Origin of the sequence: Pseudoxanthomonas spadix (assembly GCF_003703395.1) — a bacterium.
GTDB classification, from domain to species: domain Bacteria; phylum Pseudomonadota; class Gammaproteobacteria; order Xanthomonadales; family Xanthomonadaceae; genus Pseudoxanthomonas_A; species Pseudoxanthomonas_A spadix.
In genome coordinates this window covers 338,016-566,624 of sequence record NZ_RDQN01000001.1, presented here as the reverse complement: position 1 = coordinate 566,624, position 228,609 = coordinate 338,016, and the positions used below count along the sequence as shown (strand labels likewise).

Genomic DNA, 228,609 nt, shown 5'->3' with positions numbered 1-228,609 from the left:
TCTCGGTGTTCAGGCCGGCCAGGCGCTCGCCGGCGCCGCGCAGGCCGTCCAGCTCCTGCTCGATCCGGGCGGCGACCTCGTCCAGCTGTTCGGGCGTGACCCGGTGCTTGCGGGCCAGGTCGTGCAGGCGGGTCAGGCGACGCTCGGCGTGCTCGAACTGGTCCGGGTCCACGTCCAGCGTGTCGCGGACCTGGCTGAGCACGGCCAGCGCTTCGTCCAGCTGGATCTGGGCATTTTCCAGCAAGGCCTCGACCTCGCCCAGGCGCGGCTCGTGGGCGACCACGCGGGCCAGTTCGCTGCGGGTCTGCAGCAGCAGGCGGCCCGCCGATGGCCCGTCCTCGCCCGACAGCCGCGCCAGGCCATCGTCGCAGGCCTGGATCAGGGTCGTGGCATGGGCCTGGCGGCGATGGGTGGCGACCAGGGCCTGGATCGCGGCCGGGGCCAGCTCCTCGCGGCGCAGTTCGTCCAGCTGGTGCTGCAGATAGTTGAGCCGGTCCGAGACATCGCCCTGGGCGGTCAGCCGGTCGCGCTCGGCCAGCAGCAGGCTCCAGGCCGCAGCGGCCTTGCGCACCTGTGCCAGCTGCGCCTGTGCGCCGGCGAAGGCGTCCAGCAGCGCCAGCTGGCTGGCCTTGGACAGCAGTGCCTGGTGCTCGTGCTGGCCATGGATCTCGACCAGCAGTCCGGCCAGTTCGGCCAGCTGCGACAGGGTCACGCTGCGCCCGTTGATCCAGCTGCGCGAGCCGCCGTCGGCGCGCAGCACCCGGCGCAGCTGGCAGGCGCCGGCCTCGTCCAGCGCGTGTTCGGTCAACCAGGCCAGGGCAGGGGCCTTGGGCGCCAGCTCGAACTCGGCCGATAGCTCGGCGCGCTGGGCGCCATGGCGGACCATGCCGGCATCGGCGCGCAGGCCGGACAGCAAGCCCAGCGCATCGACCAGCAGCGATTTGCCGGCGCCGGTCTCGCCGGAGATCACGGTCATGCCGGGGCCGAATTCCATGTCCGTGGCGCGGACCACGGCGAAGTCCTTGATGGTGAGGTGTCTGAGCATGGCGGGCGCATTGTAGGGCTTGGCGGCGCGCGGGCTGAAGACGCACCGTGCCGGTTGCAAAGGTGGCCGCCGGTCGCTATCTATCGACCATGAATCGTCGAAGTCCGGATCTGGATGCACGCGCGCGGCAGCTGCTGCGCACGCTGATCGCCCGCTATATCCAGGATGGCGAACCGGTCGGATCGCGCACCCTGGCCCGGCACTCGGGCCTGGACGTCAGCGCCGCGACCATCCGCAACATCCTGGCCGATCTGGAAGATGCCGGCCTGCTCAGTTCGCCGCACACCTCGGCCGGGCGCATTCCGACCGCGCAGGGGTACCGGGTGTTCGTGGACAGCCTGGTCCAGATGCAGCCGCTGGCCGAACGCGATCTGGCCCGCCTGCGCGCCGAGCTGCCGGCCGGCACCGGCACCCAGGCACTGCTGGGCAATGCCTCGGAACTGCTGTCGGCGATGACGCACTTTGTCGGGGTGGTCGGGGCGCCCAGGCGCGAGCAGTTCGCCTTCCGCCACATCGATTTCGTGCCGCTGGACGGGCGCCGGTTGCTGGCGATCCTGGTGTTTGCCGACAACGAGGTGCAAAACCGGGTGATCGAGCCGCGCCGCACCTACGACCCGTCCGAGCTGGAGCGGGTGGCCAACTACCTCAATGCCCATTTTGCCGGTCGGCCGATCGCCGAGATCCGCGCCACCCTGCTGCGCGAACTGCGCGCGGCCCGCTCGGAGATGGAAGGGCTGCTGGCCCACACCGTCGAGCTGGCCGAGCATGCGCTGACCCCCTCGGACGACGACATGGTCCTGGCCGGCCAGACCCGGCTGATGGCCGTGCAGGACCTGTCCGACCTGGACCGGCTGCGCGAGCTGTTCGAGACCTTCGCCCGCAAGCGCGAGATCCTGCAGCTGCTTGAACGCACGATCAGCGCGCCGGGCGTGCGCATCTTCATCGGCGAGGAAACCGGGCTGGCGCCGCTGGACGGGGTCTCGCTGGTGGCCGCGCCATACCGCGCCAGTGGCCAGGTGCTGGGCGTGCTGGGCGTGATTGGACCGACCCGCATGGCCTATCAGACCGTGATCCCGGTGGTCCAGGCCGCCGCCGACGCGCTTGGTGCGGCGATGCTGCGTCCCGGCGATGACTTGAATCCCTCTGCGCCGGCCCCATAGGTGGGGCTTGCGGCGGACACCGACCCGCCAGACGGACATTGACCGATGACTGCAAGTGAACACCCGGCCAGCCACGATGCGGCCGCCGACGCGCCACAGGATGCCCAGGCCGCGCTCCAGGCCGAGATCGAAACCCTGCGCAACGAACTGGACCAGCTGCGCGCCCAGGTCCTGCTGGAACGCGCCGACCTGGAGAACCAGCGCAAGCGCATGGCCCGTGACGTGGACAACGCGCGCAAGTTCGCCAACGAGAAGTTGCTGGGCCAGCTGATGCCGGTGTTCGACAGCCTGGATGCGGGCCTGGCCGCTGCCGGGGCCGAACCCAGCCCGCTGCGCGAAGGCCTGGAACTGACCCTCAAGCAGCTGCTCAAGGTCGCCAGCGACAACGGCCTGACCGTGCTGGATCCCACCGGCCAGCCGTTCAACCCGGACCACCATCAGGCCATCAGCCAGGCGCCGGCCCAGGGCGCGGCCCCGGGCAGCGTGCTGCAGGTGTTCCAGAAGGGCTATCTGCTCAACGATCGCCTGCTGCGACCTGCGCTGGTGGTGGTGGCCCAGCACGACTGAGTCGGCGCGCGCCGCCGACCGGCGCACGACGGCCCGGAATTTTGTGTTCCAGCGGCGCTTGAAGCCGGTCATCACATCCCTATATCAGGTTCATCATCCGGCCCGAACGCCGGTTCCAACCCGACCCACATTCGCACTCACGGAGTCACCATCATGGGCAAGATCATCGGCATCGACCTCGGCACGACCAACTCGTGCGTGGCGGTCATGGAAGGCGGCAAGGCCCGCGTCATCGAAAATTCCGAAGGCGACCGCACCACGCCTTCCATCGTCGCCTATACCAAGGACGGCGAAGTGCTGGTGGGCGCCTCGGCCAAGCGCCAGGCGGTCACCAACCCCAAGAACACCTTCTATGCGGTCAAGCGCCTGATCGGGCGCAAGTTCACCGACGCCGAAGTCAAGAAGGACCTGGACCTGGTGCCCTACAGCATCGTGGCCCATGACAACGGCGACGCCTGGGTGGCCACCGCCGACGGCAAGAAGATGGCTCCGCAGGAAATTTCCGCGCGGGTGCTGGAGAAGATGAAGAAGACCGCCGAGGCCTACCTGGGCGAGACCGTCACCGAGGCGGTGATTACCGTGCCGGCCTACTTCAACGACAGCCAGCGCCAGGCGACCAAGGACGCCGGCAGGATTGCAGGCCTGGACGTCAAGCGCATCATCAACGAGCCCACCGCCGCGGCCCTGGCCTATGGCCTGGACAAGGGCAATGCGCAGGACCGCAAGATCGCCGTGTACGACCTGGGCGGCGGCACCTTCGACGTGTCGATCATCGAGATCGCCAACGTCGACGGCGAGAAGCAGTTCGAGGTGCTGGCCACCAACGGCGACACCTTCCTGGGTGGCGAAGACTTCGACGCCCGGGTCATCGACTACCTGGTCGACGAGTTCAACAAGGACCAGGGCATCGACCTGCGCAAGGATCCGTTGGCCCTGCAGCGCCTGAAGGATGCCGCCGAGCGCGCCAAGATCGAGCTGTCCTCCTCGCAACAGACCGAAGTCAATCTGCCGTACGTCACCGCTGACGCCTCCGGCCCCAAGCACCTGAACATCAAGCTGACCCGGGCCAAGCTGGAAGCGCTGGTCGATGACCTGATCAAGAAGTCGATCGAGCCCTGCCGCACCGCGCTCAACGACGCCGGCCTGCGCGCCAGCGACATCGGCGAGGTGATCCTGGTCGGCGGCCAGACCCGCATGCCCAAGGTACAGGCAGCGGTGACCGAGTTCTTCGGCAAGGAGCCGCGCAAGGACGTCAACCCCGACGAGGCCGTGGCGCTGGGCGCCGCGATCCAGGGCGGCGTGCTGGGCGGTGACGTCAAGGACGTGCTGCTGCTGGATGTGACCCCGCTGTCGCTGGGCATCGAGACCCTGGGCGGGGTGTTCACCAAGATCATCGAGAAGAACACCACCATCCCGACCAAGGCCTCGCAGACCTTCTCCACCGCCGAGGACAACCAGTCGGCCGTGACCGTGCACGTGCTGCAGGGCGAGCGCGAGCAGGCCCGCTTCAACAAGTCCCTGGCCCGTTTCGACCTGTCCGGCATCGAGCCGGCGCCGCGCGGCCTGCCGCAGGTCGAGGTGTCCTTCGACATCGACGCCAACGGCATCCTGCACGTGTCGGCCAAGGACAAGAAGACCAACAAGGAGCAGAAGGTCGAGATCAAGGCCGGTTCGGGCCTGTCGGACGAAGAGATCCAGCGCATGGTCGCCGACGCCGAAGCACACCGCGACGAGGACAGGAAGTTCCACGAACTGGTGGCCGTGCGCAACCAGGCCGACGCCCTGATCCACTCCACCCGCACCGCCATCACCGAGCATGGCTCGAAGGTGGGCGGCGAGGTGATCGGCAGGGTCGAGGCGGCGCTGGCCGACCTGGAAACGGCGATGAAGGGCGACGACAAGGCCCAGATCGAAGCCCGCTCCAAGGCCCTGGAAGAAGCCGGCCAGTCGCTCTACGCTGCCGCTTCGGCCGGCGCGCAGGGGGCAGGTCCGGAAGCCGGCGCCCAGCAGGCCCACCGCGCTGCCGACGACGTGGTGGACGCCGAGTTCACCGAGGTCAAGGACGACAAGAAGTAATGACGGCCCGGAACCGGAACCGGGTGACGCGGAAACCCGGCAGGGGAGACCTGCCGGGTGCGATTGTCGCCACGCACTGGGCATCGGCCTTGCCAGGAATCATCCCATGACCACGCTTTCCACCATCCCGGGCCCCGGGCCCCGGGCCCCGGGTTCTGCCGTATGAGCAAACGCGACTATTACGAGGTGCTGGGCGTGGCCCGCACGGTCAGTGAAGAGGAGCTGAGGAAAGCCTATCGCCGCTGCGCGATGAAGTTCCATCCTGACCGCAATCCCGGTGATACCACCGCCGAGGCTGCGTTCAAGGAATGCAAGGAGGCTTACGAGGTCCTGTCCGACGGCGGCAAGCGCCGCCTCTACGACCAGCACGGGCACGCCGCGTTCGAGCATGGCATGGGCGGCGGTGGCGCGGGGCCGGGCTTCGGTGGCGCCGACATGGGCGACATCTTTGGCGACATCTTCGGCAACATCTTCGGGGGCGGCGCCAGTGGCGGCCGCGCCGCCCGCCGCGGCGCCGACATCGGTTACGTGATGGAGCTGGACCTGGAAGAAGCCGTGGCCGGCGTCGAAAAGCGCATCGAGATCCCGACGATGGCCGCGTGCGAGCCCTGCCAGGGCAGCGGTTCGGAAGACGGCAAGACCGAGACCTGCGCCGCCTGCGGCGGCCGCGGCCAGGTCCGCATGCAGCGCGGCATCTTCACCATGCAGCAGGCCTGTCCGCATTGCGGCGGCCGCGGCCAGGTGATCCGCAACCCGTGCACGACCTGCCATGGCGCCGGTCGCGTCGAGGAAGAGCGGGTGCTGTCGGTGAAGATCCCGGCTGGCGTGGACAACGGCGATCGCATCCGCCTCTCAGGCGAGGGCGAGGCTGGTCCGGCCGGGACCCCCGCCGGCGACCTGTACGTGGAGGTGCGCGTGCGCGAGCACCCCATCTTCCAGCGCGACGGCGACGATTTGCATTGCGACGTGCCGATCCGCATCTCCCAGGCCGCGCTGGGTGACACCGTGCGCGTGCCCACCCTGGGCGGCGAGGCCGAGATCCGCGTCCCGGCCGAAACCCAGACCGGCAAGCTGTTCCGGCTGCGCGGCAAGGGCGTCAGGTCGGTCCGCAGCCGCTCCACCGGCGACCTGTTCTGCAAGGTCGTGGTCGAGACGCCGGTCAACCTGACCGCCGAGCAGCGCGAGATCCTGCAGAAGTTCGAGGCGACCTTCGTCGGCGACGACCAGGCGCGCAAGCACTCGCCCAAGTCGGCCACGTTCCTGGACGGGGTCAAGGGCTTCTGGGACCGGATGACCTCGTAGGGCGGGTCTTGACCCGCCGTTACCGGTTCATCCGGCATGGCAATGGCGGGTCAAGACCCGCCCTACGTTTCCTCGCGCCCAGGTGCGCGCCTGCGCATAGAATGACGCCCGGTTTCCCCGGGCGTTTTTTCTTGCACACATCGTCTGTTCCGGTCATCGGCATCGTCGGCAGCGCAGGCGGCTACGGGCGCTGGCTGACCAGGTTCCTGCAGCACCAGATGGGCCTGGCGGTGATCGGCCATGACCCGGCCGATCCGCGATCGCATTCGCCCGATGCGCTGATCGACCAGGCGCAGGTCCTGGTGTTCAGCACGCCGATCCGGCTCACCGCCGCGCTGATCGGCCAGTATGCGCAGCTGGCGGCCGGGCGTGAACGCGGCCAGCTGTGGCTGGACCTGACCTCGATCAAGACCGAGCCGGTGGCGGCGATGCTGCAGTCGCAGGCCGAAGTGGTCGGCCTGCACCCGATGTGTGCGCCGCCCAAGTCGCCCACGCTCAAGGGCCGGCCAATGGTGGTGTGCGAAGCGCGCCTGGACGCCTGGCGCCCGTGGCTGCAGACCCTGCTCGATGCGCTGGAAGCCCAGTGCGTGCGCACCACGCCCGAGCACCACGACCAGGTCATGGCCCTGGTCCAGGCGATGGTCCACGCCGGGCACCTGGCCCAGGCGTCGGCGCTGCGCCGCCATGCCGATCGGGTCGGTTCGCTGGCCGAGCTGTTCCCGTATCGCTCGGCCTCGTTCGAAATGGACGGGGCGATGATCGCGCGCATCCTTTCGCTCAACCCGGCCATCTACGAGGACATCCAGTTCGGCAATCCCCATGTGCCGGCGGTGCTGGACACGCTGGTGCAGGAGCTGTCGGCGCTGCGCGACCTGGTGAGCGCCGGCGACGAGGCCGCGCGCGCCACCTTCCGCCAAAGCGTGCTGGCCGCCAACAAGGCCGCGATCGGCGCCGAGGCGCTGGCCGATGGCAATTACCGGTTCGAACGCATCGGCTACCTGCTGGCCGACCTGGCCGAACCGCGCAGCCTGTCGGTGCACCTGCCGCTGGACCAGCCCGGCTCGCTGCGCGCGCTGCTGCATGTGTTCGAGCGCCACGGGGTGAGCATTTCCTCGCTGCATTCGCTGCGCAATCCGGCCGGCGAAGTGCATTTCCGGTTGGGTTTCGACAGCGGCACCGACCTGCAGGCGCTGGCCCGTGCCGCGGCGCAAGTCGATGCCAGCGGCATCGGCCGGGTGCTCGATGGCGACCTGCCGACCACACCCAGCACCGTGGCCAACCTGTAGCGCCGCCCGACCGCCGAACGCACAGGTCCTGAAAATTCCACATGCGCCTGGCGCTGCACTCAAAGCGCAGGCGCGTTTTCCACACCGGGTGTGGATCAAGTTCCGTACAAGCCTGTGGACAAGTTCGGCGGGCCGCGTCGGGCGGCCGTTGGATCGGCCTGGCCAGATTTTCGCCAGGCGCGGCGCTGGTGACACGGTATCCTTGGCCCCGATGAACACCCGGATCACCCTGTCCCGGCGCACCCTGGCCCTGCCATCGGCTGGCGCTGCCTGAAGAGACCGATCGATGGATGATGTCCTGCGCATATTGATCCACGGCGCGTCCGGCCGCATGGGCCAGGCGCTGCTGCGGCTGGCTGCCGAAAACCCCGCGTTGGGCGTGGTGGCCGCGGTCACGCACCGGCGTCCGGTCGCGCGCGTGGTCCAGGGCGTGGCGCATTTCGCCGCCAGCGAATTGCACGGCGTGCCCGCGTTCGACGTGGCCATCGATTTCAGCCTGCCCGAAGGGTTCGATCCAATCCTGGCGCTGTGCCTGGAGCGCAAGGTGGCGCTGGTGTCCGGCACCACCGGCCTGTCCGAAGCCCAGCGCGGCGCGCTGCAGGCCGCGGCGAACTCGATCCCGGTAGTGTGGGCCTCCAACTTCAGCCTGGGCGTGGCGGTGCTGGCCGAACTGGTCGAACGCGCCGCGGCAGCCCTGCAGGGCTGGGACTGCGACATCGTCGAGGCGCACCACGTGCACAAGCAGGACGCCCCTTCGGGCACTGCGCTGACCCTGGGGCAGGGCGCGCAAGCGGCCGGCGCGGCGCCGCGCTACGCCAGCCTGCGCGCCGGCGATATCGTCGGCGAGCACCTGGTCCAGTTCACCGGCCCTGGCGAGCGGCTGGAGTTGATCCACCGCGCCAGCAACCGCGACATCTTCGCGCGCGGCGCCTTGCACGCCGCGCAGCGGCTGGCGGGCAAAAGCCCCGGCCTGTATCGGGTCCGCGACCTGCTTGACTAGAATCGCCTCGGCGTGAGGCACCGGTCACTGAAAATACGGCTGGCGCCGCAAGGGGCCGGTCCGTACAATGCGCACTCGCCTGTTGACCACATCGCCTCGGACCGGAGAAACGCCGTGTTCGCGGTTTCTTGCAGCCGCAAGTTGAGGTGGACGCAGGGTTTCCTCCATCCCAAGGCGAGTGCAGTGACCCAATCCGCAATCCTGATCCTCGAAGACGGTACCGTGTTCGAGGGTCAATCCGTCGGCGCCCACGGCCTGTCCATCGGCGAAGTGGTGTTCAACACCGCCATGACCGGCTACCAGGAGATCGTCACCGACCCGTCCTACGCGCGGCAGCTGGTGACCCTGACCTATCCCCATATCGGCAACACCGGCTGCACCGACCAGGACGACGAAGCCGGCAAGGTCTGGTCGGCCGGCCTGATCGTGCGCGACGTGCCGCGCCGTCCCAGCAGCTGGCGCAGTCAGGTGCCGCTGCAGGACTGGCTCAAGGCGCGCGGCGTGATCGCCATCTCCGGCATCGACACTCGCAAGCTCACCCGCATCCTGCGCGAGCGCGGCGCCCAGAACGGCGCGCTCATGGCCGGCCAGATCGACCTCGAGCAGGCGCTGGAAGCTGCGCGCAAGTTCCCGGGCCTGAAGGGCATGGACCTGGCCAAGGTCGTATCGACCGGGCAGGCCTACACCTGGACCGAGGGCCAGCTGGACCTGGATACGAACAAGTTCGTCGGTCTGGGCGCGCAGCGCATTGAAAAGTCCGCAGATGGATGTGCGGGTTCTCGTGCGGGACGCACATACAAGGTCGTGGCCTACGACTACGGGGTGAAGCGCAACATCCTGCGGATGCTGGCCGAGCGCGGCTGCGAGGTGACCGTGGTCCCGGCGCAGACCCCGGCCGCCGAGGTGCTGGCGCTGAAGCCCGACGGCGTGTTCCTGTCCAACGGCCCGGGCGATCCGCAGCCGTGCGATTACGCGATCGCCGCAATCAAGGAATTGGTCGAGAAGAAGATCCCGATCTTCGGCATCTGCCTGGGCCACCAGCTGCTGGCCCTGGCCGCCGGGGCCAGGACGGTCAAGATGGGCCATGGCCACCACGGCGCCAACCATCCGGTGATCGACCTGGACACCGGCCGGGTGATGATCACCTCGCAGAACCACGGCTTTGCGGTGGACCAGGCCAGCGTGCCGGCCAACGTGCGCGTGACCCACCGCTCGCTGTTCGACGGCACCAACCAGGGCATCGAATTGACCGACGCGCCGGCGTTCTCCTTCCAGGGCCACCCGGAAGCCTCGCCCGGCCCGAAGGATGTCTCGCCGCTGTTTGATCGGTTCGTCTCGATGCTGGGAGCAAAGTCTCGGGACCCGGGACCCGGGACCCGGGACCGGGGAGAAGCGACATGACGGCATCCCACTTCCGCGAACTGGAGGTTTGGAATTTGGCGATGGATCTGGCCCAGGAGTCGTATCGGGTGGCCTCGGCCTTTCCTCGCGATGAGCGTTATGGGCTGACTTCCCAGTTGCAACGTGCGGCGGTTTCGGTGCCATCGAACATCGCTGAAGGCAATGCACGAGGCTCGACACGTGATTACGCGCGTTTCGTCTCCATGGCGACAGGTTCATGCGCCGAGTTGCAGACGCAGTTGCTGCTGGCCGAGCGCCTCGGCCTGGGCGTTCGGTCGGAAGTGGCCGCAACGCTGCTGCTCTGTGAGCGTGTCAGTCAGATGCTTTCCAGGCTGCAGCAGTCGTTGCAGCGGCGGCTTGAATCCGGGACCCGGGTCCCGGGTCCCGGGTCCCGAATCTCCGAAACCGCCGAGGACTACTGAAATGCCCCGCCGCACCGACATCAACACCATCCTGATCATCGGCGCCGGCCCGATCGTCATCGGCCAGGCCTGCGAGTTCGACTACTCCGGCGCCCAGGCGTGCAAGGCGCTGCGCGAGGAGGGTTACCGGGTGGTCCTGGTCAACTCCAATCCGGCCACGATCATGACCGACCCGGAGATGGCCGATGCGGTCTACATCGAGCCGATCAACTGGCAGACGGTCGAGAAGATCATCGCCAAGGAACGGCCTGATGCGCTGCTGCCGACGATGGGCGGCCAGACCGCGCTGAACTGTGCGCTGGACCTGGCCGATCATGGCGTGCTGGACAAGTACAACGTCGAGCTGATCGGCGCCAGGCGCGAGGCGATCATGATGGCCGAGGATCGCGAACTGTTCCGCGTGGCGATGGGCGAGATCGGCCTGGAATGCCCCAAGGCCGCGGTCGCGCGCAGCTTCGAGCAGGCCGTGGAGATCCAGGCCACGGTCGGCTATCCGACCATCATCCGCCCCAGTTTCACCCTGGGTGGCAGCGGCGGCGGCATCGCCTACAACCGCGAGGAATTCGAGGACATCATCAAGCGCGGCCTGGAGCTTTCGCCGGTCCACGAAGTGCTGGTGGAAGAATCGGTGCTGGGCTGGAAGGAGTTCGAGATGGAAGTGGTCCGCGACACCGCGGACAACTGCATCATCGTCTGTTCGATCGAGAACCTGGATCCGATGGGCGTGCACACCGGCGACTCGATCACCGTGGCCCCGGCCCAGACCCTGACCGACAAGGAATACCAGCGCCTGCGCGATGCCTCCATCGCGGTGCTGCGCAAGATCGGCGTGGATACCGGTGGGTCCAACGTGCAGTTCGGGATCAATGCGCAGACCGGCCGGGTGGTGGTGATCGAGATGAACCCGCGCGTCTCGCGCTCCTCGGCGCTGGCCTCCAAGGCCACCGGCTTCCCGATCGCCAAGGTCGCCGCCAAGCTGGCGGTGGGCTACACCCTGGACGAATTGAAGAACGAGATCACCGGCGGCAAGACCCCGGCCTCGTTCGAGCCTTCGATCGACTACGTGGTGACCAAGATCCCGCGCTTTGCCTTCGAGAAGTTCCCGCAGGCCGATGCGCGCCTGACCACCCAGATGAAGTCGGTGGGCGAGGTGATGGCCATGGGTCGCACCTTCTCCGAGTCGCTGCAGAAGGCGCTGCGGGGCCTGGAAACCGGCAAGGTCGGCCTGGACCCGACCGGCCTGGACCTGGGCAGCGAGGACGACATGGCCTCGCTGCGCCGCGAGCTCAAGGCGCCGGGCCCGGAGCGCCTGTTCTACGTCGGCGACGCGTTCCGCGCCGGCATGAGCGTGGAAGAGGTCCATGCGCTGTCGTTCATCGATCCGTGGTTCCTGGACCAGATCGAGGACCTGATCGCCGACGAGGCCCGGGTGGCCGCCGAAGGCCTGGGTTCGCTGGACGCGACGCGCATGCGCGAGCTCAAGCGCGCCGGTTTCTCCGACGCGCGCTTGGCCCAGCTGACCGCCACCGACGAGACCGCCGTGCGCGTGCTGCGCAAGGCGCTGGGGGTCAGGCCGGTCTACAAGCGGGTGGATTCCAGCGCGGCCGAGTTCGCCACCGATACCGCGTACATGTACTCGACCTACGAGGACGAGTGCGAAGCCAACCCGACCAACCGCGACAAGATCATGATCCTGGGCGGCGGTCCCAACCGCATCGGCCAGGGCATCGAGTTCGACTACTGCTGCGTGCACGCCGCGCTGGCACTGCGCGCGGACGGCTATGAAACGATCATGGTCAACTGCAACCCGGAGACCGTCTCGACCGATTACGACACCTCCGATCGCCTGTATTTCGAGCCGCTGACCCTGGAAGACGTGCTGGCCATCGTCGAGCTGGAAAAGCCCAAGGGCGTGATCGTCCAGTACGGCGGGCAGACCCCGCTCAAGCTGGCCCGCGCGCTGGAAGCCAACGGCGTGCCGGTGATCGGGACTTCGCCCGACTCCATCGACCTGGCCGAGGATCGCGAGCGCTTCCAGGGTCTGGTCGACAGGCTCGGCCTGAAGCAGCCGCCGAACCGGATCGCCCGCAACGACCAGCAGGCCCTGCTGCTGGCCCGCGAGATCGGCTATCCGCTGGTGGTGCGCCCCAGCTATGTGCTTGGCGGCCGGGCCATGGAAATCGTCTACGGCGAATCGGACCTGGCCCGCTACGTGCGCGATGCGGTCAAGGTCTCCAATGACTCGCCGGTGCTGCTGGACCGCTTCCTGGACAACGCGGTGGAAGTGGACGTGGACATCATCGCCGACAAGGACGGCCAGGTCCTGATCGGCGGGGTGATGGAGCACATCGAGGAAGCCGGCGTGCATTCGGGTGACTCCTCGTGCTCGCTGCCGCCTTACTCGCTGTCGGCCCAAACCCAGGCCGAGCTGCGCCGCCAGGTGGTCGAGCTGGCCAAGGCCCTGAACGTGGTTGGCCTGATGAACACCCAGTTCGCGATCCAGGCCGGCGACGACGGCCAGGACATCGTCTACCTGCTGGAAGTCAATCCACGGGCCTCGCGGACCGTGCCGTTCGTGTCCAAGGCCACCGGCATGGCGCTGGCCAAGATTGCCGCCCGCTGCATGGCCGGCAAGACCCTGGCCGAGCAGGGCGCAATCAAGGAAATCGTGCCGGACTACTACTCGGTGAAGGAGGCGATCTTCCCGTTCGCCAAGTTCCAGGGGGTCGATCCCATCCTCGGGCCGGAGATGCGTTCGACCGGCGAAGTGATGGGCGTGGGCCACAGCTTCGCCGCGGCGATGGCACGCGCGCAGGAGGCCGCCGGCATCAAGGCCCCGCAGCCGGGCAAGGCGTTCGTCTCGGTCCGCGATCCGGACAAGCAGCGCGTGCTGCCGGTGGCCCGGGCGCTGCTGGAGCGCGGCTTCTCGCTGGTGGCCACGGTCGGCACCGCGGCGTGGCTGCGCAAGCACGGCATCGAATGCGAGCTGGTCAACAAGGTGACCGACGGCCGTCCGCACATCGTCGACCTGATCAAGAACGGCGAGATCGTGTATATCGTCAACACCACCGAAGGCCGCCGCGCGATCTCCGATTCGTTCTCCATCCGTCGTGAGGCGCTGCAGCAGCGCCTGACCTATTCCACCACCATCGCCGGCGCACGTGCGCTGGTCAATTCGCTGGAGTTCCGCGGCACCGGCCCGGTGCTGGCGCTGCAGGAACTGCACAAGGAGTTGCAAGCATGAGAGCCCCCATCACCAAGCAGGGCGCCCAGCGCCTGCGTGAGGAGCTGGATTACCTCAAGTCGGTCAAGCGTCCGGAAGTGATCGCCGCCATCGCCGAGGCGCGTGCGCACGGCGACCTGAAGGAAAACGCCGAATACCATGCCGCCCGCGAACAGCAGGGCTTCATCGAAGGCCGGATCAACCAGCTGGAAGCCGAGCTGTCTACGGCCGAGGTGATCGATGTGGCCGCGCTCGATGCCGGTTCGCGCGTGGTGTTCGGCGCGACCGTGGTGCTGGCCCATGTCGATACCGACGAAGAGAAGACCTACCAGATCGTCGGTGACCTGGAAGCGGACATCAAACAGTCGCTTATCGCCATTTCCTCGCCCATCGCCCGTGCCTTGATCGGCAAGAACGAGGGCGACAGTGTGGTCATCGTGGCGCCGGCCGGCGAGCACGAGTACGAGATCATCAGCGTCTCCTACGGCGCCTGAGTCGAACGCCGCGATGGCATCGGCCACGCTGCTGCTGCCGGCACGCGCCCAGCTTGCCGGTACGCTTACGCTCGAGGCTGGCCGGGCGTTGGCCCGCGCCGACCGCACTGTGGGCCAGCCCGGCGAGCGCGCCCAGCTGCGCCGGCATTTCCAGTGGACGCCAGATCATTGGCCGGTCGCGGCGCTGACCCGCCAGCTCGACGCCGGCGACGCGGCCGATGCGCGCTGGTTGCGCGCCGATCCAGCGTTCCTGGCGCCGGACATGACCGGCGCGCGGTTGCTGGCGCACGGCCCGGCGCTGGGCCTGACCGAAGCGGACAGCGCCGCGCTGCTGCCGGCGCTGCGGCCGCTGTTCGGCGATGCCGGTTTGCTCCTGGACGCGCCCGAGCCATCGCGCTGGTACCTGCGCCTGGCCGGCGATACGCCCCTGCCCGAATTTGCCTCGCCCGACGAGGTGCTCGGCGACGATTTGTTTGGCCACCTGCCGCACGGTGATGCAGGCCGCCGCTGGCGCGCGTTGTTCACGCAGGTGCAGGTGACCCTGCACCAGCATCCCTGGAATGCCCGGCGCCTGTCCGAAGGCAAGCCGGCGGTCAACGCGCTGTGGTTCTGGGGCGAAGGCCGCCTGCCGCAGTCGGTGCGCACGCGGTATCGCCAGGTGCGCAGCCGCGAGGAGCTCGTACGCGCGTTGTCGGCGCTTGCCGGCGTGCCGGACCAGGCCCAGGGTGAAGTGGAGGCACTGGTCGACCTGCGCCACCTGCGCTCGCTGGCCCTGTTCACCGATGAGGCGCTGGCGCCGCTGCTGGCCGAGCTGCGCGCCGGCGAACTGGCGCGGGTGGTCCTGGATTTCCAGGATGGTGCCTGCTTCGTGCTGGACGCCGCGCAGCGCTGGCGCTTCTGGCGTCGGGCGTGGACTCGACTGGATCCATGAACGGATCGCCGCGCATCACCCGGCGCGCCGTGCCCGAAGGCGGGGTGTGGCCTGCCTCGATGCCGCCGCTGCTGCAGCGCGTCTACGCCGCCCGTGGCGCGCTGGATGATCTCCAGGCGCGCCCGCGCCTGGCCCAGCTGCACCCGCCGCAATTGCTGTCGGGCATGGACGCGGCCGTGGCGCTGCTTGCCGAGGCGATCGCCAACGACCGCCATATCGTGGTGGTCGGCGATTTCGACTGCGATGGCGCCACTGCCTGTGCGGTCGCGGTGCGCGGGCTGGTGATGCTGGGCGCGCGCCATGTCAGCCCGGCGGTGCCCAACCGGGTGACCCACGGCTATGGGCTTTCGCCTTCGCTGGTGTCGGAGCTGGCCGAACTCAAACCCGACCTGCTGGTCACCGTCGACCACGGCATTGCCTGCCACGCTGGCATCGCCCAGGCGCGTGCGCTGGGCTGGCAGGTGCTGGTCACCGACCACCATCTACCGGGCCCAGCCCTGCCGCCGGCCCACGCCATCGTCAATCCGAACCTGCCCGGCGACGACTTCCCCAGCAAATCACTGGCCGGCGTCGGGGTGATGTTCTACGTGCTGCTGGCCTTGCGCCGGCATCTGTTTGGCGATCCTGCCCCGGTCAAGTCGGGGGCAGGCGCTGATTGTGGGCATCAGGCAGCGGCCATCGAGGGCTGCGCTTCTCGCCAAAAGCGGCCGGACCTGAATGCATTGCTGGACTTGGTCGCGGTCGGCACGGTGGCCGATCTGGTGCCGCTGGATGCCAACAACCGGGCCCTGGTCGCCGCCGGGCTGCGCCGTCTGCGCACGGGGCAGGGCTGCGCCGGCCTGCGCGCCTTGATCGAGGTCTGCGGGCGCCGCGCGCAGACCCTGAGCGCTACCGACATCGGCTTTGCCATCGCGCCGCGGCTCAATGCCGCCGGCCGCCTGGAAGACATGGCCCTGGGCATCGCCTGCCTGCTGTGCGAGCAGGACGGCCCGGCACGCGAGATGGCCGGGATCCTGCACGCGATCAACACCGAGCGCCGCGGCGTGCAGCAGCAGATGACCGATGAGGCCGAGCGGGCGCTGTCCAGGGTCGCCCTGGACGGCCAGAGGCCGCTGGCGCTGTGCCTGTTCGATCGCGACTGGCATCCCGGCGTGGTCGGGCTGGTCGCTTCGAAAATGAAGGATCGCGTGCATCGCCCGGTGATCGCCTTCGCCCCGGCCGAGCCGGGCAGCAGCGCGCTGCGCGGCTCGGCGCGCTCGATTCCCGGTTTTCATATCCGCGATGCGCTGGCCGCCATCGACGCCCGGCATCCGGGCCTGCTGCAGAAATTCGGCGGCCACGCGATGGCCGCCGGCCTGAGCCTGGACCTGGCCCACCTGCCGGCATTCGAAGCAGCGTTTGCCGCCCATGCCGCGGCCACGCTGGATGCCACGCTGTTGCAGGCCGAGCTGCCCAGTGACGGCGAGCTGTTGCCGCATGAGTTCGACCGCGCCCACGCCGAAGCGCTGCGCGACGGCGGTCCATGGGGGCAGGGCTTTGCCGAGCCGCTGTTCGACGGCGTGTTCGAGGTCATCGACTGGCGCGCCGTCGGCGAGCGGCACCTGAAGCTGGTGCTGCGCTGCCCGCAACGGGCCGCGCCGCTCAATGCGATCCACTTCAACGGCCTCGGGGCCGAGCCGCCGCCGGCACAGGTCCACCTGGCCTATCGCCTGGTGCCTGACGATTACCGTGGCGGCGAGGCGATCCAGTTGATCGTCGAACACTGCGCGCCGGCGTCGCCGTCGGGGTACGGCGGCCGTCGATCAGCGGCCGCCTGATGCGATGGCACCATGCAATTGCGGTGCCCCGGCTGATGTGCAGAGCGAAGCCCGGAGATGTCGCGACCACCCCCGAATGCCGGCCTCATGAGGACCCGCAAAGCGCGGCGGGCCGATGTGGGCGTCTTGTTAGAAGAACATGCTCAGGTTGTTCGACAGCAAGGTGCTGGCGTCGAGCAGGATGGTGCGCCTGGCGATGCTGAAGCCAAGGTTGTTGTCGGCGCGGCGCAGCACGTCCCGGCGTTCGCCGGCGAAGATGTCGACCTGGCGCTCAAGCCGATTACGGTACAGGATGAATGCGGAATTGACCTCGAAGGTATCCGGCGTGGCCGTCTCCTTGACGATGACATTGGAGATCAGGTGGCGGGTGCGGGAAGGCGGGTTTTCCGCCCAGCCCAGATCCGAGGTCACCTTGCGGATGCGCCCGTACATGGTTTCGTAGGTTTCGTCGAAATGGGCAAAATCCTGGTCGCCGGAATATTCCAGCTCGCCCTCCCGGATCATGCGGTTGGTGCGCAGCGGCATGAAGTAGCGGATGTCTTTGTCCAGCAGGGCAAACCAGGCCTCGTAGGCCCGGTGGTCAAGCAACTGCGCTTCGCGGTAGTAGAACTGTTCGATCTCGTTCTGCAGCTCAAGGCCCACGGTCTTGCTGGGCCATTCAAAGACCTTGTAGGAATGCGCGGACAGGTTGGTCATGATGGTTGTTCTCTGAGTCAATACCAAGGGGCGGAGCCTCGGCGCGCTGCCTGCGCGCACGCCTGCCCCTGATGGATTTGCATTGGGTTGGAGAGTTTGGCGATCGCGCCGCGCTCAGGGCTTGAGCGTGGCCCAGCTGGGCTCAGACATCATGCGCGACCAGTGGTGATACATGCCCCGCGCCGCTTCTTCGGAATAGACATAGCCGATCTTGCCGGGAAACTCGGGGTGGCCGGTCTGCGACCGGCCCAGACCCATCTGGGCATTGAGCGGCCGGCTCCTGGCCTTGTACCCGCGCAGCACTTTCTGGACCTCGACCCAGTTTTCGCCATCGTCCTGCTCGAACACGCCGCCTGCGGAGAAGGTGCGGATGTTGTGCCGGCGATATTCTTCCTTGATCTCGGCCGGGGCATCGGCATCGACCAGGGTGAAGGCCCACACCTCGATTTCATTGGGGCCGCGCGGGTGCCAGGTCCGGATGGTGTTGACGGCAGTGAGGAACGAACAGGTCGGAAAGACGCTCATGTGCTGGCCGAACATGCGTCGAACCGGCATGCCGGTATGTTCCAGGCGCTGTTCTGCCAGGTCGGCAGCCGGACCCTCGGTCCAGTACTGGGTGACCTTGGGCCCCATCACCGCCATGAGCATGCCCGGCTCGTCGACGAACCAGCCCGAGCCGTGCCCGCCCCAGCCGGCCCGGAACTGGTTGCCCTTGGTGGGCACCTGTGCATGCGACAGGTCCATTTCCGGCGGCATGCCCGCCAGGATGCCGGACAGGTGGGACATGGTGCCGGCGTGGTACATGTCACTGCAGAACTGCTCGGCGGCAAACTTCCAGTTGCACGGAATGACCCACTTCTGCATGCCGCCTATCGCCACGGTCCCGGCCGGCGTGCGATCCAGCATGATGTCCATGTACGGACGGGCGTCACCGAGGTAGGTCTCCAGGTCAGGCGCCTGCGCATCCCAGTTGGCGAAGACCAGGCCCTTGTAGGTGGCCACGCGTGCCTGCAGCGGGCCCCATTCGGCCTTGTCAAAGCCGCAGTCGCCTTCTTTCTTGTCGCAAAAGGCTTCCTTCTCGAACGGCACGTTCACCAGCTTGCCGGCGATGTCGTAGGCCCAGCCGTGATAGCTGCAGGTGAAGGCCTTGGCGTTGCCGGCGTCGGTGCGACAGATGCGCATGCCGCGGTGCCGGCACTGGTTCAGGAACACCTTGATGCTCTTGTCTGGCTGGCGCACCATGACCACCGGATCTTCACCCATGTAAGTCGTCATGAAGTCCCCAGTCTTGGGAATATGGCTCTCATGTCCGAGCAACAGCCAGGAGCGGGCAAAGACCCGCTCCAGCTCCAGTTCGTATAGACCCTGGTCGGTGTAGATGCGCGGGTCCAGCAGGCCTTTTTCCTGATCGACCAGTGCGCGGATCGTCTCCGGTGTCCACTCCGGGGTTCCCTTCACAGGAGACTCGCGGGCTTCTTTCCTTTGATGGATATTCACAGGGGATTCCTGCAGTTCTTTGATCAAAGTATTCATGTTGGACGTCTCCGTTGAGTGCTTCTGACAGGCGGAAGGACAGGTCTCTTCCTCACCAGGTGACTACAAATCTTTCCCGCCACCCACGCCCACGGCAGGATCCTGGGAACGCGGTTCGTTATAATTTCGACATTGTTATCGACATTCGATAACCGCACCGATGCCTATATGGACGACTCGCGGCTGGAGGACAAGCTGCGGTGCAACACGAAGCTGTCGACCACGGTGCAGGCATGATCGCGGCAGGCCCATGGCCACCACACCGCGCTGCCGGGCATGCAGGCGCCGGGCTTGGTGGGCAGGGAGTCTGTTGCTGGATGCCGACAGACGGCATGCTCAACGCACGGATCAGGCGCTGCACGCGGGCAGCTGTAGCGAGCCTGTCCTCTTGCTTCAACAAGAGGCCAGGGCGAGCGCCAATGCGATCAGCGCTTGAACCGGTAGTGGGCGACCATCCACTCGTTGCCGTTGGCGTAGCCAAACAGTTCAGCGCAGGCCATCCAGAACATGCGCCAGCGCTGGTACCAGCGTGCGGCATCGGCCACGCCGTAGGTCTGGCGCATCAGGCCCATGACCTGGTCATGGCTGGCGTCGTGGTTTTCCAGCCAGGCATTGGCGGTCTTCTCGTAATGGGTGCCGGGCAGCAGCCAGCGTTCCTCGATGGAGAGCCGGTCCTGGAACTTGAGCAGCGTGTCGGCCGAAGGCATCAGCCCACCGGTGAAGAAATGCCGGCCCATCCAGTTGCCACTGCCTTCGGTCTCGAACAGGTACAGCAGCTCGCGGTGGCAGAAGATGTGCACGAACAGCTTGCCGCCCGGCTTGAGCCAGGTCGCCACGCGTGCGAGCAGCGCCTGATAATTGCGCATGTGCTCGAACATCTCGATGGAGATGACCCGGTCGAACATTTCCTCCGGCAGCTGCAGCGCGTTGACATCGGCGGTGATGACCTCGACGTTGAAGATCGCGCGCTCGCGGCAGCGCGCCTCGATGAAGTCCTTCTGCGACCTGGAGTTGGAGACCGCGGTGATCATCGCCTTGGGATAGCGCTCGGCCATCCACATGGTCAGCGAGCCCCAGCCGCAGCCCAGCTCCAGGATGCGGCTGGCGTTGACCAGCTCGGCGCGCTCGCAGTACAGGCGCAGCATTTTTTCCTCGGCCTGGGTCAGGTCGCGGGTGCTGTCGTCCCAGAAGCAGGCGCTGTACTTGAGGTTTTTGCCCAGACACAGGCGGAAGAACTCCGGCGGCAGTTCATAGTGCTGGCGGTTGGCGGCCTGGGTCTCCACTGCGATGGCGTCCTGACGCAGGCCATCCAGCCAGGCCTGCTGGCGCGAGAACACTGCCTCGGTGCCGCCCTTGCGTTCGTCCTTCAGGCGCTGGGCGCATTGGCGGCGGATGCCCATGCGCAGCAGCGCGTCGGGCAGCCGGCCGGACTCGGCCAGGCGCGTGGCCAGGCTTTCGCGGACTTCCTTTGCTTCTGAGACGGGCGAATCTGAAGCGGGCATGCAGCAATTCTCCAAGTGTGGCTCTAGCGTTTGCGCGGCAGCGGGAAAAACGCGCTGGTCGTGCGCTGGTAGCGTGCGTAGTCCTGACCGCGGCTGCGCAGCGATTGTGCTTCGGTGTACGGGATACCGGTGACACGGTGCAGGAAGGCCAGCATGAGCGCAGGTCCGCACAGGCTGGCCAGCACCCAGCCCCAGGGCAAGCCGATCGCCAGGAATACATAGGTAAACCAGTGCAGCCATTCGAAGAAATAATTGGGATGGCGCGAGTAACGCCACAGGCCCTGGTCGCAGGTACGGCCCTTGTGCGACGGATCGCGCTTCCACGCCGCCAGCTGGCGATCGGCCAGGCTTTCCCCGGCCACCGCCAGCAACCACACCAGCACGCCCAGCGTGGTCCAGCGCGACCAGTGCGCGACCGGGTTGTGGGCCACCACCCAGAACGGCAGCGACAGCAGCATGATCATCACCGCCTGGGCCATGAAGAACAGCAGGAACTTGCCCTGGGCATCGTGCCAGTGCTGGCGCAGGTAGGCATAGCGCCCATCCTCGTGCGCATCGCCGAACACACGTGCGCCCAGGTGCCAGGCCAGCCGCAGGCCCCACACACCGCCGAGCACGGCCACCAGCAGTCGCGGCAGGGCTGCGCCGGGCAGGGTGCAGGCATAGACCACCGCGCTGGCCGCCATGCCGGCCGCCCACACCACATCGACCACGCCAGCATTGCGCGTGCGGCGCTGCCACAGCCAGGCGCCAAACATCACCAACAGCGCCCCCAGGGACACCCACGCGATCGGCCAGGCGTTCATGGCTGCGCCTTCGCTGTGGCCGTGCTGCGATCCAGGTGGCTGGCCAGCACCACCAGCACACCGGTGGCGGCCGCCCACAGCGCGCCGATTGCAAGCATGCCGATCCATGCCGGCGCAGCCAAGCGCACCGCGTCGAATGACGCCTGTGCGCCGCAGTACGACAGCGGCCCGCCGATCGCCATCACCGGCAGGCTCCAGCGCGGATGCCGTACCAGCCAGCCGAACGAATGCTGCACGGTCAGCCCCAGCGCCATCCACAGCGAGGCGATCCAGACCGGTGCCAGCGACGCGGCGGGCCATGCGGCTGCGTAATCCACCAGTCCGCTGGCGGCAGCGATCGAGTCGATCAGCAGTCCCAGCAGCAAGGCCGCCAGCATGAGCATCGCGTCACCGCGCAGGTGCCAGTGCAGGCCAAAATGCAAGGCGGAAAACACCGCCAGCGCCGCTGGTCCGGCCCACCACAAGCCGCGCCCGGCGCCTGCCACTGCCGCCAGCCACACCAGCTGCAGCGCCAGGTAATTGCGCAGGTTGGGCCACATCGCCATCACACGCCCTCGAGTGCGTACGGATACTGCGCCGCGCGCGCGCCGGGCCTGGTCAGCCACAGGTGCACATCGCCGATGGAGCGCTCCAGGAAGCCGGCTTCGCAATAGGCCAGGTAGAACTCCCACATGCGGATGAAGCGCAGGTCGTAGCCCAGCGCGTGCACCTGCTCCAGCCTGGCCACGAAGCGCTGGCGCCAGGCGCGCAGGGTCAGTGCGTAGCTGGGGCCGATGTCTTCCAGGTTGAAAAGGCGCAGGTCGCTGGCCCTGGCAATGGCCGCGGTCATCGCCGCCACCGACGGGATGAAGCTGCCGGGAAAGATATGCCGCTTGATGAAGTCCACCGAGCCGCGTGCCTGCACGTAGCGATGATCCTCGATGGTGATGGCCTGGATCAGGGCCTGGCCATCGTGGCTGAGCAGGCTGGCGACCTTGGCGAAGTAGGTTTCCAGGTACTGATGGCCGATGGCTTCGATCATCTCGATCGAGACCAGGCGGTCGTATGTACCTTCCAGATCTCGGTAGTCCTGCATCAGCAGGGTGATGCGGTCCTGCAGGCCGGCCTGGGCGATGCGCTGCGCGGCCAGCTCGTGCTGTTCGCGCGAGATGGTGGTGGTGGTGACGTGGCAACCGTACTGCCCGGCCGCATGCAGGGCGAAGCCGCCCCAGCCGGTGCCGATCTCCACGAGACGGTGCTGCGGGCCAAGCTGCAATTTGCGACAGATCCGGTCCAGCTTGCGGGTGGCCGCGGTTTCCAGCGATTCGGTCTGGTCCTCGTAAATGGCCGAGGAGTACATGAGATTTTCATCCAGAAACAACGAGAACAGCGGGTTTCCCAGGTCGTAATGCGCGGCAATGTTGCGCCGGCTGCCGCTGCGCGTGTTGCGCGAGAAGGCGTGCATCAGCTTCATCAGCGCAGCGCCGATCCTGGCCGTGCCACTGTCGAGCGCGTCGAGCAGGTCGCGGTTGCGCACCAGCATGCGCATCAGCGCAACCACGTCGTCGCACTCCCACAGGCCTTCCATGAAGGCCTCGCCAGCGCCGACGCTGCCGTTGAGCGCGGCCATGCGCCAGAACGCCGGATCATGCACGCGCATCCGCGCCTGCAGCAGTGTCGCCTCGCCATCGGGCGTGCCCAGCACATGCAGCTGGCCGCCTTCCTCCAGCACCAGGCGGCACCCGCGCAGCTGTGAGAGGGTGTCGATCAGGCGGCGGCGCAGGATGCGCTCGGTCAGCGATCCGCTGGCGGCCGACACAGGTGCCGACGGAGAACTGGAGGCATCGATACGGCTCATGGGGCAGCCCTGTAGTCGGGATGGTCGTGGACGGGATTGCCGCGCAGCCAGATGCGCAGCGCGTGCCAGTGGATCGCCGTGACCACCTGCAGGGTCATCAGCGGATAGCGCAGCAGCGCCCAGGCCATCGCGCCGGCGCGCATCGGTCGACGCCGCAGGCTGAGCGTGGCATCGAAACGGCGGGGCGCGATCTGGTCATCGGCGTCGGGCTGGCACAGCACGTCCATGTGGACGCGCAAGGCATCGCCGGGCAGCTGGAAGCGCCAGCCATAGTCGTGTTCCATCGCCATGAAGGGTGAGACGTGGAACTGTTTGTCGAAGCGCCAGTGAAAAAATTCGCCGGCGTGCAGCGCTTGCTTGGCTGGCAGCACGTAGGTATGGCGCTGCTTCCAGGGCGTGTTGGTGATCTGCGCCACCAGCGTGTCCAGCGTGCGGCCGTCTTCGGCGAAGCAGTAGTAAAAGGTCACCGGATTGAAGCTGTGGCCGAAGCTGCGCAGGTGGGTCAGCATGCGCACCGGACCGCGCGGGCGATGGTCGATTTCGGCCTGCACACAGTCGCGCACGGCTTCATCCAGCGGCACGGCCGGGTCGCCCAGGTAATCGGAGCGACGGAACTCCACCAGGTTGCGCCTGCCGACCGACCACAGCCAGCGCCGCGCGAATACGCGGTCCAGTTCGCCCAGGTCCAGGTAGGCCATGAACAGCGGCCAGGTGAACGCGTGCGGGCTGGGCGCATGGCGGCGATGGCGCACGTGGCCCACGTACAGCGCGCTGGCCAGTGCGTATCGGGCCGCATCGCGGTTGCCCGCATGGGTCGACGCGTGGGTGCGCGCAGCCGGATCGGCGCTGCGCGGCGCCTCGGTGCGGGCCTGGCTCAGGGCCATGTGATCCCCAGTGCGCGCGCCACCTCGATGCCGGAGCGCAGGCCGTCCTCGTGGAAGCCGAAGCCCCAGCCCGCCCCGGCATGCCACAGGTGCCCACGGCCCTGGATCTGCGGCAAGGCTTGCTGCGCCGCCACCGAGCCCGGGGTCTGGTGCGGATGCCGGTAGGATATCCGCCGCAGCACCTTGGCTTCATCGATCTGGCCGCCCTGGTTGAGGCTGACGATGAAGGGCACCGGCGCGTCCAGCGACTGGAGTGCGTTCATCCAGTAGCTGACCATGCACTGACCCTCGTCGCTGGCCGCGATCTGTGCGTTCCAGGCGGCCCAGGCGCGGCGATCGCGCGGCAGCACGCGAGCATCGGTGTGCAGCACCGTCTCATTGGCCTGGTAGGTGATGGCGCCGAGGATCTGCTGCTCGTCGGGCGCCGCATCGGTGAGCAGGCGCAGGCTGTCGTCGGCGTGGCAGGCCAGCACCACCTCGTCGAACACCGCGCAGCAGTCGGCCGTCTGCACTTCCACCCCGGTTTCCACGCGGCGCAAGGCATGGACGGCTTCGGCGAGCCTGACCTGCACCTTCCAGGTCGACTGCAGCGCCTGCACGTAGCTACTGGAACCACCGCTGACCACCCGCCACTGCGGGCGGCCGCTGAGCTGCAGCATGTGGTGGTTGCGCATGAAGCGCACCAGGTGCTGCATGGGAAAATCGAGGATGGCCTTCGACGGCGAGGACCACAGCGCCGAGGCCATCGGCACGATATGCGCATCTCGAAAAGTGGCCGAATAGCCATGGGCGTCAAGGTATTGGCCCAGCGTCGGTCCAGGCGCGGGCAGCTCCAGCACCGCCGGCGACTGGCGATAGAAGCGGCGCAGGTCGGCGAGCATCTTCCAGAACCTTGGGCTGACCAGGTTGCGCTTCTGGCAGAACAGGCCGGCCAGGTTGCCGGCGTTGTATTCCAGCCCGGTGCCCGCGTGGCTGACCGAAAAGCTCATCGTGGTTGGCTGCGATGCCACGCCCAGGGTCTCGAGCAGGCGCGCAAGCAACGGATAGTTGTCCGGGTTGAACACGATGAAGCCGGTGTCGACCGGGTAGTGCCGACCGCCGACTTGGATGTCGTGGGTATGCGTGTGCCCACCCAGGCGGTCCCCGGCCTCGAACAAGGTGACCGCGTGGCGCTGCGACAACGCCCAGGCCGCGCCCATGCCGGCGATCCCGCCCCCGACCACCGCGATCCGGCTCATGCGCGGCCCCGGGCGGCCCTGATCAGGCCGGCCGGCACCGGTTTCAGGTCGCGGACCAGGCCGAGCCAGGACATGGCCTTCAGCCCGTACCAGGTCAGGTCCACCTCCCACCAGCGGAAACCCTGGCGCGCCGATCCCGGGAAGAAATGGTGGTTGTTGTGCCAGCCTTCGCCAAAGGTCAGCAGCGCCAGCATCCAGTTGTTGCGGCTGTCATCGCGGGTGTCGAAGCGGCGCGAACCAAACTTGTGCGACAGCGAGTTGATCGTGACCGTGGCATGGAACAGGACCACGGTGGAGATGAAGAACCCCCATACCAGCAGCTGCCAGGCGCTGGTGCCCAGCTGCGGCGCAGCCTCTTCAAGCCAGCCGCCGAGCGCGAACAACCCGGCCGCCAGCAGCACCGGCAGCAGGATGTCGAAGCGGTCGATGAAGCGCAGTTCGGGGAACTTGCGCAGGTCCGGGATCGCCTCCCAGCGCGTGCGAAACCCACGCGGGGTCAGGAACCAGCCCATGTGGCTCCACCAAAACCCGTGCTGACCAGGCGAATGCGGGTCCTCGGCGGTGTCGGTGACGCGGTGGTGGTGGCGATGGTGTGCGGCCCACCACAGCGGCCCGCGCTGCACGCTGGTCGCGCCGATCGCGGCAAACACGCCCTGCACCAGGCGCGAGGCCTTGAAGGTCTTGTGCGAGAAGTAACGATGGTAAAACGCGGTGATGGCGAACATCCGCAGCACGTAAAGTGCCGCCGCCACGCCCACGGCGAACCACGACCAGCCGACCCAGAGCACTGCGATGCACATCAAATGCATCGCCACGAACGGCAGTGCGCGCAGCCAGTCGATGCGGTCGGCACGGGCCGGTTCCAGCGGCGCCTGCACGCCGCTGTCGAACCAGCGCAACAGCGCCTGCCACCAGCGCGTGCGCAACGCCGGTTCGATCGGGGACGAGGCTTGCGCCGCGGTAGCCGGTGACTCGTGCACGCAGGGTCCTTGCGCGGGGGATGTCCAATGGTTACGTTGGCTGCATCCATCCGGATGCAGCCCGGCTCAGGGCGAGAGCAGCGCGGTGATCGCGCCCTTGGCCACGGCCGCGCCGGTTGGCGCGCCGGAAGGCGAACCGCCGGGCGCCTCCATGGTGACGGCCAGCAAGGCATCGGTGCCCAGCAGGCTGCGCAACCTCTTCGGCAAGGTGTGCTCGGCCACGTGCTCGGGATCCAGCACGCCCATCGAGACCGGTCTTCCACCCCTGGGAATGATCCACAGCTCGGGCGCACGGCCAGGCTGCACAATGGGGTGCATCGGCATGATCATCATCTTGCCGGTGCGCCCGTCCATGGTCGCCACGTAGCCGGTGCTGCCATCGTCCTGGGTCAGCGCGGCCACCATCTGCGGCATGGCCGGGGCCGGAGGTGGCTGCACGATCGCCGGCGCCGGCAGCGGCCGCACCGGCGGTGCACGCAGCACCGAAACCAGTGCCAGCACCGCCACCACCGCGCTGGCAAAGCCGCCAATCCCCAGTCCGCGCCACAGACCCAGGTTGTCCCAGAGGCCGCGCCTGGGCGCAGTGTCGATGGCAGGCACCGAACGCGTCAGCGGGGCCAGACCCAGCGCATGGCTGATGCGTGCCCACAGGTAGTCGGGCACGGGCACCGGCAGGAGCTGATCGACCAATGGGCCGAAATGGACTTCCCAGCGCTGCACCTCGGCGGCGAACACCGGATCGCTGGCGATCAGCCCGGCCACCTGTGCACGAGCCTGCGCGTCGAGCACGCCCAGCACATACTCTCCGGCCAGCACATCGCGCTCGGGTGGATCCTGTTCGAAATGGCGCGTCGAGGTGTTCATCGTTCCAGGCACGCCTTGAGCTTGGCCAGGCTGCGGCGGATCCAGCTTTTCACCGTCCCCAGCGGCGCGCCGCTGCGCGTGGCCAGCTCCTCGTAGGTGCTGCCTTCATAGAAGGCCTTGCGGATCAGCGTGCGGCGCTGCAGTTCCAGCTCGTCCAGGCAGGCTTCAAGCCCATGCGCCTGCATCGCGGCGTGGGCGAGCTGATCGGCTGCTTCTGCACCATCCACCAGTTCCGGTCCCAGCTCGATCGGCACCGAGTTGCGCTCGTTGCGCGAGGCGCGCAGGTGGTCGATAGCGCGGTTGCGCGCCATCATCGACAGCCAGGTCAGGCCGCTGGCCTTGGCCGGATCGAACTGCGCGGCCTTGCGCCAGACGTTGCTGTAGACCTCCTGGAGCACGTCTTCGGCCTCGCTGCGCTGGGGCAGCAGGCGCAGGCAGACCGCGAACAGGCGGGGCGAGGTGGCCCGATACAGGCGTTCGAAGGCGGCGGTGTCGCCGCCTGCGGTGGCCAGCAGCAGCTGATCGGCTTCTTCTGCAGACGTGCTGCGCTCGGTGGAGTCCGCCATGCGGTACTGGCCTTGTGGGGTCGTGGATGCGAAAACGTGCAATCCTACAGAAGCACCCGACATCAATGCGACCTGGACGGCTTCAGCGCTCTTGGCCGCGCTGCAACAGCAGGACCAGTCCGAGCAGGAACAGGCCCCATTCCATCCCGGCCAATACCCAGGTGGTAGGCTCCAGCGGCCCATGCAGACTGATCGCCCATGCTCGCCAGAGCACGATGGGGGCGTAGAAGGCCACCCCCAGCACCAGCCCATTGCGCGGCTGGCGGCTGACCGAAAAGTAAGCAAACGCCAGGCCGATGCCGAATTCCATGCCGCCATAGACGGCCAGGAACTCGGTCTGCCCGGAGGGCGTGAGTCCGGTGAAGCCCACCGCCTGCGCGGCGCGGTCCGGGTCGATCGAGCACCAGATCGCCAGGCCCATGTAGAGCAGGGCGTTGAACCAGAGATAGGCATTGGCCATGGAGCAGGTTCCAGGTCGGATGGAAGGGCGGCAGCGGGCCAGGACCCATCGCCCAGCAATGAACCAGGCGCAATGGACGCCATCGTGCGCTACAGCTCATGCGCCACCTCGCACCGCGCGCTTGGGTGCCAATGCCTTTCGGAGCGGACGGTGGTCAAGGCACGGTGCGTTGTCCAGCAACCCAGACCGGGCGCGAGGGGTGATGGTGCACCCATCCATGGCCAGCATGGCAGGGACGAGCAAGGTGGGCATGGGGCCCCTGCGGCGATGGCGATCTCATGGTTACGCAGGCAGCGGCGGCGCGGATGCACGTCGGGAGGTTGTCTGACATCGGGCCGCGCACAAGACCGATGGTGGCCGGTCGTTGCCGTGCCGAGACTGGCCTTCGTTGTCGCAGACCAGGGAAGGCTTGATGAAACGCATCGTGGTGATGGCGCTGTGCCTGCTGGCGGCAGGCGCCAACGCGCAGTCGGTCTACAAGTGTCGCGATGGCGCCAGTGTGGTGGTGTACCAGTCGCAGGCCTGCAGTGGCCGGATCGAGAAACAATGGACGCCCGACCCGGGTCTGGCCGCCGCACCCAGCGCCGAGCGGACCGCAGCCGAACGCAGCATCGCGCGTGACCGCAAGTCTTTGCAGGCCAGCAACCGTCGCATGCTGGCCCAGCAGGTGCAGCGTCGTCCCGTGCCGCCTCGCCGGGCCAAGGCGCGCACCACCACCGTCAGTGCCTGCCAGCGTGCGCGCAGCGCGCGGGCCGCGGCGCACGCGCGCAAGGGCTTGCACTGGTCGTTCGACGATGCGTCACGCTGGGATGCCCGGGTGTTCAAGGTCTGCCGCTGAAGGTGATGCCGCCACACCCGGAAGGCCGGCCAGGGACTGCAGCGTGCTGTCGGCGTTGGCCGGGCCGTCCAGCGCGAAGGCGATACCTGTACGTAGACAGGTTGATTGGGCCAATCAAGATTGATCAATGGATCGGGCAGTGCCAAATTGCCGCCCTGCGATATGGATCCAGCAGATGCGGGCCACAGCCGAAGGCCGCCAATCCGCGCTCCAGACGCATTTCCTCCCTCGTTGATCGAACTCAAGCCATGAACAGCGCTTTCCGCAAGCCCCTGCCGGGGACCGACCTGGATTACTTCGACGCGCGCGCCGCGGTGGAGGCGCTGCAGCCCGGCGCCTGGGACACGCTGCCCTACACCAGCCGCGTGCATGCCGAGAACCTGGTCCGGCGCTGCGATCCGGCGCTGCTGGACGATGCGCTGCAGCAGCTGATCCAGCGCCGGCGCGACCTGGATTTCCCGTGGTTCCCGGCGCGGGTGGTGTGCCACGACATCCTCGGCCAGACCGCGCTGGTGGACCTGGCCGGGCTGCGCGATGCCATCGCAAGCCAAGGCGGCGATCCGGCCCAGGTCAATCCGGTGGTACCCACCCAGCTGATCGTGGATCACTCGCTGGCGGTGGAATACGCCGGCTTTGACCGCAATGCCTTTGCCAAGAACCGCGCGGTCGAGGACCGGCGCAACGAGGACCGCTTCCACTTCATCGACTGGACCAGCCGCGCGTTCAAGAACGTGGACGTGATCCCGCCGGGCAACGGGATCATGCACCAGATCAACCTGGAGCGGATGTCGCCGGTGGTGCACGCGGTCGATGGCGTGGCCTATCCGGACACGCTGGTCGGCACCGACAGCCATACCCCGCACGTGGACGCGCTGGGCGTGATCGCCATCGGCGTGGGCGGGCTGGAAGCGGAAAGCGTGATGCTGGGGCGCGCTTCGTGGATGCGCCTGCCGGACATCATCGGCGTGGAACTCACTGGCCGGCCGCAGCCGGGCATCACCGCCACCGACGTGGTGCTGGCGCTGACCGAATTCCTGCGCAAGGAAAAGGTGGTCGGCGCGTACCTGGAGTTCTTCGGGCAAGGCGCCGATGCGCTGACCATCGGCGACCGCGCCACGATCTCCAACATGACCCCGGAATTCGGCGCCACCGCGGCGATGTTCTACATCGACCAGCAGACCATCGACTACCTGCGCCTGACCGGGCGCGAGGACGCGCAGGTCAAGCTGGTCCAAACCTATGCCAAGGCCGCCGGCCTGTGGGCCGATGCGCTGAAGACCGCCCAGTACGAGCGGGTGCTGCGTTTCGACCTGTCCAGCGTGGTGCGCAACATGGCCGGTCCGTCCAATCCGCACCGGCGGGTGGCCACCACCGAACTGGCCGCGCGCGGCATCGCCGACGAGGCCAAGCTGGAGGCCGGCAAGGCCGAGCAGGCCAAAGGCCTGATGCCCGATGGCGCGGTGATCATCGCCGCCATCACCAGCTGCACCAACACCTCCAACCCGCGCAACGTGATCGCCGCCGGCCTGCTGGCACGCAACGCCAACGCGCGCGGGCTGACCCGCAAGCCGTGGGTGAAGTCTTCGCTGGCACCCGGGTCCAAGGCGGTGCAGCTGTATCTGGAAGACGCCAAGCTGCTGTCGGAACTGGAACAGCTGGGCTTTGGCATCGTCGCCTTTGCCTGCACCACCTGCAACGGCATGAGCGGCGCGCTGGACCCGGCGATCCAGCAGGAAATCATCGACCGCGACCTCTACGCCACCGCGGTGCTTTCGGGCAACCGCAACTTCGACGGGCGCATCCATCCTTACGCCAAGCAGGCGTTCCTGGCTTCGCCGCCGCTGGTGGTCGCCTATGCCATTGCCGGCACGGTGCGCTTTGACATCGAAAAGGACGTGCTCGGCCTGGACCAGGCCGGCAACCCGGTCACCCTGAAGGACATCTGGCCCAGCGATGCGCAGATCGATGCGATCGTCGCCCAGAGCGTCAAGCCCGAGCACTTCCGCAGGGTCTACGACCCGATGTTCGCCCGCACCGCCCACAGCGGCGCGCGGATCGATCCGCTCTACGCCTGGCGTCCGCGCAGCACCTACATCCGCCGCCCGCCGTACTGGGAAGGCGCGCTGGCCGGTGCGCGCACGCTGCGCGGCATGCGCCCGCTGGCGGTGCTGGGCGACAACATCACCACCGACCACCTCTCCCCGTCCAACGCCATCCTGCCCGACAGCGCCGCCGGCGAATACCTGGCGAAAATGGGCGTGCCGGAGGAGGACTTCAATTCCTACGCCACCCACCGCGGCGACCATCTCACCGCCCAGCGCGCGACCTTCGCCAATCCAAAGCTGATCAACGAAATGGCGGTGGTCGATGGCCAGGTGAAGCAGGGCTCGCTCGCCCGCATCGAACCGGAAGGCAAGGTGACGCGCATGTGGGAGGCGATCGAGACCTACATGGCCCGCAAGCAGCCGCTGATCATCATCGCCGGCGCCGATTACGGGCAGGGCAGTTCGCGTGACTGGGCCGCCAAGGGCGTGCGCCTGGCCGGCGTGGAAGCCATCGTCGCCGAGGGTTTCGAGCGCATCCACCGCACCAACCTGGTCGGCATGGGCGTGCTGCCGCTGGAATTCAAACCCGGCACCGACCGCAAGACCCTGGGCATCGACGGCACCGAGACCTTCGACGTGGTCGGTACGCCGACCCCGCGCGCGGACCTGACCCTGGTCATCCACCGCAAGGACGGCAGCCAGCAGCAGGTCGCCGTCACCTGTCGCCTGGATACGGCCGAGGAAGTGGCCATCTACGAGGCAGGCGGCGTGCTGCAGCGCTTTGCGCAGGATTTCCTGGCATCGTCCAAGGCGGCCTGAGCCCATCTTTCTTTTGATGTCTGCGTGCCCGGCGCACGCGCAAAGGATCATCCATGCCCCATCCACCGCAGATCAGGATTCCCGCCACCTACATGCGCGGCGGCACCAGCAAGGGCGTGTTCTTCCGCCTGCAGGACCTGCCGGCCGATGCGCAGGTGCCGGGCGCGGCGCGTGATGCCTTGCTGATGCGGGTGATCGGCTCGCCCGACCCGTACGGCAAGCACACCGATGGCATGGGCGGGGCGACCTCCAGCACCAGCAAGTGCGTGATCATCTCGGCACCTTCGGTGCCCGGACATGACGTTGACTATCTCTACGGCCAGGTCTCGATCGACACCGCGTTCGTGGACTGGAGCGGCAACTGCGGCAACCTCAGCACCGCGGTCGGCCCGTTCGCGATCAGCAATGGCCTGGTCGATCCGGCGCGGGTGCCGCGCGATGGCATCGCCAGCGTGCGGATCTGGCAGGCCAACATCGGCAAGACCATCATTGCGCACGTGCCGATGACCGACGGCGCGGTGCAGGAGACCGGCGATTTCGAGCTCGATGGGGTGACCTTTCCGGCGGCCGAGATCCAGCTGGAATTCCTCGACCCGTCCGAGGACGGCGAGGGCGGGGCGATGTTTCCCACCGGCCATCTGGTCGACACCCTGGAGGTGCCCGGGGTCGGCAGCTTCCAGGTGACCATGATCAACGCCGGGATCCCGACCATCTTCCTCAATGCCGCCGACCTGGGCTACACCGGCACCGAACTGCAGCCGGCGATCAACGAGGACAAGGCCGCGCTGGCGCGGTTCGAGGCGATCCGCGCGCACGGCGCGGTGCGCATGGGCCTGATCGACCGCATCGAGCAGGCCGCGACCCGTCAGCACACGCCGAAGGTGGCCTTCGTCGCGCCGGCGCAGGACTACGTCTCCTCCAGCGGCAGGCAGATTGCGGCCAGTGAGATCGACCTGCACGTGCGCGCGCTGTCGATGGGCAAACTGCACCACGCCATGATGGGCACCGCGGCGGTTGCCATCGGCACCGCCGCAGCGATTCCCGGCACCCTGGTGAACCTGGCCGCCGGCGGCGGCGAGCGCACCTCGGTGCGTTTCGGGCACCCCTCGGGCACCCTGCGCGTCGGCGCCGAAGCACGCCAGGTCGACGGCCAATGGACCGTGCGCAAGGCGATCATGAGCCGCAGCGCGCGGGTCCTGATGGAAGGCTGGGTGCGCATTCCCGGCTAACCGGTAACCGCGCGCCGCCACTGCTCCGCATCATCGCTCGCGGGCGGGCGCACAGGTCAGGCGTGCACCCCGACAGGACCAGGGCCCCGGCCTTCGCCGGCACACGGCGCGGGGCATGCAAGAATCCACCCTTCCGCAACTTCCCCGCACGAGCCACAGCATGCACCAGGCCGCTTGTTACCCGATCGGCACGCCCGGACAGCCCTGGGGCGAGGCGGAGAGGGCGCAGTGGCGTGCCCTGCAGCAGCCCAGGCGCAGCTACCGGGATGAAGTGGTCACCGCGATCGACCAACTGGGCGCGCATTTCGAGGTGGTGCACTACGGCCAGCTGGACGATCCGCCGGAGCGCTACCCGCTGCTGGCGCTGCGCAGCCGGCGCTGGGACCAGGCTCTGCCCGGCGCGCTGGTCTCCGGCGGCGTGCATGGTTACGAAACCAGCGGCGTGCACGGCGCGCTCCAGTTCCTGCGCCTGCATGCCGAACGCTACGCCGGCCGGGTCAACCTGCTGGTCGCGCCGTGCGTCAGCCCGTGGGGCTACGCGCACATCCACCGCTGGAACGCAGATGCGCTGGACCCCAACCGCTCGTTCCGCGCCGACAGCCCGGCGCAGGAATCGGCGGCGCTGATGGCCCTGGTCGCGCCCCTGGCCGACCAGCTGCTGATGCACATCGACCTGCACGAAACCACCGACAGCGACGAAACCGAGTTCCGCCCGGCGCTGGCCGCGCGCGACGGCGCGGCCCATGTCCCCGGCAGCATCCCAGACGGCTTCTACCTGGTGGGCGATGCGGCCAATCCGCAGCCCGGGTTCCAGCAGGCGATCATCGCCGCGGTCGCCCGGGTCACCCACATCGCGCCGGCCGATGCGAACGGCCAGATCATCGGTTCGCCGATGGTCGCGCCGGGGGTGATCCACTACGACGTCAAACGCCTGGGCCTGTGCGCGGGCATGACAAATGCGTCATACACCACCACCACCGAGGTCTACCCGGACAGCCCACGCACCACCCCGGCGCAGTGCAACGCCGCCCAGGCGGCGGCCGTGTGCGCGGGCCTGGATTACGCCCTGGCCCATCGCTGAGGCGCTCTGGCAGCCTGGAGCCGGGATTGCAGGCCTTTGAACCGCGCGCACAATAAGCGCTCGCAAGGGCAGGGCATTGGGCGCGGTGCGGCCACTGCGCACTCACGTCTGCCGGCGTACAACATGGGCGCGGGTCGCCGCTTCGCGGGTCCTGACCGCATGCCAATTTCCCCAGCCAGAGGACTCGCCAGGCATGAATAATCCCCTGAACGACGTCAGGTTCACCCGCCGCAACATGCTCATGGCCGGCGGCGCGTCCGCGGCCGGCGCGGCCACCGGCGGGCTGGTCCCCGCACCGGTCCAGGCCATGGCCAGCCGCGCGCCGAGCCCGGAGCATGTCTCCACCGCCGCGGTCTCCTTCGAGGTCAACGGCAAGCCGGTGGCCCTGGAACTGGACACGCGGACCACGCTGCTCGATGCGTTGCGCGAACATCTCAAGCTCACCGGGACCAAGAAGGGCTGCGACCACGGCCAGTGCGGCGCGTGCACGGCCATCGTCGACGGCCGGCGGATCAACACCTGCCTGACCTTTGCGGTCATGCACCAGGGCGCCAGAATCACCACCATCGAAGGTCTCGGCCAGCCCGGTGCGCTGCATCCGATGCAGGCGGCCTTCGTCAGGCACGACGGCTACCAGTGCGGCTACTGCACGCCGGGCCAGATCTGCTCGGCGGTGGCGGTACTGGACGAAATCGGGCAGGGCATCCCCAGCCACGTCAGCGCGGATCTCAATGCCAGGATGCAGGTCACCGACACCGAGCTGCGCGAGCGCATGAGCGGCAACATCTGTCGCTGCGGCGCGTACTCCAACATCATCCAGGCCATCACCGAGGTGGCCGGAGAAGGCGCATGAAGGCCTTCAGCTACCAGCGCGCCAGCTCGCCCCAGGCCGCCGCCGCGGCGCTGGCCGCCACGCCCAATGCCAGGTTCATCGCCGGCGGCACCAACCTGATCGACCTGATGAAGCTGCAGATCGAAACGCCCACTCACCTGGTCGATGTCAACGGCCTGGGCCTGGACACCATCGATAAAACCGAAGACGGCGGCCTGCGCATCGGCGCGCTGGTGCGCAACACCGACCTGGCGGCCGAGGGCACCGTGCGCCGCGATTACCCGCTGCTGTCGCGGGCGCTGCTGGCCGGCGCGTCGGGTCAGCTTCGCAACAAGGCCACCACCGCCGGCAACCTGCTGCAGCGCACGCGCTGCCCGTACTTCTACGACACCGACCAGCCGTGCAACAAGCGCCTGCCGGGCAGCGGCTGCGCGGCGCTGGAAGGCTTCAACCGGACGCTGGCCATCGTCGGCGCCAGCACCTCGTGCATCGCCACCCATCCCAGCGACATGGCCGTGGCCATGCGCGCCCTGGATGCCAAGGTGGAAACCGTGCAGGCCGATGGCAAGCGCCGCACCATCGCCCTCGAACAGCTGCACAGGGCGCCCGGCGCCACACCGCACCTGGAGACCACCCTGGAGCGCGGCGAGCTCATCACCGCGGTGACCCTGCCCAGGCCGGTGGGCGGCACGCAGGTCTACCACAAGGTCCGCGACCGGGCGTCCTATGCCTTCGCGCTGGTGTCGGTGGCCGCGATCGTGCAGCCTGACGGGCAGGGCGCCGTGGCCCTGGGCGGGGTGGCCTACCAACCCTGGCGCAAGCCCGAGGCCGATGCCCAGTTGCGCAACGGCGCCAAGGCGGTGGTCGACACGCTGCTGGCCGGCGCCAGGCCGAGCGAACACAACGCCTTCAAGGTGCCGCTGATCGAGCGCACCCTGGCTGCCATCCTGGCTGAAGCGAGGGCTCAAGCATGAAATTCGACACGCCCGCCACCACCAATCCCATCGACCAGCTCCGGGTCGTCGGCAAGCCGCACGACCGCATCGACGGCCCGCTCAAGACCACCGGCACCGCGCCCTACGCCTACGAACGGCATGACGTGGTGCCCGGCCAGGTGTACGGCTTCGTGGTCGGCGCCGGCATCGCCAAGGGCCGCATCCGCTCGATGGACCTGGCCGCCGCCAAGGCCGCGCCCGGGGTGCTGGAGATCGTCACCGCCGCCAACGCCGGCAAGCTGGAGAAGGGCAAGTTCAACACCGCGCACCTGCTGGGCGGCCCGGACATCGAGCACTACCACCAGGCCATCGCGCTGGTGGTCGCCGAGACCTTCGAACAGGCGCGCGCCGCCGCGCAGCTGATCAGGGTGGACTACGCGCGCCAGCAGGGCACCTTCGACCTTGCCAGCGCGCGCGAGCGTGCGACCATGCCCACCGACAGCCCACGTTCAAAGGATACTGCCGTGGGTGATTTCGCCGGTGCTTTCGCCGCCGCGCCGGTGCAGCTGGATGCGACCTACACCACGCCCGACCAGGCCCACGCAATGATGGAACCGCACGCGTCCATCGCCGCCTGGCAGGACGGCAAGCTGACCCTCTGGACCGCCAACCAGATGATCGCCTGGAGCGCCGGCGACGTGGCCACCACCCTGGGCCTGGCCAAGGAGGACGTGCGCCTGGTGTCGCCGTATATCGGGGGCGGATTCGGCGGCAAGCTGTTCGTGCGTGCCGATGCGATCCTGGCCGCGCTGGGCGCGCGGGCGGTGGGGCGCCCGGTCAAGGTCAGCCTGACCCGGCCGCAGATGTTCAACAACACCACCCACCGGCCGGCCACCATCCAGCGCATCCGCATCGGCGCCACGCCAGAGGGCAGGATCACCGCCATCGGCCACGAAAGCTGGTCCGGCGACCTGCCTGGCGGCGGTCCGGAAACGGCCGTGGCCCAGACCAGGCTGCTCTATGCCGGCGCCAACCGCATGACCGCCATGCGCCTGGCGGTGCTGGACCTGCCCGAAGGCAACGCCATGCGCGCCCCCGGCGAAGCACCTGGCCTGATGGCACTGGAAGTGGCCATGGACGAGATGGCCGAAAAGCTCAAGCTCGACCCGATCCAGTTCCGCATCCTCAACGACACCCAGGTCGATCCGGCCAGGCCCGCACGCCGGTTCTCCCAGCGCCAGCTGATCCGGTGCCTGACCACCGGCGCGCAACGTTTCGGCTGGGACCAGCGCAGCGCCACGCCCGCCACCCGCCGCGAAGGACGTTGGCTGATCGGCACCGGCGTGGCGGCCGCGTTCCGCAACAACCTCAACATGAAGTCCGCCGCGCGCGTGCGCCTGGAGCGCGACGGCACGGTCACGGTGGAAACGGACATGACCGACATCGGCACCGGCACCTACACCATCATTGCCCAGACCGCAGCCGAGATGCTGGGCGTGGCGCTGGAGCAGGTGAGCGTGCGGCTGGGCGACTCGGCCTTCCCGGTGTCGGCCGGCTCGGGCGGGCAGTGGGGTGCCAACAGTTCCACCGCCGGGGTCTACGCGGCCTGCGTCAAGCTGCGCGAGGCCGTGGCCCAGCGCCTGGGACTGGATCCAGCCAGCGCGCAATTCATCGATGGCCAGGTGCAGGCCGGCGGCAAGCGCATCGCCCTGGCCAGCGCGTCCAGCCAGGGCCCGATCAGTGCCGAAGACACGATGGAATATGGCGAGCTGGCCAAGCAGTTCCAGCAATCGACCTTCGGCGCGCATTTTGTCGAGGTGGCCGTGGACAGTGCCACTGCCGAGATCCGCATTCGCCGCATGCTCGCCGTGTGCGCGGCCGGGCGCATCCTCAATCCCAAGTCCGCGCGCAGCCAGGTGATCGGTGCGATGGCGATGGGCGCAGGCGCGGCGCTGATGGAGGAACTGGTGGTGGACAGGCGGCTGGGTTTTTTCGTCAACCACGACCTGGCCGGTTACGAGGTCCCCGTGCATGCCGACATCCCGCACCAGGACGTGATCTTCCTGGAGGAGACCGATCCGACGGCTTCGCCGATGAAGGCCAAGGGCGTGGGCGAACTGGGCATCTGCGGGGTGGCCGCGGCCATTGCCAACGCGGTCTACAACGCCACCGGCGTGCGCGTGCGCCAGTACCCGGTCACGCTGGACAAGCTGCTGCCCGGGATGCCGGCGATGGGCCTGACCGCCTGAGGTGTTCTTCGCCGTCGCTCGGACCAAGGCGGCCGGCGTGGCTGCCCTGACGCTGTTCAGACCGGCGCGTTCCAGCGCTCGATGACCGGGATCGCGCCATGCGCCGAGTCGATGCCCAGCATGCTCACCGTCGCCGGGTCCAGCAACAGGCTGGCGCCGGCCGTCAGCGGCAGGCCGACCCAGCGCACCGCCAGCGCCCGCCCAAAATGGCCGTGGCCAAACACTGCGACATTGCCCGACAGGGTACGCAGGCGCTGCACCGGGCGGTCGGCACGCGCGGACACCTGCGCAGGTGATTCGCCACCAAGGCAGCCATCGGTCCAGATATTCCAGCCTGGCCGCTCGGCCAGGATCTCCACCGAACGCCGGCCTTCGTCATCGCCATAGTCCCATTCGGCCAGGTCCGGCTCGACCTGGGCCAATGCCCCCAGCCCGGCCAGGGCGCAGGTATCGCGGGCACGTTGGCGCGGGCTGGTCAGCACATGCGAAAACGCGACCTGCGCCAGGGTCGGCGCCAGCGCACGCGCCATCTGTTCGCCCGCGGCGGTCAATGGAATCTCACTGCGCCCGGTATGACGTCCGGACTGTGACCACTCGGTCTGGCCGTGGCGGATCAGGAAGATGCGCAGTGCGTCCTTCCCATGACCTGGCACGTGCGGTTGGTGCGGCATCGCTGGATCGGCAGAAGCATGCCGCGGCACCAGACCGACACGTTCGTAGTAGCGGATGGTTTCCAGGTGGCAGCCGCTGGCGGCGGCGGCTTCACTGATTTTCCTTCGCATTCCGCTTGACTCTGTAGTAGCTACGGACTTTATCCTGAGTAGATGTCCGCTGCCACCCCGGCCGCGACCTGCTGCGTTCATGCCCATGCCCCTGCCGATTGCCCTGATCCGGTCCAGCCTCTTCGCCCTGCTGATCGGGTGGGCCGTGCTGCTGTCGGCCCGCGCCGAATTGCCTGCAGCCAATCCGCGTCAGACCTGGCAGATGCTCGACTACATCGCGGTGGACTACGCCGGTGCCGTCCAAGATGGCCGCATCGTCGCGCCGGGTGAGTACGCCGAGATGCAGGAGTTCGCCGACACGGTCCGCAGGCAACTGGCGGCGTTGCCCGCCAAGCCGAAGCAGCCGGCCCTGTTGATCCAGGCCGACCGGCTGGTGGCCTTGGTGGCCGCCAAGGCCGAGCCCACGGAAGTGGCCGCGCTGGCGCGCGGGCTGGCCGATGCCATCCTGGCCAGTTACTCCATCGGCGTGGTGCCGGGTTCGCCGCCGGAACCGGCCAAGGCCGCGGCGCTCTATGCCCAGCAGTGCGCGGCCTGCCACGGCCCGGCCGGACACGGCGACGGTCCGGCCGCTGCTGGGCTGGATCCGCCGCCGATCGCCTTCACCGATGCCGATCGTGCGGCCCAACGCACTCCGCTGGCGCTGTACGAGGTGATCTCGCAGGGCGTGCCGGGCACCGGCATGGCCAGCTTTGCCGGATTGCCCGAGGCCGACCGCTGGGCGTTGGCGTTCTACGTCGGCAGCTTGGCGTATTCGCCACAAACCCGCGCCGACGGTGAGGCACTGTGGCGCAAGAACGTTGAGGTGCATGGGCGCATCCCCACGCTGGAAGCGCTGACCCGCACCCGTGAAGCCGACCTCGCCGCGACGCTGCCCACCACGCAGGCCCACGCCATCGTCGCTTACCTGCGTTCCCGGCCGCAGGCAGTCAACGAACCGGTAGCGGGTGCCGGCCGGTTCGCATTGGCTCGGCAACGGCTAGCGGACAGCGAGCGCGTGTACGCCGCCGGCGATGCCGCGCAGGCCACGACGTTAGCGTTGTCGGCCTACTTGGACGGCGTGGAACCGATCGAGCCGACGCTGGCTGCGCGCAACGCGGCGCTGCTGCGCGAGATCGAAACCGCCATGGCCGGCTACCGCACCCAAATAGGCCGTCGCGCGGCAGCGGCCGACATCGCCGCGCAGGCGACGCAGATCAACGCACTGTTCGATCGCGCCGAGGCGGTGCTGCAGGACACGCACACGGACACGACCACGGCGTTCCTCGGCAGCTTCACCATCCTGGTACGCGAGGGATTGGAAGCCCTGCTGATCGTCATCGGCATGATCGCCTTCCTGCGCAAGGCCGAGCGCCGCGACGTGCTTCCCTACGTGCACGCCGGCTGGGCGGGTGCGCTGTTGGCCGGCGCCGCGACTTGGGCGGCAGCGACCTATCTGGTCGATATCAGCGGCGCCAACCGCGAAGTCACCGAAGGCGTGTCGGCGTTGTTCGCCGCCGCCGTGCTGCTCAGCGTGGGCATCTGGATGCACCAGAAGAGCCTGGCTGGGCGCTGGCAGCAATACCTGCACGCGAAGCTGTCGGCGGCACTGACCCGGCGCTCGGCGATTTTCCTGTTCGTGCTGGCGTTCGTCGCGGTGTACCGCGAGGTGTTCGAGACGATCCTGTTCTACATCGCGATGTGGAGCGAACAGTCCTCTGGCGCCATTCTCGCCGGCCTCATCGCCGGCAGCATGGTGTTGGTCGCAGTGGCGTACTGGATGCTGCGTATGAGCAAGCGTCTGCCGATCGGCCAGTTCTTCTCGATCAGTTCAGTCCTGATCGCCGTGCTCGCGGTGGTGCTAGTCGGCAAGGGCGTTGCCGCCTTGCAGGAAGCCGGCTGGGTGCCGCAGGCACTGATCGCTGCGCCGCGCATCGAGTGGCTCGGCGTCTACCCGTCCTGGCAGTCGCTGTTGGCACAACTGACCGTCGCAGTCGCTGCGGCAATCGGTTTCTTGGTCAATACCCGTACTTCACGCGCCCTGGCGCCGGGGGACCCATCATGAGGCCGATGCCATGAGCGAATGCGGTTGCCATGACACGGCGGCTGGGCTGAGCGCGAACACCGATCGCGCCCGCCGGCGCGTGTTATGGATCGTGCTGGCGATCAACCTTCTGCTATTCGCCGGCGAGTTCGGCGCTGGCTGGTGGGGCAATTCGAGCGCGTTGCAGGCCGATTCGCTGGACAGCCTGGGTGATGCGCTGGTCTACGGTCTGAGTCTGTGGGTGATCGGCGGCACGCTGCGTCAACGCAGCAAGGCTGTGTTCCTCAAGGGCGGCATCCAGGCCTTGTTCGGCGTTGCGGTGCTAGTGGAGGTCGGTCGTCGCGCCTGGTTCGGTGCCGAGCCGCTGGCCTCGGTCATGGCCATCGCGGCCGCCGTGGCCTTGGTCGGCAACCTGGTCTGTTTTGCGCTGCTCACCCGGTTCCGCAGCGATGACATGAACATGCGTTCGGTCTGGCTGTGCTCGCGCAATGATCTGGTCAACAACCTCGGCGTGATCGCCGCCGCCGGCCTCGTTGCCTGGCTCGATACGGCGTGGCCGGATTTGGTCATCGGCGCGCTGGTGGCGGCGCTGTTCCTGCGCACGGCCACCCATGTGTTGGCCGGGGCCTGGCGCGACTGGCAGCAAGGCGATGACTCCGTCGGTGCCGAGTCTGCTTGCAACTCGCTGCCGCGAAGTGTCCGACCACCTTTCGTCAACAGGAATACGACATGAGCGATTGCGGTTGCCATCACGAAGCTAAGAATGTCGCTGAGCGTCGGGTGTTGTGGATTGCCCTAGCACTGAATGCAGCCATGGCGGTCATCGGCGGTGTGGCTGGCTGGATCGCACAGTCCACCGGCCTGCTGGCCGATGCGCTGGACATGCTCTCCGACGCCACGGCCTATGCGATCGGATTGATCGCCATCGGGCGTACCGCTCGCTTCAAGGCCAATGCGGCCTGGCTGAGCGGCAGCGTGCTGCTGGTGCTCGGTGTGGGGGTATTGATCGAAGTGGGACGTCGCATGCTGCACGGTGCCGAGCCGCTGAGTGGTTGGATGATCGGTACCGCGCTGCTGTCGCTTGCAGTGAACGTCTACGTGCTGCGCCTACTGGCGCCGCTGAAGTCCGGCGAAGTGCATTTGCGAGCGACCTGGCTGTTCACCCGCGCCGATGTCGTGGCCAACCTCGGCATGATTCTCGCCGGCGTGCTGGTGCTGTGGCTCGGCTCGCCCTATCCGGACTTCGTCATCGGCACCCTGATCGGCCTGTACGTCATCAAGGAGGCCGTGGAAATCCTCGGCGACGCGCGGCAGGATGCGCGGGACAGCGGCAATGCAGCCGAATAGGGCTATCCCATGGCTTGGCCACTCGACGAAATCCATCTTCGGAGAAGGCGTTGCCTGATGCAATTTCATAACACCTCGGCTAGCCGGTACCATACGCCGATGCTTGCGACCACGCCCGGTACCATTCTCGGCCGTCTGCGCGCTTCGGTGCGTGTGACGGTCTTGGTGCTGCTGGTGTTCGCGATGAAGATTGGTCTGGCCGCCGCCTGCGCGAAGCACGATTTCGCCGATCTGGGGCTGACTCCCGAAGCGTCCCAGCAGAGCGTGAGCGCTTTCGCCGACACCGACGACGGCAACAACCCGCTCGAAGGCCAACTGCCGCACGCTGGTGCCTGCACCCATTGCGATTGCCACCATGCAGCCGCCGTTCCGGTGTCGGCCTATGCACTGACGAGCGCGCTGGCGCCTGCGCGATTCGGCTACGCCCCGGACGCCGGACATAGCGCGCCTGCGCTTCTGGAACTCCGCCCCCCCATCACCTGATCGACGTTTTATCAGCCCTCCGCGACGCCCTTGGCGCCGGAGGATATTGTCGATTCAGAGGATTGGTTCATGCCTGTGTCCCCTTCGTCACGACGACGCTTCGTCGTGCGCGTGGCTGTTGTCTTGCTGGCAGTCGGCCCTTGGTTGGCGACCGCTTGGGCTGCTGACGCGGCCCTTGCCCCGCCGCCCGTCCGTCAAGCATTGCAAGCCGCCTGGCAGCAACACCCGTCTTACCGGGCCACCGAAGCCCAGTTGGCCGCCGCCCGCGCACGACTGAGCGCCGCGGGGCAGCCGCTCTATAACCCCGAACTTGAACTGGCCGGCGAGGATGAAGGCCCGGACCGGACCGCCACTGCCGGCCTCAACCTCACGCTCGACTTGAGCGGTAAGCGGCGCGTGCGCCGTGATGCGGCGTCCGCACGGGTCGATCAGGCCACCGCCGAGGCCAGGCTGCGGCGCCGCAATTTCGCCAAGCACTGGTTTGCCGCCTGGGCCGAGTTGCAAACGGCGCAACAGCGCGTGAGTACCGGCGAACGGCGCATGACGCTGGTGACGCGTTTTGCCGGCTTGGCCGAGAAACAGTTCAAGGCCGATGACATCTCAGGACTGGAACGCGACCTCGCGCTGTTGGCCCGCGATGAAGCGCAGGCCGAACAATCGCAGTTGATCGCCGAACGCGCCGAAGCCGAAGCCCGGTTTCGTGCGGTGGGCGGATCGCCGGAACTCCTAACAAGCTTGACGCTGCCCACCAATACGTTACCGCCGCCCATCGCTCCAACGACCGGTATCGAGCAGCTGCCAGATTGGCAGGCGGCGCAAGCCGCTGCGCTTGCCGCCGAGCGCGAGGTTACCGTAGCCCGCCGCAACCGGGTGGCCGATCCCACTGTCGGCGTGCGCGGTGGACGCATCGACTACGGCAATGTCCAGGACAACGTCGTGGGCGTGTCGCTGAGTATCCCGTTGTTCGTGCGCAATTCTTACCGTGCCGAAGTCGTGGCGGCGCAAGCCGATGCCGATGTCGCTGCGGCTGAAGCCGAACGCATCCGCATCGAACTCGACGCCGACCGCCGCCGCGCCATCGACAGCTACGCCGCGTCGCAATCTGCCTGGTCGCACTGGCAGGCCAGCCGCGGTACCGACGTGGAGCGCCGCGCGAACTTGCTCGAACGCCTGTGGCGCGAAGGCGAAGTGTCGACCGCCGATTACCTGTTGCAGCTCAAGCAGACCCTCGACACGCAACTGGCCGGCGCCGAACTCGAAGCCCGCCTGTGGCGCAATTACGCCGACTATCTTGCCGCCACCGGTCAGCTCGAACGCTGGGCCGGTCTGGAGGGCACCCCATGAGAACCATTCCGATGACCGTGTTCCGATTGATGACCTTGCCGCTCACCGCGGCGCTGCTGTTGGCGATAGCGGGTTGCTCCAAGTCACCTGATGCCGAATCCGTGAAGGAACCCGGGGCCGAATCGGCCGAGGCCGATCACGCCGAGTCGGGGGAAGCCGACCATGCCGAAGGCGGCGAAGACCATGCCGAAGGTGAGGAAGGCGAAGCCGCCGAGCCTGTAAAAATGGATGAGGCCGCGCTCAAGGCAGCCGGCATCCAGTTGCAGACCTTGCAACCATCCACGCTTAGCGAGGAACTGCGCGCCCCAGGCGAAGTGGTCGACAGCGCTTACGGGACTACGCTGATCACGCCCCGCGTCGAAGCCCTCGTGGTCCGTCGCCACGCCAAGCTCGGTGATGAAGTACGCGCCGGCGCGCCGCTGGTCACGCTGGCGAGCGTCGAGGTGTCCGACGCACAAGCCGAGCTGCGCATCGCCGAACAGGAATGGCGGCGCGTCTCGGCGTTGGGCCGTGAGGCCGTCGCCGGTCGCCGCATCACCGAGGCCAAGGTCGCGGTTGATCGTGCTCGCGCCAGGGCGCAGGCCTATGGTTTGCCGGGGACTGCGAGCGGCGGGGTCAACGGCCAGTTCACCCTGGCCGCGCCCCATGCCGGGCGCATCACCGAAGACGAGTTTGTCGTGGGCGAACGCATCGAGCCGGGCAAGGCCTTGTTCCGTCTGGTCGATGAGTCGACGGTGTGGGTGGACGCCACGTTGCCCTCCGGCACGGTGTCGCGAATCCAGGCCGGCAGTCCCGCGACCGTCGTAGTCAGTGGCGAGCGCATCGCCGGCAAGGTGATGCGCAGCGCGCACCGCACTTCCGACGCCACCCGCACCGCGTCGGTCCGGCTTGAAGTATCCAACCCGGGCGATCGCCTGCATGGCGGTGATTTCGTCGAGGTGTATTTCGAGGCGGCGTCCGCGGCCAACACCGACAACAAAGCGGCAACGCAATTAGCCGTGCCGACCGACGCATTGATGCAACTCGAAGGCGAAACCGTGGTGTTCCGTCGCAACGCGGCCGGCGCGCTGGAACCGGTGCCAGTCCGTGCCGGTGAAGTGATCGGTGATAGCACGGTGATCCGCGAGGGTCTCAAGGCCGGCGACACCGTGGTGGTGGCCGGCGCTTTCGCGGTGAAGTCGCAGATGCTCAAGGCGCAACTGGGAGAAGGTCATGGTCATTGATCTTCTCCTTGTGCGGCGGGGAGATGCGCCATGCTGAATCGCCTGGTCGAACTCTCCCTGCGCTACAAGTTCCTGGTGCTGATCATCTTCGCCGTGGTGGCATTTCTGGGCATCAGTGCGGTGCGCAATGTACCGATCGATGCCTTCCCCGACGTGACGCCGGTACAGGTCAACATCTACACCGAATCGCCGGGTCTGGCCGCCGAGGACGTGGAGCAACTGCTCACCACGCCGGTCGAATCGGCGCTGGCCGGGCTGCCGAAGGTGCAGGAAATTCGCTCGGTCAGTCTGTTCGGGCTGTCCTATGTCGCCGTCTATTTCGAGGACGACATGGACATCTATTTCGCCCGTCAGCTGGTCAACGAGCGGTTGCAGGAGATCGGCGACCGCCTGCCCGAAGGCTACGGCAAGCCCAGCATGGGCCCGAACACCTCGGGTCTGGGTCAGGTGTTCTGGTACACGGTCGAACGCGCGCCTGGCGTGAGCAAGGACCAGGTCACCGACATGGATCTGCGTACCTGGCAGGAGTGGACGGTGCGCTTGATCCTGCGCACTGCACCCGGTGTCGATGATGTCACCTCCTGGGGCGGCGGCGAACGCGAGTTCCAGGTTCAGATCGATCCGCAGCGCCTCTATGCCCGCGGCATGGGGTTTGGCGATGTCATCAATGCGATCCCGGCGAACAACGGTCAAGTCGGCGGCAATGTCATGGACGTGGGCCGCGAGCAGTTCCTGGTCCGCGGCTTGGGTTTGCTGAAATCGACGCAGGACATCGGCGCGATCGTGCTGAAAGCCGAGCACGGCGTACCGGTCTACCTGCGCGATGTGGCCACGGTGGTGGAGGCCCCGGCGCCGCGCTTTGGCGCGGTGACCCGCGATGGTCAGGAAGTGGTGTTGGGCATGGCCCTGGCGCGTATCGGCGAGAACGCCAAGGACGTGGTCGAGGCGGTCAAGGGCAAGCTCGATGTCGTGCGTGACGCACTGCCCAAGACGATGGTGCTCAAGCCGATCTACGAACGCACCGACCTGGTCAACAAGGCGGTGGGGACGGCAACGAGGGCGTTGATCGAAGGCTCCTTGCTCGTCGCGATCATCCTGTTCCTGTTCCTGGGTGAGTTTCGCTCCGCGCTGGTGGTGATCGTGACCTTGCCGCTGGCAATGCTGATCGCCTTCATCGGCATGGGCCAAGCGGGCCTCTCGGCCAATCTGATGTCGCTGGCCGGTCTGGCGATCGGGATCGGCATGATGGTCGATGGCGCGGTGGTGATGGTGGAGAACGCGTTCCGGATCATGGCCGAACGTCTCGAACACGGCGAGAAAGTCGACAGGACCTCGGCGGTGCTGGCGGCGGCCAAGGAAGTGGCGAACCCGATTACGTTTGCGATCGGCATCATCATCGTGGTGTTCCTGCCGCTGTTCGCGCTGGAGGGCCTAGAAGGCAAGATGTTCAAACCGATGGCCTTCAACATCGCCTTCGCGATGGCGGGCTCGTTGATTCTGAGCCTGACCCTGATCCCGGTGCTGGCCTCGATGATCCTCAAGCCCAAGCCGGAACGCGATACCTGGCTGGTGGCCCGAATCAAGCGCGGGTACCGGCCGTTGCTGGACAAGGCGCTGGCCAACAAGCGCGTAGTCGTCATCAGCGCCGTCGTCGCTTTGGTGGCGAGCCTGGCGCTGTTCCCGTTCCTGGGCAAGGAGTTCATGCCGCAGCTGCAGGAAGGTTCGATCATGTGGCGCGTGACGGGCATCCCGTCAACCTCGCTCAACGAATCGATCAAGACCAGCAACACCATCGCCGCGGCCTTCAAGCAGTTTCCCGAAGTCGAGACCACGCTGGCGATGATCGGACGCGCTGAAAAGGGCGAGACCGCCGACGTCAATTACATGGAGATCTACACCGCCCTCAAGCCCGAGGACGAATGGACCTCGGGCCGTAACATCAAGCAGCTCGAAGAGGCGATGCAAGAGATGCTGGAGAAGGTGGTGCCCAACGTGGTGCCCGGCTACACCCAGCCGATCCAGATGCGTGTGGAAGAGCTGATCTCCGGCGTTCGTGCGACCTTGGCACTCAAGCTCTACGGCGAAGACCTGGAGGAACTGGATCGCATCAGTGGCCAGCTCAAGGGCGTGCTCGGCAAGGTGCAAGGGGTGGCCGATCTATCGCTGGAGGCCAACGTCGGCAAGCCGCAGATCCGCATCCAGGTCAACCGCGATGAGTTGGCCCGCCACGGTATGAATGCCGAAGAGGTGTTGACCATCGTGCGCAACGGTCTGGGCGGTGAGCCGGTCAGCGTGCTGTTGGACGGGGTCAAGCGGTTCGACATCGCGGTGCGGTTGAGCGAGGCGACTCGCGATTCGGTCGAGAAGTTGCGCGAAATTCCGCTACGCACCGCCACCGGCGCGTTGGTGCCGTTGTCTGAAGTCGCCGAGGTGAGCGTGGCCGAAGGCTACTCGTTCGTCCGCCGCGAGCAGTTGCAACGCTATGCCGTGATCCAGATGGACGTACGCGGCCGCGATGTTGACAGCTTCGTGAAGGAAGCCAACGCCGCGATCAAGCAGCAGGTGATGCTGCCGGCGGGCTATTGGATCGAGTGGGGCGGCGCGTTTGAGAACCAGCAGCGCGCCTTGGCGAAGCTGGCGTTGATCGTGCCGATCACGATCTTCTTCATCTTCGTGTTGCTCTACACCGCATTCAACTCAATCAAGTACGCGGCACTGATCCTGGCCAACGTGCCGTTCGCCACCATCGGCGGCTTGCTCGCGTTGTTCGTCACCGGCCAATACCTCTCGGTGCCCTCGGCGATCGGCTTCATCGCGGTGTTCGGCGTGGCGATGCTCAACGGCATCGTGCTGGTGAGCTTCCTCAACGAGCTGCGCGACAAGGGACGATCGGTACGCGAAGCCGTGATCCAAGGCACTGCGTTGCGTCTGCGGCCGGTGCTGATGACCGCGAGCGTGGCGATCCTGGGCCTGGTGCCGATGTTGCTGTCGAGCGGCGTCGGCGCCGAGACCCAGCGCCCGTTGGCGACGGTGGTCGTGGGCGGCCTGATCAGTTCGACGTTCCTGACGCTGATCTTGTTGCCCGTCTTGTACGAATGGTTGGAAAACCGCGCCGAGCGCAAAGCACAGGAAACCACTCCATGAAACAGATCAAGGCGTTTGTGCATCGCAACCGGGTCTCTGACCTGATCCACGCGCTGGAAGCCGCAGGCTTCCAGCGACTGAGCCTGTTCGACGTGAAGGATCTGTTGCGGGCACTAAGTTCGCGTGAGCAGCAGTACTCGGTCGAGTTGGGCGACAAAGTCATCAACGAAGTGCAGATGGAACTGTTCTGCGAGGACAGCGAGGTCGCCAAGGCCGTCGAGATATTTCGCCAAGTGGGACGTACCGGTCATACGGATGCGGGCTGGATCTATGTCAGCACCCTTAAACAGTCGATACCCATCAACGACACCCCATGAACCTGCAAGCAATGAAGTGAGGTCACCATGAAACTGATCGTCGCCTTCGTTCACCCTTCCCACGCCGGGCCCGTTGTGCGTGCCCTTGATCAGGCAGGCTTGTATCACCTCTCGCTCAGCCGCGTGCACGGCGTCGTGCAACCCGACACGCCCATCGTTCGAGCGGACATGGGTGGAGAGGGCGAGCCGGAGGTGCGCCTGGATGCCTATTGCGAAGACACGCGTGTTGAGCAGGTTGTCGCGCTGATTCGAGATAAAGGACACGTCGGCGCTCTTCCCTCCGGGGTGATCTTCGTCCATCCGGTGGACCAGGCCTGGCGTGTGAGTCAAACCGTTACAGGAGAACGGTGATGGGCGCAGGTCACGATCACGGCATCAGCGAGATCAAGCACGAAAAACCGCTGTGGTGGGCATTCGGGCTCACGTCGGCCTTCCTGATCGCCGAAGTCGTCGGCGGCCTGCTGACCAACAGCCTGGCGCTGTTGTCTGACGCAGCGCATATGATGACCGACGTGTTCGCGCTGGCCATTTCGCTGTTCGCCGTGCGGCTCAGCCGGCGTCCAGCCGATGCCAAGCGCACTTATGGCTATGCGCGCATGGAGGCCATCGGCGCGATGATCAACGGCGGCCTGCTGTTCGTCGTGGCCGGCTACATCCTGTGGGAAGCGGCGGGCCGCTTCCGGCAACCGCCAGAAGTGTCCTCCAGCGGCATGCTGGTGATCGCCACCATCGGGTTGGTGGTGAACTTGATCTCGATGCGCCTGCTCAAGGCCGGCAGCGGCACCAGCTTGAACGTGCGCGGCGCCTACCTGGAAGTCTGGAGCGACATGTTGGGCTCGGTGGGCGTGATCATCGGCGCACTTATCATACAGTTCACTGGTTGGACGATCGCCGACCCGATCATCGCCGTGCTGATCGGCCTGTGGGTGCTGCCGCGCACCTGGACTCTGTTGCGTCAGGCAGGCAACGTCTTGATGCAAGGTGTGCCGGCGGGGATGGAGTTGGAGGCGATCCGCACCATGCTGCTGTCCCATCCCGGTGTGCGCGAAGTCCATGACTTGCACGTGTGGGCGCTGGGGTCGCAGCAACCGGTCCTCACCGCCCATGTGGTGCTGCAGGACAGCGGCGTGGACGCCGAACAAATGCGACGCGCATTGGCCTCGACATTGGAGGAGCAGTTCAACGTTCACCATGCCACGCTGCAGGTGGAACTGATGCCGTGCGGGGACGAACACGGTCATGCGTGAAGTGTGCGATGCGGCTCACCGATCTGCACGTCTGGCGCGTAGGGCGTGGCAAGTACGCTTGCGTGGTGAGTCTGGTGACGACGGCGCGGGCGGATGCCCAGTTCTTTCGGCAAGCCTTGCGCGTGCACGAGGAATTGGTGCACGTGACCGTCGAAGTCACCCACTGGCCCGATCCGATCGGCGAAATTGTGTAACTTCCGCCAAGCCCGCTACCCAGTTGAAAGCGAGGCAGATTTGCCTCATGTATCTGGCCAGATCCACTGCAATTGTTGCCGGTTGCGATGTCTGACCTTGGGGTCTGGAATTTCGCATAATGTATATTATGTAAAAATTCATAGCCGACTCTTAGCTTCGGCACCAACCGGCAGCCTGGGCACCGCGCGCTTCTTTCGCCTTTCCGGCGCCTTGCTCCGGCTGGCGCCTGGCGGTTCTGCACGCCGCAGCCGGTGCGCCGCTCGGTTGGTGTGTTGCCCGTCAGCACGGCCGGTCGGACCGAGCAGACTGGCGCGGCCAAGGGATCACGTTACCCGCGCCTGTGCTGCCTGGCGCGAGATCGTGCAGTCGGCGGTGGTGCTGGCGCGCATGGCAGGACCCGGGTTTGGCCCGTCTTGCAACGGCCCGAGCGTGCCATGGGCCGCTGGCGCGGTGACGCGATGGCTGGCCTGGCGACTGTCAGCCACGGTCGCCGCATTGGCGATGCACCTGATTGCGCCTGCCTCGGTGGCAGTGTTCAACGCCGCGCGCCGGCGTCGCTAAACCTGGTCAGCGCTTGCCACGCGCGGTTCGAAAAAGGTGAGCATTCATGCTTGCGGAACGCAGGATCGGTCATTAGAATGCCGGGCTCCCAAGACACCGGGGCCATAGCTCAGCTGGGAGAGCGCCTGCATGGCATGCAGGAGGTCGGCGGTTCGATCCCGCCTGGCTCCACCACGTTTCATCAGTCGCAGACACAGGCCTGCTTGCGATTGCTTCAGGTTCAACCGCGTCCCCATCGTCTAGAGGCCTAGGACACCACCCTTTCACGGTGGACACCGGGGTTCGAATCCCCGTGGGGACGCCAGCTACAACTAAGGAAAAAAGAAAGCGCAGCGTTGATCCGCTGCGTTTTTTTTTGGGCGACATTGGGGCCATGGCCCCGCTGGGAGGATGAACACAACCCGGAAAACCCGGGGTTCCTGGCCGGGTCCGTGTGGGTCCGGGCTCAGGCCGGCGCCGAGAGGCTGGCGCGCTGCCAGGCAAGGGCGGTTTCCACGATCGTGTCGATGTCCGAGCGCGAAGGCTTCCATCCCAGCTCCTTGCGTGCCTTGTCGGCCGCGGCCACCAGCGTGGCCGGGTCGCCCGGGCGGCGCGGCCCGTATTCCACGTGCAGGCGCTCGCCGGTGGCGCGCTCCACCGCCGCCACCAGTTCCAGCACCGAGGTGCCGGTGCCGGTGCCCAGGTTGAACACCTGCGCGCCCTGGGTGGACAGCAGACGCTCGGCCGCCAGGACGTGCGCGTCGGCCAGGTCGCTGACATGGATGTAGTCGCGCACCGCGCTGCCGTCACGGGTGTCGAAATCGGTCCCGTTCACCCGGAACACCCCGCCCTGCACCGCCGCGGCAATGGCCAGCGGAATCGCATGCGTTTCCGGCTCATGGCGCTCGCCGATTTCACCTTCCGGATCGCAGCCGGCTGCGTTGAAATAGCGCAGTGAGGTCGAGGTCAGGCCATAGGCCACGGCGTAGTCCTCGAGCATGCGTTCAATGATGAACTTGGACCAGCCGTAGGGATTGATCGGCGCCTGCGGGTGGGTCTCGTCGATGGGCAGCCGCACCGGATGGCCATATGAGGCACAGGTGCTGGAGAAGATCACCCGCCGGCACGGGCTGCCCCGCAGCACGTCCAGCAGGTTCAGCGTGCCGACGCTGTTGTTGCGGTAGTAGATGTCGGGCTGCTGGACCGATTCGCCCACGTAGGCGTAGGCAGCAAAATGCGCGACCACATCAGGCCGGTACTGGTCCAGCGCAGCCTGCACGCAGGCAGCATCGGCGATGTCGCCCACCACCAGTGGCCCCCAGCGCACCGCTTCTGGCCAACCGCGCGAGAGATTGTCCAGCGCCACCACCTGCCAGCCCGCGCGCGCGAAGGCCTTGCATGCGTGCGAACCCACATAGCCGGCGCCCCCGGTCACCAGGACGGTCCTCATCGCGGCAGCCCGTCGTGTGTGGCATCGGCAAGCAACTGCCGGAAGTAGTCGATCGTGCGCTCCAGGCCCGTGGCCAGTGGCACCTGCGGTACCCACCCCAGCTGCGCTCGCGCCACGGCGATGTCCGGCTGGCGCTGACGTGGATCGTCCTGCGGGAGCGGGCGAAACTGGATGGCGGATTTGCTGCCGGTCAACGCGATCACCTGGTCGGCCAGCTCCAGCATGCTGAACTCGGACGGGTTGCCGATGTTGACCGGGCCGGTGACCTCTTCCGGCGAGGCCATCAACCGCACCAGCCCATCGATCAGGTCGTCCACGTAGCAGAACGAACGGGTCTGGCTGCCGTCTCCGAAAATGGTGATGGGCTGGCCGGTAAGCGCCTGGACGATGAAATTGGACACCACGCGGCCATCGTCTGGCTGCATGCGCGGGCCATAGGTGTTGAAGATGCGCGCCACCTTGATCGGCAGTGCGTATTGGCGATTGAAGTCGAAGAACAGCGTCTCGGCGCAGCGCTTGCCTTCGTCATAGCACGAGCGCGGGCCGACCGGGTTGACGCGGCCCCAGTAGCTCTCGGTCTGCGGATGCACTTCCGGATCGCCATACACCTCCGAGGTCGACGCCTGCAGCACCCGCACACCCAGTCGGCGCGCCAGGTCCAGCACGTTGATCGCGCCATGCACGCTGGTCTTGGTGGTCTGCACCGGATCGCGCTGGTAATGCACCGGGCTGGCCGGGCACGCCAGGTTGTAGATCTGGTCGGCCTCGATCTTCATCGGTTCGGTGACATCGTGGCGCACCAGGTCGAACCACGGGTCATCGAGCAGGTGCCGGATGTTGCCGCGCGAGCCGGTAAAGAAGTTGTCCAGGCAAATGACTTCGTTGCCCTCGCCCAGCAGGCGTTCGCACAGGTGCGAGCCAAGGAATCCTGCGCCACCGGTGATCAGAATCCGTCGCCGTCTCTGCATGAAACCCCCTGTTGGTGAAAGGACTGCACATGCCACTTACTGCGCGGCGATTGTTTTCCCACTGTTCCACCTGCCGTTGCTGGCGAGCACCCAGGCCGCTGGCTGACGATGCGGCCGTATGGACCTGCTGCCATCACTCCCCCTCCCCCTGCAGGCGCGTCGCCGGCAACGGGACGGGTGCGGGCTGGTCCGAACCCGCTTCTTCCAGATACCGCCGTGGCGGCAAGCCGCGAATTCGGCGCCCAAGCTTGTGCAAGCGCCGCCTGACGAAGCGTCTGAGTGTAGACGCGGTGGTTGTAAGCAACAGCTGCTTGGGCGCCTTGAACAGCTCGGCGACCAGCGTCCGGGTGATGTCCCAACGCTTGCCCGAGAGCGAGCGGCTGATCAGCCAGTGGAGCATGAACACCCTGTGCGACGCGAACGCGCCGGCCAGGTGCGGCAGACGCGACACGAACTCCTGGGCGACCAGATCGAACGAGCGCAGCATCTGCTGGCCGTCGCTGGACATGTTCCCGCTGAGTTGGCGGTAGCCGGTCAGCGGCCACGGCGCAACAGCCACCGGGTAGTGTTCGGCGATCTGCAGATATAGCTTCAGGTCTTCGCACCCCTGCGCACGCTGGCTGCGCAGGCCGCTGTCATAGCCGCCCATGCGCAGCGCTGCCTCGCGCCGCATCAGCGCCGAACTGCCATTGCCGATCACGTTGCGATGACACAACTGGGCGAACTGCCACGCCTTGGGATAGGTGTTCACTTGCTCCACAAGCACTTGGCCATGCTCGTCGATGATGGAGTACCAGGTGTAGACCAGGCCAGCCTCCGGTTCGGCAAGCATGAGCGCCATCTGCCGCTCGATCTTCTCGGGGTGCCACAGGTCGTCCGCATCCACCGGTGCCACGTAATCACCCGCCGCCTCGACAATGCCCCTGTTGCGTGCAGCCGCGACACCGGCGTTGGCCTGCCGGACCAGGCGCAGGCGTGGATCGGCGCGGATGTGCTGTTCGACGCGTACCACCGTCTCGTCGGCCGACCCATCGTCGACCACGATGATCTCAAGATTGGCGTAGCTCTGCGCACGTACGCTGCGCAGCGTCTGATCGATGGTGGCCGCTGCGTTGAAGGCGGGGATCACCACCGTCACCAGAGGCAGGTCGTGTGCATCAAGCGCCTGGGTCGCGATGGGAGCGTTCGACATCTAGATCGGTTCCATCGCCTGTGGAAGTGGGGGATAACGCGATTCAACCGGTACAGACAGACCCTGTTCTGGCATAGGCCGGTTTCGGCTGCAGTCACGGGCAGCGCCGACCCGCGGCTGTTGCCAAGACCTGCGGTCCGTCGAGCGCGGCGCAACAAGCTCCATCAGACCGGTGCCACCCTTAACGCACGCTTGAGCACGGTCTGCGGGGGAGTGTTGGGCCTTTGCTGGAAGTGGGAATAGCGGGCGAACGCGCCCTTCAGACCGTTCCCGGCCTTGCCTCACGCCGAACAGCCACATCCAAAGCTGTCCCTCAACCAACGCGGGCATCGGCCCGGACCGGCCATTGGCTCGGCCGAAGGCCACGACGGGGCGCACGCTCAGTCTGGGTCAGGACGGCAAGGTGCCGACTCGTTGTTCCGTAATTCAACCTGTTGGGGTTATCTTCGCCCCAATGAGCTGGGTCATCCCGTGCCGCAGAAAGCCCGGTGGTGGCGGCAGCGAGATTCGAGTCAACCACATCGGCCGCCCCGCCCTCCAGGAATACCGCGATCTCATACGCCAGCGAGCCAGATGCGCCCCGGCGCGATGCTCCCCTGCCCACCTCAGGGCCAGATTCCCTGTGGTCTCGGGCAAGGCGCATCCTGCGCCTGGCCGCACCGCCGCGATGGGCCGGGCCGGCGATCGTGGGCATGGGTCTGCTCGTTGCGGTGCTGGAAGGCACCGGCTTGCTGTTGTTCATTCCCATCCTGCGCAGCATGGGCGCCGGCGACGGCCGCGGCACAGGGCTCGAGGCGTTTTTTGACCGCGCCATGGCCGCACTTCCCTCCGGCCATGCCACCGCTGCGCTGGTGGGCTTGCTGTGCCTGACCATCCTGGCCAAGAACGCCGTGCTGCTGGTGAACACGGCGGTGTCGCGCCATGTGGATGGACAGGTGGCGCACCGGCTGCGCACGCGCATCTTCGAACAGACCTTGCGCTCGTGCGTGGACTATCGCGCCGGGCACCGGCGCTCGGACATCGTGACCACCATTGCCGAGAACAGCTGGAAGGTGAGCACCGCACTGGGCCTGTGTTACCGGTTGCTCATCAGCGCCAGTACCTTCGCGGTGTTCATGGCCCTGATGATGGTCATCTCGCTGCGGCTGACGCTGATCGCTGCGGTGTTCCTGACGCTCAGCGCGCTGGTGATCCGCTGGGCCACCCAACAGGCCAGCGAAACGGGACGGGCGGTCGTGGAAGAGAACAAGGCCTTCGGTCTGCGCATGTGGGAAAGCATCAACGCACTGCAGCTGATCCGCGCATTCGGCCGTGAGGATTATGAAACCGGGCGCTTTGCACGCGTGTCCGAACAGGTGCGCAGGCGCCTGCTCAAGCTGGACGTGCTGTGGGCGGTGCCGGGGCCGATTTCCGAAGTCCTGATCACGTTGCTGATCGGCGCGCTGATCGTGGCGGCGCAGCGCTCGGGGATCGGCATCGCCTCCATCGCCGCGTTCCTGTCGCTGCTGTACCGGCTGCAGGGCCCCACCCGCGAATTGATGCAGGCCAAGGTCACGGTGGAAGGCCTGGACGGGGCGATCGAGGACGTGGCCGGATTCCTCGATGCCACCGCTGCGCCTTTCCTGGCCGATGGCAGCGTCCCGGCCACGCCCATCCGCGAAGGCTTGCAGCTGCGCGATGTCTCCTTCCGCTATGGCGACAACGAGGCGTGGGCGCTGCGCAACGTCTCCATCCACATCCCGGCCGGCAAGACCACCGCCATCGTCGGCCAGTCCGGTGCGGGCAAGTCCACGCTCATGGCCCTGCTGTTCCGCTTCCAGGACCCCACCGAGGGGGTGGTCAGCGCCGACGGCGTCGCCCTGACCCGGTTCCAGCTGTCCGGCTGGCGCAGGCAGATTGCGTTGATGTCGCAGGAGGTGCAGCTGTTCAACGACACCGTGCAGGCCAACATCGGCTATGGCGACCTCGATGCCGATTTCGAGGACATCCGCAACGCGGCCCGGGTCGCCGGTGCCGAAACCTTCATCGAGGCCCTGCCGCTGGGCTACCAGACCGTGCTCGGCGACCACGGCATGCGCCTTTCGGGCGGACAGCGCCAGCGCATTGCCCTGGCCCGTACCGTCGTGCGCAACCCGGAGATCCTGATGCTGGACGAAGCCACCAACGCGCTGGATGCCGAATCCGAGCGCGCCTTCCAGCTGGCCCTGGAGCAGTACGCGCACCGCCGCACCGTGGTGGTGATCGCGCACCGGCTGGCCACCGTGCAACGCGCCGACCAGGTGGTCGTGCTGGAGGGTGGGCGGGTGGTGGAAGCCGGGCCGCCGGCGCAGCTGATCGACCGCGGTGGCCGCTTCGCCCGGCTCCACCATCTCCAGCACGGCACCGAACCGGAGCCCGAGGCCCGCTCCCATGACCTATAGGCGCGTCGAACTCGAGCTTTCCCAGCCGCTGCCGGACATCGTGTTGTCGGCGCAGGAAGATGGCTGCGGCCTGATCGCGCGCTGGCGCGGGCGCCTGGTGGGCTTTCGCATGCTGGCGCTGTCGCCGGGGACCACGCTGACGGCCGCGCGCCTGCAGGCCATCGCCGATGAAGCCTTCGCCCCGGCCGTGGTGGCCGCGCAACTGGCCATGGTCCTGCCGGCGCCGGATGCGGCGGGCGAGGCGGCGGCGCGCCCGCGCCTGAGCATCGCCATCTGCACCAAGGACCGCGCCGCGCGGCTGGCGCGGCTGCTGGCGTCGCTGCAGGCCCTGGCGCCCGAACCGACCTTCGCGGCGGTCGAGGTGGTGGTGGTGGACAACGCCTCGGTGGACAACGCCACCCGCGATGCGGTGGCGCGCTTTCCTGCCATGCACTATGTGTTCGAACCCAAGGCCGGGCTGAACTTCGCGCGCAACGCTGCCATCGGCGCGGCCACCGGCGATCTGCTCGCCTACCTGGACGACGACGTGGTGGTGGACCGCGACTGGCTGGTCGGCCTGGCCGAGGCCTGGCGCAGCACGCCGCAGGCCGGGGGCTTCACCGGGCTGGTACTGCCCTACCGGCTGGACACCGAGGCCCAGGTGTTGTTCGAAAGCCGTGGCGGGTTCGGACGCGGCTTGCGCCGCCTGGAATACCGCCAGGCACGCCACGGCAACCCGCTGCATCCGGTGGGTGCGGGCATGCTGGGCGCAGGCTGCAACATGGCCTTCGACCGGCGGCTGCTGGTCGCGCTGGGTGGCTTCGACGAGGCCCTGGACACCGGCGCGCCGCTGCCGGGGGGCGGCGACCTGGACATCTTCTACCGGGTGCTGCGCAGCGGCCGGCCGATGGTCTACGTGCCGCGCTACGCGGTCTACCACGAGCACCGCGAGACCATCGCCCAGCTGCGCCGGCAGTACTGGTCCTGGGGCCTGGGCATGATGGCGTTCCTGGTCAAGTGCTGGCGCAGCGATCCGGCGTTGCGGCCGTTGCACCGGGGCATGGTGGGCTGGTGGTTCATGGACCAGCTGGCCGCGCTGCTGCGCGCCGGGCGGCGCCTGAAGGGACGCGAGGTGCGATTCGTCCTGGCCGAGATGTGGGGCGGGGTGATGGGACTGGCCGGCGAATACGACCGCTCGCGTGCACGCATCCAGACCATTCGCCAGGCCCATCAATGAGCGCGCCCATCCCGGTCCGCCATATCGACCTGCGCCAGTCAGAAGAACCTGCGCCCGGCCCCTGCGCGGCGGCCTACAACGTGTTCTGGTGGGGTGAGTTGCCGCTGGGCGCACGCATGGCCTGCGCCGAGGAACTCCCCTTCGGTCCAGGGCAGCTGCACGCCACGGCGGTGGAGCTGCTGGCCGCACAGCTGACGGCGCGCGATCCGGGCCTGGGCGCGCCGCTGCACGCCACCCACGAAGGCCGGCCGGTGCCGGCGCTGACCCTGGGCCTGGCGAACGCGTTCGACCGGCCGCTGCAACGCTTGCAGGCCATGGCCGAGCCATCGACGCTGACCGCAGGTCATATCAGCGTGGTGATCTGCACCCGCGATCGCGAGCTGGCGCTGGGCCGCTGCCTGCGCAGCCTGCAGCATCAGCGCAGCCCCGCCGGCGAGATCGTGGTGGTGGACAACTCCGCCACGGCCTCGGCGCGGGCGGTGTGCGCGCAGTTTCCTCACGTCATCCATGTGCACGAACCACGCCCCGGCCTGAGCATCGCGCGCAACACCGGCGTGCGCGCGGCCAGCGGCGAAATCGTCGCCTTCACCGATGACGACGTGGAGCCGCATCCGGGCTGGCTGGCGGAAATGGCCCGCGCCTTCGCCAACGCCGGCGCCGACGCCATGACCGGGCTGGTATTGCCGGCCGAGCTGGACACACCGGCGCAGCAGTGTTTCCAGTTCGACATGGGCGGCTTCGGCGAGACCTTCGTTCCGGTGCTGTTCGACCACCGCTTCTATGCCGACACGCGCGTGCACGGGCCGCAGGTGTGGAAGATCGGCGCCGGGGCGAACATGGCCTTCCGCCGCCAGGCGTTCCAGCGGGCCGGATTGTTCGACGAGCGCCTGGGCGCGGGCGCCTCAGGGTGTTCGGAGGATTCGGAATTGTGGTACCGGCTGCTGGCACTGGGCGGCGCCTGCCTCTACGAGCCGCGCGCGGTGGTGTTCCACCATCACCGCGCGCAATGGCCGGCGCTGAAGCGGCAGATGCGCGTGTACATGCGCGGCCACGTGTCGGCGCTGGTGGCGCAGGCCGATCGCTTCGGCGACAGCGCCAACCTGCGCCGCATCGGCGTGCAGCTGCCGCGGTATTTTGCCCGCACCGCGGTGGACTGCATGCGCCACGGCCGCCGTGCCCGTGGCGCGATCCTGCTGCAGGAAATCCTCGGCTGGTGCGCCGGCCTGCGTTACCTGCTGCGCCGCAACTGGCGCCGCGCGCGTGCGGACCTGCCGAAGGCATGACCATGGACGCGAAGCAGGCAAGACCCGAAGGCAGCCTCCGCAAGGCGCCGCTCGGCCGGTTCCTGGCCTGCAATCCCTTCGCCCACGGCTGGACCGATGGGCTGTTCTACCGCGAGAAGATGCGCGCCATCCACCGCATCGCGCCGGCCGCGATCGGCGCGGACGAACCCATCCTGGAGATCGGCGGCGGGCGCAGTGGCCTGGCCGGCTACCTGTATCCGGGCGCGGACCTCACCACGCTGGACATCGACCCCGCGCTGGCCGCACAGCAACCGGTTTCGGCCCGCACCCGCTTCGTCTGCGGCGATGCGCGCGAGCTGCCCTTCCCCGATGGCCATTTCAGCGTGGTCACCCTGTTCGACGTGCTCGAGCACATCGACCAGGACGCGGTGGCCGCGCGCGAGGCGCTGCGCGTCACCCGCCCCGGCGGCCACGTACTGGTGTCCACGCCCGATGCGGCCTGGCGCTATCCGTACTACGGCCCGATGCGACGGGTGTGCCCACCCGAGTCAGAACTGATGGCCACATGGGGCCATGTCCGCCGCGGCTATCGGGCAGACGAGCTGGAGCGCCTGTTCGGCCGCAGGCCGGTGCGCTCGGCGACCTTCATCAACGGTGTCACCGCGTTCTTCCACGATGTCGCGTTCTCCAAGCTGCGCCGTCCCCATCGCGCGCTGCTGTACGCGGCCGCCGCGCTGCCTACAGCGCTGGCCTACGCGCTGCACCGGCCCGGCACCCACGGTACCGAGGCCGCCTTCGCCTGGCAGCGATGAGTGCCGCCCTGCCGCCGCCGACGGTCGCCCTGTTTCCGTGGGGCGAGGTGATCGAGGAGTTCCTGGATCCCATTGGCCTGTCGGTGCAGGATTTCGCCGGGCAGATGAGCGGCGGCTGGTTGTTCGGCTATGCATCCGCGCTGCAGCTGGGCGGCTGGGCGCCGATCATCGTCGCCGCGTCCGAACAGGTGAGCGCGACGACCCCGCTGACCCACGCCGCCACCGGCACGCCGATCTGGATCGTGCCCGGTCGGCGCGTGCCGGCCGGGCGCAGCGCCGCGCTGCACAGCCTGCGGCAGTGGCGTGCGGCCCCGCTGGCTGGGTTCGAAGAAGTCCTGCGTGCCCAGGACTGCCGGGCGCTGCTAATTCAGGAATACGAATACACACGCTTCGACACACTGGTGCGCCTGGCCGCACGCCTGCGCATTCCTGCCTATGCCAGTTTCCAGGGCGGGGAGCGCACGTTCTCGTGGCTGGAACGCATGGTGCGCCGGCGTTCGCTGCGGATGTGCGCGGGCCTGGTGATCGCATCGTCGACCGAACGCGCACGGGTCGAAGCCACCTACCCCGCGCACCCGCCCATCGCTTCCATTCCCAATCCGCTGGACTGCGGGCAATGGCAGGCCCTGGACCGGCAGCAGGCGCGCGCGCAGCTGGGCCTGCCGGCACAGGCCTTCATCGCCATCAACCATGGCCGCATCGACATCTGGCGCAAGGGCCTGGACGTGCTGCTGCAGGCCTGGGCGCAGTCGCATGGCGACCAACTGGTGATCATCGGCTCCGGACAGGACCGCGAGGCGTTCGCACGATTGCTCGCGGGCAGTGCGCCGGGCCGGGTGCGCTGGATCTCCGACTACACCACCGACCGCGCGCTGATGCGCTGCTGGCTGTCGGCCGCCGATGTCTACCTCAGCGCCTCGCGCATCGAAGGCATGCCGGTCGCGCCGCTGGAGGCCATGGCCTGCGGCCTGCCGGTGGTGGCCACCGATGCCCAAGGGCTGCCCGACATCCTGGCAGGCGGCGAGGCGGCCGGCGGGATCCTGGTGCCGCGCGACGACCCGTCGGCGCTGGCGGCCGCCATCGAACGGCTGCGCCTGGACCCGGGCCTGCGCCAGCGCCTGGGCCAGGCCGCGCGGCGGCGGGTCGAGCACGCGTTCTCGGTGCAGGCCGTCGCCAGGCAGCTGACGTCATTGTTACCGCAATTACGCCGGGTTTAAGCCCATAGTCCCACGCACCCCGATGGCGCCAGGCTGGATGACGGAAGCGGCGATCCAGGCCAGTGCGCGTCGCCCGCGTCGACCCAACCGGGCCGGTTCCGGCCCCGGTGAGGCCCTCGAAAATCTCCAGCGCCCGTGCATTGACCACCGGCGCTGCGTTGTCCAAGGGCCGGTTTCTTCATGCAGTGCACACCGGAAATTCATGAAACTAAACCGGGCTGCACAGCCCACTACAATCCATCCAGGTCCGTCACTTCATGTCCAAATCCGCAAAATCCGCAGCACGCCATGAGACCGCTTTCGCAAGCTGGATCCGGCGCAATGGCTATCCCCCTGCCGAGGCGGTAGAGCGCTTCCTGGAGATGTCTGACTATTTCCTGGGCGAACTGGAGACACTGGAACCGTCCGAGCGCGAAAAGATGATCAGCGAAGCGCGGGCCTACCTGCAGCGACGCAGTACCGAAGACAACTTCACCATGCAGTTCCCCACCGTGTATCTGTGCAAGGACAAGCACGGCCGGCAATTGCGCTACACCGTGACCCTGACCATCGGCGAGGACCAGGCCGAGTGGATCGGACGGGTATGGGCCGACGACCAATATCTGGGCGAAGTGACCGGCTCGGGCTCGGGCCCCAAGGCCAATTACCTGGCGCTGGCCCGCATGCATATCGAATCGCAGATCGACTGCCAGGACGCGATCGTCAAGCGTCCGCTTCCCGATCAGTGGTGAACCTTGGGCGGCAGGACGCGTTGCCCTGCCCTGCGACATCAGCCTGCGCGGCTGGCTTCCAGCAACACCTCGGTGGCATCTGCATCCACGCGCCGCAGCGTGGCCACGCCATGGCCGCATTCGGCCAGGTATTGGACCCACTTGCCGAGGAAGGTATTCATCCGCATGCGGTGGCTGATCAGCTCGGCCGGCGGTGGGAACATCCCGATCACGTCCTGCCAGCGGCGCCCCACGTAGCAATGGGTGGCCTCGGCCTGGCGCGCATCGCGGTACACGCGCACGAAGGCTGACGGATCCGGCTCACCGGTTTGCGGATCGATGATGCCGTAGGTGATGCGCAGCTCGACGGTGTAGCGGTGGGTCTGGATGACGTCCAGCTGCAGGTCCAGGCCATCGCCGATGCTGGACACGTAGCGCCCGGGCACCAGGTCGGCCGGGGCGAACAGGCGCGACAGCCGCGTGTAGTTCTCCGCGTAGAGCCCCATCAGCCAGCCGAAACGGCCCAGCTTGGGCAGGTGCGCAGCGCGGGAAAGTGTGGTGGGCATGGCTCGATCCTACACGCTGGCAGGCGCCAGCGGCAGCATTGACGCCGCACGTGTCCTCACTTTAGTTTGAGGGTCCGGCTGTCCTTTTTCCAACGCGGCCGGCAGGCCCTTGCGGATCAGAACATCTCCCGCTGCAGCCCCAGCGTGGACATCACCTTGCTGGCGATTTCCTCGATGGAAGTGTGCGTGGTGCTCAGGGTCGGCAGCCGCTCGCGGATGAACATGGCCTCGGCTGCCGCCACTTCACGCCTGCAGGTTTCAAGCTTGGCGTAGGTCGAATTGGGACGCCGTTCCTGGCGGATCTGGCACAGGCGCTCGGGGTCGATGGTCAGGCCGAACAGCTTCTTGCGATAGGCACGCAGGCGCGGCGGCAGGCGGTCGCTGTGCAGGTCTTCGTCGGTCAATGGGTAATTGGCGGCCTTGACCCCGTAATGCAGCGCCAGGTACACGCAGGTCGGTGTCTTGCCAGCGCGTGAAACCGCAACCAGGATCAGATCGGCCTCGTCGTAGTTGACCGCGATGCCATCGTCATGGCTCAGCGCGAAGTTCATCGCATTGATGCGGCGATGATAGGCCTCGAAATTGACGATGCCATGTGCCTGGCCCACGCGCGACTGGCGTACCGCGCCCAGTTCGACCTCCATCGGATTGATGAAGGGCGCGAATACGTCGAGCATCAGCGCGCCGCTGGATTCGAGCAGGTGGGCGATGGCCGGATCGACGATCGAATGGATCACGATCGGCCGTGCATCGTGACGCAGGCCCGCCTCGCGGATGCGTTCGGCCGCTTCACTGGCCTTGTCGATGTCGTCGACAAACGGAATCCGGTCAGTGATGAAGGAGAACCCGGAGAACTGGGTCAGCAGGCTGTGCCCAATGGTTTCGACTGTGATACCGGTTCCATCCGAAACATAGAACACCGGCCGGACACTCGACATCGCGTTCATCCTGTCTGTGGATACTCAAAATTCGCCGTTCAAGCTTGTGAAGCTTGCGACGGCGCTGCATCATAACCGTCTTTCCCCCTAGGACGCGGCCTCAAGCTGCAGCCCACCCGGGTGTGTGGCAGGGTCGCTATCGGAGCGTAGCGCTTGAACCAGAACATCCTGTGGCTGCATGAGCTTGGCCTGTCCGACCTTGGCCGCGTCGGCGGCAAGAATTCCTCCCTTGGCGAAATGATCGGCAACCTGGCGCAGCTTGGCGTCTCGGTTCCCGGCGGCTATGCCACGACCGCCGAGGCGTTCAAGGACTTCATCGCCTACAACGATCTGTCCAAGCGCATCTTCGACAAGCTCGAGACCCTGGACATCGAGGATGTCAACGCGCTCGCCGTGGCCGGCAAGGAAATCCGCGGCTGGGTGATCGATGCGCCGCTGCAGCCCGGGCTGGATGCTGACATCCGCACCGCCTACGCCAGGTTGTGCGAAGAAAATGGCGGTGGGGACGTGGCGGTCGCGGTGCGCTCTTCGGCCACCGCCGAGGACCTGCCCGATGCCAGCTTTGCAGGCCAGCAGGAAACCTTCCTCAACGTGACCGGCGCCGACGATGTGGTGCTCAAGGTCAAGGAAGTGTTCGCCTCGCTGTACAACGACCGCGCCATCGCCTACCGCGTGCATCACGGGTTCAAGCACGAGGACGTATTCCTGTCCGCCGGGGTGCAGCTGATGGTCCGCTCGGACGTGGGCGCCTCGGGGGTGCTGTTCACCCTGGACACCGAATCGGGCTTCCGCGACGTGGTGTTCCTGACCTCGTCCTTCGGCCTGGGCGAAATGGTCGTGCAGGGGGCGGTCAATCCGGACGAGTTCTACGTCTACAAGCCCACCCTGCGCGCGGGCAAGCCGGCGATCCTGCGCCGATCTCTGGGCAGCAAGCAGCTGCGCATGGTGTATTCGGATGTGCCGGGCGAGCGGGTGCGCACCGAGGACACCCCGGCCGAGTTGCGCAACACCTTCTCAATCAGCGACCAGGACGTGGAAGAACTGTCCAGGCAGGCGCTGGTCATCGAACAACACTACGGCCGCCCGATGGATATCGAGTGGGCCAAGGACGGTGTCAGCGGCAAGCTGTTCGTCGTCCAGGCGCGCCCGGAGACGGTGAAGTCGCGCAGCCACGCCACCCAGATCGAGCGCTTCACCCTGACCTCCAAGAACGCCAGGGTGCTGGCCGAGGGCCGCGCCGTCGGCGCCAAGATCGGCGCCGGCGTGGCGCGCGTGGTCCGCAGCCTGGCGGACATGGACCGGGTGCAGCCAGGCGATGTGCTGTTCGCCGACATGACCGATCCGGACTGGGAGCCGGTGATGAAGCGCGCCTCGGCCATCGTCACCAACCGCGGTGGCCGCACCTGCCACGCGGCGATCATCGCCCGCGAGCTGGGCGTGCCGGCCGTGGTCGGCTCGGGCAATGCGACCGAGCTGGTCAAGGATGGCCAGGAAGTCACCGTCAGCTGCGCCGAGGGCGATACCGGCCTCATCTACGAGGGCATCCTCGCCTTCGAGCGCATCACCACCGACCTGGGCAACATGCCGCCGGCACCGCTGAAGATCATGATGAACGTGGCCAACCCCGAGCGCGCGTTCGACTTCGGCCAGCTGCCCAACGCCGGCATCGGCCTGGCCCGCCTGGAGATGATCATCGCCAGCCATATCGGCATCCATCCCAAGGCCTTGCTCGAGTACGACCAGCAGGACGCGGCGGTGAAGAAGAAGATCGACGCCAAGATCGCCGGCTACGGCAAGCCGGTGGAGTTCTACATCAACCGTCTGGCCGAAGGCATCGCCACCCTGACCGCGTCGGTGGCGCCGCACCCGGTGATCGTGCGCCTGTCGGACTTCAAGTCCAACGAGTACGCCAACCTGATCGGTGGCAGCCGCTACGAGCCTGAAGAAGAGAACCCGATGATCGGCTTCCGTGGCGCCAGCCGCTATGTCGATCCGTCCTTCTCCGATGCCTTCGCCCTGGAGTGCAAGGCGGTGCTGAAGGTGCGCAACGAGATGGGCCTGGACAATCTCTGGGTGATGATCCCGTTCGTGCGCACGCTGGATGAAGGGCGCAAGGTGGTCGAGGTGCTGGAGGCCAACGGCCTCAGGCAGGGTGAAAACGGCCTGAAGATCATCATGATGTGCGAGGTGCCGTCCAACGCGCTGCTGGCCGACGAGTTCCTGGACATCTTCGACGGCTATTCGATCGGCTCCAACGACCTGACCCAGCTGACCCTGGGCCTGGACCGCGATTCCTCGATCGTCGCCCACCTGTTCGACGAGCGCGATCCGGCAGTGAAGAAGTTGCTGTCGATGGCGATCAAGGCCGCGCGCGCCAAGGGCAAGTACGTCGGCATCTGCGGCCAGGGGCCTTCGGACCATCCGGACCTGGCCGAGTGGCTGATGCACGAAGGCATCGAGTCGGTCTCGCTCAACCCCGACACGGTGGTCGACACCTGGCTACGACTGGCCAAGCTCAAGGCCGCGTAACCCGCCCCGGCATTGCCCGGGAAGTCCAAGGAGCCCCGCATCTGCGGGGCTCTCCATTTGAGTCGACAAGAGGAGATGCACCATGGAGAAATGGTGGAATCCTGCAAGACAGCAACATTGGGGCGAAGTCGCGCTGCAGATCGGCATCAAGGTCGCCATCGCACTGCTGGCGCTTTGGGTCGGTCTGCGCGTCGCCAGGTGGATGTCCAGCCTGGCCACGCGGGGGATGAGCCGTGCGGAACTCGAGCCCACCGCGATCCAGTTCATTGCACGCGTGCTGTACGTGGTGCTGGTGGTGCTGCTGCTGCTGGCGATCCTGCAGTCGGTTTTCGGCGTGGCGCCGGCCTCGTTCATCGCGGTGATCGGTGCAGCCGGCCTGGCGATCGGCCTGGCGCTGAAGGATTCACTGTCCAACGTGGCCTCCGGGGTGATGCTGGTGACGCTCAAGCCCTTCCGCGTGGGCGATATTGTCACCCTCAACGGCCAGACCGGAAAATGCGAGTCGGTGAGCATCTTCCAGACCCGCCTGCGCGGTGCCGACAACCAGACCATCGTGCTGCCCAACAGCACCATCACCAACAGCGAAATCATCAACCTCACGCCTGACGTGCGCCGCCGCGTTGAACTGGTCATCGGCATCGGCTACAGCGACGACATCGACAAGGCCAAGGGGCTGATCTCGGCCCTGTTCGACGACAAGCGCATTCTTGAAGATCCGGCACCGGACGTGGTGGTCTATTCCCTGGGCGACAACAGCGTCAACCTGGGGGTGCGCGTTCACGTGGCCAACGACGACTGGTTCGGGGTGAAGTGCGACCTGACCGAAAGGATCAAGAAATCCTTCGACGCCAACGGGGTGAGCATCCCGTTCCCGCAGCGCGACGTGCACGTCTACCACCACGTTGGCGCCGACGGCGAAGCGATTCCCGCCGCCGCACTGACCACCGTCTCACTGGATGCCCTGCAACCGCCAAAGAAGACGCCGGACAAGGACCCAGGCCCCGACGTCAGCTGAGCGCCTCCGGCAGACCAGGGACACGCAGGGGCGCCGATGGCGCCCTTCGCCTTGTCGTCTCGCCAGCTCAGTTCTCGCCTGGCAAGGCCAGCGCCGCCATGTGCCTGCGATAGTGGCGCAACTCGGCGATCGAGTCGTGTACGTCGCTCAGCGCGGTGTGCGAGGACTGCTTCTTTACGCTTTCGAGCACCTGCGGCGCCCAGCGGCGGGCCAGTTCCTTCAGGGTGCTCACGTCCAGGTTGCGATAGTGGAAATAACGCTCCAGCCGCGGCATCAGCCGATGCAGGAAACGCCGGTCCTGGCAGATCGAATTGCCGCTCATCGGCGATGCATTGGCCGGCACCCATTGCGCAAGGAAATCCACGGTCGCCGCTTCGGCCTGGCCCAGGGTGACGGTACTGGAGACCACGCGATCCCACAGGCCCGAATGGCGATGCTGGTTGCGGTTCCACTCGTCCATCGCTTCCAGCGCATCCAGCGGATGGGCGATGGCGAACTCCGGGCCTTCAGCCAGGATGTTCAGTTGCGAATCGGTCACCACCGTGGCGATCTCCAGGATGGAATCGCGACCGGTATCCAACCCCGTCATCTCAAGATCGATCCAGATCAGATTGCTTTCATTTGGGACCGAATTCATGGGTTGGCGCATTCGTGCTGTGGATATTCATCATACCGCAGGCCTTCACTCGGGCTTGCCTGCTAGTGTCGACGTGGTCTTCCTGGTAACCGTCTCACGTTCCCCCAGGGCAGCATGCTCGCCCTGACATCGCTCCACCTGCCACCTGCAGCGGCTGGACGATGACCTTCCCCGTGGAGCCCGGCATGCAGAATCCCCCACCTTCGCAGGCTGCATCAGGCACGTTGAGCTTGTCGGCAGATCCTGTCATTCCCCGTACCGTTGCCACGGCCGTGGCAAGCAAGAAAAAAGAGCACATGCCCGCGCTGGATGGCCTGCGCGGGCTTGCCGCGATCTCGGTGGTGGTCGCGCATCTGCCGACCAAGACCGCGTTCTGGGAAAAGGTGAGCTTCGGCGAATGCGGCGTGTTCCTGTTCTTCGTGCTCAGCGGCTTTTTGATGACGCACCTGCACCTGCAGCAACCGATCAATGTCGTCAATGTGAGGCGCTTCTGCGTCGCGCGCGTGGCGCGCATCGTGCCGCTGTACTACGCGATCGTGCTGATGGCCTTCGCCGTGTCGATGCTGACCCAGGTCGACTTTCACTATCGCATGGACCTGGCGGATCTGGTACGGCTGCTGGCCTTCGCCGGCTCGGTCGATGTGTTCTGGTCGGTCGGGCCGGAGTTCCAGTTTTACGGGTTCTTCTTGCTCCTGTGGTGGATCCCGAGCCTGCGCGGGCGGTCGCGGACCATCGCCCTGGCGTTACTGGGCGTGTTCGTCGTGGCCAGCTATGTGGCCTCGCCCTATCTACCCGGCATCCTGTTCGTGTCCAAGCTGCATATCTTCCTGGGCGGGATTGGCATCGCACTGCTGCGCCATTGGTGGGGGGCGCGCGTGCAAACACGGGCCCACGTCGTCGCTCTGCTCCAGCTGATGGCCTGCGCGGCGCTCTGGGTGATGCTACTGCCCTACCCGCACATGTTGCTGCCGGTCTTTCCGCAAGCCGACGTCGCCCAGCTCAGCGCCTGGTACTACACCGACCTGCCTCGGGTCTTGCTGGCCGCGCTGGTGGTGCTGGCGTTCTCCTACCGTAGCGCGCTGTCCGATCTGCTGCTGGGCAATGGCCTTGCCAGTGAACTGGGCCGATCAAGCTTCTCCATCTATCTGCTGCATCGGCCGGTGATCGATGTCATGACCGCGCTTGGACTGTTTGATCGGCTGGATCCATGGTCTGCCGGCATCGGTTGCATCGTGGCGACGGTGCTGCTGGCCTGGCTGGCCAACCGCGCTCTGGAGACGCCCGCCAGGGTCTGGATCACGCGCCGCTTCATGCCTGCCCGGCCGCGGAGCGTGGGTACCCACTTGGGTTGACCTGCAGGCGAGGCCAAGGCCGGTTTCCGAGGCCTGGGTTTCATGAGTGGGCAGCTCACGGCATGAACGGCGCAAGAAAATCAGGCGGGCCGGCCGGAGCCGCGCGATTTTCGCGTGCTCAGGGTTGAGGAGACATTGTGAAGCCCGCAAGGGATGCACGACGCCTGTCCTCGACATCGCCAACCCCACGAGGAATCCACCATGCAGCCTCCCCCACTGCAGGTTGAGCCGGGCAGGTCGATCCTGCCCGCAGATCCTGCCAGCGCACCGCACGACACCGGGATCAGTACCACAACCGAAAAGGAACACATGCCCGCCCTGGATGGCCTGCGCGGCCTGGCGGCGGCCATCGTGCTGGTCTCGCACCTGCACCTGTTCACCGGCGACACCGACAACCTGGGACGCGGCGGCGTCCTGCTGTTCTTCGCGCTCAGCGGCTTCTTGATGGCGCACCTGCATCTCAGGCAATCGATCAATGCGGTCTCGGTGCGCCGCTTCTGCGCGGCCCGCATCGCGCGCATCGTCCCGCTGTACTACTCGGTGGTGATCCTGGGCTATCTGTCGACACAGGTCCTGGGCCTGGAGGCCTTCAGCAAATACGACATGGACACGCTGCAGCTGGCGCGCCTGCTGCTATTTGTCGGCAAGGTCAGCGTGTTCTGGTCGGTCGGGCCGGAGTTCCAGTTCTACGGATTCTTCGTCTTGATCTGGGCGATCACGGCGCTGTCTGGGGTTTGGCGCACGTATGCGCTGGTGGCACTGGGGGTGTTTGCAGTGGCGTGTTACCTGGCCTCGCCCACGCTGCCGGGTATCCTGTTCGTCTCCAAGCTGCAGATCTTCATGGTTGGCATTGCCGCCGCGATGCTGCGTTGGTGGCTGGCGGCTCGCTACCCGCTGCCGGGGGCCGGCAAGGTGATCCTGCAGCTCGCCGCCTGCGCGGGCATCCTGGCCCTGGTGATGCCCTCGACTCGGATGTTCCTGCCGCTGTTTCCCGCCGCGTCAGTCGCCGAGCACAGTCGCTGGTACTACGCCGACCTGCCGCGAGTACTGCTGGCAGGTCTGGCGGTGCTGGCATTCTCCTACAGCACCTGGGCTTCCAACCAGCTGCTCGGCAACTGGCTCATGCGTGAGCTGGGGCGGGTCAGCTTTTCCATCTACCTGCTGCATGAGCCGGTGATCGGGCTCATGCGTGTCACGGGCTTTTTTGAAGACCTCAACCCCTGGGTCGCGGCCGCGCTGTGCCTGACGCTGTCGGCGCTGGTGTCATCTGCGGTCAACCGCCTGTTCGAAACCCCGGCCAGGATCTGGCTCTCGCGCAAGCTGGCGGCGCCTCGCCAACTGGCTGCGGCGCCGGCCATCGCAGGCTGATCACTCCAGCGGGGGGCGGCCGCGCTTGGACCGGAAGTAGTTGGTCAGGCGCCGGCCGGCTTCATCGGCCAGCACCCCGCCGGTGACCTGCACGCGATGGTTGTGGCGCGCATCGGCGAGCAGGTCGAACACGCTGCCGGCCGCGCCGGTCTTGGGATCGGCCGCTGCGTAGACCACGCGCGCCAGGCGCGCATGGACCATGGCCATCGCACACATCGCGCACGGCTCCAGGGTCACGTACAGGGTGCAGCCGACCAGGCGGTGATTGCGCAGCTGCGCCCCGCCCTGGCGCAGGGCCACGATCTCGGCGTGCGCGGTCGGATCGTGGTCGCAGCGGTTGCGGTTGCCGCCTTCGCCGATGACCTGCCCGGCCGCATCCAGCAGCACCGCACCGACCGGGATCTCGTCGTGCGCGTGCTGGGCCAGATCGGCCAGCTCCAAGGCCCTTTGCATCCAGCGCGCATCGTCCTGGCAGATGGCCGGCAAGGCGACGGCGCCGGTAGGCGATGGCGGGACCTGGTGCATGGGCCTGTGTTGGTTGAGTGTGTGCTCAGCGCCCGGCCAGCGCGCGCACCTGCGCCAGCTCGACGCGCAGGGCCGCGGCCAGCTCCTCGCGCGGGACCTCGAACTGCAGTTCGCGGACCAGATCCTTGACCGTGACCACACCGCGGGCCAGCTCGTCCTCGCCGGCCAGGACCACGAAGCGGATGCCGGCGCGCGAGGCGTACTGGAACTGCCTGCCGATCTTCTTCGGCTCCATCTGCACTTCGGTGTTGATGCCACCGGCGCGCAGGCGCTGGGCGATGTCCAGCGATTCGGGCAGATGCGCATCCTCCATCAGCGCGACCAGCGCCTGCACGCAGCTGACCTCGGCCTCGACGATCAGGCCGGCTTCGCGCAGCTGCCAGAACAGGCGGGTCAGGCCGATCGAGATGCCCACGCCGGGCAGCCTGGACCTGCTGTAGTGGCTGGCCAGGTTTTCGTAGCGGCCGCCCGAGCAGATCGAACCGATCTGCGGATATGCGTCCAGCTGGGTCTCGTAGACCGTGCCGGTGTAGTAGTCCAGGCCGCGGGCGATGGAGAAGTTCAGGCAGTACGCGCTTTCCGGCACGCCCAGCGCCTTGACCAGGGTCAGCACTTCGCGCAGCTCGGCGATGCCTTCGTTGAAGCCTCCGCTGCCCTGCCCCAGCTTGTCCAGCTGCGCCAGCGCGTCGTCATGGCCGCTCGAGCGCACCGCGACAAAGTCCAGGATCCGCTCCACCACCTCGGCCGACAGCCCGAAATCGGCGCCGGTCAGGGTCTGGCGCACCGCGTCGGCGCCGCGCTTGTCCAGCTTGTCGACCTCGCGCAGCACCAGCAGCTGCTGCTCGCCCTCGGCCAGCCCCAGGTGTTCGAAGAACCCGCGCATCAGCTTGCGGTTGTTGAGCTGCACGGTGAACGTCCCGATCTGCAGCTCGGAAAACACCGCGTAGATCACCGCCAGGATTTCGGCATCGAAGCGGATGCTCAATGCATCCTTGCCGATCACGTCGATGTCGCACTGGTAGAACTCGCGGAAACGGCCACGCTGGGCGCGCTCGCCGCGGTACACGCGCTGCATCTGGTAACGGCGGAATGGAAACGCCAGTTCGTGCTCGTGTTCGGCCACGTAGCGGGCCAACGGCACGGTCAGGTCGAAGCGCAGCGCCAGCTCCGGCAGGCCCTCCTTTTCCTGCTGCAAGGCGCCGGTGGACTGGGCGAAGTACACCTGGCGCTCGGTTTCGCCGCCGGATTTGGTCAGCAGTACCTCGGACAGCTCGAACACCGGCGTTTCCACCGGCAGGAAGCCGAACCGCTCGTAGTTGCGGCGGATCGTGTCCAGCATGCGCTGGAAGGCGATCTGGTCACGGGGCAGCAGCTCCATGACGCCAGGCGGCGTGCGCGGCTTGATCAAGCGGGTAACTCCGGGGATGTGGGCCGCATATTCTATCGCCGGCCGGCCGGCCGGGACCGCGCCAGGTCCGCGGAGCCCGGCCAGAGCGGGACCCCAAAGATTCCGCTTGCCGCGCCCGCGCCCGTTCCTTAGAATGCGCGGCTCCTTCGGGGTGTAGCTCAGTCTGGTAGAGCGCTACGTTCGGGACGTAGAGGTCGCAGGTTCGAATCCTGTCTCCCCGACCAGCTTTTGCAAGGGGTCAACAAAAAAACCGCCCGTCTGGCGGTTTTTTTGTGCGTCGAGGAGCCTGGCCAGTCCGCTTGACCCCGCGCCGGCACATCACGCCGTGGAGGTCCTGCGTTCAGCTTACCGAGCCTGTGCGCGCCACAGCGAATGACGTCGAGCGCCCGATCCGCCTGAAACCACACCCCGCCTGTCCTCCTCATGCGCCGCGCAAGCCAAAGCCGGCGCCCGTTGCCAGCGTGTCGAAGCCCGGGAAAGAGGTCGCCACGTTGGCGATATCGCGCACGAGCACTTCGCCGGTGGAAAGCTGGCCGGCGATGCTGAAGGCCATCGCGATCCGGTGATCGCCGTGGCTGTCGATCGTGCCGCCGCCGATGGTCCCGCCGTGGATCGTGGCGCCGTCGGGCGTCTCGTCCACCCGCACGCCCAGCGCGCGCAGGCCGGTGGCCATGGCGGCCAGGCGATCGGATTCCTTGACCCGCAACTCGGCCGCGCCGCTGACGATGGTCTGGCCTTGCGCGGCGGCGGCAGCGACGAACAGCGCCGGGAACTCGTCGATCATGTCCGGCACCACCTCTTCGGGAATGCGTGCGCCCTTCAAGGCGGCATGACGCACGCGCAGATCGGCCACCGGCTCGCCGCCGTGCTCGGCAGGATTGAGCAGTGCGATGTCCGCGCCCATCAGGCGCAGTGCCTCGAGCAGGCCGGTACGGCGCGGGTTGAGGCCCACCGCCTTCAAGGTCACCTCCGACCCCGGAATGATGCTGGCCGCGACGATGAAGAACGCGGCCGAGGAAAAATCGGCCGGGACCGCGATGTCAGTGGCGCGCAGGCGCTGGCCGCCGGGCAAGCTGGCAAATCCCGGTGAAAAGGCGATCTCCACGCCGAAGGCGGCGAGCATGCGCTCGGTGTAGTCGCGGGTGGGATGTGGCTCGCGCACAATGGTCTGGCCTTGCGCGTACAGGCCCGCCAGCAGCACGCTGGACTTGACCTGTGCGCTGGCCACTGGCGAGGTGAAATCGATACCGGTCAGCGTCTGGCCGCCGTGGATGCGCAGCGGCGGGGTACCGTCCGGGCGGGTTTCGATCTTCGCGCCCATCTGCGCCAGTGGCCCTGTGACCCGGCGCATCGGGCGCCTGGACAGCGATTCGTCGCCGACCAGCACGCTATCGAACTTTTGCGCGCACAACAGCCCGGCCAGCAGACGCATGCCGGTGCCGGCGTTGCCGCAGTCCAGCACGCCATCCGGCGCCTGCAGTCCATCGATGCCCACGCCATGCACGATGCGCGTGGACGGCGACGGTGTCTGGATGCGCACGCCCAGCCTGGCCAGGATCGCGGCGGTCGCGCGGGTATCCTCGCCTTCCAGAAAACCTTCGACGCGCGAGATGCCATCGGCCAGAGCGGCCAGCATCACCGCCCGGTGCGAGACCGACTTGTCACCGGGAATGGCCAGCGCGCCGTGCAGCGCCGAGCCCTTGTGAGCGATCCAGGATTGCGAGGTCATCGTTGGTGTCCAGTCCAGCGGCCGGCGCCGCGTTGTGCTTCGAATTCTTGTTGATTTGCTTGCGGTTGCTTTTGCGCTTGCTACCGGCTTCTCCCTTCCCATCCGCAGCGGCATCGCCAGCCGCGCAAACCCGCAGGGGCGACGCACAAGGATGTGCGTCGTTTTCCGGTCGCGGCACGAGGCCGCGTCCGGAAATTTCCGCTGGTGCGCGAACCAGGCGCGCAGCGCCGGGCGCGAGGACGGGGGGTGTTTCTTTGGGTGCTCCAAAGGAGCGCGAAAGCCCGACTCCTGCCTTAACCGAACAACGAGGAGCTGAATTCGCTTCATCCTCCAACCATCCTTGCCTGGCAAGCAAGGGAAGGAACCTCAAATCAGGGCACCGCCACCGGATAGCTGCCCAGCACCTTGATCTGCGCCGAATGTGCCTTCAGCTCGGCCAGCGCCAGCTTCATGGCCTCGTCCTCGACGTGGCCGGCCAGGTCGATGAAGAAGCCGTATTCCCACTTGGCATGGTGGCTGGGCCGCGATTCGATCCGGTTCATGCTGATGCCATGGCGCGCGAACGGGCTGAGCACGTCGAACAGCGCGCCCGGCTTGTCATGGATGAACACCAACACCGAGGTGCGGTCGTGGCCCGAGGACGGGAAGATCTGCCGGCCCACCACCAGAAAGCGCGTGGTGTTGTCCTTGTCGTCCTGGATCGGGCTCATCACGACTTTCTTCAGGCCATAGGCGTGGACCGCGCTCTCGCCGCCGATGGCCGCCGCATCGTCGCTGTTGCGGGCACGGCGCGCGCCCTCGGCATTGCTCGACACCGGCACCTTCTCGGCCTTGGGCAGGTTGGCGCGCAGCCAGCCGGAGGTCTGCATGAACGATTGCGGATGGGCGTAGACCCGCTCGATGTCCTCGAGGCGACCGCTGCGCGACATCAGGTACTGCTGCACGCGCAGTTCGACTTCACCGCAGATCTTCAGGTTGGAGGTCAGGAACATGTCCAGGGTGATCTGGATCGTGCCCTGCCCCGAATTCTCCACCGGCACCACCCCGAAGTCCGCGTTGCCGCTTTCCACTTCCTGGAAGACTTCCTCGATGCTGGCCATCGGCAGGCCCAGCGCCGAGCGGCCGAAATGCTTGAGCACGGCCTGCTGGCTGAAGGTGCCTTCCGGGCCCAGATAGCCGATCTTCAGCGGCTCCTGCTGGGCCAGGCAGGCCGACATGATCTCGCGGAACACGTGCACCAGCAGCTCGTCGGACAGCGGGCCTTCGTTGCGGTCTATCACCATGCGCAGCACCTGGGCCTCGCGTTCGGGCCGGTAATAGTCCACTGCCGCGGCGAGCTTGCCCTTGGCCTTGCCGACCTGGTGCGCGAAGCGCGCACGCTCGGCGATCAGCGCCTGGATCTGGCGATCGATGCTGTCGATCTTGGCGCGCACGTCGGACAGCGCCGGCGCGGCGACAACGGCCGGCGCCTTGGCAGGTTTCGCGACGGGCTTGGCCTTGGCGGCTGCGGGCTTGGTGGATTTGTTGGTCATGCGCGGTGATCCGTGAAGCGAAGTTTTGACAGCGATGAGAGCAGAGCGAGTTGGCGCGGGCATCTTGTTGCGGGAGCGGCCAAGTCGGCGATGGAGCCTTACGCGAAAGCCTCATCGCCGCCATGGCGGCTCCGACCAGAACAGCAGACGATCAGCCGTTGCGCTGCTGGAACTCGCGCATGAAGTCCACCAGCGCCTGCGCGTCGGACACCGGCAGCGCGTTGTACAGCGAGGCACGCAGGCCACCGACGGCCTTGTGACCCTTCAGCCCTATCAGGCCGGCGGCCTTGGATTGGCTGACAAAACGCGCGGTCAGCGTCTCGTCCGGCAGGAAGAACGGGATGTTCATCCGCGAACGCGCGGCCGGCACCACCTGGTTGCGGTAGAAGCCGCCGGAGCTGTCGATCGCGCCATAGACCAGCTGCGACTTGGCCGCGCTGCGCCTGGCGAACTCGCTGACCCCGCCCTGGTCGAGCATCCAGCGGAACATCAGCCCGGCCAGGTACCAGTTCCAGGTCGGCGGGGTGTTGAGCATCGAGTCGCGCGCCACGTGGGCGCGGTAGTCGAAGATCTCCGCCCGCGGCTGCCCGGTGCGCTCCAGCAGGTCGCGGCGGATGATGACCACCGCCACGCCGACCGGCCCCAGGTTCTTCTGCGCCCCGGCGTAGATCAGCCCGTATTTGGAAACATCCAGCGGCTCGGAGGCGATCGAGGAGGAGAAGTCGGCGAACAGCGGCACCTTGCCCACCTGCGGGGTGTCGCGAAACTCGACGCCGTGGATGGTCTCGTTGGCGGTGATGTGCACGTAGGCTGCATCGGCACGCAGCTGCCAGGTATCGCGCGGCGGGATGTCGGTAAAGCCACCGGCTTCGCTGCTCGCGGCCACGTGCACGTTCACGTAGGGCTTGACCTCCTTGATCGCCGTCTTGCTCCAGTGCCCGGTGACCACATAGTCCACGGCCTGGCCGGGATCGGCGAAGTTCAGCGCCAGCAGTGCCTGCTGGGTGGTCGCGCCCCCGGCCAGGAACAGCACCGCATGGTCGTCCGGAATGGACAGCAGCGTGCGCAGGTCGGCCTCGGCCCTGGCCGCCACCTCCATGAACTCGGCGCTGCGATGGCTGATCTCGACGATCGAGGCGCCCACGCCATTCCATTCCAGCATTTCGGCCTGCGCCTGGCGCAGGACGGCTTCGGGCAGCGCCGCAGGGCCGGCGCTGAAGTTGTGGACGCGTGCCATGGCAGCCTCTTTCAGGGGGCGCATAGTATGCCGCAGCGTGAATCGGCAAAGGTCCGCGAACGCATCCACGCTGGCGCGATTTGCGTAATGCGAGGGAAACGCAGTGACGTGGTCCCCGAAAAATCTGGCCCTTGGCGGGAATTTTCCGGCGTGTCGTGCGTTCAATTGGTTGCCATTGTGACTTTCGCAGGAGATGTCCGTGTCCATCCGCCACGCTCTGAAGCTCAAGGACCACCAGGTCACCGATGAAGCCATCTACCACCGGCGGCGCGAGCTGCTGGGCCTGATGGTGGCCATGCCCGCGCTGGCGCTGTCTGGCTGCAGCCAGGCCCAACCCCCGGCGGCACCCGGGGCGGTGATCACGCCCGAACAGGCCCGCTCCGGCTTGCGCACCAGCGAGGAGCTGACCAAGCTCGAGGACGTCACCAGCTACAACAACTTCTACGAGTTCGGCACCGGCAAGACCGATCCGGGCCAGGCACCCAGGACGCTCAGGACCTCTCCGTGGACGGTCGAGGTCAGCGGCGAGTGCGAAAAGCCCGGACGGGTCAACCTGGAAGACATCCTCAAGGCCGCCCCGGCCGAGGAGCGGATCTACCGCCTGCGCTGCGTCGAGGGCTGGTCGATGGTGATTCCCTGGACCGGCATTCCGCTGGCGGCGGTGCTCAGGCCGTTCGCGCCGACCTCCAGGGCCAAGTACGTGGCCTTCACTACCCTGGCCGATCCGCAGCAGATGCCGCAGATTCGCTACCGCTCGATCAACTGGCCGTATCGCGAAGGCCTGCGCATGGACGAGGCGATGCACCCGCTGACCTTCCTGGCCACAGGCCTGTACGGCAAGCCGCTGCCGCAGCAGAACGGCGCGCCGCTGCGACTGGTGGTGCCGTGGAAGTACGGCTTCAAGAGCATCAAGTCGATCGTGGAGATCAGGTTCGTCGAGAAGATGCCCCAGACCGCCTGGCACGACCTGCAGCCCAACGAATACGGGTTCTTCTCCAACGTCAATCCGCAGGTGGACCATCCGCGCTGGAGCCAGAAGACCGAGCGCCGCATCGCCGGCAACGCCAGCAAGCTGTTCGCCGAACGCATCGAAACACGCATGTTCAACGGCTATGCCGACCAGGTGGCGTCCATGTATGCCGGGATGGACCTGCGGCGATGGTTCTGAGCAGGGAAAGCGCCGCGCCGATGGCGCGCAAGCGCCCGGCACGACCCCGGCCCAGGACGCCGGGCTGGCTGATCGCGGCCAAGGTCGTCGTGCACCTGCTGTGCCTGACGCCGCTGGCGCTGCTGGGCTGGCGGTTCTGGGAGGTGTTCAGCACCGGTAGCAACGCCCTGGGTGCCGATCCGGTCGCCACCATCGAGCACTTCACCGGGTTATGGGCGCTGCGGTTGGTGCTGATCTGCCTGGCCATCACCCCGCTGCGCCAGCTCACCGGGCGGGCCGAATTGATCCGCTTCCGCCGGTTGCTGGGGCTGTACGCCTTCGCCTATGCCACCGTGCACCTGTCGGCCTACCTGGGCCTGGACCTGCGCGGTTACTGGACCCAGATCTTCACCGAGATCCTCAAGCGCCCCTACATCACCGTCGGCTTTATCGCCTGGCTGCTGCTGGTGCCGCTGGCGATCACCTCCACCAGCGGCTGGATCGGCCGCCTGGGCCGCAACTGGGGCCGGCTGCACAAGGCCATTTACGCCATCGGCGTGCTGGCGGTGCTGCATTTCTGGTGGCTGGTGAAATCCGACATCCGCGAGCCGATGCTCTATGCCGGGATCCTGGCCGTGCTCCTGGCCTGGCGTGCCTGGGTGGCGATCAACCGACGCCGAACAGCAGCAGCAGCGACAGCAGCCCGGCAAGTCCCGCCGCGGCCAGCAGCAGCCAGGGCCAGCGCTTCATCGACGGCCCCGAAGGCTTGACCGTGGTCGGCGCGGCGGCCGGCGCCGGGTCTTCGCCTGCAGCCGATGCGTCGGGATCGGGCTGGCCCCAGGGAATCTCCACCACGAAGCGCGACTGCGGGTCGAAGGCGACCTGGTCGCCTGCGCCCAGCAGGGCCTCATGCACCGGGAGGCCGTTGACCACGCTGGTCACCGCGCGGTCGTGATGGCGCAGCACCACGCCCCCGCCGTGCAGGCTCAGGCGGGCGTGCTGTGCGCCGCTGTGCGGGCCTTCGACGCGGATGTCGGCCTCGCGCGAAGCGCCGACCACGCAGCCGGCGCCGATTGGGAACGCGCGCCCGTGATGGCGCCCACCGATGCCGCGCAGGACGATGCGCGGATCGGGTTCGCCATTGTGCGGGGCCGAATGCGGGGCCTGGGCCACGGCCTGGCCGCGCACCAGCACCTCCACGCCATCGACGTAGACCGTATCGCCGGGCCGCAGCATCGCCATGCGCCGTACCGGCCGGCCGTTGACGTGGACCCCGCGCATGCCGGGCGGCACCTGCAGCCACAGGCCGCGCCGATCCAGGCACATCTGGACCAGCAAGGCGCCAGGGACGGCATCGCCCACGCCGATGGTGCCGCTGGCTTCGCGCACGATGCGATGGACGCCGGTGCCGAGCGCCCGGTCTGCGGTCCGGCCCTGCGGGAAATGGAGACTGAGGTTGCGCACGCGGCGCGAGCCTAGCATGCAGCCGCCGCGCTTGGCGCTGCGCGCCCGGCTTGCGCACAATGCATCCTCCTCTTTTCCCGCCAGCGCCATGTCCCGCATCGAAATCCAGCATCCACACGGCAAGACCCCCGCCCAGAGCCGCCAGGCCCTTGAAGAAGTGGCCGGCAAGCTGTCCAGCCGATTCGGCGTGCGCCATCGCTGGGATGGCGACACGCTGGCCTTCGACGGCCCCGGCGTGGATGGCCGCATCGCCATGCAACCGGGCGTGCTGCATGTCACCGCCGAGCTGGGGTTCCTGATGTCGGCGATGAAGGGCCCGATCGAATCGGAGATCCGGCGCGTGCTCAGCGAGCGCTTCGCCTGACCGCGGTCTTCCCGGCCGCGCGCTGGCCCGCAGCGGATTTGCGCGGCTGATCCCAGCCGAACGGATCGGGCTTGCCGGCGAACAGCCGCCGCGCACTGGCGCGTTCGTGGCGATCGATCTCCTGCAGGAAGGCCGCCGCATCGCCCAGCAGCGCGAAGGCCGCGAAGCCACGTTCGAGAAAGCCCTGCAGGTCGGCCAGCCCGGTGGCCCGTGCCGGACCACGCGAGAGCCGCAGCAGCATCGCCATACCCGGCAGCCGCACCGCCTGGGCCAGGCCCTGGCCGACCCGCACGATCAGGTCGATCTGGCGCTGGCGCAGTCGCCGATGGCCCACCTGGCGATAGGCCAGCGCGTAGAGTTCGGTGTCCAGGGTCTTTCGCCGCGGCGCCAGCGCTTCCAGCGCCTGCGCCATGCGCAGGTCCAGCGCATGGGTCAGCGCGTCCAGCTCGATCGCATCGGACAGCGTGGCCAGCACCGAGGCCGGCAGCAGCCTCTGCATCATCGGCACGATCCTGGCCACGCTGGCATCGCGCCGGCTGAAATCGTGGTCGCCATAGACCTCGGACAGGAAGAACATCGCCGCATCACGGCGCTGCGGGTCCTTGAGGAAATGCCCGAAGCTGCGTTCCACGCGCCATGCCTGCCATTGCCGCAACGGCGAAAGCCAGCGCGAGCCATTGCGCGGTTCGCGCTGTCCATCATGCAGCGCCTGGTGCCAGGACAGGCGCCGGGTCAAGCGTGCGGGAATGGGATTGCCTCGCGCCATGGCCTGCATGATCCACGCGCCGCCATCGCCACCGCAAGCCGTGTTGGTGACGTGGCGCTCACCTGCGGCCGTGGACACTGCGCTCACGCCCGCACGCGGGCTTCCCAACATCCGCTCCGGAGGCACCGCATGGCCGCCAAGAAGACCAGCCGCACGCGCAGCACCGCATCGTCCGAACCATCCCTGCAGGAACAGGCCGAGCAGCTCCAGCGCAAGCTGGGCGAATCGGCGCAGCAGATCTGGCTGGCCGGCGTGGGCGCCTCCGGCCGCGCGCAGACCGAAGGTTCGCGCCTGTTCGAGACGCTGGTGAAGGAAGGCAGCCGCGTCGAGCAGCGCGCCGGTAGCGGTGCCGGCAAGGTGCGCGAGGCGCTGGACAGCAGCGTGCATGGTGCACGTACGCGCGCCGCAGAAACCCTGGGCCGGGTCGACCAGGCCTTCCGCGGCAAGGTCCAGGGCGCCCTGAAGTCGCTGGAGGTCCCGACCCGCCGCGAACTGGGCGCGCTGCTGGATCGCATCGATTCGCTCAACGCCCTGCTGCGCCGCTACAACGGCCAGGCCGACACGCCGGGCGCCAAGGCGCACAAGTCCACGGCCCGCAAGACCGCCACGCGCAAGACCGCCGCTGCCGGCGGCCCGCCGGCGCGCAAGGCCGCGGTGAAGAAGACCACGCACAAACCCAGACCACGCACCGCCGTCAGGAAGGTCGCCGGACCGGCGGCGGGCGAGGCACCGGCGAAGAAGGCCGCAGCGCGCAAGGCGCTGCGCTGAACATCCTGGCCACCCGCCTGCGGGGTGGCAACGGCCGCGGACCGGCCCGATTCGTGTCGCAGAACATCGCCCGGCCTGGACAGGATCGTGCCAGGCCCGCCAGTGCCGGCTTCCGTAAGGCGCCCTCCCCTTGACGAATTCCAGCCCTGGCCGGTCTGCCCGGCCACGTCCCCCGTGTGCGCGCTGACGTCCGAAGGCGTTCTCCTTAAACTCCTTCTCCTGTTTTACCGGACGAATTCAATATGCCTTCCTGGCTGATCGGGGTCCTCATCGCCCTGGTGCTTGGTCTTGCCGCGACCTTCTATTTCTGGATGATCCGCCGTCGGCAGGATGAAACCGCCGCCGGCCTGCTGGCCCTGGCGGCGCTGCGCTGGCGCGACTTTTCGCGCCTGGTGCTGTCCTCGCTGCAGTTGCGCGGGCTGCAGCGGCTGTCCTTCAAGCCCGAGGATGTGCGCAACCAGCATCCGAGCTATCTGCTGGGCGATGGCCAGGGCAAGCACGTGCTGCTCAGCTGCAAGCATGGCACCGCTTACCGCATCGGTTCGGTCGCCATCGAGGAACTGGCCTCAGAAGCGCGCTTGCGCGGCGCCCATTACGGCATCCTGGCCACCGAAGGGGTGGTCGATGCCGCCGGCCGCGAGAAGGCCGAGCGTTCCAGCGTGGAAGTGCTCGATGGCGCGTCCCTGTGGGCCGAGGTCAAGCCGATGCTGGACAGCGCCACCGTCCAGCGCGTTGTCGGTCAGGCCAACGCGCTGGCGCGCCGACGCATCGGCCTGTGCTGGATCCTGGCCCTGCTGATCGGCGTCCTGCTCAGCACCGTGCTGACGGTCAACGACGCCGACCCGCCGAGCGCATCACAGTCCGCCAGCACACCGGCGCCGGCTCCTGCCGAACAGCGGGCAACCACCAGCGCCCTGCCGCAGGCCAGCCAGCCGGCCGCGCCGCGGGCGCGGCCGGCCGATCAGGAGCTGGCCCAGCAGCGTGCCCAGGTCGCCAGGGCGCTGGCCACGACCGGTGGCCTGCGCCAGCCGACGTGGATCTCCGGGTCGACCCTGGCGGTGGACGTGCTGGCCAGCGAAGCGGTGGTGATGGCCGCGGTCTGCGCCGAACTGGCCAGACATCCAGACCTGGCCCTCTCGCGGATCCAGCTCAATCCGGCACCCGGCAGCAGCGATCGCATCCGCTGGCGCCAGTGCGAAGCGCCGCCGCTGGCGGCGCCACCGGCCAAATCCTGAAAGACATGGAGGCTTTCGGCGCCCGCGATCCACTGCGCGGGCAAAGGCCTGAACCTGCCCACCATCCTGAGCTGACCGCGCCTTGGCAGCAGTACCCGGGCGACAGCCATGCCATCCATTTCCCCTGTTTGAACGCGCCTTGGGCCGCCGCTTTCAAGTGCCTTACGTATACCAAAAAAATAAAATATAAGTTGACAGGAGCGCCTGCGAGCCGGACATTGCCCGCCCGCTGCCCCCAAGCGCCCGGTCCCGGGACATCCGGCCGCGCCTTCGCAAAGACGATCCTGTTCGATGACCACGCTGCTGCTCTCCCATGGCGCCATGCGCCACCCCATCGCCCGCCTGGCGATGGCCCTGTTCGCAGGCCTCGCCATGCAGGCCGCCGACGCCGCCACGCCCGATCAGGCGGTCACGCTGGATGCGGTCAAGGTCGCGGCCAAGCGCGACGATGAGATCGAACCGGCGCGCAGCCAGCTGGAGCGGGTGGCGGGCGCCGGCAACGTGATCGACCTGTCGCAGGCCGCCGACGGCCGGAGCGCTGGCAGCGCCGACGTGCTGGCCTACCAGCCCGGCATCCATGCGCAGTCACCGGGCAACGAGGGGGTCAAGGTGTCGATCCGCGGGTCGGGCATCAACCGTGCGCCCGGTGCCCATGCCTCGGGCATCTCGGTGTCGCTGGACGGCCTGCCGTTGACCTTCTCCGGTGGCACGCCGTACGAGCTGCTCGAGCCGCTGTGGGTCAGCCGGGTCGAGGTGCTGCGTGGGGCCAACGGGCTGGATCGCGGCGCATTGGCCCTGGGCGGGGCGATCGACTACATCAGCCGCCGCGGGCTGGACTCGCCGGGCCCGGAACTGCGCCTGGAGGCGGGAAGTTTCGGCTACCGCAAGCGCGCCCTGGGCGTGGGTGGCGTTGCCGGCGATGTCGATTACTACCTCAGCCTGGTCGACAGCCAGACCGACGGTTACCAGCAGCACGCTGCCGGCGACGGCCGGGGCGCGATGGCCAATATCGGCTGGCGCATCGATCCGGACCTGGAAACCCGCTTCTTCCTGCGCTGGCGCCAAACCGACCACCAGACCCCCGGCCGCCTGACCCGCGCGCAGATCCGCGACAACCCGCGCCAGGCCAACCCCGGCTACCTGGCCATCGATGCGCAGCGCCCGCAGCATGGCAGCACCTGGATCGGCAACACGACCACGCTGCAGCTCGATGCCGACTCCACGCTCCAGGCCGGACTGGTCTACCACAGGTTCCCGATGGACCTGAACGAAAGCCTGTACCGCCAGCAACTGGACTACGCCGACCTCAACGGCACGCTCGATTACACGCATCGGCACACGCTGTTCGGCCGCCACAGCATCACCACGCTGGGCCTGCGCTTCACCCATGACCTGGACGCCAACGTGCGCGAGTCGCTGCGCTTTGCCAGCAACGGCTATCCGGCCGGCACCCTGACCCGCAGGTTCGAGCACCTGGGCACCGACGTGGTGCTGCACACGGGCAACGACCTGGCGCTGACGCCCCGGCTGCACCTGGTGACCGGGCTGGCGCTGATCCACACCGCCCGCCAGGTGCAGGTCACCTGGCCCAGCAGCGGCGGGCGGCTGTCCGAACACGACTGGGACCACGCGCCGCGGATCGGCCTGACCTGGCAGGCCACGCCGCAGGCGCAGCTGTTCGGCAACCTGAGCCGGTCGGTGGAGCCGGCACATCCGTGGTCGATGATCTGGAGTTCCAGTCAATCCTTTGCCGCCGGCAATGGCGCCTCGACCGGCCGCCAGCGCACCCCGGTGCAGCTGGACAACCAGCGCGCGGACACGCTGGAACTCGGTGCGCGCGGCGAAGCGGCGCTCGGTCGCTGGGAACTGACCGGCTACTACGCCCACGTCCGCCACGAGCTGCTCGCCGTCGAGGTCCAGCCCGCGCCAAACCTGATCGTGACCGAATCCAACGCCAGCCCGACCGTGCATCGCGGGATCGAGGCCGGGCTGGACAGCACGCTGTGGCAATCCGGCACCGCCCGCCTGTCGCTGCGCCAGGCCTATACCTTCAGCGATTTCCGCTATCGCCACGATGCGCGCTTCGGCGACAACCTGCTGCCGGGCCTGCCGCGCCACTTCTACCAGGGCGAGCTGCGCTACGACCATCCCTGCGGCCTGTATGCCGCCATCAACACCGAATACGCCTCGAAGATGGCCGTGGACTACGCCAACAGCTTCTGGGCCGATGGCCACGTGATCTTCGGCACGCGCGTGGGCTTCGATGCGCCCGGCGGCCGCTGGCAGGGCTGGCTGGAAGCACGCAACCTAGCCGACCGCCACTATGCCGCCACCGTGACCCCCGGCTACGACGACGCCGGCGCCGACGCGGCCCGCTCCACGCCCGGCGAAGGCTTTGGTGTGTACGCCGGCTTGCGCTGGCGGTTCGAGTAAGTGGGCAGCTGGCATCCCATGCACGGCAACATCGCCGTGACACGACGTGCGCGGCGGCCGGGCTAAGCTCCAGGGTCCCTTCTCATCCCGGAGCTGCGCACATGGCCAAGGTCCTCGTCCTGTATTACTCCGCCTACGGGCACATCGAAACCATGGCCGGCGCGGTGGCCGAAGGCGCGCGCGCCGCCGGTGCCACCGTGGACATCAAGCGCGTGCCGGAACTGGTGCCGCAGGAGGTGGCCAAGGCCTCGCACTACAAGCTGGACCAGGCCGCGCCGATCGCCAAGGTCGAGGAGCTGGCCGACTACGACGCGATCATCGTCGGCGTCGGCACCCGCTTCGGGCGCATGGCCTCGCAGATGGCCAACTTCCTGGACCAGGCCGGCGGGCTGTGGGCCAAGGGCGCACTGAACGGCAAGGTCGGCGGCGCGTTCACCTCTACCGCCACCCAGCACGGCGGCCAGGAAACCACGCTGTTTTCGATCATCACCAACCTGATGCACTTCGGCCTGGTGATCGTCGGGCTGGACTACGGCTTCCAGGCAATGACGACGCTGGACGAAGTGGTCGGCGGCGCGCCGTATGGCGCCACCACGCTGGCTGGCGGCGACGGCTCACGCCAACCCTCGAAGACCGACCTGGACGGCGCGCGCTACCAGGGCAGGCGGGTGGCGGAGGTCGCCATCAAACTGCACGGCTGACCTTGCGCTGGCCACAGGAAGAAGCCGGGCATGGCCCGGCTCTCGATCAGCTTCTGCAAGCGGACCCGGCTGCAGGCGTCCATCGGTACGCGCACGATCAGGGCAGGCGACCTCCAGTGCCGCCGCTGGCAGTCGTGGGCGCGCACCCTGGCACCGGCGCCGGTCGACCCGCGGCGTGCGCCGGCAGGACCCGGTCGTTGAACCAGGCCGGCCGTCATCCCCCGCCCCGCTTCACCAGGGCAGCGCTTTGCCCAGGTGAGTGAAGCTGCCGTTGGGGCCGTCGGCCTCCAGCAAGGCCATCTGCACGCTGCTCCTGGCGCCGGTGGCCAGGTCGAGGTCGCCGTGGCCACCATTCATCTCGGTCCTGACGTAACCGGGATGGATCGCGTTGACCTTGTGCGGGGTGTCGCGCAGTTCGTAGGCCAGGTGCACGGTCCAGGCATTGACCGCGCTCTTGGAAGTGTCGTAGGCCGGGATCTTGACGTTGTAGATCGGCGAGGACGGATCGACATGCAGGCCGAACGAACCCAGCTGGCTGGAGACGTTGACGATGCGCGCGGCCTTGGACGCCATGAGCAGCGGCAGGAACGCCTGAGTCACTTCGACCACGGCGAACACATTGGTGTCGTAAGTCGTGCGCCAGGCGTCCAGGGTCTGGGCGGACGGCGCCTTGCCTGGATCATCGACCAGGATGCCGGCGTTGTTGACCAGGATGTCCAGGCGACCGTGTTCGGCCTGCACCCTGGCCACGGCTGCGGCGATGCTGGCGCTGTCGGTCACCTCCAGCGTGATCGGCTCCACGCTCAGGCCTTGGTCCTGCAGCGTCTTGGCCACCGCCTTGGTGCGCGCCGCATCGCGACCGGCCAGGTAGGTGTGCACGCCGGCCTGGGCCAGCTGGCGCACGGTTTCGGTGCCGATGCCGCGGGTGGCGCCGGTGACCAGTGCGATCTTTTCGGGAACTGCCATGTCGATTGCCTCGTGTGCGGTAGGAAAAAGACCGCGCCGTCATCGCCTCGTGCGACGCAGCGGCGGCCCTTCGATTGTGCCACCGCGCAACCGGCGCCTGCGCTCGCATGCCACAGTGCCGGTCAACGCAGGTCGCCTGCTGGCCCGCAACTGGCAGCATGGAGCCGAGGCCGTTCAGCGCGGGTGCGGCGCGAACGAAAAAGGCCACGCGTCACGGCATGGCCCTGTCGATCCTGACACTCAGAATATGATGGTGGGCGGTGCAGGGATCGAACCTGCGACCCTTGCCGTGTGAAGGCAATGCTCTACCGCTGAGCTAACCGCCCGCGATGCCGGCGCTCAGGCCCGATCGGGGCGCAAATGGTAATGGCCTTGGCCGATCCGGTCAAACCGTTTCTGCATCTGCCACGAGGCCCCGCATTCCCGGCCAGGCAGTGTGGATCGGCGGACGGCGGCGAGGCCTTGCAGTGGTGCCCGGAGCCGGAATCGAACCGGCAAGGGATTGCTCCCGGCGGATTTTAAGTCCGATGCGTCTACCAGTTTCGCCATCCGGGCAGGAAGACAGGCGCGCAGGCTAGCACCGAAGCCTGCGGATCGCCCAGCGGCCAGTACGCGCATCCAAATGATCGCCTGCAGGGACCGCGCGCCCACGCACGGCCGCGGCGTCCTTCCCGGGGTCGTTACAAGGTCGCCGCAATTGGCTGACGTCGATGCGGCAGTGCACACCCGTCCGCGGAACCTTCATAACCATATGATTTATAAGTTTTTCTTAAAAATTTAGGAGACTCAAAAAAATAGCTTGACACCGCTGACGCTCCATCCTGTATCCTAGATACCAACCACTTGGTATGTTTTCGACACAGGACCCCAGGTGCTTTGGCTCTGGACAAAAAGGAGTCCACCGAATGGCACAGCGCCGCAGCATCATCGGCCAGCAAGAATTTACTGTTCCTTGCCATAAGTGGATTCGCTTCGTGTTATCAAATCACAGCGTAACCTGCGGAGACCTGACGCGGAATCGGCCAAATCCAAGGAGGCACTGGTTTGCAACATTTGCAGACCAAAATATAGCGCGGAGCAGTACGATCAGGTCAACGCCGTTTTGCTCGAGATGAAAGGGTAGATCTAAAATCGGCCCCATAAGAACGTCCCCCGCACGGCAAGCACCTGCTTTTTTCCAATTTTCGATCACCTGGAGATAGCGATGGGCATTATGCGCATTGGTCACGTCAGCATCAAAGTGATGGACATGGCAGCCGCACTGAAACACTATGAAAACGTGCTGGGCATGAAGAAAATGATGGCGGACAAACACGGCAACGTGTACCTCAAATGCTGGGACGAGTGGGACAAATATTCCCTGATCCTGACGCCTTCCGATCAGGCCGGCATCAACCACGTCGCTTACAAAGTCGAAAAAGACAGCGACCTTGACGACTTGCAAAGGAAAATCGAAGCCTCCGGTGTCACGACCACCATTCTCGAAGAAGGAAACTTGCCGTCCACCGGTCGCATGCTGCAGTTCAACCTGCCCAGCGGCCACGAAATGCGCCTGTATGCCATGAAGGAGTACGTGGGGACCGAGGTCGGCACCAGCAATCCGGACCCGTGGCCGGACAACATCAAGGGCGCGGGTGCCCACTGGCTCGACCATTGCCTGTTGATGTGCGAGATGAACCCGGAAACGGGTGTCAACAAGGTGGCGGAAAACACCAGGTTTGTCGTTGAGGTGCTGGACTTTTTCCTGACCGAGCAGGTCCTGGTAGGTCCCAATGGCGACATGCAGGCCGCAACCTGGCTGGCGCGCACCACCACGCCACACGACATTGCTTTTGTGGCAGGTCCGCACATGGGGCTGCACCACATTGCCTTCTTTCTGGACTCGTGGCATGACATCCTGAAGTCGGCCGACGTGATGGCCAAGACCAAGACCAAGATCGACGTGCCACCGACACGCCACGGCATCACCCGCGGTGAGACCATTTATTTCTTCGATCCGAGTGGCAACCGCAATGAAACCTTTGCCGGCTTGGGCTACCTGGCGCAGCGCGACCGCCCGGTCACCACCTGGGATGAGTCCCACATGGGCCGCGGTATTTTTTATCACACGGGTGAGATGGTAGCTTCCTTCACTGAGGTATACACCTGATCCATCGAATGGGGCTCATTACGCCGCGCCCCAGCTTGGGCGCGGCTGATCTTTATTCTGCCTAGAATGTCTTGGGCTTCGCAGGCCATGAAGAATTTTTTCTGACTGCAATTACCATATTTACGGCATCGGCCGGCATGGCGCCAAGACCGCGCAGTTCCAGGCGCAGCGTGAACGACGTACTGCATGGTGCGCTGCCTGGTGTGTATCCTCTGGTGCCACAAGCGACCATCAGCGTCGGCGAAATCAGCCAGCGCTGGACCGGCAGGCGTTCCCTCTCCCAATCCGGAACTGGAGACCTTGAGCATGGCAATGACCGATGGTTTGTACCCTGGCCGCGAGCGCCAGCGCGAGGGCGTTTTTCCGGGTGGGGTGCGCTGATGCAGGTCGCTGTTGCGCAATCGGTGATCGGCTGGGAAGCCGCGACCACGGCGGTGCATGCTGCTGCGCAGCATGCCGACAGCCTGGGAATCCGCGTCAACATCGCGGTGGTCGATACCGGCGGCAATCTGGCGGCGTTCCTGCGCATGCCCGGCGCGTTCCTGCATTCGATCGATATTGCCATCGACAAGGCCTACACGGCGGCCAGTTTTGGCCTGCCGACCAGCCACTGGCATGCGGCGTTGCAGCAGGAATCGGTGGCAGTGCGCGAAGGCATCGTGCGCCGGCCCCGGTTTGTGGTCTTTGGCGGTGGCCTGCCGATCAAGCAGGCCGACCAGCGCATTGGCGGCATCGGGGTCTCCGGGGGCTCGGAGGCGCAGGATGAGGCCTGCGCGCAAGCGGGGCTGGCTGCCATCGGGCTGACCCTTTAGCTTTCGAAAGCGACAACCGCCTGATCGGCACGCGATGAAGCCCGGCCAGGCTGAAGTCGACGCCGCGCGCGCGGCCCTGCATCGGAACCTCGCGCTTGGCCGTCACCCTCAAAAGAATGCCTGCAATCCTGTCTGTGCCCGACCAAGGATCAGCGCATGTACGTCGTGCGTCCCCTCGTAGGTGTTGACCACTTCCAGGTTGACCAGGTGGCGGGCCACGCCGAATTCGTCGCTGATGCCATTGCCGCCCAGCATGTCGCGCGCCATGCGGGCGATGTCCAGCGCCTTGCCGCAGCTGTTGCGCTTCATGATCGAGGTGATTTCGACCGCGGCGGTGCCTTCGTCCTTCATCCGCCCCAGGCGCAGGCACCCTTGCAGGCCCAGGGTGATTTCGGTCTGCATGTCGGCCAGCTTCTTCTGGATCAATTGGGTTTGCGCCAGCGGACGGCCGAACTGCTTGCGGTCCAGGGTGTACTGGCGCGCGGTGTGCCAGCACGCCTCGGCCGCCCCCAGTGCGCCCCAGCTGATGCCGTAGCGGGCGGAGTTGAGACAGGTGAACGGGCCACGCAGGCCGCGCACCTCCGGAAACGCGTTCTCCTCCGGGCAGAACACGTTGTCCATCACGATCTCGCCGGTGATCGAGGCGCGCAGCCCGACCTTGCCGTGGATGGCCGGTGCGGACAGGCCTTGCCAGCCCTTTTCCAGGACGAAACCGCGGATCTGGCCGGCATCGTCCTTGGCCCAGACCACGAACACATCGGCGATGGGGCTGTTGGTGATCCACATCTTGGCGCCGCTGAGGCGATAGCCGCCATCGACCTTCTTCGCCCGGCTGATCATCGCGCCCGGGTCGGAGCCGTGGTCTGGCTCGGTCAAACCGAAACAGCCGATGGATTGCCCGCTGGCCAAGCTGGGCAGGTATTTCTGCCGGGTGACTTCGTTGCCGAATTCGTGGATCGGCACCATCACCAGGGAGGACTGCACGCTCATCATCGAGCGGAAGCCGGAATCGATGCGCTCCACTTCACGGGCGATCAACCCGTAGCACACGTAATTCAGGCCGCTGCCGCCGTAGGCCTCGGGAATGGTCGGACCGAGCAAGCCAGCTTCGCCCATTTCACAGAAGATCGCCGGGTCGGTCTGCTCGTGCCGGAACGCCTGCAGCACGCGCGGCGCCAGCCTGTCGGCGGCGAAGCGCCGGGCGCTGTCACGCACCATGCGTTCTTCGTCGGTGAGTTGCTGATCGAGCAGCAGCGGGTCTTGCCAGTTGAAGCTTGCCTTGCTGGCCATGGGGCCTCCGAATGCGTTGTGGCGTGTGGTTAATCGAGCCGCTCGATGATGCAGGCAATCCCCTGGCCCAGGCCGATGCACAGGCTGACCAGCGCGTAGCGCCCGCCCGTGCGTTCCAGCTGGCGCATGGCAGACAGCGCCAGGCGCGCGCCGGAAGCCCCGAGCGGGTGGCCGACGGCAATGGCACCGCCGTTGGGATTCAGCCGCGGATCGTTGAAATCCAGGCCGAGTTGGCGGGCGCAGCCGAGCACCTGGGCGGCGAAGGCTTCGTTGATTTCGATCAGGTCCATGTCGGCCAGGCCCAGGCCACAGCGCTTGAGCACCTTGGCAATCGCCGGCACCGGCCCCAGTCCCATCAAGCGGGGCTCGACTCCGGCGATGGCGCCGGCCAGGATCTGCGCGCGCGGCTTGATCCGGTAGCGCTCGCCGATCGCGCGCGAGCCGACCAGCAGCGCGGCAGCACCATCGTTCACGCCCGAGGCGTTGCCGGCGGTGACCACCCCGCCTTCGAACAAGGGCCTGAGCCGCGTCAACGCCTCGAAGGTACTTTCCGGGCGTGGATGCTCGTCGCAGGCGACGACTTTCGCTGGCTGCTTGCGTCCCTGCGGCACCTCGACGGGCTGGATTTCCCCGGCAAGGAAATCCGCCTGCCGCGCCGCTTCGAACAGCGCCTGGCTGCGCGCCGCGTAAGTGTCGGCCTGCGCGCGGCTGATCCCCAGCGCGCGGGCGACGTTGTCGGCGGTCTCGGGCATGGTATCGGCGCCAAACTGCGCCTCCAGCTGCGGATTGGGGAAACGCGCGCCGATGGTGCTGTCGAACACGCGGAAATCCCGCGACCAGGCGCTTTCGGCCTTGGCCACCACGAAGGGCGCCCGGCTCATGCTCTCGGCACCGCCGGCGACGAACAGCTCGCCCTCGCCACAGCGCACCGCGCGGGCGGCATCCAGCAGCGCAGCCAGTCCCGAGCCGCAGAGACGATTGACCGTCAGCCCACCGACCGCCACCGGCAGGCCACTGAGCAGGGCCACATGACGGGCCAGGTTGCGCCCATCCTCGCCGGCCTGGCTGGCACAGCCGGCGATGACATCTTCGTAGTCATCCGCGGCGAACGGGTTGCGTGCCACCAGGGCAGCAACCACACCGGCCAGCAGGTCATCCGGACGCACCGCGGCCAGGGCACCGGCATGGCGGCCGAAGGGTGAGCGCAAACCATCATAGAGATAGGCGGTCATGTTCATTCTTCGGGCGTGGTCAGGGGCAGGCCGAGCTGTACGCGGCGGCGCAGCCAGGGACTGATCCGATAGCGTGGCTCCTGATACAGGTCATGCAACTGGTGCAGGATCTGCATGATCCTGGATGCCCCGTAATGGTCGCCAAAGCCCAGCGGCCCGTGCGGATAGCCCAGCGCCAGTCGCACCGCGCGATCCAGGCTGGCGGGGTCGGCGATCCGTCGCTGGGCGATCTCGCAGCCCAGGTTGACGATCCCGGCAAGCACCCGCTGGGCGATGAAACCGGGCGAATCATTGATCACTTCCACCGGCACGCCATCGGCCCCCAGCGCCTGGCGCGCCTGCGCCAGCACGGTGGCATCCAGGCCCGGTTGGCGCATCAGCACGCGGCGTGTGTCCAGGCCTGCGAAGGTTTCCAGGGCCAGGCTGCGTGCCGGGGGCAGCTGCTTGCGGGCGATCACGCTGCTGGCGTCCTCGCCCAGCGGGGTCACCAGGCAGATCGCTTCTGCCGAGGGCCGTTCGGCTTGTTCCAGTACGACCGCGGCGGTGGCCAGCACATCGGCCACCCGTTGACGAACCTTCGCATCCTGACAGTCGAGCCAGAATGGCCGATCGATCGTGACTGGCGCAGGCTCCGCGAGCGCCTCCTGCAGCGCCCTGCCCTCGGCATAGCGATAGAACCCCTGCCCGCGCTTGCGTCCGAGCAGCCCACTGGCCACGCGGGGCGGCACCAGCGCCGAAGGGGTAAAGCGTGGCTCCTGATAGAACTGCGCATAGATCGACTCCATCACCGCCTGGGAGACGTCCAGACCCACCAGGTCGAACAGCTCGAAGGGCCCCATGCGAAAGCCCAGGCTGTCCTTGAGGATGCGGTCGATCTGCGCGGGCGTGGCGATGCCCTCGCCAAGGATGCGCAGCGCCTCCGGGCCATAGGCGCGACCGGCATGGTTGACCAGGAAACCGGGCGAGTCCGGAGTGACCGCGGCGCTGTGCCCGGCAGCCTGGGCCAGTGCCGACAACCGTTCGATCACCACCGGGTCGGTGCGCTCGCCGCGCACCACCTCGACGATCTTCATCAACGGCACCGGGTTGAAGAAATGAAAGCCGGCGACCCGTTCGGGCCGCTCGCAAGCACTGGCGATCAGGCTGATCGACAGCGATGAGGTATTGCTGGCCAGCACCGCCTCGGCGCTGACCAGGGTTTCCAACTGGCGGAACAATGCCTGTTTGGCGTCGAGATTCTCGACGATGGCCTCGATCAGAAGGTCGCAGCCGGCCAGTTCGCCCAGGGTATGCGCCGGGCGCATGCACGCCAGGGCGTCGGCCAACGCCTCGGCGCTCAGCGTGCCCTTGGCCGCCGCCCGCTCCAGCATCTGGCGGTTGTGCGCCAGCGCCTGTTCAGTGGCCTCGCTGCGGCTGTCATGCAGCAGCACCTGGACGCCGGCACTGGCGAACAGCTGGGCAATGCCTCGGCCCATGGTCCCGCTGCCGATCACCCCGATCTGTCTGAAGACACTCATCACCCTGCATGCTCCAGCCCAGCGGCGCCTGCGCGCTGGTTGAAAATCATGACGCTGCAGTCGACCACGCGCCTGCTCGCGAACCGTGTCTTCATCTCACCGTCCTCTTGTTGCATCACGCGCTTTCCAGCAGCTGCGCATAGGCCTGCAAATGATGGTCATCGTCACCGAGTTGGTGGCTGAGCATGACCAGGCGCTTGGCATGGTGGGCCAGGCTGTATTCCCAGGTCATGCCAATGCCGCCGTGCAACTGAATGGCCTGCTCGGCGATCAAGCGCGCCGCGCGCACCGCGACGAACTTGGCCGCGGCCAGGCGGCGGCTGCGCACCTCGCTGTCGGCTTGGTCGGCCACGCAGGCGGCGAGAATCGCCATGGAATTGGCCAGCTCCAGTTCACCGCGCAGATCGGCCATGCGGTGCTGCAACACCTGGAACTTGCCGATGGGCACGCCGAACTGCCGGCGGGTCTTCAGATAATCCAGGGTCAGGCGGAAGGCCTCCTGCATGCCGCCCAGGGCCTCGGCGCACTGGGCGGCGATGGCGCGGCCCTGCTGGTAGCACAGGGCAGACAGCGCCTGGCCCGGCTCGCCGAGCAGCGCGTCGGCAGCGATGAACACCTCATCCAGCGCCAGGTCGCAGGCACGTGGCCCATCGATATTCGGGTAGGTGCGGCGGCTGACACCGGCGCTGTCCGGGTCGAGCAGGAACAGGCTGATGCCCTGCGCATCCAATGGCTCTCCCGCCGTGCGTGCCGATACCAGGATCAGCCCGGCACTGTGGCCGCCAATCACCACGACCTTGTTGCCGGACAGTTTCCAGCCTCCGTCCGCGGCAACGGCACGCGTCTGTACATCATCCAACCGGTAGTGGCTCTGGCTCTCCTCCAGGGCCACCGCCAGTTGCAGCTCGCCACTGGCCACCTGCGGCAGCAACGCCTCACACTGTTGCGCGCTGCCCAGCTGCTGGAGCAGGCCGGCGCCGTGAATCTGCGACTGCAGGAAAGGCTCCAGGCACAGATGGCGGCCCAGTTCAATCATGATCAGCATGTTGTCCACGCCGCTGCCGCCGAAGCCGCCATGTGCCTGGGCAATCGGCACCGAGCACAGGCCCAGCTCGCCCAGCTGCTGCCAGAACGCACGGCTGAAACCGGTCTGGCTGCGGTAGAACTGCTCGCGCTGTTCGAAGCTGTAGCTGTCGCGGGCCAGGCGCGCCACGGTGTCCTGCAGCATCTGCTGCTCTTCGCTGAGGGTGAAATCCATAGCTGCGGCCTGCCTTAGAGTTCGAGAATCGTCTTGGCGATGATGTTGTTCTGGATTTCGTTGGAGCCGCCATAGATCGACAGCTTGCGCAGGTTGAAGTACTGGCCAGCGGGCGCAGCGCTGTAGTCGGCATGCCGCAGTTGGCCGGCATGGCCGATCTCCAGCTCCTCCTCGACCAAGGGCAGCGCATGCACGCCGAGTGCCTTGCGCAACAGGTGACTGATGGCTTGGCGGATCTGCGAACCCTTGATCTTCAGGATCGAGCTTTCCGCGCCCGGGGCCCCTCCGGCCTGGGCAGCGGCGAGGATGCGCAGGGTGGTCATCTCGATGGCCAGCAACTGGATTTCTGCCTCGGCCACCTGGGCACGGAACAGCGGATCGTCCAGCAGCGGGCGACCCCCACGCAGCTCACGGGTGGCAACCTGCTTGAGATGCGCCAGCGCGGCTTTGGACTGGGCGATGCCGGCCTGACCGGTACGTTCGTGGGTCAGCAGGTACTTGGCGCAGGTCCATCCCCGGTTCTCCTCGCCCACCAGGTTGGCCACCGGCACCGGCACGTTGTCGAAGAACACCTCGTTGACTTCGTGTTCGCCATCCAGGGTGATGATCGGCCGCACCGTGATGCCGGGGCTGGCCATGTCGATCAGCAGAAAGGAGATGCCGCGTTGTTGCTGGGCCTGCGGGTCGGTGCGTACCAGGCAGAAGATCATGTTGGCGTACTGGCCAAGGGTGGTCCAGGTCTTCTGGCCGTTGACGATGTAGTGCTCGCCCTCGCGCACCGCGCGTGTTTTCAGGCTGGCCAGGTCAGAGCCGGCGCCGGGCTCGGAATAGCCCTGGCACCACCAATCCTCACCGGAGAGGATGCGCGGCAGGTAATGCGCTTTCTGCGCCTCGGTGCCGAACTTGATGATCACCGGGGCGACCATGTTGACGCCGAAGGGAACCAGGCGCGGCGCACCGTGAGCGGCGCACTCCTCCTCGAAGATGTGCCGCTGCACCACGCTCCAGCCGGTTCCACCGTACTCCACTGGCCAGTTGGCGGCATACCAGCCACGTTTGGCCAGGATGCGCTGCCAACGCTGGTGGTCGTCCTTGCTCAGGCGCTTGCCCAGTCGCACCTTGGTGGCGATGTCATCGGGAAGCGCCACGCGGACGAACGCGCGCACCTGGTCGCGGAATTCGAGCTCGGCGGGGGTGTAGTTGATGTCCATGGGAAGTCCTTGGATCAAGGCGGAAAGGCGCAAGCGGCACTTTCAGTGCTCCGTGGAACCGGCCTTGGGCCGGACGGCGCCATCGACCTGGCGACCGGCCTTGGCCGCCTGCCGTTCGGCGAAGAATTTCTCCACCAGCGCCGCCCGCTGCGGTGACGCCATGCATTCGAGGAACAGCGCACGCTCGCGCTCAAGCCCCTGGGCCAAGGGCAACAAGGTTGCCGCCTGGACGGCATCGATACAGCGAGGCGGCGAGAACGCATCGGGCTGGTTGCGTTTGACTTGCTCACGCTTGGCTTGGAGCAATTGGGCATCGCGATGGCCCACGCTTGGCGGGATCCGGGCCTGGCCGGTACGGCGCGGGCCAGCCTCTTGACGCAACAACCGTTCGGCGAAATCCAGGCCGGCGGCCAGCACATCGCCGGCGAACACCTGGTCGACAATGCCGTAGCGCTCGGCCTCCTCGGCGCTGATCGGCTCACCACCCACGATCATGTCCAGCGCTACGGCCACGCCCGCCAGGCGTGGCAGACGCTGGGTGCCACCGGCCCCCGGCAACAGCCCGAGCTTGACTTCGGGCAGGCCCAACCGGGCGTCGCGATGGGCGATGCGGTAGTGGCAGGCCAGGGCGACCTCCAGTCCACCCCCCAGCGCCGAGCCGTGGATCACCGCCAGTGAGGGCTTGTCGAAGCGCTCGATGGCCAGGGTCACCTCGGGCAGGATCGGGGCTTGGGGCGGCTTGCCGAACTCACGAATGTCGGCCCCGGCGATGAAGGTCCTGCCTGCGCAGAGCAGCATCACGATCTTGACCTCGGCGTCCGCCTCTGCGGCGCTGAAGGCCTCCAGCAGACCGGCGCGCACCGCCTGGCCCAGCGCGTTGACCGGTGGATTGTCGACGCGAATGAGCGCAATGGCCCCGGCTCGGGACAACTGCACGGGAGATGACATCCGACTGCTCCTGCAGGCATTCAAGCCTGCGTTCTATGTTCGCCTGACGGCAGGCTCAGCGATGCGTCCAGGATGGCTGGCGCTTCTCCATGAAGGCCTGCATGCCTTCCTTCTGGTCTTCGCTGGCAAAGCTGGCATGCAGCAGGCGGCGCTCGAAACGCACGCCCTCGGCCAGGGTGGTCTCGAAGGCGCGGTTGACCGCTTCCTTGTTCAGCTTCACCGCCATGGCCGAACAAGCGGCGATCTGCCTGGCCAGGTGCAGCGCCTCGTCGAGCAGGCTGGCAGCCGGCACCACGCGACTGACCAGGCTGCTGCGTTCAGCTTCGCTGGCATCCATCAGGCGACCGCTCAGGCACAGGTCCATGGCCTTGGCCTTGCCCACCGCCCGGGTCAGGCGCTGGCTGCCACCGGCGCCCGGCAGGGTTCCGATCTTGACTTCCGGCTGGCCGAAACGGGCGCTCTCGGCGGCGATCACGATGTCGCACATCATCGCCAGCTCGCAGCCTCCTCCCAGTGCCAGTCCCGCCACGGCCGCGATCACCGGCTTGCGGCAGCGCGTGACCTCTTCCCAGTCAGCGGTCACGAAATCCTCCAGGTAGACATCGGAGAAACTCTTAGACTGCAACTCGGCGATGTCGGCACCGGCGGCGAAGGCCTTGTCGTTGCCGGTGATCACCAGCGCACGGATTTCGCTATCGCGCTCGAACTGGCGCAAGGCATCACCGAGCTCGCGCATCAGCGCGCCATTGAGGGCGTTGTGCACGGCGGGTCGGTTGAGCCTGATCAGCGCCACGTGCTCGTGCCGCTCAATGAGGATGTTGTTGTAGGACATGCCATTCACCACTGCTTGTCTGACTGCCACCCGGCGCATCCGGCATCCGGCGTTTTCATCTCGGCGCCAAGTGCTGTGGCCGACCGATTCAACGACGCCGGAGATCCGGGACGAGTCTATCCATGCCCCGCAACAAAGACAACATGTTGACATAAAGCCCCGGGAGCGTATTGTCAGCGCCGTCGAATGGGCCTGCCTTGGCCTGTCCAGCAGAAAAAACTCAACATTGAGCGGTGTTGAACATGAAGATCAAGACGAACATCCCTTCCGCGCGTCGGTCCGCCATGCTTGAAATTGGCGCCTGGAACGACAAGATCATTACAGACTATCTGGACACGGCGGTGGCTTCCACGCCTGATCGCAAGGCCCTGATCGCCTACAACGTCGGCCAAGACACCTGCACCGCCCTGAGCTACCGCGAACTCGACCGCATCGTCACCCGCATGGCCGCCGGCCTTGCCGGCCTTGGCGTGGAAAAGTCCGACGTGGTGTCCTGCCAGTTGCCCAACTGGTGGCAGATGACCGCCCTGCATCTGGCCTGCGTGCGCATCGGCGCGATCCTCAACCCGCTGATGCCGATCTTCCGCGAGCACGAGCTGGGCATCATGCTCGGTCATGCGCAGAGCCGCGTGCTGGTCGTTCCCAAGGTGTTCCGCGGCTTCGACTATGCGGCCATGATTCAAGGGCTGCGTGGCGAGCTTCCCGAGCTGCAGCACACCCTGGTGATCGGCGGCGAAGGCGACGACGATTTCGGGAACGTCTTGCTGGAGCAGCCCTGGGAAGCGCGCGTGGACACACGCGCACTGTTCGCCGAGCGCCGTCCGCACGGTGACGAGGTGGTGCAGCTGCTCTATACCTCCGGCACCAGCGGCGAGCCGAAGGGCGTGCTGCACACCTCCAACACCTTGTTCAGTAACGTTCGCGCCTATGCCGAGCGCCTGCATCTGGATGGTGAGGACATCATCTTGATGGCCTCGCCGATGGCCCACCAGACCGGTTTCCTCTACGGACTGATGATGCCGATCTACCTGCAGACCACCGCGGTCCTGCAGGATGTCTGGGATCCGCTGTCCGCGGTCAGGATCGCCGCGGCGGAGAAGCCGACCTTCACCAAGGCCTCCACCCCGTTTCTCGCCGATCTGCTCGAAGTAGCCCCCAAGCACCGCGAAGAGCTGGCCTCGCTGCGCATCTTCGCCTCGGCCGGTGCACCGATCCCCGGAGCCCTGGTGGAGCGCGCCGGCGCAGCGATGAACGCGCAGATCATTTCCGCCTGGGGCATGACCGAAAACGGCGCGGTGACCACCACCCGCCCCGAGGACGACCCCGAACGCGCCATCCACAGCGACGGCCTGGCCCTGCCTTACATGGAAGTGCAGGTGATCGACGATGAGGGCCAAGTGGTGCCCAGCGGCGCCGAGGGCAACCTGATGGTGCGCGGCGGCAGCCTGTTCGTCGGCTACCTCAAGCGCCCGGAGCTCTATGGCGTCGACGAACACGGCTGGTTCGCCACCGGCGACCTGGCACGGATGGATGCCGAGGGCTATATCCGCATCACCGGGCGCACCAAGGACGTGGTGATCCGGGGCGGCGAGAACGTGCCGGTGGTGGAGATCGAGAATCTGCTCTACAAGCATCCGGCAATCTCCTCGGTGGCCCTGGTTGGCTGCCCGGACGAACGCCTGGGCGAGCGCGTCTGCGCCTACGTCACCCTGCAGGATGGCTACTCGCAGCTGAGCCTGGAGGACGCAGTGGCCTTCCTGCTGGAACAACGCCTGACCAAGGCCTATCTCCCCGAATACCTGGAAGTGCTGCCCGACCTGCCGCGCACGCCGTCGGGAAAGATCCAGAAATTCAAGCTTCGGGAACAGGCCAAGGGCGTGCGCATCGATGGAAACAGGCGCTGAGCGCGTCCTGCACCCGTTACCGCACCAAAGACAAAAGGATTGCTGCATGAAAGGTCTAAGCGGAAAAACCGTGATCATCACCGGCGGCGGCGGCGGCATTGGCCGCGCGGTCTGCCTGCGCTTTGCCGAAGAAGGCAGCCTGGTGGCCGTGCTCGACCGCGACGCAACGGCGGCGCAGAGCACGGCCGAGCTGATCACCCAGGCCGGCGGCACGGCCAGGGCCTATGCCACTGACATCACCGACTACGACGCCATCGTCGCCACCGTGGAGGCCATCGAAAGCCAGCTCGGCGTGCCCACCGTCCTGGTCAACAATGCCGGCTTCGACCAGTTCATGCCGTTCCTCAAGACCGAGCCGCAGACCTGGCAACCGCTGATCGCCATCAACCTCACCGGCGCGCTCAACATGCACCACGTGGTCTTGCCGAAGATGCTCGCCACCGGTGGCGGCAAGGTGGTCAACGTCGCCTCCGACGCGGCCCGCGTCGGCTCGTCCGGCGAAGCCGTGTACGCAGCCTGCAAGGCCGGCCTGGTCGGCCTGTCGAAGACCCTGGCGCGCGAACTGGCGACCAAGGGCGTCAACGTCAACGTGGTCTGCCCCGGCCCGACCCACACCGCCCTGCTGAAGAACGTGGTGGACACCTCCAGTAACCCGGAAAAGCTGTTGGAGGCCTTCAGGAACGCGGTGCCGATGCGCCGCCTCGGCCAGCCGGAGGACTTCCCCGGGATCATCACCCTGCTCGCCAGCGACGACGCCAACTACATCACCGGACAGGTCATCAGCGTGTCCGGCGGGCTGACCATGGCCGGCTGACAGTCCGTGCTTGCCAGAATTTCAGGAGAGACCCACATGCATTACGAAGACATCCTCTACGCGGAAAAAGACGGCGTCGCCACCATCACCATCAATCGCCCCGAGCGCTACAACGCCTTCCGCGGAAAGACCTGCACGGAGCTGCTGGACGCCTTCAACCGCGCCGGCTGGAACAGGGAGATCGGCGTCATCGTGCTCACCGGTGCCGGCGACAAGGCGTTCTGCACCGGCGGTGACCAAAGCACCCACGAGGGCCAGTACGACGGCCGCGGCCTGATCGGCCTGCCGGTGGAAGAGCTGCAGCGCCTGATCCGCGAAGTACCCAAGCCGGTGATCGCCCGGGTCAACGGGTTTGCCATCGGCGGCGGCCACGTGCTGCATGTGGTGTGCGACCTGTCCATCGCTTCGGACAAGGCCATCTTCGGCCAGGTCGGGCCGAAAGTCGGCTCGGTCGATCCGGGCTTCGGCACTGCCTACCTGTCGCGCGTGATCGGCGAGAAACGTGCCCGGGAGATCTGGTACCTGTGCCGCAAATACACGGCCCAGCAGGCACTGGAATGGGGCCTGGTCAATGCCGTGGTGGCGCACGAGGAACTGGATGCCGAAGTGCACAAGTGGTGCGAGGAGATCCTGGAAAAGAGCCCGACCGCATTGTCCATCGCCAAGCGCTCGTTCAACGCCGACAGCGAGAACATCGCCGGTATCGGCGGGCTCGGCATGCAGGCGCTGAGCCTGTACTACGACACGGAGGAATCCAGGGAAGGCGTGGCCGCGTTCAGGGAAAAGCGCAAGCCGCAGTTCCGCAAGTTCTACAAGTGATCGCGTTGCCGGCGACCCGGTAGGGCGTCGGCTCGATCCCCATACGAGGCGTCCAGACACACATGGATTTCGCATTCAACGAACAACAGCGGGCGATCCGCGACAGCGTCGCCCGCTTCAGCGCCGACGTACTCGCCCCCGGCTATCGCCAGCGCGACCGCGACGGCCGCATCGAGCGCTCGGTGATCCGGCAAATGGGCCAGATGGGCCTGCTCGGCGGCGAGCTGCCGGAAGCGTTCGGCGGCAGCGGCCTGGACTGCGTGACCGCCGGCATCATCGTCGAGGAAATTTCCAGGGGTGACTTCAACGTCGGCTATATCCCCCTGCTGGCCTCGCTCAACGGCCAGATCATCGCCCAGCACGCCGCCCCGGAACTGGCCAGGCAGTGGCTGGGCGCGATCACCGCCGGGCAGAAGATCATCTGCATCGCCCTGACCGAACCCGGCGGTGGTTCAGACGCCGCCAGCCTGCGCCTGAAGGCCGAACGCAAGGGCCAGGCCTACCTGCTCAACGGCGAGAAGACTTCGATCTCCATGGCCGACCAGGCCGACGTGGCGGTGGTCTTTGCCCGTACCGGCACCCAGGAGCAGCGCGCCGGCGGCATCAGCGCCTTTCTTGTGCCGATGGACTCGGCGGGCATCAGCACCAGCCGCTTCGAGGATGCCGGCGAACGCGCCATCGGCCGCGGCTCGATCTTTTTCGACAACGTTGAAGTGCCACTCGGCCACCGCCTCGGCGAGGAAGGCAAGGGGTTCAAGCAGGTCATGCAGGGGTTCGACTATAGTCGCGCGCTGATTGGCCTGCAGTGCCTGGCACTGGCCCAGCAGTCCCTGGACGAAACCTGGAAATGGCTGACCGAGCGCCAGGCCTTCGGCCAGAACCTCTCAGCCTTCCAGGGCCTGACCCATCCGTTGGCCGAACTGCAGACCTACGTGCACGCCGCCCGCCTGCAGTGCTACCACGCGCTGTGGCTGAAGGACAACAAGTTGCCCCACAATGCCGAAGCGGCGATGAACAAGTGGTGGGGACCCAAGCTGGCCTTCGACGTCGTCACCCAATGCCTGCTTGCCCATGGACATACCGGCTACGGCGAGGACCTGCCATTCGCACAGCGCCTGCGCGATGTCCTTGGCCTGCAAATCGGTGACGGCACCGCACAGATCATGAAAAATATCATCGCCAGGGAGTTCGTTCCCAGCTGACGCCTCGCCTGCTCCGGAAAAGCAGGGCGTCGCCACCTCAAGCGCCCACCGGATCGACAGGAACCACAATGACCGGCGACGAAAGCAAGGGCGTATCCAACCGCCTGTTCTTCAGGCTGTTCCAGACGGGCAATATCCTGCAACGACAGGTTCAGAACGAGATGGGCATCAGCACCGTGCAGTGGGCGGTGCTCGGCGCGTTGTCGCGCGAGGGTTACGAGGACGGAATCTCGTTCAACCAGTTGACCGAGTATCTGGTGGTCAGCCGGCAGAGCCTGGACGGGGTGCTCAAGCGCATGGAGCGCGACAACCATGTCCTGCGCGTGCCGCACCCGGATGATGGGCGCGCGCGCCTGGTGCAACTGACGGCCAGTGGCAAGGCGTTCTGGGAGTCGCTGCAGGAGCGGATCTACCAGTTCTACCAGCAGGCGTTGCGAGGCTTCAGTTTCGATGACAGCGTTGCCCTGCTGCATTTCCTCAACAAGTTGCACCTGGACCTGGCCAAGGTTTCTCTCGGCCGCCGGTCGCCGGATCAGCCGGAGGACTAGTACATCAACACGAAAGTTTCGAAACGTAATGCCGACCGAGCTTCTGATCTGCATCCTGCCGAGTGAACTTCCATTCGATGGTTCGCTGCTGGGCGTTGCGCACCTGTTGCCAAGCATCGACTTCTCGGCGCAGTACCTGTTGGCTGGCCACGCGTCGATCCAGGCATTGACGGCTGAGGATGCCGATCTCGATCTCGGCCATGTTCAGCCAACTCGCGTGCTTGGGCGTGTGGTGGAACTCCACCCGGCGCAGGAGTTTGGCAGCGGCAGGTTCACCCAGCACATCGTCGAAGCATTTCTTGAAGTGGGTGTTCAGGTTGTCCAGGACCAGATGCACCCGACGCGCCTTGGAATACGCGCCGACAAGCAGCTCTTGGATGAAGGCGACGAAGTCGGCCTTGCCGCGATGGTCGGTGACGCTGACGATTCGCTTTCCCGCCTTGGGCTCGACAGCGACGAACAGGTTGGTCGTACCGTTTCGCGTGTACTCATAGTCGTGCTTGGCCGCGCTGTACGAGGTCATGGGCAGCGGCGCTCGGCTGTGGCCACGGCCCTCAAGAGTAACGCGATCTGCTCGCTGATCGAACAGGGCCAGTTGCAGCTGGGGCTGTTCGACGAGCGCAACCTGTTTGAGTTTGCCCATCCCGACTATCCGGGCGAGCGCCTGATCGCCTGCCGCAATTCACAGCTGGCCAAAATGCGTGCGCACAAGCGCGAAGCGCTGCTGCAAGCCACCGAGAAGAACCTGGCGAAGGTCCAGGCGATGGTGGAAGCCGGACGGCTTGTGGGCGAAGACAAGATCGGCGTGCGCGTTGGCAAAGTCGTCAACCAGTACAAGGTCGCCAAGCACTTCACGCTCGACATCGGCGATGATGCTTGCTGCTTTCGACAGCATCGCCAGCGAAGCGGTGCTGGACGGCATCTACATCGTTCGCACGTCCGTGCCGACGACGGAGATCGACAGCGCCGATTGTGTGCGTCACTACAAGTCCCTGGCGAATGTCGAGCGCGTCTTTCGCACGATGAAAACCATCGATCTGAAAGTGGGCCCCATCCATCATCGTCTGGCCGATCTCGTGCGCGCCCATATCTTCCTGTGCATGCTCGCCTATTACGTCGAGTGGCATCTGCGCGAAACCTGGCGGGAGCTGCTGCTTGCCGATGAAGATCAAGCGGCCAAGCAGATCCGCGATCCGGTGGCACGCGCCACCCGCTCCGACGCCGCCAAGGCCAAAAAGCGGCCGTGCACACGCTCAACGACGGCTCCCCCGCGCACAGCTTTGCCACCTTGCTCGCCGAACTCTCGGCCATCGTGCGCAACACCTGCCGGGCGCCCGTGGTGAATCAGAATCCGGCGGCCTTCCAGGTCACCACCTTGCCAAATTCCAAACAACAGCGCGCTTGAACTGATCCAACACCTGCACCTGTAGCCAGTCAGCCGAACCATGATTTCAAGCCGACCGCTTGAATCACATGAGAACCTTGCTCGGTAGGATTGGAAACTTCAGGTTAATCAGACGATTCTTAGCCACGTCCCTTTTATTAGTTGCTGCCGCCAGTCTGCGCATGCCATTATTAGGCAGCAGCGGGCGCCTGATGGCATTGCTGCCGAGCCGCCGCCTTCAATTGAGGCATGGTCCAGCACACGCCTTTTGCCTGCCGTTTCGGTGCGGAACCGCGAGTACAGGGCGCGACTTTCGGCACCCATGCGGCACCCGGCCCTTGTTTATTGAGGAGACCGCAACATGGAATATCGGCAACTTGGCAACACGGGCCTTGAGGTCTCGGCCGTCGGACTGGGCGGCAACGTGTTCGGCCCACCCCGTCAGGACCTGCCATCGAGCATCACAACTGTGCATCACGCCTTGGCGCTGGGTGTGAACTTCATCGACACCGCCCATATCTACAACGACGGCCGCAGCGAGGAATTCCTGGGCAAGGCCCTTGCCGGCCGGCGCGGTGAAGTGGTTCTGGCGAGCAAGTGCCATCTGTGGAACATGGCCCCGGGCGAGTCGGTCAGCGCGGTCATCCGCAGCCAATGCGAAATCAGTTTGCGACGTCTGGATACCGATTACCTGGACCTGTTGCAGCTGCACTTCCCATTTCCTCACGTCGCAGCGCAGGAGATCCTGGAAGCCTTCGCCCCACTGGTGCGCGAGGGAAAGGTGCGCCACATCGGGCAATGCAACTACGCTGCCTGGCGCCATGCCGAGGCGCTCGGCGAGGCAGCGCGCCTGGGCGTGCCGGCGTTTGCCACCGCTCAGCACCAGTACAGTCTCCTGGTGCGCGGGGCGCAGCTGGAATTACTGCCGTTTTGCATGGAAAAAGGCATTGGCTTCCTGCCGTACTTCCCGCTCGCCGCCGGGCTACTCAGCGGTAAATACCGCCCCGGCGCGGCTGCCCCGGCCGGCACCCGCGGGGCCGCCGGCAGTCCGACCGTCACGCGTCTGCGCACCCCGCAAAACGAACGCCTGTTGGCTGCGCTGGCCGAGTTCGCCGCCATCCGCGGACACAGCCTCCTGGAACTGGCTTTCGCCTGGCTGTTGTCGCAGCCGGCCGTCAGCAGCGTGATCGCCGGCACCATGAACCCGGCGCAGATCGAAGCCAACGTCAATGCCGGCCAATGGCGCCTGAGCGCCGCGGATGGCGAGGCCCTGGCGGAGCTGCTGGGGCCGGTGTTGCCGCAGTGGCAGGCGGAACCGGATCTGACCTCCTTCAGATGAGGGCCGGCTGATCCTTGCGCCGGTCGTCCCGGACGCTCGCCCCCGGGTTCGGCAGCTACAGACGCAAGTGTCTAATATTATTTCCTATTTATTTCAAAAATGCCGCTAAAGCAGGGCGGCGCGTGTCAAGGTAACAATCCCCGGCAAAGCGGGGGGCATTCGTAGTGTGAGCCGCTCAAAGCGGCTGGCAGGGCGCTAACGCGCTTCCCTTGGTGATGCCACCTGAAGGTGGCAGGCTTATCGCAGCAACTGCAGCTGATCCAGTCGATCATCCTCCTTTTCCTGATTGCGAATGTACTCCGGATCACCGCCTCATCCCGACCCACCGTCGATACGAAGTAGCCGAACGCCGTGGAGTTACCGCTTACTCCGCGATGGCACCCACCAGCACCTTGTAGCGATACTTCCGTCACCCACACAAAGTGATACTCGATTTCATACACCGTATGACTACCGTATCTGTACTCCATGGCTACCCCCTCCTCGGTTGCAGCCATTGTCATAGCTAAAGCTGACCGGCTAAAGCCGGTAGTTTAAACCTTGGTGTGGAAAATCAATCGCCCATCAATGTCCAAACCGCGGCAGGGTCGGGAAACAACATCTCGCGCCAATCCTCGCGCAGCGGCACGACCACTTCGGTGGTGATGCCCGGCAGGTAGCGCCGGGTGTCCAGATAGTAGTACTCGAGCAGCCCGCCGATGTTGCCGCTCTGAATGATGTCGATGCCGAGCGGACGCAGCTGCGCGAGCGCGCGGTCAGACTCCTCGCGCGTGCAGATGGTCGGGAAGACGTGCTGCATGCCCTCGCCGCGCTGCTTCAGGAAGTCATCGTAGACGTTGTCGGCGGTGCGTGGCGTGATGAGCTCGAAGGAAATCCCGCCGCGCCGGCCGACGTGGTTGTCGTAGGCGTGGTAGACCTCGCGCCCGTAGTAGGTAGTGTCGCTGATGGTGCGACCGCTCTCGATCTCGAGCTCGATCCAGCTTTCGATGCCGAACAGACGCTGCAGCGTCGCCTTGGTGCGATGCCGGTCGGCGCACACCACGCCAAGGTGATAAAGCTTCTGCACCGGCAACAAGGCCGGGCCGAAGCGGCAAAGGTCCACCTGCAGCACCTCGTCCGGCGCCGAAACGGCCGTGGAGTGCGGCACGCGCAGTTCCAGGCTGATGCCCGCGAGCAGCGCACGGGTGTCCAGCATGTAATAGTCCCAGTCCTGCGCGAGGCTGCCATGCTGGCATGCGCCGCCTCCTTCCCCGGCAAGGCCGTCTAACCAGCGCTGCGCGCCGGCGCGGTCGGCGACCATGAAGGCGAGCCCGTGCATGCCCTCGCCCACCGTATCCAGCATACGCTGGTACGGCGTGGGGCCATCTATCGGCTGCACCAGCTCGATGCCGAAGGCCGCATTGCGGCCCGTCACGCTGATCCAGCGACAGGCCGCCGGCTGCCCCGCCACGCGATGGTCGCGCAGACGGCAGCCATCGACGCGCCGCACCTCCCAGCGAGCGATGCCGAAGAAGCGCGCGAAGTTGAGCACCACCTGGCGGTAATCGCGCACCACGACCTGCAAGGTGTCCCAGCGCTCGGCCGGAAAAGGAGTCGACATCTTGTGGTTCTCCGTTCGCCTCAGTTGAAGGTGACGTCGTTGCCCAGATCGGCGATCTGCGCGTAGGTGGGCGGAGCGACCACTTCCAGCACCAAGCCGCCGAGCTGCGTGCGGGTATCTAGAAAGAACAGCTCGGCCACGCCGCCGATCTTGCCGTAGGTGCCGACCGCAATGCCCTGGCTGGTATAGGCCTGCACCAGCCCGAGCGGGTCGGGATGAGACAGGTCGCCAACGTGCTGGATGCCGTCGCCGTGCCGCTGCACGAAGTCGGCGAACATGGTCTTGCCGGAAACCGGCTGGCACAGCTCGAGCAGCGTGTCGCCGAGCCTGGCGAAGGCCGAGATCCAGCAGTATTCGGCCGGCTCGCCGTAGTAGCGCGCCTCGTCGAGCATCTGCGAGCTGATCGGCAGCTCGCGCCAGGTCTTCAGGCCGAGCAAGGCAGCGAAGCCGCGCGCGGTGCGCTTCCAGTCCGCCACCGCCATGGCGACGTGGTTGATCGGCCCGAGCCGCACGCCAAGCTCCTTGAGCGCGCCGGCATTGGCCAGGGCCACCGTGGCCGGTTGCGCGGCGTCGCCGGCGCCGTCGCCGAATACCTCGCCGGCCACCTTGAGCCCGAGCACGAAGCCCGGGGCGCCGACGTAGAAGATCGACTGGAACAGCGCTTCGACGATCTCCTGCTGGGTCACGCCCGCATGCAGGGCGATGCGGATGTGGTCCTTGAGCGGCCCCTCGCGGCCGAGCGCGAGATCGGTGCCGATCATCAGCATGGCGCGATCGCGCAAGGGCAGTCCCGGGCGGTGGAAGGCCGCCCCCCAGGTGCTGGAAACGAGATAGCCGATCGCATCGCCGAACAGCGGATGCCCGGTCATGCCGGCAATCTTTTCGCACTCGGCAGGTCCGAGCACCTGCCGCATCAGCATCAGCGCGTCCTTGAACTCCCTGCTATCGCGGGAAAAATCGAGCAGGCCATGTTCGGCCGGCTTGTCGGATGTGTTCATCGATCTGCCCTCACAGCAGGAAACTCAGGTCGAAGATCTCGCCGTCCGCATTGAGCAGCACGACCTTCTTCGAGGTGATGCGCCAGCGACCTTGCTCCTCGCGCAACTCGTGCGTGCAGAACGTCGGAAAGCTCTGCAGTGGATAGAGCCGGCGCTGGGCGTTGTTGCGGAATTCGTAGATCACTGCGTTGGAGCGCACGCACACGCGTCCGGGACCGATCGGTTCGACTTCGACGTTGGAAACAGTATGCAGCGTCGAGGAAGGCGGCTGCTGCGCATGGCAGTGCTCGCCGGTCAGCCGCCCGATGCGCTCCTTGAGCAGGGTCATGTTGTCGTAGATGAACGAGACATGCTCGCGCGGATCGTAGTCGCCCTTGTTGACGGGGATCCAGTACAGGGCATCGTCGCTGAACAGGTCGAGCCACGCGTCCAGGCGCTTGTGGTCGAGCAGCGCGGCCTCGCGATAAAGGAAGCTCTCGGCATCGCTGCGGTTCATACGGCCTCCAGGGAGCGCGCCATCAGGCGACGGTATTCGTAGTAGGGCGCACGCTGCTGGGTTTCCTGGGTGAGATCGCCGTAGCGGCAGCCTTCCGCATCGACCTGCTCGGTCGTATAGCCTCGATTGAGCAGCACCCACGGCGCCTCTTCGTCTGCGACGAGGCCCTGCTGGATGCGCTCGAAGGCGACGTAGTCGTCCGGACCGCCGAAAGCGGCGGGGCCGTAGAAGAACTCGTGCTCGCGCACGCGGCGCAGGTTGAGTGCGGAGAATTCCTCCGGCAGGCCCTTGAGCATGGTGTGGTAGATGCGCACCTCGCTCAGATCCACCTGCACCGGTCGTGTGACGCGGAACTGATATTCCAGGATGGCGAGATTGGGGAAGATGACCAGGTTGAAGCGCGTGCGCAGGGCGGCCATCGCGCGCTTCTCGCCGTGGGCGTCCTTGAGCAGGTCGATGTAGGCCTGCGGATAGCGTTGGCTGACCTGCTCGTCGGTGTATTTGTAAACCTCGAGGATGTTGTTTCCGTGTCCCAGGTCGCGGCCCAGGAGGCCGGTCTTGCCCGAACCGGTAAAGCTGCTCTTTGGATTGATGCCCATCGTGCGGCCGATGGTTTCGAACGCGCTTTGATGGGTGAAGACCGGGTGGTAGCCCTCCACCGAGCCTTCCACCTGGATCTTCCAATTGCCATGGTAGGCGTGCTTGTAGACGCCGCTCCTGCCGACCTCGATCTCGCCGGTGGGGGAAAGGTCCATGTAGGCGTCGAGGATCGGCAGCGCAGGCCCGAGCTTTTCCTCCAGGCTGATGTCGGGCACCTCGTCTAATACCGCGCAGATGATACCGCGGTAGCTGCCGACCTTGGCCGCCTCGCGCAGGCCGAGCTTGCCCTTGTCGATCTCGCCCGGGTTGTAACCCTTGGGCAGGCCCACTGCGTTGAGCCGGCCGTCCAGTGCATATTCCCAGCCGTGATAGGGACAGGTAAACGCCTTGGCCGCGCCCTTCTCATACGGACACACGGTGGCGCCGCGATGCATGCAGCGGTTGACCAGCACGTGCACCTTGCCCGCCTCGTCGCGGGTGACGATGACCGGGATCAGGCCGATGTAGGTGGTGAGATAGTCGCCGGGTTTGGGAATCTCGCTCTCATGGGCGACGTACACCCAGGAATGGCGGAAGATCTTTTCTATCTCCTCGGCAAAAATGTCCGGATCGGTATACAGGCGTGCATGGGTGCGATCGGGCTTGGCAAGCTCGGCGTAGTCAAAGCGGATGGGTTGGTCACTCATGGTCGGCTCCTGGCAAACTGGATGCAGAAAACACGAGACGGCGGCACGACAGGCTCAGGCCGGGGTCGTCTTGTAGAGCTCACGCAACTTGGCTTTAGCAGCTTTGCCGGTGGCGGTGCAGGGGTTACGTCCCACGCCCGCCTGGGCCAGCCCGAGCGCGTTGATCATGCCCACCGGCCCTGCTGTGCAATGTGGTGTTGCTCATGCATGTCTCGTTCCTTTCGGTCCGGTATCGGTCGTCACGCGGCCATGCCGGTAGGACGCACCAACGAGGGCGTCTGCATGCGGTGGCCGATCATAAGTTGCTGGCGCAGCAGCTCCGGATCGCTGGCGATGCGGCGCATGCGGACGAGATCGGCCTGGAAGCGTTCCGGATCGTCGGAATGGAAGACGAAGCGCTTGGTCTCCACCGACGAGGGCGAAGCGATTTCCTCGAATGCCCGGCGGCGGTCGCGCGAGTACTGATCGAGCACGCCATCATCGATCTCGCCCTTGACCACGGCGGCGAGCGCCTCGTAGAGCACCTGCGAATCGAGCATACCCGAGACCAAGCCAAAGCCGTTGGTGGGATTGGTCAGGTGCGCCGCGTCGCCGGCCAAGAGCACGCGGCCGACGCGGAACTTCTCCGCCCAGCGCTGGTGCATGTTGTAGACCGAGTAGAGCTTGATCTCATAAGGCTCGGGACCGGGAAAGACCTTGGCGTAGAAGGCCCGGATGCGGTCCTCGATGCCTTCCAGGGTACCGCTCGCGTCCTCGCTGAAGGTGACCCGCCAGATGCCCGAGCGCGTCACCTTGGCGATCACCGCGCCGTACTCCGGATCGACCAGGTAGTTGGCCAGTCCCCAGCCGTATTTCTCGAAGTCGTACACTACGTTGGTGGCGACGAAACGCTGCGGCCAGGTCATGCCCAAGAACTCAACGCCGATCGCCTTGCGCACCCGGCTGCGCCCGCCGTCGGTGCCGATCACCCAATCGGCGCGATAGGTCAACGGCCGACCGTCGCGCTCGGCGGTCACGGTGACGCCGTGCTCGTCCTGGACGAGATCGCTCATGGTGGTGTTCCAGTGGATCTGCACGTTGGGGTAATCGGCCAGATGCTTGAGCACGATGCCTTCGAGCTGGTCCTGGCCCAGCGAGATGACATACGGATAGGGCGTGTAGCCGGCGATCGCGCCGATGTTGAAGCGGATCACCTCGCCGGTGGCGAAGATGCGGTAGCACATCTCCGGCACCTTGAAGCCCTCGGTGAGCATGTCCTGAAGCAGCCCCAGGCTCTGCATGCCTTCGTGCACAGTCCAGTGGTAGGTCATCGCCCGCGGCTCGGGGACGATGCCCGGATGCGCTTCGAGCACGATCACATCCACACCGGCACGAGCCAGCCCCAGGGCATTGATCATGCCCACCGGCCCGGCACCCACGATCACAACACTGCTGTCTTTTTTCACAGTTCGTTTCCTCATCCAGAAAGTCATTCGCGCCAACAACCGATTAAATTCCAAACAGAATGCAGCACTACACTAGATGCTGTAGATGTCCATCAACGAGGGAATGACCTCGTTGTTGACGATGATCTTCTTGCGCTTGATCACCCAGTCACCGCCCTGCGCGGCCAGCACGTATTCGTAGCGGCCATTGAACTGATGCGACTGCTTGTCCTTGAACGAGAACACCACCCAGCTGGCGGTCACCTGGCACTGGCTGCCGTCGAAGCCGCCAATGCGGATGTTGCTGACCAGATGGGTGGTGCGCGGCAACGGAACCGACGCCGACGAACGCCCGGTGCGCAGGCGGAAGATGCGGTCCTCCAGCCCCGAGCGGTTGCGGTAGTACATCAGCGACATCTCGCGCATCGGATCGGCGGTGAGCTCGTGCTCGCCGTCCCAGGCCGGTATCCAGTACTCGGCCTCCGGGTCGAACAGCGCGAGCCATTCGTCCCAGCGCTGTTGATCCAGGTATTCGCCTTCCCGGTACAGGAAGTCATGCACCGAGCGGGTCAACTCGAAATCGTTCATAAGGATGCCTCCGTGCCGGCCTGCATCAGCTGCAGCCAGCGTTCGTGCTGGGCGACGAAGATGCCTTCGTCGGCGGCGTCCGGACCGCTGCTGCCCGGCTGGATACCGAGCTCGCTGGCGGCGGCGTCGGGCCCGGGTATCTCGTGCGCCTCGCCACGCGAGATGTCGCTCCAGCGCTGTAGTCCGTAGGCGCCGAAGCCCTTCTGCGTCTCGTTGAACTCGTTGAGGTCGTCGGGCGTGGCCATGCCCGAGGCGTTGAAGAAGTCCTCGTACTGGCGGATGCGCTTGTTGCGTTCGGCGGCCGGTTCGCCGACCGGCGCGAAGCAGTAGGCCGTCACCTCGGTGCGGTTCACCGCAAGCGGCCGGAACACGCGGATCTGGCTGCTGGCCTGATCCATCAGCAGCAGGTTCGGGTAGATCAGCAAGTTGCGCGAACGGTCCATCGCCCATTCGGCCTTGAGCTTGCCCAGCCGGGCGGCGAGCTCTTCGTGGGCGACGTACAGCGGCCGGTCCTGCGGGTTGGGAATGTTGGTCCACAGTAGGGTGTGGCCGTTGCGCAGATCGTAATAACCGCCGCCGAGCTTGCCGAACTTGCCGGCGTCGATCGTCTTGACCGTCTTCTCGCCCGCGTTGGCCTGCATGCGGTGGGCGACCATCTGCACGTAATTGGCATGCACCATCGGCACGTGGTAGCCGTCCACGCCATTCTCGCCCTGCAGCTTCCAGTTGCCCTCGTAGTTGTAGATGAAGCGGCCCTTGAGCACCTCAATGCCCTGCGGCGACTGCTCGGCGAAGGTGTCGATGAAGGGCTTGGCCTCTGCCAGGTAATCCTCCAGCGGCTCGGCTTCGGGATTGAGCGTGGCGAACAGGAAACCCTTGTAGCTTTCGCAGCGCACCCGGGTCAGCCCGCGCTTGCTTTTGTCAAAGCCAGCCGGATAGCCGCCGCTCTCCTCCTCGTTCATCGCCAGGAGCTCGCCCTGGTCGCTGAACGCCCAGCCGTGGAACGGACAGACGAAGGTGCCGGCATTGCCCTTCTCGGTGCGGCACAGTGTGGCACCGCGATGCGTGCATACGTTGACGAACGCATGCACCGTTCCTTTGCGATCGCGCGAGACGATCACCGGCACGCGGCCGATCCAGGTGGTCAGGAAATCCTTGGGTTTGGGTATCTGGCTTTCGTGGGCCACATACACCCACACCTTGCTCCAGATGCGGTCGAACTCGAGCTCGTAGATGTCCGGGTCAAAGAAGATGCGCCGATCGACCCCACGCATCTCGCTATCGAGTCTCAACAATTCGCCGCTGATGGTGGAACGCGCATTGGGAACGCCCTGCTCCGCATCGGCGTTAGTGACGGGAACTACTGTGGTGTTCATGCTTTGACTGCTCCTGTATGTATAGCGTGGCCTTGGGGGCCACTGCCAGTGGGTCGGCCAGGCGCCGCCTGGCCGACGGATAAATGGCCGCCGCCGTTTGCTTTCAGGCGGTGGCCGCTTGGGTGCAGGTCTGGCCGCAAAGTGGCGCCGCGCCGGATGCGTCGAGGTCGGCCAGCACGGCGCCGTTCTCCACGCAGGTGGGATAGACCCGCAATGCCTTGATGCAGGGAAATGCCGTGGCCTGGCCGGTACGGATGTCGAAGCGTCCGGCGTGAAACGGGCACTCGATTTCCCCGCCGATGATCTCGCCGTCCGAGAGCAACGCCGCGCCATGGGTGCAGGTGTCGTCCAGGACGAAGAACTCATCGCCCAGGCGCGCCACCGCGAGCGGTGGGTGGTCGGGCAGCACGACCGCCAGCGCCCGATCCTCGGGCACCTCGGCGGTGTGGGCGATGAAGCGGTAGGGGGCTTGCTGGTTCACCTCGGGATTCCTCGTTTCGATGATGGCGGCAGATCAATGCAGGTTGGCGAAGGCGTTGCCGGCGGCCAGGGAGCCGGCGGCGAGAATGGCGTTCAGGACCATGCTGTGGTCTGCCACGCCGCGGCCGACGATGTCGTACGCGGTCCCGTGCGCCACCGTGACCTGCGGATAGGGCGGCCCCAGAAAGAGCGCGACGTTGCCGGAGAAGCACGCGGTCTTGATCGCGATGTGGCCCTGGTCGTGGTACATGGCGAGCACCATGTCGTAATGCCCTTCCAGGCAATGGCGGAACACCGAATCAGGACTCACCGGCCCGGTCACGTCGATGCCCTCGCGCCGCGCGGCGGCGACACCGGGCGCGATCTCCTCGCTGTCCTCGGTGCCCTTGGCGTGCGGATTGAAACCGGCCACGACGATGCGCGGCGCGGCGATGCCCCACTGCCTCAGCGCGGCATCCATCTTGCGCAGGGTGAGCGCGATGAGATCCTTGTCGATCATCGCGGACACCTCGCGCAGCGGCATGTGGTCGGTGAGATGGGTGATGCGCAGCGCTCCGGAGAACAACACCAGGTAGGTTTCGCCCGGCTTGGCGGTGACGATGCGGTCGAGCATGCCGGCCATCTCCAGCGCGACTGCGCTCACCGGCGCCATTACCGTCGCCCCGAGCGCGCCCGCGCGGGCCAGTTGGTCGGCCTGCGCAAGCCACGTACCCACGGCGCGGCCGCTGGCAGCGGTGTCGCGGCCAGGCGTGATCGCAGCCGGATCGAGCGCGCCGCTGTCGATGATGTCCATCACCTGCGGATCGGCCTGCGCCATGTCCGGGGCAGCGATGGCGCGCACGCGCAGGTCGAGGCCGAGCGCGGCCACGGCGCGCTCCATCGCCGCGGCGCTGCCGATCAGAATCGGCCGGCACACCTGATGTAGACGCCCGCTGGCCCAGGACTTGGCGACCACCTCAGGACCGATGCCGTTGGCATCGCCGATCACGATGCCGACCGGCGCGCGGCGGGCAGGCTCGATGACCAGCGGTTCGTGGATCTGGGCATTCATGGGGCGTCTCCATCTTGTGGGTTTTGCAAAGAATGTGTCGCCGCCGCCGGCATGGAAGTGCCGTACAACCAGCGCCGCGCGTTGTGGTGGCGGACCGCCTCGCGCACTGGCTCGGGCAGCGCGGTCAGGCGCGCGACCGGATCGGCGTCCATGATCGCGAAGGGATAGTCGCTGCCGAGCAGCAGGCGTTCGGCGCCGAAGGTCGCAAGCAGATAGCCGAGCGTGGCCTCATCGTAGACCAGTGTGTCGTAGTACATGCGCCGGACGGCATCGAGCGGATCGAGCGCGATCGCCTGCGTGAGCATCGGAAAGCTCTTCCATGCATGTCGCAGGCGCGGCACCAGCAGGCCGAGCGTGCCGCCGCCATGGCTGAAGGCGATGCGCAAATCCGGGCAGGCCGCGAGCGTGCCGCCGGTGATCATCGAGGCCGCGGCAAGGCCTACTTCCCCGGGAAAGGCCAGCGCCTGCTCGAGTACCGGCGGCCCGACCAGGCGCTCCATCCCGCACGGCCGCAGCGCATGCACGAACACCGCCGCACCCCAGCGTTCGGCAGCCTGGAAGAAGGGCAGAAAGCGCGCATCGCCGATCGGCACGCCCTGGACATTGCTACCCAGTTCCACGCCGGCCAGGCCGAACTGGTGCAGCAGGATGTCCAGTTCCTCGATTGCACATTCGACGTCCTGCAACGGCACGGTGCCCAAGCCGGCGAAGCGTCTGGGCGCGGCCTGCACCAGCGTGGCGATGGATTCGTTGATGTAACGCGCGAGCGCCTGGCCGTCGTCGCCCTCCAGCCAATAGGAGAGCAGCTCGGGCATCGGCGAGAGCACCTGCATGCCAAGCCCCATGCGTTCCATGTCGGCGCTGCGCACCTCGGTATCCCAGCACTGGTGCGACACCGTGCGATAGACCGCACCGTCCAGCATCACGTGGCGATGACAAGGCTGCCCCTCGACCATCGACGGCCAGCGCACGCCTGCGCGCAGGCCGCGATAGGGCGGGAAATCGCGCGGCACGACGTGGGTATGTACATCGATGGCGTCGTACGTACTCATGGCTTTGTCTCAAGGTCAGACGCACGTGCGGCCATGCCCGCCTTGATATATTGGGCGGTAGGCCTTGGGACCGGAAAAAGGCAATCGCGCTGACCGTGCATGGCATTCACAGCATCGTGCTGCCACCGTTGACGCTGATGACCTGGCCGGTGACGAACGAGGCCTCGGCACCGGCGAGATAGGTCACCATCGAGGCCACCTCGGCCATCTCGCCTGCCCGTCCCATCGGTATGACGCTGACGAAGCGCTCCACCATCGCCGGATACTGCTTGGCGATGCCGGCTAGTTGCGGCGTGTTGACCGCGCACGGGGCCACCGTATTGATGGTGATGCCGACGTCGGCGAATTCGCGGGCGAGCCCTGTGGTCAGGCCATGCACGCCACCCTTGGCGGCGTTGTAGGCGGCGTGGTCCCACAGGCCGTTGCGCACCGAGTCGGCGCCGATGTTGACGATGCGCCCGTAGCGGCGCTCCTTCATCAGCGGGATCACCGCGCGACAGCACCACAGCGCCGTCCACAGGTTGCGGTCGATGGTTTGCCTGAGCGTCTGCGGCGTGTGCGAGAGGAATGGCAGGATGACCCCGCCGCCGGCGTTGTTGACCAGGATGTCGATGCGGCCGAATGCGTCCATCGCCCGCGCCGCCAATGCCGTGGCGGTTTCCTCCAGCGCCAGATCGCCGGCCAAGGCCACGGCCTCGGCGCCTATGCCGCGCAGCGTGCCGGTGGCCTCTTCCAGCCGCGCAGCATCGGCGTCGGCGACCACCAGCGCGGCGCCATCGCGTCCCAGCCGCAGGGCGATCTCAAGGCCGATGCCACCAGCCGCGCCGGTGACGATGGCCACCCGCCCCTCGTGCGGCCGCGCGCGGCTGGCCCAGGCTGGACTCCCCACTGGCGTGCTCATGTGCTCAGGCCTCCTCCTGCGCTCGCTCGTGCTCGATCGGCCCGACCTTGCCGAACTCGGGCTTGGGCAGGCCGCCCCACAGGTCGAGCGAGAGCGGATGTGGCTCGAGCACGCGCGGCTCGCGGTAGTCGTGCTCGGGGAACTCCTCCATACCGAAGCTGTATTCGACGGTCATGCCATCCGGATCTAGGAAATAGAGGAAGATGCTGCCCGAGGGCTTGTGCCGGCCTGGCCCGAACACGATCGGCACCTGTGCCTTGTTGAGCCGGTTCACCGCCACGCCGATGTCGTCGACATCGCTGACCATGAAGTTGACGTGGTTGAGGTGGTTGCCGCCGGCAGAACGGCCGACCGCGAAGGTGTGATGGTAGGGATTGGGCTGGCAGCGCATAAACACCACTGCACCCTGGACGAAGTCGGAGATGGCAAAGCCGAGGTTCTCGTGCAGGAACCTCGCCATCTCCTCGAAACGCTCGACTGCCAGCACCACGTGACCAAGCCGCGCGATCTTGGCCAGGTGCGGAACGAACGGCTGCGCCATCTGCAGCATGCGCGTGTACAGCTCCATGGTCACGCCCGAATGCGGCTCAACGAAGCGTAGGCCGTCCTCCTGGCGCAGCAGCGCGCGCTCCTCCTTGCTGATGTCCTCAACGGTAAGGCCGAGTCCTTCCAGATGCCGGCGCGCACGGTCAATCTCGTGCTGGCTCTCAAGCTCGAAGCCGATGCGCTTGAGGCCGGGCTGGTCATTGGGATAGAGCACGATGTTGTGGTGGTCTGAGCTGCAGCGCAGGAAGGCCGGGCCGTCGCCGGGGATGGAGCCGGAAACTTCGAGCCCGACGATGTCGGTATAGAAGGCGACCGACCGGTTGATGTCGGTGACGTTCAACGCGACGTAGCCAAGCTTGCGGTAACGGAAGGGAATACTCATGACAAATGTCCTTAAAGGATGATGCTGACGCGCCCGTGCGGACGCAGCGAGTCCAGATCCAGCGTGCAACGCTTGCTGCGGATGCGCAGCCCGGAGGCGGTGCGCACTAGCTGGTAGTCGCTGATGCCGATGTAGGTGTCGGTGTGGCCGGATTTGGAGCGATAGGTGACGAACACGGCGCTAGCCTGGCAGTGATCGCCGTCGCTCGCCAGGATGCGCACGTTGCTGACCACGTGCCGGGTCTTGGGCCGCGGGTATTCGGCGTGCGCTGTTTTCTTGAGTAGGCGTTTGACGCGCTCGGAAAGCCGGAAGGCGTCGTCGGCGATATAGAACAGGTTGGTGCTCGCCTGGGCGTCGCGCGGCAGGTCGGTCGAGGGGACTTCGTAGCGCGCGTCCTCGGTGAACAGGGCCAGCCACTCCGTAAGTTTCCAGTTATCCAGCAGCTCGGCTTCTGCGTAGAAGAAGTCTTCGAGTTCAGGGCGGGTGAAGGTTTGCATGGCCACTCCTCAGCGAACGTTGTTGACGTGGTTCATGCAAGCCTCCCAGCCACGCCAGAAGCCGCGCATCTGCTCCTCATCGTCAGCAGACGGCACGGACTTGCCCATGCCCTTGGAGATGTCGTTCCAGGGCACCTGGTCGGCATTGCTGAAACCCGTCTGGCAGTTCTGCAGCGCCTCCACGTCGTCGGGCGTGGCAAAGCCGCCGGGGCCGATGAATTCGAGGAAGTTTTCCAACCGCGCCTTGCGCGCCGCCTCGGTTTCCTCCGCGGGGGCCATTGCCCATGCGTTGACGTGCAGCAGGTCCGGCCTCAGCGGGTAGAACGTGCGCACCGTGATCGCCATGATGTCATTGATGATGAGGTTGGGAAAAATGAGCAGGTTACGGTTCTTGAGCGCGATTCGCTTGGCCCGCTCCTCGCCATACCGTTCGGTCAGCCTGGCGACGATGCGGGCAATCTCGGCCTTGCCGCTCTCGCCCCACGCCGGAATCCACTGCCCGATCGGCCGGCCCCAGGGCGCCGAATACTCGATCACCGCATGTCCGTTGCCGAGGTCACGCCCTTCGCCGGCTACCCCGGTCGCGGCCAAGGCACCGGCGGTGCCCTTGAGGTAGTCCATATAGGTGGCGTGGGTGGTCGCGGCGTGGTAGCCATCGATGCTGTTCTCGACCAGCAGCTTCCAATTGGCATTGATGCTGTACTCCTGCGTTCCGCCGAGTATCACCATGCCCGATTCGCTCTGGTCCACGATGAGGTCGATGTATTCGCGCGCCGCGCCGAGATAGGTCGCAAGATCGACCGCATCCTTGTCGAAGCAGACGAAGTACAGGCCGCGGTACTCCTCCAGCCGCGGGGGGGGCTTGAGGTTGGCCTGGCCGCCTTCGTTGAAGTCCGGCGCATAAGAATCGTGCCCCGGCTGATCGGCGATCTTGCCGTTGTCGTCGAAAACCCAGCCGTGGTAGATGCACTGGAAGTGCTTGGCGCTGCCGGATTTCTCCCGACACACAGTCGCGCCACGGTGCGGGCAGGTATTAAGGAAGGCGCGCACCTGGCCCTTTTGATTACGGTTGAAGATCAGCGTCCGTCCCGCCACCGTGCGAGTGACGTACTGGCCGGGCTTGGCGATCTCCGAACCATGTCCCAGATAGAGCCAGCAGCGGTTGAAGATGTGCTCGCGCTCTGCCTCGAGCACTTTCGGATTGACGAAAGCGGCGCGCGGCACCTTGAACGTGTTGCTGCGGGTATCCACCCGCAGCACGGTGAGATTTGAAAGATCATGCATAGCTATGTCTCCTGTTTGCCCTACCACGGGGAGCGCCGTCAGAAGGTCGCGCCGACGGCCAGATTGATGAAATCCCGATCACGCAAGGTGTTGTAGCGCGCGCCGTCGATCCAGTTTCCGTAGTTGACGGAAACGAAGTATTTCTTCGCGTACTCGCCGGTCAGGCCGAGCACGTATTGCTTGCGTCCCTTGTTGAGCTGATTGTCCACCGAGAAGCCACGCACGTCGTGGCTCCATGTCAGTGAAGGCGAGATCACCCAGCCACGCGGCGCCGGGTAACTGAGTTGCCCGCGCAGACGGTAACCCCAGGAATTGCGGGTATAGAACCCCTCGTTGAAGCAGCCATAGGGGTCGCCGATCGGCGAACATGTTTCTTCTGGAAAGAACGGTGCATAGCCGCTATGGAAGCTGCGACCGAAGCGAAGCTCGTTGACCGAAGGCAGGTTGACATGTTCCCACACCGCCTCGCCGGCCACCATGGCCGAGGAAGCACCGAGCACGCCCTTGAACATGCGCATCGCGTTGACCTGCGCCTGAGTCTTGTCGAAGCGCTTGTAGCCCAGGAAGCTCGTGCCAGGCGTGCTCGTCCATCCTGCCGCCAACGGGCCGGTGTTTCGCAGGAAAGCAAACAGCATGTCGGCTATGTTGTACTGGACCGGCAGGTCCTTCGAATAGGAGACCTCGGCCGCCACCTTCCACTGCCCCAGATTGGTCGCTGCGGACAGACCGGTGATCTTGATCCCGTCCGGGTAGTTCCAGAACATGCGGTAGGAGCGCAAGATGTTGACCGGCAGCAACAGCCCTTTCGGCAGCCCGGCTGCGAGCAGCGCGTTGTCGACTTCGGGGTAGACAGTACCCGGCAGGTCGTGCAGCGTGACCGCGTAGTACGGCGAGCGCGAATTGATGCTCATGTAGTACGCGCCGAAATCGGTCTTGATGCTCTCGGCGGTATAATGGACCGAAAGGCCGTATTGGCCGCCATCGGCGCCGTAGTCATCCTGCGCCCTGGGCGTGACCGCACCCACCGAGACGTTGAAGCCGTCGCTCAGCCACGCCTGAGACCCGGGCAGGTTGGCCGCGGTATCGGCATTGAAGGGATAGGCCAGGTTGGCGGTGGCGCCGCCGCAGCCCATGTCGAACCCGAGGTCGATACCGCTGAAGAAGGTTCCGCACGGGTCGTATTCGTTGGGCCGCCACTTCCACTGCCAGAAGGCCTCCACCCGCCATGCCTTGCCGAAGGTGAGATTGCCAAAGACCATCTCCACCGGTAGCTGGCCCTCGGTCCGAGGATCGGTACCGACCCGGCGCAGGGTGGTGAAATCGATTGGGTTAATCTGGTTGATGTTGTTGACGAAGAGATCCTCGCCCCACTTGATGCTCTGCTTGCCGACGCGCAGATCGAAGGCGGCCTGTGGGCCTAGATCGAAATGCCCGTAGGCATAGGCGTTGAGCCACATGAACCCGGAAAACTTGTTGCTCCGGTCCAGGCCCCGATCACTCAGCGGACTATCCGGACGGAAGTTGTTCGGCCAGTTGCCCTGCGGCACATCATGATTCTCGAGCACATTGTCGTACCACACGCGGGCGCTGACGTTGAGGCCGTAGTTCTTGTGTTTGAGGTCGACTCCGGTCGTGGCCTTGTACAGGTTGGAATACATATCGCCCTGGCCAAAGTTGAGGTTGCCGTCGTCCGACTCGTCCGACCCCACACCTCCCTTTGGCTTTCCATCAGATGTAAAGCCCTTGCCGGTCATGAACCGCGACGGCTTGTTGAGGCGCCAGCCGGCCCCCGCGACCACGCGCGTGGTCACCTTGCCCTCGATCTCCCCATCGGCCAAGGTGAAGTCGACGGCATGGGCACGCAGGGTCGGCACCAAGCCAAGCAGCAGCGCGCTGCCATAGCCAAAGGCCCTTGCGCCCAGGCGAACACCAAGCGCATGCCCGAGCGTCGGACAACCCTTTCGACCGATACCACGATCCATACAATATGTATGCTGTTGCATTGCACTCCCCCCTCCCAATGATCATTTAGTGGTTTAGCGACTCTCTTTCTTTTCCTGTACCCAGCGCCCCTTGACTGCTTGCGTTCCTCACGTAGGCGACGGCCTTTTCAGCCTGCCGACTTGCGCAGGAAGGCCAGATGCGCCGCATTGAAATTTTCCGGTTCCTCCCACTGCGGCCAGTGCGCGCTGTTCTCGAGCACGACCAGTTCGGCGCGCGGAATATGCTTCATCGCCTCGCGGGCCAGCTCGACTGGCTGGCCGGGGTTGTGGCGCGTCCACAGCACCAGCGTCGGGCACTGGATGTCGCGCATGACCTCGGAGTTCATCCAGCGCCGGCAGAAGGCCTCGTCGGTGACGCCGCCGAGCACGGTGGCGGCGATCTTGCCCATGACCTGGGCCATGCCCGGCTGGCTGTAAATCTTGAAGCGGATGTCGATGATCTCGTCGGTGAGGGTCTTTTCCGGCTCGAACATGAGCCACTGCATGCGTGCCTTCACCGTGTCACGGGTGAGCTGCCCGGCGGCCTTCTTCGAACGTTCCAGCACGTCCAGCAGCTCGGCGCGACCCTTGTCGTTGGGCGGCGCGAGAATGCCGGTGTTCATCACCAGGCTGGCGACCCGCTGCGGATGGCGGATCGCCGTCCAGGCCGAGACCATTGCGCCGAGCGATTCGCCGGACAGGCTGGCGCGCTCGGCACCGATCGCGTCCAGGAAGGCGATCACATGGTCGGACCACAGCGCCATCGTGTAATCGGCATCGGCCGGCTTGTCGGTCAAGCCGTGGCCCAACATGTCGATCGAATAGACGTGGAAATGCTTGGCATGCTCGGCGATGTTGCGCATGTAGGCCTCGGCATGCCCGCCGGTGCCGTGCAGGAACACCAGCGGCGCGCCCTCGCCCGCCTCCAGCACGCGTGTGCGGTAGCCGCCCGCGGTATAAAACGTCTGCTGGAACGGAACGCCAAGCAGATCGGTCCAAATCGATGAATTCATGCGCTACTCCGTCATAGTTAAGATGCGAGCCAGGTGGCATCCGCGGTCTTGCAGCAGGCCGTGCGCGCTCGCCGACGCCGCCTCATAAAGCGTGTCCGTCGTCCGTCTGCCTTGATACGCCCGACGCGAGCCAGCGAGAGCGCGCGTTTAGCAACTCTCGACAGATGATCTGCCGGCGCCGATTGTCGACATTTGGAAAAACATCCGCGTTATTGGTCGATAATCAATATTCGCCCCGGGCGCGCCCGTGAGTCACGCTGCACCGCGTCACGTCGCCTCCACACACACCGCTCGCGGCGACGTTCAGCGTGTAAGCTCATGCAAAAAAGGGAAATGACGCCTTCGCGGGGGCGGACCTGCTCGCATTGCCATCCACTCGCAAAGAGCAGGCCTTGCTGCGCGCCTTGCAACGACCTGAATTCAACATCCGCGGCGTGCGCCGGACAGACTTGAAACTCCATGTCCCGCAACTCTCGCTCTCGGCCCTCTCCCGCCAATTGCACCGCTTGCGCCTGCGCGGAATCATCAAACGCGCCACCGGCACCTTCCGCTACTACCTCACCCGCCTCGGCCGCGCCGCCACCGCAGCCTGCTGCCGCATCACCGAGTGCATCCTTGTCCCGGCTCTCGCAGAACACCCAACTCTTCTCCAAAATCGTCAAGACTGAACTCGTAAGGACTAACCACCCATAGACCCGCAAGCGCGCCCTGGCCGGGCGCCTGCTTCACACAGGACTGCACCATGCATGTCGATGACGCCATTGGCTCGCGCAAATCCGTTCGCCGTTTCCTGCCCCTCGAGGTTCCCCGTTCCGTGGTCGAGCACATCCTGCAGGTGGCTGCCCGTGCTCCGAGCGGCAACAACGTGCAACCCTGGCACGTGCATGTGCTGGCCGGCGATGCCAAGCAGGCCCTGTGCGCGGATATCCGGGCGGCCGCCGAATCCGGGCAGACGCACCAAGCCGAGTACCGCTACTACCCGGACAGCTGGTTCGAGCCCTATCAGGGCCGGCGCCGCGCGAACGGCTTCGGTCTTTACGAAACGCTCGGCATCGCCCGCGACGACCTGCAGGCACGCAAGCGCCAGATGCTTCGCAATTACCAGTTCTTCGATGCCCCGGTGGGTCTGCTGGTCAGCCTCGACCGCCGCCTGAACACCGGCAGCTACATGGATCTGGGCATGTTCATCCAGAACATCCTGCTCGCAGCCCGTGGCCAGGGGCTGCATACCTGCGCCCAGGCCGCGTTCGCCTGGTACCACCGGATCGTCCGCCAGCATGTCCCGATGCCCGACGAGCAGCTCCTGGTCTGCGGCATCGCCCTGGGCCACGAAGATCCGAACGCGGCGGAGAACACGTTCAGAACCCCGCGCGAACCGGTCGCCGGCTTCGCCACCTTTCACGGCTTTCAAGTGCAGGAACAGGAGCAGGAACTCGCTCCGCCGGCGCGCCCGTGAGCGCGCCATCGCTGCAACGAAAAAAGGAGCCGAAGCTCCTTTTCTCCATCGTCCACGGGCGTCGGTGAAGCCTGTGGATCATGCATCTGGAGCGGGATAAGAGACTCGAACTCTCGACCTCGACCTTGGCAAGGTCGCGCTCTACCAACTGAGCTAATCCCGCGGATGACACGCAAGTCCGGCGAACCGGGCTTCATTGCAAGTTGTGGAGGCCTGGGTCGGAATCGAACCGGCGTACGCGGATTTGCAGTCCGCTACATGACCACTCTGCCACCAGGCCGGTGACGCGCGGTTGGCCTTTCGACCTTCCGACAAAACAAAACCCCGGTGAGGGGTTCCATTGACGCCCTTGAAGCAAGCCAGCCTTCAGGCGCGTCTTGAAACATGGAGCGGGATAAGAGACTCGAACTCTCGACCTCAACCTTGGCAAGGTTGCGCTCTACCAACTGAGCTAATCCCGCGTTTCGAGAGGCGAAATTGTAGTGTCTTTCCTGCCGCTGTCAACGGCCGCCTGCTCGTCCTGGCGCAAGCTCGGCCAGGCGGCCCGCAGGTATTGGTAGCCGGAGAACAGGGTCAGCAGCGCGGCCACCGCCAGCAGCCAGTCGCCGAGGTGGAACACCGGCACGCTCATCCAGATGTCGCTCAGGCCATGGCTGGCCGGGCGCACCGAATACAGCAGGCAGGCCAGCGCGATCATCTGCACGGTGGTCTTGACCTTGCCGATCCAGGCCACCTTGACCTTGCCGCGCTGGCCGATCTCGGCCATCCATTCGCGCAGTGCGGACACGGCGATCTCGCGACCGACGATCACCGCCGCCCAGAACGCCATCCACGGGGTGGGATGGCCCTGCACGATCAGGAACAGCGCCACGGCCACCATCAGCTTGTCGGCCACCGGGTCCAGGAACGCGCCGAAGGCCGAGGACTGGTGCCAGCGGCGCGCGATCCAGCCGTCGAGCCAGTCGGTCACCGCCGCCACGGTGAACACCGTGACCGAGGCGATGCTGGTCCACCAGAACGGCAGGTAGAAGACCACCACCAGCACCGGGATCAGCACGATCCGGAGCAGGGTCAGCCAGGTGGGGATGGTCAACTTCATGTTCGATCGGGCCCGGGCACGGTGGGATTGGCCGGTGCAGACAGCCCGTGCAGGTTAGCGTAGATGCGCTCGGCCAGCGCGTGATTGATTCCTTCCACGCGCGCGATCTGCTCCACGCCGGCGGCCTTGAGCCCGGACAATCCGCCGAAATGCTTGAGCAAGTTGGCCCGGCGGCGCGGGCCGATGCCGGCGATGTCCTCCAGTTTGGAGGTCATGCGCGCCTTCTGCCGCTTGCCGCGGTGGCCGGTGATGGCAAAGCGGTGCGCCTCGTCGCGCACCTGCTGGACCAGCTGCAGCGCCGGCGAGGCCGCGCCGGGATTGACCTGGCGACCATCGGCCAGGATCAGGGTCTCATGGCCGGCGCGGCGCTCCACGCCCTTGGCCACACCGACCAGGGTCACGCCATCCACACCCAGGTCGGCCAGCGCGGCGCGGGCCTGGTTGAGCTGGCCGGTGCCACCGTCGATCAGCAGCACGTCCGGCAACATCCTGCCCGACTGGCCCTCGCCGGCCGCGCCCGGGCCTTGGTCGGCGCGCGAACCCGTGCTTCGCAAGCGCGCCTGCTCACCCTCCTCCATCGCCCGGCGGAAGCGACGCTCGATCGCCTGGCGCATGGCCGCATAGTCGTCCCCGGGCGCGATCCCGGTGATGTTGAAGCGCCGGTACTGCGAGCGCACCGGGCCGTTTTGGTCGAACACCACACACGAGGCCACGGTCGCCTCGCCCATGGTGTGGCTGATGTCGAAGCACTCGATCCGCTGGGCCGGCTCGGACAGGCCCAGCAGCTCCTGCAACGCGGCACTGCGTGCGCTCTGGGCGTTGCGGCTGGTCATCTCGGTGGCCAGGGTGATCTCGGCATTGCGCCTGGCCAGGTCCAGGTAGCCGGCGCGTTCGCCGCGCACGTTCCACTTCAGCTGCACCTTGCGGTTGGCGGCGGTGCTGAGCGCGGCCTCGATCAGCTCGGCCTCGGGAATCTCGCGGTCCAGCAGGATCTCGCGCGGGGCCAGCTGCTCGGCGTAGTACTGGGAAACGAAGGCGGCCAGCACTTCCTCGGCGCTCTCCTCGCCGTTGGTGCGTGGATAAAAGGCGCGCGTGCCCAGGTTGCGGCCGTCGCGAAAGGCCAGCAGCAGCACGCAGGCGGTGCTGCCGTGCATCGCGCAGGCCAGCGCGTCCAGGTCGGCCGCGTGGCCGTCCACGTACTGGCGCGACTGCATGCCGCGCAGCCGCTGGAGCAGGTCGCGCAGGCGCGCGGCTTCCTCGAAGTCCAGTCTGGCGGCGGCGCGCTCCATTTCGGCAGTCAGCTCATCGCTGAGTTCGTCGCTGCGCCCGCCCAGAAAGAGCGAAGCGCGATGCACCGACTGGTCATAGTCGGCCTGGCTCACCAGGCCCACGCACGGCGCGGTGCAGCGGCCGATCTGGAACTGCAGGCACGGCCGGGTGCGGTTGCGGAACACGCTGTCCTCGCAGTTGCGCAACTTGAACAGCTTCTGCATCAGGTTGAGCGTGTCGCGCACCGCGCCGGCACTGGCATACGGGCCGAAGTAACGCCCCTGGATCGCGCGCGGGCCGCGATGCAGGGCAATCCGCGGGAACTCCTCGCCGGTCAGCAGCACGTAGGGATAGCTCTTGTCATCGCGCAGGGACACGTTGTAGCGCGGCGCCAGCGACTTGATCAGCTGGTTTTCCAGCAGCAAGGCTTCGGATTCGGTGCCGGTGACGGTCACGTCCATGCGCGCGATCTGGGCGATCATCGCCAGCGTGCGCGGGTTGCGCGGGGCGTTGTTGAAATAGCTGCCAACCCGGTTGCGCAGCGCGCGCGCCTTGCCCACGTACAGCAGCGTGTCGTCGGCTGCGTACATGCGATAGACGCCAGGCGCGGTGCTCAGGCCAGCGGCGAAGGCCTTGCCGTCGAAGGGGTGTTCCGGGTTTTGCACAGCGTGACGGCTCATTCGTCGATCGGGACCTGGGTCAGCGTGTTGCTTGCCAGGTCCAGGCACAGCACCGCATGGGCATCGGTTTCGCAGATCCACAGCTTGCCACCGAAGGCAGCCACGCCGGCCGGGCCGGCCAGCTTGCGCAGGTCCAGCCGGGTGACCACCCCGCCACCCAGGCGCAGGCTGCGGATGCAGCCGTTGCCGGTGTCGGCGATCCACAGCAGCGGCGCATCCGGATCCAGCGCCAGGGCCTCCGGCGCCTGCAGCCGCGCCTGCTGGCGCTGGCCGTCGGCATCGCCGAATTCCCACATGCCCTGCCCGACCAGGGTCTGGGTCAGGTCGCCGCGCAGCTGCACGCCGCGAATCGAGGAGCCCAGGGTATCGGCCACATACAGCGCCTGCTGGACCTGGGCCAGGCCAGAGGGCTGGGCGAAGCTGGCCAGGATCCCGGCGCCGTCGCGCTGGCCCAGCTGGCCCGAGCCGGCCCGGCATTCCAGTATCCCCAGGCCGGCGCTCTGGTTCCAGGTCCAGATGCGGTTGTCACCGGCCAGGGTCAGGTGCAGGTAGCTGTTGCCGGCCACCAGCGCGGTTGGCGAGGGCAGCGAGACATCCTGCAGCGACTGGATCGGGCCTTCGGCCGGGGTGCGGGTGAGACGATTGCCCAGCACGGTCTGGACCGCGCCGCTGCGCAGGTTGATCCGGCGCAGCAGGTGGTTGCCGGTATCGGCCACGTAGAGTTCCTCGCGCAGCAGCGACAGGCCATTGGGCCGGCAGAAGCTGGCGATTTCCGGCTCGCCGTCCAGCGCGTCGGCGGTGCCATTGCCGAACCGGCGTAGCACCCGGCCGGCGTGGGTGCATTCCAGGATCTGATGGTGGCCGGTGTCGGCCACGTACAGGCGCTCGGCGGTGACGACCAGGCCAGTGGGAAAGCGCAGCGGCGCGCGTGGCTCGGGGTTGGTTTCGACGGCGCGCGTGGTGCCCGGCGGCTCGAGGACCTGCTCGCACAATGCGCTCACCGCCGCTTCCAGTGCTCCCACGCCGGGCGTGCCGACGATGCGATCGGCCAGCATGCCGTGCGCGTCGATCAGCACCACCGTGGGCCAGGACTCGATGTTGAAGCGCTGCCAGGCATGCCAGTCCCGGTCGTGCGCGACCGGCAGGCTCACCCCATGCCGGCGCAGGCGCTTGAGCGTGGCCAGCGGATCGCGGTGCGCATCGAAGCGCGGCTGGGCCAGGATCCGCACCTGCAGGCGACCGCGGTAGCGCCGTTCCAGCACGGCCAGGTCGGCCAGGCGCTGCATGCACCAGGCCGAGGCAGGATCGACGAAGGCCAACGCCACCACGCTGCCCTGCAGTGATCGCAGTTCGGTGGGGGCGGCATTGAGCCAGTGCAGGCCGTGGGGAAAGTCCGGTGCGTGGAGGGGCGTCATGTGCATGAGATTATGCCGGAGCCCGGTCCACCCGATCGGCGCGCGCCGACCGCCTGGACGGCCGGATCGACCCATCGCCAGACATCGACATCACCTGCGCACCCTGCCGCCTCGATCACGCCAGACCATCCAGATGGCGCTGGGCGCGTTCCAGGTCCTCGAGTGTATCCACGCCGGGCGGAAACGCGACCGGGGTCAGCGCCACGGCAATCCTGAAGCCCGCTTCCAGCGCGCGCAGTTGTTCGAGCGACTCGGTCCGCTCCAGCCGCCCCGGCGGCAATGCAGCAAACTGGCGCAGGAACCCGGCGCGGTAGGCATAGATGCCGATGTGGCGCAGGAACGGCGCCGCCGATTCCGGCAACACCTGGCGGCTGCGGGCGAACCCGTCGCGATGCCACGGCAGCGGCGCCCGGCTGAAATACAGCGCATCGCCGCGCGCGTCGGTGACCAGCTTGACCGTGTTGGGGTCGAAGAGCTGCGCGGCCTGCTCGATCGGGGTGGCCAGCGTGGCCATGGGATGGCCGCTGGACGACAGTGCCGCGGCCACCGCGCGGATGCCTTCGGGTGGGGCGAACGGCTCATCGCCCTGCAGGTTCACCACCAGGGCGCCATCGCCCCAGCCGGCGATCCGGGCGCATTCGGCCAGACGGTCGCTGCCGGAGGCGTGGCCGGTCGCGGTCATCGCCACCTGCACGCCCTGCCCGTCCAGTACCCGCGCCACGCGTTCGTCGTCGGTGGCCACCCACACCTGGTGCGCGCCCGCGGCCAGGGCGCGCTCGGCCACGTGCAGCACCAGCGGCCGGCCGCCCAGCAGGCGCAGCGGCTTGCCCGGCAGGCGCGAGGCATCGTGCCGCGCGGGAATGGCGACGACGAAGGGTTCGTTCAGCTCAGGCATGCAGGCGCCTCCGCGCGGGTTGCAGGACACACCATCCAGATGGATGGCGTAGTGGCAGCGCGGACCAGTTTAAAGGGCCACGTCTGTAGGCTCCGGGCAGTGCGTCGCACGCCATGAGGGCCACAGGCAACGCCGGCGCGGCCGCTCAGCGCCTGCTGCCGCGGCCGGCGGCCGGTTCGCGCAGCAGCTGCAAACGCGCTTCGAGCGCGACCCAGAACGCCTCGGGCAGTTCAGCATCGATCGGCACGCTGTAGCTCCACGCGCTGGCGAACGGCGCGCACTTGACTGCGTCCTTTTCGGTCATCAGCACCGGCAGCTGACTGCCGAACTGCAGATCCTGCGCCGTGTAGGCGTGGTGGTCGTCAAAAGCATGCGGCACCACGCCGATCCCGTAGTCGCGCAGCATGTCGAAGAACCGTGCCGGATTGCCGATGCCGGCCACCGCATGCACGCGATGCCCGCCGAAGGCGGTGAGCGGCAGGGGCTTGCCGCCCGCCAGCGGGACCGCACCCTCCGGACGCAAGGTCATCGGCCATTCGCCGAAGCCCGCGCTGCCACCGTTGACCACCCGGAAATCGCAGCGCGCTGCCCGCACGGCCGGTTCACGCAGCGGCCCGGCCGGCAGCAGGCGGCCATTGCCATAGCGACGACGGCCGTCGATGACCTCGATCTCCAGGTCGCGACGCAAGCGGTAATGCTGCAGGCCGTCGTCGCAGACCACGATGTCGCAGCCAGCTGTCGCCAGCGCCCGCGCGGCGGCCACCCGATCGCGGTCCACGCGCACGGGCACGCCGGTACGACGTGCGATCAGCACCGGCTCATCGCCGCCTTCTGCCGGCGTGGTCTGCAGCTCCACCCAGCGCGGGGTGGCTTGATCGTGGCGGCCGTAGCCACGGCTGGCCACGCCCGGATTCCAGCCGGCAGCGCGCAGGCGCTTGACCAGGGCGATGGTCAGCGGGGTCTTGCCGGTGCCGCCGACGGTGAGGTTGCCGACCACGATCACCGGCACCGGCGCGCGCTTGCGGCGCAGCAGGTGCAGACCGAACAGGCCGGCGCGCAGCTTCAGGGCGCCGGCGTAGACCGGTTCGAGCAGGCGTGCGACCGGCGGCACCGGGGCGCCGTCGAACCAGTGGCGCGGGGTCCGCGGGGCCTTGCTCATTGCGCTTCGCGGAACTGCGCACCATGCAGCTGCGCGTACAGCCCACCCCTGGCCAGCAGCTCGGCGTGGGTGCCCTGCTCGACCAGCTTGCCGTGATCCAGCACCAGCACCTGGTCGGCGTGTTCGATGGTGGACAGCCGGTGGGCGATGACCAGGGTGGTGCGGTCGGGCATCAGCTGGGTCAGCGCATCCTGGACCAGGCGCTCGGATTCGTTGTCCAGCGCAGCGGTGGCTTCGTCCAGGATCAGGATCGGCGCGTCCTTGAGCATCGCCCGGGCCAGGGCCAGGCGCTGACGCTGGCCGCCGGAGAGCCTGCTGCCCTTGACCCCGATCGGGGTGTCCTTGCGCTCCGGCAATTGTTCGATGAACTCCATCGCGTGCGCATCGCGCAGCGCCTTGTCCAGCGCCTGCGGATCGGCCGAGCGCATCTCGCCATAGGCCACATTGGCCGTGACGCTGCCATCGAACAGCATCACCTGCTGGCCGACCAGCGCGATCTGCCGGCGCAGGTCCGCCAGCGCGTACTCCTGCAGGGGCACGCCATCGACCAGGATCTGGCCGCCTTCCGGCTCATAGAAACGCGGGATCAGCTTGATCAGGGTGGATTTGCCGCTGCCCGAACGCCCGACGATCGCGGTGACGGTGCCGGGCCGGGCGACAAAGCTGATGTGCTCCAGTGCCGGTTTGGCCTGGCCGGGGTAGCGCGCGCTGACGTCGCGGAACTCGATCATCCCCCTGGCGCGTGCCAGCGGGCGCAACCCGGTGTCCATCTCGTCCGGCGCGTCCAGGACCGAAAACAGGCGCTCGGCCGAGGCCACCCCGCGCTGCAGGACGTTCTGCACGCTGGTGAGACTCTTCAACGCGGGAATGATGCCGATCATCGACACCATCAGGCTGACGAAGCCGCCGGCGGTCAGGCGGCCAGCGGCCGCTTCGTGCCCGGCCAGCAGCAGCAGTCCAGCCAGGCCGATCGCGCCCATCATCTGGACCAGGGCCGAAGACAGGCCGCGGGTGGCTTCGACCTTCATCGCCAGGCGCAGATTGTTGTCGGCCAGGGTGGCGTAGCGCCGCAGTTCCTCGGGCTGGGCGCCGTAGACCTTCACTTCCTGCTGGTTGGACAGGGTCTGGTCGGCCGCCTGCAGCAGCTGCGCGCCGCTTTCCTGGATGCGGTGGCTGACCCGGCGGTAGCGCTTGGCGACCTTGTTCATCACGAAGGCCAGCGGGGGGGCCAGCACCAGGACCGAAATGGTCACCTGCCAGCTGATGTAGAGCATGATGCACAGCGCGCCGATGACCTGCAGCGACTGCTGGACCATGGTCTTGAGCGCATCGACTGCGGCCTGGGCGACCTGGTCCGAATCCGAACCCAGGCGCACCAGCATCGACGGCACCGGCTCGGCATCGAAGCGCGAACCGGGCAGGCGCAGGTACTTGCCCAGCACCCGCACGCGCAGGTCGCGCGCCACGCTGCGCGCCGCGCGGCCCATCGACATGTCGGTCAGGTAGCCGGCGATGCCGCGCACCAGGAACACCGCGATGATGGCCGCCGGCAGCCAGGCGGCAAACTCCATGTTCTTGGAGACGAAGGTCTCATCGGTGATCGGCTTCATCAGCCACAGGAACAGGCTGCTACCGGCGGCTTCGACCAGCGCGGCCAGCGCCGCCAGCACCAGCAGGCCACGATACGGCTTGGCAAAGGTCAGCAGCCGGCGGTAGGTCTTCCAGGCCGAGCCGTTGAAGGCTGCATTCACTTGGCCGGCTCCGGCGCGGTGGCGATGGACACGCGCTTGAAGTTCAGCTGGGCCAGCGCGTCCAGCGCGGTCACCACGGCCTGATGCGGGGTGCGGGCATCGGCACGCAGCATCACCGGGCGATCGCGGTCGTTGCCGGCGGCCTGGGCGATGGCCTGCTTGAGCGCATCGACATCGGTGCGCAGTACCTCGCTGTCGCCGACGAAATAACGGCCTTCGGCATTGACCAGCACGCTCAGCGCCCTGGCCGGCGCCTCGGACGCCTGCTGCGAGGCCGAGGGCAGCTGCAGCTGCAGGGTCGAGCGCGCGTCGAAGGTGGTGGTGATCACAAAGAAGATGACCAGCACCAGGATCACGTCGATCAGCGGGATCAGGTTGATCTCCGGCTCGTCGTGGGCGCGGTCGTCGCGGATGCGCATGCGGCGCAGCTCAGGCTTGGGGCCGCGCGGCGGCGGCGTTGCGCGCTTCCAGCGCATCGGACAGGGCCATGGCCTGCTGCTCCATCTCGATCACATAACCGGTGACCTTGCCGCGGAAATAGCGATGGAAGATCAGCGCCGGGATCGCCACCAGCATGCCGGTCGCGGTGCACACCAGCGCCTTGCCGATGCCGCCGGCGAGCTGGGTCACATCGCCCACCCCGTGGTCGAGAATCCCCAGGAACATCTGGATCATGCCGATCACCGTACCCAGCAGGCCCAGCAACGGCCCGGCCGCGGCGATGGTGCCCAGGGTGTTGAGAAAGCGCTCCATGCGATGGACCAGATGGCGACCGGTATCCTCGATGCGCTCGCGCACGACATCGCGCGAGCGGTGGCGCACGTCCAGCGCGGCGGCCAGCAGCGCGCCCAGCGGCGAGGTCTGGCGCAGCGATTCGATGTGCGAGGGCTCCAGGTTGGCCGACAGTGCCCAGCGGCGGACTTCCTCGCCCAGGCCCGGCGGCAGGATTTCCTTGCGACGCAGGCTCCAGAACCGTTCCACCACGATGGCCAGGGCCAGCACAGCCAGCAGCAGCAGCGGGATCATGGGCCAGCCACCCGCCTTCACCAGTTCCAGCACGTTCAATCCTTACGGCACGCCGGGCCGTGTAGTTGCAGGCCGATAGGATAGCCCAGCCGCCCGTTTTGCCTGGACCGCGTCCCACAGCCGCGGCTTCCAGCGCCGGCGCTCGCGCACGGCCAGGCCGTCGGCGCGCAGCCACACGCCCAGTGCGCCGCTGTCGGCGGTATTGAGCACTTCGGCCCCGGCGTGTTGCCAGCGCCGCACGATCTGCGGGCGCGGATGGCCAAAGCGATTGCCGTAGCCGGCCGAGACCAGCGCCAGGCGCGCACCGGTGGCCTGGACGAAGCCCGGATCGGACGATTTCTCGCTGCCGTGGTGCGCGACCAGCACCACTTGCGCGTGCAGCTTGCCGGGCTTGCGCGCGAGCAGGTCGCGTTCGATCACCTGGCCGATGTCGCCGGCCAGCAGCGCCGCGCCGTGCGCGGTGTCCACCCGCAGCACGCAACTGGCCTCGTTGCCCAGGTAGGGAAAGCCGCGCGCCGGATGCAGCACCTCGAAACGCACGCCGTCCCAGTACCAGGCCTGGCCGGCGCGACAGGCGCTCTGCAGCGGCACCGGCGCGCCCGCCGGGCTCAGTACTTCCAGCACCGGCAGGCCCAGCCGCACTGCGCCCAGGCCGCCGGCATGGTCGGCATCGCCGTGGCTGACCATCACCCGGTCCAGCCGCGCCACCCCCAGGGCGTGCAAGGCCGGCACCACGACCCGCTCGCCGGCGTCGAAGCCGTCGGCCACGGCCGGGCCGGTATCGAACAGCAGCGCGTGCGCGCGAGTACGGACCAGCACCGACAGGCCCTGGCCGACGTCGAGCACGGTCAGGGTCGCCTCGCCCACTGCCGGCCGGTCGGTGTCCGGCCACAGCAACGGAAGCCACAGCAGGGCCGCCAACGCCTTGCCGGGTACACCACGCGGCAGCAGCAGCCAGAACGCGCCGATCAGGGCCAGCGGCAACGCGTACCACGCCCCTTCGGCCAGCCACCACAGCGCGAAGCGGCTGCGCGCCATCCACCCGAACAGCTCCCAGCTCGGTGCAAACGCATGCCCGGCCAGCGACCACGCCCAGCCGCCCCAGCCGGCGTGCAGCGCCTCCAGCGCGGTCCCCAGCAACGCCAGCGGCACCACCACCAGACTCCACCAGGGGATCGCGACCAGATTGGCCAATGGCCCGGCCAGCGAGGCCTGGCCGAACAGCACCACCGTCAGCGGCAGCAGCCCCAGCGTGGCCACGCCCTGCGCGGACAGGAACTGCCGCAGCAGCGGCGCGTCGCTGCGCGGCAGGCACCACAGCAGCCAGCCGACGCCGGCAAAGCTGAGCCAGAAGCCGGCCGTCAGCGGCGACAGCGGATCGGCCAGCAGGACCGCGATGGTGGCCAGCGCCAGAGATTGGGCAGCGCTGGCACGCCTTCGCCCGCACCGAGCCAGCGCCACCACCGCGATCATCAGCAGCGTGCGCACGGTCGGCAGCGAGAACCCGGACAGCACCGCATAGCCGGCGGCCAATGCCATGGCCGCCACGCCCGCCGCCATCGCCCGCGGAAAGCGCCGGCCCAGGCGCGGAAACAGACGCCAGAGCCCAGCCGCCAGCAAGGCGCCGAAGCCGGCCACCAGGCCGACGTGGAAGCCGGAGATCGCGATCAGATGAGTCAGGCCCGCGGCCCGCAGCGTGCTCCAGTCGGCATCATCCAGGCCGCCGGTATCGCCCAGCGCCAGCGCGCGCACGAACCGCTGTGAACCGGCCGGCGCCTGCGCAGCAATCCGTGCCGACATGCGCGCGCGCCAGCCATCGACCCCGGCCGCGGTGGACAGGGCTCGCGCCTGCTCGACCTGGCGCACATAGCCGGTCGCGCTCACCCGCCGCGACAGCGCATGGCGCTCGCTGTCGAAGCCGCCCGGATTGGCCAGCCCCCGCGGTGCGCGCAGCCGGACCACCAAGTGCCAGCGCGCGCCGGCCTGCAATTGGGTGCGCGGGCCTGGCGCGGTCGCGCCGAAATCGTCGTACCAGGCCAGCTGCAGGCGCCTGCCGCAGCCTGGCGTCTGCGCGCCGGGGCAGGCATCGGTGACAAAGTCGAACCGCGTGCGCCGGGCTTCGGCCTGTGGCAGGCCGGCGATGCGCCCTTCGATGACCAGGTCGCGCCGTTCCCAGCGCTCCGGCAGCTGCGCCGACAGCGCCCAACTGGACTGGACGCCGGCCAGCGCCAAGCCGGTCAGCACCACGCCCAGGCCGCGCCCGGGCATCGCCCCGCAGCGCCACCACAGCACGGCGCCGAGGCCCAGCATCGGCAGCAGCCATCGCAGCGATGGCAGCGCCGGCAACAGCAGGCATCCGCACACGCCGACCAGCAGCCACAGTGCGGCCCAGGCCCCGAACGGCGCCAGATGCACCGCGGACGCGGCCCGGCACAACGTGCGGATCCGCTGCCACATCCGTCCGGCACCGCGTGCCCGCGCCTGGGTGATCGCCATCGAAGGCCTCCTGCCATATCGATGCCACAGCATGCGCAGGCACGGCAGACCGTGCGATCGGCGCAGGCCGCGCCGGCGCGTGGGGAAAATCCGAATCGCCCGCCCCGGATCACGCGGGCCATCGCGTTGCAGCGCCAGCACCGCCTGCAGCACCGCCATCGCCTGCATGGGGCTGGGACCGACCCGCCGGCTGTTCTTGGCAGCGATGCTGCCCAAGGCGCCATGGGGCCTGGCGATGCCAACCCCGCAATCGCCGATGCCCCCGGCGAATGTCCGACTTCGAGCATGGCCCGCTACGGGGCACCAACAACAGCGTTAGCGCTACGCCTGGTTGCTGTCGCCGGTGCTCTTCGGCGCGGTGACCTCGACCCCGGTCGGACCGCAGCCAGTCTGCCTTGCATTGCCACCGCGTTCCTGATCGCCGCCGTCGTGCTGGCCGCGGCGGCGGTCATGGCCCAGGTCGGCGGACGCCGGTCGCTGCCGGATCACGCCAGCGACCAGCGCCCCAGTTCCTGGTAAGGCGCGTCGCCCGCCCCGCGCAGCAGGACGACGGTATCCAAGGCCAGACGCACCGGTGGGCAATTCACCGGCGCGACGCGGCGACCGTCGTTGTGGCCAAGGGTCAGGTGCGGATGGAACGCCGGCGCCCTGGCCAGCAGCAGCCGGTTGAGCAGGGCCGCACGGCGCACGCGCTGCTCCAGCTCGGCCAGCGCGCGTGGGGTCTGCGAGGCTGCCAGCACCAGCGAATTACGGCCGAACACCGCCACCTGGTCCAGTGTCAGCACGAAGGACTCGCCCTGGATCGTCGCCATCGCCCGCCCCGCACCGGCGACCAGCGAGGGAATCTGCTCGTCCATCGGCTGGCCCAGGTAGAGCAAGGTCACATGGCGCTTGGCTGCCAAGATGGGTTTCATCCGGCCAAAGCGCGTGGCATGCAGGCGCGCGGCTTCGTCAAGCGCCGCCTGGTCGCTCGCGGACGGCATCAGGGCGAAGAACAGGCTCAGCAGTTGCGCATCGGGCCGGGCGAAGAGGTCGTCGTGCATCACCTTCGAAGACTCCCCAAGAGGCGCTGCGACCCGCTGGCGGGGTGCTCAGCCGCATCCAGCTCGGGACCGCATCAGACCGCAGCGGTAATGATGATCTCGACCTTCCATTCCGGCCTTGCCAACTGCGCCTGCACGGTGGCGCGGGCCGGGGTGTGGCCCGGGGCGACCCAGGCTTCCCACTCGGCGTTCATGCCGGAAAACTCAGCCAGGTCGGCCATGAAGATCTCCGCGCGCAGGATCCTGGACTTGTCACTGCCGGCCCTGGCAAGCAGCGCATCGATCTCGGCAAGCACCTGGCGGGTCTGGGTGCCGATGTCTCCACCGGATTCGGCAATCTGACCGGCAAGGTAGGCCACGCCGTTATGCACGGTCATCTCGGACATGCGGGGACCGGAATCGAAACGCTGGATCATGCGAGGACACGCTCGTGAGGAGGGAAGCGCGCAACGCTACCGGCCCGTCATGCTCCTGCCAAGAGACTCCTGCGCGACTGGCTGGAAGGGACGCTCACGCTCGTGCGCCAGCTTCAGCACCATAACTCAGGCACATGCGCCATTGGGCTCAAACAGGATTTTTAACGACTTTCCATTCAAGGCCATTTCAAACGCATCCTGTGCATCGGAAAGGGCCACGCGATGCGAAACAAGCGAAGACAAGTCGACACGCCCGTTGGCGAGGAGAGTTGTTGAACGTTCCCAGGTTTCGAAAAGGCGTCTTCCATGAAGCCCACGGACCACAAGTCCCTTGAAGAGCCACTCTTCCAGGTTGAGTGAAATCTCCTGCGAGGGAACGCCCATCAGCCGCAGCTCACCCCCCTGAGTGATGGATTGAATAAGCGCTTTCAGTGCCGACGCCTGCCCAGAGTAGTCAATCGCGACATCGACCCCTCTCTCACCGAGCAATGAGCGCACCGTCTCGTAAACACTGTCATCAGCTGCATTGACACATTCGTCGGCCCCCATCCTGGCTGCCGCGGCCAGGCGGAGCGGATGGACATCCGTAGCAATCACCTTGCTTGCGCCCAATGCCCGGGCAGCTGCAATGTTCATCAGTCCGATCGGCCCGTAACCAGAGACAAGGACATTCAATCCCGAGACCCCGGAACCCTCCATGCTGGCGTGTACCGCCAGTCCAAAAGGCTCCATCATGGCCGCCTGCAGTGGAGAGATTTCAGGCGGCACCGGCCAACACACACTTTCCGGAACCATGACGAACGGGGCAAACCCCCCGTCAAAGTCGACGCCTGGATAGCGCGTATGAGGACACACATTGGGCCCAACCACGTCGACAGGTGTAGCAGACTCCACAAGGAAGATGGCTCTCCAGACTGACTCGCATTCCGGGTCGCAGGCCCTTGACGTCCGAACCGACCTGTTCAACCACCCCACTGATCTCGTGACCGATGATGGTCGGCAGTTTCATCCGCTTCGCAAAGTCGCCCCACTTGTAGATCAGCAGGTCAGTACCGCAGATTCCAGCTGCCTCGACCTTCACCAATACGTCGCTGCCGCGGGCCTCCTTTGGCGCAGGCACATCGTCTACAGACAGACCCCCATGCCCGGCGGTAATTTTTCTTATCGCCAACATCACGCCACCCGCCCAAAGGTCAAATGTTATAGATATCGAGCACAGTGGGAATCAAATCATTCATCACAATGACTTTCTTGGCCCCGATACGGAACTCGCTTCCATCTTCGATAAGATGGTAATGGTAGGCTCCGTAAAACGTCGTGGTTTCTCCATTCTTGAAAGCGTGGCTGACCCAGTTCGCAGTCACTCCATACCCTCCCGATGCTTCAGTGACCTGGATATTGCTCACAATATGACAGGTTCTGGGAAGCGGTGTCGACGCCGAGGAGAGGCCCGTACGGATCCTGAATACACGATCCTCCAGCCCGCTGCGACCACTATAAAATATCAGCGACATTTCACTCTGAGGATCGGTTGTCGTTTCGTGCTCCGAATCCCACGCAGGCACCCAAAACTCCACCCCCTCATCAAACAGCGACAGCCACTTATCCCAGTCCCGGTCATCCAGATAACGTATCTCTGCAGAAATAAAATCCTGCACGCGCATCCGCGCTTCCAACGCAACAGCCATTACTGCTCTCCTTCAAGCCCCATGAGTTCCAGCCACCTGGCGTGCTGCGCCAGGAAGATCCCTTCATCTTCGATTTTTGCACCACTACTCGCCGGACTGATGCCCAATTCTTTTGCGAGATCGTCGGGGCCCAAGATTTCATGACTCATGCCTCTGGACATGTCGCTCCAGCGAACCACATCATGCGCCCGCGAACCCTTCTGGACCTCGGAAAACTCCGTCAGGTCATCGGGAGTTGCCATGCCACTGGCATTGAAGAAATCCTCATACTGCCTGATCCGATGCGCACGAGCCGCTGGCGCCTCCCCCTTGGGGGCAAAACAGTAGATCGTCACTTCCGTCTTATCCACCGCCAAGGGACGAAATACCCTGATCTGACTGCTGGTCTGGTCCATGAAAAACACGTTGGGATAAATGAGCAGATTTCTCAACCTGCCGACAGCCCACTCCGCCTTTGCCTCGCCCATGCGCGACTTGAGCTCGTCCTTCACAGGAAACAGAGGCCTATCCTGAGGATTTGTCCAGTCCGACCAGATAAGGGTATGACCGTTCTTCAAGTCATAATAACCACCCCGGGCATTCGGGAGGTCTCCCACATTCATGGCCTTCGTCTTCTGACCCTTGGTGGTGGAACTCGCCCGGTTTTTTAGGGTCTGAACATAGTTTGCATGAGTGGCCGCAACATGATAACCGTCAACCCCGTTCTCGGCCTGAAGTTTCCAGTTGCCGTTGAAGGTGTAGGTTGAGCTCCCCTTGAGGACCTCCAACCCGCTGGGCGACTGCTCCACCAGAATATCTATGAATACCTTCGCATCCGCAAGGTAATCTTCCAGCGGCTCCGCCTCTTCATTCAGGGTTACGAAAATAAAACCCTTGTAGTTCGCAACCGCCAAACGCCTGAGGCCGAGGGCCTTCTTTTCGAAGCCATCGGGGTAGCCGGCGTCTTGCTCATTCATCGGGGCGATCAAGGAACCGTTATCGTCAAATGCCCAGCCGTGAAACGGGCAGACAAAATTTGCACGCGTTCCCTTGGAAACGCGGCACAGCGTTGCGCCTCTGTGCGTACATACATTTACGAACGCATTGATTTCGCCGGCCTTGTTGCGGTTGATAATGACCGGCACGCGGCCGACCCACCGGGTAACGAACGAGCGAGGCTTGGCGATCTCGCTCTCATGGGCGCCATAGACCCAGACCTTTTCCCAGATCCTGGGAAACTCAAGCTCGAAAAGCTCGGGGCTCGTGAATATCTCACGACTGACCCGTCGTGGCCCGGATTCAGCTTGATCCAGGAAAGGGATCGTCTTTTCCAACATGTTCATTTGTCTACTCCATTATCAATGAGTTGAAGCGCGTTCAAGTGCAAAACCCCCGCCACCTGCAACACAAAAACCGCAAAAAAATCAACTTAAATCAATCCAGACCGAATTATTTATAATCCTGGTCCTGTAGGTTTTGATCGGCACCACACAAGGATATTTGCATGCGGCGCCACTTCTGACGTCAAATGTCCCGCCATGGAACGGACAACTCACCTCTCCATTCGAAAATAACTCTCCGTCCGATAGAGATGCATCACCATGCGTGCACGTATCGTCGATGACAAAGAACTCGTCGCCCAATCGAAACACTGCCAACGGGGGAGCCCCCTCTCGCTCGACCTTTGCGCCAAAATCCTCCTCCACCTCGTCACACGCGATCAGTTCTACCAGGTTCTCTTGTTCAATGTGTCCCATGAATCTCAGTCCCATCAGCCATTTACGCCGGCGACAGCATGGCAATGCTTACAAGTTAGGTACCGCACCATCCCGCCACGTACAGGCCTTAACGGGACGGGGGGCTCGCGTGCAGTCGTCTCTAGAGGAACCTTATCATTCCTCACTCGGCTGAGCTATATTGCACTGCAGCAAAAATGAGGCGGCCGCCCGCTATCGCGTGCTTGGACGCGCGACCCAGGGCGCCCGGAGCAAAATTACGTCCTCGCCAGCCCGAATCTGGGCACCCCGCCCCCGGCCCCGGTGGAGCGCCAGATGCAGATCTTTAGGCGCCGACCCGCATCATGACGCGTCGGCCACGCCGGCGAGAAGCGTTTTATACCGTAAGCTTTTGATTTCATTTAAAAATTGTACGTTTAAGGGATTCCGGGAGACCGCTTGACACCGCCGGAAAATTGTTAGTACCATTAATACCAATCAATTGGTATGTTTGCGCACTCGGCGCCGGTTGTTTCGCTATCGACAAAACCGGGCAAGACGAGAAGTGCATTGGGCATTGGAAGGTGGTGTCCCTCCCCTGCTAGCCCAGCGAGGGGTCTGGATTGCCTGATCCGCACGAGGAGCGCACGCCGGGCTTGAAAAGTACAATGGGTTGTCCTAAAGACCTAAAGAAAGGTGGCAGGCTCTCATTGGCGGCTGGACATTTTTCACTTTTCCACCGAAGTTCGGAGGGAGCAAGTACCAGCACCGCACGACTGGCCGGGAGGAAGCCTGCGTGGTGCTCAAGAGCGACGAATCGACCGCTATCCTGTCCAGCCGCTGTGCGCGCTGCGGCAGCATGATGCGCAGCGGCAGAAGCGTGAAAATGAAGTTTCTGATTCGCGCGCAGCGGGGTTGGGTGCACGGACTGGACCGAGACCTGCTTGATCCGCTCGGCATCGAGGCCTCCCAGGAACCTGTCAATGATTCATGCTTGCCGCCCTGATGACCGGCTAGGTCTCCTCGGCGATCATTTGGGTGAGGGCTCTTCCTTGACGCGACGATTAACTCTGGAGAGGCGCCGGGCCCGTAACCATCAGCTGGAGGCGCGCCACAGATACGAAGGTACAGTAGAAATAATAAAAATATAGCGTCCACCGATTTTGAACTCCCAGCACGAAGAGGGTGTCCAGATCCCGTATTTCGCGGGTTCGATGGAAGTCGCTGAAGCGCCTTGGTTGCTGGTGAGCCTGGCAGAGACCGGGCAAAAGGAGCCAATGGGAAAGTTGGCAGCAGTGCGGCTGGAGACCAGTGGCTTGATTTTCAGTGATCCCATAAATATTCGCCGAGACAACAAAGAACAGGAGACGAGACCTTCATGCTTTATCTACGCCAGATGATCAAGCGCTGCGCCAACAACTACCCAACCAAAGTGGCGTATTACTGTGGGGACCATAAAGCCACCTGGAAGCAGATGAATGAGCGGTCTGACCGCTTTGCAGTCGCCTTGCAAAACATGGGGTTCGGCAAAGGTTCGACCGTCTCCATCATGACGCTTGAATCCATCGAGGTGTATGAGCACTTTTATGCCTGCATGAAGATGGGTGCAGCAAGGGTCGGCGTCAATACACAATACGCATGGCCAGAAATGAAGCATGTTCTCAAGAACAGCAAGACGCGAGTTTTGCTGGTCGATGCACGCGTTAAGAGCATGGTTGTAGAACATCGCGAGGAGATCGAAGATCTCGGCATCACACTGATCGGATATAATGGTGAGCACGACTTTTCATTCGATTATGAAAAGCTGCTGAGCGAAGCGACGGGCGAGCCCGAATGGCCGGAACTCGCACCAGACGACCTGCTGCTCATCAGCTATACCTCCGGAACCACCGGCGTTCCCAAAGGCGTGATGCTGACGCAGCGAGGCGGCTCCGACTGCGTCATTCACTCGGTGATTTCGTTCGGCTTTAACCCGGATGATGTCTGGTATATGCCCGCCGCATCCGCCTGGGTGGTGGTCCTCATGAATTGCTATGGCCTCGGCAACGCCATGACCACGGTGATTCCTGACGGTTCCTTCAAGATTGATACCTACCTGCGCGATGTCGGGCGCTTCCGCGTGACGGTGGGTCTGCTGGTGCCGACGATGATCCATCGCGCGATCACCGAGTACCAAACCGGCCAATACGACATGTCGTCGATGCGGGTGTTGGTTTACGGCTCGTCACCTGCCACGCCGAAGCTTATCCGCGACGCACGCGAAAGCTTCAAGGTCCAGATGATCCAGACCTATGCGCTGACCGAGTCAAGCGGCGGCTGGGTCACGTTTCTCACCGAGCAGGACCACAAACTCGCGCTTGAATCGGAGCCGGAGCTGCTGAAGTCAGTCGGCCGCCTGGGCCTCCATTTCGACTGTTCGATCCGCGACGAGGAAGGCAGGCCAGTGCCCCCCGGTACCAAGGGTGAGATCTGGCTGCGCGGCACGACCATGATGAAAGGTTATATGGGCATGCCAGCGGAGACCGCCGAGGTATTGAAAGACGGCTGGCTGCGCACCAACGATATCGGCCAACTTGATGAACGCGGTTATCTGTACCTGCTTGACCGGCAGAAATTCATGATCATCACAGGCGCAGTCAATGTGTTCCCAACCACCGTCGAAGCGGTGCTGGTCGACCATCCGGCGATTCTGGAAGTGGCAGTGGTTGGCGTGCCCCACCCTGAATGGGGCGAGGCTGTCGTGGCAGTGGTCAATCGGCGGTCCACGCACCAGGACGCGACGGCCGCAGACATCATCGCGTTCTGCAATGGCAAGCTGAGCAAGCAGGAAACGCCAAAACATGTAGTATTTGTCGATGAGTTGCCAAAGACTTCGAACGCCAAGGTCAAGAAAGCGGAAATAAAAAAGTGGCTGAGTTCCGAAAAAGGTCTGGTGCCCTGGAACACGGAGATTGAATGAAACAGAACACCAACGAACCTGCGGCCACGGCCGCCACTGCGGGCCAGTCGCATGCCGACGCACTGGCCAAGCGATGCATCGCCAAGCTGCGTTCCAAAGATCGCGTATCGGAGGGTCTCGGCATTACAATCGAGTCGGGTGGTCCAGGACGTATCGCGCTGTCGATGGCGGTAACCGAGGAAATGTTGAATGCCTATGACACTTGCCATGGTGGTTACATTTTTACCTTGGCGGATGCGGCTTTTGCTTATGCGTCGAGCACCCGCAACAATGCCGCCGTCGGCTTAAACTGTCATATTGATTTCATGCGTCCAGCGAAAAAGGGCGATCACTTGTACGCACATTCGGAAGTGACCTACGTCGGCCGCACCACTGGCACCACCTTGGTGAAGGTCGTTGATCAAAACAACCGCCAGATCGCGGAACTGCATGGCCGTTATTTCAACGTCGGACAGGCCGTTCTGGATGACGAGGCAAGCTTCGGAGACACGAGTGCCTGATCAAGCAAACAAGCAGCGCGAATTGACTTTTCTTGCGCAGACTGCGGATGTCCAGCCGGATTGCGGCACCCTGGTGGAACTGGCTGGACGAGCGCCGATCGCCGTCTTTCGCCTGGGCGACGAGTTCTTTGCAACGGACGATACTTGTACGCATGGTGCAGCGTCGCTTTGTGACGGCGAGATTTTCGACGGCCAGGTTGAATGTCCTTTTCACGGCGGCACGTTTGATATCCGCACCGGCGCCGCAACCACATTTCCCTGTACCAAGCCACTGGCTGTCTATCCAGTCGTGGTTGAAAACGGCCGAATCTATGCACGCCTGGACAGCGAAGATGGAAGCTGAGAGATCGAGCAGGCGTCCATGACATCACACGGGTGAGGCCGAAAATTTTTGAGGCAACCCTGAACGATTTGAAGGTCGGCGGTGCGGTGGGTCAACCGAGAGACTGGTGGCCCACACACAGGAAGGTGCCGCTGAAGCCTCAGACTGGCGATGGCCGTCGGTCGGGGTGTCGGCCTGGAACTGAATTACAGTCGTGCCCGAGGGACGGGTTCCTGGACATGCTGAACCGGCCGTGGCCAGCCGTGTTGCGCTGGTCGATCCGTCCTGTCCGGAGCGCAGCACGCCCATCGATTAGCCTGGAGCGCATGCAGCCGATCAGTCTGGCCGACTTCCCCTGCTCAGGTTGGCCGAAGCAGGTACGCGGTCGTGCATGACCGCCTGGCCGCCTCGGATTGGATAACGCCGAACCGCGATCGGCGCCCCGTCCGGGGGCCTGATCAGGAGCGGCGGTGCGGTGGAAATGGTGCGTCTCACCGATATGGGGATCACATTGAAGCGATGGGTGCTAGCATGAACGAGTCACATTCACGGGCAGTGGAGGGTTGCATGCCGGCGCCGAGCCAAGCCGTTCCCGCAACTTACCAGATTCATATCGTGGACAACGATGCGGTCTATCGTTGCTCGGCCGATGAAACGCTTTTGCAAGGCATGGCGCGTCTGGGTAGGAAGGGCATTCCGGCGGGCTGCCTGAATGGCGGCTGCGGCGTGTGCAAGGTCGCGATCCGCAGCGGCAAGGTAAACAAGACCGGCCCGATGAGCCGCGTTCACGTCAACGAGCAGGAAGAGGCGCAGGGAATCGTGCTAGCTTGCCGGGTCGCGCCAGCCAGCGCCATCGAAGTCGAAGTGGTTGGAAAATTGAAGAAAGCGATCACACGCAGCCCCTGGGGGGCGATCGTGACATGAGCAAATTGCACCCGCCGATTTCAGCTGCGCTGGGCGGGCCGGGGTTTGGGTCGTAACTCGCGTAACCAATAGAGCCTGAGGAGATAGAAAATGGGTGTGATGAGAATAGGTCATGTTGCCCTCCGCGTGATGGACATGGAGGCGGCGCTCAAACATTATGAAAATGTCGTGGGCATGAAGGTCACGCACAAGGATGACCAAGGCAATGTCTATCTGAAGTGCTGGGACGAGTGGGACAAGTACTCGGTGATCCTGAGCCTTGCCGACCACGCCGGCATGAACCATGTTGCCTACAAGGTCGAAAGCGACCAGGACCTGGATGTCTTTAGGACCGCCATCGAAGCCAAAGGCGTCAAGACCGAGTTTCTGAAGGAGAATTCGCTGCCTTTCGTCGGCCGTATGCTGAAGTTCAACCTGCCGAGCGGACACGACATGCGCTTGTATGCGCAGAAAGAATGTGTCGATACCGATGTCGGCTCCACCAATCCTGATCCCTGGCCGGACGATTTGCGCGGCGCCGGCTCGCATTGGCTCGACCATGTGTTGCTGATGTGCGAATTGAACCCGGAAAAAGGCATCAACAAGGTCGAGGAGAACACCAGATTCTTCAAGGAAGCGCTCGGGTTTTTTCAGACCGAACAAATCCTGGTCGGCCCAGGCGGATCGATCCAGCTGTCCTCATTCCTGTCGTGCTCCAGCAAGCCACATGACATCGCCTTCGTCGGTGGCGATCGTCCAGGCCTGCATCACGTGTCGTTCTTCCTCGATTCGTGGCACGACATCCTCAAGGCTGGCGACATCATGGCCAAGAACCGCACCCGCATCGACGTGCCGCCAACCAGGCACGGCCTCACGCGCGGTGAAACCATTTATTTCTTTGACCCTTCCGGCAACCGCAATGAAACCTTCGCCGGCCTCGGATACCAGGCGCAACCCGACAAGCCCGTCATTACTTGGACCGAAGACCAGGCGGCACGTGGCATCTTCTACCATACCGGGGTGCTGGAGGAGAGCTTTACCAACGTCTACACCTGATCGCGGCGGTGCGATTGCGCTTTCCGCTCCCAGCAAGCTTGGCGCGGGAAGCGGCGTCAGGCGGGATGTCGAACCGCCAGCGAGGCGCTGGGAACGGCGTTTCGGGCGGGTCCGAGCGGCCTTTGAACTATGCGCACAGGCAGGCTTGCCTGCGGCGGTCTGGCTTGCGGCCGGACAGGTAAGGAGCATCAAGTGAAAGAAGTCTTGAATTTCATCAACGGTGAGTACGTCAGCACCGGCAAGTGGTTCAACAAGACAGCACCCTACGACGGCCAGATCATTGCACGCGTCAGCGAGGCCGGGCGTGGTGAAGTCGATGCTGCCGTGCGCGTGGCGCGTGAAGCGCTGCATGGCCCATGGAGCAAACTGGCAGTCGCGGAGCGCTCGGAAATGCTGTACGCGGTGGCCGATGAAATCACGCGTCGCTTCGAGGATTTCGTCGAGGCAGAAATCACCGACATGGGGCAGCCCGAGCACTTCGTGCGGCATGTTGACGTGCCACGCGGCGCGGCCAATTTCAAGGTGTTCGCCGACGTGGTGAAGAATGTACCCAGCGAGTTCTTCGAGATGGCCACGCCCGACGGACGCGGGGCATTGAATTACTCGCTGCGTCGCCCGGTCGGGGTGGTCGCGGTGATTTGTCCGTGGAACCTGCCGTTTCTGTTGATGACCTGGAAACTCGGCCCGGCCATGGCATGCGGCAATACGGTCGTTGTCAAGCCATCGGAAGAAACGCCGCAGGCGGCCGCCCTGCTCGGCGACGTGATGAACAAGGTCGGCGTGCCGAAGGGTGTCTTCAATGTGGTCAATGGCTTCGGCCCGGATGCGGCCGGCGAATTCCTAACCACCCATCCGCAGGTCGGCGCCATCACCTTCACCGGCGAAACCCGCACCGGCGCGGCGATCATGAAGGCTGCGGCCGACGGAGCAAGACCAGTCTCGCTGGAAATGGGCGGCAAGAACGCGGCGATCGTGTTTGCCGATTGCGACATGGATGAGGCCATTGCCGGCACGATCCGCTCCACGTTCGCCAATTGCGGACAGGTTTGTCTGGGCACCGAACGCATCTACGTGGAACGACCGATCTTCGAGACCTTCGTCAACCGCTTGAAAGAAGCGGTGGAGAAAATGAAACCGGGCGCGCCTACCGATCCATCGAGTGGCCTCGGGCCGCTGATCTCCCAGGAGCATCGCAACAAGGTGCTGTCGTATTACGCGAAGGCGCTGGAGGAAGGTGCCACGTTGGTGACCGGCGGTGGCATTCCGGACATGCCCGATGCGCTCAAGGGCGGCTCGTGGGTAGAGCCGACGATCTGGACCGGCTTGTCGGATACGGCAGCGGTGGTGCGCGAAGAAATCTTTGGCCCATGCTGCCACATCGCTCCCTTTGACAGCGAGGAGGAAGTGATCCGGCGCGCCAATGACAATCCGTACGGGTTGGCCTCCGCAATTTGGACCACCAACCTGCAGCGCACGCACCGAATGGCAGCGGCGATCGAGGCCGGTATCGTCTGGGTCAATTCCTGGTTCCTGCGCGATCTGCGCACGCCCTTCGGCGGCGCCAAGCAATCCGGTATCGGCCGCGAAGGCGGAGTGCATTCGCTCGAGTTTTATACCGAACTGAAAAACGTGTGCATCAAACTGTGACCATGGACAAGACACTGATTACATCGCTCGGCGATGAGCTTTACCAGGCGCTGATGACCCGCAGCATGTGCGAGCCGCTGACCACCCGCCATCCGGAAATCACCATCGAGGACGCCTATCAGATCCAGCAGCGGATGATTGAACGCCGACTGCAGGCGGGCGAGAGCATCGTCGGCAAGAAGATCGGGGTCACCTCACATGCGGTGATGAACATGCTGGGCGTGTTCCAGCCGGACTTCGGCTACATGCTTGACGGCATGATCTACAACGAGGGCGAGGCGATCGATATCGGCACCCTGATCCAGCCCAAGGCCGAGGGCGAAATCGCCTTCATCCTGAAAAAGGATCTGATGGGTCCCGGCATCTCAAACGCCGACGTGCTGGCTGCCACCGAATGCGTGATGCCATGCTTCGAAATTGTCGACTCGCGCATCCGCGACTGGAAAATCAAGATCCAGGACACGGTGGCCGACAACGCATCCTGCGGGGTGTTCGTGCTCGGTGACAAGGCGGTCGATCCGCGCAAGCTCGACCTGTCGCTGTGCGGCATGGTGCTTGAAAGGAACGGCGAGATCATCGCAACCGGCGCTGGCGCCGCTGCCCTGGGCTCCCCGCTCAACGCCGTGGCATGGCTGGCCAATACCATGGGCCGCCTGGGGATTCCATTGAAAGCCGGTGAGGTGATCCTGTCCGGCGCGCTTGCCGCGATGTTCCCGGCAAAGGCCGGCGACAACTTTCGCGTCACAATCGGTGGCCTGGGCAGTTGCTCGGTCCGGTTCAGCTGACAAACGCGCTCAGGAGAATGCACCATGATGCTTGACCAGGACACCATCGCAAAGCTCGCTGCCCATCTCGAAGACTGCGAGCTGAAGGCGAAGGATACGCTGAAGATCACCAACGATCATCCCGAGATGGATTGGGAAGATGCCTATGCGATCCAGGATGAGATCCGCCGCCGCAAGATCGCGCGCGGCAACAGGATTGTCGGGCTCAAAGCGGGGTTGACCTCGCACGCCAAGATGAAACAGATGGGCGTGGAAACCCCGGTGTTCGGCTTCATGGCCGACTACTATGCCGTGCCGGAAGGCGGCGAGTGCAAGGTGTCCGACCTGATTCATCCCAAAATCGAGCCTGAGATCGCCTTCGTCACCAAGCGCGCCTTGAAGGGGCCTGGGTGCCACATCGGCGCCGTCCTGGCGGCCACCGACTTTGTCTTGCCGGGCATCGAAGTCATCGATTCGCGTTACCGGGATTTCAATTTCGACCTGAAAAGCGTGATCGCAGACAACACCTCGGCCGCACGCTTCGTGGTCGGTGGCCAGGCCGTGCCAGCCAGTGAAGTCGATCTGCGCACCGTGGGCATCGTGCTCGAGAAGAACGGCAAGCAAGTGGCATTCGGGGCCGGCGCTGCGGTGCTCGGCCACCCCGCAGCGGCGATCGCGATGCTGGCCAACCATCTAGGTGCGCGCGGTGAGGAACTCCCCGCCGGAACGCTGATCCTGTCCGGCGGCATCACCGAAGCGGTTGCGGTCCAACCGGGCGACGCCGTCACCCTGCGCGTGCAAGGCATGGGCAGTGTCGGCATGCGCTTTGTCTAGCTTTCATTGGGAAGGAATTGATCATGCCGTTCGCGCAAGTGTATTTGCTGGAAGGCCGCACCGAGCAACAAAAGCGGGCCGTGATTGAAAAGGTCACACTCGCGCTGACAGAAGCGCTGGGCGCGCCAAAGGAAAACGTGCGCGTCTGGATTCACGACGTACCCAAGGAAAACTGGGGAATCGCCGGCGTCAGCGCAAAGGATTTGGGCCGCTGACACAGCGCCCTCGGCCTGGCGCAGGCTCGCGCCGGGCTTCATTGCAACATCGAACGAAATGATCCCGCGCCGGGGCGGATGACGCCGGCGTGCGAGCACAACCGGTTCAAGCGACCTGAGACTGAGGAGACAAAGCATGAGCACCAATCCGGAAGTCGGCAAATCGATTTCTGCCAACGGCATCCAGACCAACTATCACGACCAGGGCAGCGGTACGCCGGTGGTGCTGATTCACGGCTCGGGGCCCGGCGTCACGGCCTGGGCCAATTGGCGCTTGACGATCCCGGCGCTGGCTTCGCGCTTTCGCGTGCTGGCGCCGGACATGGTCGGATTCGGCTACACCGAGCGGCCGCAGGGCGTGCACTACAACATGGACACCTGGGTCAGCCATGTGCTCGGCTTCCTGGATGCCCTCGAGATCGACAAGGCGCATGTGATCGGCAATTCCTTCGGCGGCGCGCTGGCGTTGGCGCTTGCGATTCGTGCGCCGCAGCGCGTGGGCCGGCTGGTGCTGATGGGAAGCGCCGGCCTCTCCTTTCCGATCACCGAGGGGCTGGACCGCGTCTGGGGCTACACGCCTTCGCAGGACGCCATGCGCCAGATGCTCGATATCTTTGCCTACGACCGCTCGCTGGTCAACGATGAGCTGGCTCGCATGCGCTACGAAGCCAGCATCCGGCCCGGCTGCCAGGAAGCGTACTCGCAGATGTTTCCGGCGCCGCGCCAGCGCAGCGTCGATTTGTTGGCCAGTCCGGAATCCAGCATCAGTGCATTGCCGCAGCAGGCGTTGATCATCCATGGACGCGAGGACAGGGTCATCCCGCTGTCGAGTTCCTACAGGTTATTTGAGCTGATCCAGAAATCCCAACTGCACGTGTTTGGTCAGTGCGGACACTGGACACAGATCGAGCATACGGCCCGATTCAACCGTCTGGTCAGCGATTTCTTTGCCGAAGACGAAGCTTGATCTTGACAGCGCGCATCTTGCGATCGGGCTGACCTCCGAGTGGCGTACAAAGGACCAGTTCCTGCGTACGTCACGCGTTCTCGATGGAGAAGCGTGAGGGATGCGCGTTCGTATCACCTGTTCCATGTACGCACCCGATTGGATGTGGATTTCCTGAAGCGGAAGATTGCGGTGCAACCTGCAATGTGTCCAGAAACTTAAGGGAAGGTGCAGCAATGGTGGCCGTGAGTCCCTGATGGGTACTGGGGCACTTGGCTTGTTTGTGTTTGGTCGTGGACGCTTGCCACAACAGGAAAGAGGCAATCAATTGGCTAAAACGATAAGTGCGAAGCGACAGGAGCGTAGAGCGCCGGCATCCGGCGAGGTGCAGGAGCGCCAGCCGCTGACCCGGTATCACCAGTTGATTCGTGCGGCCGGAAAGTTGTTCGAGGAGAAGGGTTATCAGGGCGCCAGCGTGCGCGACATCACCCATGCGGTCGGGATTACTTCAGGCAGCTTCTTCTATCACTTCGCGACCAAGGAAGATGTGCTGTTCGCGGTGCTGGAAGGCGGCATGACCGAAGGCCTGCAAGTGGTCGCAAGGAAGCTGGACGGCGCGCGCACCCCGCGCGAGCGCCTGCATGCGCTGATATCCGGCCATCTGGAAGCGCTGCATTCCGAGTACAGCTATGCGCACAAGGTCTGGCTGCGCGAATGGCGCCAGATCTCGCCTGAAAAACGGCTGCCGCTGGAAGCGCTTAGCCAGACTTATCGCAATGTCTGGCTGAGTGTGCTCCAGGAAGTCAAGAGCGAGGGATTGATCGCCACCGACACCGCGCTCTTCCGCAGGAATGCGGTCGGCGCGCTCAACTGGACCATTCACTGGGTTCGCAATCCGACACCGGAACAGTTGCGGCGCCTGGCCGACGACTTCGTTTATGCGCTTTTGAATGAAGCCAGACCGGACGACGCCGTCGTGGCGGGACCAGCCATGGGTGGCGCCGAACCCGCCCGTTGACGCCGATGGGCCTGTCCGCCGGCGCACCGGCCGACTTGCCTGCAACAGAGGATTGCTTGATGGCAGGGCCGTTGCAAGGCTTGAAAATTCTGGAAGTCGCCGGCATTGGCCCAGGGCCCTTCTGCGCAATGATGCTGGCGGACATGGGCGCCCAGATCCTGCGTATCGACAGGCTGGATGAGGTCGGCAAGGACCGCGACGGCGAATTCTTGAAACCGGGCCGCAGCAGCGTTCTCAACCGCGGGCGGCGCTCGTTGGCGCTTGACCTCAAGTCTGCGCAAGGTGTCGCAACTTTCCTGCAACTGGTCGAATCGGCCGATGCCTTGATCGAAGGGTTCAGGCCCGGGGTGATGGAACGTCTCGGCATCGGTCCCGAACCGTGCCATGCGCGCAACCCGCGTCTGGTCTACGGGCGCGTCACAGGCTGGGGGCAGGATGGTCCGCTCAGCCAGGCCGCCGGCCATGACATCAATTACATCGCCATCAGCGGCGCCTTGCATGCCATTGGACGTGCCGACAGTGGGCCGGTGGCGCCGCCGGCAATGATCGGCGATATCGGCGGCGGCGGGATGATGCTGGCGCTGGGCATTGTCAGCGCCCTGCTGGAGACCCAGCGCTCCGGGCAGGGCCAGGTGGTCGATGCCGCCATTACCGACGGTGCCGCGCTGATGGCATCGATCGTGTACGAGTTCAAGGCGATGAGGATGTGGAACAACGCGCGGCAATCCAACCTGCTTGACGGCGGCGCGCATTTCTACGACACCTATCAGTGTGCGGACGGCAAATGGATCTCGATCGGCTCGGTTGAACCGCAGTTCTACAAGCTGTTGCTCGACAAGCTCGAGATCAACGACCCGGCATTCGCGCCGCAGTTCGACACCGCCGCCTGGCCGGCACTCAAACAGAAGCTGGCCCAGGCGTTTCGTGGAAAGACCCGTGATCAGTGGTGCGCGCTGATGGAAGGCAGCGACGTGTGCTTTGCACCGGTACTCGATCTGGACGAAGCTCCCCACCATCCGCACAACGCCGCACGCAACACCTTCATCGAGCGTGATGGCATCACGCACCCGGCGCCGGCGCCGCGCTTCAGCCGCACCGCCACTGAACCGGGAGGTCCCGCGCCATATGCCGGCGAACACACCGAACAAGCGCTTGCCGACTGGGGGGTGACCGGCAGGGAGCCGGCGATGACCGACGCAAGCTCCATCGTCGGCACCGCTTCAGGCCGGCGGGATTAAAGCGATCGAGTCGGTGGCCGCGCACGACACCCGCGCGCTGCCCCAGTTAGCGTCAGCATGCGCATGCGCACGCGCGCCAACGCACCCTGCTGGACGCAGCGTTCCAATGGTGGGCCGGCCTTGCACCCGACGGCAACGCTGCGGCAGGCATCATCGCGGCCTTCGGATCCCCACCTTCGAGATACTCCATGACTGACGCCAGCATCCTGTTCTCCCCCACCACGCTGGGCGACATCGCTCTGGCCAACCGCGTGGTGATGGCACCGCTCACCCGCAATCGGGCCATCGAAGGCTGCGTGCCCACGCCGCTGGCCATCGAGTACTACCGCCAGCGGGCCAGCGCTGGCCTGATCATTGCCGAGGCCACCCAGATCAATCCACTCGGCCAGGGCTACCTGAACACGCCGGGCATCTACAGCCAGGCCCAGGTCGCAGGCTGGAAGGCTGTCACCGACGCAGTCCACGCTGCCGGCGGCAAGATCGCGCTGCAGCTGTGGCACGTGGGCCGGATCTCGCATGTGAGCCTGCTGCCCGCAGGCGAAGTTCCGGTCGCTCCCAGCGCCATCGGCGCCAACGCACAGACCTTTACTGCCAACGGCATGGAACAGGTCTCCGAGCCGCGCGCCCTGAGATTGGAGGAAATCCCGCAGCTGATCGCCGACTACCGCACCGCCGCGCGCAACGCCATCGGCGCCGGCTTTGACGGCGTGGAAGTGCATGCAGCCAACGGCTATCTGATCGACCAGTTCCTGCGCGACGGCAGCAACCACCGCACCGATGAATACGGTGGCAGCATCGAAAACCGCACCCGCCTGCTGGCCGAAGTGGTCGGCGCAGTCGCCGAGGAAATCGGCGCCGGCCGCACCGGCGTGCGCCTCTCGCCAGTGACCCCGGCCAACGATGCGCACGATTCCAACCCGCAGCCCTTGTTCGAACGCGCGGTCGAGCGCCTGGAGGCGATCGGCGGCCTGGCTTTCGTCCACGTGATCGAGGGCGCGACCGGCGGTCCCCGCGACGACATCCCTTTCGACTACGTCGCGCTCAAGTCCAGGTTCAGCGGCCCGTGGGTGGTCAACAACGGCTATGACAAGGCCATGGCGGTGGCCGCATTGAGCGAAGGAAGGGCCGATGCGGTCGCCTTCGGCCGCCCCTTCATCGCCAACCCGGATCTGGTCGAGCGCCTGCGCCTGGACGCGCCGCTGGCCAGTTTCAACCCGGACACGCTGTATGGCGGCGGCGCCGAGGGCTACATCGACTATCCGCCGCTGGAACTGTCCACTGCCGGCTGACCGAGCCGGGCACGGCCGAGCACGCCCTGCACGCCCTTCATCTGCGGTGAAGGGTCTGTGGAACACTTGTGCTATCATGCACACGTTCCACGCAGCTACACGCGCGTTTCGTCCGGCCACTCAGGCGCCCGTCTCTCGCTCTCTTTTTATCCGGTTTCATCCGGTCCGTCAGTCAGTGCATGCTGATGGATCCCAGCGGGAGTGCCCGTGTCGGGCTATCAGACCCAGATCAGCGATTACGCCTTTGGCGACCAGCATTTCCGTATCCGTGCCCTGAGCGACCTGCAGCAGTACGCAGACCCTGACGCGTCGGCCGCCGAGGCCGGCATTTCATCGGCCCAGTGGAGCCTGTTCGGCCACGTCTGGCCGGCTGGGCTGGTGCTCGCAGACGCCATGCAGATCCACGAAGTGGCTGGCAAGCGCGTGCTGGAACTGGGTTGCGGCCTGGGCCTGGCCAGCCTGGTGCTGAGCCGGCGCGGTGCGCAGGTGGTGGCCAGCGACCACCATCCGTTGGCCGAAGTGTTCCTGGCCTACAACGCTGCCCTGAATGATCTGGCCGCGGTGCCGTACCGGCGCATGGACTGGGCCACGGGCCGCGCAGGCATGGGCCGCTTCGACCTGATCATCGGCAGCGACGTGCTGTACGAGCGCGGGCCGACGCTGGCCCTGGCGGCACTGCTGCCTTCGCTGGCGCGGCCGGCGTGCGAGATCGTCATCAGCGACCCGGCGCGCGGCCATGCCGGGGTATTCGCCCGTGATCTGGCCGCGCATGGGTTTGTCCTGAGCACGCCGCGGCTGCCGTCGGCACCGGGCCGCAAGCGCCAGGCGCAGCTGTTGCACTACCAGCGCGGCGTCGGCGGCCAGGCGTGAGCTTCGATGCCGACAGCGGCCGCGATCCGTCGGTGCAGTGCGATGCCTGCGACGCGATCTGCTGCCGCCTGACCGTCGTGCTGGATGTCGACGACCGGGTGCCGGCCCACCTGACCACCCACACGCACGAAGGACTGCGCGTGATGGCTCGCGACGAAGAAGGCTGGTGCGTGGCGGTCGGCCCCGACATGGGCTGCACCATCTACGCAAGCCGGCCGGAAGTGTGCCGCCGCTTCGTGATGGGCGCCCCGTACTGCCGCGACATCCGGCAGGTCCACCACGACCAGCTGCGCCGCGGTATTCCCTTGACGATGTACTGACCCAGGAGATTCCAATGCCCCGTACCAGTTCCAAGATGACCATGGCCAGCAAAGGCAAGAGCGGCAATGAGAAAGGTGGCGCGCTGACCCACGAGCGCATCAAGGCCGACCTGGAAGCCTTCCGCAAGGCAGGTGGCCGGGTCGAAGTGCTCGGCAATACCCGCGTGCTGAAAAAGGTCGACAGCCAGGAAGGCGCTTGATCGCGCCTGCCGTGGCAGACACAACAAAGGCCGCACGAGCGGCCTTTGTTGTGTGCGTTGCGCGCCGCCCGCCGGTAGTGGTCGCTCAGTCCGGCTAACGGGCTTGCGGCGTCGGTGATGCGAAAATCGGGTCTGGAGCACGCTCGGCACCGGGCGGCGTGGCCCGGCGCCATCACCTGCCACGGCGCATGCGTGCGCGTTCGTGAACTCGACCGGTGGAGGCATGTGCCGCTGCTCGATCCGCTGCCGTCGCCGGGTTGAAGCGCAGCGCTCAGGCCCTGCGCAGGAAGCAGGTCTTGAGTACCAGGCCCTTGATCTTGTCCGAGTGGCCTTCGATGTGCTCGGCGTCGCCTATGACCAGGCGGATGCCGCGGATCACGGTCCCCTGCTTGAGCGGAATCGATGACCCCTTGACCTTGAGGTCCTTGATCACCACGACCGTATCGCCCTGGACCAGCACGTTGCCGTTGCTGTCGCGCACGACCACCGAGGGCTCGGCCGGCGTCTGCGCCGCCCACTCGAAGCCACAGTCCGCGCAGACCATCAGCGCGCCATCGGCATAGGTGTTGTGCAGCGTGCATTGCGGGCAGGCGATTGGATCGGACATGGGTATCGGTCGGGACAGGGCATGCGATTGTAGCCGCCGCCGTAGCGATCGGGGTCGCCAGGTCGCGGGCGTGACGAGAGCACCTGCATATCTCACGTGGTGCGGACGCCAGCCTGACCAAGATGACAGCTGCCCTCGCCTCTCCGCCTTGATCCATGGCCAGACCCTCCGGCCCACGCCTTGTCGTTTACGCCGCACTGGCCGGCAACCTGGCCATCGCCATCGCCAAGTTCGTCGCGGCCGGTTTTTCCGGAAGCTCGGCGATGCTCAGCGAAGGCGTGCACTCGCTGGTGGACACCGTCAACGAACTGCTGCTGCTCTACGGCCTGCACCGTTCGGAAAAGCAGCCCGACCCGACCCATCCGTTCGGCTACGGGCGTGAGCTGTACTTCTGGAGCTTCATCGTGGCCCTGCTGGTGTTTGCCGCCGGCGCCGGGGTGTCAGCCTACGAGGGCATCCACCACATCCTGCATCCCGAACCGGCCACCAACCATCTGGTCAGCTACCTCGTGCTGGGTGTGTCGATCGTGTTCGAAGCAGGCTCGTGGCTGGTCGCGCTGCGCGAGTTCCGCAGCACCAAGGGCAAGTTGGGCTATTTCGAAGCCTTCCGCCGCAGCAAGGACCCGTCGATCTTCACCGTGTTGCTGGAAGACACTGCGGCGCTGCTGGGCCTGGGGATCGCCTTGCTCGGCGTGGCCTCGGCCCAGCTGCTGCAGATGCCGGTGTTCGATGGCGTGGCCTCGCTGGGCATCGCCGCGCTCCTGGCCACGGCGGCCTTCCTGCTGGCCCGCGAGACCAAGGGCCTGCTGATCGGCGAATCGGCCCACCCCGAGTTGGCCCAGGCCATCCTGGACGTGGCCAACGGCGACCACGACCTGCGCAATGCCAACGGCGTGAACACCATGCAGATGGGCCCCAACCAGGTGGTGGCCACGCTCAGCGCCGAGTTCGAGGACGACCGCGCCACCCCGCAGATCGAAGCCTGCATCACCCGCATCGAAACGGCGGTCAAGCAGCAATTCCCCGAACTGACCGCCCTGTTCGTCAAGCCGCAGGCGCCGGAAGTCTTCAGGGCCCGCCGCGCGGCGATGGCCAGGCCGCCCACCGGCTGAAATCCGGCTGCCGCCACGCATGCTTTATGATGGATGATCTTCATCATCAAGGAGCGATGAGATGAACAAGCCGCTTGCCCTCGCCGCCCTGCTCGCCTGCAGCGGACCCTCGCCGCAGGCGCAGGCCACCTCGGCGCAGCCGCAGCGCGTGCCGCCCGGGCCGCAATGCCTGGACGCACGCCACGTCAGCGACGCCCGCCAGGCAGACCCACGCACGCTGGCCATCGCCAGCGGCATCAGCCAGTTCCATCGGGTGACCCTGGCCACGGATTGCCCCGGCGTGGACACCGCCCATTCGGCGCAGCTGCTGGCCCACGACGGCTGGGTCTGCGGCGATCCCAACGAATTCGTCCAGGCCGACGACCAGCGCTGCGCGGTCGCCAGCGTTGCGCCGATCGACGGCAGGACCTTCGCGGCGATGGCGCGCCAGGCCGACCAGGCAGACGGCGTGGCCACACTCGATACGGTCAAGGTGCAGGGACCGCAGCGCGGCCAGGGTTTTCGCGGCTCACCCAGCTACTGCTTCGCCCCGCGCTTCGTGCGCTCGTGGTCGGCAGATCCCGGCGGCCTGCTGGTGGAAGTCTCCCGTCGCCACCCCGGTGGCCATGGCTGGTACCGGGTGGAGCTGTCTGGCAGCTGCCCCGAACTGGCGCGCAGCCCGCAAATCAATTTCCGCTCGCGCATGGACCTGGGGATGATCTGCGGCAATCCCGGCGATGTGGTCGTGCCCACCGCGCGCCCGGAAGGCTTCGCGAACGGTGGCCTGGGCGCCGCGACCTGCAACATCGGGGCGGTGTATCCGACCAGCAAGGTCAACTGAACGAGGTACGACGCGGACGCCTCGCGCGGTTGTATCGCACCGGGCCTTTGCCTAAGGTAGTGCGGCAATTGCAATCCGCGTCGTGAAGCTGCCGGCGTATCCCTCACTGTCAACTTTCAACGGAGGTTTCCCATGGAGATCATGGACGGCCGCGTCGCCACCATTCATTACACCCTGACCGACGACGACGGCATCGTCATCGACAAGTCCGCGCCGGAGGCGCCGCTGAGCTACCTGCATGGCGCCGGCAACATCGTGCCCGGCCTGGAGCAGGCGCTGACCGGCAAGCAGCCCGGTGACACCCTGACCGCCGAGGTGCCGCCGGAGCTGGCCTACGGCCCGCGCCACGAACAGCTGGTCCAGCAGGTCGCGCGCGCCGCGTTCCCCGAAGGCGCCGACATCAGCCCCGGCATGCAGTTCGAAGCCCATGGCGACCGCGGCCCGCTGGTGGTCATGGTCACCGAGGTCGGCGAGGCCGAGGTCACCATCGACGGCAACCATCCGCTGGCCGGCCGCACCCTGCACTTTGCCGTGGAAGTGGCCGGGGTGCGCGAACCGACCGCTGACGAGCTCAGCCACGGCCACGTGCACGGCCCGGGCGGCGCGCACGACTGACCATTGACCTCTGCGCGCTTGCTTGCGTGCGAGACGATGAAGCCGGCCATCGCGCCGGCTTTTTTATGGCGGGTCTTGACCCGCCATCCACGGCCAATGCCGTGCGCCCGTTGCCGCTCGGCCGGTTCGCGTGGAGGTGGAGCGGATGGTGACAAGGGCGGTGGCGAGTCGAGACCCCCGCCTACGGCCTTGTCGGCTTCGGCACGGATGCGTGCGGGGTGATGTACCGCAATGGCGGGTCGAGACCCGCCCTACACGGCCGGAGCGCTTGGGTGCGAAGGACCCGGTCCGTGGCTGCAACAGGCGTGGACGACATCGCGCGGGTGCGCCGGCGTTCACCGCTGAGACCGGCAGAACGGGACACCAGGCACAATGAGGGCCATGGCATCCCCTTCTGCGGCCGCGCGAACCGGCAAGAGTCCCAGCCTGCGCGAGCGCTTCGAGGCGATGCGCAACCTGCCGCCGTTCCTGCGCATGGTCTGGTCCACCAGCCCGTGGCTGACCGTGGGCAGCCTGGGCCTGCGCCTGGTCAAGGCGCTGCTGCCGGTGGCCACGCTGTATGTGGGCAAGCTGATCATCGATGAGGCCGTGCGTCTGGTCGGCGCCGGCCCGGGTTTCGACTCACTGAGCCAGGCGCTGGCCAGTGGCCAGCTCTCCAGGCTGGCCGAGCTGCTGCTGCTGGAGTTCGCCCTGGCGATCGGCTCGGACCTGCTCGGCCGGCTGATCAGCTATGCCGACACGCTGCTGTCGGAGCTGTTCACCAACGCCACCAGCATCCGCTTGATGGAACATGCCGCCACCCTGGACCTGGAGGATTTCGAAGACCCGGACCTGCAGGACAAGCTGGACCGTGCGCGGCGCCAGACCATGGGTCGGATGAACCTGCTCAGCCAGCTGTTCGGCCAGGTCCAGGATGCGATCACCGTGGTCAGCTTCGGCATCGGCCTGCTGGCCTACGCGCCATGGCTGATCGTGCTGCTGATGGTGGCGCTGGTGCCCGCCTTCATCGGCGAGGCGCACTTCAACGCGCTGGGCTATTCGCTCAATTTCCAGTGGACGCCCGAGCGCCGCCAGCTGGAATACGTGCGCCAGACCGGGGCCAGCGTGGAAACGGCCAAGGAGGTGAAGATCTTCAACCTGCACCGCTTCCTGATCGACCGCTACCGCATGTTGTCGCTGAAGCTGTTCGACGCCAACCGGGTACTGGCCAAGCGCCGCGCGATCTGGGGCACGGCCCTGGCCGGGCTGGGCTCGCTGGGCTACTACGTGGCCTATGCCTACATCGCCTGGCGCACGGTCAAGGGCGATTTCTCGATCGGCGACCTGACCTTCCTGGCCGGCAGCTTCCTGCGCCTGCGCCAACTGCTGGAAGGCCTGCTGGTCGGGTTCTCGCAGGTGGCCGGCCAGGCGCTGTACCTGGACGATCTGTTCTCGTTCTTCGCCATCCAGCCGGAAATCGTCTCGCCGGCTTCGCCTGCGCCGTTTCCCATGCCGATCCGGCAGGGCTTCGTGTTCGAGAACGTCGGTTTCCGTTACCCCGATGCCCAGCACTGGGCCGTGCGCCATCTGGATTTCGAACTCAAGGCCGGCGAAGTGCTGGCCCTGGTCGGCGAGAACGGCGCCGGCAAGACCACCCTGGTCAAGCTGCTGGCGCGCCTGTACGAGCCGGACGAGGGCCGGATCCTGCTGGACGGGCGCGACCTGCGCGATTACGACCTGGACGAACTGCGCGCCAACATCGGCGTGATCTTCCAGGACTTCGTGCGCTATTACCTGACCGCCGGCGAGAACATCGGCGTGGGCCGGATCGAGGCGATGGACGACACCGCGCGCATCCGCCAGGCCGCCCACAGCGCGCTGGCCGACCAGGTGATCCAGGCCCTTCCGGCCGGTTACGACCAGTTGATCGGGCGCCGCTTCAAGACCGGCGTGGACCTGTCCGGCGGCCAGTGGCAGAAGGTCGCCATCGCCCGCGCCTACATGCGCCGGGCGCAGGTGATGATCCTGGACGAACCCACCGCCGCGCTGGACGCGCGCAGCGAGTTCGAGGTGTTCCAGCGCTTTCGCGAGCTGTCCGCGCAGCGCACCGCGGTGCTGATCTCGCATCGGTTTTCGTCGGTGCGCATGGCCGACCGCATCCTGGTCCTGCACCTGGGCCGGATCGAGGCGGTGGGCACCCATGAAAGCCTGCTGGCCGCAGGTGGCCGCTACGCCGAACTGTTCGAACTGCAGGCCGCCGGCTATCGCTGAGCGCTGCCTACGCCCCCCTCATCTGCCCTGCGGGCATCTTCTCCCCCACACGCGGGGGGAGAACCGGACGCGTCTTAGCGCAGTTCGAAGCGGTCGGCATCCAGCATCGCCGGGAAGTGCTCGCGATGCGCACGCAGTGCCTCGGCCGAGACCGCCGCGTAGGTGATGCCTTCGGACCCATCGGCCTCGGCCAGCGGCTGGCCCAGCGCATCGAGCACCACGCTGTCGCCGCAATAGCGATGGCCGTTGCCGTCGGTGCCGACCCGGTTGACCGCCGCCACCACGCACAGGTTCTCGATCGCCCGCGCGCGCAACAGCGTCTGCCAGGCATAACGGCGCGGCGAAGGCCAGTTGGCCACGAACAGCTGCAGGTCGAAATCCAACTGGCCCGGACGCTCCACATCGAAGCGGTTGCGGCAGAACACCGGGAAGCGCAGGTCGTAGCAGACCTGCGGATTGATCCGCCAGCCCTTCCATTCCACGCTCAGCCGCTCGCGGCCAGGTGCGTAGCGCTTGTGCTCGCCGGCATAGCGGAACAGATGGCGCTTGTCGTAGTAGGCCAGCTGGCCGTCCGGGGTGGCCCACAGCAGCCGGTTGAACACACCCTGCTCGGTGCGCAGCTGCACGCTGCCGGTGACCGCCGCGTTCAACTGCACGGCCTGCTCGCCGATCCAGGCCACGGTCGGCCCGTCCATGCCTTCGGCCTTGTCGATGGCCTCGTTGGAGAAGCCGCTGGTGAAGGTCTCCGGCAGGATCACCAGGTCGGCGTTGCCCGCCGTCGGCGCGATCAGCTCGCCGTAATAGCTGCGGTTGCCGGCCGGATCGTGCCAGCGGGTCGCGCCCTGGACCAGGGCGATGCGTAGATCCTGCATGGGTGCCTCCATCTAAAGCTTGGCCAGTCGTTCGATTGCCGCATCCAGCGTGGCCGCGTTCTTGGCAAAGCACAGCCGCGCCAGACGCTGGCCGGGCGGCGGGGTCTGGTAGAACGGCGACAGCGGAACCGCGGTGACGCCATGCTCGACGGTCAGCCACTTGACGAAGGCGATGTCCTCCAGGTCGCTGACCGCCGAATAGTCCACCAGCTGGAAATAACCGCCCGGCACCGGCAAGGGCTTGAGCCGGGTGCCCAGCAGCTGCGCGCGGAAACGGTCGCGCTTGGCCTGGTAGAACGCGCCGAGTTGCTCGTCATGCTCCGGCTCGGCGTCCAGCATCGCGGCAAAGGCGTACTGGGCCGGGGCGAAACTGGTGAAGGTGTTGTACTGGTGAACCTTGCGGAATTCGGCGGTCAGCGCTGGCGGCGCGATCGCGTATCCGATCTTCCAGCCGGTGCAGTGGTAGGTCTTGCCGAAGCTGGACACCACAAAGGCGCGCGCGGCCAGTTCCGGCCAGCGCAGCACCGATTCGTGGGCGCGGCCGTCGAACACGATGTGTTCGTAGACCTCGTCGGAGACCAGGAAGATCTCGGTGCCCTGCAGGATCCTGCTCAGCGCTTCCAGGTCGGCCTTGCCCAACATCGCCCCGGTCGGGTTGTGCGGGCTGTTGACCATGATCAGCCGGGTCTTCGGCGTGATCGCCGCGCGCACCTTGTCCCAGTCCACCGCAAAGGTCTGCCGGTCCAGCGCCACGTGCACCGCCCTGGCACCGGCCAGCTCGATCGCCGGCTCGTAGCTGTCGTAGGCCGGGTCCAGCACGATCACCTCCTCGCCCGGACGCACCACCGCGTGGATGGCATCGAACAGCGCCTCGGTGGCGCCGCTGGTCACGGTGATCTCGGTCTCGGGATTCACCCGGGCGCCGTAGCAGCGCAGGACCTTGTTGGCGATCGCCTGGCGCAGTGGCGCCACGCCGGCCATCGGCGGGTACTGGTTGTGACCGGCGCGCATGGCCTTGTCCAGCTCGTCCACCAGCCGCTGGGGCACCGGGAAATCCGGGAAGCCCTGGCCCAGGTTGACCGCGCCGTGTTCGCTGGCCAGCTGCGACATCACGGTGAAGATGGTGGTGCCCACGCGGGGCAACTTGGTCTGCGGCAGCATGGAGGCGGCGTCCGGCCTGTTCATGAGGGGCCGGCCAGTGTACGCAATGCACCGCGCCCGCCGGCCAATGCACCGCACCTCGGCGCGCGCGGCGACTCGACCTTCGGCTGATGGCGTGCCTGTCCCGAACTGACCATGATGCGCGCCATGACAGGGGACATCGAGCGGACACCGCCAACGCTGGGCGAACTGGCCAGGCTGTATGCGGCCGCGCATTACTTCGTGGCGGTAGGCCGGCAGGAATGGCTGTTCCAGGTCGGCCAGCCAGCCGGCGACGTGGAGCGCCAACTGGAGGCGCGCAGTTTCCAGTTCGTGACTGCATGGAACCCGCATTCCAGGCCCGCCGGCGAGCACCGCAACCTGGAAGCCGGCCAGGCGCTGGAGGCCAGGCTGCTGGAATCGGGCCTGACCTTCCACCGCGCGCTGGGCTGCAACGCCCAGGGCGGCGCGATCGAGCACGGCTGGCTGGTCCTGGACCTCGCACCCGAGCAGGCCGATGCGCTGGCCCGCGACTTCGGCCAAGCCGGCACCGTGTACTGGCACGCAGGCGAGCCGGTGCGGCTGCGGATGCAGCACCCCCAGCCACACGACTGCGCCGACGACGCGTTCACCGATTGGATCGCCTGAGCCAGCGCCAAGCCGCGCTGGATGATCGCGTCCTACAATGCGCGCGATGAGTTCCGACACCTCGCGCCCGCCCCTGCTGTCCGTCCAGGCACTGGCGTTCAGCCGCAACGAGGAACCGGTGTTCGGCCCGCTCGATTTCCAGGTCGACGCCGGCGAGGCACTGCTGGTCCAGGGTGGCAATGGCGCCGGCAAGACCACCCTGCTGCGGGTCCTGGCCGGCCTGCTGCGGGCCGACCAGGGCCATATCGTGCTCGATGGCGTGCCCGCCACCAGCGCCGCACGCGCCCGGGCGATGGCCTACCTGGGCCATCTGCCGGCACTGAAGGCCGACCTGGGCGCGCTGGAGAACCTGGAATTCCTGTGCGGCCTGCATGGCCGCCGCCCGAACCAGCAGCCGATCCAGGCCATGGCCCTGACCGGCCTGGCCGGCTACGAGGACACCCCGGCCCGCCAGCTCTCGGCCGGCCAGAAAAAACGCCTGTCGCTGGCGCGCATGTGGCTGGCGCCGGCACCGCTGTGGCTGCTGGACGAGCCCTACGCCAACCTGGACCTGGAAGGCATCACCCTGGTCAATCGCCTGGTCGCCGCGCACCTGCGCAGTGGCGGCGCGGCATTGGTCACCACCCACGGCGCCTATGCGGCGCCACCGGTGCGCACGCGGATGCTGGAGTTGGGTGCCCCGTCGTGCCTGGCAGATACCCTGTCGGCCTCTGCGACGGTGAACGCCCCGCCAAGGGCGGCGGGGCCGGGCCATCCAGAGGCGGGAACGTAGCGTCATGGACGGCATCGTGACGCTTCCCGGCGTGGCCGCGGCGCTGTTGAAGCGCGACCTGCGCCTGATGTGGCGCCGCCGTGGCGATGCCTTCCAGCCGGCCCTGTTCGCGCTGCTGGTGGTGGTGCTGTTTGCCCTGTCGCTGGGCGGCGCGCCGCAGCTGCTGTCAAAGGTCGCCGCCGGCGTGCTGTGGCTGGCGGTGCTGCTGGCCGGGCTGCTGGCACTGGACACACTGTTCCGCGGCGATGCCGAGGACGGCTCGCTCGAACAATGGATCCTGGCACCGGTGCCGCTGGCCTGGCTGGTGGCCGTGCGCGTGCTCAGCCACTGGCTGACCACTGCCCTGCCGCTGGTGGTGGCGACCCCGCTGCTGGGCGAACTGCTGCAGCTGCCGCATGCGCAACTGCCGGTGCTGATGGCCTCGCTGCTGCTGGGCACGCCGCTGCTGAGCCTGCTCGGCGCGGTGGTCGCCGCACTGACCGTGGGCATGCCTCGCTCCGGCATTCTGTTGTCACTGCTGGCCCTTCCGCTGTACGTGCCGGTCCTGGTGTTCGGCGCCGGCAGCGTGGCGGCCAGCGCGCAGGGGCTCGATCCGGTGGGCGCGCTGCTGTTGCTGGCCGCCGGCCTGGTGGCAGCGCTGGTGCTGGCGCCGCTGGCGGCGGCTGCGGCGATCCGGATCGCATTGAACTGAGACCGGTGGCCGCTGCTGGTCCGGCCCGGAACCTGTCGTTCATGCTGCGTTGCAGCTTGACGTTGTAGGCGCTCGCGCGTGACCCTCATCCCAACATCACTTACGGCGTAGCCCAGCCGCCGCTCGTTGCGGCATCGCCAGGTGCGCGGGGATGGAACGGATGCGCCGATTCATGCTGGTGATGATGTGCGTGGCAGCCGCTGGCGCGCTGGCGATCGCGGCGTGGGTGGCACCGTCCTCCGCCTCCGGCATGGACCAGGCCAGGGTCAAGCTTCCCTCGACCCACTTCGGCGCCGAAAACCCAGCGGCCGTTCATGGATTCTCGCAGGTGACCGGGTTCGACCAGGCCAAGGTGGCGGTCAATCCGCAGGCCCCCGACGCCACGCCCGTGGGCCAGGCCACCTGCACCGCCTGCCACGCCAAGGAAAACCAGAACTTCACCCACACCACCCATGCCCTGGGCATGAACGCGGCCCTGGCCGCCAATCCAAATACCGCCACTTGCGAGGCCTGCCACGGGCCCGGTTCGCAGCATGCGCAGAACCCGTCGCTGAAGGGCGCGATCATCGCCTTCACCAAGGACCGCGGCACGCCGATCAAGACCCAGACCGAAAGCTGCCTGGGCTGCCACGCAGGCGGGCCGCGTGACCAATGGCTGGGCTCGATCCACCAGCGCAACCAGCTGTCCTGCAGCGACTGCCACAACCCGATGGCGCAGTTGTCCGCCGAAGGACTGGAAGCAAAACAGTCGATCAACGAGACCTGCGCCACCTGCCACAAGGACATCCGCCAGCAATTCAACCGGCGCTCGCACATGCCGTTGCCGGAAGGCCAGATGGCCTGCGTGGATTGCCACAACCCGCACGGCACCATCAGCGCCTCGCTGCTGAAGACCGATACGGTCAACGAAACCTGCTACCAGTGCCATGCCGAAAAGCGCGGGCCGTTCCTGTTCGAGCACGCGCCGGTGCGCGAGAACTGCCTCAACTGCCACACCCCGCATGGCTCCAATCAACACGCGCTGCTGGTGGCGCCGGTGCCGATGCTGTGCCAGCAGTGCCATTCGCATACCCGCCATCCGAACGACATGTTCAGCGAACAGCAGCTCGCCACCGGCATGGCGCCGGACGAGCGCCTGATGGGGCGCGGGTGCGTGACCTGCCACGCGCAGGTCCACGGCTCCAACAATCCTGCAGGTCCACGGTTCCACAAGTAAGGGGAGTGCGGCGATGCGCAAGCGCCAACGCAATACCGCCCTGCAACTGGCCACCTTGACCTCGGCGTTGCTCGCGTCCAGCGCGTTGGCCCAGGACACCGGGCTGGGCACCGACCTCCAGTTCGGCAACGCCCTGGATCCCAGCAGCGGGCCCGCCGTCTACGGCTGCGATCCCGATGGCGCCAGCTGGCTGAACGGCGAGCGCAAGCGTACGCCGACCGGCTTCCTCTATGCCTGCCCGATCGCCTGGCCGGAATTCAAGGGCCAGGGCCCCTGGCAGTATCGCGGCACGCTCACGCTGGGTTACCTGGGCGTCTCCGGCGACGCAAACAACATGATCTGGCGGCGATTCTCGAACTGGGACGATGGCGCCTACCTGGGTGCGGACCTGCGCTTCGAGAAGCCCTCCGACGGCAGCTACTTCGACCTGCGCGCCAGCCGCCTGGCCGATGACAGCCAGTACGTGCGCGCCGTTTTCGGCCGCGCCGGCAAGTACCGCGTGCAGGCCTTTGCACGCAGCCAGCCGAACATCACCAGCGGCAACGCGCGCTCGATCTGGGATGGGGTGGGCAGCAACCACCTGACCCTCAAGGACGGCCTGACCCCCGGCGCCAGCACCCCGGCGCAGGTCGCCGCGGTCTCGGCCGCGCAGCCGGAACGGCTGCTGACGGTGGTGCGCGAAAAACAGGGCGTGGGCATCAACTACCTCATCAACACGCGCTGGGCGGTATTCGCCAATGCCAGCCACGAATCCCGAGAGGGCGCGCGGCCGTTCGGCGGTCCGTTCTTCTTCAACTTCGCCTTCGCCGACAACGGCGGCGCCTACGAGACCCCGCGACCCATCGACGACAGCACGGTCAATTTCAACGGCGGCGCGCGCTTCGTCGGTAACCTGTGGCGGATGGAGTTCGCCTACTCCGGTTCGTTCTTCCGCAACGCCAAGCGCAGCTTCGACTACCAGGTGCCGTTCGGGCTGACCCCGGTGGTGCCGGGCCTGACCTCACCGGTGCTGACCGATGGCTCGTTCTCGTACGAGCCGGACAACGACTACCACCACCTGCGCACCAGCTTCAGCCGCAAGGTCGCCTGGAACGGCACCGCCTCGCTGACCGCCTCACTGGGAACCATGCGCCAGAACGACCAGCTGGTTCCGTCCATGGCCTGCCAGGGCCAGTTCGGCATCGCCGGCATCCCGGGCACGCTGTTCGACTGCGCGAACTGGAACACGACGCAGTCGCTGTCGCGGCAGCGCTCGGACCTGAGCATCAATACCCAGATGGTGGATGCGCGCGTGGTCCTGGCACCCAGCGATGCGCTCACCTGGCGGGCGAACGTCAAGTATGACCGCCAGGACTACGACGGCACCTACCGGGCCTACAACCCCCTGACCGGCCAGTGGGGCTATCCGTCGGAAAATGGTTCGCAGGGCAGCGTGGTTCCCGGCGAGGCCGGCATCTGGGACCGCCTGTCCAGTCCCGCTTCGCTGACCAGGATCCGCAACCTGCCGCTGGACCGCGAACTCAACGAGATTTCCTTCGGCGGCGACTGGCGCGTCGACGAAAGGAACACGCTCGGCGCCACCTATACCTTCGACCGCACCGAACGCACTCACCGCGAGGTCGCCACCACGCGCGATCATTCGCTGAAGCTCAACTGGAGCAACCGCGCACTGGACTGGCTGAGCTTGCGCGCCAACTACACCCACCTGCGCCGCACGGGCAGCGAATACGATTACGACCCCTACGAATTCACCATGTCCAGATCCTTGCCCGGTTACGTGCCGCCGGTCACCGGCGACTTTGCCCATACCGTCGATGCGCTGCGCAAGTACGACGTCGGCGGACGGACCCAGGACAAGATCGACCTGATGGCGACCTTCACCGCGCCGCGCGACATGACCTTCTATGCCTCGGTGCGCGGCGACTGGAACGACTACGACGCCGTCCTCGGACGCCAGGGCTACGACACCATCGGCGGCAGCCTGCAATGGGAATGGCAGCCGAACCCGGCCACCATGGCCAGCGCCTGGTACGGCTACGATCGCTCGACCCTGGATTTCGCCAACGTCAACGACGCCGTCCTGCTGCCGGATCCCAGCCTGGGTGGCGCGACCTATCCGGAGGCCAACCGCTGGTGGATGCACGATCGCCAGCGCAACCACTACGCCGGGGCCAACCTGAGCCGGCGCATCGGCCGGGCCACGCTCAACGCCGACTGGAACTGGACCTATTCGCGCGGGTTGACCAGCTACCGCTATGCCTCGCCGACCGCCCTGGCCAATCCGACGGCCGCCCCGCTGCTGACCGGCCGGTTCCCGGCCATGGTCTATCGCACCCATGCGCTGACCCTCGGCCTGACCATCCCGATCGCCCGGGACTTCAGCCTGCGCCTGTTCGATTCCTACCAGCGCGGCAACGTCTTCGACTGGCACTACCTTGGGTTCGAGGATGGACAGGTCATGGACCATCGCGTCTACACCGACGGCGGCCCGGAGAACTACAGCGTCAACATGGTCGGCGTGCTGCTGGAGATTCAGCTATGAAGCCCTCGCGTCCGCGGCGGTGGATCGCGGCCGTGGCGACGGCGGCGGCCTGCGCCTGCGTGGCGGCCATGGCGATGGCGCAGGGCGTACCGGCCACCGCCGCGCAGGCGCAGGCCGAGCCAGCCGCCGCTCCGGTGGCGGTGCGCTACCTGGACCTGCGCCGACCCGAGCCGATCCACGGCGACGCCGCAGCGGGCAAGGCCAAGTCGGAGGTGTGCGCGGCCTGCCATGGGGTCACCGGGACCGCGACCACAGCGATCTTTCCGAACCTGGCCGGGCAGCGCGCCGAGTACCTGTACTGGGAACTGGTCGAGTACAAACGCGGCGCCCAGCCCGAATCGCCCATGACCCCGCTGGCCGCGGGCCTGAGCGAACAGGACATGCGCGACCTGGCGGCGTACTACGCCAGCCAGCAGCGACAGCCGGCTGCACAGGACCCACAGGCCACCGTCGACCCGACCCTGGCCGAAGCCGGCCGCCGACTGTTCCTGAACGGCGATCCGGACAAGGGCATTCCGCCCTGTCAGGGCTGCCACGGACCCGAGGCCCTGGGATACCCGCTGGCCGCACAGGCCGATGGCGCACACCTGTCGCCCTACGCCCTGTACCCGGCGCTGCGTGGGCAGCAGTCCACCTACCTGCAGTCGCGCCTGAATGCCTTCCAACAAGGCACCCTGCTCGACTCGACCAACGATATGATCATGCATGGCGTCGCCCAGCGGTTGGATGCGCAAACCATCGAATCGCTTGCGGCATGGCTATCGAGCCTGCCACCCTGATCGGACCATTGCCCCTCGGCAGGCCGCGTCCGGCTTTCTTCGTTTCCTGCCAGGCTGACCCACAAGGAGTTATCCCGCATGTTGTGCAAAACGCTTGTCGCCGCCGTCCTGTTCGCCTCGTTCCCGCTTGTCGCCGGAGCGGCCACCTGCTCGGCCGATCTTGAGGGCAACGACGCCATGAAATTCAGCATGGCCACCATCGAGGTGCCCAAGAGCTGCACCACCTTCACCATCAATCTCAAGCATGTCGGCAAGCTGCCAAAGAATGTAATGGGCCACAACGTGGTGGTGGCCAAGAGCAGCGACATGGCGGGGGTCAACGCCGACGGCGTCAAGGCCGGGCTGGCTGCCGACTACGTCAAACCGGGCGACAACCGGGTGATCGCGCACAGCAAGGTGATCGGCGGTGGTGAGAGCACCTCGATCAGCATTCCGGTGGCCAAGCTGAGCGAAGGCCCGTACTCATTCTTCTGCAGCTTTCCCGGCCACTCGGCGCTGATGAAGGGCACCCTGACCGTGAAACCCTGATGCCGGTGGCGGCAGGCAGCGTGTCGCGTGCTTGGCTTGGCCGGGAGAGTCGGTGAAAATAGCGGCTCCGGCAGCGTCAGGGTGCGTGCCACCGGGTGCCCGCGTGCGCCAGGGCCCCTTTCAGCGAGCGATGCGATGTCCGACATGAATCCGCTGGTCCGCTGGTTCCATCAACTGGGTTCGCCACCCTATTTCGACCGGTTTGCCGCGCGCTGGTCGCCCTGGTGCCATCTGGCGGGCCTGGTCCTGCTGGGGATCGGGCTGTGGCAGGCGTTGTTCGTGGTGCCGGCCGACTACCAGCAGGGCGACAGCTTCCGGATCCTCTACATCCACGTGCCCAGCGCCTGGATGAGCCTGTTCGTGTTCGGGCTGATGGCGCTATACGCAGCCATCGCCCTGGTCTGGCGGATCAAGCTGTGCGAGGTCCTGGCGATGGCCTGCGCGCCGATCGGCGCCGCCTTCACCGTCATCACCCTGGCCACCGGTTCGATCTGGGGCAAGCCGATGTGGGGCACGTGGTGGGACTGGGATCCGCGCCTGACCACCGAGCTGATCCTGCTGTTCCTGTACCTTGGCGTGATGGGCCTGTATGCCGCCATCGAAGACCGCCGCGCCGCCGCGCGCGCCGCCGGACTGCTGGCCATCGTCGGGGTGGCGCTGCTGCCGGTGATCCGCTATTCGGTGGTGTGGTGGAATTCGCTGCACCAGGGCCAGACCATCCGCCTGCTGGGCCAGTCCAGCATGGACGCCAGCATGATCATGCCGCTGTGGATCATGGTTCTGGCGACCAAGTTCTGGTTCGCCGGCTCGCTGCTGGCGCGCGCCCGTGCCGACAACCTGCGCCGCGAAGCCGGCAAGGACTGGCTGACCAGGCTGGCCGGAAGCAGCCCATGAGCTACCTGCCCTACGTCATCGCCGCCTACGCGGTCTTCGCCCTGGTGCTGCTGTGGGACTTCTTGGTCCCGCGCCTGCAGGTGCGCCGGCTGCTGCGCGATGCGCGCCTGCGCGGCAGCCGCCGGCGTCCCGCCCCGGCGCCGGCCGCCGATACCGAGCTGGTGCGATGAACCCGGTCCGTCGCCGCCGGCTGCTGCTGGTGCTGGTGGTCGTGGCCGCCGCGGGCCTTGCGACCGCGCTGGTGGCCATGGCCCTGCAGCGCAACGTGGCCTACCTGTACACGCCTTCGGAGGTACTCAAGGGCCAGGCCGGCGGCCAGGCGCGGTTCCGCCTGGGCGGCATGGTCGAGCGCGGCTCGTTCCAGCGCGGCGAAGGCTCGCTGGATGCGCACTTCCGGGTGACCGACGGCGATGCGCAGCTGCCAGTGGTCTACACCGGAATCCTGCCGGACCTGTTCCGCGAGGACCAGGCGGTGATCGCCACCGGCACGATGCGCGGTGGCCGGTTCGTCGCCACCGAGGTGCTGGCCAAGCACGACGAGCGCTACATGCCCAAGGAAGTGGCCGACAAGATGGGCAAGGCGCATGTGAAGCATCGAGTGGAGACGGCGCAGTGAGGCTTGATGGAGCCGGGACCCATGAAGCCGGGACCCGGGACCCGGGACCCGGGACCCGAAAAAATCAAGGGCGGCGGTGGCCGGGCTCGCGCTCCTGTTCTTGCTCTTCCGGGTCCCGGGCCCCGGGTCCCGGGTCCCGGCTTCCCCATGCTTCCTGAGCTTGGCCAGGTCGCGCTGATCCTGGCGCTGCTGGTGTCATGCGTACAGGCCGTGCTGCCGCTGGCCGGCGCGCAGCGCGGCACGCAGGCATGGATGGCGGTGGCCCGGCCGGCCGCCTATGCGCAGCTGGCCAGCGTGCTGCTGGCCTTCGTGGTGCTGACCGCGGCCTTCGTCGGCCAGGATTTCTCGGTGAAGTACGTGGCCGAGAACTCCAACTCCCTGCTGCCCATCGTGTACCGCTACACCGCGGTGTGGGGTTCGCACGAAGGCTCGCTGCTGCTGTGGGCGCTGGTGCTGGCGCTGTGGACCGCGGCGGTGGCCGAGTTCTCGCGGGCGCTGCCGGAGCGGGTGGTCGCGCGGGTGCTGGGGGTCATGGGCATCATCAGCGTGGGCTTTCTGTCGTTCCTGATCTTCACCTCCAATCCGTTCGCGCGGCTGCTGCCGGCCGTTGCCGAAGGCCGCGACCTCAACCCGCTGCTGCAGGACCCGGGGATGATCATCCACCCGCCGCTGCTGTACCTGGGCTACGTGGGCTTCGCGGTGCCGTTCGCCTTCGCCATTGCCGCGCTGCTGGAGGGCGAAGTGGACGCGCGCTGGCTGCGCTGGACCCGGCCATGGACCAACGTGGCCTGGGCGTTCTTGACCGGCGGCATTGCGCTGGGCAGCTGGTGGGCCTATTCGGAACTGGGCTGGGGCGGCTGGTGGTTCTGGGACCCGGTGGAAAACGCCAGCTTCATGCCGTGGCTGGCCGGTGCGGCGCTGATCCACTCGCAGGCGGTGACCGAGAAGCGCGGCAGTTTCCGCGGCTGGACCCTGCTGCTGGCCATCGCCACGTTCTCGCTGTCGCTGCTGGGCACCTTCCTGGTGCGCTCGGGCGTGCTGACCAGCGTGCATGCGTTCGCCGCCGATCCAACGCGCGGCCTGTTCGTGCTGGTCTTCCTGGGGCTGGTGGTCGGCGGTTCGCTGCTGCTCTACGCGCTGCGTGCACCGCAGTTCGATGACGGTGCGCCGTTCGCCGCCGGCTCGCGCGAGACCCTGCTGCTGGCCAACAACGTGCTGCTGGGCGCGGCCTGCGCAATGGTCGCGCTGGGCACGCTGTATCCGCTGCTGGCCGATGCGCTGGAGCTGGGCAAGATCTCGGTCGGCCCGCCCTATTTCAGCCTGCTGTTCACCCTGCTGATGACGCCGCTGGTGCTGCTGCTGCCGTTCGGCCCGCTGTTCAAATGGCAGCGCGAACAAGCCTCGCGGGTGATGGCAATGCTGCTGCCATGGGCAGCGCTGGCGCTGGCTGGCGGCGCGGCGGCGTTCTTCCTGGCGCCGCAGGGCAAGTGGAAGGCTGCCGCGGCGATTGTCGCTGCGCTGTGGGTGGCCGGCGGCACCGTGCGCTTTGTCTGGAGCCGGCTGCGCGCGCAGGGCCGGATGACCGCCGAGATGCTGGGCATGAGCCTGGCGCACTTCGGCCTGGCGGTGTTCCTGATCGGCGCGCTGATGGTCGAGGCGCTCAACGTGCAGCGCGAGGTGGCGCTCAAGCCCGGACAGCACGTCGAGGTGGCCGATTACGGCTTCAGCTTCGACGGCGTGGCCCAAACCCAGGGCCCCAACTACATCGCCGACCGCGCCACCGTGCAGCTCAGCCGTGGTGGCGAGCCGCTGCAGACCCTGCATCCGGAAAAGCGCGCCTATGCCGGCGGCGGCCAGGTGATGACCGAATCGGCGGTGCGTGCGGGCGTGCTGGGCGATGTGTACGTGGCGCTGGGCGAATCGCTGGGCGACGGTGCCTGGGCGGTGCGCATCCAGGTCAAGCCGATGGTGCGCTGGATCTGGGCCGGCGCGGTGCTGATGGCGCTCGGCGGCCTGGTCACCGCCACCGACCGCCGCTTCCGCCGCCGCAGCAGGGAGCCGCAGCCGGCATGAGCGCCGCATCGCAACGACGCGGCATCTCGCGTACCGCAATGGTGATCGGGATGCTATGCCTGCTGGCGGTGTTCGCGCTGCTGCTGGTGTCGGTCCAGCGCTCGGACCGTCCCGACCGCCAGGCCCTGCCCTCGACGCTGATCGGCAGGCCGGCGCCGGCCACGGTGCTGCCGTTGCTGCACCAGCCCGACAGGACGCTCGATTTTGCCACCCTGCGCGGCAGGCCATACCTGCTCAACGTGTGGGGCAGCTGGTGCCCGGAATGCCAGGTCGAACACCCCGTCGTCAGCGCCTTGGCCAGGACCGGCAAGGTGCGCGTGATCGGCTACGACCTCAAGGACGAGCCGGCCGATGCGCTGCGCTGGCTGGACCAGTTCGGCGATCCCTACGACACCATCGTCAGCGATGTGGAAGGCAGGGCCTCGCTGGACTGGGGCATCTACGGGGCGCCGGAGACCTTCCTGATCGACGCAGCCGGCATCGTGCGCTGGAAGCATGTCGGCCCGCTGGATCAGGCCGTGGTCGAAGCCGAACTGCTGCCGGCGCTGGCCAAGGCCGGGGGCGCGCGGTGATCGGGAGGTCGGCCGCGGGAAACAGCAGAGCAAGCGCCGCGCCCGGCAGGCACAGGCGCGTGGCCTGGCTGCGCGGCCTGTTGTGCATCTTTACCCTGCTCATCGCCGGCCACGTCCTGGCCCAGGTCAGCGACCCCACGCCGCTGAACTTCCGGGATGCCGCCGAGGAAGCCCGGTTCAATGCGCTCACCCACGAACTGCGCTGCGTGATGTGCCAGAACCAGTCGCTGGCCGACTCCAACGCGCAGATCGCTCAAGACCTGCGCCGCGAGGTCCTGCAGCTGATGCAGTCGGGCCGCAGCGACGCGCAGATCAAGAGCTACCTGGTGGAGCGCTACGGCGAGTTCGTGCTCTACCGTCCGCAGGTCCAACGCAACACCTGGCTGCTGTGGTTCGGCCCGCTCCTGCTGCTGGCAGGCGGCGCGCTGGTGGTGTGGCGGGTGGTGCGCCGGCGCAGCGCACGCGCGCTGCCGGGCGCCGATGACGGACAGGAATGGTGATGGCCAGTTTCGTCGTGGCGGCGGTATTGCTCGGCCTGCTGGTGCTGGGCGGCGCGCTGTGGCCATTGTGGCGCCGCGCGCCGCGCGCCGCTGGCGGGCTGCTGGTCGCGCTGGGGGTGTGCAGCCTTGCGCTGTACCGGCTGGTGGGGACGCCGCAGGCACTGCAGCCGCACGCCACCCAGGCGCCGGCCACGATGGATGCCGCCATCGCCCGCCTGCAGGACGAACTGCAGCGCAACCCGCAGGCGGCCGAAGGCTGGCAGTTGCTGGGCCGCGCGCTGGCAGCGCAAGGCAAGCCCGAGCAAGCGCGCGATGCCTTCGCCCGCGCCGCCCGGTTGCTGCCCGATGACCCCGACGCACTGGTCGAAGCCGCGCAGTCGCGCAGTCTGGCCGATCCGCAGCGGCGCCTGGACCAGGAAGCCGTGACCATGCTCGAACGCGCACTTGCGCTGCAGCCCAGCCATCAGCGCGCGCGCTGGTTCCTGGGGGTGGCCCAGCGCCAGCGCGGCCAGCCCGCGCAGGCCGCCGCGACCTGGGAGCCGCTGCTGACGCAGGTCGATGCCAGTACCGCCAACAGCCTGCGCGCGCAGATCAATGCCGCCCGCACCGAAGCCGGACAGCCGCCGCTGCAAGCCGACGCGCCCGCCGCCGCACCGGCCAGTGCCGGCGTGAACGTCGAGGTATCGCTGGACCCGGACCTGGCCACACGCGTGCACCTGTCCGGCGACGCCACCGTGTTTGTCATCGCCCGCCAGGCCGGCGGCCCGCCGATGCCGGTGGCCGTACAGAAGCACACCCTGCAGGACCTGCCGCTGCGCATCACCCTCGGCGACACCGACAGCCCGATGCCGACCATGAAGCTCTCCGCGTTGAAGGAGGTCGAACTGATCGCGCGCCTGTCGGCCAGCGGCAACGCCCAGCGCGGTGAGGGCGACCTGGAATCGGCGCCGGTGCGGGTGAAGTTGCCGGCCAAGGATCCGGTCAAGCTGGTGATCGGCGGCAGATAGCGCCGCCGGGCCCGGCCCTGCGCGGCACGCTGCGTTGCCGGTCGCGCACGACCTGGTGTGACCGCCTGGATCTGGCCGCAAGCTAAACTGGCCGGATGACCGAATTCATCCCGCCAGGCACCCGCTGGCACGCCCTGTCCTCGCCCTTCCCCATGAAACGCGGCGGCGCGCTGCATGGCGCGCGGATCGCCTACGAGACCTGGGGCACGCTCGCCGCGCAGCGCGACAACGCCATCCTGATCGTCACCGGCCTCTCTCCCGACGCACACGCCGCCGCCAACGCCGACAACCCGGCCGCCGGCTGGTGGGAGCCGATGCTCGGCCCGGGCAAGGCCATCGATACCAACCGCTGGTTCGTGGTCTGCGTGAACTCGCTGGGCAGCTGCAAGGGCTCGACCGGGCCGGCTTCGATCGATCCAGCCACCGGCGATCTCTACCGCCTGTCGTTTCCCGAATTGTCGGTAGAGGATGGCGCGGCAGCGGCGGTCGAGGTGGTCCGTGCGCTTGGCATCGGGCAGCTGGCGTGCGTGATCGGCAACTCGATGGGCGGCATGACCGCGCTGGCGCTGCTGCACGCCCATCCGGGCATTGCGCGCGGCCACATCAACATCTCCGGCAGCGCTCAGGCGTTGCCGTTCTCGATTGCGATCCGCTCGCTGCAGCGTGAAGCGATCCGCCTGGACCCGATGTGGAACGGCGGCCACTACAGCGACGCGGCATATCCGGAGAGCGGCATGCGCATTGCGCGCAAGCTGGGGGTGATCACCTATCGCTCGGCACTGGAATGGGATGGCCGCTTCGGTCGCGTGCGCCTGGAGTCCGACCGCCCGGGCGAGGACCCCTTCGGCCTGGAATTCCAGGTCGAAAGCTACCTGGAGGGCCACGCGCGCCGCTTCGTGCGCCAGTTCGATCCCAACTGCTATCTGTACCTGAGCCGGTCGATGGACTGGTTCGACCTGGCCGAGCATGCCGGCCAAAAGCATGTCGACGACCGGACGCAAGGAGATGATGTGATGGCTGCCCTGGCCAGCATCAGGCTGGAAAAGGCGATGGCCATCGGCGCGACCACCGACATCCTGTTCCCGCTGCAGCAGCAGGAGCAGATCGCCCTGGGCCTGCAGGCCGGCGGCGCCGACAGCAGCTTCGTCCCGCTGCCCTCGCCGCAGGGCCATGACGCCTTCCTGGTGGATATCGAGCGCTTCGACCCTGCAGTGCGTGGCTTCCTGGCCCGGCTGTGACGGCGGCGCTCACATCGAACAACGGCACTCACTTTTTTCGGGGACTATCCGTTTCCGTGTGGATGACAGAAGATGCGCTCCGCGCCATGCGGGCGCGCAGATGCCCTGGGCAAGTCCAGCCCGCCCTTGAGTAGGTAGACCATGGTGCGCAGGACCGGCGAAGGCGCAGGAGGCGCGGTCAGCGGCGTTGGCCGCCTGGAGGCCGGCATTGATCGATTCTGCCCCGGGCGCTGGGTTGGCCTGCCCAGTTCTCGTCTGCCTCCGCGTGTCCGTGGTGGGACCCGGACGCAACCTTCGGTCACGCTCGATCCGGCGCGCTCCTTGCGCAGGATCCCGGCGAGCCCCCGGTGTTGCCGGCGATCGGTCCGGCCATCAACGGGAGCTCGGCTGGCAAACTCGCTTGTCCTCAATCGACACGGTTTGCTGCACTGCAACTTGTTGTCCCGGAACGGTCCGTATAGGCTCCCCGGACAGATGTCGAATATCGACAATAATATCGAAATTGTAACGGGCTACCTGCTGCCGACTCTGATGCAGGATGTGCGGGCGCAGGAGTGTTCTGTAATGACCAGGCGTGAAATGCGGTGAATGCGAGAACGTCCAACGGCGTCACCATGGGAGGCGACCCGGCGTTTGCCGATGTGTCGCCGATGCCCAATGCGAGTGGGCGAAGCCTGATTGAGGCGACGTTTCAGCGGCTGCGGGCAGACATCGTGGAGGGGCGACTGGCGGCCGGATCCAGACTGGCCATCGAGGATCTCAAGTCGCGCTACGAGGTCAGCGGCGGGACCGTGCGCGAGGCACTTTCCCTGCTGGTGGCCGACAATCTGGTGCAGGCACAGGCCCAGCGCGGATTCCATGTGACTCCGATGTCCCTGGACGACATGCGTGATCTGGCCGCCACGCGGGTCGCGCTGGAGTGCGAGGCACTGCGCCAAAGCGTGCTCAACGGCGACGCTGAATGGGAGGCGCGGGTGGTCAGTGCATTTCACCGGCTGTCCTTGATCGAGGAGCGCACCATGCGCGATCCGGTGCACTTGTTCAACCAATGGGAGCCAGTCAACCGTGACTTTCACGAGGCTCTGATTTCCGCCTGTCCGTCCGTCTGGACCCGGCGGTTCCTGTCGGTCCTGTATGTGCAGATGGAGCGCTATCGCCGGTTGACCTCAAGACACAACCAGCCTGCCAGAAACGTGCATGAAGAGCATCAGGCGCTTCGCGACAGCGCGCTGGCACGTGATGCCGAGCGCTGCACGGCGTTGTTGCGCGGGCACATCGAATCATCAATTTCGGTGGTTCGGCAGTTCGGTTTGTTGCGGTGAATGCAGACGCCGCAGCTTTTTTTCGGGGTGATGGAAGATGTTGGTGTTTTTCCGCCCTGCCAAGGGCCTTCAACGGAGAATTTAAATCATGAATACTTTGATCAAAGAACTACAGGAATCCCCTGTGAATATCCATCAAAGGAAAGAAGTACACGAATCCCCTGTGAAGGGAATCCCTGAGTGGACGCCGGAGACGATCCGGGCACTGGTCGATCAGGAAAAAGGCCTGCTGGACCCGCGCATTTACGCCGACCAAGGTCTGTACGAACTGGAGCAGGAGCGGGTCTTTGCCCGCTCCTGGCTGTTGCTCGGACATGAGAGTCACATCCGCAAGACCGGCGACTTCATGACGACTTACATGGGTGAAGATCCGGTGGTCATGGTGCGCCAGCCAGACAAGAGCATCAAGGTGTTCCTGAACCAGTGCCGGCACCGCGGCATGCGCATCTGTCGCACCGACGCCGGCAACGCCAAGGCCTTCACCTGCAGCTATCACGGCTGGGCCTACGACATCGCCGGCAAGCTGGTGAACGTGCCGTACGAGAAGGAAGCCTTTTGCGACAAGAAAGAAGGCGACTGCGGCTTTGACAAGGCCGAATGGGGTCCGCTGCAGGCACGCGTGGCCACCTACAAGGGCCTGGTCTTCGCCAACTGGGATGCGCAGGCGCCTGACCTGGAGACCTACCTCGGTGACGCCCGTCCGTACATGGACATCATGCTGGATCGCACGCCGGCCGGGACCGAGGCGGTCGGCGGCATGCAGAAGTGGGTCATTCCGTGCAACTGGAAGTTTGCCGCCGAGCAGTTCTGCAGTGACATGTACCACGCCGGCACCATGTCCCACCTGTCCGGCATCCTGGCGGGCATGCCGCCGGAAATGGACCTGTCGCATGCACAGGTGCCCAGCAAGGGCAACCAGTTCCGCGCCAGCTGGGGCGGACACGGCTCGGGCTGGTTTGTCGATGAGCCGGGCCTGCTCATGGCGGTAATGGGTCCCAAGATCACCCAGTACTGGACCGAAGGTCCGGCGGCCGAGCTCGCCCAAGAGCGTCTGGGCCACACCATGCCGGTCCTGCGCATGTTCGGCCAGCACATGACGGTCTTTCCAACCTGCTCTTTCTTGCCCGGCATCAACACCATCCGGACCTGGCACCCGCGTGGTCCCAATGAAATCGAGGTGTGGGCCTTCACCCTGGTCGATGCCGATGCCCCGGCCGAGATCAAGGAAGAATTTCGTCGGCACAACATCCGCACCTTCTCTGCAGGGGGCGTGTTCGAGCAGGACGACGGTGAGAACTGGGTCGAGATCCAGAAAGTATTGCGTGGGCACAAGGCCAAGAGCCGGCCGCTCAATGCCCAGATGGGCCTGGGGCGGTCGCAGACCGGTCACCCTGATTTTCCTGGCAACGTCGGCTACGTCTACGCCGAAGAAGCGGCACGGGGCATGTACCACCACTGGATGCGCATGATGTCCGAGCCCAGCTGGGCCACGCTCAAGCCCTGAGCGGGGCAATTGCCAGAGTTTCAATCGGATGACATTCATCGCGGAGCCGGACGCGCGCGCATACACAGCGCACCAAGGCTCCGCCCCCTGGTATCGACTCAGAGAACAACCCTCATGACCAACCTATCCGCGCATTCCTACAAGGTCTTTGAATGGCCCAGCAAGACCGTGGGCCTTGAGCTGCAGAACGAGATCGAACAGTTCTACTACCGCGAAGCGCAGTTGCTTGACCACCGGGCCTACGAGGCCTGGTTTGCCCTGCTGGACAAAGACATCCGCTACTTCATGCCGCTGCGCACCAACCGCATGATCCGGGAGGGCGAGCTGGAATATTCCGGCGACCAGGATTTTGCCCATTTCGACGAAACCTACGAAACCATGTACGGGCGCATCCGCAAGGTGACCTCGGATCTGGGCTGGGCGGAAAACCCGCCTTCCCGCACCCGCCACCTGATCTCCAATGTCATCGTCAAGGAGACGGACAAGCCGGATACCTTCGAGGTCAATTCCGCATTCATCCTGTACCGTAATCGGCTTGAGCGCCAGGTCGACATCTTCGCCGGCGAACGCCGGGACGTGCTGCGCCGCGCCGACAACAACCTTGGCTTCAGCATCGCCAGGCGCACCATCCTGCTCGACGCCAGCACCTTGCTGTCGAACAACCTGAGCATGTTCTTCTAGCGAGTTCTTCTAGCGAGAAGCCACATCTCAGCCGGAACGGAGGACGCTGCCATGAGAAGAGCAAGGCTGTTTTTGATCGCCATCGGTGTGTTCTACATCATCAACCTCATTGGCACGCTTCCCTTCAGCACCCTGGGCTTGTTCGGCACCATGTATCCAGGCGTTGAACTGCATGTGGGCGCGCCGATCTTCACCTTGTTGCAGGATGCCTGGGCGGTGATCGGTCTCCAGTTGGGTGCCATCGGGGCGGTCGCTTTGTGGGGCGCCCGCGATCCGGGCCGCTATCAGGCCGTCATTCCAGTGGTCATTGCAACGGAAGTTGTCGATGGCCTCTGGGATTTTTACAGCATCGTGTGGAGCCACGAAGCCCTGTGGTTCGGGCTTGTCACGCTGGTGATTCATGTGCTGTGGATTGGCTGGGGCCTGCATGCCTGGCGAGCCATTGCGTTAAAATCGCCCATGGCACCTTGATTGACTCTTGCGCCACCAATCACATCCGGCCACACCCAGACAGGCCCGTGGCTGTTCGCCCGGACGATTTGACTCCTTTGAACCCCTACATGAAAGCGATATGAAATTTACCAAAGTCTGTGAGCGAAGCGATGTGCCCGAAGGCGAAGCCCTGAAGGTCGAAAGTGGAGACACCCCCGTCGCGATCTTCAATGTGGATGGCGAACTGTTTGCGACCCAGGACCACTGCACCCACGGTGACTGGTCCCTGTCCGAGGGCGGCTACCTTGATGGTGACGTGGTGGAATGCTCACTGCACATGGGGAAGTTTTGCGTTCGCACGGGCAAGGTCAAATCGCCGCCGCCCTGTGAGGCATTGAAGATATTTCCAATCCGCATCGAGGGAAATGACGTGCTGATCGACTTCGAAGCGGGGTATCTGACGCCATGATCGAAGCCATCTCCATCATCGGCGCCGGCCTGGCCGGGGCGACGGCTGCGCGCGCGTTGCGTGCCCAGGGGTATACCGGACGCCTTCACCTGGTCGGGGACGAACCGCGGCACGCTTATGACCGAACCACACTGTCCAAGGCGGTGTTGAAGGGCGAGCAGCCCGAGCCGCCTGCAATCCTGGACGCCTCCTGGTACGCATCGGCCGACGTGGACCTGCAACTCGGGCGACGGGTGAGTGGCCTGGATGTGGCCAACCGCGAGATTCGGTTCGAAACCGGTGCCTCGCTGGCCTACGATCGGCTGCTGCTGGCGACCGGCGCGCGCCCGCGACGCGTGGCGATTCCGGGCTGCGACCTGGCCGGCATCCATACCCTGCGAGACCTCGCCGACAGCGAGGCGCTGCGGCAGGCGCTGCGCCCTGGCCAGTCGCTGGTCATCGTCGGCGGAGGCCTGATCGGCTGCGAGGTGGCGACCACCGCGCGCAAGGTCGGTGTCGATGTCACGATCCTGGAAGCAGGAGATGAGTTGCTGCTGCGTGTATTGGGTCACAGAACCGGGGCGTGGTGCCGAACCGAACTGGAACGCATGGGTGTCCGGGTGGAGCGCAATGCACAGGCCTCGCGCTTCGAAGGTGAGGGCCAGGTGCGCACCGTCGTGTGCGCCGATGGGCGCCAGGTGGCAGCCGACGTGGTGCTGGTCAGCATTGGCGCCGAGCCGGCGGACGAGCTGGCGCGGGCGGCGGGCATCGCCTGCGCACGCGGCGTGCTGGTCGACGCCACCGGCGCGAGCTCCTGCCCGGAGGTGTTCGCCGCCGGTGACGTCGCCGCCTGGCCGCTGCGTCAAGGTGGCCAACGCTCGCTGGAGACCTACCTGAATAGCCAGATGGAGGCCGAAGTCGCGGCCAGCGCCATGTTGGGCACGCCCGTGCCGACGCTGCAGGTGCCGAGCTCCTGGACCGAGATTGCGGGTCACCGCATCCAGATGATTGGCGATGCCGAGGGGCCCGGAGAAATCATCCTGCGCGGCGATGCGCAGGCCGGCCAGCCACTGGTGTTGTTCAGGTTGCTTGACGGCTGTGTCGAAGCGGCGACGGCGATCAATGCCACCAGGGAATTTTCTGTGGCGACCCGACTGGTCGGCGCCCGGGTTCCTGTCTCAGCCGAGCAGTTGCAGGATGTCGGCTCAAATTTGCGGGATTTGCTCAAGGCCAAATCAAGTTGATGCGCGTGGCTGGCGAATCGGTCTAACAATCAGGAGTTTGAGAATGAAATTGACAGGCGAAGTGGTGTTGATCACGGGAGGCGCCTCCGGGTTGGGGCGAGCGCTCGTGGACCGATTCGTGGCCGAAGGCGCAAAAGTGGCAGTGCTGGACAAGTCGGCCGAGCGCCTCGCACAGCTGGAAACCGATCATGGCGACAACGTGCTTGGCGTCACCGGCGATGTCCGTTCACTGGAAGATCAGAAGCAGGCGGCCAGCCGCTGCGTGGCCAAGTTCGGAAAAATCGACACCCTGATCCCCAATGCAGGCATTTGGGATTACTCGACGGCCTTGGTCGACCTGCCCGAAGAGAGCCTCGATGCCGCGTTCGATGAGGTCTTTCACATCAATGTCAAGGGTTATATCCATGCAGTGAAGGCCTGCCTGCCGGCCTTGGTCGCCAGCCGTGGCAACGTGATCTTCACGATCTCCAATGCGGGCTTCTATCCCAATGGCGGAGGCCCTCTCTACACCGCAGCCAAGCACGCCATTGTGGGCCTGGTGCGTGAACTGGCGTTCGAGCTGGCGCCATACGTGCGCGTCAACGGGGTGGGGCCGGGCGGCATCAATAGCGATCTGAGAGGCCCCTCCTCGCTGGGGATGGGCGGCAAGGCGATTTCGACCGTGCCGCTTGCCGACATGCTCAAGTCGGTGCTTCCGATCGGCCGCATGCCTGAGGCCGAGGAGTACACCGGGGCCTATGTGTTTTTTGCCACGCGAGGCGATGCGGCGCCTGCGACCGGGGCCTTGCTGAACTACGACGGTGGCTTGGGCGTTCGTGGATTCTTCTCGGGTGCCGGGGGTAATGACCTGCTCGAAAAGCTGAATATCAACCCCTGAGCATCGACGAAGGAGACAGTAATGAGCATCAAAACTTTGGGATACATGGGGTTTGCGGTCAGCGACGTAGCTGCTTGGCGTTCGTTTCTGACGCAGAAACTGGGCTTGATGGATGCAGGCACGACCGACAACGGCGACCTGTTCCGCGTCGATTCGAGAGCCTGGCGGATTGCCGTGCAGCAGGGCGAGGTTGACGATCTGGCCTATGCAGGCTACGAGGTGGCCGATGCGGCAGGGCTGGCGCAGATGGCTGACAAGCTCAAACAGGCCGGTATCGCAGTCACTACCGGCGATGCCTCACTTGCCAGGCGCCGCGGGGTGACGGGATTGATCACTTTTGCCGACCCGTTTGGCCTGCCGTTGGAAATTTATTACGGCGCCAGTGAGCTGTTCGAAAAACCGTTCCTGCCTGGTGCGGCCGTGTCGGGTTTCCTGACCGCCGAGCAAGGGCTGGGGCACTTCGTGCGCTGCGTTCCGGATTCGGACAAGGCGCTGGCGTTTTATACCGACGTGCTCGGCTTCCGGTTGTCTGACGTCATCCACATGAAATTGGGGCCGGACGTGACGGTTCCTGCGTATTTCCTGCACTGCAACGAACGCCACCATACCCTGGCGATCGCGGCATTCCCGCTGCCAAAACGCATTCATCACTTCATGCTCGAAGTCGCCTCGCTCGATGACGTCGGTTTTGCATATGATCGCGTTGACGCGGACGGCTTGATCACCTCCACGCTTGGACGCCACACCAATGACCACATGGTGTCGTTCTATGCAGCGACTCCGTCCGGACTGGAGGTCGAGTACGGATGGAGTGCCCGGACCGTTGACCGCTCCTGGTCCGTGGTGCGGCATGACAGCACGAGCATGTGGGGCCACAAGCCGGCGCGCAAAAAAGCATGAACAATAACCTCTACCCCCCTGGAGTCCTTGCATGAAGCTTTACTACAGTCCTGGTGCCTGCTCGCTGTCCCCGCACATTGCATTGCGCGAGGCCGGCCTGGATTTCGAGCTGGTAAAGGTCGACCTGGCAAGCAAGAAGACCGCCTCCGGGCAGGACTACCTAGAGATCAACCCGGCCGGGTACGTGCCTTGCCTGCAGCTTGACGACGGCCGTACCCTGACCGAGGGTCCCGCCATCGTGCAATACGTGGCCGATCAGGTGCCCGGCAAGCAGCTGGCGCCGGCCAACGGCAGCTTCGAGCGCTACCGCTTGCAGCAATGGCTGAACTTCATCTCGAGCGAACTGCACAAGAGCTTCAGCCCCTTGTTCAACCCTGCGTCCAGCGACGACTGGAAAAACGCCGTGCGGCAGAGCCTGAACACCCGCCTGGGGCAGGTCGCGCGACAGCTCGAGCATGCGCCCTATCTGCTGGGTGACCAATTGAGCGTGGCCGACATCTATCTGTTTGTCGTGCTCGGTTGGAGCGCCTATGTCAAGCTTGATCTCTCGCCCTGGCCGGCGCTGCAGGCCTTCCAAGGCCGTGTCGGAGGCCGCGAAGCGGTACAGTCTGCGCTTCGCGCCGAAGGCTTGACCAAGGAGTGAAGATGCCCTTCCCGGGGCGCGGAAGCGGGCCTGGGAGAGCTGCCTCAAAGCAATGAACGCCCCGTCCTGGAATGATCCGAAACGCCATGACCCCTGAACTGATCGGAACGCTGGGTGACGAGCTGTACAGCGCGCTGTGCACACGCACCGTGGTCGAGCCATTGACCAGCCGCCATCCAGACATCATCATCGAGGACGCCTACCACATCCAGCAACGCATGATCTCGCGCCGCCTGCAGGCCGGCGAGCGCGTCGTCGGCAAGAAAATCGGCGTCACCAGCGCGGCCGTGATGAACATGCTGGGCGTCTACCAGCCCGACTTCGGCTATATGCTCGACGGCATGATCGTCAGCGACGGCGGCAGCATCTCGATGTCCTCCCTGATCCAGCCAAAAGCCGAAGGCGAGATCGCCTTTGTCCTGAAAAAGGACCTGATGGGCCCGGGCATTACCAACGCCGACGTGCTGGCGGCCACCGACTTTGTCATGCCCTGCTTCGAGATCGTCGACTCGCGCATCCGCGACTGGAAAATCAAGATCCAGGACACCGTCGCCGACAACGCCTCCTGCGGCATGTTCGTACTCGGTAGCACCGCCGCCGATCCACGCAAGATCGACCTGAAGACCTGTGGCATGGTGCTCGAGAAAAACGGGGAGATCATCGCGACCGGTGCCGGCGCGGCCGCCCTGGGCTCCCCGGTCAATGCCGTGGCCTGGCTGGCCAACACCCTGGGCCGCCTGGGTATCGGCCTGAAAGCCGGCGAGGTGATTCTCTCCGGCGCGTTGGCTGCCATGTTTCCGGCTCAGGCCGGAGACCACTTCCGCGTCAGCGTCGGCGGCATCGGCGACTGCTCGGTACAATTCCAATGACTCTTCCGGAAACTGAGAACATGACCAATAAAATCAAATGCGCCGTGATCGGACCCGGCAACATCGGCACCGACCTGCTGGCCAAGCTGCAGCGCAGCCCCGTACTGGAGCCGGTCTGGATGGTCGGCATCGACCCCGAGTCCGACGGTCTCAAGCGCGCCCGCGAGATGGGGCTCAAGACCACTTCTGACGGTGTGGACGGCCTGGTGCCGCACATGCAGGCCGACGGTGTACAGATCGTCTTTGACGCCACCAGCGCTTACGCCCATGCAGAGAACAGCCGCAAGGTGAACGCCGAAGGGGCGCTCATGATCGATCTCACGCCCGCGGCCATCGGCCCCTTCTGCGTGCCGCCGGTCAACCTCAAGGAGCATGTCGGCAAAGGCGAGATGAACGTCAACATGGTCACCTGCGGGGGCCAGGCCACCATCCCCATGGTGGCTGCCGTCAACCGCGTGCAGCCGGTGGCCTACGGTGAAATCGTCGCGACCGTGTCGAGCAAGTCTGCCGGGCCCGGTACGCGCAAGAACATCGACGAATTCACCCGCACCACGGCCGGCGGCGTGGAAAAAGTTGGTGGCGCGAAAAAGGGCAAGGCCATCATCATCCTCAACCCGGCCGAGCCGCCGCTGATCATGCGCGACACCGTGCACTGCCTGCTGGAGAGCGAACCGGACCAGCAGAAGATCACCGAGTCGATCCACGCCATGATCAAGGAGGTGCAGAAGTACGTGCCCGGCTACAAACTGGTCAACGGTCCGGTGTTCGACGGCAAGCGTGTCTCGGTCTTCCTGGAGGTCGAGGGCCTGGGTGACTACCTGCCCAAGTACGCCGGCAACCTCGACATCATGACCGCCGCCGCTGCCCGCACCGCCGAGATGTTTGCCGAAGAAATGCTCGCCGGGCAGCTGACACTCCAGCCCGTCCACGCCTGAATCACGCAGGAGAACCACCATGAACCTCAAAGGCAAGAAAATCACCGTTCACGACATGACGCTGCGCGACGGCATGCATCCCAAGCGCCACCTGATGACGCTGGACCAGATGAAGAGCATTGCCTGCGGCCTGGACGCCGCGGGCGTGCCGTTGATCGAAGTCACCCACGGCGACGGCCTGGGCGGCTCCTCGGTCAACTATGGTTTCCCGGCGCACAGCGACGAGGAATACCTGGGCGCCGTGATTCCGTTGATGAAGCAGGCCAAGGTCAGTGCCCTGCTGCTCCCCGGCATCGGCACCGTCGAACACCTGTTGATGGCCAAGGACCTGGGCGTGAATACCATCCGCGTGGCCACCCACTGCACCGAAGCCGATGTGTCCGAGCAGCACATCACCCAATCGCGCAAGCTGGGGCTGGATACCGTTGGCTTTCTGATGATGGCGCACATGGCCAGCCCGGAAAAGCTGGTGAGCCAGGCACTGTTGATGCAAGGCTACGGCGCCAACTGCATCTATGTCACCGACTCGGCTGGCTACATGCTGCCTGATGATGTGAAAGTGCGTTTGAGCGCCGTGCGCGCCGCGCTCAAGCCCGAGACGGAATTGGGCTTTCATGGCCATCACAACCTGGCCATGGGGGTGGCCAACTCGATCGCTGCGATCGAGGCCGGCGCCAACCGCATCGATGCCGCCGCCGCTGGCCTGGGCGCTGGCGCCGGCAACACGCCGATGGAGGTGTTCATCGCCGTCTGTGCGCGTATGGGGATCGAAACCGGAGTGGACGTGTTCAAGATCCAGGACGTGGCCGAAGACCTGGTGGTGCCGATCATGGACCACGTCATCCGCATCGACCGCGACTCGCTCACGCTGGGCTATGCCGGGGTCTACTCCAGCTTCCTGCTGTTTGCCAAACGCGCCAGTGAGAAGTATGGCGTGCCGGCGCGCGACATCCTGGTCGAGCTGGGACGGCGCGGCATGGTCGGCGGCCAGGAAGACATGATCGAAGACACCGCCATGACCATGGCGCGTGAGCGTGCGATTGCGAAGAAGGAAGCCGCATGAAGCTCGGCAGCAACAGATACATCACCGCTTTGACCAAACGCCGAAAAGCCCGCGGACCGTAGACGCAGGAGACGGCCAAGAGCATCAACGATCGAGCTGGCATAGGGGGTGGCGACCTTGACGGCTTCATGCCTGAGGGGTCGCCATGGCTCAGGCGACCCAGGCGCATCTCGACCGACGAGGTCTGGTGTTCCGACCGACCTGACAACGGTAACAAGCCAGACACACTGAAACTTGCGAGTGATGATCTATGTTTGCGAGAGATTTGGTCAAGCGCTGTGGGAACAACTTCCCGACCAAGATCGCCTACTACTGCGGCGAACGATCGCGTACCTGGCGCGAAATGGACCAGCGATCAGACCAGTTTGGAGTGACGCTGCAGCAACTTGGCCACCGACCGGGCCAAACGGTGGCCATCCTCGCGCCCGAGAGCATCGAGGTCTATGAACACTTCTTTGCCTGCATGAAGATCGCGGCCCCACGCGTGGCGGTCAATACGGGATACGTCTGGCCCGAGATGCTGCACGTGCTGAAAGACAGCGAGGTCAAGTTCCTGTTGTTGGATGCCCGTTGCCGGGACTTGGTCGCCAGTCGGATGGACGAGCTGGAGACACTGGGCATCACGTTGATTGGTTACGGCGCAGGCCATGGCCTGGAGCACGACTACGAGAGCCTGCTGGCAAAGGCCGAGGGTGAGCCCCACTGGCCAACGTTGGCCCCCGACGACATCCTGTTTTTCAGCTATACCTCCGGCACCACCGGTGTGCCCAAGGGCGTGATGTTGCCGCAACTGAGCGGTGCCAATTGCATCATTCAGTCATTGGGTCATTTTGGCTTCTGTCCAGACGATGTTTGGGGAGCGGTAGGATCTTCGGCCTGGGTCGTCGTCATGTGCTACTTGTTGGGACTAGGCAACGGAATGACGACCGTCATTCCGGATGGCGGATACCAATTGCAGGCCTACCTGCGTGATGTCGAGCGTTTTCGCATTACGGCCGGGTTCCACGTCCCGACCATGCTCCAGCGCGCGATAGCTGAAATCCAAAGCAATCCCGTCTATGACCTGTCCTCATTGCGCATGATGGTGTACGGCTCTTCGCCGGCAACACCCAAACTGATCCGTGATGCCCGGGAGACCTTCAAGGGCATCAAGCTGCTGCAGATCTATGGCATGACCGAAACCGCGGCGGGCTGGGTCAGTTACTTGACAGATGCCGACCACGAGCACGCATTGCGCGATGAAATCGATTTGCTGAAGTCGGTGGGTCGCATCGGAACCAGCTACGACTGCACGATTCGTGACGAGTCGGGGCAACCGGTGCCGATCGGTCAATCCGGCGAGATCTGGCTGCGCGGCAATACGATGATGAAAGGCTACAAAAACCTGCCCGAGGCGACGGCGGAAGCCATGCCAGATGGCTGGTTACGCACCAACGACATCGGGCGCCTTGACGAGCGCGGTTATCTCTATTTGCTGGATCGTCAGAAATTCCTGATCAGCACCGGCGCCGTAAAAGTATTTCCAACCACGGTTGAGGCGATTCTCGTCGAGCACCCTGCGGTGGAGGAGGTCGCCGTGGTAGGCGTGCCGCATCCGGAATGGGGCGAGGCTGTCGTTGCCGTGGTTGTCCGAAAACCTTCGCAGCCCGATGTGACGGTGCAGGAAGTCATCGACTTCTGCCAAGGCAAGCTCAGTCGCCCTGAAACACCGAAGCACGTGGTGTTTGTGGATCAACTACCCAAGACCACGAACGGAAAACTCAAGAAGGCAGAGCTGAGAAGCTGGCTGTCCGGTGGCGCAGTGCAGCTGCCTTGGCGCATCGAACTTGCTTGAAAGCCTATCGGCCGTTGGGGCGCCCTGGACGTTGCTATCCCCCCCTACCCGCCGCATGATTTTTTACTTCGCGCTGCATATTAGCGCCCTGCCCCATGGGCTCCATCCCATTCACTGAAGGACAAGAAATGACAGCACTTACCGAAAGTTCGACCAGTAAATCCGTGAAAATCAATGAGGCAGGATTTTCGGATTTCAATATCCATTACAACGATGCCGGTCAGGGTGAAACCGTCATCATGCTGCACGGCGGGGGCGCCGGCGCCGGTGGCTGGAGCAATTATTACCGCAACATTGGCCCCTTCGTCGAAGCTGGCTACCGGGTGATCCTGAAGGATTCGCCCGGCTTCAACAAGTCCGACGCGGTGGTGGTGGAGGAGCAGCGGGGCTTGGCCAACGCCCGTGCAGTCAAGGGGCTGATGGACGCGCTGGGTATCGACCGGGCGCACTTGGTCGGCAACTCGATGGGGGGCGCCACAGCCCTGAACTTCGCTCTCGAATACCCCGAGCGTATCGGCAAAATGATCCTCATGGGACCCGGCGGACTGGGTCCGAGCATGTTCGCGCCGATGCCGATGGAAGGCATCAAGCTGCTGTTCAAGCTGTACGCCGAGCCATCCTATGAAACCCTGAAACAGATGATCCAGGTGTTTTTGTATGACCAGTCACTCATCACCGAGGAGTTGCTGCAGGGTCGCTGGGAAGCGATTCAGCGTCACCCGGAGCACCTGAAGAACTTCCTCATCAGCGCGCAAAAGGCGCCGCTCTCGAGCTGGGACGTGTCTGCCAGGCTCGGAGAAATCAAGGCCAAGACATTCGTGACCTGGGGACGCGATGACCGCTTCGTCCCCCTCGACCACGGCTTGAAGCTGCTGTGGACCCTTGGCGACGCACGTTTGCATGTGTTCTCCAAGTGCGGCCACTGGGCGCAATGGGAGCACGCCGACGAGTTCAACCGCCTGGTGATTGATTTCCTGAAGCATGATTAAAGAGCAAGGCCTGGCTGCTACCCTGAATCGCCATGGCAGCCAAACTGAATATTCCTGTTAATTAAAATTTTCGTTTCTGGGAGGGAACATAGATGAAGAATAAATTAATCACCCCGATTACCACCGGGGTGCTGCTGGCAATCGCATCACAGTCGGCTTGGGCGGTCAGCGACGTCTTTCGGTTCGTGGGGCATGGACCGATATCGGCGGCCATGGGCGGTGCCGGCACCGCGTTCGATGTGGGGGCCGCCGGTATGTTGATCAATCCGGCGACACTGTCGATGACGCCCGAAGGATCGGATTTTCATTTCGGTGCAGACGTCATTTTTGCAGACCTGTTGATCAAGAACACCGAGACAGGAGAGGTCGCCCGTTCCAAGACTCACTCAAAGAATCGCGGCCCCTATGCCGCGCCTCAGTTGGCATATACCTATCACGGTGGGCCTTGGACGTTTGGTGTTGGTCTCTTTCCGCAGGGCGGGGTGGGAACAGAATATGGAAACAACAGTTTTCTTTCCCGCGCCACAGGCGGGCTTGATACCGGGCTCGACAACGCCAGCCGCCTGCTGACCCTGAATATTCCTTTTGCGGCCAGCTACGAAGTCAATGACAAGCTGGCTGTTGGGGCAAGTCTCGATGCGATTTGGCAGGGCTTGAACCTCGGCTTGCTGCTTGGCGCCGATCAGGTCGGCTCGCTGATCGGGTCGGGCCGGGCGGACGGTAGCCTGGTACCCGTGCTCGGGGGCTTGCCTGACCTGCGCGGTGCGCATCTGGGCTTTATCAAGAACCAGCCAGTGGCCAGTGGTGCTGATGCATGGGGAATCGGCGGTCGCATCGGACTGACCTACAAGGTCTCGCAAGACACGACGCTGGGTGGCGCGTACTCCTTCAAAAGTCATATTGATGACATGGAAGGTGACGCAACCCTGACGGCGGTCGACGCCTTGGTTGGCCAGGTTCCACTCAAGGGGAAAGTCAGTATCCGAGACTTCCAGACACCGGCACAATTGAACCTTGGCATCAGCCACCAGATCAATGCGCAATGGATGATTGCCGCTGATATCTCCCGGATCTTCTGGAAGGACGCCATGGAGAACATCGATGTTGGATTTGTGGCGGATAATGGGGCCGATATCGACATTTTATTGCCTTTGAACTTCAAGGATCAGACTGCTCTGTCGCTCGGGGCCGCTTACCAAACCGGCAGGTGGACATTGCGTGGGGGAGCCCGTTTCACGACCCAGGCATTGCCATCCAACACTATGTTGGCGGTCACGCCTGGCATCACGACCCGGTTTGGATCAGCGGGCTTTTCTTACCAGTTCTCGCCGAAGAGCAAGGTGGATCTTGCCTGGACCCGTTCCTTCAAGAAAAAGATGGGTAATGACAGGTTGCCAAATACTTCCGCACCAATCAGCGCCGAGCATGGCCAGGACAGCATTGGCCTCGCCTACAACTACATGTTCTAGTGTACTGTTCTATTCTTGATGGAACTTATATGAAATCCATCGTTCCAACACTCTACGAGGACGAAGAGTGGAGAGTGCAAGTGCGAGTTGCCCCTGAGATTGTGCTGAGCGACGAGGAGCGAGCCGAGTTGACGAGACTGGTTCGCTCCAAGCGCACGAGCGTGAGGCTGGCGCAGCGCGCCCGCATGGTGCTGCTGGCTGCGGACGGCATGCAGAACAAGGAGATCGCCGAGCAAGTAGGGGTGGGGCGCGTACAGGTCTCGCGCTGGCGCGCGCGATATGCGCAGTCGCGGATGGCCGGGATCGAGCGCGACTTGCCGCGCGGGGCGCCGCCGGCCAAGGTCGACGCGGCGCGGCTGGTGGAGTTGACCACGCAGAGCCAGCCGGCGGCGGCCACGCACTGGAGTACGCGCAAGATGGCCGCCGAGCTGGGCGTGAGCCCCAGCACCGTGATGCGGCATTGGCACGCCCACGGTTTGAAGCCGCACCTCGTGCGTAGCTTCAAGGTCTCGCGCGACCCGCAGTTCGTCGAGAAGCTCGAAGACATCGTCGGCCTGTACCTGTCGCCGCCCGAGCATGCGCTGGTGCTGTGCTGCGACGAGAAGAGCCAGGTGCAGGCGTTGGACCGCACCCAGCCCGGGCTGCCGCTGAAGAAGGGCCGCGCGCAGACGATGACGCACGACTACAAGCGCAATGGCACGACCACGCTGTTTGCTGCGCTCAACGTGCTCGACGGGCAGGTCATTGGCCAGTGCCAGCCGCGCCACACCCACGTCGAATGGCTGAAGTTCCTGCGCCAGATCGACCGCCAGACGCCCAAGGACAAGACGCTGCATCTGATCGCCGACAACTACGCCACCCACAAGCATCCCAATGTCCAGAAGTGGCTAGCCAAGCACCCGCGCTTCACCATGCACTTCACGCCCACCTCCGCGTCGTGGCTGAACATGGTTGAGCGCTTCTTCCGCGACATCACCACCGAGCGGCTGCGCCGCGGGGTGTTCACCAGCGTGCCCGAACTGATCGCCGCCATTGACGAGTACCTCGCGCATCACAACACCAAACCCAAGCCGTTCATCTGGACCAGAAGCGCCCGCGACATCCTGCAGAAGGTGATCCGCGCCAATCAGCGCTTAAGTTCCAAACAGAATGGAACACTACACTAGATCTTCCGGAAAGATTGTTTAGGTGGCCCGGCCAAGTGCCCTGCGCACACCTGACCTGTCCGATCTCGTGTGATCCGTAGCGCGCGGGGCTTTCTGTTCCCTGCCCGCGCGCTGCGGAGCATGGCCTGCCATCGCGGGACGACATGGGAGCCTGCGACATTCGTGTCACGAGGGAAGAACGGGCGTCGGCACAGCGCGTTGGAGCTTCGCGCGGTGCCGGCGCAATCGTGTGATACCAACCCGCTGTCGCAGGGTCCGCTGGGGTGCAGGGGCTAGGAGCCTGTCGGACTTTGGCCGGCCGGGCTGCAAATCCGGCTGTGCGGTCCATATTTCCGTCGCTTCTTGCCCCATAGAACCACTATGGGGCGGCGAATCGCCGAAAATCTGTCCTCGCACAGCCGAATTTTCGCCTCGACCGCCAAAGCCCGACAGACTCCTAGGAGCCGGCGCGGCCGGCAGACCACGCGCTGTACTCAGCGATCAACCTTGCGGCCGCATCAACCCTGCCAGCCAGGCGCCCACAAATACCAGCACCAGCCCGCCCATCAGGCTGGTCCCCAGGTTGGTCAGCATCGCCATGCTTCGGCCTGCACGCGCCAAGATCAGGCTTTCGATCATCAACGAGGAGAACGTGGTCAGTCCGCCCAGGATGCCCACGATCAAGAATGCGCGCAGGTACAGCGCCGCCTGGCCGCGGTCTTCCAGCCACACCACCAGGAAGCCGCCGGCCAGCGAGCCAATGAAGTTCACCGCCAGCGTGCCGTAAGGCAGGCCGTTGCCGAAGTGACGCAGCATCTGCCCGCCGATCCAGAACCGCAGGCCTGCGCCGAATGCGCCGCCGGTCATCACCAGCGCCAGCTGCTGCCACCAGATGGCAGGGATCATGGCTTGCCTTTCTCGGCCCGCGCCTGCGCACGTGCGGCGCGCAAGGCATCGAGCTTCTGCTTGAGCTTGATCTCAAGGCCACGCTCGACCGGCGCGTAGTACACGCGCTCGCCCAGTGCATCAGGGAAGCCGGTCTGGTCCAGCGCGATCCCGCCTTCGGCGTCGTGGTCGTACTGGTAGCCGGCGCCGTAGCCGAGGCCTTTCATCAATCTGGTCGGTGCGTTGCGCAGATGCATCGGCACTTCCTGGGTGCCGTTCTCACGCACGTCGGCCTTGGCCAGGTTGAAGGCGGCGTAGCCGGCGTTGGACTTGGCGGTGGAAGCCAGGTACAGCACCAGTTGGGCCAGGGCCAGTTCGCCTTCCGGGCTGCCCAGGCGCTCGTAGATGTCCCAGGCTTCCAGCGCCATCTGCTGGGCGCGTGGATCGGCCAGGCCGATGTCCTCGATCGCCATGCGTGTCAGCCGCCGGGCCAGGTAGGCGCGGTCGCAGCCGCCGTCGAGCATGCGCGTGAGCCAGTACAGCGCCGAATCGGGATTGGAGCTGCGCACCGACTTGTGCAGCGCCGAGATCTGGTCGTAGAACTGCTCGCCACCCTTGTCGAAGCGGCGCGTACGGTCGGCCAGTACCTGCACCAGGGTGGCTTCGGTGATCTGGCCGCCTTCATCAAGGGCCAGTTCGGCGGCGATTTCCAGCAGGGTCAGCGCGCGGCGCACATCGCCGTCGGCGGCGCCGGCGATCTGCAGCAGGGCCTGTTCCGACACCTTCAGGCCCTGCCCACCGAGCCCGCGCGTTTCATCCTCCAGCGCGTGGCGCAGCGCCTGGGCGATGTCGGTTGCGGCCACCGCTTCCATCACGTGCACGCGGCATCGCGAGAGCAGCGCCGAGTTCAGTTCGAAGGAAGGGTTTTCGGTGGTGGCGCCAACGAACAGGATCGTGCCGCGCTCGATGTGCGGCAAAAATGCATCCTGCTGGCCCTTGTTGAAGCGGTGCACCTCGTCGACGAACAGCACCGTGCGCCGGCCTTCGGCAAACCGATGCGCGGCCTCGGCCAGCACCTGGCGCACCTCCGGCAGGCCGGACAGCACCGCGGAGATGGCCTTGAACTGCGCATCGGCATAGCGCGCCAGCAGCAGCGCCAGGGTGGTCTTGCCGCAGCCCGGCGGCCCCCACAGGATCATCGAATGCACGTGGCCCGACTCGACCGCGCGGCGCAGCGCGCTGCCCGGTGCCAGCAGGCGGCGCTGGCCGACCATCTGGTCGAGCGTGCGCGGGCGCATGCGCTCGGCCAGCGGCTGCATCGCGCTGCGGTCCACGCTCAGCAGGTCCGGCGCGTCGCCGGGAAGGGTCTTTGCTCTGGCCACGGCATCATTCTATCGGGCCCGACGCCAGGCACCACGGCTGCGGCGATCAGCCGCCGCCGACCACGTCCACGCCCGGGGCGGGCTTGTAGGTGAAGGTGCCAGCGGCGAAGGCCGGGTTGCGCTTCCAACCGGCGAAATGCACCTGGATGCGCTGGCCGGTGGCATCGATCACGTCCATCTGCACCAGCTGCCCGTCGGCGAAGCCCAACCTGGCCACTTCGAAGCCGCTGGCCGAGTCATTGCGCTTGGGGGTGAGCGTCATCCAGTCCAGGCCCTGCTCGGCCGGGCCTTCGGACACATCGAACCTGCCATCCAGCTCGTTGGGCTTGAGCAAGGCGGCCAGCGGGCTGTTCTGCGCCTCGTTGCCCTGCTCACGCACGGTGACCTGCTCCAGGTCGGTGTCGTAGATCCACACCTTCTTGCCATCGGCCACGATCAGCTGCTCATAGGGCTTGGCGTACTCCCAGCGGAACAGATCCGGCACCGACAGCGCCACCCGACCGCTGGAGCTTTCCTTCAAGCCACCGTTGGGATTGAAGACCTTCTGGGTGAACTGCCCCTCCAGGCCCCTCAGGCCGTTGGTGAAGGTGGCCAGTTCGTCGCGGGCGCCGGCCAGCGCGGTGCCGGCCAGCAGCGCGGTGCCCAGGACGGCCAGTTTGAACGTGCGGATCATGCAGCAACCCCTGATGTTTCGATGTGGCAAGTGTGACCGGTCCAGTCTGAATCCGCCTGCGACCGGCAGCGGGCCTCCGCGCGCGGATTCAGCCGTCGCCCAGCCCGCGAAAGGTCAGCGCTGGCCTGCACCGTGGATGGCTCGCCATGAAGCTTCTGGCCGCAGGAGCCACCCTGCAGGTCCTGATACGGCGCGCAGCCATCTTGCTTGCCCATCAGCGCGGCGGCGGCGGTGCCAGCACGCTGCGGTCGCCATTGTGCTCGGGCGGGCTGACCACGCCGGCCGCTTCCATCGCCTCGACCAGGCGCGCGGCGCGGTTGTAGCCGATCTTGAGCCGGCGCTGGACGCCGGAGATCGACGCCCGGCGGGTCTCGGTGACGATCTTCACCGCCTCGTCGTACAGCGGGTCGGATTCGTCACCGCCACCGCCGTTGGATTCGGGCAAGCCGGTCGGGCCGACCATGACCCCCTCGCCCATCGACTGCATTTCTTCCAGCACCCCTTCGAGGTAGTCGACCGGTCCGCTGGCCTTGAGGTGCTCGACCACCCGATGCACTTCCTCGTCGGACACGAATGCACCATGCACGCGGTCGGGCATTGCGGTGCCCGGCGGCAGGTACAGCATGTCGCCATGGCCCAGCAGGGTCTCGGCACCGGACTGGTCCAGGATGGTGCGCGAGTCGATCTTGGAGCTGACCTGGAAGGCGATCCGGGTGGGGATGTTGGCCTTGATCAGGCCGGTGATCACGTCCACCGACGGGCGCTGGGTGGCCAGGATCAGGTGGATGCCGGCCGCGCGCGCCTTCTGCGCCAGGCGGGCGATGAGTTCTTCGACCTTCTTGCCGACGATCATCATCATGTCGGCGAATTCGTCGATGAAGATCACGATGAACGGCAGCGTCTCCAGCTGGCGCGGCATCTCGTCCAGGTCCGGGTTGGGCTTGAACAACGGGTCCATCAGCGGCTGGCCGGCGTTGAGCGCGTCGGTGACCTTCTTGTTGAAGCCGGCCAGGTTGCGCACGCCCACCGCGCTCATCAGCTTGTAGCGGCGCTCCATCTCGGCCACGCACCAGCGCAGGCCGTTGGCGGCCTCCTTCATGTCGGTGACCACCGGCGCCAGCAGGTGCGGGATGCCCTCGTAGACGCTCAGTTCCAGCATCTTCGGGTCGATCATCAGCATCCGCAGCTCTTTCGGGCTGGCCTTGTACAGCAGGCTCAGGACCATGGCGTTGACCGCCACCGACTTGCCCGAACCGGTGGTGCCGGCCACCAGCAGATGCGGCATGCGCGCCAGGTCGGCCACGGTCGGCTGGCCGGCGATGCCCTTGCCCAGCGCCAGGGTCAGCGGACTGGCCGACTTGTCGTATTCCTTGGAACGCAGCAGCTCGGACAGATAGATCATCTCGCGGCTGGTGTTGGGAATCTCCAGGCCGATCACCGACTTGCCCGGAATCACATCGACCACGCGCACCGCCTTGACCGACAGGCCACGGGCGATGTCCTTGTCCAGCGAGCTGATCTGGCTGACCTTCACCCCCGGTGCCGGTTCCAGCTCGAAGCGGGTGATCACCGGGCCCGGATAGGCGCCGACCACCTGCACCTCGATGCGGAAATCCTTGAGCTTGAACTCGATCTGCCGCGACAGGGTTTCCAGGGTTTCCTCGGAATAGCCCATGGCCTGCGGCTTGGGATCATCCAGCAACGCCAGCGGCGGCAGGCCGTCGGCGGTGGCGCCGGTGCCATGGAACAGCGGGATCTGGGTCTCGCGCTTGGCGCGCTCGCTCTTTTCCACCACCGGCGCGACTGGCGGCTCGATCCTGACCGGCTCGCGTTTGGCCTGCTTGACTGCATCGACCTTGCGCACTTCCTCGCGCTGCTCGCGCATGGCGCGGGTTTTCTGCCAGTCCTCGGCCTGCTTGCCGCTGCGGCGCAGCAGGCCCGGCAAGGCACTCACGCCCTGCCCGATCCGCTCCATCAGCGCGAACCAGGACAGCCCCGTGCCCAGGGTCACCGACACCAGAAACAGGACCAGCAGGAACAGGTTCCCGCCCAGCTCGCCGAACAGCATGGTCAGCGAACGACCGACCAGGCGACCCAGGATGCCGCCAGGTCCCGCGGAGAAATCCGTCGCCGAGACATGGCGGACGTAGAGCAGCCCCGTCGAGGAGATCAGGAAGCCCACCATGCCGATCAGGCGCAGTGCCGGACCGAGATCGGATTCGCCATCGCCATCCTTGTCCATGCCGAACAGGGCGATCCAGGCGATTGCACCCAGGATCAGCGGCAGCAGGAAGGCGATGTAGCCACAGAAGCCCAGCAGCAGGTCGGCCACGATCGCGCCGACCTTGCCGCCCATGTTGTGGATCGGCGCGGTCAGGTTGCTGGCCTGGGTCCAGCTGGGATCCTGCGGGGAATAGGTGAACAGGCAGGCCAGCAGGTACAGCAGCACCGGCGCGATCACGATCAGCGCCAGGTCGCGCCACAGCCGCTGGCGGCGTGGATTGGGCGGGGAGGACGGCCTGGTGCGGCGCGCGGCAGGGGCGCCTTTGGCTTTGCCGCGTTCCGGGAGCGCTTTTGCCACCTTGGGATCAGACCTCAGGAATATTTCGTTAGTACTTGATAATAAACGAATCGCCTGCGGAATTCAGCGAGGTCAGCTGCCGTGCCGGCCGGTGGACCGTCCCGCCGGCAATCGCCCTGGCCAGCAGGCGGCGGCCGGTGCATTCCATCGGCGCGCCTTGATTCGGCGTGGCTGCGCAGCCACTCTATGGACCGTCCGCAGCGGGCCGAACGCATCGGCTTGCGCGCTTTTTACCCCCACTTTTTGAGTATACATGAGCACTTCCAAGCACAGCCGCCTGTTGATCCTGGGCTCCGGCCCGGCCGGCTGGACCGCTGCGGTCTATGCCGCGCGCGCCAATCTCAAGCCGGTGGTGATCACCGGCCTGCAGCAGGGCGGCCAGCTGATGACCACCACCGAAGTGGACAACTGGCCGGGCGACGCCCACGGCCTGATGGGTCCGGACCTGATGGCGCGCATGCAGGCCCATGCCGAACGCTTCGAGACCGAGGTCATCTTCGACCACATCCACACCGCAGACCTGTCCCAGCGCCCGTTCAGGCTGATCGGCGACAGCGCCGAGTACACCTGCGACGCGCTGATCATCGCCACCGGCGCCACCGCCCGGTACCTGGGGCTGGAATCGGAAGAGGCCTTCAAGGGCCGCGGCGTGTCGGCCTGCGCCACCTGCGATGGGTTCTTCTACCGCGACCAGGACGTGGCCGTGGTCGGCGGCGGCAACACCGCCGTGGAAGAGGCGCTGTACCTGTCCAACATCGCCAACAGGGTCTACCTGATCCACCGCCGCGACACCCTGCGCGCCGAGAAGATCATGCAGGACAAGCTGCAGGCCAAGATTGACACCGGCAAGATCGTGCCGGTCTGGCACCACACCGTGGAGGAGGTGCTGGGCGACGAAGCCGGCGTCATCGGCCTGCGGGTCAGGTCGGTGCTCGACGGCAGTACCCGCGACCTGGTGGTGCACGGGTTCTTCGTGGCCATCGGCCATACGCCCAACACCAGCCTGTTCGACGGCCAGCTGGCCATGAACAACGGCTACCTGATCATCAAGTCGGGCCTGGACGGCAACGCCACCCAGACCACGGTGCCGGGGGTTTTCGCTGCCGGCGACGTGGCTGACCAGCACTACCGCCAGGCCATCACCTCGGCCGGCTTCGGCTGCATGGCCGCGCTGGACGCCGAACGCTTCCTCGACAAGGGCACCTGAGCGGCAATGGAGGCACCGGGCTGCGCGGTGCGTAGGGCGGGTCTCGACCCGCCGCTTTCGGCCGTGGTCATGTATGGAATGTGCACGCATGCGCAGCGGGGTTTTGCGGTGGCGGGCCAGAAGGCCCGCCCCTACAAGGCTCGGCATCGCCGTAAGGCGGGTCTCGACCCGCCGCTTTCGCTTACGGAGCGGCCGGAGTAGTGGGTGGCGGGTCAAGACCCGCCCTACAAAGCTTGGCGTTGGGCGGTGAAATATGCTGGCGGGCATTGGCGGGTCGAGGCCGCCCGACGAAGCTTGGCGTCCAGGCACGCCGCGTGCTCCAACACGCTCGGCCTGGCAGGGCTTGCCCGCGTGAGCCAGAGCCGGCTGCAGATTCGCCTGTTTCAAGCCGATCACCATCGACCTGCGCGAGCCGAGCCCGTAGCATCACCGTTCGATGTGCCAGATCCGTCTCCTGTCCTCGTTGTCCTCGATTGCGCCCGAAGCCTGGGACGCCCTGCATGACGGGCGCAACCCGTTCATTCGTCACGCCTTCCTGTCCGGCCTGGAGCGCACCGGCTGCCTGCGCAGCGACTGGGGCTGGACCCCGCAGCACCTGAGCGTCTGGGAGGGCGAACGCCTGGTCGCGGCGGCGGCGGGTTACCTCAAGGCCAATTCCCATGGCGAGTTCGTGTTCGACCATGCATGGGCGCACGCCTACGCACGCTACGGCGAGGATTATTTCCCCAAGTGGCTGTGCGCGGTGCCGTATTCGCCGGTGACCGGTCCGCGCCTGCTGGCCGCCACGGCCGAGGGCCGCCAGGGGCTGCTGGCGGCGATGACCGACCACGTGCGCCGGCACGGCCTGTCCTCGGCCCACGTCAATTTCCACACTGAAGCCGAGGATGCCGACTTCGGTTCCGACTGGCTGGCCCGCACCGACGTGCAGTACCAATGGCACAACACCGCCGGCTGGGACGACTTCGACGCGTTCCTGGGTGCGATGGACCACAAGCACCGCAAGAACATCCGCCAGGAGCGGGCCAAGGTGGCCCGCTCGGGGGTGTGCTTCCGGGTGCTGCATGGCGATCAGGCCAGCGACGACGACCTGGATGCGATGTATGGCTTCTACCTGCAGACCTTCCACGAATACGGCAATTCGCCGGCCCTGACCCTGGATTTCATCCGCCACCTGGCGCGGTCCATGCCGCGCGCGCTGGTGATGTTCCTGGCCGAGTTCGAAGGCCGGCCGGTCGCCGGTGCGTTGTGCCTGCGCGGTGGCGACGCCCTCTACGGGCGCTACTGGGGCGCCGATGCCACCCTGCCCGGTCTGCATTTCGAGACTTGCTACTACCAGGGCATCGACTACTGCCTGCGCGAAGGCCTGGCCCGCTTCGAACCCGGCGCCCAGGGCGTGCACAAGATCGCGCGCGGATTCCTGCCGACCTTCGTGCGCAGCCGGCACTGGATCGCCGATGCGCGTTTCCGCGAAGCCCTGCGCCGCTGGTGCGCGCAAGAAACCGCCGAGGTGCGCGAACACGCGCAGCTGCTGGCCGGGCGCTCGCCGTTCCGCGCCGCGCAGGACTGAGCCGCGCGCATGCGCCGGCGGCTGCCGTTCCTGCTGGATCCTTCGGCCGATGCGCCCTTCCCCGATCCACGCCTGGCGCTGCGTGAGCCGGACGGGTTGCTGGCGATCGGCGGTGACCTGGAGCCGCAGCGCCTGCTCAACGCCTATCGCGCCGGCGTGTTTCCCTGGTACTCGCAGGGCCAGCCGTTGCTGTGGTGGTCGCCGGATCCGCGCACCGTGTTCGGCACCGACCGCGTGCACCTGAGTGCGCGCTTCCGGCGCCAGCTGCGCACCAGCAACTGGGTGTTGCGCGCCGACACCGCCTTTGCGCAGGTGATGAGCGCCTGCGCCCACGCGCCGCGACCCGGCCAGGACGGCACCTGGATCACGCCTCGGATGCTGGATGCCTATACCGCCCTGCATCGCCTCGGCCATGCCCATTCGCTGGAGGTCTGGGACGGCCAGGCGCTGGTCGGCGGCATCTACGGCGTGGCCATCGGCCAGATGTTTTTCGGCGAAAGCATGTTCAGCGCGGTTTCCGGCGGCTCCAAGGCAGCCCTCGCCGGGCTTGCGCGGATCCTGGCCGGATGGGGCTGGCCGCTGATCGATGCCCAGGTCGACAGCGACCACCTGCGCCGCATGGGCGCCGAGCAATGGCCGCGCGAGCGATTCCTGGCGCTGGTTGACCGGCAGGTGGCGCTGGACGCACCTGCCCAGGCCTGGACCGCCCGGATCGGCGACCTTGCCGCCTCCACGCTGGCAGGCGTTTAACGCAAATTTGGCGATACCGAGCGCAGCGGGGTATAATGCGCGGCTTCGCCGGCAGCGCTTTCCGTTGCCGCACTCCCAGCAGGCTTCCATGTCGAAAGACGATTCAATTGAATTCGAAGGCGCCGTCACCGAGACGCTGCCCAACACCATGTTCCGGGTGAAGCTGGAAAATGGTCATGAAATCATCGCCCACATCTCCGGCCGCATGCGCAAGAACTACATCCGCATCCTCACCGGCGACAAGGTCAAGGTCGAGATGACGCCCTACGACCTGACCAAGGGCCGCATCACCTACCGCATGAAATAAGCCGCCCGCGCGGCTCGTTCACGAGAGGCAGCCCTGGCTGCCTTTTTGCGTTGGGCGATGTCGCGCCCTCGCCTGTTCCAGCCCGATGCCCACACACGTGAAAGGCGGCTTGCGCCGCCTTTCACGCACTTACCTCAGGCGAGGCCGGATCACTCGACCGTCGCCGGCAGCAGCCGCTCCGGCTCGGACTGCGTGGTCACCACCAGCTCGTCGTCCTTGACATCGATGCTGACCTTGCCGCCGTTGATGAGCTTGCCGAACAGCAACTCGTCGGCCACCGGGCGCTTGATCTTGTCCTGGATCACGCGCGCCATCGGCCTGGCGCCCATCTGCGGGTCGAAACCATGCTGGGCCAGCCAGTCGCGTGCTTCCGGCGTGGCCGAGAGCGTGACGTGCTTGTCGTGCAGCAGCATTTCCAGCTCGATCAGGAACTTGTCCACCACCCGCAGGATGTGATCGAAGCCCAGCGCCTGGAACTGCACGATCGCATCCAGGCGGTTGCGGAACTCCGGGGTGAAGCCGCGCCGGATCACTTCCATCGCATCGGTGGAGTGGTCCTGCTTGGTGAAGCCGATCGACCGGCGCGAGGCCTGCGCGGCACCGGCATTGGTGGTCATCACCAGGATCACGTTCTTGAAGTTGGCTTCGCGGCCATTGGTGTCGGTCAGCACCCCCCGGTCCATGACCTGCAACAGGATGTTGAAGATGTCCGGGTGGGCTTTTTCCACCTCGTCCAGCAGCAACACGCAGTGCGGGGTCTTGACGATCTTCTCGGTCAGCAGGCCGCCCTGGTCGAACCCGACATAGCCCGGAGGCGCGCCGATCAGGCGACTGATCGAATGCGGCTCCATGTATTCGGACATGTCAAAACGGACCAGCTCGATCCCCAGCTGCATGGCCAGCTGCTTGGTCACCTCGGTCTTGCCCACGCCAGTGGGACCTGCGAACAGGAAATTGCCGATCGGCTTGTCCGGGTTGCCCAGGCCGCTGCGCGCCAGCTTGATCGCCGAGGCCAGTGACTGGATCGCCGGATCCTGGCCGAAGATCACCATCTTCAGGTTGCGCTCCAGGTGCTGCAGCACGTCCTTGTCGGTCGCGCTGACCTGCTTGGCCGGGATGCGCGCCATCTTGGCCACGATCGTCTCGATCTCCTCGATGTCGATCAGGCTCTTGCGCCGTTCCTCCGGCAGCAGCCGCTGACGGGCGCCGGCCTCGTCGATCACGTCGATGGCCTTGTCCGGCAGCAGGCGGTCACCGATGTGCTTGACCGACAGGTCAACCGCTGCCTGCAACGCGTCGTCGGCGTAGCTGACGTTGTGGTGCGCTTCATACTTGGGCTTGAGGCCCAGCAGGATCTCGTAGGTCTCGGCGATGGTCGGCTCGACCACATCGATCTTCTGGAAGCGACGGGCCAGGGCGCGATCCTTCTCGAAGATGCCGCGGTACTCCTGGAAGGTGGTCGAGCCGATGCAGCGCAGCTCGCCCGAGGCCAGGGCCGGCTTGATCAGGTTGGAGGCGTCCATGGTGCCCCCCGAGGCCGAACCGGCACCGATGATGGTGTGGATCTCATCGATGAACAGCACCGCGTGGGGCACCTTCTTCAGCGCCGACAGGACCGCCTTGAGGCGCTTTTCGAAATCGCCCCGGTACTTGGTGCCGGCCACCAGCGCACCCAGGTCCAGCGAGTAGATGACCGCGTCCTCCAGGACTTCGGGCACCTCGCCGTCGACGATGCGTTTGGCCAAGCCTTCGGCCAGGGCGGTCTTACCCACGCCGGCCTCGCCCACGTACAGCGGATTGTTCTTGCGCCGGCGGCACAGGACCTGGATGGTGCGTTCGATCTCCTCGGCGCGGCCGACCAGGGGGTCGATCTTGCCGTTGCGCGCGGCCTCGTTGAGGTTGCTGGCGTATTCGGTCAGGGCGTCGCTCTTGGCTTCGCCCTCACCCGCCTCGGCCTTGCCCTCGCCCGGCTCGCCCGAGCCCTGCGGCTCGCCGTCGCCCTGCTTGGCAATGCCGTGGGACAGGTAGTTGACCACGTCCAGCCGGGTCACATCCTGCTGGTTGAGGAAATAGACCGCGTGGGAGTCCTTTTCGCCGAAGATCGCCACCAGCACGTTGGCGCCGGTGACCTCCTTCTTGCCCGAGGACTGGACGTGGTAGACCGCCCGCTGCAGGACCCGCTGGAAGCCCAGGGTGGGCTGGGTATCGCGGCCGTCGTCCTCGGCCAGACGGGACACGGAGGCCTCCACTGCCTGGTCCAGGTCCGCGCGCAGGCGGGCGGTATCGGCACCAGTGGCCTTGAGGACCGCCTGGGCGGAGGGGCTGTCGAGTAATGCGAGCAGGAGGTGTTCGACGGTCATGAACTCGTGGCGCGCCTCGCGGGCACGCTTGTAGCACTGGCCGATGGTCTGCTCGAGGTCTTTGCTAAACATGGAATGGCTCCCAACTGCTGTTGCCAACGATATGCGGCCTGTAGCGGGAATTTCCACAGCGGGTCTGGATTGCTGTGTTCAGCCGGCGGTGGGCCGGGCGAGGTAAGGGATCAGGTTTGTTCCATCGTACACAGTAACGGGTGCTGGCTCATCCGGGAAAACTCGTTCACCTGGGCCACCTTGGACTCTGCCACTTCGCGCGTGTAGACGCCGCACACGCCGCGGCCGCGGGTGTGCACGTGCAGCATCACCTGGGTGGCTTTCTCCAGGTCCATGTTGAAAAACTGCTGCAGCACGGAGATGACGAAATCCATCGGCGTGTAGTCGTCATTGAGCAACAGGACCTGATAGAGCGGCGGCGGTACGACTTCCGGCTTGCCGGCTTCGACCAGAACGCCGTGCTCGTGCTCATGTTGGGGGGTACGGGGCATGGAACAATTATACGGATTGGACGGGCCGGGTCTGCGCACGCACAATTTGCACGATGAGAACGCCCACCGCCACTGCACGCGCAAGGGATTTATGTGCAACTGTCCCAATATCGGACCGATCTTCCTGATGGCACGTCCGCGATGACGTTCGAAAACGCGCGTCTCTGGCAACCTGACACGACCGTGGCCACCATCGTGGCGCACGGCGGCAAGCTGCTGATGGTCGAGGAACACGCCGAAGGCCGGCTGGTGCTCAACCAGCCGGCCGGCCATCTGGAACCGGACGAAAGCCTGCTCGACGCCGCCTTGCGCGAGACCCGGGAGGAGAGCGCCTGGACGGTGCGCCTGCGCCATTTCGTCGGCGCCTACCAGTGGAAGGCGCAGACCGGCCGGCATTACCTGCGTTTTGCCTTTGCCGCCGAGCCGGTATCGCACGATCCGGCGCTGGCGCTGGACCAAGGCATCGTGCGCGCGCTCTGGATGACGCCCGACGAGCTGCACAAGGCCCACGCCCGCCATCGCAGCCCGCTGGTGTGGCGAGTGGTGGCCGACTACCTGGCCGGGCGGCGCTATCCGCTTTCGGCCCTGAGCCAGCTGGCATGAGCACGCCGCGGATCGTGGTGGGCGTGTCCGGCGGCGTGGATTCGTCGGTGGCCGCCCTGCAGCTGGTGCGCGCTGGCGAGCCGGTGGCCGGGTTGTTCATGCAGAACTGGGCGGACGGTGGCGATGCGCAGGACAGCGCGAGTGGCGCTGAAGGCAGGCCGGAAGATGCACCTGGCGTTTCCGGCACTCCCGCCGCCTCTGGCGGTCGGGCCCCGAGAGCGGCCAGCAACTGCCGGGCCGAGGACGATCGCCGCGACGCGGTCGCGGTCTGCGGGCGGCTGGGCATCCCCTTCCACTTCCGTGATTTCTCCAGGGAATACTGGGATGGGGTGTTCGCCCACTTCCTGGCCGAGTATGCCGCTGGCCGCACGCCCAATCCGGACGTGCTGTGCAACCGCGAGGTGAAGTTCAAGCACTTCATCGATGCCGCGCGCGCGCTGGGCGCGGAGAAGATCGCCACCGGCCACTATGCGCGGGTCGAGCAGCGCCGGGCGCGCTGGCACCTGCTGCGCGGCGCCGACCCCGGCAAGGACCAGAGCTATTTCCTGCATCAGCTGGGCCAGGAGCAGCTGGCGGCCACGCTGTTTCCGATCGGCCACCTGCACAAGCCGGACCTGCGCGGCATTGCCCGGCAGGCCGGGCTGCCGGTCCACGACAAGAAGGATTCGACCGGGATCTGTTTCATCGGCGAGCGCGATTTCCGCCAGTTCCTGGGCCAGTACCTGCCGGCAAGAACCGGCGAGATGCGCGACCCTGACGGTGTGGTCATCGGTCAGCATCCGGGAGTGTTCTTCTTTACCCTTGGCCAGCGCGAGGGCCTGAACATCGGCGGCGTGCGTGGCCGCGCGGCCGCGCCGTGGTACGTGGTCGGCAAGGACGTGGCGGGCAACGTGCTTTACGTCGACCAGGACACGGCCAGCCCCTACCTGCAGTCCACCCGGCTGCGCAGCGAGCCCATGCACTGGATTGGCGGCAGCCCACCGGCGGCGCGCCTGCAATGCAGCGCACAGACCCGCTACCGCCAGGCCGCCGAGGCCTGCGCGGTCCACGTACAAGAGGACGGAACACTGGATATCCAATTCGCACGCCCGCAACGCGCCGTCACCCCCGGACAGTCCGTGGTGCTCTATGACGGCGACGACTGCCTCGGGGGGGCGGTCATCGCCAGCACCAATGCACCGCTGGAAGTGCGGCTGCAGGAGCGCGCGGCGTGAGCGCGCCCCTGCCCGAACGCGTGCTGGCGCTGGCCGCGCTGGCCCAGGCCCTGGCCCAGGTGCGGCGCATCGCCGAAACCGGCCAGTCGGACAACAGCGCAGCCGGCACGGTGCTGGACAGCGTGTTCCGCATGGACGCAGCGACCACCGAGGCGGTCTACGGCCGCGCCGCCAACCTGGGGCCCGGGCTTCGCCTGGTCCGCGACTACTTCGGCGGCGAGAACAAGGACCCGTCCCTGCCGCGCCTGGCGATGGCCGTGCTGCAGGTCGAGCGCCGCTTCATCCGCGAAACCGATACCGTCAAGGCTGTCAGCGGCGGACTGGAGGCGATCGCACCGCAGGCCAGCGAACGCGGCAGCACCCATCCGGATGTGCTGATGGCGCTGGGCACGCTCTACGCCGACACCATCAGCCGCCTGCGCCCGCGGGTGATGGTCCAGGGCAATCCGCATTACCTGGCCCAGCCGGGCGTGGTCTCGGAAATCCGTGCGATCCTGCTGGCCGCGGTACGCGCGGCGGTGCTGTGGCGGCAGCTGGGCGGCAGCCTGTGGGACTTTGTGTTCTCACGCAAGGCGATGGTCCAGGCGGCCCGCGGATGGCTGGGCGCGTGACCGCAACGACCACGCCTTCAGGCAAACGCCCACGAAAAAGCCCGGCATTGCTGCCGGGCTTTTTCCTTAGCGACTCGGTCGACCGATCAGGCGGCGGTTGCCTCGCTGCGCTGGTAGTCCTCGATCTGGTCGAAATTCATGTAGCGGTAGATCTCGCTGCTGCTGGCATCCAGCACGCCCACGCCTTCCATGTACTCGGCCTTGGTCGGGATGCGGCCCAGGCGCGAGCAGATCGCGGCCAGCTCGGCCGAACCCAGGTAGACGTTGGAGTTGCGGCCCAGGCGGTTGGGGAAGTTGCGGGTGGAGGTGGAGAACACCGTCGCGCCTTCCTTGACCTGCGCCTGGTTGCCCATGCACAGCGAGCAGCCCGGCATTTCCATGCGCGCGCCGGCGCTGCCGAAGGTGCCGTAGTGGCCTTCCTTGGTCAGCTCGGCCGCGTCCATCCTGGTCGGCGGGGCCACCCACAGCTTGGTCGGCAGGTCGCGCTTGCCTTCCAGCAGCCTGGAGGCGGCGCGGAAGTGGCCGATGTTGGTCATGCACGAACCGATGAACACTTCGTCGATGGTCGCGCCGGCCACTTCGGACAGGGTCTTGACGTCGTCCGGATCGTTCGGGCAGGCCAGGATTGGCTCGTGCACGTCGGCCAGGTCGATCTCGATGACCGCGGCGTATTCGGCATCGGCGTCGCGTTCCAGCAACTGCGGATCGGCCAGCCAGGCTTCCATCTTCTCGATCCGGCGCTGCAGGCTGCGCGGGTCCTTGTAGCCCTCGGCGATCATCCACTTCAACAGCGTGATGTTGCTGTTGATGTACTCGATGATCGGCGCCTTGTTCAGATGCACCGTGCAACCGGCCGCCGAACGCTCGGCCGAGGCGTCGGACAGCTCGAAGGCCTGTTCGACCTTCAGCTCCGGCAGGCCTTCGATCTCCAGGATGCGGCCGGAGAAGATGTTCTTCTTGCCCTGCTTGGCCACGGTCAGCAGACCGGCCCTGATCGCATACAGCGGGATCGCGTTGACCAGGTCACGCAGGGTCACGCCCGGCTGCAGCTTGCCCTTGAAGCGCACCAGCACGCTCTCGGGCATGTCCAGCGGCATCACCCCAGTGGCCGCGGCGAAGGCCACCAGGCCCGAACCGGCCGGGAACGAGATGCCGACCGGGAAGCGGGTGTGCGAATCGCCGCCGGTGCCGACGGTGTCGGGCAGCAGCATGCGGTTGAGCCAGCTGTGGATCACCCCATCGCCCGGACGCAGCGAGATGCCGCCACGGGTGGAGATGAACTCCGGCAGGGTGTGGTGGGTCCTGACGTCCACCGGCTTGGGGTAGGCGGCGGTATGGCAGAAGGACTGCATCACCAGGTCGGCCGAAAAGCCCAGGCATGCCAGATCCTTGAGCTCGTCGCGGGTCATCGGGCCGGTGGTGTCCTGGGAACCGACCGAAGTCATCTTCGGCTCGCAGTAGGTGCCCGGGCGCACGCCCTGGCCTTCCGGCAGGCCGATGGCGCGGCCGACCATCTTCTGCGCCAGCGTGTAGCCCTTGCCGGTATCGGCCGGCTGCTGCGGCAGGCGGAACAGGTCGGTCACCGGCAGGCCCAGTGCCTCGCGCGCCTTGGCGGTCAGGCCACGGCCGATGATCAGTGGAATGCGGCCACCAGCGCGCACCTCGTCGAACAGCACCTCGGACTTGACCTGGAACTCGGCAATGACCTTGCCATCCTTGAGCGCCTTGCCCGCATACGGATGCAGCTCGATCACATCGCCCTGCTCCATCTGCGACACGTCCAGCTCGATCGGCAAGGCGCCTGCGTCCTCCATGGTGTTGTAGAAGATCGGCGCGATCTTGGAGCCCAGGCAGACGCCGCCGAAACGCTTGTTCGGAATGAACGGGATGTCCTGTCCGGTCCACCACAGCACCGAGTTGGTCGCCGACTTGCGCGAGGAACCGGTGCCGACCACGTCGCCGACGTAGGCCACCAGGTGGCCCTTTTTCTTGAGCTCCAGGATCTGCTGGATCGGGCCACGCTTGCCGTCTTCCTCCGGAGTGAACGGCGCGCCATCGCGCTTGTTCTTCAGCATCGCCAGGGCGTGCAGCGGGATGTCCGGGCGCGTGGTCGCGTCCGGCGCCGGCGACAGGTCGTCGGTGTTGGTCTCGCCCGGCACCTTGAACACGGTCAGGGTCATCGAGGCCGGCACTTCCGGCTTGCTGGTGAACCACTCGGCATCGGCCCAGCTCTGCAGCACGGCCCTGGCGTTGGCGTTACCGGTGTCGGCCTTGTCCTTGACGTCATGGAAGGCGTCGAACACCAGCAGCGTGTGCTTGAGCGCATCGGCTGCGATCGCGCCGACGGCGGCGTCATCCAGCAGTTCGACCAGCGGGTGCACGTTGTAGCCACCCAGCATGGTGCCCAGCAGCTCGGTGGCGCGCTCGCGGCTGATCAGGGCGTTCTTCTCGGTGCCAAAGGCCAGGGCGGCCAGGTAAGACGCCTTGACCTTGGCAGCATCGTCCACCCCGGCCGGCACGCGCTGGGTGATCAGATCCAGCAGGAAATCCTGTTCAAAAGACGCGGCTTCGCCCGCCGGCGGGGCCTTGAGCAGTTCGATGACCTGCGCGGTCTGCTGCGCGGTCAGCGGCAGCGGCGGGATGCCCAGCGCGGCGCGCTCGGCAACGTGGTGACGATAGGCTTCCAACATGATCAAACTCCCGGTACGAAGGTGCGAATATGGAAATGGTGAAGTGTCAGGCCTGCGGCACGATCAGCCGCAGGCCCTTGAAGTAGTCTCGGTAGAACGGCTGGCTGTGGGTGATCAGCGCGTCGCACTGGAGCAAGGCATGGGCGCCCACCAGGAAATCGGGCAGCGTCTGCGGGCCACCGCCGCGCTGGCGATAGCGCCGCTGCATCTCCCCGGCGCGCAGCGCGGACTTGGCCTCCAGCGCACTGAAGTGGATGCCCATTTCCTCCAGCACGCCCAGCGCCTCGGCGCCATTGCGCAGCGCGCCGCAGACTTGGGCCAGGGTGACATCGCAGACCACCACGCGGCCGCTGGCCAGGCACTGGCGCAGGCAGGCTTCGGCGGCGTCGGCCTGCGGACCGTTGGCCAGCAGGTCCACCAGCACGGCAGAATCGATGGCAATCACGTCGCGTTCGTCTTCAGGACTTGGACGGCTCGCCGGTGGCGCGCACGACGGCCTCGGGCGATTCGAACCCGTCCAGCGCAAATCGCCCGCGCGCCCTGGAAATGGCATCGTCCACGCTCTTGCGCAACACGATCCGGCTGCCGTCCAGCTCGACTTTCAGCAGCGTCCCCTTGGTCAGGCCCAGCGCATCGCGCACGGCCTTGGGCAGGGTGATCTGACCTCTCTCGGCGACGGTCGCTTCCATGGGAACCCCTCTTGAAGTATGCATGGATTATACATACTTCTCGTTCCATACTGGGCGCTGACCACATTGTCCTGCCCGTGCCCTGCGGCCGATACCCGTTTGTCACGCCGCGGCGTGGATACTGAACAGGCAAGGAGTCTGTCGGGCTTTGGCGGTCGAGGCGAAAATTCGGCTGCGCGAGGACAGATTTTCGGCGATTCGCCGCCCCATAGTGGTTCTATGGGGCAAGAAGCGACGGAAATATGGACCGCACAGCCGGATTTGCAGCCCGGCCGGCCAAAGTCCGACAGGCTCCTAGGTCATCGGACCGCCAGCGCCGGACGGTCATGCCCACCGCGCACGTCACATCGAACAGGAGCCTGACATGAGCGATTCCTTCAAGACCCGCAGCCAGCTGGACGTGGCCGGGACCTCTTACACCTACTTCAGCCTGCCCACCCTGGGCCAGCGCTTCGATATCACCGGCCTGCCCTACTCCATGAAGATCCTGCTGGAGAACCTGCTGCGCTGCGAGGATGGCGTCAGCGTCACTCCCGAGCACATCCAGGCCGTTGCCACCTGGGACCCGGAGGCCGAGCCGGACACCGAGATCGCCTTCATGCCCGCGCGCGTGGTCCTGCAGGATTTCACCGGCGTGCCATGCGTGGTCGATCTGGCCGCCATGCGCGATGCGGTGGTCAAGCTGGGCGGCAATGCCGACCAGATCAATCCGCAGATTCCTTCCGAACTGGTGATCGACCATTCGGTCCAGGTGGACGTGTTCGGCAGCCCCGACGCGCTTGACCTCAACGGCAAGATCGAGTTCCAGCGCAACAAGGAACGCTACAGCTTCCTGCGCTGGGGCCAGAAGGCGTTCGACAACTTCAAGGTCGTCCCGCCCAGCACCGGCATCGTCCACCAGGTCAACCTTGAGAATCTGGCCCGGGTGGTGATGACCCGCGAGCAGGACGGCACGGTATTCGCCTATCCGGACACGGTGTTCGGCACCGACTCGCACACCACCATGATCAATGGCCTGGGCGTGCTGGGCTGGGGCGTGGGCGGCATCGAGGCCGAGGCGGCGATGCTGGGCCAGCCCTCGTCCATGCTGATTCCGCAGGTCGTCGGCTTCGAGCTGACCGGCAAGCTGCCCGAAGGCGCCACCGCCACCGACCTGGTGCTCACCATCACCCAGATGCTGCGCAAGCATGGCGTGGTGGGCAAGTTCGTCGAATTCTTCGGCCCGGGGCTGCAGCACCTGCCACTGGCCGACCGCGCCACCATCGGCAACATGGCGCCCGAATACGGCGCCACCTGCGGCATCTTCCCGATCGACCAGGAATCGCTGAACTACCTGCGCCTGTCCGGCCGCGAAGAGAACCACATCGCCCTGGTCGAGGCCTACGCCAAGGCCCAGGGCCTGTGGCACGACGCTGGCAGCGCCCCTGCCAGATACAGCGCCACCCTGCGCCTGGACATGGGCGAAGTGAAGCCCTCGCTGGCCGGCCCCAAGCGCCCGCAGGACCGTGTGCTGCTCAGCGACATGAAGGCCAACTATCGGCAAAGCGTGGCGCCCCTCGTCCAGGCGCGCGAGAACAAGCGCAACAGCGACCTCAAGCAGGAAGAGCGCCTGGCCAACGAGGGCGGCGGCACCGCGGTGGGCGCCGAAGCGGCGCACCGCGAACCGGCCGGCGACACCGGCTCGGGCTGGCAACTCAAGGATGGCGCGGTGGTGATTGCCGCGATCACCTCGTGCACCAACACCTCCAACCCGGCGGTGATGCTCGGCGCCGGCCTGCTGGCGCGCAACGCGGTGGCCAAGGGCCTCAAGGCCGCGCCGTGGGTCAAGACCTCGCTTGGCCCGGGCTCGCTGGTGGTCACCGATTACCTGAAGAAAGCCGGGGTGATGGATGATCTGGAGAAGCTGGGCTTCTACCTGGTCGGCTACGGCTGCACCACCTGCATCGGCAACTCCGGTCCGCTGCCGGACGATGTATCGGCTGCGATCGCCGAGGGCGACCTGGCGGTGACCTCGGTGCTGTCGGGCAACCGCAACTTCGAAGGTCGCGTGCATCCGGAAGTGAAGATGAACTACCTGGCCTCACCTCCGCTGGTGGTGGCCTACGCGATCGCCGGAACCACCGACATCGACCTGACCTGCGAGCCACTGGGCAAGGGCAGCGACGGCAAGGACGTCTACCTCAAGGACATCTGGCCGACCAACAAGGAAATCGGCGACTTCATCGCCAGGACCATCGGCCCGGAGATGTTCAAGAAGAACTATGCCGACGTGTTCAAGGGCGACAGCCGCTGGAACAGCATCCAGTCGCCCGACGGCAGCCTGTATGTGTGGGACGCCGACTCGACCTACATCAAGAACCCGCCCTATTTCGAGGGCATGTCGGCCCATCCGGGCACGGTCGACGACGTGCACGGCGCGCGGATCATCGGCGTGTTCGGCGACTCGATCACCACCGACCACATTTCCCCGGCCGGCAACATCAAGAAGGATTCGCCGGCAGGGCGCTTCCTGCTGGCCCGCGGCGTCCAGCCGGCGGACTTCAACAGCTATGGCAGCCGGCGCGGCAACGATGATGTGATGGTGCGCGGCACCTTTGCCAACATTCGGATCAAGAACCTGGTGTTCGGCGGCGAGGAAGGCGGCAACGCGCTGTACTACCCCAAGGCCGGCGGCAGCCCGGAAAAGCTGGCGATCTACGACGCGGCGATGAAGTACAAGGCCGACGGCGTGCCGCTGGTGGTGCTGGCCGGCAAGGAGTACGGCACTGGCTCCTCGCGCGACTGGGCGGCCAAGGGGACCAACCTGCTGGGCATCAAGGCGGTGATCGCCGAGAGCTTCGAGCGCATCCACCGCTCCAACCTGGTGGGCATGGGCGTGCTGCCGCTGCAGTTCAAGGAGGGCGAAAATGCGCAGTCGCTGGGCCTGGATGGCTCGGAGGTCATCGATGTCACAGGGCTCAACGACGGTGATTCCAGGACCGCCCAGGTCGTGGCGAAGAAGGCCGATGGCTCCGAGGTGAAGTTCGAGGCCCGCGTCCTGCTGCTGACGCCGAAGGAAGTGGAGTACTTCCGCCACGGCGGCCTGCTGCATTACGTGCTGCGCCAGTTGGCTGCAAAAAAGGCCGCCTGACGCCGGAACCGGCGCAAGCCGGCCCTCGCGGTGCGCGAGGGCGTTCGAGGGCGCGCGAACCAATGGTTCGCAAAACGCGCCCTCTCACCCACCACGGCGGCCTGCTGCATTACGTGCTGCGCCAGTTGGCTGCGAAAAAGCCCGCCTGAAACCGGAACCGGCGCAAGCCGGCCCTCGCGGTGCGCGAGGGCCGGCTTGCCGCATGACGCGTCGCACCAGTTGGCTGCGAAGAAAGCCGCATGGCGGGGCGAAAGTGGGACCGCGATCGGCGCAGCTGACCTGATTGACATCGCAACAACGCGAAAGGCCCGCGATGCAGGGCCTTCCGCGATCAAGCCAACGCCACACCACCGCCTCGGCGCGGGCATAGGAGTCGGGATGAACCAGGATCAGGGCCAGCCAGGTCAACCAGACCATGCGCCCGGGTACTGAAAGATTCCGGTTTGGGCCGCCTGCCGGTATGCTCATCGCCACGATTTTTGCAGGGGGCACCGGATCGCCCGGCTGCACCCGAACCGAGCACCCCTGGGAGGGGCAGACGATGATGCAGGACCGACCCTGGTTTGCCAGCTATCCCGATGGCATGCCGCACGAGATCGACGTTGAACAATACCGCTCCATCGTCTCTGCCCTCGAGTCAACCATCGACAAGTACCGCGACCGGCCGGCCTACCTCAACTTCGGCAAGATCCTGACCTACGCTGACCTGGATCGCCTGAGCGGGCAGATGGCCAGCTATCTGCTGCACGAACTCAAGCTCAAGCGCGGTGCCCGCGTCGCGGTGATGATGCCCAACTGCCTGCAGTTCCCGATCTCGATCTTCGGCATCCTGCGCGCGGGTCTGACCGTGGTAAACGTCAATCCGCTCTACACTTCGCGCGAACTGCACCACCAGCTGCAGGATTCCGGCGCCGCGGCGCTGATCGTGATCGACAACTTCGGCGACACCGCGGCGCAGGCGCTGCCCGGCACCCAGGTCAAGCACGTGGTCAGCACGGCGCTCGGCGACATGCTCGGCTTGCCGAAGGGACCGCTGGTGAACTTCGTCCTGCGCTACCTGAAGAAAATGGTGCCGGACTATGAAATCGACGGCGCGGTGCGTTTCCGCGATGCGCTCGCCCTGGGCAAGGGCAAGTCGCTGCCCAAGCTGGACATCCAGCCCGACGACATCGCCTTTCTGCAGTACACCGGCGGCACCACCGGCGTGGCCAAGGGCGCGATGCTGACCCACCGCAACCTGGTGGCCAACATGCAGCAGGCTTCCATCTGGGTGGGCAGCAAGGCCCGGCCGGGCGAGGAATATATCATCACCGCGCTGCCGCTCTACCATATCTTCGCCTTGACGGCCAACTGCCTGGTCTTCATGAAGTTTGGCGCCCTCAACCACCTGATCACCAATCCGCGGGACATGAAGGGCTTCGTCAAGGAGCTGTCCAAGGCCCCATTCACCGCCATCACCGGCGTCAATACGCTGTTCAACGGGCTGCTCAACACGCCCGGCTTCGACAAGGTCGATTTCAGCAGGCTGCGCCTGACCCTGGGCGGCGGGATGGCCGTGCAGCGCGCCGTGGCCGAGCGCTGGAAACAGGTCACCGGCGCGACCCTCGTGGAAGCCTACGGCCTGACCGAAACCTCGCCGGCCGTGTGCATCAACCCGATGAACCTGGCCGACTACAACGGCTCCATCGGCCTGCCGGTGCCTTCCACCGACTGTTGCCTGAAGGACGACGACGGCAACCTTGTCGAAGGCGACGAGAACGCGGTGGGTGAGCTGTGCGTCAAGGGTCCGCAGGTCATGAAAGGCTACTGGAACCGCCCCGATGAGACTGCCAAGGTCATCGATGCCGATGGCTGGCTGCACACCGGCGACATGGCACGCATGGACCGGCAGGGCTTCTTCTATATCGTCGATCGCAAGAAGGACATGATCCTGGTGTCCGGCTTCAACGTGTACCCGAACGAAGTCGAGGACGTGCTGGCCGGGATGCCCGGCGTGCTGGAAGTGGCGGCGGTCGGCGTGCCCGACCCACATTCTGGCGAGGTGGTCAAGGTCTTCATCGTGCCCAAGGACCCCGGCCTCACCGTTGAGCAGGTCAAGGCGTTCTGCCGCGAGAACCTTGCCGGCTACAAGCAGCCGCGCCAGGTCGAATTCCGCACCGAGCTGCCCAAGACCAATGTCGGCAAGATCCTGCGCAAGGAACTACGCAGGCAGGAAGAAGCGGCACGCTGAGCGTGCGGCTGCGCGCCCTGCGGGCGCGAATTTGGAGCCTGCGTCGCCCCTCTGGCAGGGTGCCCGGGCGACGCGTGGCCTGCGGGCGCGCGCCGGTGCTTTTGTGACGAACATCCCATAAACAATGGCGATCCTGCTGAACGGCATAAGCCGTTGAGTTAATTCATTTTTCCGAATTATTTAACAGTCCGTTCAGGTGTAGCATCGTTTGCGCCGCGGCCAACGTGGCGCTTGCCTTCCCACAGCCTCCAGGATATCGCCATGAACCAGATCGAAAAGCTCCAGCGCACTCGCCCCTTCTCCACCATCCGCACCGAACTGACCCACGAGGACAGCAGCCATTGGCTGTTCATGCATGCCGATGCCGCCGAAGGCATCCGTCCATGCTGCCGCCCGGAAATGCTCGACGAGATGTGGGCATTCATGAGTTCGATCACGCGCGCGCCTGCGCAGCGTCGCAGCGGCGAGTTGCGTCATTTCGTGCTGGCCTCCGATGCCAATGCCTACAACCTCGGTGGCGACCTGAACCTGTTCACCAGGCTCATCCGCGAAGGCAATCGCGATCGCCTGCTGGCCTACGCGCAGCGCTGCGTGGAAGGCGTGCACCACCTGCATGTCGGCTTTGGCGGCGACGTGCGCAGCATCGCGCTGATCCAGGGCGATGCGCTGGGTGGTGGCCTGGAGATGGCGCTGGCCTGCCACACCATCGTGGCCGAGGAAGGTTCCGGCATGGGCCTGCCGGAAGTGCTGTTCGGCCTGTTCCCGGGCATGGGCGCCTATTCGTTCCTGTGCCGTCGCGTGGCGCCGCAGGTGGCCGAGAAAATCATCCTGGAAGGCCGCGTTCATAGCGCCGAGGAAATGTACAGACTGGGTGTCGTCGACATTCTCGTGCCCAAGGGCCAGGGCGTGGCCGCGGTCGAGGACCTGATCCGCCAGCAGCGGCGCATTCCCCATTCGTATCTGGCAATGAACCAGGCGCGCAACCTGGCCCAGGCGGTTAGCTACGACGAACTGCTGGAGATCACCAAGGTCTGGGTGGAAACCGCACTGGCCCTGGGCGACAAGTCGCTGCGCACCATGGACCGACTGGTCAAGGCGCAGACCCGTCGCGCCACGCTCGAGGTCGTCGCCTGAGCGCGGTACCGGTCTGAGGAAGGGATTCCGGCCCGGCCCTTGCCGGGCCCGTGACCACGCTTCGCCGATCGCTGCGGCCACCGCGTCTGCCGATGGCCGAGGCGGCTAGCAGCCTGTCGGGCTTTGGTGGTCGAGGCGAGAATTCGGCTGTGCGAGGTCAGATTTTCGACGGTTCGCCGGCCCATAGTGGTGCTATGGGCCAAGAAGCGGCGGAAAGATGGACCGCACAGGCGGATTCGCAGCCCGGCCGACCAAAGTCCGACAGACTGCTAGCGCTCGGCTCCGCCGTCGCGGGCCCTGTGTCGCTGTGCACGTGCGATCAGCGCTTCACGGCCCATGTCCAGGTGCGTGTGCAATTGGTGCATGCGCTGGCGCCATTCGGATTTGACCTGCCAGTCGGCCATGCGCATGAACTGGCCGCCCTCCTCGGCCAGCCGCGTCAGGCCCAGATTACCGGCCACCCCTTTCAAGGCATGTGCGTGTTCGCGCACGCGCTCCCATTCGTGCTGTTCGCCGGCGCGGGTCAGCCCGGCGAAACAGGCATCGGCATCGGCCAGGCACTGCTGAATGAATTCCTGCTCGAACGCCTCGCCCATCCCCAGCTGCGCCAGCTCGTCCAGCACGCGCGGGTCCAGCACCTGGTGCTGCTGGCCGGCCTGCGTGACGTCGGCCCCGCGTACCGGAGTCAGCTTGGACGGCGTGCGCAGGCTGGCGTTGACGGCGATTTCGCCGAGGTAATCCAGCAATTTGGACGCGGCCACCGGCTTGGCCAGGAAGGCGTAGGCGCCAGCCTGCTCGCAGCGGCTGATCGATTCGGGCGTCACGTCGGCGCTGAGGACCATCACCGGTGTGATCGGCCCACCGCCAGCCTGCATCACCCGCAGTTCCTTGAGCAGGTCCAGGCCGCTCATGCCAGGCATGTGCAGGTCGATGATCACCGCGTCGTAGTCGGACATGGCCATGGCATCGAGCACGTCCTCGCCGCCGTTGACGCAACTGACGCGATGGCCGGCCTTCTGCAGCAAGCGCTGCAGCACCATGCGGTTGGCCTGGTGATCGTCGGCCACCAGGATGTGCATGCAGCGCACGCGCGCGCGGTGACGCAGGAACGGATCGGAGAAGGCGATGACGTTCTCGGCCGTGCCGAGGTGCTGAGGCTGGACTTCGGCCTGGGTCTGCTCCTCCAGCGCCAGGGCCGGCACCATCGGCGCTGGCGCGGCGTGTGGATCGACCGCGCGGAACGGCATTTCCACCCAGAACGTACTGCCCAGGCCGACTTCACTCTCGAACCCGATCGTGCCGCCCATGGCTTCGGCCAGGCCCTTGGCGATCGCCGTGCCCAGGCCGGTGCCACCGTAGCGACGACTCATGCTGACGTCGGCCTGTTCGAAGGCTTCGAACAGGCGACCCTGCAGGCGCAGCGGGATGCCGATGCCGGTATCGATGACCGTAAAGCGCAGGCGCGGGCCGCGATCGGCATCGCTGGCGGCCAACCGCGACACCTGGATGCGCACGCCACCGCGCTCGGTGAACTTGACCGCATTGCCGACCAGGTTGATCAGGATCTGGCGCAGGTGACGGGCATCGCCGCGCAGTACCGGCGGCACGTCGTCGGCGAAACTGACCGCGTAGTCCAGACCCTTGGCCTTGGCCTGCGGCAGCATGATGAAGCCCACGTGCTGAACCAGCTCACGCGGAGAGAATTCCGATTCGTCCAGGCGCAGCTTGCCAGCCTCGATGGCCGAGATGTCCAGCACCTCTTCCACCAGCGCCAGCAGGCTGCGGGCCGATGCCTGGATGGTGTTGAGGCACTCGCGCTGCTCGCCGTCCAGGCGCGTGGTGGCCAGCACCTCGGTCATGCCGGACAGGCCGTTGAGCGGGGTGCGGAATTCATGGCTCATGTTGGCCAGGAAGCGGCTCTTGGCCTCACTGGCCCGGCGCGCCTCGGCGCTGGCGCCGGTCAGCTTGCGCAGCAAGCCGGAGAAATACAGTGGCACCGCGGCCAGGCCCACGAGCAGGCCGATGGCCAGTTTCAGGTTGGCCAGCCAGTAGTCGGTCAACAGCACCGTAGTGGCGAAGCTTGACATCGCCATGACCACCGCCAGGTAGAGGTAGTTGTTGCCGTAGCGCAGGCCGTTGCCCACGGTGACCCACATCACCACCACGTAGACCCAGCTCAGCGGCTCGCCCATGTGGATCATGCCGGCGGCCATCAGGCCATAGTCGGCCAGCATGCCGACGATGCGGCGCGCATCCGAACGCCCGGGCCTGGCCAGCATCCACGCCAACAGCCCCCAGGCCAGGGTCAGGCCAGTCAGCACGATGGTCAGCGCCCTGGCGTACTGGCCTTCCGGCAAGTCAGCGCGGACCGGCGGCAGCAGCACGTACAACAGGATCAGGCTGATCAATGCGATGCGCACCGCGGCCTGACCCTGCTCATTGTCGCGGCGCACGGCCAGCCGTTGCTTCAGCGTTGTCAGCAGTGCAGCCATGGTCATCACTCCATTCCGGGCCGAACCGGCAGGGTGGAATAGCGTTCGCAGATCTGGTCCAGCCGCTCGCGACCGCGGAACAGCGCGTCCACGCAGGCCGGGTCGAACAGGCGGCCACGCTGGGCGTACAGGTAGGCCAGCGCCGCGTCGCGGGTCCAGGCCGGCTTGTAGGGACGCGCGGAGATCAGGGCGTCGAACACGTCGGCCACCGCCACGATGCGGGCCTCGATCGGGATCTGCTCGCCGCGCAGGCCATCGGGGTAACCGCTGCCGTCGTAGCGCTCGTGATGGCGCAATGCGATCAGGGCGCCGGCCTGGATCAGCCGGTTCTGGCTGCCAATCAGCAGTTCGTGGCCGATCCTGGGATGGCGGCGCATGATCACCAGTTCGTCCTCGTCCAGCGGTCCGGGCTTCATCAGCACCGCATCGGGAATGGCGATCTTGCCCATGTCGTGCAGTGGTGCGGACAGTTCGATCGAGCGCACGTCTTCCTCGCCCATGCCCAGCTGCTCGGCGACCAGCGCGGCCACGCGCGACATGCGTTCGAGGAAGGCACTGGTGCCGCGGTCGCGGTATTCGATGGCGCGGGCCAGGCGCGAGAGCGTCTCGCGCTCGCGCTCCTCGACCTCGTGCATGCTCGCCAGCAGGCGCTGCTCCAGTGACAGGGCGCGCTGCTTGACGTTCTCGGACTGCTGGCGCAGCTGCAGCAGGTTGCGGCAGCGGGCGCGCAGCTCGCGCGGGCGCACCGGCTTGACCAGGAAATCGATGATGCCCGCTTCCAGCGCGGCCTGGCGGATCGGCTCGTCGCCAACCACGGTGATCAGGATCACCGGGATGTCGCGGTGCATCGGCAGGCGGCGGAAGCGGCGGGCGAACTCCAGCCCGTCCATGCCCGGCATGCGGTAATCGAGCAGCAGCAGGTCGGTGCGGTTGCTGCTGCACCAGTTCAGGGCCACCTGGGGATCGCCGAAGTCGTGCACGGACAGTTCGCTGGCGATGTCCTCGATCACGTGGCGCAGCATGGTCCGCGCGGACGCCTGATCGTCGACGATGACGATGTTCAACTCACTGCCCGCGCCGTTGGGCCAGCGCTGCTGGTCGGTGGGCGATGAGACCGCGGTGAAGACTCGGTTTGGGGTGAGCATGTATGGCCACCTCTCGGGGGATGGCGAGGCTGCAGGGAACTATAGGGGAAACGCTGGAACACCGGATTTTTCACCCTGAACGCAACCGAGTGCGCCGAACGGGGGAAGATGATGCACAAAACATGCCACTCATGCTCACCGGCGCCACCGGGGGCGCGCGATCGGATCTGGTGCCGGGGCGTTGCCGCCGCCGGGCGCCCAGGCACGCGTTCCTGCGAAAGATGCATTCGGCCAGGCGCCCAACGCAGCGCCCCGGACCGGACGCGCGTCCGATCGCGCACAGGCGCCACTACTGCCCCGGTGCGTCACTTTTCAACCCTGCGCTTCGGGGCGCATGTAGGGGAACAGCAGCACATCCCGGATTGAATCGGCCCCGGTCAGCAGCATCACCAGCCGGTCGATGCCGATCCCCAGGCCGCCGGTCGGTGGCATGCCGTACTCCAGGGCGCGGATGTAATCGGCGTCGAAGTGCATGGCTTCGTCGTCGCCACCTTCCTTGGCCTCGACCTGGGCGCGGAAGCGCGCGGCCTGGTCTTCCGGGTCGTTGAGCTCGGAGAAGCCATTGGCGATCTCCTTGCCGTTGATGAACAGCTCGAAGCGGTCGGTGTAGCCGGCCTCGGTATCGCTGGCGCGGGCCAGCGGCGAGACTTCCAGCGGGTGGCCGGTGATGAAGGTCGGCTCGACCAGGGTGTGTTCGACCGTGGCCTCGAAGATCTCCAGCAACAGCCTGCCCCAGCCATAGGACGGTTTGACCTTGATCTGCAACCGTTCGCAGTGGCCCAGCAGCGCCTGGCGGTCGGTGCAGTCGGCCACGGTGATGCCCGGATTGTGATGGCGTACGGCTTGGTCCATGCGCCAGCGGCGGAACGGCTGGCCCAGGTCGATGTCGGCGCCCTCCCAGCGCACCTGGGTGGTGCCCAGCACGGACTGGGCGACGTCGCGGATCAGGTTCTCGGTCAGGTCCATGATCTCGTGGTAGGTGGCGTAGGCCTCGTACAGTTCGAGCATGGTGAATTCGGGGTTGTGGCGGGTGCTGACCCCTTCATTGCGGAAGTTGCGGTTGATCTCGTAGACGCGCTCCAGGCCGCCCACGACCAGGCGCTTGAGGTACAGCTCCGGTGCCACGCGCAGGTACAGGTCCAGGTCCAGCGCGTTGTGATGGGTGGTGAATGGCTTGGCCGTGGCCCCGCCAGGGATGTAATGCATCATCGGCGTTTCCACTTCCAGGAAGCCGCGCGCGTCCAGCCAGGCACGGATCGCGCGGATGATCCTGGAGCGCTTGATGAACACCTCGCGCGCCTCCGGGGTGACGATCAGGTCCACGTAGCGCTGGCGGTAGCGCTGTTCCACATCGCTCAGGCCATGCCACTTGTCCGGCAGCGGACGCAGCGACTTGGTCAGCAGGCGCAACGTGGTGGCCTTGACCGACAGCTCACCGGTGCGGGTGCGGGTCAGGCTGCCTTCGACGCCGACGATGTCGCCCACGTCCCAGCCCTTGAACGCCTCATAGCGCTCGCCCAGCACATTGCCCTGCAGGAACAGCTGGATGCGCCCGGATTGGTCCTGGATCTGGGCGAAGCTGGCCTTGCCCATCACCCGCTTGGCCATCAGCCGGCCGGCGAGCCTGACCTGGCGGTCCAGCCCTTCGAGCACCTCGGCAGTGAAGGTGTCCGCATCGGCGAATTCGGCCTGCAGGTCGCCGGCCAGCGCATGGCGACGGAAGTCGTTTGGATAGGCGATGCCCTGCCCGCGCAGGGCGTGAAGTTTGCCGCGGCGCTCGGCGATGAGGCTGTTTTCGTCGATGGGCGGCGGTTCATTCATGGCGATGAGGGTCTGAAAGGGGATGAAACAAAACAAGCGCCTGATGGGCAGGCCGCGCAGGTCGATCAGGCGTCGATGCGCCGAGCGCCGGCGTCCAGGCCGGATTTGAGGCTGGCTTCGATGAATTGGTCCAGATCGCCGTCCAGCACCTTCTGGGTGTCGGTGCGCTCCACGCCAGTGCGCAGGTCCTTGATCCGCGACTGGTCCAGCACGTAGTTGCGGATCTGGCTGCCCCAGCCGATGTCGGCCTTGGTCGCTTCCAGCGCGTTCTTCTCGACGTTGCGCTTCTGCACTTCCAGCTCGTAAAGCTTGGCGGCCAGCATCTTCATCGCATTTTCGCGGTTCTGGTGCTGGCTGCGGCCGGTCTGGCAGGCCACCACGGTGTTGGTCGGGATGTGGGTGATGCGTACCGCCGACTCGGTCTTGTTGACGTGCTGGCCGCCGGCCCCGGAGGAACGGTACACGTCGGTGCGCAGGTCGGCCGGGTTGATGTCGATCTGGATGTTGTCGTCGATCTCGGGCGAGACGAACACCGAGGTGAAGCTGGTATGGCGGCGGTTGTCCGAATCGAACGGCGACTTGCGCACCAGCCGGTGCACGCCGATCTCGGTCTTGAGCCAGCCGTAGGCGTACTCGCCTTCCACCCGCACCGTGGCCGATTTGATCCCCGCCACCTCGCCGCCGGAGACTTCCATCAGTTCGGTCTTCCAGCCACGCGACTCGCACCAGCGCAGGTACATGCGCAGCAGCATTTCGGCCCAGTCCTGGGCCTCGGTGCCGCCGGCGCCGGCCTGGATGTCCAGGAAGGCATTGGCGCTGTCCATCTCGCCGGAGAACATGCGCCGGAATTCGAGCTTGTCCACGGCCGCCGCGATCCGGTCCACGTCGGCGACCACGGCCAGCGCGGTGTCCTGGTCGGACTCCATCTGCGCCAGTTCCAGCAGTTCGCCGGCGCTGGCCAGGCCTTCGGTCAGGTCGCGGATGCCGTTGACGGTCTTGTCCAGCTGCGAGCGCTCCCGACCCAGGGCCTGGGCGCGTTCGGCGTCGTTCCAGACCTCGGGGTTCTCGAGCTCGCGCTCGACCTCTTCCAGACGCTCGCGCTTGGCGTCGTAGTCAAAGAAACCCCCGGAGTGAATCCAGCCGCGCAGTGAGTTCGGCGATGCGGTGACGGACGGGATTGAGTTCGATCATGAAAGCGCACGGGTCTTGAGGCAAGACCGCAATTCTAGCAAGTCTGCCCCACCCGGCCGCCGCCCGGACCGGCATCTGGCTACAATGGCCACTCCGGTAACAGGGGACCGGCACCTTGCCTTGGATCGTCCGCAATATCCTTTGGGGGATCGCGCCGCTGTTGCTGTCGGTGGGTCTGTCCGCGCCCGCGCAGGTGGCGGGCGAGGACCCGCTGGAGGCCCAGATCGGCCGCTGTTTCCAGCTGCGCCGCAGCCAGCCCAGCGAGGCGGCACAGATCGCCCAGCGCGCCCTGCCCCAGGCGCAGCGCGATCCCGCCCAACGCATCAAGCTGCTCAGCTGCATGGGCCAGGCGCAGGCGTTGGCCGGCGACGGCACCGCTGCCATCGCCACCGTCGACCGGACCGTGGCCGAGCTGAAGGCCCATCCGCAGCCGCCGCCGTTCATGCTGCGCGCCTATTCCAACCTCGCCGTGGCCTTGCATGTGGCCGGGCAACTGCATCGGGCGCTGGACTACTACAAACTGGCCTACGATGCGGCGCTGGCCGCCGATTCAGCCGCAGCCCAGGTCAGCACGCTGATCAACGTGGCGATCATCTACAGCGAGGAACTGGCCGCCTACGACCAGGCCGAGGACTATTTTGCCCGGGCCCAGGTGATCGCCGACCGCAGCGGAAAACCCAGCCCCCTGCTGGCCTACAACCGCGCGATGAACGCCATCCGCGCCGGCCGCGACCAGGCCGTCCCCTCGCTGCTGGACCAGGCCGAGCGCATCGCCCGCGCCAGCGATACCCAGATCATCATCGCCCGCAGCCAGGCCGAATGGATCGCGCTGCAGGCCCGCCGCGGCCTGGCAGAAAACCCGCGCCCGCGCCTGCTGGAGATCGCCCGGCAGCAACAGCAGGCCCAGGACCCATCGGGCGCCTCGACCACGCTGGTGCGGGTGTCGGCACTGGCGCTGGCCGATCGCGACCCGGCCGCGGCCCTGCACCAGGCGAGCGCCGCGCTGGCCCTGGCCCGCAGCGGCGGGTTCCGCACCGAGCAACGCGATGCCATGCAGGCACTGCTGGCCGCGCAGCGTGCGCTGGGCCAGTATCGCCAGGCGCTGGCCACCAGCGAGTCCTTGAACCGTCGTCAGGTCCAGGAGCTGCGTTCGCACAACCTGGCGGGACTGGCCACCCTGCAGGAACGCCTGAGCGATACCGAGCGCGTCCGCGAACTGGCCGCCGTGCGTGCCGACCAGCGCGTGCAGGCGCTGCAACTGGACAGCGCGCGTACCCTGCGCAACCTGGCGATCCTGGGTTTCTGCGCCCTGGCCCTGCTCAGCGCCGGGTTCTACATCTACCAGCGCAGGGTGCGCGCGCGGCTGGAGCTGCTCAGCAGCACCGACGCGATGACCGGCATGCTCAACCGGCGCGCGGCCAACGCGCGCATGGCCGCGCTGCCCACCCAGAGCGACGGCGCGCAGCGGCATGTGGCCTTCCTGGTGGACATCGACCACTTCAAGGACGTCAACGACCGGCACGGCCACCAGACCGGCGATGCGCTGCTGGTGGAAATCGCCCAGCGCCTGCGCACCCAGGGCGAGCCGGACGGCATCGTGGCGCGCTGGGGCGGCGAGGAGTTCCTGGTGGCGCGGGCCAACGTGGATCTTGCTCGCGTGGTCCAGCTCGCCGAGGACATGCGCGCGAGCATCGCCGACCATCCGGTGGCGCTGCCTGACGGCGGCACCCAGCCGATGACGGTCTCGATCGGGTTCGCCTGCTGGCCGTTCCATCCCGACCTGCAGGGTCAGCAGCGCGGCGATTTCCACCATGCGCTGAGCCTGGCCGATCGCGCCCTGTACGCCTCCAAGCACGGCGGACGCGATGCCTGGACCGGGCTATGGGGCAATGCGGGGATCCACACGGCAGCGGTCTCGGCCCTGGACCATCCCGACCAGGCCGAAGCTGCCGGCCAACTCCGCGTGCTGACCAACCGGGCGCCGGTGCAGTGGCGCGCCCGCGCGGTGCCGCAGGGCCGACTCAGGTCGTTGGCGTGAGGGGGAACCGGCCTTGGCAAAGCGCTGCAGGCCCATGAAGGGAGCAATGTCAGACTAGTCCCGGAGCGGCCGCGCGTGGGGCATGAGCGAGGTGCAGCCATGAGCCAGCCGGGAAACCCGTTCCAGGCAGCACCACTTGCGATCGGCACGCCACGCCACGCACATCCACGCCGGAACCTGGTTGGCCGGCAATCGCGCTCGCCTCGAAGCCGGCGCATGCCGCCCTGAGAAACAACAAAACCGCCCGAAGGCGGCTTGTCGTGTAGGTGGTGGAGCCAGGGAGGATCGAACTCCCGACCTCGTCATTGCGAACGACGCGCTCTCCCAGCTGAGCTATGGCCCCGTGGGCGGGGATTCTACTGGCCTGTCCCTGTGCTTGCCAACTTGCCTGGCTGCGTTGCGGTCATAGTGCAACCGCACGCAGCCTGCCCTGGTGCAGTTCCAGGGTGCGGTCCAGGCGCGCGGCCAGGCGGCGGTCGTGGGTGACCAGCACCAGGCTGGTCTTCTGCGCGCGGTTGAGCTCCAGCATCAGGTTGAACACGGTCTGGGCGGTCTTCTCGTCCAGGTTGCCGGTGGGTTCGTCGCCGAGCACGCAGGCCGGGCGGTTGACCAGCGCCCGCGCCACGGCCGCGCGCTGGCGCTCGCCGCCGGACAGTTCGCCCGGCTTGTGCTCCAGGCGATGGCCCAGGCCGACCTGTTCCAGCAGCACGCTGGCCCGTTGCCGGGCCACCGCCATGTCCTGGCCGGCCAGGGCAACCGGCATCATCACGTTCTCCAGCGCGGTGAACTCGGGCAGCAGGTGGTGGAACTGGTAGACAAAACCCAGCGCCCGGTTGCGCAGCTGGCCGCGCGCCGCATTGGACAGCCTGGACATTTGCTGTCCGGCCACGTAGACCTCGCCCGAGGTTGGCGTATCCAGCCCGCCCAGCAGGTGCAGCAGGGTGCTCTTGCCGGCGCCGGAGGCACCGACGATGGCCACGGTCTCGCCTGCCTGCACGGCCAGGTCCAGGCCGTCGAACACCGGCGTGCGCATCTTGCCTTCGGCGTAGGTCTTGGCCAGCGCCTCGGCCCGGATCACGGTGCCATCGCCCTGCATCGTCGTCTCATTCATAGCGCAGGGCCTCGGCCGGATCGGTGCGCGCCGCGCGCCAGGCCGGATACAGCGTGGCCAGGAAACTCATGCCCAGCGCGATGAGCGCGATCAGCACGATCTCGTGCGGGTCGAGGTCATACGGCAGGCCGGTGATGTAGTACACGTCCGAGGGCAGCAGGGTCACCTTGAACAGGTGTTCGATCAGTTCCAGGATCCGCTCCAGGTTGGTGGTCAGCACCAGTCCGCCGAGCACGCCGGCCACCGTGCCGATCACCCCGATCAGCGTGCCCTGGACCATGAATACCTGCATCACCCCGCGCGGGGTCAGGCCCAGCGTGCGCAGGATCGCGATGTCGGCCTGCTTGTCGGTGACCAGCATCACCTGCGAGGACACCAGGTTGAAGGCGCCCATCG

General features: G+C 66.0%; 207 protein-coding genes, 9 tRNA genes and 4 pseudogenes (2 of these 220 running past the window's edge). 124 read left to right on the top strand and 96 right to left on the bottom strand.

Going from position 1 to position 228,609, the window contains the following annotated elements; genetic code table 11:
- On the bottom strand, nt 1-1,045 hold the 5' portion of the coding sequence (gene recN, locus D9R12_RS02645; RefSeq protein ID WP_122227732.1) for a DNA repair protein RecN. The gene continues 635 nt to the left of window position 1, outside the view; the window shows 1,045 of its 1,680 coding nt (coding positions 1-1,045); it begins with the start codon at nt 1,043-1,045; the stop codon falls past the left edge of the window.
- A gap of 89 nt (nt 1,046-1,134) precedes the next feature.
- Here recN and hrcA point away from each other — a divergent pair, with 89 nt between their 5' ends.
- The 12 genes from hrcA (at nt 1,135) to recJ (ending at nt 16,724) form a co-directional block, all read left to right on the top strand.
- The gene (gene hrcA / locus D9R12_RS02640) at nt 1,135-2,205 is read left to right on the top strand and encodes a heat-inducible transcriptional repressor HrcA (RefSeq protein ID WP_122227590.1); all 1,071 of its coding nucleotides are present in this window, start codon (nt 1,135-1,137) and stop codon (nt 2,203-2,205) included.
- 45 nt (nt 2,206-2,250) lie between these two features.
- Nucleotides 2,251-2,772 carry a nucleotide exchange factor GrpE gene (grpE, locus tag D9R12_RS02635; protein WP_014160564.1) on the top strand — a complete coding sequence of 174 codons (522 nt, stop codon included), beginning with the start codon at nt 2,251-2,253 and terminating at the stop codon, nt 2,770-2,772.
- 153 nt (nt 2,773-2,925) lie between these two features.
- Nucleotides 2,926-4,848, top strand: a complete 1,923-nt coding sequence (gene dnaK, locus D9R12_RS02630; protein ID WP_014160566.1) for a molecular chaperone DnaK — start codon at nt 2,926-2,928, stop codon at nt 4,846-4,848.
- Nucleotides 4,849-5,010: 162 nt separating this feature from the next.
- Nucleotides 5,011-6,150, top strand: coding sequence for a molecular chaperone DnaJ (gene dnaJ / locus D9R12_RS02625; protein WP_122227587.1), 1,140 nt, complete (start codon nt 5,011-5,013; stop codon nt 6,148-6,150).
- A gap of 101 nt (nt 6,151-6,251) precedes the next feature.
- A complete protein-coding gene (locus D9R12_RS02620) occupies nt 6,252-7,436 on the top strand; it encodes a prephenate dehydrogenase (protein WP_014160568.1) in 1,185 nt (394 codons plus the stop codon).
- Nucleotides 7,437-7,722: 286 nt separating this feature from the next.
- Nucleotides 7,723-8,436, top strand: a complete 714-nt coding sequence (gene dapB / locus D9R12_RS02615) for a 4-hydroxy-tetrahydrodipicolinate reductase (protein WP_122227583.1) — start codon at nt 7,723-7,725, stop codon at nt 8,434-8,436.
- A gap of 183 nt (nt 8,437-8,619) precedes the next feature.
- Nucleotides 8,620-9,837 (top strand): glutamine-hydrolyzing carbamoyl-phosphate synthase small subunit, encoded by a 1,218-nt coding sequence (carA, locus tag D9R12_RS02610; RefSeq protein WP_122227580.1) that lies wholly within the window; start codon nt 8,620-8,622, stop codon nt 9,835-9,837.
- Nucleotides 9,834-10,259 carry a four helix bundle protein gene (locus tag D9R12_RS02605; RefSeq protein WP_014160571.1) on the top strand — a complete coding sequence of 142 codons (426 nt, stop codon included), beginning with the start codon at nt 9,834-9,836 and terminating at the stop codon, nt 10,257-10,259. The genes carA and D9R12_RS02605 overlap by 4 nt, the downstream gene beginning before the upstream one ends.
- 1 nt (nt 10,260) lies before the next feature.
- Nucleotides 10,261-13,503 (top strand): carbamoyl-phosphate synthase large subunit, encoded by a 3,243-nt coding sequence (gene carB / locus D9R12_RS02600; RefSeq protein ID WP_122227578.1) that lies wholly within the window; start codon nt 10,261-10,263, stop codon nt 13,501-13,503.
- The gene (greA, locus tag D9R12_RS02595) at nt 13,500-13,976 is read left to right on the top strand and encodes a transcription elongation factor GreA (RefSeq protein ID WP_122227575.1); all 477 of its coding nucleotides are present in this window, start codon (nt 13,500-13,502) and stop codon (nt 13,974-13,976) included. The genes carB and greA overlap by 4 nt, the downstream gene beginning before the upstream one ends.
- A 13-nt stretch (nt 13,977-13,989) precedes the next feature.
- Entirely contained in the window at nt 13,990-14,907 is a 918-nt protein-coding gene (locus D9R12_RS02590; RefSeq protein WP_122227571.1) for a phosphoglycerate mutase, read from the top strand.
- Nucleotides 14,904-16,724, top strand: a complete 1,821-nt coding sequence (recJ, locus tag D9R12_RS02585) for a single-stranded-DNA-specific exonuclease RecJ (protein ID WP_122227568.1) — start codon at nt 14,904-14,906, stop codon at nt 16,722-16,724. The genes D9R12_RS02590 and recJ overlap by 4 nt, the downstream gene beginning before the upstream one ends.
- Nucleotides 16,725-16,853: 129 nt before the next feature.
- On the opposite strand, the gene D9R12_RS02580 is transcribed toward recJ, so the two are convergent.
- From D9R12_RS02580 to D9R12_RS02525, 12 genes are all read right to left on the bottom strand, one after another.
- On the bottom strand, nt 16,854-17,420 hold the full coding sequence (locus D9R12_RS02580) for an aromatic-ring-hydroxylating dioxygenase subunit beta (protein WP_122227566.1): 567 nt from the start codon (nt 17,418-17,420) through the stop codon (nt 16,854-16,856).
- Nucleotides 17,421-17,534: 114 nt separating this feature from the next.
- A complete protein-coding gene (locus tag D9R12_RS02575; RefSeq protein WP_122227561.1) occupies nt 17,535-18,878 on the bottom strand; it encodes an aromatic ring-hydroxylating dioxygenase subunit alpha in 1,344 nt (447 codons plus the stop codon).
- A gap of 500 nt (nt 18,879-19,378) precedes the next feature.
- Entirely contained in the window at nt 19,379-20,455 is a 1,077-nt protein-coding gene (locus D9R12_RS02570) for an SAM-dependent methyltransferase (protein WP_014160578.1), read from the bottom strand.
- Between the two features lie 23 nt (nt 20,456-20,478).
- Entirely contained in the window at nt 20,479-21,261 is a 783-nt protein-coding gene (locus tag D9R12_RS02565) for a DUF1295 domain-containing protein (protein WP_122227558.1), read from the bottom strand.
- Entirely contained in the window at nt 21,258-21,806 is a 549-nt protein-coding gene (locus D9R12_RS02560; protein ID WP_014160580.1) for a DUF2878 domain-containing protein, read from the bottom strand. Before D9R12_RS02560 ends, D9R12_RS02565 begins: the two co-directional genes overlap by 4 nt.
- Nucleotides 21,806-23,089: a class I SAM-dependent methyltransferase gene (locus tag D9R12_RS02555; RefSeq protein ID WP_043291090.1), complete on the bottom strand. Its 1,284-nt coding sequence runs from the start codon at nt 23,087-23,089 to the stop codon at nt 21,806-21,808. Before D9R12_RS02555 ends, D9R12_RS02560 begins: the two co-directional genes overlap by 1 nt.
- Before the next feature lie 5 nt (nt 23,090-23,094).
- A complete protein-coding gene (locus D9R12_RS02550) occupies nt 23,095-23,982 on the bottom strand; it encodes a DUF1365 domain-containing protein (protein ID WP_122227552.1) in 888 nt (295 codons plus the stop codon).
- Entirely contained in the window at nt 23,973-25,220 is a 1,248-nt protein-coding gene (locus D9R12_RS02545; protein WP_122227549.1) for an NAD(P)/FAD-dependent oxidoreductase, read from the bottom strand. The genes D9R12_RS02550 and D9R12_RS02545 overlap by 10 nt, the downstream gene beginning before the upstream one ends.
- The gene (locus D9R12_RS02540; RefSeq protein WP_244671964.1) at nt 25,217-26,146 is read right to left on the bottom strand and encodes an acyl-CoA desaturase; all 930 of its coding nucleotides are present in this window, start codon (nt 26,144-26,146) and stop codon (nt 25,217-25,219) included. Before D9R12_RS02540 ends, D9R12_RS02545 begins: the two co-directional genes overlap by 4 nt.
- Before the next feature lie 120 nt (nt 26,147-26,266).
- A complete protein-coding gene (locus D9R12_RS02535) occupies nt 26,267-27,064 on the bottom strand; it encodes an anti-sigma factor (protein ID WP_014160585.1) in 798 nt (265 codons plus the stop codon).
- Nucleotides 27,061-27,630, bottom strand: a complete 570-nt coding sequence (locus D9R12_RS02530) for a sigma-70 family RNA polymerase sigma factor (RefSeq protein ID WP_014160586.1) — start codon at nt 27,628-27,630, stop codon at nt 27,061-27,063. The genes D9R12_RS02535 and D9R12_RS02530 overlap by 4 nt, the downstream gene beginning before the upstream one ends.
- Before the next feature lie 82 nt (nt 27,631-27,712).
- Nucleotides 27,713-28,090 (bottom strand): DUF4345 family protein, encoded by a 378-nt coding sequence (locus D9R12_RS02525; RefSeq protein WP_122227547.1) that lies wholly within the window; start codon nt 28,088-28,090, stop codon nt 27,713-27,715.
- 412 nt (nt 28,091-28,502) lie between these two features.
- Between D9R12_RS02525 and D9R12_RS02520 the strand changes: the two genes are divergently transcribed.
- The 7 genes from D9R12_RS02520 (at nt 28,503) to paoC (ending at nt 38,118) form a co-directional block, all read left to right on the top strand.
- A complete protein-coding gene (locus D9R12_RS02520) occupies nt 28,503-28,928 on the top strand; it encodes a DUF4124 domain-containing protein (RefSeq protein ID WP_122227544.1) in 426 nt (141 codons plus the stop codon).
- 248 nt (nt 28,929-29,176) lie between these two features.
- The gene (gene acnD, locus D9R12_RS02515) at nt 29,177-31,792 is read left to right on the top strand and encodes a Fe/S-dependent 2-methylisocitrate dehydratase AcnD (protein ID WP_014160589.1); all 2,616 of its coding nucleotides are present in this window, start codon (nt 29,177-29,179) and stop codon (nt 31,790-31,792) included.
- Between the two features lie 53 nt (nt 31,793-31,845).
- Nucleotides 31,846-33,021 (top strand): 2-methylaconitate cis-trans isomerase PrpF, encoded by a 1,176-nt coding sequence (gene prpF / locus D9R12_RS02510; protein WP_014160590.1) that lies wholly within the window; start codon nt 31,846-31,848, stop codon nt 33,019-33,021.
- A gap of 160 nt (nt 33,022-33,181) precedes the next feature.
- Nucleotides 33,182-34,102 (top strand): M14 family metallopeptidase, encoded by a 921-nt coding sequence (locus D9R12_RS02505; protein WP_122227540.1) that lies wholly within the window; start codon nt 33,182-33,184, stop codon nt 34,100-34,102.
- A gap of 193 nt (nt 34,103-34,295) precedes the next feature.
- A complete protein-coding gene (gene paoA, locus D9R12_RS02500; RefSeq protein WP_014160592.1) occupies nt 34,296-34,955 on the top strand; it encodes an aldehyde dehydrogenase iron-sulfur subunit PaoA in 660 nt (219 codons plus the stop codon).
- On the top strand, nt 34,952-35,908 hold the full coding sequence (locus tag D9R12_RS02495) for an FAD binding domain-containing protein (protein ID WP_122227537.1): 957 nt from the start codon (nt 34,952-34,954) through the stop codon (nt 35,906-35,908). The genes paoA and D9R12_RS02495 overlap by 4 nt, the downstream gene beginning before the upstream one ends.
- Nucleotides 35,905-38,118 carry an aldehyde oxidoreductase molybdenum-binding subunit PaoC gene (gene paoC / locus D9R12_RS02490; protein ID WP_122227534.1) on the top strand — a complete coding sequence of 738 codons (2,214 nt, stop codon included), beginning with the start codon at nt 35,905-35,907 and terminating at the stop codon, nt 38,116-38,118. Before D9R12_RS02495 ends, paoC begins: the two co-directional genes overlap by 4 nt.
- A 56-nt stretch (nt 38,119-38,174) precedes the next feature.
- On the opposite strand, the gene D9R12_RS02485 is transcribed toward paoC, so the two are convergent.
- Nucleotides 38,175-38,789: a histidine phosphatase family protein gene (locus D9R12_RS02485; protein WP_122227726.1), complete on the bottom strand. Its 615-nt coding sequence runs from the start codon at nt 38,787-38,789 to the stop codon at nt 38,175-38,177.
- 57 nt (nt 38,790-38,846) lie between these two features.
- A pseudogene (locus tag D9R12_RS16170) lies at nt 38,847-38,900 on the bottom strand (hypothetical protein); the annotation flags it as partial.
- 79 nt (nt 38,901-38,979) lie between these two features.
- Between D9R12_RS16170 and D9R12_RS02480 the strand changes: the two are divergent.
- From D9R12_RS02480 to D9R12_RS02420, 13 genes and pseudogenes are all read left to right on the top strand, one after another.
- Complete coding sequence (locus D9R12_RS02480; protein ID WP_342353318.1) at nt 38,980-40,941, top strand: FTR1 family protein; 1,962 nt, start codon at nt 38,980-38,982, stop codon at nt 40,939-40,941.
- A 10-nt stretch (nt 40,942-40,951) separates the two neighbouring features.
- Nucleotides 40,952-41,653: a cation efflux transmembrane domain-containing protein gene (locus D9R12_RS02475; RefSeq protein ID WP_122227529.1), complete on the top strand. Its 702-nt coding sequence runs from the start codon at nt 40,952-40,954 to the stop codon at nt 41,651-41,653.
- Nucleotides 41,650-42,267 carry a cation efflux transmembrane domain-containing protein gene (locus tag D9R12_RS02470; RefSeq protein WP_122227526.1) on the top strand — a complete coding sequence of 206 codons (618 nt, stop codon included), beginning with the start codon at nt 41,650-41,652 and terminating at the stop codon, nt 42,265-42,267. Before D9R12_RS02475 ends, D9R12_RS02470 begins: the two co-directional genes overlap by 4 nt.
- A 57-nt stretch (nt 42,268-42,324) precedes the next feature.
- On the top strand, nt 42,325-42,750 hold the full coding sequence (locus tag D9R12_RS02465; protein ID WP_170159110.1) for a hypothetical protein: 426 nt from the start codon (nt 42,325-42,327) through the stop codon (nt 42,748-42,750).
- Nucleotides 42,751-42,819: 69 nt separating this feature from the next.
- Nucleotides 42,820-44,094 (top strand): TolC family protein, encoded by a 1,275-nt coding sequence (locus D9R12_RS02460; RefSeq protein WP_122227520.1) that lies wholly within the window; start codon nt 42,820-42,822, stop codon nt 44,092-44,094.
- Complete coding sequence (locus D9R12_RS02455) at nt 44,091-45,317, top strand: efflux RND transporter periplasmic adaptor subunit (RefSeq protein ID WP_122227517.1); 1,227 nt, start codon at nt 44,091-44,093, stop codon at nt 45,315-45,317. The genes D9R12_RS02460 and D9R12_RS02455 overlap by 4 nt, the downstream gene beginning before the upstream one ends.
- A gap of 30 nt (nt 45,318-45,347) precedes the next feature.
- Entirely contained in the window at nt 45,348-48,461 is a 3,114-nt protein-coding gene (locus D9R12_RS02450; protein WP_122227514.1) for an efflux RND transporter permease subunit, read from the top strand.
- Complete coding sequence (locus D9R12_RS02445) at nt 48,458-48,778, top strand: P-II family nitrogen regulator (RefSeq protein WP_122227511.1); 321 nt, start codon at nt 48,458-48,460, stop codon at nt 48,776-48,778. Before D9R12_RS02450 ends, D9R12_RS02445 begins: the two co-directional genes overlap by 4 nt.
- Nucleotides 48,779-48,805: 27 nt before the next feature.
- On the top strand, nt 48,806-49,129 hold the full coding sequence (locus D9R12_RS02440) for a P-II family nitrogen regulator (protein ID WP_122227508.1): 324 nt from the start codon (nt 48,806-48,808) through the stop codon (nt 49,127-49,129).
- Nucleotides 49,129-50,025, top strand: coding sequence for a cation diffusion facilitator family transporter (locus D9R12_RS02435; protein WP_122227505.1), 897 nt, complete (start codon nt 49,129-49,131; stop codon nt 50,023-50,025). Before D9R12_RS02440 ends, D9R12_RS02435 begins: the two co-directional genes overlap by 1 nt.
- A 5-nt stretch (nt 50,026-50,030) precedes the next feature.
- A pseudogene (locus D9R12_RS02430) lies at nt 50,031-50,219 on the top strand (hypothetical protein); the annotation flags it as partial.
- Between the two features lie 660 nt (nt 50,220-50,879).
- A tRNA-Ala gene (locus D9R12_RS02425) sits at nt 50,880-50,955 on the top strand.
- A gap of 54 nt (nt 50,956-51,009) precedes the next feature.
- A tRNA-Glu gene (locus tag D9R12_RS02420) sits at nt 51,010-51,085 on the top strand.
- Between the two features lie 141 nt (nt 51,086-51,226).
- Here the strand turns inward: D9R12_RS02420 and galE are convergent.
- From galE to D9R12_RS02405, 3 genes are all read right to left on the bottom strand, one after another.
- Nucleotides 51,227-52,210 carry a UDP-glucose 4-epimerase GalE gene (gene galE / locus D9R12_RS02415; RefSeq protein WP_122227502.1) on the bottom strand — a complete coding sequence of 328 codons (984 nt, stop codon included), beginning with the start codon at nt 52,208-52,210 and terminating at the stop codon, nt 51,227-51,229.
- Nucleotides 52,207-53,178: a UDP-glucuronic acid decarboxylase family protein gene (locus D9R12_RS02410; protein ID WP_014160596.1), complete on the bottom strand. Its 972-nt coding sequence runs from the start codon at nt 53,176-53,178 to the stop codon at nt 52,207-52,209. Before D9R12_RS02410 ends, galE begins: the two co-directional genes overlap by 4 nt.
- 133 nt (nt 53,179-53,311) lie before the next feature.
- Nucleotides 53,312-54,370 (bottom strand): glycosyltransferase family 2 protein, encoded by a 1,059-nt coding sequence (locus D9R12_RS02405; RefSeq protein ID WP_014160597.1) that lies wholly within the window; start codon nt 54,368-54,370, stop codon nt 53,312-53,314.
- A 692-nt stretch (nt 54,371-55,062) separates the two neighbouring features.
- Here D9R12_RS02405 and D9R12_RS02400 point away from each other — a divergent pair.
- The 6 genes from D9R12_RS02400 (at nt 55,063) to D9R12_RS02375 (ending at nt 62,010) form a co-directional block, all read left to right on the top strand.
- A complete protein-coding gene (locus tag D9R12_RS02400; protein ID WP_014160598.1) occupies nt 55,063-56,790 on the top strand; it encodes an ABC transporter ATP-binding protein in 1,728 nt (575 codons plus the stop codon).
- A complete protein-coding gene (locus tag D9R12_RS02395; protein WP_122227500.1) occupies nt 56,780-58,006 on the top strand; it encodes a glycosyltransferase family 2 protein in 1,227 nt (408 codons plus the stop codon). Before D9R12_RS02400 ends, D9R12_RS02395 begins: the two co-directional genes overlap by 11 nt.
- Complete coding sequence (locus tag D9R12_RS02390; protein ID WP_122227497.1) at nt 58,003-59,289, top strand: glycosyltransferase family 2 protein; 1,287 nt, start codon at nt 58,003-58,005, stop codon at nt 59,287-59,289. Before D9R12_RS02395 ends, D9R12_RS02390 begins: the two co-directional genes overlap by 4 nt.
- A gap of 2 nt (nt 59,290-59,291) precedes the next feature.
- The gene (locus D9R12_RS02385; RefSeq protein ID WP_244671959.1) at nt 59,292-60,062 is read left to right on the top strand and encodes a class I SAM-dependent methyltransferase; all 771 of its coding nucleotides are present in this window, start codon (nt 59,292-59,294) and stop codon (nt 60,060-60,062) included.
- The gene (locus D9R12_RS02380) at nt 60,059-61,279 is read left to right on the top strand and encodes a glycosyltransferase family 4 protein (RefSeq protein WP_122227491.1); all 1,221 of its coding nucleotides are present in this window, start codon (nt 60,059-60,061) and stop codon (nt 61,277-61,279) included. Before D9R12_RS02385 ends, D9R12_RS02380 begins: the two co-directional genes overlap by 4 nt.
- Nucleotides 61,280-61,536: 257 nt before the next feature.
- Nucleotides 61,537-62,010 (top strand): hypothetical protein, encoded by a 474-nt coding sequence (locus D9R12_RS02375; protein ID WP_122227489.1) that lies wholly within the window; start codon nt 61,537-61,539, stop codon nt 62,008-62,010.
- Nucleotides 62,011-62,048: 38 nt separating this feature from the next.
- Here D9R12_RS02375 and D9R12_RS02370 read toward each other — a convergent pair whose 3' ends face one another.
- Both D9R12_RS02370 and ppsR read right to left on the bottom strand, forming a co-directional pair.
- Nucleotides 62,049-62,555, bottom strand: coding sequence for a DUF1249 domain-containing protein (locus D9R12_RS02370; protein WP_014160604.1), 507 nt, complete (start codon nt 62,553-62,555; stop codon nt 62,049-62,051).
- A gap of 116 nt (nt 62,556-62,671) precedes the next feature.
- Nucleotides 62,672-63,493 (bottom strand): posphoenolpyruvate synthetase regulatory kinase/phosphorylase PpsR, encoded by an 822-nt coding sequence (ppsR, locus tag D9R12_RS02365; protein WP_122227723.1) that lies wholly within the window; start codon nt 63,491-63,493, stop codon nt 62,672-62,674.
- A 153-nt stretch (nt 63,494-63,646) separates the two neighbouring features.
- On the opposite strand from ppsR, the gene ppsA reads away from it, so the two are divergent.
- Complete coding sequence (gene ppsA, locus D9R12_RS02360; RefSeq protein ID WP_122227486.1) at nt 63,647-66,022, top strand: phosphoenolpyruvate synthase; 2,376 nt, start codon at nt 63,647-63,649, stop codon at nt 66,020-66,022.
- Between the two features lie 82 nt (nt 66,023-66,104).
- Nucleotides 66,105-67,037, top strand: coding sequence for a mechanosensitive ion channel family protein (locus tag D9R12_RS02355; protein WP_122227483.1), 933 nt, complete (start codon nt 66,105-66,107; stop codon nt 67,035-67,037).
- Between the two features lie 67 nt (nt 67,038-67,104).
- On the opposite strand, the gene orn is transcribed toward D9R12_RS02355, so the two are convergent.
- On the bottom strand, nt 67,105-67,674 hold the full coding sequence (gene orn, locus D9R12_RS02350; RefSeq protein ID WP_014160608.1) for an oligoribonuclease: 570 nt from the start codon (nt 67,672-67,674) through the stop codon (nt 67,105-67,107).
- Between the two features lie 161 nt (nt 67,675-67,835).
- Between orn and D9R12_RS02345 the strand changes: the two genes are divergently transcribed.
- Together D9R12_RS02345 and D9R12_RS02340 are read left to right on the top strand one after the other, a co-directional pair.
- Complete coding sequence (locus D9R12_RS02345; protein WP_244671960.1) at nt 67,836-69,026, top strand: acyltransferase family protein; 1,191 nt, start codon at nt 67,836-67,838, stop codon at nt 69,024-69,026.
- Nucleotides 69,027-69,335: 309 nt separating this feature from the next.
- Nucleotides 69,336-70,394, top strand: a complete 1,059-nt coding sequence (locus D9R12_RS02340; RefSeq protein ID WP_244671961.1) for an acyltransferase family protein — start codon at nt 69,336-69,338, stop codon at nt 70,392-70,394.
- Here D9R12_RS02340 and tadA read toward each other — a convergent pair whose 3' ends face one another.
- Together tadA and hisS are read right to left on the bottom strand one after the other, a co-directional pair.
- A complete protein-coding gene (gene tadA, locus D9R12_RS02335) occupies nt 70,395-70,919 on the bottom strand; it encodes a tRNA adenosine(34) deaminase TadA (protein ID WP_122227474.1) in 525 nt (174 codons plus the stop codon).
- A 25-nt stretch (nt 70,920-70,944) separates the two neighbouring features.
- Nucleotides 70,945-72,327, bottom strand: coding sequence for a histidine--tRNA ligase (gene hisS, locus D9R12_RS02330; protein ID WP_122227471.1), 1,383 nt, complete (start codon nt 72,325-72,327; stop codon nt 70,945-70,947).
- A 147-nt stretch (nt 72,328-72,474) separates the two neighbouring features.
- On the opposite strand from hisS, the gene D9R12_RS02325 reads away from it, so the two are divergent.
- Nucleotides 72,475-72,551: transfer RNA gene (locus D9R12_RS02325), tRNA-Pro, on the top strand.
- A 197-nt stretch (nt 72,552-72,748) separates the two neighbouring features.
- On the opposite strand, the gene aroA is transcribed toward D9R12_RS02325, so the two are convergent.
- The 3 genes from aroA to serC form a co-directional block, all read right to left on the bottom strand.
- Nucleotides 72,749-74,056: a 3-phosphoshikimate 1-carboxyvinyltransferase gene (gene aroA / locus D9R12_RS02320; RefSeq protein WP_122227468.1), complete on the bottom strand. Its 1,308-nt coding sequence runs from the start codon at nt 74,054-74,056 to the stop codon at nt 72,749-72,751.
- A gap of 371 nt (nt 74,057-74,427) precedes the next feature.
- Nucleotides 74,428-75,588 (bottom strand): prephenate dehydratase, encoded by a 1,161-nt coding sequence (gene pheA / locus D9R12_RS02315; RefSeq protein ID WP_122227465.1) that lies wholly within the window; start codon nt 75,586-75,588, stop codon nt 74,428-74,430.
- 151 nt (nt 75,589-75,739) lie between these two features.
- Complete coding sequence (serC, locus tag D9R12_RS02310; RefSeq protein ID WP_122227720.1) at nt 75,740-76,825, bottom strand: phosphoserine transaminase; 1,086 nt, start codon at nt 76,823-76,825, stop codon at nt 75,740-75,742.
- Between the two features lie 199 nt (nt 76,826-77,024).
- On the opposite strand from serC, the gene msrP reads away from it, so the two are divergent.
- Together msrP and msrQ are read left to right on the top strand one after the other, a co-directional pair.
- Nucleotides 77,025-77,993 (top strand): protein-methionine-sulfoxide reductase catalytic subunit MsrP, encoded by a 969-nt coding sequence (msrP, locus tag D9R12_RS02305; protein WP_122227714.1) that lies wholly within the window; start codon nt 77,025-77,027, stop codon nt 77,991-77,993.
- Nucleotides 77,994-78,013: 20 nt separating this feature from the next.
- A complete protein-coding gene (msrQ, locus tag D9R12_RS02300; protein ID WP_122227717.1) occupies nt 78,014-78,742 on the top strand; it encodes a protein-methionine-sulfoxide reductase heme-binding subunit MsrQ in 729 nt (242 codons plus the stop codon).
- On the opposite strand, the gene D9R12_RS02295 is transcribed toward msrQ, so the two are convergent.
- Nucleotides 78,639-79,454 (bottom strand): FHA domain-containing protein, encoded by an 816-nt coding sequence (locus D9R12_RS02295; protein WP_244671963.1) that lies wholly within the window; start codon nt 79,452-79,454, stop codon nt 78,639-78,641. The two genes, msrQ and D9R12_RS02295, sit on opposite strands and share 104 nt — an antisense overlap.
- 70 nt (nt 79,455-79,524) lie before the next feature.
- On the opposite strand from D9R12_RS02295, the gene D9R12_RS02290 reads away from it, so the two are divergent.
- A complete protein-coding gene (locus tag D9R12_RS02290; RefSeq protein ID WP_122227462.1) occupies nt 79,525-79,800 on the top strand; it encodes a polyhydroxyalkanoic acid system family protein in 276 nt (91 codons plus the stop codon).
- On the opposite strand, the gene D9R12_RS02285 is transcribed toward D9R12_RS02290, so the two are convergent.
- Nucleotides 79,781-80,653, bottom strand: coding sequence for a DUF8198 family protein (locus D9R12_RS02285; protein ID WP_244919613.1), 873 nt, complete (start codon nt 80,651-80,653; stop codon nt 79,781-79,783). The two genes, D9R12_RS02290 and D9R12_RS02285, sit on opposite strands and share 20 nt — an antisense overlap.
- A gap of 42 nt (nt 80,654-80,695) precedes the next feature.
- Here D9R12_RS02285 and D9R12_RS02280 point away from each other — a divergent pair, with 42 nt between their 5' ends.
- The 4 genes from D9R12_RS02280 to wrbA all read left to right on the top strand — a co-directional run bounded on the left by D9R12_RS02280 (nt 80,696) and on the right by wrbA (nt 85,703).
- Complete coding sequence (locus D9R12_RS02280; RefSeq protein WP_122227456.1) at nt 80,696-81,334, top strand: phasin family protein; 639 nt, start codon at nt 80,696-80,698, stop codon at nt 81,332-81,334.
- 242 nt (nt 81,335-81,576) lie between these two features.
- Nucleotides 81,577-82,569 (top strand): restriction endonuclease, encoded by a 993-nt coding sequence (locus D9R12_RS02275; RefSeq protein ID WP_122227454.1) that lies wholly within the window; start codon nt 81,577-81,579, stop codon nt 82,567-82,569.
- Between the two features lie 348 nt (nt 82,570-82,917).
- Nucleotides 82,918-85,002 carry a TonB-dependent receptor family protein gene (locus D9R12_RS02270; protein ID WP_244671965.1) on the top strand — a complete coding sequence of 695 codons (2,085 nt, stop codon included), beginning with the start codon at nt 82,918-82,920 and terminating at the stop codon, nt 85,000-85,002.
- A 101-nt stretch (nt 85,003-85,103) separates the two neighbouring features.
- On the top strand, nt 85,104-85,703 hold the full coding sequence (wrbA, locus tag D9R12_RS02265) for an NAD(P)H:quinone oxidoreductase (RefSeq protein WP_122227452.1): 600 nt from the start codon (nt 85,104-85,106) through the stop codon (nt 85,701-85,703).
- Between the two features lie 231 nt (nt 85,704-85,934).
- Here wrbA and D9R12_RS02260 read toward each other — a convergent pair whose 3' ends face one another.
- From D9R12_RS02260 to D9R12_RS02250, 3 genes are all read right to left on the bottom strand, one after another.
- Nucleotides 85,935-86,669 (bottom strand): SDR family oxidoreductase, encoded by a 735-nt coding sequence (locus tag D9R12_RS02260; protein WP_014160630.1) that lies wholly within the window; start codon nt 86,667-86,669, stop codon nt 85,935-85,937.
- Between the two features lie 251 nt (nt 86,670-86,920).
- Nucleotides 86,921-86,995, bottom strand: a tRNA-Val gene (locus tag D9R12_RS02255).
- 142 nt (nt 86,996-87,137) lie between these two features.
- Nucleotides 87,138-87,224 (bottom strand) — tRNA-Leu (locus D9R12_RS02250).
- A gap of 649 nt (nt 87,225-87,873) precedes the next feature.
- Here D9R12_RS02250 and D9R12_RS02245 point away from each other — a divergent pair.
- The gene (locus D9R12_RS02245) at nt 87,874-88,818 is read left to right on the top strand and encodes a catechol 2,3-dioxygenase (RefSeq protein ID WP_122227449.1); all 945 of its coding nucleotides are present in this window, start codon (nt 87,874-87,876) and stop codon (nt 88,816-88,818) included.
- A 170-nt stretch (nt 88,819-88,988) separates the two neighbouring features.
- Entirely contained in the window at nt 88,989-89,630 is a 642-nt protein-coding gene (locus D9R12_RS02240) for a GlcG/HbpS family heme-binding protein (RefSeq protein ID WP_244919612.1), read from the top strand.
- Nucleotides 89,631-89,738: 108 nt separating this feature from the next.
- Here D9R12_RS02240 and D9R12_RS02235 read toward each other — a convergent pair whose 3' ends face one another.
- The 7 genes from D9R12_RS02235 to D9R12_RS02205 all read right to left on the bottom strand — a co-directional run bounded on the left by D9R12_RS02235 (nt 89,739) and on the right by D9R12_RS02205 (nt 97,918).
- Nucleotides 89,739-90,920 (bottom strand): acyl-CoA dehydrogenase, encoded by a 1,182-nt coding sequence (locus D9R12_RS02235; RefSeq protein ID WP_122227443.1) that lies wholly within the window; start codon nt 90,918-90,920, stop codon nt 89,739-89,741.
- Nucleotides 90,921-90,949: 29 nt separating this feature from the next.
- Nucleotides 90,950-92,158 carry a 3-oxoadipyl-CoA thiolase gene (locus D9R12_RS02230; RefSeq protein WP_210538945.1) on the bottom strand — a complete coding sequence of 403 codons (1,209 nt, stop codon included), beginning with the start codon at nt 92,156-92,158 and terminating at the stop codon, nt 90,950-90,952.
- Complete coding sequence (locus tag D9R12_RS02225; protein ID WP_122227437.1) at nt 92,155-93,669, bottom strand: 3-hydroxyacyl-CoA dehydrogenase; 1,515 nt, start codon at nt 93,667-93,669, stop codon at nt 92,155-92,157. The genes D9R12_RS02230 and D9R12_RS02225 overlap by 4 nt, the downstream gene beginning before the upstream one ends.
- Nucleotides 93,670-93,784: 115 nt before the next feature.
- Nucleotides 93,785-94,927: an acyl-CoA dehydrogenase family protein gene (locus D9R12_RS02220; protein ID WP_122227434.1), complete on the bottom strand. Its 1,143-nt coding sequence runs from the start codon at nt 94,925-94,927 to the stop codon at nt 93,785-93,787.
- 14 nt (nt 94,928-94,941) lie between these two features.
- Nucleotides 94,942-96,138: an acyl-CoA dehydrogenase family protein gene (locus D9R12_RS02215; RefSeq protein ID WP_122227431.1), complete on the bottom strand. Its 1,197-nt coding sequence runs from the start codon at nt 96,136-96,138 to the stop codon at nt 94,942-94,944.
- A 42-nt stretch (nt 96,139-96,180) separates the two neighbouring features.
- Nucleotides 96,181-97,086, bottom strand: coding sequence for an enoyl-CoA hydratase/isomerase family protein (locus D9R12_RS02210; RefSeq protein WP_122227428.1), 906 nt, complete (start codon nt 97,084-97,086; stop codon nt 96,181-96,183).
- Between the two features lie 55 nt (nt 97,087-97,141).
- Complete coding sequence (locus tag D9R12_RS02205; protein ID WP_122227425.1) at nt 97,142-97,918, bottom strand: enoyl-CoA hydratase; 777 nt, start codon at nt 97,916-97,918, stop codon at nt 97,142-97,144.
- A gap of 242 nt (nt 97,919-98,160) precedes the next feature.
- Between D9R12_RS02205 and D9R12_RS02200 the strand changes: the two genes are divergently transcribed.
- The 5 genes from D9R12_RS02200 (at nt 98,161) to D9R12_RS02180 (ending at nt 103,205) form a co-directional block, all read left to right on the top strand.
- Nucleotides 98,161-99,822, top strand: a complete 1,662-nt coding sequence (locus D9R12_RS02200) for a cyclohexanecarboxylate-CoA ligase (protein WP_170159108.1) — start codon at nt 98,161-98,163, stop codon at nt 99,820-99,822.
- A 46-nt stretch (nt 99,823-99,868) separates the two neighbouring features.
- Nucleotides 99,869-100,636 carry an SDR family NAD(P)-dependent oxidoreductase gene (locus tag D9R12_RS02195; protein ID WP_122227422.1) on the top strand — a complete coding sequence of 256 codons (768 nt, stop codon included), beginning with the start codon at nt 99,869-99,871 and terminating at the stop codon, nt 100,634-100,636.
- A gap of 36 nt (nt 100,637-100,672) precedes the next feature.
- On the top strand, nt 100,673-101,455 hold the full coding sequence (badI, locus tag D9R12_RS02190; protein ID WP_122227419.1) for a 2-ketocyclohexanecarboxyl-CoA hydrolase: 783 nt from the start codon (nt 100,673-100,675) through the stop codon (nt 101,453-101,455).
- 62 nt (nt 101,456-101,517) lie between these two features.
- Nucleotides 101,518-102,657, top strand: a complete 1,140-nt coding sequence (aliB, locus tag D9R12_RS02185) for a cyclohexanecarboxyl-CoA dehydrogenase (protein WP_122227416.1) — start codon at nt 101,518-101,520, stop codon at nt 102,655-102,657.
- Between the two features lie 68 nt (nt 102,658-102,725).
- The gene (locus D9R12_RS02180) at nt 102,726-103,205 is read left to right on the top strand and encodes a MarR family winged helix-turn-helix transcriptional regulator (RefSeq protein WP_122227413.1); all 480 of its coding nucleotides are present in this window, start codon (nt 102,726-102,728) and stop codon (nt 103,203-103,205) included.
- Between the two features lie 4 nt (nt 103,206-103,209).
- Here D9R12_RS02180 and D9R12_RS02175 read toward each other — a convergent pair whose 3' ends face one another.
- Together D9R12_RS02175 and D9R12_RS15535 are read right to left on the bottom strand one after the other, a co-directional pair.
- A complete protein-coding gene (locus tag D9R12_RS02175) occupies nt 103,210-103,848 on the bottom strand; it encodes an IS630 family transposase (protein WP_122227410.1) in 639 nt (212 codons plus the stop codon).
- A 39-nt stretch (nt 103,849-103,887) separates the two neighbouring features.
- Nucleotides 103,888-104,100, bottom strand: coding sequence for a hypothetical protein (locus D9R12_RS15535; protein WP_147475039.1), 213 nt, complete (start codon nt 104,098-104,100; stop codon nt 103,888-103,890).
- Here D9R12_RS15535 and D9R12_RS02170 point away from each other — a divergent pair.
- Nucleotides 104,075-104,548: a transposase gene (locus tag D9R12_RS02170; protein WP_122227407.1), complete on the top strand. Its 474-nt coding sequence runs from the start codon at nt 104,075-104,077 to the stop codon at nt 104,546-104,548. The genes D9R12_RS15535 and D9R12_RS02170 overlap by 26 nt on opposite strands.
- A 402-nt stretch (nt 104,549-104,950) precedes the next feature.
- On the top strand, nt 104,951-105,928 hold the full coding sequence (locus D9R12_RS02165) for an aldo/keto reductase (RefSeq protein ID WP_122227404.1): 978 nt from the start codon (nt 104,951-104,953) through the stop codon (nt 105,926-105,928).
- A gap of 237 nt (nt 105,929-106,165) precedes the next feature.
- On the opposite strand, the pseudogene D9R12_RS16230 reads toward D9R12_RS02165, so the two are convergent.
- The 18 genes and pseudogenes from D9R12_RS16230 to D9R12_RS02070 all read right to left on the bottom strand — a co-directional run.
- A pseudogene (locus tag D9R12_RS16230) lies at nt 106,166-106,278 on the bottom strand (IS200/IS605 family transposase); the annotation flags it as partial.
- 23 nt (nt 106,279-106,301) lie between these two features.
- A pseudogene (locus tag D9R12_RS02155) lies at nt 106,302-106,398 on the bottom strand (transposase); the annotation flags it as partial.
- A gap of 83 nt (nt 106,399-106,481) precedes the next feature.
- The gene (locus tag D9R12_RS02150; RefSeq protein WP_122227401.1) at nt 106,482-107,528 is read right to left on the bottom strand and encodes a VOC family protein; all 1,047 of its coding nucleotides are present in this window, start codon (nt 107,526-107,528) and stop codon (nt 106,482-106,484) included.
- A 20-nt stretch (nt 107,529-107,548) separates the two neighbouring features.
- Nucleotides 107,549-108,526: a carboxymuconolactone decarboxylase family protein gene (locus tag D9R12_RS15860; RefSeq protein ID WP_210538961.1), complete on the bottom strand. Its 978-nt coding sequence runs from the start codon at nt 108,524-108,526 to the stop codon at nt 107,549-107,551.
- A 10-nt stretch (nt 108,527-108,536) separates the two neighbouring features.
- Nucleotides 108,537-109,022 (bottom strand): aromatic-ring-hydroxylating dioxygenase subunit beta, encoded by a 486-nt coding sequence (locus D9R12_RS02135; protein ID WP_122227399.1) that lies wholly within the window; start codon nt 109,020-109,022, stop codon nt 108,537-108,539.
- Complete coding sequence (locus D9R12_RS02130) at nt 109,019-110,308, bottom strand: aromatic ring-hydroxylating oxygenase subunit alpha (RefSeq protein ID WP_122227396.1); 1,290 nt, start codon at nt 110,306-110,308, stop codon at nt 109,019-109,021. Before D9R12_RS02130 ends, D9R12_RS02135 begins: the two co-directional genes overlap by 4 nt.
- Before the next feature lie 239 nt (nt 110,309-110,547).
- A complete protein-coding gene (locus tag D9R12_RS02125; RefSeq protein ID WP_170159107.1) occupies nt 110,548-111,753 on the bottom strand; it encodes an FAD-dependent oxidoreductase in 1,206 nt (401 codons plus the stop codon).
- 72 nt (nt 111,754-111,825) lie between these two features.
- Entirely contained in the window at nt 111,826-112,320 is a 495-nt protein-coding gene (locus D9R12_RS02120) for an aromatic-ring-hydroxylating dioxygenase subunit beta (protein ID WP_122227390.1), read from the bottom strand.
- On the bottom strand, nt 112,317-113,696 hold the full coding sequence (locus D9R12_RS02115; RefSeq protein WP_122227387.1) for a Rieske 2Fe-2S domain-containing protein: 1,380 nt from the start codon (nt 113,694-113,696) through the stop codon (nt 112,317-112,319). Before D9R12_RS02115 ends, D9R12_RS02120 begins: the two co-directional genes overlap by 4 nt.
- Before the next feature lie 103 nt (nt 113,697-113,799).
- Entirely contained in the window at nt 113,800-114,177 is a 378-nt protein-coding gene (locus tag D9R12_RS02110; RefSeq protein WP_244919611.1) for a non-heme iron oxygenase ferredoxin subunit, read from the bottom strand.
- 33 nt (nt 114,178-114,210) lie between these two features.
- Nucleotides 114,211-115,227, bottom strand: coding sequence for a PdxA family dehydrogenase (locus D9R12_RS02105; RefSeq protein WP_122227384.1), 1,017 nt, complete (start codon nt 115,225-115,227; stop codon nt 114,211-114,213).
- Nucleotides 115,224-116,279, bottom strand: a complete 1,056-nt coding sequence (locus tag D9R12_RS02100; RefSeq protein WP_122227381.1) for an amidohydrolase family protein — start codon at nt 116,277-116,279, stop codon at nt 115,224-115,226. Before D9R12_RS02100 ends, D9R12_RS02105 begins: the two co-directional genes overlap by 4 nt.
- 106 nt (nt 116,280-116,385) lie before the next feature.
- The gene (locus D9R12_RS02095; protein ID WP_122227379.1) at nt 116,386-117,180 is read right to left on the bottom strand and encodes an SDR family oxidoreductase; all 795 of its coding nucleotides are present in this window, start codon (nt 117,178-117,180) and stop codon (nt 116,386-116,388) included.
- A 4-nt stretch (nt 117,181-117,184) separates the two neighbouring features.
- Nucleotides 117,185-118,108 (bottom strand): VOC family protein, encoded by a 924-nt coding sequence (locus tag D9R12_RS02090; protein WP_122227376.1) that lies wholly within the window; start codon nt 118,106-118,108, stop codon nt 117,185-117,187.
- Between the two features lie 11 nt (nt 118,109-118,119).
- A complete protein-coding gene (locus D9R12_RS02085) occupies nt 118,120-118,605 on the bottom strand; it encodes an aromatic-ring-hydroxylating dioxygenase subunit beta (protein WP_122227373.1) in 486 nt (161 codons plus the stop codon).
- Between the two features lie 9 nt (nt 118,606-118,614).
- On the bottom strand, nt 118,615-119,889 hold the full coding sequence (locus D9R12_RS02080; RefSeq protein WP_122227370.1) for an aromatic ring-hydroxylating oxygenase subunit alpha: 1,275 nt from the start codon (nt 119,887-119,889) through the stop codon (nt 118,615-118,617).
- A gap of 38 nt (nt 119,890-119,927) precedes the next feature.
- Nucleotides 119,928-121,871, bottom strand: coding sequence for a DUF1302 domain-containing protein (locus D9R12_RS02075; protein ID WP_170159106.1), 1,944 nt, complete (start codon nt 121,869-121,871; stop codon nt 119,928-119,930).
- A 128-nt stretch (nt 121,872-121,999) separates the two neighbouring features.
- Nucleotides 122,000-122,884 (bottom strand): alpha/beta fold hydrolase, encoded by an 885-nt coding sequence (locus D9R12_RS02070; protein ID WP_122227365.1) that lies wholly within the window; start codon nt 122,882-122,884, stop codon nt 122,000-122,002.
- A gap of 392 nt (nt 122,885-123,276) precedes the next feature.
- On the opposite strand from D9R12_RS02070, the gene D9R12_RS15530 reads away from it, so the two are divergent.
- The gene (locus tag D9R12_RS15530) at nt 123,277-123,552 is read left to right on the top strand and encodes a hypothetical protein (RefSeq protein ID WP_147475038.1); all 276 of its coding nucleotides are present in this window, start codon (nt 123,277-123,279) and stop codon (nt 123,550-123,552) included.
- Between the two features lie 74 nt (nt 123,553-123,626).
- On the top strand, nt 123,627-124,340 hold the full coding sequence (locus tag D9R12_RS02065; RefSeq protein ID WP_122227362.1) for a nitroreductase: 714 nt from the start codon (nt 123,627-123,629) through the stop codon (nt 124,338-124,340).
- An 87-nt stretch (nt 124,341-124,427) separates the two neighbouring features.
- Here the strand turns inward: D9R12_RS02065 and D9R12_RS02060 are convergent.
- The 19 genes from D9R12_RS02060 to D9R12_RS01970 form a co-directional block, all read right to left on the bottom strand.
- Nucleotides 124,428-124,503 (bottom strand) — tRNA-Gly (locus D9R12_RS02060).
- Nucleotides 124,504-124,546: 43 nt separating this feature from the next.
- Nucleotides 124,547-124,620 (bottom strand) — tRNA-Cys (locus tag D9R12_RS02055).
- A 105-nt stretch (nt 124,621-124,725) separates the two neighbouring features.
- Nucleotides 124,726-124,801, bottom strand: a tRNA-Gly gene (locus tag D9R12_RS02050).
- The gene (gene pgsA, locus D9R12_RS02045; RefSeq protein WP_122227359.1) at nt 124,792-125,439 is read right to left on the bottom strand and encodes a CDP-diacylglycerol--glycerol-3-phosphate 3-phosphatidyltransferase; all 648 of its coding nucleotides are present in this window, start codon (nt 125,437-125,439) and stop codon (nt 124,792-124,794) included. The genes D9R12_RS02050 and pgsA overlap by 10 nt, the downstream gene beginning before the upstream one ends.
- Nucleotides 125,436-127,388, bottom strand: coding sequence for an excinuclease ABC subunit UvrC (gene uvrC, locus D9R12_RS02040; RefSeq protein WP_122227356.1), 1,953 nt, complete (start codon nt 127,386-127,388; stop codon nt 125,436-125,438). Before uvrC ends, pgsA begins: the two co-directional genes overlap by 4 nt.
- Nucleotides 127,385-128,809: a hypothetical protein gene (locus tag D9R12_RS02035; protein WP_014160639.1), complete on the bottom strand. Its 1,425-nt coding sequence runs from the start codon at nt 128,807-128,809 to the stop codon at nt 127,385-127,387. The genes uvrC and D9R12_RS02035 overlap by 4 nt, the downstream gene beginning before the upstream one ends.
- Before the next feature lie 109 nt (nt 128,810-128,918).
- Nucleotides 128,919-129,698 carry a 3-deoxy-manno-octulosonate cytidylyltransferase gene (gene kdsB / locus D9R12_RS02030; RefSeq protein WP_014160640.1) on the bottom strand — a complete coding sequence of 260 codons (780 nt, stop codon included), beginning with the start codon at nt 129,696-129,698 and terminating at the stop codon, nt 128,919-128,921.
- A 145-nt stretch (nt 129,699-129,843) separates the two neighbouring features.
- Nucleotides 129,844-130,857 carry a tetraacyldisaccharide 4'-kinase gene (gene lpxK, locus D9R12_RS02025; protein WP_122227353.1) on the bottom strand — a complete coding sequence of 338 codons (1,014 nt, stop codon included), beginning with the start codon at nt 130,855-130,857 and terminating at the stop codon, nt 129,844-129,846.
- Complete coding sequence (gene msbA / locus D9R12_RS02020) at nt 130,854-132,608, bottom strand: lipid A export permease/ATP-binding protein MsbA (protein ID WP_014160642.1); 1,755 nt, start codon at nt 132,606-132,608, stop codon at nt 130,854-130,856. The genes lpxK and msbA overlap by 4 nt, the downstream gene beginning before the upstream one ends.
- Entirely contained in the window at nt 132,605-133,027 is a 423-nt protein-coding gene (locus tag D9R12_RS02015; protein ID WP_043291116.1) for an ExbD/TolR family protein, read from the bottom strand. Before D9R12_RS02015 ends, msbA begins: the two co-directional genes overlap by 4 nt.
- Before the next feature lie 10 nt (nt 133,028-133,037).
- Nucleotides 133,038-133,667 carry a MotA/TolQ/ExbB proton channel family protein gene (locus D9R12_RS02010; protein ID WP_014160644.1) on the bottom strand — a complete coding sequence of 210 codons (630 nt, stop codon included), beginning with the start codon at nt 133,665-133,667 and terminating at the stop codon, nt 133,038-133,040.
- Between the two features lie 9 nt (nt 133,668-133,676).
- Nucleotides 133,677-136,091 carry a DNA internalization-related competence protein ComEC/Rec2 gene (locus D9R12_RS02005; protein ID WP_170159116.1) on the bottom strand — a complete coding sequence of 805 codons (2,415 nt, stop codon included), beginning with the start codon at nt 136,089-136,091 and terminating at the stop codon, nt 133,677-133,679.
- A gap of 524 nt (nt 136,092-136,615) precedes the next feature.
- Nucleotides 136,616-137,173 (bottom strand): 2'-5' RNA ligase family protein, encoded by a 558-nt coding sequence (locus D9R12_RS02000; RefSeq protein WP_122227346.1) that lies wholly within the window; start codon nt 137,171-137,173, stop codon nt 136,616-136,618.
- 74 nt (nt 137,174-137,247) lie between these two features.
- Nucleotides 137,248-137,589: a RidA family protein gene (locus D9R12_RS01995; RefSeq protein WP_014160648.1), complete on the bottom strand. Its 342-nt coding sequence runs from the start codon at nt 137,587-137,589 to the stop codon at nt 137,248-137,250.
- A 126-nt stretch (nt 137,590-137,715) separates the two neighbouring features.
- Nucleotides 137,716-138,357 (bottom strand): zinc-binding dehydrogenase, encoded by a 642-nt coding sequence (locus D9R12_RS01990; RefSeq protein ID WP_211327647.1) that lies wholly within the window; start codon nt 138,355-138,357, stop codon nt 137,716-137,718.
- 49 nt (nt 138,358-138,406) lie between these two features.
- On the bottom strand, nt 138,407-138,763 hold the full coding sequence (locus D9R12_RS16225) for an alcohol dehydrogenase catalytic domain-containing protein (RefSeq protein ID WP_122227343.1): 357 nt from the start codon (nt 138,761-138,763) through the stop codon (nt 138,407-138,409).
- A 19-nt stretch (nt 138,764-138,782) separates the two neighbouring features.
- Entirely contained in the window at nt 138,783-139,277 is a 495-nt protein-coding gene (locus D9R12_RS01980) for an aromatic-ring-hydroxylating dioxygenase subunit beta (protein WP_210538965.1), read from the bottom strand.
- Entirely contained in the window at nt 139,277-140,599 is a 1,323-nt protein-coding gene (locus D9R12_RS01975; RefSeq protein ID WP_122227340.1) for an SRPBCC family protein, read from the bottom strand. Before D9R12_RS01975 ends, D9R12_RS01980 begins: the two co-directional genes overlap by 1 nt.
- 81 nt (nt 140,600-140,680) lie before the next feature.
- Complete coding sequence (locus D9R12_RS01970; RefSeq protein WP_014160651.1) at nt 140,681-141,013, bottom strand: non-heme iron oxygenase ferredoxin subunit; 333 nt, start codon at nt 141,011-141,013, stop codon at nt 140,681-140,683.
- Nucleotides 141,014-141,770: 757 nt separating this feature from the next.
- Between D9R12_RS01970 and D9R12_RS15525 the strand changes: the two genes are divergently transcribed.
- The 17 genes from D9R12_RS15525 to D9R12_RS01890 all read left to right on the top strand — a co-directional run bounded on the left by D9R12_RS15525 (nt 141,771) and on the right by D9R12_RS01890 (nt 156,052).
- Nucleotides 141,771-141,977 carry a hypothetical protein gene (locus D9R12_RS15525; RefSeq protein WP_147475037.1) on the top strand — a complete coding sequence of 69 codons (207 nt, stop codon included), beginning with the start codon at nt 141,771-141,773 and terminating at the stop codon, nt 141,975-141,977.
- Nucleotides 141,978-142,349: 372 nt separating this feature from the next.
- Nucleotides 142,350-143,930: a class I adenylate-forming enzyme family protein gene (locus tag D9R12_RS01965; RefSeq protein WP_122227337.1), complete on the top strand. Its 1,581-nt coding sequence runs from the start codon at nt 142,350-142,352 to the stop codon at nt 143,928-143,930.
- Nucleotides 143,927-144,430: a hydroxyphenylacetyl-CoA thioesterase PaaI gene (paaI, locus tag D9R12_RS01960; protein WP_122227334.1), complete on the top strand. Its 504-nt coding sequence runs from the start codon at nt 143,927-143,929 to the stop codon at nt 144,428-144,430. The genes D9R12_RS01965 and paaI overlap by 4 nt, the downstream gene beginning before the upstream one ends.
- Complete coding sequence (locus tag D9R12_RS01955; protein ID WP_244919610.1) at nt 144,423-144,773, top strand: non-heme iron oxygenase ferredoxin subunit; 351 nt, start codon at nt 144,423-144,425, stop codon at nt 144,771-144,773. The genes paaI and D9R12_RS01955 overlap by 8 nt, the downstream gene beginning before the upstream one ends.
- 546 nt (nt 144,774-145,319) lie before the next feature.
- Entirely contained in the window at nt 145,320-145,676 is a 357-nt protein-coding gene (locus D9R12_RS01950) for a 2Fe-2S iron-sulfur cluster binding domain-containing protein (protein ID WP_210538968.1), read from the top strand.
- Nucleotides 145,677-145,766: 90 nt separating this feature from the next.
- Nucleotides 145,767-146,711: a catechol 2,3-dioxygenase gene (locus D9R12_RS01945; protein ID WP_014160656.1), complete on the top strand. Its 945-nt coding sequence runs from the start codon at nt 145,767-145,769 to the stop codon at nt 146,709-146,711.
- A 192-nt stretch (nt 146,712-146,903) separates the two neighbouring features.
- A complete protein-coding gene (locus D9R12_RS01940; protein WP_122227328.1) occupies nt 146,904-148,358 on the top strand; it encodes a 2-hydroxymuconic semialdehyde dehydrogenase in 1,455 nt (484 codons plus the stop codon).
- Nucleotides 148,359-148,360: 2 nt separating this feature from the next.
- On the top strand, nt 148,361-149,143 hold the full coding sequence (dmpE, locus tag D9R12_RS01935; protein ID WP_014160658.1) for a 2-oxopent-4-enoate hydratase: 783 nt from the start codon (nt 148,361-148,363) through the stop codon (nt 149,141-149,143).
- A 24-nt stretch (nt 149,144-149,167) separates the two neighbouring features.
- Nucleotides 149,168-149,956, top strand: coding sequence for a 2-oxo-3-hexenedioate decarboxylase (dmpH, locus tag D9R12_RS01930; RefSeq protein ID WP_014160659.1), 789 nt, complete (start codon nt 149,168-149,170; stop codon nt 149,954-149,956).
- A 23-nt stretch (nt 149,957-149,979) separates the two neighbouring features.
- Entirely contained in the window at nt 149,980-150,171 is a 192-nt protein-coding gene (locus tag D9R12_RS01925) for a 2-hydroxymuconate tautomerase (RefSeq protein WP_014160660.1), read from the top strand.
- A 136-nt stretch (nt 150,172-150,307) separates the two neighbouring features.
- The gene (locus D9R12_RS01920; protein WP_014160661.1) at nt 150,308-151,138 is read left to right on the top strand and encodes an alpha/beta fold hydrolase; all 831 of its coding nucleotides are present in this window, start codon (nt 150,308-150,310) and stop codon (nt 151,136-151,138) included.
- Nucleotides 151,139-151,502: 364 nt separating this feature from the next.
- Nucleotides 151,503-152,135: a TetR/AcrR family transcriptional regulator gene (locus D9R12_RS01915; protein ID WP_170159103.1), complete on the top strand. Its 633-nt coding sequence runs from the start codon at nt 151,503-151,505 to the stop codon at nt 152,133-152,135.
- A gap of 59 nt (nt 152,136-152,194) precedes the next feature.
- On the top strand, nt 152,195-153,373 hold the full coding sequence (locus D9R12_RS01910; protein WP_170159115.1) for a CaiB/BaiF CoA transferase family protein: 1,179 nt from the start codon (nt 152,195-152,197) through the stop codon (nt 153,371-153,373).
- Nucleotides 153,374-153,561: 188 nt separating this feature from the next.
- A complete protein-coding gene (locus D9R12_RS01905) occupies nt 153,562-154,662 on the top strand; it encodes an alkene reductase (protein WP_122227323.1) in 1,101 nt (366 codons plus the stop codon).
- Nucleotides 154,663-154,869: 207 nt separating this feature from the next.
- Nucleotides 154,870-155,532, top strand: coding sequence for a class I SAM-dependent methyltransferase (locus tag D9R12_RS01900; RefSeq protein ID WP_083833512.1), 663 nt, complete (start codon nt 154,870-154,872; stop codon nt 155,530-155,532).
- Nucleotides 155,529-155,852 (top strand): YkgJ family cysteine cluster protein, encoded by a 324-nt coding sequence (locus D9R12_RS01895; RefSeq protein ID WP_122227319.1) that lies wholly within the window; start codon nt 155,529-155,531, stop codon nt 155,850-155,852. The genes D9R12_RS01900 and D9R12_RS01895 overlap by 4 nt, the downstream gene beginning before the upstream one ends.
- 14 nt (nt 155,853-155,866) lie before the next feature.
- The gene (locus D9R12_RS01890) at nt 155,867-156,052 is read left to right on the top strand and encodes a hypothetical protein (protein WP_122227316.1); all 186 of its coding nucleotides are present in this window, start codon (nt 155,867-155,869) and stop codon (nt 156,050-156,052) included.
- A 271-nt stretch (nt 156,053-156,323) separates the two neighbouring features.
- Here D9R12_RS01890 and D9R12_RS01885 read toward each other — a convergent pair whose 3' ends face one another.
- Nucleotides 156,324-156,659 carry a zinc ribbon domain-containing protein YjdM gene (locus D9R12_RS01885; RefSeq protein ID WP_122227312.1) on the bottom strand — a complete coding sequence of 112 codons (336 nt, stop codon included), beginning with the start codon at nt 156,657-156,659 and terminating at the stop codon, nt 156,324-156,326.
- A gap of 155 nt (nt 156,660-156,814) precedes the next feature.
- Here D9R12_RS01885 and D9R12_RS01880 point away from each other — a divergent pair, with 155 nt between their 5' ends.
- From D9R12_RS01880 to D9R12_RS01865, 4 genes are all read left to right on the top strand, one after another.
- The gene (locus tag D9R12_RS01880; protein WP_122227309.1) at nt 156,815-157,771 is read left to right on the top strand and encodes a cation diffusion facilitator family transporter; all 957 of its coding nucleotides are present in this window, start codon (nt 156,815-156,817) and stop codon (nt 157,769-157,771) included.
- A gap of 61 nt (nt 157,772-157,832) precedes the next feature.
- On the top strand, nt 157,833-158,591 hold the full coding sequence (locus D9R12_RS01875; RefSeq protein ID WP_122227307.1) for a DUF6491 family protein: 759 nt from the start codon (nt 157,833-157,835) through the stop codon (nt 158,589-158,591).
- Between the two features lie 132 nt (nt 158,592-158,723).
- Nucleotides 158,724-159,206: an FKBP-type peptidyl-prolyl cis-trans isomerase gene (locus D9R12_RS01870; protein WP_122227305.1), complete on the top strand. Its 483-nt coding sequence runs from the start codon at nt 158,724-158,726 to the stop codon at nt 159,204-159,206.
- Nucleotides 159,207-159,578: 372 nt separating this feature from the next.
- On the top strand, nt 159,579-161,456 hold the full coding sequence (locus D9R12_RS01865) for an ABC transporter ATP-binding protein (RefSeq protein WP_122227303.1): 1,878 nt from the start codon (nt 159,579-159,581) through the stop codon (nt 161,454-161,456).
- A gap of 74 nt (nt 161,457-161,530) precedes the next feature.
- Here D9R12_RS01865 and D9R12_RS01860 read toward each other — a convergent pair whose 3' ends face one another.
- Complete coding sequence (locus D9R12_RS01860) at nt 161,531-162,328, bottom strand: amidohydrolase (RefSeq protein WP_122227687.1); 798 nt, start codon at nt 162,326-162,328, stop codon at nt 161,531-161,533.
- Between the two features lie 12 nt (nt 162,329-162,340).
- Nucleotides 162,341-163,489, bottom strand: coding sequence for a pyridoxal phosphate-dependent aminotransferase (locus tag D9R12_RS01855; protein ID WP_122227684.1), 1,149 nt, complete (start codon nt 163,487-163,489; stop codon nt 162,341-162,343).
- A gap of 147 nt (nt 163,490-163,636) precedes the next feature.
- On the opposite strand from D9R12_RS01855, the gene D9R12_RS01850 reads away from it, so the two are divergent.
- The 31 genes from D9R12_RS01850 to D9R12_RS01700 all read left to right on the top strand — a co-directional run bounded on the left by D9R12_RS01850 (nt 163,637) and on the right by D9R12_RS01700 (nt 193,920).
- The gene (locus D9R12_RS01850; RefSeq protein ID WP_122227681.1) at nt 163,637-164,116 is read left to right on the top strand and encodes a DUF3293 domain-containing protein; all 480 of its coding nucleotides are present in this window, start codon (nt 163,637-163,639) and stop codon (nt 164,114-164,116) included.
- A gap of 37 nt (nt 164,117-164,153) precedes the next feature.
- Nucleotides 164,154-164,888, top strand: a complete 735-nt coding sequence (gene ccmA / locus D9R12_RS01845) for a heme ABC exporter ATP-binding protein CcmA (protein ID WP_425479024.1) — start codon at nt 164,154-164,156, stop codon at nt 164,886-164,888.
- Between the two features lie 4 nt (nt 164,889-164,892).
- Nucleotides 164,893-165,579, top strand: a complete 687-nt coding sequence (ccmB, locus tag D9R12_RS01840; protein ID WP_014160676.1) for a heme exporter protein CcmB — start codon at nt 164,893-164,895, stop codon at nt 165,577-165,579.
- Between the two features lie 160 nt (nt 165,580-165,739).
- Nucleotides 165,740-166,795: a DmsE family decaheme c-type cytochrome gene (locus tag D9R12_RS01835; protein ID WP_244671990.1), complete on the top strand. Its 1,056-nt coding sequence runs from the start codon at nt 165,740-165,742 to the stop codon at nt 166,793-166,795.
- Between the two features lie 13 nt (nt 166,796-166,808).
- Complete coding sequence (locus D9R12_RS01830) at nt 166,809-169,337, top strand: MtrB/PioB family outer membrane beta-barrel protein (protein ID WP_122227294.1); 2,529 nt, start codon at nt 166,809-166,811, stop codon at nt 169,335-169,337.
- On the top strand, nt 169,334-170,116 hold the full coding sequence (locus tag D9R12_RS01825) for a c-type cytochrome (RefSeq protein ID WP_122227291.1): 783 nt from the start codon (nt 169,334-169,336) through the stop codon (nt 170,114-170,116). The genes D9R12_RS01830 and D9R12_RS01825 overlap by 4 nt, the downstream gene beginning before the upstream one ends.
- A gap of 78 nt (nt 170,117-170,194) precedes the next feature.
- A complete protein-coding gene (azu, locus tag D9R12_RS01820; RefSeq protein ID WP_122227288.1) occupies nt 170,195-170,644 on the top strand; it encodes an azurin in 450 nt (149 codons plus the stop codon).
- A gap of 144 nt (nt 170,645-170,788) precedes the next feature.
- Complete coding sequence (gene ccmC / locus D9R12_RS01815; RefSeq protein WP_122227678.1) at nt 170,789-171,538, top strand: heme ABC transporter permease CcmC; 750 nt, start codon at nt 170,789-170,791, stop codon at nt 171,536-171,538.
- The gene (ccmD, locus tag D9R12_RS16220) at nt 171,535-171,708 is read left to right on the top strand and encodes a heme exporter protein CcmD (RefSeq protein WP_014160682.1); all 174 of its coding nucleotides are present in this window, start codon (nt 171,535-171,537) and stop codon (nt 171,706-171,708) included. Before ccmC ends, ccmD begins: the two co-directional genes overlap by 4 nt.
- Nucleotides 171,705-172,154: a cytochrome c maturation protein CcmE gene (gene ccmE, locus D9R12_RS01805; protein ID WP_122227285.1), complete on the top strand. Its 450-nt coding sequence runs from the start codon at nt 171,705-171,707 to the stop codon at nt 172,152-172,154. The genes ccmD and ccmE overlap by 4 nt, the downstream gene beginning before the upstream one ends.
- Before the next feature lie 147 nt (nt 172,155-172,301).
- The gene (locus D9R12_RS01800; RefSeq protein ID WP_122227282.1) at nt 172,302-174,227 is read left to right on the top strand and encodes a heme lyase CcmF/NrfE family subunit; all 1,926 of its coding nucleotides are present in this window, start codon (nt 172,302-172,304) and stop codon (nt 174,225-174,227) included.
- Nucleotides 174,224-174,799, top strand: coding sequence for a DsbE family thiol:disulfide interchange protein (locus tag D9R12_RS01795; RefSeq protein ID WP_170159102.1), 576 nt, complete (start codon nt 174,224-174,226; stop codon nt 174,797-174,799). Before D9R12_RS01800 ends, D9R12_RS01795 begins: the two co-directional genes overlap by 4 nt.
- A 59-nt stretch (nt 174,800-174,858) precedes the next feature.
- Entirely contained in the window at nt 174,859-175,299 is a 441-nt protein-coding gene (locus D9R12_RS01790; protein WP_425479023.1) for a cytochrome c-type biogenesis protein, read from the top strand.
- On the top strand, nt 175,299-176,306 hold the full coding sequence (locus tag D9R12_RS01785; protein WP_170159101.1) for a tetratricopeptide repeat protein: 1,008 nt from the start codon (nt 175,299-175,301) through the stop codon (nt 176,304-176,306). The genes D9R12_RS01790 and D9R12_RS01785 overlap by 1 nt, the downstream gene beginning before the upstream one ends.
- Before the next feature lie 95 nt (nt 176,307-176,401).
- A complete protein-coding gene (gene metX / locus D9R12_RS01780) occupies nt 176,402-177,544 on the top strand; it encodes a homoserine O-acetyltransferase MetX (protein ID WP_122227273.1) in 1,143 nt (380 codons plus the stop codon).
- A 614-nt stretch (nt 177,545-178,158) separates the two neighbouring features.
- Nucleotides 178,159-178,866: a GntR family transcriptional regulator gene (locus tag D9R12_RS01775; protein WP_122227269.1), complete on the top strand. Its 708-nt coding sequence runs from the start codon at nt 178,159-178,161 to the stop codon at nt 178,864-178,866.
- A 163-nt stretch (nt 178,867-179,029) separates the two neighbouring features.
- Nucleotides 179,030-180,370 carry an aromatic ring-hydroxylating dioxygenase subunit alpha gene (locus D9R12_RS01770; RefSeq protein ID WP_122227266.1) on the top strand — a complete coding sequence of 447 codons (1,341 nt, stop codon included), beginning with the start codon at nt 179,030-179,032 and terminating at the stop codon, nt 180,368-180,370.
- A gap of 114 nt (nt 180,371-180,484) precedes the next feature.
- A complete protein-coding gene (locus D9R12_RS01765) occupies nt 180,485-181,051 on the top strand; it encodes an aromatic-ring-hydroxylating dioxygenase subunit beta (RefSeq protein WP_122227263.1) in 567 nt (188 codons plus the stop codon).
- A 51-nt stretch (nt 181,052-181,102) separates the two neighbouring features.
- Nucleotides 181,103-181,522: a BphX family protein gene (locus D9R12_RS01760; RefSeq protein WP_122227260.1), complete on the top strand. Its 420-nt coding sequence runs from the start codon at nt 181,103-181,105 to the stop codon at nt 181,520-181,522.
- Nucleotides 181,523-181,622: 100 nt separating this feature from the next.
- Nucleotides 181,623-181,952, top strand: a complete 330-nt coding sequence (locus D9R12_RS01755) for a non-heme iron oxygenase ferredoxin subunit (RefSeq protein ID WP_014160692.1) — start codon at nt 181,623-181,625, stop codon at nt 181,950-181,952.
- On the top strand, nt 181,949-183,175 hold the full coding sequence (locus D9R12_RS01750) for an NAD(P)/FAD-dependent oxidoreductase (RefSeq protein WP_122227258.1): 1,227 nt from the start codon (nt 181,949-181,951) through the stop codon (nt 183,173-183,175). The genes D9R12_RS01755 and D9R12_RS01750 overlap by 4 nt, the downstream gene beginning before the upstream one ends.
- A 43-nt stretch (nt 183,176-183,218) precedes the next feature.
- The gene (gene bphB, locus D9R12_RS01745; RefSeq protein WP_014160694.1) at nt 183,219-184,052 is read left to right on the top strand and encodes a cis-2,3-dihydrobiphenyl-2,3-diol dehydrogenase; all 834 of its coding nucleotides are present in this window, start codon (nt 183,219-183,221) and stop codon (nt 184,050-184,052) included.
- Nucleotides 184,053-184,073: 21 nt separating this feature from the next.
- Complete coding sequence (bphC, locus tag D9R12_RS01740) at nt 184,074-184,952, top strand: biphenyl-2,3-diol 1,2-dioxygenase (RefSeq protein WP_014160695.1); 879 nt, start codon at nt 184,074-184,076, stop codon at nt 184,950-184,952.
- Between the two features lie 31 nt (nt 184,953-184,983).
- On the top strand, nt 184,984-185,595 hold the full coding sequence (gstA, locus tag D9R12_RS01735) for a glutathione transferase GstA (protein ID WP_122227256.1): 612 nt from the start codon (nt 184,984-184,986) through the stop codon (nt 185,593-185,595).
- Between the two features lie 86 nt (nt 185,596-185,681).
- Nucleotides 185,682-186,464 (top strand): 2-oxopent-4-enoate hydratase, encoded by a 783-nt coding sequence (gene dmpE / locus D9R12_RS01730; protein WP_014160697.1) that lies wholly within the window; start codon nt 185,682-185,684, stop codon nt 186,462-186,464.
- 20 nt (nt 186,465-186,484) lie between these two features.
- Entirely contained in the window at nt 186,485-187,399 is a 915-nt protein-coding gene (gene bphJ / locus D9R12_RS01725) for an acetaldehyde dehydrogenase BphJ (protein WP_014160698.1), read from the top strand.
- A 19-nt stretch (nt 187,400-187,418) separates the two neighbouring features.
- Nucleotides 187,419-188,462 (top strand): 4-hydroxy-2-oxovalerate aldolase BphI, encoded by a 1,044-nt coding sequence (gene bphI, locus D9R12_RS01720; protein WP_014160699.1) that lies wholly within the window; start codon nt 187,419-187,421, stop codon nt 188,460-188,462.
- Nucleotides 188,463-188,712: 250 nt separating this feature from the next.
- Entirely contained in the window at nt 188,713-190,296 is a 1,584-nt protein-coding gene (locus tag D9R12_RS01715) for a class I adenylate-forming enzyme family protein (protein WP_122227254.1), read from the top strand.
- Between the two features lie 128 nt (nt 190,297-190,424).
- Nucleotides 190,425-191,285 (top strand): 2-hydroxy-6-oxo-6-phenylhexa-2,4-dienoate hydrolase, encoded by an 861-nt coding sequence (bphD, locus tag D9R12_RS01710; RefSeq protein ID WP_043290490.1) that lies wholly within the window; start codon nt 190,425-190,427, stop codon nt 191,283-191,285.
- A 92-nt stretch (nt 191,286-191,377) separates the two neighbouring features.
- Entirely contained in the window at nt 191,378-192,754 is a 1,377-nt protein-coding gene (locus D9R12_RS01705) for an OmpP1/FadL family transporter (RefSeq protein ID WP_122227252.1), read from the top strand.
- An 80-nt stretch (nt 192,755-192,834) separates the two neighbouring features.
- Complete coding sequence (locus D9R12_RS01700; protein WP_122227672.1) at nt 192,835-193,920, top strand: IS630 family transposase; 1,086 nt, start codon at nt 192,835-192,837, stop codon at nt 193,918-193,920.
- Nucleotides 193,921-194,400: 480 nt separating this feature from the next.
- Here D9R12_RS01700 and crcB read toward each other — a convergent pair whose 3' ends face one another.
- The 4 genes from crcB to D9R12_RS01680 form a co-directional block, all read right to left on the bottom strand.
- Nucleotides 194,401-194,805, bottom strand: a complete 405-nt coding sequence (gene crcB / locus D9R12_RS01695; RefSeq protein WP_122227250.1) for a fluoride efflux transporter CrcB — start codon at nt 194,803-194,805, stop codon at nt 194,401-194,403.
- Nucleotides 194,802-196,103, bottom strand: coding sequence for a replication-associated recombination protein A (locus D9R12_RS01690; RefSeq protein WP_244671973.1), 1,302 nt, complete (start codon nt 196,101-196,103; stop codon nt 194,802-194,804). The genes crcB and D9R12_RS01690 overlap by 4 nt, the downstream gene beginning before the upstream one ends.
- A 109-nt stretch (nt 196,104-196,212) precedes the next feature.
- Nucleotides 196,213-196,839 (bottom strand): outer membrane lipoprotein periplasmic chaperone LolA, encoded by a 627-nt coding sequence (lolA, locus tag D9R12_RS01685; RefSeq protein ID WP_122227246.1) that lies wholly within the window; start codon nt 196,837-196,839, stop codon nt 196,213-196,215.
- A gap of 214 nt (nt 196,840-197,053) precedes the next feature.
- A complete protein-coding gene (locus D9R12_RS01680; RefSeq protein WP_014160706.1) occupies nt 197,054-199,420 on the bottom strand; it encodes a DNA translocase FtsK in 2,367 nt (788 codons plus the stop codon).
- 253 nt (nt 199,421-199,673) lie between these two features.
- On the opposite strand from D9R12_RS01680, the gene trxB reads away from it, so the two are divergent.
- The 4 genes from trxB (at nt 199,674) to infA (ending at nt 203,251) form a co-directional block, all read left to right on the top strand.
- The gene (gene trxB, locus D9R12_RS01675; protein WP_122227244.1) at nt 199,674-200,627 is read left to right on the top strand and encodes a thioredoxin-disulfide reductase; all 954 of its coding nucleotides are present in this window, start codon (nt 199,674-199,676) and stop codon (nt 200,625-200,627) included.
- A 436-nt stretch (nt 200,628-201,063) separates the two neighbouring features.
- On the top strand, nt 201,064-202,194 hold the full coding sequence (locus D9R12_RS01670) for a GNAT family N-acetyltransferase (RefSeq protein WP_122227242.1): 1,131 nt from the start codon (nt 201,064-201,066) through the stop codon (nt 202,192-202,194).
- Nucleotides 202,195-202,203: 9 nt separating this feature from the next.
- A complete protein-coding gene (aat, locus tag D9R12_RS01665) occupies nt 202,204-202,944 on the top strand; it encodes a leucyl/phenylalanyl-tRNA--protein transferase (protein WP_122227240.1) in 741 nt (246 codons plus the stop codon).
- A gap of 88 nt (nt 202,945-203,032) precedes the next feature.
- Nucleotides 203,033-203,251, top strand: a complete 219-nt coding sequence (infA, locus tag D9R12_RS01660) for a translation initiation factor IF-1 (RefSeq protein WP_014160711.1) — start codon at nt 203,033-203,035, stop codon at nt 203,249-203,251.
- Between the two features lie 149 nt (nt 203,252-203,400).
- Here infA and clpA read toward each other — a convergent pair whose 3' ends face one another.
- The gene (gene clpA, locus D9R12_RS01655) at nt 203,401-205,683 is read right to left on the bottom strand and encodes an ATP-dependent Clp protease ATP-binding subunit ClpA (RefSeq protein WP_122227238.1); all 2,283 of its coding nucleotides are present in this window, start codon (nt 205,681-205,683) and stop codon (nt 203,401-203,403) included.
- Between the two features lie 110 nt (nt 205,684-205,793).
- Nucleotides 205,794-206,114: an ATP-dependent Clp protease adapter ClpS gene (gene clpS, locus D9R12_RS01650; RefSeq protein WP_014160713.1), complete on the bottom strand. Its 321-nt coding sequence runs from the start codon at nt 206,112-206,114 to the stop codon at nt 205,794-205,796.
- 141 nt (nt 206,115-206,255) lie between these two features.
- Between clpS and D9R12_RS01645 the strand changes: the two genes are divergently transcribed.
- From D9R12_RS01645 to hflD, 3 genes are read left to right on the top strand one after another with little or no spacing between them, the layout of a single operon-like run.
- A complete protein-coding gene (locus tag D9R12_RS01645; RefSeq protein ID WP_014160714.1) occupies nt 206,256-206,717 on the top strand; it encodes an NUDIX hydrolase in 462 nt (153 codons plus the stop codon).
- Entirely contained in the window at nt 206,714-207,931 is a 1,218-nt protein-coding gene (gene mnmA, locus D9R12_RS01640) for a tRNA 2-thiouridine(34) synthase MnmA (RefSeq protein WP_122227236.1), read from the top strand. The genes D9R12_RS01645 and mnmA overlap by 4 nt, the downstream gene beginning before the upstream one ends.
- A complete protein-coding gene (gene hflD, locus D9R12_RS01635; RefSeq protein ID WP_014160716.1) occupies nt 207,928-208,542 on the top strand; it encodes a high frequency lysogenization protein HflD in 615 nt (204 codons plus the stop codon). The genes mnmA and hflD overlap by 4 nt, the downstream gene beginning before the upstream one ends.
- Before the next feature lie 86 nt (nt 208,543-208,628).
- On the opposite strand, the gene acnB is transcribed toward hflD, so the two are convergent.
- The 3 genes from acnB to D9R12_RS01620 are packed head-to-tail and all read right to left on the bottom strand — an operon-like array spanning nt 208,629 to nt 211,921.
- The gene (gene acnB / locus D9R12_RS01630; RefSeq protein WP_122227665.1) at nt 208,629-211,232 is read right to left on the bottom strand and encodes a bifunctional aconitate hydratase 2/2-methylisocitrate dehydratase; all 2,604 of its coding nucleotides are present in this window, start codon (nt 211,230-211,232) and stop codon (nt 208,629-208,631) included.
- A gap of 46 nt (nt 211,233-211,278) precedes the next feature.
- Complete coding sequence (locus tag D9R12_RS01625) at nt 211,279-211,677, bottom strand: type II toxin-antitoxin system VapC family toxin (RefSeq protein WP_014160718.1); 399 nt, start codon at nt 211,675-211,677, stop codon at nt 211,279-211,281.
- 13 nt (nt 211,678-211,690) lie between these two features.
- The gene (locus D9R12_RS01620) at nt 211,691-211,921 is read right to left on the bottom strand and encodes an AbrB/MazE/SpoVT family DNA-binding domain-containing protein (protein ID WP_122227234.1); all 231 of its coding nucleotides are present in this window, start codon (nt 211,919-211,921) and stop codon (nt 211,691-211,693) included.
- A 364-nt stretch (nt 211,922-212,285) separates the two neighbouring features.
- On the opposite strand from D9R12_RS01620, the gene acnA reads away from it, so the two are divergent.
- The 3 genes from acnA (at nt 212,286) to D9R12_RS01605 (ending at nt 218,415) form a co-directional block, all read left to right on the top strand.
- Complete coding sequence (gene acnA, locus D9R12_RS01615; RefSeq protein ID WP_122227231.1) at nt 212,286-215,051, top strand: aconitate hydratase AcnA; 2,766 nt, start codon at nt 212,286-212,288, stop codon at nt 215,049-215,051.
- A 541-nt stretch (nt 215,052-215,592) separates the two neighbouring features.
- On the top strand, nt 215,593-217,281 hold the full coding sequence (locus D9R12_RS01610; protein ID WP_122227229.1) for an AMP-binding protein: 1,689 nt from the start codon (nt 215,593-215,595) through the stop codon (nt 217,279-217,281).
- 261 nt (nt 217,282-217,542) lie between these two features.
- Nucleotides 217,543-218,415: a crotonase/enoyl-CoA hydratase family protein gene (locus D9R12_RS01605; RefSeq protein ID WP_014160722.1), complete on the top strand. Its 873-nt coding sequence runs from the start codon at nt 217,543-217,545 to the stop codon at nt 218,413-218,415.
- A gap of 269 nt (nt 218,416-218,684) precedes the next feature.
- On the opposite strand, the gene D9R12_RS01600 is transcribed toward D9R12_RS01605, so the two are convergent.
- From D9R12_RS01600 to prfB, 4 genes are all read right to left on the bottom strand, one after another.
- Nucleotides 218,685-220,907, bottom strand: a complete 2,223-nt coding sequence (locus tag D9R12_RS01600; RefSeq protein WP_122227663.1) for an ATP-binding protein — start codon at nt 220,905-220,907, stop codon at nt 218,685-218,687.
- A gap of 5 nt (nt 220,908-220,912) precedes the next feature.
- Nucleotides 220,913-222,052, bottom strand: coding sequence for a cyclic di-GMP phosphodiesterase response regulator RpfG (rpfG, locus tag D9R12_RS01595; RefSeq protein WP_122227227.1), 1,140 nt, complete (start codon nt 222,050-222,052; stop codon nt 220,913-220,915).
- Nucleotides 222,053-222,364: 312 nt separating this feature from the next.
- The gene (lysS, locus tag D9R12_RS01590) at nt 222,365-223,873 is read right to left on the bottom strand and encodes a lysine--tRNA ligase (RefSeq protein WP_122227225.1); all 1,509 of its coding nucleotides are present in this window, start codon (nt 223,871-223,873) and stop codon (nt 222,365-222,367) included.
- 65 nt (nt 223,874-223,938) lie between these two features.
- Nucleotides 223,939-225,064, bottom strand: a protein-coding gene (gene prfB, locus D9R12_RS01585; protein ID WP_122227223.1) for a peptide chain release factor 2 whose coding sequence is annotated in 2 segments (ribosomal slippage) — nt 223,939-224,988 and nt 224,990-225,064 — 1,125 coding nt in all. Because the reading frame shifts where the segments join, the coding sequence is not laid out codon by codon here.
- Nucleotides 225,065-225,179: 115 nt separating this feature from the next.
- On the opposite strand from prfB, the gene D9R12_RS01580 reads away from it, so the two are divergent.
- Nucleotides 225,180-227,102 (top strand): GGDEF domain-containing protein, encoded by a 1,923-nt coding sequence (locus D9R12_RS01580; RefSeq protein WP_147475036.1) that lies wholly within the window; start codon nt 225,180-225,182, stop codon nt 227,100-227,102.
- A 267-nt stretch (nt 227,103-227,369) separates the two neighbouring features.
- Here the strand turns inward: D9R12_RS01580 and D9R12_RS01575 are convergent.
- The 3 genes from D9R12_RS01575 to D9R12_RS01565 all read right to left on the bottom strand — a co-directional run.
- Nucleotides 227,370-227,445 (bottom strand) — tRNA-Ala (locus D9R12_RS01575).
- A 60-nt stretch (nt 227,446-227,505) separates the two neighbouring features.
- Nucleotides 227,506-228,213 (bottom strand): lipoprotein-releasing ABC transporter ATP-binding protein LolD, encoded by a 708-nt coding sequence (gene lolD / locus D9R12_RS01570; protein ID WP_122227219.1) that lies wholly within the window; start codon nt 228,211-228,213, stop codon nt 227,506-227,508.
- Nucleotides 228,206-228,609, bottom strand: the 3' portion of a protein-coding gene (locus tag D9R12_RS01565) for a lipoprotein-releasing ABC transporter permease subunit (protein ID WP_122227217.1). Its footprint extends 859 nt past the window's final position; only the last 404 of its 1,263 coding nucleotides appear in the window; its start codon lies beyond the right edge, outside the window; it ends in the stop codon at nt 228,206-228,208. The genes lolD and D9R12_RS01565 overlap by 8 nt, the downstream gene beginning before the upstream one ends.

Excerpts from the sequence above, each read along its gene's own strand:
- hrcA (WP_122227590.1), top strand. The coding sequence starts at position 1,135 with ATGAATCGTCGAAGTCCGGATCTGGATGCACGCGCGCGGCAGCTGCTG.
- grpE (WP_014160564.1), top strand. The coding sequence starts at position 2,251 with ATGACTGCAAGTGAACACCCGGCCAGCCACGATGCGGCCGCCGACGCG.
- dnaK (WP_014160566.1), top strand. The coding sequence starts at position 2,926 with ATGGGCAAGATCATCGGCATCGACCTCGGCACGACCAACTCGTGCGTG.
- dnaJ (WP_122227587.1), top strand. The coding sequence starts at position 5,011 with ATGAGCAAACGCGACTATTACGAGGTGCTGGGCGTGGCCCGCACGGTC.
- D9R12_RS02620 (WP_014160568.1), top strand. The coding sequence starts at position 6,252 with ATGACGCCCGGTTTCCCCGGGCGTTTTTTCTTGCACACATCGTCTGTT.
- dapB (WP_122227583.1), top strand. The coding sequence starts at position 7,723 with ATGGATGATGTCCTGCGCATATTGATCCACGGCGCGTCCGGCCGCATG.
- D9R12_RS02605 (WP_014160571.1), top strand. The coding sequence starts at position 9,834 with ATGACGGCATCCCACTTCCGCGAACTGGAGGTTTGGAATTTGGCGATG.
- carB (WP_122227578.1), top strand. The coding sequence starts at position 10,261 with ATGCCCCGCCGCACCGACATCAACACCATCCTGATCATCGGCGCCGGC.
- greA (WP_122227575.1), top strand. The coding sequence starts at position 13,500 with ATGAGAGCCCCCATCACCAAGCAGGGCGCCCAGCGCCTGCGTGAGGAG.
- D9R12_RS02590 (WP_122227571.1), top strand. The coding sequence starts at position 13,990 with ATGGCATCGGCCACGCTGCTGCTGCCGGCACGCGCCCAGCTTGCCGGT.
- recJ (WP_122227568.1), top strand. The coding sequence starts at position 14,904 with ATGAACGGATCGCCGCGCATCACCCGGCGCGCCGTGCCCGAAGGCGGG.
- D9R12_RS02580 (WP_122227566.1), bottom strand. The coding sequence starts at position 17,420 with ATGACCAACCTGTCCGCGCATTCCTACAAGGTCTTTGAATGGCCCAGC.
- D9R12_RS02570 (WP_014160578.1), bottom strand. The coding sequence starts at position 20,455 with ATGCCCGCTTCAGATTCGCCCGTCTCAGAAGCAAAGGAAGTCCGCGAA.
- D9R12_RS02565 (WP_122227558.1), bottom strand. The coding sequence starts at position 21,261 with ATGAACGCCTGGCCGATCGCGTGGGTGTCCCTGGGGGCGCTGTTGGTG.
- D9R12_RS02560 (WP_014160580.1), bottom strand. The coding sequence starts at position 21,806 with ATGGCGATGTGGCCCAACCTGCGCAATTACCTGGCGCTGCAGCTGGTG.
- D9R12_RS02550 (WP_122227552.1), bottom strand. The coding sequence starts at position 23,982 with ATGGCCCTGAGCCAGGCCCGCACCGAGGCGCCGCGCAGCGCCGATCCG.
- D9R12_RS02545 (WP_122227549.1), bottom strand. The coding sequence starts at position 25,220 with ATGAGCCGGATCGCGGTGGTCGGGGGCGGGATCGCCGGCATGGGCGCG.
- D9R12_RS02535 (WP_014160585.1), bottom strand. The coding sequence starts at position 27,064 with ATGAACACCTCGACGCGCCATTTCGAACAGGATCCACCCGAGCGCGAT.
- D9R12_RS02530 (WP_014160586.1), bottom strand. The coding sequence starts at position 27,630 with ATGGCGGACTCCACCGAGCGCAGCACGTCTGCAGAAGAAGCCGATCAG.
- D9R12_RS02525 (WP_122227547.1), bottom strand. The coding sequence starts at position 28,090 with ATGGCCAATGCCTATCTCTGGTTCAACGCCCTGCTCTACATGGGCCTG.
- D9R12_RS02520 (WP_122227544.1), top strand. The coding sequence starts at position 28,503 with ATGAAACGCATCGTGGTGATGGCGCTGTGCCTGCTGGCGGCAGGCGCC.
- acnD (WP_014160589.1), top strand. The coding sequence starts at position 29,177 with ATGAACAGCGCTTTCCGCAAGCCCCTGCCGGGGACCGACCTGGATTAC.
- prpF (WP_014160590.1), top strand. The coding sequence starts at position 31,846 with ATGCCCCATCCACCGCAGATCAGGATTCCCGCCACCTACATGCGCGGC.
- D9R12_RS02505 (WP_122227540.1), top strand. The coding sequence starts at position 33,182 with ATGCACCAGGCCGCTTGTTACCCGATCGGCACGCCCGGACAGCCCTGG.
- paoA (WP_014160592.1), top strand. The coding sequence starts at position 34,296 with ATGAATAATCCCCTGAACGACGTCAGGTTCACCCGCCGCAACATGCTC.
- D9R12_RS02495 (WP_122227537.1), top strand. The coding sequence starts at position 34,952 with ATGAAGGCCTTCAGCTACCAGCGCGCCAGCTCGCCCCAGGCCGCCGCC.
- paoC (WP_122227534.1), top strand. The coding sequence starts at position 35,905 with ATGAAATTCGACACGCCCGCCACCACCAATCCCATCGACCAGCTCCGG.
- D9R12_RS02485 (WP_122227726.1), bottom strand. The coding sequence starts at position 38,789 with ATGCCGCACCAACCGCACGTGCCAGGTCATGGGAAGGACGCACTGCGC.
- D9R12_RS02480 (WP_342353318.1), top strand. The coding sequence starts at position 38,980 with ATGCCCATGCCCCTGCCGATTGCCCTGATCCGGTCCAGCCTCTTCGCC.
- D9R12_RS02475 (WP_122227529.1), top strand. The coding sequence starts at position 40,952 with ATGAGCGAATGCGGTTGCCATGACACGGCGGCTGGGCTGAGCGCGAAC.
- D9R12_RS02470 (WP_122227526.1), top strand. The coding sequence starts at position 41,650 with ATGAGCGATTGCGGTTGCCATCACGAAGCTAAGAATGTCGCTGAGCGT.
- D9R12_RS02465 (WP_170159110.1), top strand. The coding sequence starts at position 42,325 with ATGCAATTTCATAACACCTCGGCTAGCCGGTACCATACGCCGATGCTT.
- D9R12_RS02460 (WP_122227520.1), top strand. The coding sequence starts at position 42,820 with ATGCCTGTGTCCCCTTCGTCACGACGACGCTTCGTCGTGCGCGTGGCT.
- D9R12_RS02455 (WP_122227517.1), top strand. The coding sequence starts at position 44,091 with ATGAGAACCATTCCGATGACCGTGTTCCGATTGATGACCTTGCCGCTC.
- D9R12_RS02450 (WP_122227514.1), top strand. The coding sequence starts at position 45,348 with ATGCTGAATCGCCTGGTCGAACTCTCCCTGCGCTACAAGTTCCTGGTG.
- D9R12_RS02445 (WP_122227511.1), top strand. The coding sequence starts at position 48,458 with ATGAAACAGATCAAGGCGTTTGTGCATCGCAACCGGGTCTCTGACCTG.
- D9R12_RS02440 (WP_122227508.1), top strand. The coding sequence starts at position 48,806 with ATGAAACTGATCGTCGCCTTCGTTCACCCTTCCCACGCCGGGCCCGTT.
- D9R12_RS02435 (WP_122227505.1), top strand. The coding sequence starts at position 49,129 with ATGGGCGCAGGTCACGATCACGGCATCAGCGAGATCAAGCACGAAAAA.
- galE (WP_122227502.1), bottom strand. The coding sequence starts at position 52,210 with ATGAGGACCGTCCTGGTGACCGGGGGCGCCGGCTATGTGGGTTCGCAC.
- D9R12_RS02410 (WP_014160596.1), bottom strand. The coding sequence starts at position 53,178 with ATGCAGAGACGGCGACGGATTCTGATCACCGGTGGCGCAGGATTCCTT.
- D9R12_RS02405 (WP_014160597.1), bottom strand. The coding sequence starts at position 54,370 with ATGTCGAACGCTCCCATCGCGACCCAGGCGCTTGATGCACACGACCTG.
- D9R12_RS02400 (WP_014160598.1), top strand. The coding sequence starts at position 55,063 with ATGGGTCTGCTCGTTGCGGTGCTGGAAGGCACCGGCTTGCTGTTGTTC.
- D9R12_RS02395 (WP_122227500.1), top strand. The coding sequence starts at position 56,780 with ATGACCTATAGGCGCGTCGAACTCGAGCTTTCCCAGCCGCTGCCGGAC.
- D9R12_RS02390 (WP_122227497.1), top strand. The coding sequence starts at position 58,003 with ATGAGCGCGCCCATCCCGGTCCGCCATATCGACCTGCGCCAGTCAGAA.
- D9R12_RS02385 (WP_244671959.1), top strand. The coding sequence starts at position 59,292 with ATGGACGCGAAGCAGGCAAGACCCGAAGGCAGCCTCCGCAAGGCGCCG.
- D9R12_RS02380 (WP_122227491.1), top strand. The coding sequence starts at position 60,059 with ATGAGTGCCGCCCTGCCGCCGCCGACGGTCGCCCTGTTTCCGTGGGGC.
- D9R12_RS02375 (WP_122227489.1), top strand. The coding sequence starts at position 61,537 with ATGTCCAAATCCGCAAAATCCGCAGCACGCCATGAGACCGCTTTCGCA.
- D9R12_RS02370 (WP_014160604.1), bottom strand. The coding sequence starts at position 62,555 with ATGCCCACCACACTTTCCCGCGCTGCGCACCTGCCCAAGCTGGGCCGT.
- ppsR (WP_122227723.1), bottom strand. The coding sequence starts at position 63,493 with ATGTCGAGTGTCCGGCCGGTGTTCTATGTTTCGGATGGAACCGGTATC.
- D9R12_RS02355 (WP_122227483.1), top strand. The coding sequence starts at position 66,105 with ATGGAGAAATGGTGGAATCCTGCAAGACAGCAACATTGGGGCGAAGTC.
- orn (WP_014160608.1), bottom strand. The coding sequence starts at position 67,674 with ATGAATTCGGTCCCAAATGAAAGCAATCTGATCTGGATCGATCTTGAG.
- D9R12_RS02345 (WP_244671960.1), top strand. The coding sequence starts at position 67,836 with ATGACCTTCCCCGTGGAGCCCGGCATGCAGAATCCCCCACCTTCGCAG.
- D9R12_RS02340 (WP_244671961.1), top strand. The coding sequence starts at position 69,336 with ATGCCCGCCCTGGATGGCCTGCGCGGCCTGGCGGCGGCCATCGTGCTG.
- tadA (WP_122227474.1), bottom strand. The coding sequence starts at position 70,919 with ATGCACCAGGTCCCGCCATCGCCTACCGGCGCCGTCGCCTTGCCGGCC.
- aroA (WP_122227468.1), bottom strand. The coding sequence starts at position 74,056 with ATGACCTCGCAATCCTGGATCGCTCACAAGGGCTCGGCGCTGCACGGC.
- pheA (WP_122227465.1), bottom strand. The coding sequence starts at position 75,588 with ATGACCAACAAATCCACCAAGCCCGCAGCCGCCAAGGCCAAGCCCGTC.
- serC (WP_122227720.1), bottom strand. The coding sequence starts at position 76,825 with ATGGCACGCGTCCACAACTTCAGCGCCGGCCCTGCGGCGCTGCCCGAA.
- msrQ (WP_122227717.1), top strand. The coding sequence starts at position 78,014 with ATGGCGCGCAAGCGCCCGGCACGACCCCGGCCCAGGACGCCGGGCTGG.
- D9R12_RS02295 (WP_244671963.1), bottom strand. The coding sequence starts at position 79,454 with ATGCTAGGCTCGCGCCGCGTGCGCAACCTCAGTCTCCATTTCCCGCAG.
- D9R12_RS02290 (WP_122227462.1), top strand. The coding sequence starts at position 79,525 with ATGTCCCGCATCGAAATCCAGCATCCACACGGCAAGACCCCCGCCCAG.
- D9R12_RS02280 (WP_122227456.1), top strand. The coding sequence starts at position 80,696 with ATGGCCGCCAAGAAGACCAGCCGCACGCGCAGCACCGCATCGTCCGAA.
- D9R12_RS02275 (WP_122227454.1), top strand. The coding sequence starts at position 81,577 with ATGCCTTCCTGGCTGATCGGGGTCCTCATCGCCCTGGTGCTTGGTCTT.
- D9R12_RS02270 (WP_244671965.1), top strand. The coding sequence starts at position 82,918 with ATGGCCCTGTTCGCAGGCCTCGCCATGCAGGCCGCCGACGCCGCCACG.
- wrbA (WP_122227452.1), top strand. The coding sequence starts at position 85,104 with ATGGCCAAGGTCCTCGTCCTGTATTACTCCGCCTACGGGCACATCGAA.
- D9R12_RS02260 (WP_014160630.1), bottom strand. The coding sequence starts at position 86,669 with ATGGCAGTTCCCGAAAAGATCGCACTGGTCACCGGCGCCACCCGCGGC.
- D9R12_RS02245 (WP_122227449.1), top strand. The coding sequence starts at position 87,874 with ATGGGCATTATGCGCATTGGTCACGTCAGCATCAAAGTGATGGACATG.
- D9R12_RS02235 (WP_122227443.1), bottom strand. The coding sequence starts at position 90,920 with ATGGCCAGCAAGGCAAGCTTCAACTGGCAAGACCCGCTGCTGCTCGAT.
- D9R12_RS02230 (WP_210538945.1), bottom strand. The coding sequence starts at position 92,158 with ATGAACATGACCGCCTATCTCTATGATGGTTTGCGCTCACCCTTCGGC.
- D9R12_RS02225 (WP_122227437.1), bottom strand. The coding sequence starts at position 93,669 with ATGAGTGTCTTCAGACAGATCGGGGTGATCGGCAGCGGGACCATGGGC.
- D9R12_RS02220 (WP_122227434.1), bottom strand. The coding sequence starts at position 94,927 with ATGGATTTCACCCTCAGCGAAGAGCAGCAGATGCTGCAGGACACCGTG.
- D9R12_RS02215 (WP_122227431.1), bottom strand. The coding sequence starts at position 96,138 with ATGGACATCAACTACACCCCCGCCGAGCTCGAATTCCGCGACCAGGTG.
- D9R12_RS02210 (WP_122227428.1), bottom strand. The coding sequence starts at position 97,086 with ATGTCATCTCCCGTGCAGTTGTCCCGAGCCGGGGCCATTGCGCTCATT.
- D9R12_RS02205 (WP_122227425.1), bottom strand. The coding sequence starts at position 97,918 with ATGTCCTACAACAACATCCTCATTGAGCGGCACGAGCACGTGGCGCTG.
- D9R12_RS02200 (WP_170159108.1), top strand. The coding sequence starts at position 98,161 with ATGAAGATCAAGACGAACATCCCTTCCGCGCGTCGGTCCGCCATGCTT.
- D9R12_RS02195 (WP_122227422.1), top strand. The coding sequence starts at position 99,869 with ATGAAAGGTCTAAGCGGAAAAACCGTGATCATCACCGGCGGCGGCGGC.
- badI (WP_122227419.1), top strand. The coding sequence starts at position 100,673 with ATGCATTACGAAGACATCCTCTACGCGGAAAAAGACGGCGTCGCCACC.
- aliB (WP_122227416.1), top strand. The coding sequence starts at position 101,518 with ATGGATTTCGCATTCAACGAACAACAGCGGGCGATCCGCGACAGCGTC.
- D9R12_RS02180 (WP_122227413.1), top strand. The coding sequence starts at position 102,726 with ATGACCGGCGACGAAAGCAAGGGCGTATCCAACCGCCTGTTCTTCAGG.
- D9R12_RS02175 (WP_122227410.1), bottom strand. The coding sequence starts at position 103,848 with ATGGGCAAACTCAAACAGGTTGCGCTCGTCGAACAGCCCCAGCTGCAA.
- D9R12_RS02170 (WP_122227407.1), top strand. The coding sequence starts at position 104,075 with ATGATGCTTGCTGCTTTCGACAGCATCGCCAGCGAAGCGGTGCTGGAC.
- D9R12_RS15535 (WP_147475039.1), bottom strand. The coding sequence starts at position 104,100 with ATGCTGTCGAAAGCAGCAAGCATCATCGCCGATGTCGAGCGTGAAGTG.
- D9R12_RS02165 (WP_122227404.1), top strand. The coding sequence starts at position 104,951 with ATGGAATATCGGCAACTTGGCAACACGGGCCTTGAGGTCTCGGCCGTC.
- D9R12_RS02150 (WP_122227401.1), bottom strand. The coding sequence starts at position 107,528 with ATGTCGACTCCTTTTCCGGCCGAGCGCTGGGACACCTTGCAGGTCGTG.
- D9R12_RS15860 (WP_210538961.1), bottom strand. The coding sequence starts at position 108,526 with ATGAACACATCCGACAAGCCGGCCGAACATGGCCTGCTCGATTTTTCC.
- D9R12_RS02135 (WP_122227399.1), bottom strand. The coding sequence starts at position 109,022 with ATGAACCGCAGCGATGCCGAGAGCTTCCTTTATCGCGAGGCCGCGCTG.
- D9R12_RS02130 (WP_122227396.1), bottom strand. The coding sequence starts at position 110,308 with ATGAGTGACCAACCCATCCGCTTTGACTACGCCGAGCTTGCCAAGCCC.
- D9R12_RS02120 (WP_122227390.1), bottom strand. The coding sequence starts at position 112,320 with ATGAACGATTTCGAGTTGACCCGCTCGGTGCATGACTTCCTGTACCGG.
- D9R12_RS02115 (WP_122227387.1), bottom strand. The coding sequence starts at position 113,696 with ATGAACACCACAGTAGTTCCCGTCACTAACGCCGATGCGGAGCAGGGC.
- D9R12_RS02105 (WP_122227384.1), bottom strand. The coding sequence starts at position 115,227 with ATGAATGCCCAGATCCACGAACCGCTGGTCATCGAGCCTGCCCGCCGC.
- D9R12_RS02100 (WP_122227381.1), bottom strand. The coding sequence starts at position 116,279 with ATGAGTACGTACGACGCCATCGATGTACATACCCACGTCGTGCCGCGC.
- D9R12_RS02095 (WP_122227379.1), bottom strand. The coding sequence starts at position 117,180 with ATGAGCACGCCAGTGGGGAGTCCAGCCTGGGCCAGCCGCGCGCGGCCG.
- D9R12_RS02090 (WP_122227376.1), bottom strand. The coding sequence starts at position 118,108 with ATGAGTATTCCCTTCCGTTACCGCAAGCTTGGCTACGTCGCGTTGAAC.
- D9R12_RS02085 (WP_122227373.1), bottom strand. The coding sequence starts at position 118,605 with ATGCAAACCTTCACCCGCCCTGAACTCGAAGACTTCTTCTACGCAGAA.
- D9R12_RS02080 (WP_122227370.1), bottom strand. The coding sequence starts at position 119,889 with ATGCATGATCTTTCAAATCTCACCGTGCTGCGGGTGGATACCCGCAGC.
- D9R12_RS02075 (WP_170159106.1), bottom strand. The coding sequence starts at position 121,871 with ATGGATCGTGGTATCGGTCGAAAGGGTTGTCCGACGCTCGGGCATGCG.
- D9R12_RS02070 (WP_122227365.1), bottom strand. The coding sequence starts at position 122,884 with ATGAATTCATCGATTTGGACCGATCTGCTTGGCGTTCCGTTCCAGCAG.
- D9R12_RS02065 (WP_122227362.1), top strand. The coding sequence starts at position 123,627 with ATGCATGTCGATGACGCCATTGGCTCGCGCAAATCCGTTCGCCGTTTC.
- pgsA (WP_122227359.1), bottom strand. The coding sequence starts at position 125,439 with ATGAAGTTGACCATCCCCACCTGGCTGACCCTGCTCCGGATCGTGCTG.
- uvrC (WP_122227356.1), bottom strand. The coding sequence starts at position 127,388 with ATGAGCCGTCACGCTGTGCAAAACCCGGAACACCCCTTCGACGGCAAG.
- D9R12_RS02035 (WP_014160639.1), bottom strand. The coding sequence starts at position 128,809 with ATGCACATGACGCCCCTCCACGCACCGGACTTTCCCCACGGCCTGCAC.
- kdsB (WP_014160640.1), bottom strand. The coding sequence starts at position 129,698 with ATGCCTGAGCTGAACGAACCCTTCGTCGTCGCCATTCCCGCGCGGCAC.
- lpxK (WP_122227353.1), bottom strand. The coding sequence starts at position 130,857 with ATGAGCAAGGCCCCGCGGACCCCGCGCCACTGGTTCGACGGCGCCCCG.
- D9R12_RS02015 (WP_043291116.1), bottom strand. The coding sequence starts at position 133,027 with ATGCGCATCCGCGACGACCGCGCCCACGACGAGCCGGAGATCAACCTG.
- D9R12_RS02005 (WP_170159116.1), bottom strand. The coding sequence starts at position 136,091 with ATGTGGCAGCGGATCCGCACGTTGTGCCGGGCCGCGTCCGCGGTGCAT.
- D9R12_RS02000 (WP_122227346.1), bottom strand. The coding sequence starts at position 137,173 with ATGCACGACGACCTCTTCGCCCGGCCCGATGCGCAACTGCTGAGCCTG.
- D9R12_RS01995 (WP_014160648.1), bottom strand. The coding sequence starts at position 137,589 with ATGATCCAGCGTTTCGATTCCGGTCCCCGCATGTCCGAGATGACCGTG.
- D9R12_RS16225 (WP_122227343.1), bottom strand. The coding sequence starts at position 138,763 with ATGTTGGCGATAAGAAAAATTACCGCCGGGCATGGGGGTCTGTCTGTA.
- D9R12_RS01980 (WP_210538965.1), bottom strand. The coding sequence starts at position 139,277 with ATGGCTGTTGCGTTGGAAGCGCGGATGCGCGTGCAGGATTTTATTTCT.
- D9R12_RS01975 (WP_122227340.1), bottom strand. The coding sequence starts at position 140,599 with ATGAACATGTTGGAAAAGACGATCCCTTTCCTGGATCAAGCTGAATCC.
- D9R12_RS01970 (WP_014160651.1), bottom strand. The coding sequence starts at position 141,013 with ATGGGACACATTGAACAAGAGAACCTGGTAGAACTGATCGCGTGTGAC.
- D9R12_RS01965 (WP_122227337.1), top strand. The coding sequence starts at position 142,350 with ATGCTTTATCTACGCCAGATGATCAAGCGCTGCGCCAACAACTACCCA.
- paaI (WP_122227334.1), top strand. The coding sequence starts at position 143,927 with ATGAAACAGAACACCAACGAACCTGCGGCCACGGCCGCCACTGCGGGC.
- D9R12_RS01950 (WP_210538968.1), top strand. The coding sequence starts at position 145,320 with ATGCCGGCGCCGAGCCAAGCCGTTCCCGCAACTTACCAGATTCATATC.
- D9R12_RS01945 (WP_014160656.1), top strand. The coding sequence starts at position 145,767 with ATGGGTGTGATGAGAATAGGTCATGTTGCCCTCCGCGTGATGGACATG.
- dmpE (WP_014160658.1), top strand. The coding sequence starts at position 148,361 with ATGGACAAGACACTGATTACATCGCTCGGCGATGAGCTTTACCAGGCG.
- dmpH (WP_014160659.1), top strand. The coding sequence starts at position 149,168 with ATGATGCTTGACCAGGACACCATCGCAAAGCTCGCTGCCCATCTCGAA.
- D9R12_RS01925 (WP_014160660.1), top strand. The coding sequence starts at position 149,980 with ATGCCGTTCGCGCAAGTGTATTTGCTGGAAGGCCGCACCGAGCAACAA.
- D9R12_RS01920 (WP_014160661.1), top strand. The coding sequence starts at position 150,308 with ATGAGCACCAATCCGGAAGTCGGCAAATCGATTTCTGCCAACGGCATC.
- D9R12_RS01910 (WP_170159115.1), top strand. The coding sequence starts at position 152,195 with ATGGCAGGGCCGTTGCAAGGCTTGAAAATTCTGGAAGTCGCCGGCATT.
- D9R12_RS01905 (WP_122227323.1), top strand. The coding sequence starts at position 153,562 with ATGACTGACGCCAGCATCCTGTTCTCCCCCACCACGCTGGGCGACATC.
- D9R12_RS01890 (WP_122227316.1), top strand. The coding sequence starts at position 155,867 with ATGCCCCGTACCAGTTCCAAGATGACCATGGCCAGCAAAGGCAAGAGC.
- D9R12_RS01885 (WP_122227312.1), bottom strand. The coding sequence starts at position 156,659 with ATGTCCGATCCAATCGCCTGCCCGCAATGCACGCTGCACAACACCTAT.
- D9R12_RS01880 (WP_122227309.1), top strand. The coding sequence starts at position 156,815 with ATGGCCAGACCCTCCGGCCCACGCCTTGTCGTTTACGCCGCACTGGCC.
- D9R12_RS01875 (WP_122227307.1), top strand. The coding sequence starts at position 157,833 with ATGAACAAGCCGCTTGCCCTCGCCGCCCTGCTCGCCTGCAGCGGACCC.
- D9R12_RS01870 (WP_122227305.1), top strand. The coding sequence starts at position 158,724 with ATGGAGATCATGGACGGCCGCGTCGCCACCATTCATTACACCCTGACC.
- D9R12_RS01865 (WP_122227303.1), top strand. The coding sequence starts at position 159,579 with ATGAGGGCCATGGCATCCCCTTCTGCGGCCGCGCGAACCGGCAAGAGT.
- D9R12_RS01860 (WP_122227687.1), bottom strand. The coding sequence starts at position 162,328 with ATGCAGGATCTACGCATCGCCCTGGTCCAGGGCGCGACCCGCTGGCAC.
- D9R12_RS01855 (WP_122227684.1), bottom strand. The coding sequence starts at position 163,489 with ATGCTGCCGCAGACCAAGTTGCCCCGCGTGGGCACCACCATCTTCACC.
- D9R12_RS01850 (WP_122227681.1), top strand. The coding sequence starts at position 163,637 with ATGACAGGGGACATCGAGCGGACACCGCCAACGCTGGGCGAACTGGCC.
- ccmA (WP_425479024.1), top strand. The coding sequence starts at position 164,154 with ATGCGCGCGATGAGTTCCGACACCTCGCGCCCGCCCCTGCTGTCCGTC.
- ccmB (WP_014160676.1), top strand. The coding sequence starts at position 164,893 with ATGGACGGCATCGTGACGCTTCCCGGCGTGGCCGCGGCGCTGTTGAAG.
- D9R12_RS01835 (WP_244671990.1), top strand. The coding sequence starts at position 165,740 with ATGCGCCGATTCATGCTGGTGATGATGTGCGTGGCAGCCGCTGGCGCG.
- D9R12_RS01830 (WP_122227294.1), top strand. The coding sequence starts at position 166,809 with ATGCGCAAGCGCCAACGCAATACCGCCCTGCAACTGGCCACCTTGACC.
- D9R12_RS01825 (WP_122227291.1), top strand. The coding sequence starts at position 169,334 with ATGAAGCCCTCGCGTCCGCGGCGGTGGATCGCGGCCGTGGCGACGGCG.
- azu (WP_122227288.1), top strand. The coding sequence starts at position 170,195 with ATGTTGTGCAAAACGCTTGTCGCCGCCGTCCTGTTCGCCTCGTTCCCG.
- ccmC (WP_122227678.1), top strand. The coding sequence starts at position 170,789 with ATGAATCCGCTGGTCCGCTGGTTCCATCAACTGGGTTCGCCACCCTAT.
- ccmD (WP_014160682.1), top strand. The coding sequence starts at position 171,535 with ATGAGCTACCTGCCCTACGTCATCGCCGCCTACGCGGTCTTCGCCCTG.
- ccmE (WP_122227285.1), top strand. The coding sequence starts at position 171,705 with ATGAACCCGGTCCGTCGCCGCCGGCTGCTGCTGGTGCTGGTGGTCGTG.
- D9R12_RS01800 (WP_122227282.1), top strand. The coding sequence starts at position 172,302 with ATGCTTCCTGAGCTTGGCCAGGTCGCGCTGATCCTGGCGCTGCTGGTG.
- D9R12_RS01795 (WP_170159102.1), top strand. The coding sequence starts at position 174,224 with ATGAGCGCCGCATCGCAACGACGCGGCATCTCGCGTACCGCAATGGTG.
- D9R12_RS01785 (WP_170159101.1), top strand. The coding sequence starts at position 175,299 with ATGGCCAGTTTCGTCGTGGCGGCGGTATTGCTCGGCCTGCTGGTGCTG.
- metX (WP_122227273.1), top strand. The coding sequence starts at position 176,402 with ATGACCGAATTCATCCCGCCAGGCACCCGCTGGCACGCCCTGTCCTCG.
- D9R12_RS01775 (WP_122227269.1), top strand. The coding sequence starts at position 178,159 with ATGGGAGGCGACCCGGCGTTTGCCGATGTGTCGCCGATGCCCAATGCG.
- D9R12_RS01765 (WP_122227263.1), top strand. The coding sequence starts at position 180,485 with ATGACCAACCTATCCGCGCATTCCTACAAGGTCTTTGAATGGCCCAGC.
- D9R12_RS01760 (WP_122227260.1), top strand. The coding sequence starts at position 181,103 with ATGAGAAGAGCAAGGCTGTTTTTGATCGCCATCGGTGTGTTCTACATC.
- D9R12_RS01755 (WP_014160692.1), top strand. The coding sequence starts at position 181,623 with ATGAAATTTACCAAAGTCTGTGAGCGAAGCGATGTGCCCGAAGGCGAA.
- D9R12_RS01750 (WP_122227258.1), top strand. The coding sequence starts at position 181,949 with ATGATCGAAGCCATCTCCATCATCGGCGCCGGCCTGGCCGGGGCGACG.
- bphB (WP_014160694.1), top strand. The coding sequence starts at position 183,219 with ATGAAATTGACAGGCGAAGTGGTGTTGATCACGGGAGGCGCCTCCGGG.
- bphC (WP_014160695.1), top strand. The coding sequence starts at position 184,074 with ATGAGCATCAAAACTTTGGGATACATGGGGTTTGCGGTCAGCGACGTA.
- gstA (WP_122227256.1), top strand. The coding sequence starts at position 184,984 with ATGAAGCTTTACTACAGTCCTGGTGCCTGCTCGCTGTCCCCGCACATT.
- dmpE (WP_014160697.1), top strand. The coding sequence starts at position 185,682 with ATGACCCCTGAACTGATCGGAACGCTGGGTGACGAGCTGTACAGCGCG.
- bphJ (WP_014160698.1), top strand. The coding sequence starts at position 186,485 with ATGACCAATAAAATCAAATGCGCCGTGATCGGACCCGGCAACATCGGC.
- bphI (WP_014160699.1), top strand. The coding sequence starts at position 187,419 with ATGAACCTCAAAGGCAAGAAAATCACCGTTCACGACATGACGCTGCGC.
- D9R12_RS01715 (WP_122227254.1), top strand. The coding sequence starts at position 188,713 with ATGTTTGCGAGAGATTTGGTCAAGCGCTGTGGGAACAACTTCCCGACC.
- bphD (WP_043290490.1), top strand. The coding sequence starts at position 190,425 with ATGACAGCACTTACCGAAAGTTCGACCAGTAAATCCGTGAAAATCAAT.
- D9R12_RS01705 (WP_122227252.1), top strand. The coding sequence starts at position 191,378 with ATGAAGAATAAATTAATCACCCCGATTACCACCGGGGTGCTGCTGGCA.
- crcB (WP_122227250.1), bottom strand. The coding sequence starts at position 194,805 with ATGATCCCTGCCATCTGGTGGCAGCAGCTGGCGCTGGTGATGACCGGC.
- D9R12_RS01690 (WP_244671973.1), bottom strand. The coding sequence starts at position 196,103 with ATGCAGCCGCTGGCCGAGCGCATGCGCCCGCGCACGCTCGACCAGATG.
- lolA (WP_122227246.1), bottom strand. The coding sequence starts at position 196,839 with ATGATCCGCACGTTCAAACTGGCCGTCCTGGGCACCGCGCTGCTGGCC.
- trxB (WP_122227244.1), top strand. The coding sequence starts at position 199,674 with ATGAGCACTTCCAAGCACAGCCGCCTGTTGATCCTGGGCTCCGGCCCG.
- D9R12_RS01670 (WP_122227242.1), top strand. The coding sequence starts at position 201,064 with ATGTGCCAGATCCGTCTCCTGTCCTCGTTGTCCTCGATTGCGCCCGAA.
- aat (WP_122227240.1), top strand. The coding sequence starts at position 202,204 with ATGCGCCGGCGGCTGCCGTTCCTGCTGGATCCTTCGGCCGATGCGCCC.
- infA (WP_014160711.1), top strand. The coding sequence starts at position 203,033 with ATGTCGAAAGACGATTCAATTGAATTCGAAGGCGCCGTCACCGAGACG.
- clpA (WP_122227238.1), bottom strand. The coding sequence starts at position 205,683 with ATGTTTAGCAAAGACCTCGAGCAGACCATCGGCCAGTGCTACAAGCGT.
- clpS (WP_014160713.1), bottom strand. The coding sequence starts at position 206,114 with ATGCCCCGTACCCCCCAACATGAGCACGAGCACGGCGTTCTGGTCGAA.
- D9R12_RS01645 (WP_014160714.1), top strand. The coding sequence starts at position 206,256 with ATGACGTTCGAAAACGCGCGTCTCTGGCAACCTGACACGACCGTGGCC.
- mnmA (WP_122227236.1), top strand. The coding sequence starts at position 206,714 with ATGAGCACGCCGCGGATCGTGGTGGGCGTGTCCGGCGGCGTGGATTCG.
- acnB (WP_122227665.1), bottom strand. The coding sequence starts at position 211,232 with ATGTTGGAAGCCTATCGTCACCACGTTGCCGAGCGCGCCGCGCTGGGC.
- D9R12_RS01620 (WP_122227234.1), bottom strand. The coding sequence starts at position 211,921 with ATGGAAGCGACCGTCGCCGAGAGAGGTCAGATCACCCTGCCCAAGGCC.
- acnA (WP_122227231.1), top strand. The coding sequence starts at position 212,286 with ATGAGCGATTCCTTCAAGACCCGCAGCCAGCTGGACGTGGCCGGGACC.
- D9R12_RS01610 (WP_122227229.1), top strand. The coding sequence starts at position 215,593 with ATGATGCAGGACCGACCCTGGTTTGCCAGCTATCCCGATGGCATGCCG.
- D9R12_RS01605 (WP_014160722.1), top strand. The coding sequence starts at position 217,543 with ATGAACCAGATCGAAAAGCTCCAGCGCACTCGCCCCTTCTCCACCATC.
- D9R12_RS01600 (WP_122227663.1), bottom strand. The coding sequence starts at position 220,907 with ATGGCTGCACTGCTGACAACGCTGAAGCAACGGCTGGCCGTGCGCCGC.
- rpfG (WP_122227227.1), bottom strand. The coding sequence starts at position 222,052 with ATGCTCACCCCAAACCGAGTCTTCACCGCGGTCTCATCGCCCACCGAC.
- lysS (WP_122227225.1), bottom strand. The coding sequence starts at position 223,873 with ATGAATGAACCGCCGCCCATCGACGAAAACAGCCTCATCGCCGAGCGC.
- lolD (WP_122227219.1), bottom strand. The coding sequence starts at position 228,213 with ATGAATGAGACGACGATGCAGGGCGATGGCACCGTGATCCGGGCCGAG.